We start from the raw sequence: 230,686 nt of genomic DNA, 5'->3' as shown, positions 1-230,686 counted from the left end.
AGAACATGTAGACTTCAGTCTTGAGCCCTTCAGAGACGGAACGCGCCCGGGTCCAGGTGCGAATTGCATCCACGGAAACCATGTGCGCTTTCACGTACGTGGCGACGGCAAGCGCGATAGCACTCAGCAGCGCGCAATTCGCACGAGTTTGCGACATGTCCGATGGCAAGGTCGCCGACAAGGTCGCGGCGACCGCCCCCACGACGTTCAGAACGAGCGCGGCGAAACGTCCATACACTACCCCGGCCTTCAGCTTGTCCGCGGCTCGGGACCATTCGATCCGGCGGCGCCAGATTTTCGCAATGACTTCGTCGTTCATGGCTGCGATTTCCACGGCTACCTCTATCATTGGCTACTGCTTACGCTCGGTGATTTTGCCATTCACCCCAGTCGAGATCGCTTTCCACACGGCATTGCTTGAATCCAGCTTCGTCAGGCGTTCGCCGATAGTGCGGCTGTTCTCGAACAACACCAATGTCTTCTCGCACGCGGGAGGACATCGCCGAGCCTGCAGTAGCTCATCGCCACGTCGCGGTTGCTCAGATCGGCCTAGGCCCTGCGCTCGCTGATCGCCAGGCTTGTTTATACGACTTGCGCGCCGCATCGAGGTTGCCGTGGGCATGCAAGGTGTCGCCTTTGTTCATATAGCGTGTTTCACGTCGGTGTTCGGCCTCCGGTGAACTCGATGGGCCGAGTTTTTCGTAGTAGTCCGCCACCTTCGCGTTGACGATTTCCATCAGATCGGGGCGAGCACGACGACGGTCACAGTCGCCACAGCAGCGCGCGTGAGGTACCTATTTGGGCACGCCGAATCGACGACGTTCGTCTTCTGTCAATTGCCGCCCCACTTTTCTGGAAAGCCTAGCGATGGTTTCTCCGGTTATCGGCAGGCAGACATCGCAACTCCACAGCCGCACCGTACTGTCGTAGCCCGCGCTCGCCAGCGTCTTGCCGTCCGGCGAAAACTGCACGCTATTGACGGCGCCGTCGTGCCCGCGCAGCACTTGCAACTCCTTGCCGCTTTGCACATCCCATAGCCGCACCGTCTTGTCGTCGCTCGCGCTTGCCAGCGTCTTGCCGTCCGGCGAAAACTGCACGCTATTGACCGCGCCGTCGTGCCCGCGCAGCACCTGCAGCTCCTTGCCGCTTTGCACATCCCACAACCGCACCGTCTTGTCGTCGCTCGCGCTTGCCAGCGTCTTGCCGTCCGGCGAAAACTGCACGCTATTGACCGCGCCGTCGTGCCCGCGCAGCACCTGCAGCTCCTTGCCGCTTTGCACATCCCACAACCGCACCGTCTTGTCGTCGCTCGCGCTTGCCAGCGTCTTGCCGTCCGGCGAAAACTGCACGCTATTGACCGCGCCGTCGTGCCCGCGCAGCACCTGCAGCTCCTTGCCGCTTTGCACATCCCACAGCCGCACCGTCTTGTCGTCGCTCGCGCTTGCCAGCGTCTTGCCGTCCGGCGAAAACTGCACGCTATTGACCGCGCCGTCGTGCCCGCGCAGCACCTGCAGCTCCTTGCCGCTTTGCACATCCCACAGCCGCACCGTCTTGTCGTCGCTCGCGCTTGCCAGCGTCTTGCCGTCCGGCGAAAACTGCACGCTATTGACCGCGCCGTCGTGCCCGCGCAGCACCTGCAGCTCCTTGCCGCTTTGCACATCCCACAGCCGCACCGTCTTGTCGTCGCTCGCGCTTGCCAGCGTCTTGCCGTCCGGCGAAAACTGCACGCTATTGACCGCGCCGTCGTGCCCGCGCAGCACCTGCAGCTCCTTGCCGCTTTGCACATCCCACAGCCGCACCGTCTTGTCGTCGCTCGCGCTTGCCAGCGTCTTGCCGTCCGGCGAAAACTGCACGCTATTGACCGCGCCGTCGTGCCCGCGCAGCACCTGCAGCTCCTTGCCGCTTTGCACATCCCACAGCCGCACCGTCTTGTCGTCGCTCGCGCTTGCCAGCGTCTTGCCGTCCGGCGAAAACTGCACGCTATTGACCGCGCCGTCGTGCCCGCGCAGCACCTGCAGCTCCTTGCCGCTTTGCACATCCCACAGCCGCACCGTCTTGTCGTCGCTCGCGCTTGCCAGCGTCTTGCCGTCCGGCGAAAACTGCACGCTATTGACCGCGCCGTCGTGCCCGCGCAGCACCTGCAGCTCCTTGCCGCTTTGCACATCCCACAGCCGCACCGTCTTGTCGTCGCTCGCGCTTGCCAGCGTCTTGCCGTCCGGCGAAAACTGCACGCTATTGACCGCGCCGTCGTGCCCGCGCAGCACCTGCAGCTCCTTGCCGCTTTGCACATCCCACAGCCGCACCGTCTTGTCGTCGCTCGCGCTTGCCAGCGTCTTGCCGTCCGGCGAAAACTGCACGCTATTGACCGCGCCGTCGTGCCCGCGCAGCACCTGCAGCTCCTTGCCGCTTTGCACATCCCACAGCCGCACCGTCTTGTCGTCGCTCGCGCTTGCCAGCGTCTTGCCGTCCGGCGAAAACTGCACGCTATTGACCGCGCCGTCGTGCCCGCGCAGCACCTGCAGCTCCTTGCCGCTTTGCACATCCCACAACCGCACCGTCTTGTCGTCGCTCGCGCTTGCCAGCGTCTTGCCGTCCGGCGAAAACTGCACGCTATTGACCGCGCCGTCGTGCCCGCGCAGCACCTGCAGCTCCTTGCCGCTTTGCACATCCCACAGCCGCACCGTCTTGTCGTCGCTCGCGCTTGCCAGCGTCTTGCCGTCCGGCGAATACTGCACGCTATCGATCACGCCGTCGTGCCCGCGCAGCACCTGCAGCTCCTTGCCGCTTTGCACATCCCACAGCCGCACCGTTTTGTCCCTGCTCGCGCTCGCCAGCGTCTTGCCGTCCGGCGAATATTGCACGTCAAAGACCGCGCCGTCGTGCCCGCGCAATACTTCTTTGTACGTATAGCTGCTTTGTGCCCGCTGGATCATTGCTGTGGCCTTCGGAATCGGGTTGACTTTCCACGCTGCAATGGCAAGCAATAAGCTCTGGTCGGGATGGTCGCGAACGAGGTTTTCGGCATTTGCGGCGAGTTCGCCCGCAACTGCCAAGTGCTTTGCGAGCATCGCCTGCCACGCGGCAACTCCGGCGATCAGCGCAAACAACAGCGAAAGCGCCGCGCAGACAACTGCAACCAGACTCTTGCGCCGGCTGGCGACCGCAAACGCTTCGGCTTGCCGCTTTTCCTGCTCTGCTCGCTCGGCTGCACTTTTCTGCAGCGCGGCTTCAGCTTCTAGGCTTCGCAGCCTGGCTTCGCTTGCCTCGCGTTCGAGGCGGTCGCGGTCAGCTTTTTCCTGACTCAGGCGTTCAAGGCTCGCCTGGATGTAGCCGTCGACTAGCGAATATGAGCCCTCGCCCGTGTGGCGTGCCGCCCAAACGCTCGCGTCGCCGCGTCCGCTGACCCGCTCGCGCCAGCGCAGCGCCCGGTCGCAATCACTCTCATCAAGCCAGCCGCCTTTTTCCTTTTGCCGTGCTGCGCGCTGCTGCCATTCGCGCAGTTCGACGACGTCGAGCGCTTCCTCACCGAGCCATCGCTGGAAGCGGCCCCACTGGCGGAACAGGCTTTCGTGGCTGATATCGATCAGCGTGTCGTCGCGGATCGGCTCTCGCATGGAAGGAAGCAGAAACCCGACGCCGTCAGCGCGGAAGGAGTCGATCACCGCAAGCAGATTCGTGCACTCGGTTGCGCCGACATGTTCGGCCAACTGGCGCAGCTCCTGCGGGTGGCGCACAACGCGGCCGTCGCGCCGCTCGACCAGCGTGAGGAATAGCTGACGAGCCACCGATCGGCATTCGGGCGCAAGTGCGTCGAAGATCTCTGACGCATGATTGTCGATTGCGAAAGCGAGCTTGGGGGTCGCCGCGATTTCCTGCGTGTCGCCTGCGTTCGAGTCCGCCCGGCGAGGCGGAGCGCACACCACCTCGAAGTCGCCCTCCTCGATTCGTTCACGGCCGTTCGCGTGGGCCCGATTCCACATCCGGAGCAGGGCGTGCTCCAGGATTGGCAACTCGTCCTCGCCGCCGAGTGTGTTGATGAGCTTGCTGACCAATACGGGATCGATCTCGCCGCCCGCGAGCGCCAACGGAGAAGCGATCACCGACTTGAGCTGTTCAGGGCCGAGCCGCGGAGTGAGATAGATCCCGCTGTTGATTGCCTCCGGCAAACCGAAAAACGCGACGCAGTTACCCAGAAAATCGGAGCGCATCGTCACCACGACGTAAATCGGGACGTCTTCCGATGCCGATCGCAGCAAAAGCTTGATAAAGGCCTCCGCCTCGTCGACGTTTTTTTGACGATAGCGAAAGATCTCTTCGAACTGGTCGACCACCAGCAGCAGCGCCTGTCCGGCGAAACGGTCCGACCTCTTGAAATAAAGCTCGGTCAAAGCGAGCGGACTCGACGCCAGCGTTGCACTCAGTGACGACACCGACATCGCGCGGTCGTCGTCGTCGACCCAGCGCTCGTCCTCGGTGAGCGCGAGAGCAAGGTGAGCGAGCGGCGCGTTGCCCGGATTGATGACACACACATTCCAGTTGTGTCCGGCAGAGGCGAACGCTCCGCGGTGGAGTGCCGGGATAATCCCGGCGCGCACCAGCGAAGACTTCCCTGTGCCTGACGCGCCGAGCACCGAAATGAAGCGCTGCCGGTTCTGCAGTTTGAGGAGCAGTTCGCGCACGTGTCCGTCACGGCCGAAGAACAGCAGCGCTTCTTGCTCCGTGAATGGCCTCAGGCCGACGTACGGAGATGGCAGCTTGAGCGTGAGGCGCTTCATCGCGACAGTCCACGCACAAACTCGACGAGGCCGTGCTCGGAAAACTGCACGACATCGTCCGACTCAATACCAAACTCGCTCGCGACGCTGCCGCTTTCCAGATAAACGCCCCAGCGGGCGACAGGCAGGCTTCCCTCCGCGACCTGGTTCAGGAAAAACACCAAGCGGTTGTAGACCGTAGCGTACTTGGCGCGGTCGGCGTAGATCGTGATTCCGGCGAGACAGGGCTTAAGCAGCTCCTTGATGTCAACACCGTTAGCGCCCAGCGGCGCGCTCGGCGGCAGACTTCGGATGTCCCAATGCTCGCCCTTGAGGATTGCCCGCACCCGGTCTTTGAGGCTCGATTCGCTCGCGAGATCGTCCAGGAAAACGCACTTTCGGACAGGTCTCGAGCGGTTTTCGGCGAGCTCGGTCGTCTGCTGTGCCCTAACTTCTTCTTCCTTTGCCGTTTCTTCTTTCACTTTTCGCAACCTTTCGACAACTTCGCTCGTAAAGGTCGCAAGGTTGGTCGCACGAAGAAATTTGGTCTCGAACAGCTTCGCATGTGCCGGATCGGAGATTTGTCCGACGTGGGGCAAGTGCTCGCACCATTGCATGATTGCGATTGCGGCTGTTTCCGCGCGCTGGAACTGGAGCTGAGGCAACGGCGCGACAAAGCCCCTGGCCTTGCGGCCTGCGGCCGGCGAAAGCAGTTGCACGAATAATTCGCTGCGTTTGAGGTCTTTGGCGATGCAAGCGTCGAATTCTTCCGCGCTTAGACCGATGTAGTCGCCATCAGGCAGTACCGAGATCCCTTCAGGCTCGAGCGCGACCTTCACTGCGTTGCGCGCCGCTTCCAGGTCATCGGTCACGTCCGCCAGAAGTATTATTCCGAGTGGCGGCTTGACCACCTGAACCATTGCCGGGGGACCTGAGGGTGTGGTCCTTGACTGAGCCGCGCTTGAAGCGTGGCCCCTTTGCTGCTCGCGAAACCGCAAGTCGATCGCGCCGCGAAGCTCATTCAATACCCGCCAGTAATGCTGCTGGCTCTCGGGACCACTTTCAAGCGGAGTGGGAAAGCCGGCCAGAATCGGCGAGGCCGCGTCGATCGGCTGATGCCAAAATTTGGCGTGAATCAACCGCTTGCGCAGATTCTCGACGTTGGCGGGTACTCCCGTAAGCTCTTCGTAGGGGGCAAGCTCGACGACGAAGACGTCGGCCGGCTTGGCTGGGTCGTCGGAATGGCTGGAGACAAAGTGTTCCAGCTCTTTTCCACACCAGGCCGAGTCGACGTAATTCTGTGAAAGCAGGATAACCAAAAGCCTGCTTGCGCAAACCATTTCGACCAGGTCATCACTGAAAACATCGCCCGGCCGCAACCGATGGTCGATGAAGAGATCTTTCTTTAGAACGCCCGGGCCAATGTTCAGGTTGCGCGCGAGCGCGGTCACCCATCCGAACTTTGTTCCCGCGCCCTCTGGGACCTCATTGTCGGCGTGCGCGTAGCTTATGAACACATCAAGGCCCGTAACCAACGCCACACTTTCTCCGAAGAGTCTTGTCAGGGCAAAACCTTCCCGCTCGTTAGCCGATGCTTGGCTGGCGCAATCCCGACGAAAGCCGTGTGCGAGCTTGCCCCCATTTTATAGGTATTTATAGCGCAATGGCCAAGAGCAGTGCCACATGGGAGCATTCGCTCAAGATAGATTATTTTTATGCAGCTTGTGGAAGGTCTGTTATAAACGGTTCCCATCAAGGCAGACTTCTTACGTGGTTGGCGACTGGACATGGGATAAAAAAGCAGCTGCACAACCCGAACTCCGAGAGCGTTTTGCCGCCGTCTTCGGCCGGCCGCCTGCCGGCGAGCTTGGAGACTGGCTCGAGTGGTTTCACCAGGAGATCGTCAAGTTCCGCAGATCTTCCTCGGCGGTGACTGTTCCGGCACGCGTTAGTACCAGTCGGATTGTCGGATGATCACTAAACTGGTTAAGACGAATGGGCGACTTGAACTCGATGACCGGAATCCGAAGTTGATCCTGCGACAAAAATAGTCTATACACGTACCAGGGAACGGCGCGCCGAGGTCTAGTGGCCGCTTGGCGCCTGTTTACTCCTGAAAAATCCGCAGTGAATTGACGAAGCCCGCGATCGATTCGAGAGCCATACCCCGGTCAGCGCATCGAGCGCGCTACGAAATTCGATATTTCGCGGAAGACTTTTCCTGGGGTGGGACGTACGGCCTGAGCTTGATGAGCAAGCCGTCCACATCGTTTGCGCCAAGCTTCCGTTTTGTATGCGAGCGATGATCTGGTTTAGCTTTGCCAAGTCTTTTAGCGGCAGCGTCATGGCTTCCTCGGTGCTCGACAGCATGCAGAGGGCAACCGACCACACGGCCCCTCGCCAGACCCGATGCCGTGCAGTTCGGCCCACCACGGGTAACTGCGCCGTCGCATTTACAAAGCCTATCGCTTGGCCGACAATGAATCTGGGCGCCGTATCTCCGCTGAACGTGACGCCCATGTGTGCGCTTCCAGTGCGGAACACACAGTGCCGGACATTCTTGGAAAGGCCCCGTCGAGCTCCCTACCTGCTGAGGGTAGTTCGTTCAACGGCACTGTCACGTTGCAGAGATGGTCGAGTAAGATCCGGTGATGAATAATGCAAAATCGCTTTACCACGGTCATCGCTTTCCGGCGGCGGTCATCAGTTGCGCGGTACGCTGGTATTTCAGGTTTCAGCTTAGCCTGCGTGATATCGAAGAACTACTGTTCGAGCGCGGGGTTATCGTCAGCTACGAAATGGTCCGACGCTGGTGCGATAAGTTCGGTGCTGGCTTCGCACACCGCGTGAAAGCAGCGCGTCGCAGGCCCGGCACCACGTGGCACCTTGACGAAGTATTTGTGACGATGCGCGGAGAGCCTTACCTGTTGTGGCGCGCCGTCGATCAACACAGTGCTGAACTCGATATCCTGCTACAGAAGCGCCGCGACAAGGCTGCAGCGAAGCGGTTTTTCAAGCGCGTGCTTGCCTCGTGTGCTGAAGCCCCGCGCAAGATCGTGACCGACCAGCTGCGCAGCTATCCGGCGGCGAAAGCCGAGATTCCCGAACTGGCTCACGTCAAGCACGTCTTCGTCAAAGCCAGCGCGCGGGTCAATAACCGGGCGGAAAACAGTCATCAGCCCACGCGCGAACGCGAGCGACGCATGCGCGGCTTCCGCGATCCTGAACGCACACAGGTTTTCTTATCGAGCTTCGGTCCGATCCGGCAGCACTTCGCGCTCAAGCGACACTTGATACGCGCCTCACTCTATCGCAAACAGCTCGCCGCACGCTTTGCCGCCTGGCATCGTTTCACTGAGGCCACCCAAGATCCGTCCGTTTTCTGAGCAAGCGTTTGTCATCTGCGCTGTCACGTTCAAGCGACGAGCATCCTCTGTGCCCCATCTGCGATATGAACGTGGCCAAGGCAACCGCGCCATCCTCAGTCTATCGAGCCACACGTACAGCTTCTGCGTGGAAGCGCACAAGAAAATGCTTGAGGAGAACCCGCGAACTATCTCGCCGGATAAAAAAACGCCAACCCGTATCGGTTGGCGTTTTGCCTGGAGAATTGCTGGTATCAGAACTGGTTCATGGTGTTGTCTTTACCTCCCGCTTTCAGGGCCGCTTCGCCGCTGAAATAGTCCTTGTGGTCATCGCCGATGTCCGAGCCGGACATGTTCTGGTGCTTGACGCAGGCAATGCCCTGGCGGATTTCCTTACGCTGCACGCCGGCCACATAACCCAGCATGCCCTGGTCGCCGAAGTATTCCCTGGCCAGGTTGTCAGTCGACAGTGCGGCGGTGTGGTACGTCGGCAGCGTAATCAGGTGGTGGAAGATACCGGCTTCGCGCGACGCGTCGGCCTGGAAGGTCCGGATCCTTTCGTCGGCGAGCTTTGCCAATTCGGTCTGATCGTATTCCACGCTCATCAACTGCGGGCGGTCGTATGCCGATACATCTTTGCCTGCGGCCTTCATCGCGTCATACACCTGCTGGCGGAAATTCAGGGTCCAGTTGAACGACGGGCTGTTGTTGTACACCAGCTTGGCGTTCGGGATGACCTGGCGAATCTCGCTGACCATGCCGCCGATCTGGGCGATGTGCGGTTTTTCGGTTTCGATCCACAGCAGGTCAGCGCCGTTCTGCAGCGCGGTGATGCAATCCAGTACGCAGCGCGCTTCGCCCGTGCCGGCGCGGAACTGAAACAGGTTGCTAGGCAAGCGCTTAGGACGCAGCAGCTTGCCGTCGCGCTTGATGACGACGTCACCATTGCCCAGTGCGTCGGCCGATATTTCGTCGCAATCGAGGAAGGAATTGTATTGGTCGCCCAGGTCGCCAGGCGTGTTGGTCACGGCGATCTGCTTGGTCAGGCCAGCGCCCAGCGAGTCGGTACGAGCCACGATAACGCCATCGTCCACGCCCAGTTCGAGGAAGGCGTAGCGGATGGCGCGGATCTTGGCCAGGAAATCCTCGTGAGGCACAGTGACTTTGCCATCCTGATGGCCGCACTGCTTCTCGTCGGACACCTGGTTTTCGATCTGGATGCAACAAGCACCCGCCTCAATAAACTGCTTGGCCAGCAGGTAGGTTGCTTCCGCGTTGCCGAAACCCGCGTCGATGTCGGCGATGATTGGCACCACGTGGGTGACGTGGTTGTCGATTTTTTCCTGGATGGTGGTCTTGGCAGGGCCAACGGCCGCATCCAGCTCGCGGAAAAGGCCGCCCAATTCACGGGCGTCGGCCTGACGCAGGAAGGTGTAGAGCTCTCGGATCAACGCACTGACAGAGGTCTTTTCGTGCATTGACTGGTCCGGCAGCGGGCCGAACTCGGAGCGCAGCGCGGCCACCATCCAGCCGGACAGGTACAGGTAGCGGCGGTCGGTGCTGTTGAAGTGCTTCTTGATGGAGATCATCTTCTGCTGGCCGATGAAGCCGTGCCAGCAGCCCAGCGACTGAGTATAACTGGACGAGTCGGCATCGTAGGCGGCCATGTCGGCGCGCATGATCCTGGCGGTGTACCTGGCGATGTCCAGGCCCGTTTTGAACCTGTTCTGGGCACGCATGCGGGCCGCATACTCAGGGTTGATGGCATTCCATGCGCTGCCGTGATTCTCTTTCAAACCAGCAACTGCGTTGATGTCGTCTTGATATTGGGTCATGTGTATCTCCTGAGAGCAAAGCGCGTTTGACTAGATGGTTCAGCGTGTCGCTACGTCTGTCGAAGCGGACTGCATGACTGAATAGTAGCGCCGTTTGACGCGTCCTAACGGAGTCTTATATAAGACATAAGACATAATTTATTGTTATTTTTCAATGAGATATGGCTGACTTTTTGCATTGCAAAACATGTTTTCAAACGGCAAAAAATTGATGCTGCGGAAATCTGAAGGGAATCCCGCAATGTAAAACGCGCTTTCGGCTGTTGGAGGCAGGGCAAGCACGGATGGCTCGACCAACGATTGCTAGCGGGATGATTTTGTAGACGTCTGTTTCGACAACCGACGTTCCGATGCGTGATCAAACGCGCTGCGGATGCCGCCAGGCTGACCAGGCGGGTGACGTCGCTCACCTATCGCCATTCGTTTGCAATGCATCTGGCGGAATCGGGATACGACCATCCAGGCGATGCAGGAGCAGCTTGGTCATAGAGAGGAATCGACCATGCGCCGGCGCAGCGGGCTGACGCCCGGGTCGGAAGAGGTCATGATGGCGCTCCTGCTGGAGAACGAGGCGGATTGCCTCAGTCACCAACATAACCACCGGCGCCACTGACCTGTCATCCCCGCCAGAGACGGGACGGAGCCCCTTACCGCGCGAGCGGTTTAGTGTACGCCCGTGATGGCGTGCCATTTGCAGGGTGCAAGTCCCTGCCGGAGTTGGCCACAGCTCCGTAGCTGAAGGTAACTGCGTCGTCGTGAGGCGGGGTGGGGAGTAACCGGAAGCGAACTGTCGGTCCGTAGGTTAACGAACCTGTTTCGGCGGGGTATGGCGGCGAGCCTGCACTAAAGTGGCGAAGCCTGGAAGTAACACAGCACGCTGTCGTGGCGGATAAAGCGGTGCGGTGGCGTACCACGTGGGTGAGGACGGAACGATGGGACGGTGGCACGAAGCCGGAAGTTTTCCAGCTAGTTGTCGCCTCGACGTTTTGAATTCAGGCTGCTTTTAATTCCTCGTTACGGGGTCGTCGAATGTCGACGGTCGGCTCAGCACGACCGGGATTCAGATGCACGACATGAACGCGCTGCCAGTCCCGCGTGGCACCTTTCCATCGTAGCGGATGACGTTCGCGCGCACCCTCGTAGAGCGCCTTGCGGCGCTCGAGGATGTCCTGATCAAGATTCGCATGGCGCTGGGCCGGCGTCACGAAACGGATCGCACTGTGGCGGTGTTCGTGGTTGTACCAGCGCACTAGTTCTGCAACCCAGGTGCGGGCGGCGAACAGGGTATCGAATGCCTCTAACGGATAAGCGGGCCGGTACTTCAGCGTTTTGAACAACGATTCCGAATAGGGGTTGTCGTTGCTCACGCCGGGGCGACTCAACGACGGCATCACGCCCAAGGCCTGCAAGGTGGCAAGCATCGTGGCGCCCTTCATTGGGCCGCCGTTGTCGGAGTGCAAAATTACCTGGTTGGGCTGTATCGCCTCACGCGCGCATAGATCCTTGAGCACCTCGCTGGCCTGGGCGCTACTCTCTTCGGCGTAGACCTGCCAGCCGACGATCTTGCGGCTGAACACGTCCATAAACAGATACAGATAAAAGTACTGCCCGCGGATCGTCGCCGGCAAGTACGTGATGTCCCAACTGTAAAGCTGATTCGGCGCGTCCGCGCGAACCGCTCGTGGTTTGCCGCATGATTTGACCGGCCGTTCACTGCGCCGATGGGCAAGCTGCTTCTCGGCTTTCAGCACCCGATAGAACGTCGACTCCGAGGCGATATAGCGTTGCTGGTCAGCCAGCCGAGGCACGATCTGGCTCGGCGGCAAATGACCAAACTCGGCCGAGTTCGCAACTGCCAGCAGCTCGGTGCGTTCCTCGGCGCTCAGCTTGTGAGATGGCTCATGGTGTCGTAACGAGCGCCCGTCCACCGCGTCAGGTTCGCCACCTTGCCAACGCTGAACCGTCCGTGCGCTCAGCCCCAGCATCTCACACGCGGGCGCCTGGCGAGCCCCCGCCAGGGTCGCCTCGCTGATCAGGCCGATCAATGTCTTGCGCTCTTCAAGGGCTGTCATTCGGCCTCGCCCTCGAACAGCGCACGATACTTTTTTTGCAGCACCAACAGCGCCGCCGCCTCCGCCAGCGCTTTCTCCTTGCGGTTCAATTCGCGCTGTAATTGGACATTGGCTTGCTTCAGATCCCGTACTTCCTGGCCGTTCTCACGCCGACCGCCGGTCCCGCCGACGGCGCAAAAATCCATGCGCCACAGCGTTAGATGATGAGCAAACAGCCCCCGCTCACGACACCACGCGTTCAGTGCTTCGTCGACCAGGCCGTGGCTCTCATGCAAAGCCAGCAGCCGTTCTTCCGGCGACCAGTCTGCTGGACGTTTTGCTTGTCCGGAGCCTGAGCTCCGACCCGCAGCGGCGCTACCTCTCATCCACTTCCTTAATGTCAGTAAATTCATGTTCAATTCGTCGGCCACCGATCCAACCGTGCGGCTCCCGCGCTGCAAAACTTTCGACAGCGCTTGCTCTTTGAACTCGACAGAATACGTTTGTTTCACCTTCAACCTGCACCTCTGACTCTTCAATTTAAGAAAATTCAGAGGCGACAACTATTGTGACACCGGGGGAAGCAAGCGGGGAGACCTGCCGGCGAGGTGAACGCTGGCAGGAGTCAGAGTCCCGATAGTACTGCACACGGAAGAGTCGAGCCGTGGAGACCTGCGTCAGAGCAAAAGGCGCACTAGGGAAGCGGGGCAGGAAAGTTGATAGTAAAAGACCGGAAGGAAGCAGAGATGAAGATCGAAGCATCGCCAGTGTCGGAAACGACTAGACGAGATGCAGACGCGCTGGGAAGCTGCGTGCAGCGGAAATTCGCGTCAGCTTCAATCTGGACGGACGCTATGTTGGCTGCTCTACGAAACGGAGTTAAAGGAGGTAAATGGCACAGTCTGATTGACAAGGTGTTTCGCCTGGACACGCTCGCGCTGGGGTGGGCTCAGGTCGAGAAGAACGCCGGGGCGGCGGGAGTGGACCGCATGAGCGTGAAGCGATTCGCGCAAGCGCGGGACCGCTACCTTGCTGAACTGGCGCAAGCATTGCAGGATGGTAGCTATCGCCCGCAGCCGGTGCGGCGCGTCTACATACCGAAAGGTAAAGGACGTCGTCCGCTCGGCATACCCGCTGTAAAGGATCGCGTCGTTCAGGCGGCCCTGAAGCTGGTAATCGAGCCGATCTTTGAGCATGAGTTCGAGTCGAGAAGCTACGGCTTTCGCCCGGGCTTGGGCTGCAAGGATGCGCTGCGCGAAGTGGACCGGCATGTGAAAGCGGGCTACTGCTGGGTGGTCGATGCCGACCTGCAAAGCTATTTTGACTCGATTCCACACTCACCTCTTCTTGCGAGAGTGGCGGGGCGAATCTCGGACGGCCGGGTTCTGGAACTCATCCAGTACTTTCTCAAGCAAGACATCATGGAAGACATGACGCGCTGGACGCCGACTTCCGGCAGTCCTCAAGGGGCGGTTGTCAGCCCCTTGTTGGCAAATCTGTACCTGCACGAGCTTGACGTGGAAATGCGACAGGCAGGGCTGGTCATGGTGCGCTACGCGGATGACGCCGTGGTGTTATGCCGTACACGTGAGGAAGCGGAAGCGGAAGTTTTCCAGCTAGTTGTCGCCTCGACGTTTTGAATTCAGGCTGCTTTTAATTCCTCGTTACGGGGTCGTCGAATGTCGACGGTCGGCTCAGCACGACCGGGATTCAGATGCACGACATGAACGCGCTGCCAGTCCCGCGTGGCACCTTTCCATCGTAGCGGATGACGTTCGCGCGCACCCTCGTAGAGCGCCTTGCGGCGCTCGAGGATGTCCTGATCAAGATTCGCATGGCGCTGGGCCGGCGTCACGAAACGGATCGCACTGTGGCGGTGTTCGTGGTTGTACCAGCGCACTAGTTCTGCAACCCAGGTGCGGGCGGCGAACAGGGTATCGAATGCCTCTAACGGATAAGCGGGCCGGTACTTCAGCGTTTTGAACAACGATTCCGAATAGGGGTTGTCGTTGCTCACGCCGGGGCGACTCAACGACGGCATCACGCCCAAGGCCTGCAAGGTGGCAAGCATCGTGGCGCCCTTCATTGGGCCGCCGTTGTCGGAGTGCAAAATTACCTGGTTGGGCTGTATCGCCTCACGCGCGCATAGATCCTTGAGCACCTCGCTGGCCTGGGCGCTACTCTCTTCGGCGTAGACCTGCCAGCCGACGATCTTGCGGCTGAACACGTCCATAAACAGATACAGATAAAAGTACTGCCCGCGGATCGTCGCCGGCAAGTACGTGATGTCCCAACTGTAAAGCTGATTCGGCGCGTCCGCGCGAACCGCTCGTGGTTTGCCGCATGATTTGACCGGCCGTTCACTGCGCCGATGGGCAAGCTGCTTCTCGGCTTTCAGCACCCGATAGAACGTCGACTCCGAGGCGATATAGCGTTGCTGGTCAGCCAGCCGAGGCACGATCTGGCTCGGCGGCAAATGACCAAACTCGGCCGAGTTCGCAACTGCCAGCAGCTCGGTGCGTTCCTCGGCGCTCAGCTTGTGAGATGGCTCATGGTGTCGTAACGAGCGCCCGTCCACCGCGTCAGGTTCGCCACCTTGCCAACGCTGAACCGTCCGTGCGCTCAGCCCCAGCATCTCACACGCGGGCGCCTGGCGAGCCCCCGCCAGGGTCGCCTCGCTGATCAGGCCGATCAATGTCTTGCGCTCTTCAAGGGCTGTCATTCGGCCTCGCCCTCGAACAGCGCACGATACTTTTTTTGCAGCACCAACAGCGCCGCCGCCTCCGCCAGCGCTTTCTCCTTGCGGTTCAATTCGCGCTGTAATTGGACATTGGCTTGCTTCAGATCCCGTACTTCCTGGCCGTTCTCACGCCGACCGCCGGTCCCGCCGACGGCGCAAAAATCCATGCGCCACTGCGTGAGATGATGAGCAAACAGCCCCCGCTCACGACACCACGCGTTCAGTGCTTCGTCGACCAGGCCGTGGCTCTCATGCAAAGCCAGCAGCCGTTCTTCCGGCGACCAGTCTGCTGGACGTTTTGCTTGTCCGGAGCCTGAGCTCCGACCCGCAGCGGCGCTACCTCTCATCCACTTCCTTAATGTCAGTAAATTCATGTTCAATTCGTCGGCCACCGATCCAACCGTGCGGCTCCCGCGCTGCAAAACTTTCGACAGCGCTTGCTCTTTGAACTCGACAGAATACGTTTGTTTCACCTTCAACCTGCACCTCTGACTCTTCAATTTAAGAAAATTCAGAGGCGACAACTATTGTGACACCGGGGGGAAGCTGCGCTCACTCGCATGCGGGCTTGGGTGGATGCGAACGGCTTGACACTGCATCCCGACAAAACCCACGTTGGGAATTGTCGGCTGGAGGGTCATGGGTTCGAGTTTCTGGGCTACCGGTTCGAGGAGGGCCAACGTTGGGTGCGCAAGAAGAGTCTCATGGGGCTGCGGGATACAATCCGGGCCCTGACCAGGCGTAACCGGGGTGACTCGATCAAGGACACCATTGCCTCGATCAATCCACTCCTGCGTGGCTGGTTTGGCTATTTCCAGCATGCCCATCGATACACCTTCTCGTCCGTCGATGGCTTTGTTCGTCGCCGTCTGCGAGCGATCCTGCGCCGACAGCTTCATCGTCCGGGTCAGGGTCGATGCCTTCGTGATCACACGCGATGGCCAAATGCTTCCTTCGCTAATCTTGGGCTGTTCACGATGTCCGAGGCCCTTCGATTGGCGCGCCAATCCCGATGTGGAAACAACTGACTGGAGAGCCCGTCGCGGGAAAACTGCACACCGGGTTCGGAGGGAGGGGACGGCGATCGCCGTTTCCTACCCCTATCCCCTCGGCCATTGCCGACGTTCGCCGGTCAGCGCTTGGATGGCCGTTCGACGATCGAGACCGGCCTTTCAAATGCAGCCGCGTCGCACAAAATACCGACGCGTTGGGGACTTATAATCCTACAACACCGGCGGCCCAAGCCTTAGTCGAAGTTTACATGGCAGGCGCGGACCATATCTACAGTTGGACCTCGCGTGCCCGCCCATATTCCCAGATGGCGATTCGGGTCGGACCGGTCACTGTCAGAAGGGAATGTACGCACCGCTCGAGGTCGAGCATGATTGAATTGCAGCGCGAAGCCAACGGTGACGAGGGGCGATGCCCCCACCAGCTGCCCACGAACACATCAAACATCGTTTAACTTAAGAAATGAATAAAGCAGAAGCTAAGGCATGGTTGCGAAGCCGCTACGGCTCAGTGCAGTTGTACACTCAGACTTCAGCCACAACAATCGCGACGTCTGGATTGCTCGACGTTCTCTCGCACGTCCCTTCGATAGTGTGTGGCTCGGAGGCCGACAAGCTGGCGCGTGAAGCTTTCCTCTTTGACTTCTGTGCGCGTCACGACAGGTGGCGGATACCGACACCGTTCACTGTGACACTGGAGCATCAGGCCAGCTTCCGCAAGTGTGCCGCGATGCTGAGTGGATACGAGTCCATATCTCCCATGAACTCGTCGGTTTTCGTCCTACATGCGCTTCGCGACGAACTTTACGAGAAGTTCGCTGATGTACCTTTGCCGCTGGCCGACGAGGGGCTAGCGCTGCTCGATGATATTTCATCGCGCATAGGAGCCATCGTCCGGCCTTGGACCTCTACGAAGGCCACGGAATTCGATTCCGAGCTTGCGGTTGTCACGAGCATAGTTGACGGATTAAGGGACGGGACGCTTCGCACGATTCTTCGCACATCGCTACCTTATGCGATTTCCGCACAGACCATCGAACTAAGGACCGTTCATCGCGGAATTCAGCTTACTGGCTCGCTCACTCCAAAAATTTCAAAGTCTTCGGTCGCTTTCGATTCGGGCGGCACGGGAGCGGTCGCCGCAGAGATGAACACATCGCGGTGGCCAAGCGGTGTGACCTCGGTCGAGCTTCACTTTGCTGCCCTTATCGACCCAAGTGTTGAGGCGCCCGCGTTGCGGATTCCATCTGCTGGCTCCATCCAAGGAGAATCGTGGCCAAACGGCTTCAATGTGGCGTTCGACGTGATCTACGAGGTCTGTTGGCATGTCCGCTATCAGCAGAGTGAGACCTTTGGATGGATTCCGTCACCGAGCGATATCGGCCAGCTCGAAAGCCGGATGACCTGCAGTTCAAACAAAGACTTCGGGCTCATTTGGCGCAACAATCCGGCAAGTTTGATGAAGGCGTTCATGCCGCCGTCCGAGCCGTTGATCGTCGAGGATGAAATGCGAGCGATGCCGTGGCATCGGAAGTGCCGTGAGCTTGCGCAACAACACGCGCGCGTCGGCGATACCCGAGAAGCTCTCTTTTGGCTGAACGTCGGGACCGAGTCGTTAATCAACGATAGGATGAGGGCCGAGGTCGCAAAATCTGGCTCACCGATCGACCTTAATAGCTTAGACAGCAGCGACGCATACTGGGATGAAGCCCGACAACTGGTTGAGGCAACCAGCCAGGAGGTCGCTGATCAGATTGATTGGCCTACCGATACTCGAAAGCCAAGTCGCTTCAAGCAGCTTAAGTACGTCTGCCGCAAGATTAAAGGAGCACCACCGCTATCGAATGTCCAGTCGAACTATTCGAAGGTTTCGAAGGATCGCAACGCGCTGTTCCATGGCGAGAACGAAGCACCTATCTCTGTAGAAACGGTTCGCGAGGCCACGGCTGGCTATGAGTGGCTCGATCAGCATTTTTTTCCTGACGCTGAAAAACATTGACCGATCGAATAAAATCAAACCACGCTCCTCTTCCAAACTCGACGGGCTCTCGATAAACAGCTTGACTTCACGATTGATCGGCCTGAGCTGACATTGGAGTGTTGACCACTGTGAGGCTGTTGATAGGCGGTTTGCAGCCGTTCGTGCCGTCGTAGCGTCCAATGTCACGGGTGATGCCGGTGGATGAGTACTCGCGGTAGAGTCGAGAAGTGGCGCGGTAGCGTTAGGTTTGGTTTGTCTGTTTCCGCCCCTTTCGTCTGGCGGTGCCCTAGGAACCTCGCCCTAACCCCGTTTCCACATCCCGCTCATCGAACCGGACATGCAGATCGCCCGCATCCGGCTCTCGGACAAGACATCACGCCTTCGTACACGGCAAGTCACTACCAAGGACCCTGTAGACGAACGAGACCGAAGTGCCCGTAGAGGTGCGAGGATGGATAGCTCCCGCCCCTGCGACGCCTGACCTTGTACTTGTTACGTAACCACCGACGCAACCGCGAAGAGGTATAGCTGTCGAGCGCCCGATATGCGCGACTGACCGTCCCTACCTTGAAGTAGTTCGCCCAGCCGCGCAGCGTGCGGTTCAACTTGCTCACCAGCTCCGTGGTATCGAGCCATGTCATCGAATGAGCTGTCAGCGCATGGACCTTCTCGACCATGCGCCGGATACTCTTCTTTGACGGGCGCATGCCCATACGGGCCTGGCCAGTCTTCGCCGAGTACATCCGCCCAAACGTGTAACCCAGGAAGTCGAATTCGCCTTCCGGAATCGAGCAGATTTGTGTCTTCTCGTCGTTGACCGTCAGCTTCAGCTTGCTCATGATCTCGCGTAGTCGCGACAATGCTTCTTCAGCCTTGCCTCGCTTGCACAGGATCACCAGATCGTCCGCGTAGGTCACGATTCGACTGCCAAGACTTCGCTCAAGCCCGAGCTTCTTCCATGCCAACACAAACCGGCGCATATAAATATTCGCCAGCAGTGGTGAGACGGGTGAGCCTTGCGGAATGCCGCGCCTGCTGTCCTTGGCCTCGGTCGTACGTGTCTTCCGGCCTCGGTGATCGGTTTCTTCAACGGAGCACTCCAACCACATCTTGATCAGATGCAGCACGCGCCGGTCAACGATGCGTCGCGCGAGCGACAACATCAAATCGGCGTGGGGAATACTTCCGAAGTAGTCCGCGAGGTCGGCGTCGACGACATCCGTGTGCCCCCGGTGCAGTCGTTCCTCCACTTCGATCACCGCTTGCTGGGCATTTCGCCCGGGGCGGTAAGCGTACTGCTCGGGTGGAAGGTCGGCTTCGAAGATCGGTTCGAGCACCAGCATCGCTGCTGTCATGCACACCCGATCTCGCAAGGTCGAGATGCCCAGTGGCCTCAGCTTGCCATTGGCCTTCGGGATAAACACTCTTCTGATAGGGTCCGGCCGGTAAGTCTCCTGTAGTGGTCAAGTTATTTCGGACAGGTAGATAGGTTCTTTTACTGTCGGATTTGCCTCGTAGGCAGCGGGCGACAGATAGCCCAAAGTTGAATGCAGGCGCACGGCATTGTAGAAGCCAACGATGTACTGGTTGATGTCGCGCCGTGCCTCATCGTGGTTGGCGTACTGACGCTGCCATACGCGCTCCATTTTCAGGTTCAGGAAGAACCGCTCCATCACCGAGTTGTCCCAGCAATTTCCCTTGCGGCTCATGCTGCAAACCACGTGATGCTGCCTGAGCAAGGCCTGGTATTCATCGCTCGCGTATTGGCTGCCCCTGTCCGAATGTAGCAGCAGTCCGGGCGCTGGCCGGCGCTGCTGTAGTGCCATGGTCAGTGCCGACATGACCAGTGCGGCGGGCATCGTGGGCGCCATGGACCAGCCGACCACCTTGCGTGAGTACAGGTCCAGCACAACCGCCAGATACAGCCAGCCCTGCGCTGTGCGGATGTAGGTGATGTCTGAAACCCACGCGCGATTGGGCTCGGCAACATCAAACTGCCGGTCGAGCACATTCTCCGCCACAGGTAGCGTATGCCTGCTGTCGGTCGTCGAGACGAACTTGCGCTTCCAACTCGTACGCAGACCTGCTTCACGCATCAGCGTACGCACCCGGTAACGACCCATACGTAGCCCCTGTTCCCGCAGCGCATACATCACACGCCGGCTGCCATAGCTCGCGCCGCTGGCGGCGAATGCTGCCTTGACGTGGGTCTGTTGCTGCAGGCTCTTTACGCTCGGCTTCGCACGCCGGTGCTCATAATAGCCAGAGCGGCTCACCTGCAAAAGCCGGCAGGCATGACTGACCGATACGGCCTCCTGTTGCAAGTGAGTCACCACGCGGTAACTCACTTCAGTTCCCGGGCAAAGAAGGCCGATGCTTTTTTTAACAGCGAGTTGTCCTCTCTCAATTGCCGGTTCTCAGCTTCAAGCTGCCGGATGCGCTGCTGTTCCGCCGTCAGCGGCTTGCCCACGCCAGGGCCGCCAGCGCGCTCCGCATCATACTGCGCCACCCAGCGCCGTACGGCTGTCTCTACAAGGTCCATCGACCGGCAGACTTCGCCGACCGATAAGCCCTGGTCTCGAACCATCCGTACCACTTCCAGCTTGAAGCTGGTGTCAAATTGTCGGCGCCTTCTTGTCATCTATCGTTTTTCCTCGTCGATTCCGGATTGTCCTCCTATCGACCTGTCCGAGGAAATTAGACCATCACATCCTGCCTGAGCGCAAGCGCCAGTTCGCCGAGCCACTTTGACACTCCATACGCTTCGACCTCCGCGAAGTCTTGCCGATCGACACCCGGCGCGCCCTTGTTCGAGCGACACTGGGCGTACGCATGCGCCAGCACATCCTCGCCATAGATCTTGTCGTACAGCGCGTAGAAGCGATACCCGGCTTCTGCCTTCGCTTTCGCGTGTAACGCCATCTGCAGCTTCTGAACACGAATCGGAGTTGATAGGTTGCCCAATCTCCACGTCCTCACTACGTATTGCGTCTGTCTTGAACTGAGGCCCCTTCCCTCCACCAGCATTACACCGGCTTCAACGGTAATACGGGCCTCTCCGTCATCCCAAGGCGCCCGGCCTGTCCCTCACGGGCGTCCGGTTGATCATCCCTGACCACGCCAAGGGACTTCCCGTGTTGCGTACGCTTTCCTTGTGTACGTGCTGTCGCCACTACCCCGGCGCAGCGGCTGAGCGTCCTGCCTGCTCATTCACCCAGCCGTATCAGCCTTCCCCGATAGGGTAGTCAGGTCGGCCTGCGCATCGTCCTTTTCGAGGCTTGCTCGGCGTTTACTCACGTTACGGCCCGCACACTCGCGCTGTCACCGATTCGTGACACGCTTCACCGAAGGCTTCAACCGCTTCGTTACCTCCACGATTGCTCCGGTTGCTTCCGGCTGGAGCCGTTGCCGGGTGGGACTTGCACCCACTGGAAAGCGCCACCTTTTCACGGCGCACACCCACAAGGGACAGTCATCGCGCCACAAAGCCGCCGTTCGCGATGGCTGTATGCACCTTCGATCTTTGTCAGGTGAGAAGTAAGCGACATTTGGCGGCCGTCTTGACGATCAGAATTTGATCTCGCAGAGGCGTTCGTTGACGCCTTGGAGGTCAAAGGCAGCAGGATCGAAACCACCGCCACACCAGTCGAGCAACAGGTGGTGTTCATCATGAGCGGGATCGATGATCGCGTCGAGGAACTCGATGTAGCCGGGTACGCCGCCAACATCTTCCGGCGGACAGGCATTTTGGCCGTCCAGGCAGATGGGCGAGCGCAGCTCAGGATCAGGCGGCAGGACCTTCTCGACCTTCACACGATGCTGCCAGTTGTCACCGTAATCGTAGATGTAGATGAATGACTTCAGCGCACCGAGCGCACGGCCCAGGCTCACCCGCGCTTCGTTGAGCATCGGCGGGTCACTCGGGAAGTCCGGATCGGGCACCCCGTAGTTGATGTCGCCGAACACGAATTCGTGCAGGTGGCCGCCATCCCAGCCCATCGCCCACAGCAGCACGACGTGCAGCTTCGGCAGCTTGATCGAGGCGGGGACCAGCACCCGTCTCCAGATCGCCGGCTTCAGATACTTCAGTTCGATGTGCAGCTGGTAGACCGGTATCTGTGAATTGACCGCGCGTACCGCGGGCTTGCGAGTCGATGCCATCGTCACGCAGCCTGCTGGACCGGCTGCTCCACCGGCGTCAAACGCCACGGCAGCAACTCGTCGATCCGGTTGATGGGATGCTCGGCGATGCGCTCGAATACCGTGCGCAGGTATGCATACGGTTCGATGCCATTCAGGCGTGCTATGCCGATCAGGCTGTAGATGACCGCCGCACTCTGTCCACCGCCGTCAGAACCGGCAAACAGGTAATTGCGCCGGCCGATCACGAGCGGCCGGATAGCCCGCTCCGCCGTATTGTTGTCGATCTCGATGCGCCCGTCTTCACAGTAGCGCACCAGCGCGTGCCAGTTCCCCAGCGCATACCGGATTGCCTTGCCAAGGCCCGACTTCGCCGGGACCCGCGCGAGCGTATGTTCCAGCCAGTCCTTCAGTGTGCCCGCGAGCGGCAATGCCCGCGCCATGCGCACAGACTGCCGGACCTCCGGCTTGCGGCCGCGCACCTCGCGCTCGATGGCATACAGGGCCGCGATGCGGCTGAGTGCCTCCTGCGCTACCGGCGAACGCTCCAGTTCGTACAGGTCGTAGAACTTGCGCCGCACATGCGCCCAGCACGCTGCCTCGATGATCGTGCCATCGCGGTACAGCGCATCGTAGCCACTATAGGCATCCGCTTGCAGGATGCCCGACCAGCCCTGCAGATGCGTACGGGGTCGCTCTCCCTTACGGTCGGGCGAGTACTGGTACCAGACCGCCGGGGGTGCCCGGCTGCCCGCCGGCCGGTCATCGCGTACGTACGTCCACAACCGCGCCGTACGCGTCTTGCCGCGTCCGGGTTCCAGCACCGGGACGGGAGTGTCATCCGTATGGATTTTTTGCGCCTCACGCACATACCGGCCAACGGCATCCGCCAGCGGCTGCAGCAGTGCGGCGGACTCGCGAACCCATGAGGCCAGGGTGGCACGGTCGAGTTCAATGCCGGCACGGCGATAGATTCCTGCCTGCCGGTACAACGGCGTATGGTCGGCGTACTTGGCAACCACCACCTGCGCCAGCAGGCCGGCTGCGGCCATGCCGCGTGCGATCGGGCGCGACGGCGCCGCTTCCTGGACAACCTTCGCACAACGGGCACAGCTCAGCCGGGGGCGCACGTGGCGGATCACCCGGAAGTACCCCGGCACGTAGTCCAGCATCTCGGAGGCGTCTTCACCCAGCTTGCGCAGCCGGCCACCGCATTCGGGGCAGTCGCAGCCCTGTGGCTTGTGCTCCACCACCTCGCGTGGCAGGTGCGCAGGGAATTCGCGCGAGCGGCGGCGTAGTGGGACCACCGGCGCTGTCGTGTCTACGGGTTCATCAGGCGCCGGTGCTGGCACGGCATCCTGCTGCGGCAGTGACCCGTCACTGAGTGCGAGCTGCAGTTGTCCCGTCAGTTCTGCCATGCGCTCCGACGAGCGTCCGTACTGCCAGCGCTTCAGACGCGAGATCTCGGCAAGCAGGCGCGCGATGGTTTCTTCGCGCGAGACAAGCATGCGCTTGAGTGTGTCGATGTCGTCGGGGAGTCGGCTGACTGGCATGCCTGAGAGTTTACCAGGCACGCGCAGAAGTGGGGGCAAATTTACGCGGCGCATGTGGGCTTCCACGTCCGTTCGGGGCGTCGCCAGTCGATGCCTTCGAGCAGCATCGACAGTTGTGCCGCCGACAGATGGATGCATCCCGCGTCGGCCTGCGGCCAGATGAAACGGCCTCGCTCCAGGCGCTTGTAACATAGCTCGGAATGCAGGCCTTGTTGCTACCTCGGCGCAGCTTGTCCGCATAACTCATCCCTTCCATCCATTAAGTGGCCGGCAGCTCGTCTGCGTTGGCGAGCGCTATAACCGCTCCGGCAAGCGTCTCTTGCTGCGCATCGACGACAAGAGCGTCTGCTCCGTTCCCCCGAAGTGGACCGATACGAGCGAGCCTGATCCTGAAGTCACCATGGGGCAAGAACGTGCGCTGTTCACGGTAGCGGACTTGATGGAGCTTGCTTGCCTCGTGACACGCCTCTCCTCGCACAGGCGAGCTGATAGCGCCAATCAGCTGTAAGCCTAATTTTGCCGCATATGTAAAATAATTAAGGCCGCACATGCTCTGCGTAACGTAGACGAAGTCTCGCTTTTGCACTTTTAAACACCGTTTAAGTTAACAGCGATTTTCCTTGACAATGCTTCAGTCGCGGCATAATTTAATTACACAAAGTCTTTTGATCATCTGGATCTGAATGTGCCCCCACCCAGTGAACGCAAGCGCTCGAAGATCGACGTTCTCGCAGAGGACGGCGCGTTGAATCCGATGCCGGAGAACGTCCTGGACCCCAAGTTTCAGGAAGGGAGTTTTTTTGACCCGCACGACGCCGTGCAGGTGAAGTACGAGATGTTGCGCCGCGTCTCCGTCGAGAAGGCATCGGTGACGTCGGTTTCCGACGAATACGGCGTCTCGCGACCGACCTTCTATCAGGCCCGGACGGACTTCGAGGAAGGTGGGATCGCAGGACTGGTGCCGAGGAAGCGAGGGCCACATGGTCCACACAAGATCCAGGGTGACGTGTTGGCGTTTCTCAAGACACGGCTTGTCCCCGGAGAGCCGATTCGGGCACGCGAACTGGCAAGACTGGTTCGCAATGAATTTGGTCTCAATGTGCATCCAAGAACGATCGAACGTGCCTTCGGTGTAAAAAAAACGGCGGGATAACCAGAGCCGATGCCAGACCGCCGACGCTTTCGCCCGCCGTCGTCGCGCAGTACGAGGTGATGCGTTCGGCCATGCTGGGGGAGGCTCTGCCAGCAGACGCCCGGCGTGGGCTCAACGTTTTTCTAAATCGAGGCATGTGGACATGGGCATGCATGCTGGTCACCGCTGGCACCCAGTCGGAACAGACTCCGCCCCGATCCCCATCACAAGCACAGCCCTTCGAGCGCTGCACCGTCATTCACGCACTCGCAGGCATTGTCATGACGATCAATGAGCGGAGAACAGCATGAACGCATCGCTTAAAGTTCAACCTCAGCACCTCGAACGGGGCGCTTACCTTTACGTCCGGCAGTCGTCGATGAAACAGGTCGTCGAGAACGTCGAGAGCACGAAGCGGCAATATGCCCTTCGTGGGCGTGCGACCGCGCTTGGCTGGCGCGACGACCAGATCATTACCATCGATAGCGACCAGGGCGAGTCTGGCGCATCGGCGTCCTGGCGGGAAGGATTTCAACGACTGGTCACGGATGTCGGCATGGGACGCGCGGGCATCGTCATGGGCCTGGAGGTGTCCCGCCTGGCAAGAAACAATGCCGACTGGCATTGTCTGCTGGAGATCTGCGCCTTCGCTGATACGCTCATTCTCGATGAGGATGGTGTCTACGAGGACACATCTTGGTACCCCTGTTCGGCTGCCAACAGGGCGGCTGGAACAGGTAACTGTCACTGATCCCGCCCATCCGCTGTATGGCCGCACCTTTGCTGTCGTGGCATCGGCGGCCACGGTCGGCGCATATGGTCAAGTCACCGTCGCTTATCGGGACGACGTCCTGTTAAAAATTCCGGTGGTGGCGACTTCTCTCCGTCCGACGTCTGAGCGTCTACCATCGAGCAAACTATCGGCCGATAGCGTCCGGGAACTGGTTCGTGTGGCCAGAGAGCTGGAGTCACCAGAAAATCATGGATCAGTCTTCTATTTAAATAAGGAGTGCTTGATAATAGATGGGAATTGCGATTTACAGAATACGGTTGCTGCCTCGAGGGACAAGCCATGACATCGGAACTTGTAACGGCCCGACATCTGTGCCGTAAGGCAATAATCTATATCAGGCAATCCACTCCGAACCAGGTAGTAACCAATCAGGAAAGCCTGCGATTGCAGTATGCGCTGCGCCAGCGGGCAAGCGATCTGGGCTGGGATGATGCGAATATCGAGGTGGTCGACATGGATCTTGGCCTAAGTGGCTCGACGCTTTCGCATCGTGAGGGCTTCAAGGATGTGATTGCCCGCGTGACCCTGGGCGAGGTCGGCATCATCCTCTCGTACGAAGTAACCCGGCTTGCACGTAATTGCACGGACTGGTATCCCTTGCTGGATCTGTGTGGGTTTCGCCAATGTCTTATCGGCGATCGCGATGGCGTATATGATCCGGGTTCTGCGAACGGACGCCTTTTGCTGGGTTTGAAGGGCACGATTTCCGAGGTCGAGTTGCACACCCTGCGTGGCCGCCTGACGGCCGGACTGCTGAACAAGGCAAAGCGCGGTGAACTGGCGTTGCTGCTACCCGCAGGACTCGAGCGCGACACCAACGGCATGGTGCATAAAGATCCGAACCAGGAGGTGCAGGATCGGGTATCGCTGATCTTTACGACGTTTCTGGGTCTTGGGTCGGTGGGCAAAGTAATGCGCCGCTTCCGCGATCACGCGCTGACCTTGCCGCGGCGCGACCGGTTTGGCGACATCATCTGGCGTTCACCAACGGCCAATATGCTCACGGCGATTCTGAAGAATCCTGCCTACGCGGGTGCGTTCGTCTATGGTCGAACCCGGTCGTGCCATTCGACTTATGCCAACGGCAAGCTCATCACAGAACGCTGTCCTATGTCAGAATGGAAAATCGTCGTGAAAGACCGTTATCCTGTCTACCTCGACTGGGAACGTTTCGAACAGGTCCAGGCCATGTTGCGCGATAACCATGCGGAATATCAGCGAAACCAGACGCGCGGGATACCCCGCGACGGTGCAGCCGTGCTCCAGGGCATCGTCTGGTGCGGGCAATGCGGTCACAAGATGGCGGTGCAGTACAAGAATGCGAACAGGTACGTCTGTAACTATCTGCTGCGTAGTCAGGGTGGCCAACTATGCCAGCACCTCCCTGCTGACCTTATTGATGCGCGGGTCGTGGAGGCCTTCCTCGCGGCAGTTGGACCCGCGGAGCTCGAAACGTGGGCGGGTGCAAACCATGCAAGACAGCAGACCCGTGATGCCGCCAACCGGGCAGAGGTGCAGCAGGTCGAACGGCTACGCTATCAGGCGCTCCTGGCCGAGCGCCAATACAATCGCGTCGATCCGGATAACCGTCTGATTGCTGCCGAGCTTGAACGGCGGTGGGAAACGGCGCTGCGCGAACTGCGACAGGCGGAGGATGCGCTTGCCCGTCATCAGGTTGAGGCATGCAAACCGGAGGCGCTCAGTGCTGAAGAGCAAAATGACTTTCTTGCGCTCGGTACCCAGCTACCGGAAATCTGGCAGCGACCGCAAGTCAATCGCGAGAGCAAGAAGGCCCTGCTGCGTTCCCTGATTGATAAAGTGATCCTGCACCGGGTAACGCGTGATCGGATCGCAATCCGTGTTGTCTGGCGAGGTGGTGAGATCTCCCAACTGGAGGTCGAGCCGCGTGTGCATGCCGCGCGGGCACTCACCAGGGGCGCCGAGATGGAAGCCCGCGTGCTTGAACTTGCCCGGCAGGGCATCGACGATGCCACAATAGCCGGAATACTGTCCCAGGAGGGGTATCACTCGGCCCGATGCAGCCATGTCCCGGCACGGACCGTACAGCTCATCCGGCAGCGTCATCGTGTATTGCACGACGCCAGATCAATGCGTGCGCGGCACATCTCTGGATGGTTGACCGTTGCCGATGTCGCGCAATCCCTGCAGGTTTCGACCTCGTGGATCAAGCGACGCATCCGCGACGGCGTCATCTGTGTCCAGCGCGATTCGCATGACAAACGTTTCCTGTTTCCCAATACCCCGGAGAGCATATCCGCTCTCCATGAGCTCAAATCGGGCGTGCGAAACCATCTCGTTATCGCCCCGCGAGCAAACACATGAGGGCATCAACATGACCGATCGTATAACCCTGCGTCTTTCAACGACAGGCTTCTTCTCGGGCTCAAGGGTACGATGAGCGAGGCGGAGCTCCACGTCATCAAAGCCCGATTGCGCGGAGGGATCCTGAACAAGGCGCGCCGTGGCGAGTATCGCTGTCCACTCCCGACTGGCTTCGTGTACGACGAACTCGGCAACGTGGTGCTTGACCCAGACTTGCAGGTCAGGGAGACAATCGCGTACTTCTTCGAAACGTTCTCACGGGTAGGCTCGGCCAGTCAGACAGTCAAGGTCTTCAAGAATGAAGGTCTTCGGTTTCCATCCCGCATGCGCAACGAGAAGCTGATCACCTTTCAGCCTCTCACCGCGTCGACCGCGCTGCGGACGCTGAACCTGCGTATTTCGGCAAAGCCGAACAGGGTTTTCGGTTGAAGCCGAACAAGGTCTTTGCTGGATGACGAACACGCATTTCGGGTAAAGCCGAACGAGAACGCTGGTGTTCCGAAACGGCTGTTCGGTTTGCCGAACAGCCTGTTCGGATTCCCGAAACCAGCGTTCGGCAAAGCGAAGCGGATCGTCAGTTTCAGGTTGGCGGTGCTGCGTATGGATCAATCCGTCGGCATTAAGGTAGCTCCCTTTGGGAGATATTGACGATGCCGGCTCACCGGACAACCATGCGCAGAATCAAGGAAGTGCTTCGCCTGAAGCTGGCTTGCAATCTCACACACCGCCAGGTGCAGGGCGCGCTCGGCGTCGGCCTTGCGACGATCACCCAGTATCTTCAGCTTGCCGCAGCAGCCGGACTCGACTGGGCGGCGATTGAGCCACTGGAAGAGGATGAGCTTGAACGGCGTGTACTGTCGTCGGCATCGTCGCCTGATCCGTCGAAGCGGATCGAACCGGATTGCAGCGTCATTCACCGGGAACTGCGCCGCAAAGGCGTCACCCTGCAACGTATCCGTCAGCGCCTCCCGTCTTGAACGCACGTAAGCGCGGTGCGAAGGTGATGCCATCGTAACGACGGAGCAAGGCAATGGACGACACAACGGGCGAGGCCGAACCGACGGGCGCACGACGCCCCCGGCAAGGCGAAGCATTCTGGCGCGAGATGGTCATGGCATGGACCACAAGCGGACTGGGCCTTCGACGTTTCTGTCGTGAACAGGGGCTCGCCGTCAGTACCTTCGGCCTGTGGCGCAAGAAGCTCTCTGGCGAGGTACGAGCAGACGCGCACCCGCTCGCGGTCACCCCGGACGCGGCATTTATCGTTTCCCGTCCGGACACCGCGCCAGCCACTCCTGCGCCACCGTCGACGGCGGACGCTTTGTCGTCTTCGCGTGATCGGGTGACGTTGTCGCTCGCCGGTGTTCGCATCGAGCTGACCGGTGCTCATGCCGAGCGCATCGTGCGTTTCGTGCTCGGACAGCTCGGAGGTAACCGGTGCTGATCGCAGCCGATGTTCGTGCGTATATCTGCCGTGAGCCGGTCGACATGCGCAAATCCATCGACGGCCTGTCGTATCTGGTCGAACCACTGCTTGCCCAGAACCCTGTCTCGGGCAATCTGTTCGTGTTCGTCGGCCGGGACCGCTCGAAAGTCAAATGCCTATACTGGGATCGCACCGGCTTCGCGCTCTGGTGTCAGGAGCGGCGCGAATGTCACGCAAAACGGACGGTTTGAAACTCACTATGCTGAAGACGGTCAAGCGGCAGGATCAGGGTCGATCTGGTCTTTCATCCGATAGCTTTTGCCTTCGATGACGACAGTCTCGGCGTGATGAAGGATGCGATCGAGCAACGCGGAGGTGAGCGTGGTGTCGTGGTTGAAGATCTCAGCCCAGTGTTTAAAGGCACGATTGGAGTTGATGATGGTTGCGCTCTTTTCATATCGTTGACTGATGATCTGGAACAGCGCGTCGGCACCCTGTTTATCGATGGGTAAATATCCCAGTTCATCGACAATAAGCAGGCGCGGTTTGACGTAGCGGCGCAATTCGCGTTTGAGGCCGCCATGCGCATAGGCGGCGTTCACCGAGTTAATGATATCCACCGCGTTAGCGAAGAGCACCGGGTAGCCGCGCAGGCACGCGGTATGTCCGAGCGCAATACTCAGGTGACTCTTGCCGAGCCCGACGCCGCCGAGGAAGATCACGTTAGCCGACTCTTCGATGAAGTTCAGCCGGAACAGGTTCTGGATCTGCAGCCGGTTGATGTGGGTGGGCCAGCTCCATTCGAACTGGTCGAGCGTCTTGAGTATCGGGAAACGGGCCAGGGCGATGCGCCGGGCGATACTACGATCCTCGCGACGATGCGCTTCGCCCTCGATCAGGTGGGCCAGATAGTCGACATGCGACCAGTGCTGCGCGCCCGCGTCGCCAGCCAGTGCCTCGTAATGTTGCAGCACGTAGCTCAGGTGTAGTTCCGTGAGTTGTGCAGGCAACGTATCGATGGCGGGTTTGCGCTGGTGCATGGTGGTGTGTTCAGCTTTCGTCATGGGGCTCCTCCGGTCCGTAGTGCGAGAGATCCGGTTGCGCGAGTTCGATGTCCAGCAGATCCTGATGGCGGACCAGGTGCAGCGCGCCGACTTCGGGAATCTGCCGGGCTTTCATCTCCAGAATGTTGGCGATGTACTCGCAACTGAAGGCGTGAAACGCAAGCCCATCACGCATGGCACGCCCGACCGCCTCGACGCCGTAGATCTCGCTTAATGCGATGATCTTTCGCACGTGCTGTCGCGCATTGGTACGTCGTTGATCGAGTCCGTCGTAATAGGCCTGGGCATGCGGGCCCAGTTTCAGGAACTGCATCATCAGCCGCTGTTCCCGGGCATTGCGGCGTTGTGCGAGCAGTGCCTTGGGATGTTCGGGATCCTCAATATCCTGATGGCGATCGTAGCTTCGCACATGTCGGGCGATCAGCTGGTTGTCGTGGTAGATGCAGACCCGCTCGGGATATGCCTTGAGCGTCACACGCGCACTCGCATACCGGGCCGGCACGGAATAATGGTTGGTGTCCAGCGCCACGCGAAACTGCTTGCTGGCACGCACCGTCACAATGCGTGCGACATCGTAGGCTGATGGATTCAGCGGTTTCAGATGCGCCTGCTCGGCTGCAAACAGATCGACGGGGCGCTGGTGCGTCTCACCGTGTATACGCACATTGGCGATGGTCTCGAGCCAGAGCTGGGCCGCGGGGTTGATCGCGCTGAACCCGGCGAGCTCAAGCCCGTTGAGGAGATTTTTCTTGACGTAACCTACACCATTTTCGACCCGTCCTTTTTCGTTGCCTTTTCCTACATTGCAGGCCACGATGTCGAATCCCCAGTGACGCGCCGCATCCAGATAGCGCGGATTGAACACCGGCGCCTCGCCCACCAGGCGCTGCAGTACCGCTGACTTCAGATTGTCCACCATCACCCTGGCCGGGCAACCATGGAAGGCTGCGAACGCGTGCTCATGGCATGCGAGGAAGTGCTCCATCGTCTGCGACACGGTGAATTCGACATACATCAGGCGGCTATAGCACAGCACCATGACGAAGAACGACAGTCGCCGGCGCGTCGAGCCCACATCAATCGTGCCGTATTCGCCCCAATCAATCTGGGCACACTCCCCGGGAGTGAAGGCAAGTTTCAGGAACGCCTCGTGTCGCGGTGGGCGGATTGCGCTCACATAGTCGCGCACAATCGTGTAGCCGCCTTCGAAGCCCGCTTCGCGCAGGCGCTGGAAGACCTGCTGAACGCTATACGGATGCGCATCGAGCCAGCGAACCACCTGCGCCTTGAACGGATCGAGCCGGCTCGCGCGCCGTGGCGAGCGGCGCGGCTGATACGCGCCCGCCCTGATCCATTTCGCCACCGTTTGCGCATGCAGCCCGAGCGCGCGCGCCGTCTGCGTGATCGTCAGATGCTGCCGGTCATGGCAGTCGCGGATCCTGCAGTACGTCTCGTAATCAAGCATGGCGTTTGCCCAGCGCCGCGTGCAGCCGCTCCAGATGGGTCGCCACGTCGGCTTGAGCAGGCGCGGGCGGCGCCGACTCCGGCGGCGGTGTATCGAGCGCCAGCACCTGATACAGCGGCCTTTGCCAGGCGATCAGGCCGATACGCACCAGATCGCTGCGCGCCATCGACAGGCGCGCCGGGGCCATCGACAGCCGCTGCGCAAGCGACGTGTCCGCGTAGTAGCTCAGGCCCTGGGCATCAGCAACGGTGACCAGAAACAGGTACAGCGCGGCAGCACAGGCGTCACAGCGCTCGATATACCGCTCGCGCACCAGCCGGTGATCGATCCAGCTGAACTGCGCCGGAACCTGCCGGATCCGCTCAGGGCAGATGACCCGCTTGATCACCATGCTCGCGTCTCCCGCTCAGAATGTCCTGTCCCAGTTGTAGCAGGCGCCGGGTGCTCAGCGCGATGTCTTCTTGTAACGCACTGTCAGTCAGATGGGCGATCAACCCAATCAGCACGGCGGGTTGCGCCGACAGGACATCTTGTAACGCATCGCCCGTTAAGAATGGCGATTCCTCTTTTGTTTCAATGGCTTGCACGCAGGAGTCATCTTGTAACGCACCGCCCTCCCGCACACCTGAACGCCGCCAGTATCCTGGATGCTGTTCGCGCCAGCGCTGCACCCGCGCGACGTTTTGCGGGCCGCGGAAGTAGTCCTGATTCTCAGATTGGGAAAGCCACTGGCGCTGACTGGCCGCCTTGCTCGCCTGACGGCACGCGAGGGCGCTGCAATACCGCTGGTGTCTGACGTTGCGCGGGTCCGGGCGGAACAACGCTCCGCAACCGGAACACTGCCGTTGTCGTTGGCGTTTCATGATCGGCCCCCTTGCGCCGATCATGCGCCACCACCCGCGAGCAACCTTAACCGGTTGATCCCGACAAACGGGACCAATAAAGGAAGAAAACGCCTAGGATGAACGAAGAAAATGCGCAAGAAGAGTCACGTCCTTGATAAATAGACGAACCCGAAGAAAACCAGCGAAGAGGTGGATTTCAGACCGACAGATTTAAACGACTTTCAGAACGCCAATGACACTCTGGTACAAGCGCCTTGAAAGAGGCCGCTTTCCGTCACCACTGGCGCTCGCGCAACGCGGCTTTACGCTTGCTGAACTGAACGCCTGGCTCGAGGGCATTGAGATCCCGGCGCGCGAGCCGTATCACGCCGTCGCGGTGACGCGCGTACCTGAAGTCGCGGCTTCCTGTGCGCGCAATGGCAATTGCGCTGTCGGCACCGGTAGCGACGAAACCGCCATCGAATCATCCGGCGATATCGCCACCGGAATGAACACTGCCGGCTCGCTCACCGTCTTGTTGTCCAGCAGACCCGCACGGTACTGCCTGCGCCACTTGAACACCATGTTCGGATTCAGACCGTGCGACTGCGCGAGCTTTGCCACCGAGATGCCCGGCTCGCACGCTGCTATCGCAACTTCACGCCGGAATTCAGGCGCGCAATTCGGCCGCCCCTTGCGGCTCCCAGCACAGTCGATCTCTGTCATCAAAGTGGTCCCCACTACTCGAAGTGATGGGCATCACTTTGGACACTCTCAACGTCGATGTCGATACGGCCTTCAAATGACGCTTACGATCCGATAGCGGCCGGTCTTGACTTTCGGTAGGCTGACCGGGTTGGGTGCGGCCACAAAGGGGCATCGAATCTACAGTCGCCTCGACGCTCAAGCATCGCGTATGCACCCGCAAACCGCCATTCGGCTCACGAATCCGCCCGAAGCCTCGCAAAACGAACGCGGCCACCGCCGCACTCAAATTTTGAGTCGCGAGACCTTGGTTCCCGAGAGCGACACATCTCCCATCAGACCGGCATTGGTCAGCACGATCGCATTGACTGGTGCGGTTGCCGTTGTCGTATCGATCGCACCGTTCGCACCGACCTTCAAGAGCGCGACTGACCCTTCTCCGCCGACCGACCAGCCTTTGGAACGGCGAAAGCTGTTGAGCGCATCATGGGTCATGAACAGGAAGATAACGGCCTTCGATTGAGCCCCTGCCTGCAGGCCAAATGACCCGGATACCGTGCTGTAGTAACCAACGGATTTCCCGCCTACGCGCAATGCGCCTTCGCCGTACTCGCCACCGGCGACGAAGCCAACCTTGATCACCGATGGGAACACGAGCACACCGTTCGCCTTGTCGACCAATTCCCGGGAACCCCCGACGTTCGCGTACAGCTTCGACAGGGTCCCATGGACCTTTGCATCGATCGCCCGCCGCTTCGAATCGTTGGACTCGTTGGCAATGGCATCGCTTACCGCCCCCAGGGAGACCGTAAGAGTAAGACCCGCGCCAACTAGCATTGCGCCCGTCCGCACAAAACCTCTTCTGTTCATCGCTACCTCCGTCGTTGTTGCATGGGTTACCGGGTCGCGGCCTCGTCTTCAGATGACCGCGATGGGATCGGTCAGGCATCGGGACCGAACATTACGAAGCGCCGGTACGCCGCTCCAGTTCCGCTGTTGTGCGCTCCAGTTCCTGCACGATCATCGCCTCATCGGGCAACACCGTCTGGTATTCCGCCGCGAGAATCTTGTTCGGCAGGTTGTCCAGCGCGTAGTGTGCTTCGGCCGCACCTTTTTCGGCGCAAAGGATCAGACCGACAGGTGGATTCTCCCCAGGCTTCATCCAGTGCTCGCGCGCATAGTTCAGATAGAGATGCATCTGTCCGGCGTCCGCATAGCTGAAGCGACCGACCTTGAGATCGATGATGACCAGGCATCTCAACCGTCGATGGAAAAACACCAGATCGACCCTGAACCAGGTGTCGTCGATTCTCAGGCGACGCTGCCGGCCGACGAAAGCGAAGTCGTCGCCAAGCTCCAGCAGGAAATCCGCCAGATGCTGGATCAGCGCTTCCTCAAGGTCCGACTCCGAGTACTCGTCCTTGATGTCGAGAAACTCGAGTACGAACGGGTCGCGAATTGCCTCCTCTGTCGTAAGAAGATCACCCGGCTGGACATCGGCGGCTTTCCTGAGCAGGGCCGCCTTGTTGCGCGACAGCGCCAGCCGCTCGTAAAGCTGGCTACCGATCTGGCGGTCAAGCTGGCGCACCGACCAGCCTTCGCGCAACGCCTCTGTTTCATAGAAAGCACGGGCGGCGGCCGTCTTCACTGAAAGCAGGCGCACATAGGCGGACCAGGGCAACGTAAACCGGGTGGCCAGCGCCATGTAATCGGGCGCCGTTGTCGTGGCGTCGACGACGTCTTTCGCCGGCAGCGATTTTCCAGACGGCGTCTGGACATTTTCGGGAGTTGCAGATTTTCCAGACACTGTCTGGAAAATCTCCGCCGCCGGCCAGGCGGAATAAAAGGCGCGCATGCTGGCCAGATTGGCCCGGCCGAATCCGCGTCCGAAACGACGCGTCAGGTCGTCCGCGAGCCGGGCGATCAGCGCCTGTCCGTAGCCGGCGCGCGCCTGCCCGCCCTGCTCACTGGCAACGATCCGCCGCCCGATCTCCCAGTAGGCGGCGGTCATCACGGCATTGACGTTGCGTGCCGCCGTGCGTCGCGCCGACTCGACGACACTGACCACTTCCTTGTGCAGCCCGGCGTAGTCGCCGGGCGCGATCGCCACCTTCGTCATGACGCGTTGACGGCATCCTTGAACGCCTTGCCCGCCGTGAACTTGACGGTCTTCGCCGCGGGAATCTGGATTTCGGCGCCGGTCGCCGGATTGCGGCCGATCCGTGCGGCGCGCGCACCTGTCGAAAACGAGCCGAAGCCGATCAGCTGGACGGTATCGCCCTTCGTCACCGCGCCGGTGATCGCAGCGATCACGGCGTCGATCATCTCGCCGGTCGCGGCCTTGCTTTCATCGGTTACCGCCGCGACCGCATCCACCAGTTCCTGCTTGTTCACGGTTGATTCCTCGTTGTGGTTGGGATCTCGCCACCCTACCCGATCGGCCTGCCTTCGCGCAATCACGACCAGCGGGCGGTCCGGTTCCGCAGTAACCGGATCAACTTAAGGTGCATTGACTTCGCCAGGCGCCGTCAGGGGCCGGAAGCGCCCGGGCACGGCAGATCAATCGCGAATCTATTGCCCGTCACCGGGCGACGACCGGAAAACGGCAAGGAGAAAAAATCGCCACATCTGATAACTGGAGTGATCACGAGTGACAGTTTTCCTTGGCAGATTTGATGCGCTCCGTTACGCTTCGCTGGAACGCCTGCCCGGCAAGGCTTTGCGCTGCATTGCGATCGGGCAGCTTCGCGACGACCGACAACGAGGAAGTGACGTGCAATGAAGCGAAAGTAGAAGCATCCTTGGCGTACGTGGTCGACTTCGCCCACCCAGACGGTCACCATGTCCGCCCCGTTCGTGCCCTATTCACCGCGACGTGCGCAGAAGTCCCGCAACTTTTCGCTCGATCCGTCATCGCTACGTTGCGGCCCTGTCGGTGGAACCGCTCTGTTCGTTTTTCTCTCCCGCCGCTCACTGCGCCGCCCTTCGGCACGCTTCATGAGGCCCTCCAGCGATTGCACGTGTTCTGGCGTAATATGGCCAAAGCGCTTTTGATAACAATGCGCGATAAATTCCGCGAGGGGGCGCTCCCACGGTTCCTGCTGCCCGTTAGCAGTGACCCGAATTTCCGGGGATTCAATCCCAGTTCGCGCGCCATCTGGATATGAGCATGGCTCAATCTGAAACGCTGCCTCGCCTCAGACCACGGCTAAAGTTTCGATGGTATCGGCATTAGTGCTCCCCTCTGCGCCAGCTCGCGGCGGTCAATCGCTCCACAGCCGCGTAGTAACGCGCCTGCGGAGTCGCAGCATCGTCGTTCTGATCTGTCTTCAAAATATCAAACAGATGTTCTGCGACGACTGAGCCCATCGCGTGAACCGCGTCGTGTTGCGTAAGCCCTTCTTTCCCGAGGCGATCCATCGCCCGAACCACGCGCTCAAGGTTCAGGGCGATCTGGTTTTCGACGACCGCGTGTAGCGCAGCGTGTGCCGTGACGTTGGGAAGCTTGATCCGGGCGACGCGGTGGTACGTTTCGACGAGAGCAATTCGCTCCTGCTCGTCAAGCTCAAGCCATGACTCAGGTTCGGGTACGCGTTCGGGGTTGTACTCTTTCATGATGCAAGTCCTGTACCGATTCTGCCTGTCATAAAACTACGTCTCCAGCTGCGTTGCGCTTCAGTCCAGTCATTCGCGGCAAAACGGGTGCTGGTTCCATACGACCGGAAGCGATCCGTTGACGACGACCCGCCGGGCCTCGGGCGTGCAGAAACCGTCCATGCCGTGGCCAGGATGCATCTCGCGACCTTATGCCGCCCAATGATGTGCCAATACCGTGGCGACGAACGAATTCCCCGGAATGTCCGCAAACTGCTCCCGCAGACGCTTGTTGAGCTCGTCGCATTCAATGCCGGAAGCAAGGGCCGCATCCGCCAGCGCACCGTAGGCATCCAGCACCTCGCTCCCCGTGATTTCGTACCCGAAGCCTGCGGCCATCCAGTGCAACGCTGCCGTGCCACAGGCCATCGCGAATTCAGGCTTACGCTGCGCGAAATCGCGTGCGGCCCGCGTCAGGGTTCGCGGGTCGGTGGGGCCGCGCATTGCGAGCGACGCCGCCAGATCGAGCAGGCCGGCGTCTTTCGCTGCGGCGAACCATTTCCCCTCCGCGCCGGGACTGCTCGCGACCAGATTGTGGAGGATGCTGTCGGCACTCCTGTCCGGATATTTTTTCGCGATGGCACGGAATGTTGCAAGATGCGTGGCGGCCTGATTGGCCTCGATTGCGTAACGCCGATATGCCTCGTCCATCATGCCCGACGACAGAAGGATCGCTTCGCATTTGCCGGCGATGGCGGAAGTGGGCGCGTTCAGCCCCCTCGACGCTTCCGCGTAACGCAGTGCTTCAGCCGAACGATTCAATGCGATCAGTGCATCCACCCCGTACTGGCGATGCCCCCACCAGTTCAGGCGCGCGCCATTCACGAGAGCGAGTAGTTCCTCAGGGCGCCCAGCGGCATTGAGCGCACTCAGGCAGGCGGTGGTACCCGCGAAATGCTCTCCCAGTCCTTCAGCGCCCATCACCTGCGCTGTAATCGGAAACAGCCGGTCTGCCCATGCTGACGCGATGGCGGGCAACGCGCACAGATCACCCCAGCGGTCGCCCAACTGTTCAATATACGGCATCGGGTCGTCCTGGAGCGCATCAAACAGGCGTTCCAGCCAACGCATCCGGACCGGCGCGGGCCCGTCCACCCCGGCGATGACCGGCACAAGCGCGTCGATTGCGCGATTCACGGCGGTGCCAATTGCCCCCGAAGAGCTGTCTACGTGTTCAAGCGCCGGCGAAAGCTTTTCGAGCAAAGCGACGGCGCCGTCCGCGGCGAGAACAGGGTCGGCGCGGGCGATCTGCCGGATCTCCGCCAGCGCTTCTTTCAGACGCTGGATCGGCAACGCGGATTTCCAGCCGAAGGCGCCACGACGGTACCGCGTGGCGAAAGCCCATTTGTGAGAGGTTGTGCGTGTCAAGCTCCGGGGTGCCAGCTCAGCGCGTCTTCATATAGGCGGCGTACAACGCCGTGTTGAGCGCCTGCAGTTCGCGCCGGGTTTCAAGCAGTTCGTGATGCCGGCCCTGACGCTCCAGACTGAGTAACTGGAGCATCACCTTCGCCGCCCGCTCGGGTGCATTACGTCGCGAAGGCTCTGCCTGTTTGAACAGCGGCGCGAGGCCGGCCTTTTCCGTGAGTACCCACGCCGGAAACCATGCGAGATCGTCAATGTCGCCGGCGTCGTCGAATGACGTATCGAAGTTGCGCCGCAGCGTATTGACGCACGCGTCGCCAAGCCGGCTCAAAAGCTGGTCAAACCGGGATGGAGAAAGCCACGCAAGTTCCACCAACAATGGCCAGGCCGCGTCCAGGCCATCGAGCCGGTAACGTGCCTCCGTCATCCAGCAAAGCGGCGCTGGAATCCGTCGCCAGGACGCGATGCGCGATATCGCATCGAAGGCCTCGGCCCACCGCGCAGCAAGCAGGAAGAGCGGCGCCGCGTGCGCATCCGCGTGATCCGCACGGAAAGGCAGCGCAGCGGCGCGCCCGGCCAGTTCTGCCCAGAGCGGTGCGAGCCAGGTCGCGGCACTTTGCGTCGGGAACACATGCGCGACTGCGGGCTGGACTTCGTGAGATAACGCCTGGCGAGCCTGCAGGGCGGCTTCGTGACGGTCAAACGGTACCGTCGATCGGCCCTCGAGAGCATTGACGATCGAACCGAAATACTCCTGGACAACATCGTCTGGATACTCGTTCGCAAGGGCCTGCAGCGCACGCCGGGCGCACGCGGCATCGTACTGCTGCAACGCTGACAGGACGTCATTGCGCAGCATCACGTCACGGCTGTCGTTGAAAATGTCGAGCTGCATCCGTCGGATTCAGAACAGTTGGCTAGTCGGACTGATGAGATTATTCCATTTGATCGTGCTTCTCAATTTCCTGCCTTACTCGTCGAGCGACTCGACGATTGTGCGCCGACCGCTCGCGTCGGTGACCACGGTGCGGACGCGTCATCAGTGATCGTGTTCCGTCGGGTCTGCGAAAGATGGTTCCCAGGCCTGTCCGCCGTAGAACACGCCAACGATTGACACCACCTCGGGATCCAGAAGGTAAGCAATGACCACGCGCTGCCGGTAGTGGGTCACGCGCAGGCCAGGTAACAGATCATCGCGCGGGACGCCGCGCTCAGGGAACGTCTGCAGGCGCAGGCAGAAATTCACGATGGCGTCCACGTAGCGAGCCGCAGTGGCGGGCGAACCCGCTTCAATGATGAACCGTTCTATGTCCTCAAGCTGGTCCCGCGCTTCCGGGGCAAACTGCACCCGGTAGGTCATGCGGCGCCCGAGCGCTTTTTCGCCAGGTGAGCGCGCACCTGCTCGGGCGTGAGCGCGCGCGCCGGCTCCGCGCGCAACGCTTCGGCCGCAGGCACCACCTCATCGCGCAGCCAGGCCTCGATGGCCCTGTCGCGGGCCGCGAGGGTGCGTAGCCCGTCGCGGATCACCTCGCTTTCAGAAGCATATTCGCCGCTGGCGACCTTGGTGCGGATGAGTTCGGCCATCTCGTTGGGCAGGGTAATGCTGAACTGCTGTGTGGTGCGCATGGCGCTCTCCAAGCTGACAGGATTTAATCCTACTCGGTTGACGGGGTGCTGGCAAGGCGCGCCGGCCTTGCACAGATGACGATAGCGGCTGCGCGCGACGGGACGGCGCACAGCTTGACGGGTCTTCTGGCGCCGATTCATTTCGAAGGAAAAACGGGATGCGTCTGTCAGGGGCGAGCTTAATTTCCGCTCGCCGGGGTCAGCATCGAACCGGTACACCGCTTCGTCCCACAGTGGCAGGAATAGTCGGCGACCAATTCGGGCGTAATCGCTCCATCGATAGTCAGTCCGTAGGCGATAGAAAGCTCCTCGCCCGGCATCACGTCTGTGAGCGTCTCGATGAAAACCCGTCCCCGCTCGTCCTCGATCGCCTCACAGTTTGGCTTGCAGGAGTGGTTCAGCCAGCGGGCGCTATTGCCCTCGACGCTGCCGTCGATTACACGCCCGTCAGCCAGCCCGAAAATAAAGGTATGGCCCGCCACACCGGATCGTCGGTGCCGGGCAGCCGCTTTTCGCCAGGACGTCACCTCACCGCGGTATTCGAAAATGCGCTCACCGGCAGAAATCGCCCGCAGCGCGAAGACGCCTCTCCCATGAACCGACGATTTTCTGACCGTCACGCGCCGCAATTCCTGCCTCCTCATCCGTAAAAGGATGCGAGCATAGCGAGCAGCGCGCCACGCAGCAACCGGTTCCGTCTCCTCACAACAACCGGGTCTGCCGAGGATCGCGCGGCGGGGGCCGGGACACATCAGCCCGTCTGATGCGACGATATCTCGGGCTGCCGTTTCCAATGCGCAACAGGCGCGCCAGCATCAGGCACTCGCCAGTCCCGTCGCTGAAGCGCAACTCGAACACGCCGGATTCACCCGGTAAGCACCGCACTGTTGCGCGGAACGACAGGCGCAGGCCTCGCCGTTTCGCGCGTGCCAACATCTGCGTACGACTCATGCCCGGCCAGCAATCCGACACAAAGATTGTCACTCTCTCAGGAAGGGACTCATGCGCGACGCCCTGGGGAAGCGTCAAACCGGCAAGCAGGTAGGTATCAGCCATGGCGCCATTCTTGCAGCGGTGGATCACACCGCATTTATAACTTCTTTTTGCGTCGCGTTGGGGCCGCGACGGTCGGCGCAGTACGCGGAGAACGAACCGACCGTGGTGTCTTTCTGTTCTCGTTCGCAGCTGACAAAGTCCGGGCTTCGCGTGCACGCGCTTCTGCTTCCCGCAGCGTCTTCACTTCGTTCTGCAGCCGGCTATTCTCCGTCGCGACGGCATCCAGCCGCCCCTGCAGCAAGCCCGTTTGATGACGCGCATCGCCCAGTTGCGCCTGGACGGTCTCCAGCGAACGGCGATGGTCGGCCTCCTTCTGGTCTGCGCGACGCGCGGCCTCATCCAGTTCCTTCTGCACCTTCGCCGCGCTACCACGTTCGCGGTCGATCTCCATCAGTGCCCGCTTTTCCGACGCCCGCAGTCGCTCCTCGGCACGTCCGGCCGCTTCCCGCTGCTTGTCGAGGTCACGCGAAAACCCTTCCCTTACCTCAACGATCTCGCGCTCGCGCGCAGCGAGCGTCGCCCTGACCCGAGTCAGGTCGCCTTCCAGCGCCTGCCGCTGCGCGTAGCCCTCGGTCTGCGCTTTCTCGAGATTTCTGACCTCGACCTGCGCGGCCAGTAGCGCCGCGGTGCGCTGTTCGAGTGCAGTCTCAACGCGCCCCAGTTCGTCGCGGGCGGCGTTCACTGACTGCTGCGATTCGGCCCGCTGTGCCTCGACTTCGGCGCGGAGCGCGTCGAGCGACGCTTCGGCCGACGTGCTTGCGCGCGTCCAGAGGGTCGCGACCAGTTCGCCCGCGGCCGCACCGAGATCGGCGGGCAGGTCGGGATGGTCGATGCGAACGCGGCTCTTCTCGCGCAGTTCCGTCCAGAACTCGCCGAGCACGGCGGTCGGCGTGCCCATGCTACCCCGCTTCACGAGCTGGTACAGCCGGTTCGCGGTCGGCGTGATGCCATGGCGGAAGAACAGCAGTGCGCAGACCTCGCGGTACAGCTCGCGGGTTTTGGGGAATTCAGCCTTCAGGCGCGCGATATCGGCGGCCAGTGCCGCATCCGGGGACAGGACGTCGCTCATGAAGACCTTCATCAATAAATTTTGATAAATATTACTACGTAAACCGTCCCAATTCTAATAGCCTAGAATTATAATTTTGACATTAACCGTATAATGTTGAGTTTTATTAGCCAGACCGGCGCATGATTGCGTCACCGTTGGTTTGCACGATTCTGTTCCCGTTTTCTGCATAATTTTGTTCCCGGCCCGCTGGCGCGAATCTGGCGCCGACCATGCTCCTGGTCTGAAACGCCGATCGGCGACACGGAACATTGAGATCACGAACCGGCAGCGTTCACATGCCGTTCGTCCTTGCGAACGGCATGTCGCTTGGTGTTCCGGATCGCCCGCGACGCACCCTCCGTTCTACCCTCCTCGTCCACTTGATGAGCAGCAATCCGTCGTCGGTTTCGCACAGGCGCATGCAATGTCTGCGATCGTTGCGCTCAAGCGGATCGACACCGCGGTCGATGTCCTCCAACCAGGCGGTCAACGCCCCGAACACCAGTTCGATTTCCAACGCGACAGCCATATCGAGGAGTGCCGTGAGCGGCGACTCCCGAACCCATTCGCAGCAGGCCCAGACGTCCTGATCGCCGTAAAGGTAACCTTGCGGCGCCACGCTCGCACTCCTCGTGACACCCTGAACCCGTCCGCCCCCGTCCCACCGCCCGTGAAAACCGCACTCCTCGCCCCACGTCCTCTGGACGCGCTCGAACTGCCGCCCGATCTCGACGGCCGCGACGGCACCAACCGGGCCCGCGGTCACGCGCAGATCGCTGCCCGTGACGATCTCGCCGCGGTACGTGCGTGGCTCGCTCGGGTCGCCGACAAGAAGACCACGTTCGAGAACTACCGCAAGGAAGCCGAACGGCTGCTGCTCTGGGCAATCGTGCAACTGGGCAAACCGCTGTCGTCGCTCACGCACGAAGACCTGCAGCTGTTCCGGCAATTCCTGCAGGACCCGCAGCCGAACGCACGCTGGGTCGCCGACGGCGGGCGCAAATACCCGCGCCATGATCCGCGCTGGAGACCGTTCTACGGAATACTCGGGCCGAGCAGCCAGTACCAGGCCATGGTCATCATCAATGCGCTGTTCGCGTGGCTCGTCGAAGCCGGGTATCTGGCGGGCAACCCCCTGTCGCTGTCGCGCCAGCGCGCCCGCCGTTCCAAGCCCCGGATCACCCGCTACCTCGACCGCGAGTTGTGGCAGGAAGTGAAGGCAGATATTGACAGCCTGCCGAAGGACACTCCCCGTGAGCGCGAGCGTTACCTGCGCGCACGGTGGCTGTTCACGCTGTTCTATCTGGGCGGCCTGCGGATCTCGGAGGTCGGCGGCAACACGATGGGATGCTTCTTCTGCCGGCGTGATGCCGACGGTCAGGATCGCTGGTGGCTGGAAATCCTGGGCAAAGGAGACAAGGAGGGACTGGTGCCGGCCTCCGCGGAAATGATGGTGGAACTTGGACGCTACCGGCGCGCGCGCGGCCTGCCTGCCCTGCCCTCACGGCACGAAGACACGCCGCTCGTGCTGCCTCTGGGCAAATCCATGAAGCCGCTGACGCGTGCCGCCCTGCACACCATCGTCAAGGATATCTTTGCAGGTGCAGCCGTGCGACTCCGGCTGCGTGGTGACAGTTACGCGGCGCAGGCGGACGTACTCGCGCAGGCCTCCGCACACTGGCTTCGCCACACCGCAGGTTCCCACATGGCCGACGGCGGCGCCGATCTGCGCACCGTGCGCGACAACCTGCGGCACGCATCACTGACGAGCACGAACCCCTACCTGCACACGCCCGACGACGAGCGCCATCGCGAAACAGAAGAAAAGCACCGAATAGACTGGCAGGCCCCCGGTTGACAGTTCGTGACGGGCTGTTGCGAACGCGTTTCAGAAGCCTTGAAACGCAGGTTTTCAGGCCGATGCGATTTAAGCTTCGCTCACGTGCTTCGTCGGTCAGATATCCCGCCATCGACGGTACTCGTAACTTGCCATCCGGTTGCCAAGCGAATCTTCGATCAATGGTCATTGCAAGCGCTCAGGCAACAATATCACTGGCGATGACAGATCACGCTGCTATTTGCAGGTCGAAGGCCTGCGGTCACGTTCGCACCATCAGCGAACTCACACTTTCGACCCTCAACAGACGCTCAGGCTGGTGGGTAGTCAACGGCGGTTTCTGGGGTGCTTCTGCCGTCCGCGCTCCGGAGTGAAATTCCGTGCATCCTAGGCACGACAACTCATGGTTGGTGCCGTAATTTCATTTGCACATAGGTGCCGGTGCATGCACGCCTCCTTTGTAGGGTGCGGTGCTTGCGGCCGCTGGGCAGGAAAACATCCAGAAACCACTAGCAGGCCAAGTCGCCAGTATATTGGCCTCCGGTTTGCATAATTTTCGAGGAATTTTCGTTTAAAGTTTTGATTCAGTACCTCGGAGCAGGCGGCTGGTGAGTTAGGCGGGAGGCGAAATGCAGGATGCGAGCCGCAACGAGCAAGACGACAAGGCGTGGAATCTGGCGAGCAGCGTGTGCGAGGCAGTGCTCGAAGGACACGCGCGTCCGATATCCGCGCTCGGGGTGCTAGCCGACGGGAGGCTCGCGTCGGGAGCTTGGGGCGACACGATCAGGCTGTGGAACCCGGCGAGCGGCCGACTCGAGGCGACGCTCACAGGACACACGGGTTCGGTATACGCGCTCACCGCGCTGGCCGACGGGCGGCTCGCATCGGGGGCCGCGGACGACACGATCAGGCTGTGGAATCCGCTCAGCGGCGTGTGCGAGGCGACGCTCGTGGGACACACGGGTTCGATAATCGCGCTCGCGGCGCTGGCCGACGGGCGGCTCGCGTCGGGATCGGCGGACCACACGATCAGGCTGTGGAACCCGGCGAGCGGTGTGTGCGAGGCAACGCTCGAAGGACACACGAACACGGTGTTGGCGCTCGCGGTTCTGGCCGACGGGCGACTCGCGTCCGGGTCGTGGGACCACACGATCAGGCTGTGGAACCCGGCGAGGGGCGTGTGCGAGGCGACCCTCGAAGGACACACGGATTCGGTAATCGCGCTCGCGGTACTGGCCGACGGGCGGCTCGCGTCAGGGGCGGCGGACCACACGATCAGGCTGTGGAACCCGGTGAGCGGCGTGTGCGAGGCGACGCTCGAAGGACACACCAGGTCGGTATTCGGGCTCGTGGTGCTTGCCGACGGGCGGCTCGCATCGGGATCGTTCGACAATACGATCCGGCTATGGAACCCGGCGAACACCATGTCCGAAGCGACGCTCGAAGGACATACAGGTGCGGTATCCGCGCTCGCGGTGCTCGGCGACGGGCGGCTCGCGTCGGGATCGTGGGACAATACGATCAGGCTGTGGAACCTGGCAAACGCCATGTCCGAAGCGACGCCCGAAGGACACACAGATGCGGAATCCGCGCTCGCGGTGCTCGGCGACGGACGGCTTGCATCGGGGGCGGTGGACCGCACGATCAGGTTGTGGGATGTGACGAGCGGCGCGTGCGAGGCGACGCTTGAAGGACACACCGATGGAGTATCCACGCTCGCGGTGCTTACCGACGGCCGGCTCGCGTCGGGATCCTGGGACCACACGATCAAGCTGTGGAACCTCGCGAGCCTCGTGTGCGAGGCGACGTTTGAAGGACACAGAGATGGGGTATCAGCGCTCGCGGTGCTTGCCGACGGGCGGCTCGCATCGGGATCCTGGGACCACACGATCAGGCTGTGGAACCTCGCGAGCGGCGTGTGCGAGGCGACGTTTGAAGGAGACAGAAATGGGGTATCAGCGCTCGCGGTGCTTGCCGATGGCCGACTCGCGTCGGGATCGCGGGATCACACGATCAAACTATGGAACCTGGCGAGCGGCGTGTGCGAGGCGACGTTTGAAGGACACGGAGATCGGGTATCAGCACTCGCGGCGCTTGCCGGCGGGCGGCTCGCGTCGGGATCGTGGGACAAGACGATCAAACTATGGAACGTGGCAAGTGGCACATGCGATGCGACGCTCAAAGGACACCGGGAAGGCGTATGCGCGCTCGCGGTGCTTGTCGACGGGCGACTCGCGTCGGGATCGTTCGACAATACGATCCGACTGTGGAACCCGGCGAGCGGCGTATGCGAGTCGACGCTTGAAGGATACAGCGATGGTATATGCGCGCTCGCCGTGCTTGCCGACGGGCGGCTTGCATCGTGCGGGCTGACGGCCAAGACGATCGGCCTGCACGGCGAACCCGGGCAAGCGCCGGCCAAGATTCCGGCGCCTCCAGCGCCCGAAGATGACTGAGCGCGACCATCATGTTCAGCGGCCTGTCAAAACTCGCCGATAAATCGTTCGTCCTCGGTTTTTTCCTGCCTGCGCTAGTTGGCGTCATCGCCTTCATCGGACTGAACCGTGATGTCCAGCCGTTCACACAGCTATTTCAGACGTCGCTGCAGGACAAGACCTTTGCCAACCTGACGGTTATGCTCCTGGTGGTCTGGACCCTGTCGGTACTGCTGATGGCGGGTACCCACTGGATGTACCGCGTGCTGGAAGGCTATGCGTGGCCGCTCAACCGCCCGGGACTCAAAGAGCGGCAGTTTAAGCGCCGGAGGCGGCAGCGCGTTGAAGCCCGGGAAGCATACGGTGCCTTTCGCATTGCGCAATTACATTGCGGCTCTCCCACAGTAACTTCCGCCGAAACCGCCCAGGAGCAGCAGCGTACTCTTGACCATCGCAAGCAGGAATATTTGCGCCTGAAGCGAGCGCTCGCGCTGGAATACCCGGAGCAACGCGAACTGGTCCTGCACACCCGGTTCGGGAATGTCCTGCGTGCTTTCGAGACATACGCAAGCACCGTCTACGGAACGGAAAGCATTCACGCGTGGCCGCGCTTGCTGGCCGTAGTGCCCAAGGACTACCAGGCGACGCTCGCGGATGCCCGCGCACCGGTCGATTTTTTCGTCAGTCTCGTGTTTCTTGCATTCGCTCTGGGCGTTATTGCCCTAGTACGCGGGGGGGCGGCTTTGGTAGGCAAACCTGCCGATGCCATGTCGCCGTGGATTTTTTGGTTCAGCGCTGCGGGCGCGTTCGCTTCGATGCGACTGTGCTACCTGGCGGCGCTTGCATCAGCCGGCGCGTGGGGCGAGGTGGTCAAGAGTGCGTTTGACCTGTATCTGCCGGCGCTCGCGCACGCAATGGGATATGAGCTACCGAAGTCGGCCGGGGAACGTCGCCGATTCTGGGAGGCGCAGGCCAACCAATTCCTGTTCCACGAGCCCGTCCAGCCGGAAGACTGGCCACCCGCTGGAAGCTCCGCGCCGGTTGCTGAGAGCCCGCCCAAGAAAGACGCCGACGACGACGGCGATAGAGAGACGAGCGACGAAGCCGAAGCAGCCGACGACGAGAGCAGTACTGGCGACGACCGCAATGAAAACAGAGAGAGGCGCGCATTTACTCCCGTGAAAGGCACGGTGGTCCACCGTGACATAGTGAGATAGTACGGCGCCTCAGTCGACATACACCGCTTGAGTGATAAGGTGCATGCATGCCCCGCTCCATGTCGGTGTGCCTGCCCCTGTTGGCTGATTTACTCCACAAACACGCAAACCCGTTACATGATCCATAAGGTTCGCGGCTGCCGAGCTGCGAATGTCTCAGCAGACAATCTGCTGCACCGATTTCTCTGAATACTGGGTAAGGCCGGCGATGACCGAGCTAGTGCCCCATTTCGGGGAGGACCGCTGACTGAGCGGAGCCGCCATTCGAATGTCCGAGCTTCCGCAAAGCTGATCGGCTGCTAGTGGCCGAAACCCGGCGGCCCTGTTTGCGCTCTAGAATTGCGGTGGTAGGAATCTATGCGATCAGCAGAAACCATCGAACTACTTCGGCCGCTCGGCCCGAGATCGTGGCAAAGGCCGCGTTCAAGCTGCAAGGGCCGGTGGGGCTGGCCTTCGAGCGCAGCCTTGGCTTCACGGTCTTCCCATCGCATCGACTTGCAGCGGACACTCATTGGTGACGAATCGCTGAGGTCCGTCGCTACCTGTTCGGAGCCGGCTGGACGCTTTGTTCTGATGGCAGTTCGACACTGTTTTCGGGGCCGGCTGGACTTCCTCCTCCGGAAGCGGCTCGATGCTCTGCACCGCGGGTGGCTGAATGCTCTTGACCAAGACGGGCGGCTCAGCGCCTGGCACCGGCGCGCTGTGCAGGTCGGTGCTCAGGCCCGTGCCGACATTCGAGGTCGTGGTGCTTGCACTCTTGAGGACGCCGTGCGTATCGAACAGGAACACCGCCGCCGACGACCGCGTGTCGGCACCGCCAACCAGCGCCCCGATGAACGGAAGAAAGCTCTCAGGATGCGGCCTCGACGTCACGAACATCTAGACGAGCAACGTCGAACCGTCGTCCAGCGCGGTCTGCACCGACGCCGGGCCGAGCGTGGCTGTCACGTCTTGCAGGGTCGTCACGCCACGCCTGAAGCTCGACATCTGTTCAGGCCTCACTTCGACCCCGGCCGACATGCAACCGGCAAGCAGCGCGCCGCACAGCAGCCCAACTACCAGTCCATGTTTCATGTTGCCCCCGTATTCACAATATTATGACGACGGAGTGTGGTCGGCACGCGGCGAGAAAGGGGTCGCTTTAGAAAACAGGAAATAAAGCACGTTAGTGGCAGGCGATCGTCGCAAAACGACCCGCTCCGGCCACTGGAACCGGGTCCACTTCAATGACAGCTTCCTGGGTCCGACGGTCGACCGCGTCTTCGGCAGCGGGCAAGTCCCTGGACGGTCGAGAATTGCCACCAGAGGCCGCGCAGCACCTTAATCTTACTGTGTCATAAACGTAACAATTGTGATATTACTGTGTTTGCCTACATATAATGAGGATACCCAGGCATAAAGCGAGAAGCAATGGACGCACAGACGCGGTTTGAGCAGTACATTGAGCATCTGGCTGGCGGCCTGGGTCATGCGGATCGCCACTCAGGACTGAAGGCCTACTGCACAGGCCTGATGTTGCCGTTGACGCGCAAGAGTGTCGAGCCGATGGCCGCAAGCGTGGATCCGCTTCACGCCAGCGCCCGGCATCAGGCACTGCACCACTTTGTGGCCAAGGCCGACTGGTCGGACGAGGAGCTACTTCGGCGGGTCAGCCAGTGGGTCGTACCCCGGATGGATTTTTCCGGCGGCGGCTTCTGGATCGTGGACGATACGGGATTTCCAAAGAAGGGCCGCCATTCAGTAGGCGTTGCGCGTCAATACTGCGGAGTGCTGGGCAAACAGGATAATTGCCAGATCGCGGTCAGTGTGTCACTGGCCTGTGAGCAGGCCAGCATTCCGGTTGCGTGGCAGCTTTACGTGCCGCGCGAATGGGCTGAGGATGATGAGCGGCGCGAGAAAGGCGGCATTCCCGCGCAGATCGGGTTTGAGACGAAGGTGCAGATTGCCTTGCGACAGATCGAGGCCCTGCTGGCTGCGGGTGCGCCCCGACATTGCGTACTGGCCGATGCAGGCTATGGAATAGACAACGCCTTCCGGCAACGTCTGGACGATCTGGGATTGCCTTATGTGGTCGGCATCACCTCGGCTCTCGTGGTCTGGCCACCGGGCGTCGAACCGTTGCCGCCGAAACCTTATGGCGGCATGGGCCGCCCGCCGGCGGTGCCGCGCCGCACACGCGCCCGGCAGCCGGTGAGCGTGAAGGAGCTGGCGCATTTACTGCCTGCTACAGCCTTCACCACGCTCAGCTGGCGGGAGGGTTCGAACGAAACACTCAGCGGGCGTTTCGCCGCAGTGCGCGTGCGTCACGCGGGCGGCAATACCGGCAAGGCGAGGTTGCGCCCCGAGCAATGGCTGCTCATCGAGTGGCCAGCCGGCGACGCTGACCCGCTGAAATACTATCTGTCCAACCTGCCGGCCGATACTACGCTTGAGCAGCTCGTGGCGCACGCACACATGCGCTGGCGCATCGAACGTGACTACCAGGATCTGAAGCAGGAGCTGGGGCTGGGACACTATGAAGGCCGGGGGTGGCGTGGGTTTCACCACCACGCCGCACTGGCGATTGCGGCCTACGGGTTCCTGCTCTCAGAGCGTCTCGCTACCGGTACCGCGGTCAGCGCCAAAAAAAACTTCGCAGCACGCCAGACACCTGGCCTTCCCGACGATTACATTGCACGGGGAAGTCCGGCGCGCACAGCGCCACACGGCTGACTCGATTGCCACTATTCGCTACGAACTTACGGTCCGGCTGGTCGCCGGGCTCGACGCGTGTCCATGCTGCCGAAGTCTGGGAAAACGCTTTTATTTAATGACACAGTAAGATTAACGCGGATGTCCGCTTGCCAGAAAAGCCAAGGGATCTCGTCTGATCTTACCGACGTTTGGTGGACACCTTGAAAGGGGCCTACCATGCAGACTGAACTGCTGGATCTGATCAAAGGACGAAGACCTCGCGGCGGTTAATTGCTGAGGCTGTGTTGGATGCGCCAGACAGGCGCTTGTATGCGGTTGCCTCAGCATGCTGCTGCCGGCGCAACTGGCACCAACAATTGGCGTTGACCGCGGGCAGACGTTTCGAATAAGCCATGAACTCCCATCTTTCGGGTTTGACCGCTTTCGTGTTCGCTGGCGGTGGCAGCCTTGGCGCGATCGAGGTTGGCATGCTGCGCGAACTGCTCGAACGCGGTGAGCATCCGGGCTGCGTGGTGGGCGCCTCCGCAGGCGCGATCAACGCAGCGTATTTCGCCGGACAACCGGACGGCGGGGGCGTAGCAATGCTCGAAGCGCTCTGGTGCAAGATCCGGCGGCAGGACATCATGCCGCTTTCCATGCTCGGGCTGCTCGCGATGATCCTGCGCAGTCGTGCGCACCTCGTTGAGGCGAACGCGTTGCGTCAGCTGCTGGAGACGCATCTGTCGTATGAGCGGATCGAGCAGGCGACCTTGCCGCTTCACATCGCCGCGACCGATATGCTTACCGGCGACGAAATCGTTCTTTCTACCGGTCCTGTGGTGAACGCAGTGTTGGCGAGCGCAGCGATTCCCGGCGTGTTCCCGCCGGTGCGTATCGACGGTGTGGATCTCATCGATGGCGGCGTCGCCAACAACACGCCTATCTCGGTGGCGGTTGCGCTCGGTGCGACGCGCATCATCGTGCTACCGGCCGGCTTCGCGTGTGCGTTGCATGCGCCGCCGCGTAGCGCGATCGCGCAGGCCCTGCATGCGCTGACGCTCGTCATCGCACGCCAGCTCGTGCGCGACCTTGAGTTTTATTCGACGCGTGTGCAGATCTATGTCGTTCCGCCGTTGTGTCCACTCGATGTCTCGCCTTACGACTATACGCAGTGCGCGCAACTGATCGACCGAGCTGCGCAGAAGACGCGTGCATGGCTCAGCGATGGTGGCCTCGAGCGCGCTTTGATTCCCGGTGAGCTGCGCGAGCATGCGCACGCCGCGCGTTAACGGCGCAAGCAAAAAACTGACGAGCTACTTTGTGCCAAGGGCCAGTGACCCGACGAGCATGACTGGCTGCCATTGGTCCGCTATGTGAATCGAGCCGACATTCGAATGTCCGTCTGAGACCACAGGCGAACGGCTGGAAGTGGCCGGTTGCTGTCCCACGCGATGGGGACACGTAAGTCGAAACCCGTGAGCAGGCGATCGGCTGCAGCCGACCCACTACTGAAGTAGAACCCGCCGCCTCTACGGCCTCATTCAGGTTGCAACGGCCATTCGCGCTCATTTCATCCGAGCCGTGACGCGCCAACTGACTGGCATCGTTTTTCTGCGTATATTTGGATCCGAACGATTCCCAGCCCCAAAATGCGCGTGCGGAAGAAGTGATCTATTCATCCGACGGCGACAATATGCCCTTAAAGTCGGCGGATGGTGAAAGGCCACACTTGGCACGAGAACAGTTCCAGACGGTTGCTGCAGTTGGCAGACGCGTTGCTCAAAATGGTTTTTGCTGCCGACTTCTTGCGGCTGGTCGCCCTAACTTTCGTCGCAAATGTCGCCGGGCTCCCGGATACAAAATATCCTAGTAACAACCGTCAGCAGTATTGCGTGCCGACGGACGCGCAACGGAGACGCCACCATGGACAAAACCTTCACCATCACCAACCCGCGCGATGACGCGCGCGGCCCATATCTAAGCTTTACGACCCAAGACGGCACGCAGACGATCCCAGACAAGCGTTTTCGCTTCGAGCTGCTGGCGGCGTAACATCGTCCCGGGCGCGGGTCATCGGCGCCCGCCTTCGCGAGCGTTTCCGCTCCGTCTTTATTCGCCATCTGCGGTGCAATATGCGTTCGCTTTCTCACGGACTGCTAGCAAATGCGCCCCGAATGATCAGCGGGTCTGCCTGCTGTCTGCTCGAAAAGTCGCCGGCTTCCGATAATGCGATCGGTGTACCCCCGGCCCGGGCCGACGCGTCGCAGGGCGCTCAAGCTAGGCCCGGTGGCCAGAAGAAGGTTATAACATGAAGACTACAATGCTCCATCGCTTTGCAGAATCGTTGGCCGCGTTAAGAGCAAGCTGCATCAGCTATGAATGGCGGCAACTCGGTCTGATCCGACGCACGCTAGTTTGGTCCAGCATCGTCGTCTTGGCCCTCGGTCTTAGGCTTTTCGTCAACCCCGTCGCATGGGCGGACGCATGGCACTGGTATCACCTAAACCGTGATGACATCACGCCACTCGGAACTTTCGCAGGCGCCGCGGTGGTGGCGGGGGCGGCCTTGCGGCAGGCGAAGACGGCTAGGTTGCGCCATGAGCAACAGACCGAAGCCGACCGCCAGCGGCGCATCACCGAGAACTTCAGCAAGGCCACAGATCAGCTCGGGAACGAAAAGCTCGCGGTCCGGCTCGGCGCTATCTATACGATGGAGCGGATCTCGCGGGAAAGCCCAGAATACTACTGGCCCGTCCTTGAGACGCTGACCGCATTCGTTCGCGACAAAGCGCACTGGACGGAGCCGAGCAAGGAAGCTTCAGAATCCGTGGTTTGCCCCTCCGAGGCACCAGGCGCGCAGCCGGGCGACTACGGAATACCGACCGACGTTGCGGCCGTGCTGTCCGTCATCGGCCGACGCGAAAAGGTAAACTACGAACGCGAAATACACATGGGGTGGCGGATTAATCTGCGAGGCACCGACCTCAGACGCGCAGGGCTTTCCCTTGCGCATCTCAAAGGAGTCCAACTCTCTTACGCGCATCTCGAAGGCGCCGACCTCAGCAAAGCGCATCTCGAAGGAGCCCACCTCTCAAACGCGCACCTCGAAGGAGCCATCCTCTCAGGCGCGTATCTTGAAGGAGCCGACCTGGTAAGCGCAAATCTCCAAAGAGCTACCCTTCGTGGCGCGCACCTCGAAGGAGCCATCCTCATGGGCGCGCATCTCCAAGGAGCCAACCTGGGGGGTGCAACAGGGCCCGGAGAGGCCCAGCTCGCGAGCGCGAACGGCGATGCGTCGACACACCTGCCGTGGGGCGTGGCACGGCCGGCGGCATGGCCATCAGAACCGCTCTGAAGGCGGCCAGTCGGCTGACGTTCAAAGGCCGCACGAGTGCCTTGACCTGTGTTCAAGCCGGCGGCCCGAGCTCCGTAATTACCGCTAGCGTCGTTCTATTGCACGTCCAATCCGACAAGTCGGCGATACGCGACCGGCTGAACGCGGGTACCAGGGTTTGGTCGCCGTCGATATCGACGTGGTGATGTGTTCACATGGACCGGGCCGCGACGAGGCTCTCGCCATCATCCATGACGAACTCGCTCGCGCCCGGCAAGCCTGTATTAGCCATCACTTGCATTGGTGGAAGATTCGCGGCTCTGTCGCGATAAGGACGGAGGGGCGGGCGCAGTGTACCGGGCGCGATCGTTTATGAGGCGAGGGGATAGAATTGCTGTGCGGCGGACGCGCCGGTCCCTTTGGCGCATTTCATTTGCCCCTTGCGGATCATATGCATTACCTCAATGCCGCCCAGAATGATGCGTGCACAACGAAAATCCTTGAAGCCGAGCATGGGTCGGGTTCGGCGTTTGATGGCCCGGTGGTCCTGCTCGATGCAGTTGTTCAGATACCTGACCTGACGGACGCGGATAGGTGTTTCGCGTGCGGCGTTGATCGCCTGGATGGCGGCCAGATTTGCACCGCTCTTATCTATGTTGACCGTCTGCGGGGCGCCGTTCTGGCCAATCGCTTTCTCGAAGAAGCGGCGCGCTGCAGGCTTGTCGCGATGGGCGCGCAGCAGGAAGTCGATGGTGTTGCCGGCCTTGTCCACGGCGCGGTAGAGATACTTCCACTGACCCGTGATCTTGAGGTAGGTCTCGTCCATCCGCCAGCTTTTGCCGACCGGCCTTTTGTGTTTGCGAAACATTTTCTCGAGCAACGGCACCAGCTTGATCACCCAGCGGTGCACGGTCGGATGGTTGACTGAAATACCGCGCTCAGCCATCATTTTCTCGAGATCACGCAGACTCAGCGAGTAGGCCACGTACCATCCCACGCAGACCAATATCACTTCGAGCGGATACTGAAGTCGCTTCAGAACTTTGGCTATGCCCGAGGCCAGTGCCTTTCGCGGAGTCTGCCTCTTCTTCATCGTGCCATTCGGGGAATTTCGTCTGCACCGGATTTTACCCCTTCGGCCTATCGCGACAGAGCCGTACGAACTGCGGGGCGATCAGGCGCACGGTGTGCCCGAGCTTTGCGAGCTCCCGGCCCCAGTAGTACAACGACCCATACGCTTCCATGCCGACCACGCACGGCTCAAGCTTCGCGAAATACAGGAGTACTTCTGTGCGTCTCAACTGCTTGCGCACAACAAGGCGACCTTGCGAGTCCACCGTCGCGCCTACGTAGAAGACAGCCATGGGCATCTCGCCTGTTCGGCTGTTCGTTTAGGCCAGTGTTTATAGTGTGCGCCGATAGGCTTTCAGTCTGCGCCTGCCCCGGCGGGCACTTTATCCTTGTTATTCTCAGGGCCATGTTCCACGCGCGGGGGCGGAATTACGGGTTTGAAGCTCGTCGGCTCAAACATGCCATCGTCACACCATACGCGAACGCGGGTGACGCCTGTGCTGTCGGTGAACTTCGTAGGGTTTCTAGCGAACGCGTCGCGCACCTGTTCCACGGTCCGGCCCGGCGCCTCGATACTGACCTCTACACGGGAGAACCCTGAGTTGCGCGCATTCGTCAGCGCCTTGCCGGCTACCCGCGGGATGTTTGCGATGTCTTCAGAGGCTGGCACCGCCTTGAGCTGAAGCGGCCGCGGTGGTTGCCCGATTGTCCCGTCGATGCCGGGGTAGTCGTCGCCGAACAGGTCGATGCGCTCCCCAGTTTTGCCATTGAGGCGGATCCCTTCGTCGATTTCGGCGGGTGGTTTCTCGTTCCAGCGGGTCCAGACGTCCGCGCTGCCCACCCGTTTGGGGCCGTTCGTCATCTTCGGATCGAGCATGTCACCCTCCCACTGGGCATTGTGCGCATGCCTCGCCTCCTGTTCCGCCACCCAGTCAAGCTGGCTCTTGATCATCCTGCGAACTTGGTCGGGCGTTTTGCCCTTGAGAGCCTTATCGACGTCTACGCCTGCAGCCCGCCGATCGGCGACCCATTTGTCGAAGGCGAGCTGCTCCCGTGGAAGCAGGTCCTTTCGAATCGGTAGGTCGAGCGCCTCCGCGGGAAGCGGGTCGAGAGGCTTTAGCTTGCTTGTGACTTTGGCAGGGCTCTTGCCTTTGAGGCCGAGCCCACGTTGAACCTTGCCCTTGAAGGCCTCGGCGGCACGACCGAGGGCCGGGAAGCGACGCACAAGCGAGGACGCCGCTTTGCTCGCGATCGCGCCCAGCAGAACGAGGGCGAGCATCACCATGAGGGAAATCGAAGAGTCGGCGACGCGGCCGTAGTCGGTCTCGAGGCGCTCGTGATCTTCGTCACGGCGGTCGAGATTGTTCAGCGACTTGTCAATGGTCGCGAGCTGGAAGGCGGAGTCGATTGCGATCGTGGCCAGGCCGATGCTCTCGAGCGCCGCCGCGCCGACGACAGGTGTGCCCAGCACCGATCCGACGATGAATACCGCGATCGACGCCTGCGCGATGAAGGACGATAAGATGGACATTGCCTCGCGTCCAGCGGTTAGTCCAGCATCGATGGCCTGCGACCACTGGCCGGCCATCAGCGCCTTCCAGCCATCCTTCAGAGCCTCCCAAAGAGGTGGCAGATGACGATAGACCGCGACGCCCGGAACGAGAATCTCGAGCGCAGCATCGCAGACGACGTCCCACCAGTGCGCGCGGAAATACTCGAAGCGAGCGTGAAAGTGCCGCCCGAGCGCTTCGGCGTGCGTCTCCTCGGTGTCCGGTCCGGCGGCCTCTAGCGCCGGCTGAGCCTCCTGACGCTGCGCGGTCATGCCCTGCGCTGTCGCACTCGGCGGCTGCGCGCTGGATGCGACAGGCGCGGCGCCAACCGTCGCGGACACGGGCCTGCCGCCGATTCGCGGCGCGATGTGTTTCTGATAGATCTCGTCTAGCTTCGCGGGAGCCTTGTCGATGAGTGTCTGAATGGCGCCCTTGGCCTTCTCGAGGACTGCCTTCGTCTTCTCAATCAGTTCGACGACGACCTTCATGGCGCCTTTGGCCAACATCACTAGGTAGCCTTTGACCTTGCCCGCCAGCGCTAGGACCTTGCGCCAGAGACCAGTGATCCTATCGACGATGGCCAGAAGCCCGCTCATCGCGCGCTTGATGAGACCGCTGATGACGCCGCCCAGGCGCCGCATGAGATCGGCGGCGAACGCGCCGATCCTGCGAGCGATCTCGTTGATCTTGTTGAGCGCCGCCTGAAGCTTGTTGCGAATCCCCTGATAGATGTGTCCGCCGATCTCCCGCAGCTTCGCGATACCGGCACTCACCAGCTCGCGCACCTTCGAGAAGAAGCGCGTCATGCGCTCCTTGACGAACTGATACGCCTTGGTGACCGCATCTTTGATCTTTCCGCCGATCGTCTGCGCACCGCTTTTCACCGCATTCCAGGCGCGTTCGTACCATGCGGAATCCTGGTTCTCCGGTTGGCTTGCGTTGGACTCGGCGGCTTGCGCTTGCTGCGCGTCGTTCTTCGCTTGCTGTATCTCCGATTGCGTCTGAGCCTGCTCTGCGGCCGCGCTGCGCCTGTAGTCCTGAATGACTTCGGTGGTCTGGACGTGCATGGTCGTCCGGTCTTGCTCGATGCCCGCGCGCGCTTCTTCGCGCACGACGACCTGCGCGAGCGATTCGCGATCGTTCTGCGCACGCAGCTGACCTGCGGTGTCGATGTGCTGCGCTGCGACGTCTTCGTCGTGCTTGTTCAACAGATCACGGCCCTTCGCGAGTTCGCCGTCCGTGGCCGCGCGTTGCCACCCACCATAGGCGCTTTCGAGCACCTCGGAGACGTGCTGATCCGATATCGCCGACATCGGTGCGGGGCCGCGCACGGGCAAGGCCGCCTCAAGTTGAAGCGGCGGGATCGGGGCTGGCGCGTCGGTCGGCGCAAGCGTGAGCACGCACATATCGCCGTCGGCTGGTTCGGCGGCGTGTTTTCCCGATTCGAGTTGATGCTCACCGGCTTGCTCCGCCGCGCCGATGGCGCCCGGCGAATCAGCGTCGCTGGCCGGGCGTGGATCGTCGGCCTCCGGGATGCCTGGATTCAGCGGCATGATGGGCGCCGGGCCGACCGGCAGACCCGTCGGCGCCGTCGTTCCAAGAGATCTGGCGCGGGCCTTGTCGGTAAGCTGGTCGCCGAGCGCGCTCACGGCCGGACCGGCCGCGTTCAGCATGGTCGGCGCAGTCGCAACGCTCATGCTTGAGAGTGAGGTCACTAGTCCGGATAGCGACGACCTGGCGAGGCCGGTCGCAGCAGTTGGCGACGGCGTCGTCGTGCTCACGGGAGCCGCGTCTGCGCGAAGGGCGGGCGCGCTCGCCTGCGGCGGACCGACGGATGCGCCGACCAAGGGCATGGCTACGGTGGAAGTTCGCCCCGGTTGGCTCGCAGTCGGTTGCGCCGGACCGCCCGATTTGGGCGCATGACCGTCGGCCCGTCGCGAGATCGTCGGATCGCCGGCCGTGGTGCTATGCAGTCTGCCGGGTGGAGAAACGGGCCGTTGGTCGTCTTCCTCCTTGAGATCCCGCTTGTCGTCCGTCGCGGCTTGGCTCGATGCGGCCGCACATAGCCTCGACAGCGCGTTGCCTGCGGGCATTTGAGAAGCGATCTGCGTCGCCCGCCCGGGTCCACCGCTCAATGACGAGCCTCGTTCGATCAACGTCGGTTCGGCGGGATCGAGTGCGTCCGACGTGCAGTTTTCGCGCTGGTTGGCCTCGCGCGCATGCTGGCGATTCGCCGTGCGGTTGACGGTGCCGCCGACCGGCGATCCCCGCATGCCGACGATTTTCCCGTCGGGTCTGAGCCGATTAGTTTGAATCAGTCGCGCCAGGTGTTGATTGCCCAGTGTGTGATGCAGTTTGAAGATAGTGTCCAGATTCCTGGACTGCTTGGTGGCATCGGGGAGAGAGTCGCGCCGGGCGATCTGATTCTGGGCTTTCTCTTCGCGCGGTTTGGTCAGCAGTGGTTGTGCCATGTGCCCGAACTCCTGCAATTACTAGCGCCGGAAGCATCGCGCCACAATAGTTTCGCGGATCGACTACTAAACGATCTCGAATCCAAATAGCTCAAAACAATGCCAGCCCCTGAAGTGCTTTATTTCGGCTAACGTATCGACCGGGCGCGTCATCTTCGAAATATAGGATGCGCTTTCGCAACCGCAAAGAGGCGAGCAGCTTCATTTCCGCCACACCCTAGTTTTACTGTGTCATAAATTCATGCCATTATAGAACCTTCTTCAGATTTGGCATGAGGAAACAATGGACGCGAAATCGTCGTTCGATGAGTACCTGGAACATCTCTGTGAAGCGCTCGGACACAGCGATCGCAATGCAGGGCTGGTGGGGTACTGCCAAGGCTTGATGTTGCCGCTGCGGCGTAAGAGTGTTGAGCCGCTGGCCGCTCACCTTGAACCCGAACGTGTCAGCGCGCGCCACCAGTCCTTACATCACTTTGTTTCGAAGTCGGAATGGTCAGACGCTGCTTTGCTTGAGCAGGTCAGGCGTTGGGTATTACCACACATGAATCCGGCCAACGGACTGTTCTGGATCATTGACGACACCGGCTTTCCGAAACAGGGCAAACATTCGGTAGGCGTCGCACGGCAATACTGCGGGCAGTTAGGAAAGCAGGACAACTGTCAGGTCGCAGTGAGCTTGTCGGTCGCCACGGAGGACGCCAGTTTGCCCGTCGCATACCAACTCTATTTGCCCCATGAATGGAGCGAAGATCCGGCACGATGTCAGCGCGCTGGCGTGCCTGATGAAATCGCGTTTTCGACCAAGCCACAAATGGCGGCAACACAACTGCGTGAAGCGCGCGAAAGCGGCGCGCCTGACGGTATTGTGCTGGCAGACGCCGGTTACGGGAACGACAGTGTCTTCCGTGACGCCATCAGCGAACTGGGATTAACTTACGCAGTGGGCATTCAGTCCAGCGCCCGCGTCTGGGCTCCCGGCACGACACCTCTGAGTGTTGAGCCGCCCACCGGGCAGCCTGGACGGCCGCGCAAACTGCTGCGCCGTGCGCCCGGTCACGAGCCAGTATCAGTCAAAGCGCTTGCGCGTGGTCTTGATGCTTCTTCCTACCGCATGATCAACTGGCGCGAAGGAACCCGCACCATCCTGAGTTCCAGATTTGCCGCTGTACGTGTACGGACATCGCACCGTGACTATTGGCGCGCTACACAGCGCGATGAGCAATGGCTCCTGATTGAATGGCCTCAGGGCGACCCTGAACCGGCTAAATATTGGCTCGCAACACTTCCGGAAGTGACGTCCCTCGAACGTCTGGTCAGTGTCGCGAAGATGCGCTGGCGTATCGAGCGCGACTACCAGGATCTGAAGCAGGAGTTCGGTCTGGGCCATTTCGAAGGCCGCAGTTGGCGTGGGTTTCACCATCATGCGTCGCTTTGCATCGCGGCCTACGGTTTTCTGGTTGCACAGCGCCTGATTCAGGGCGCTGGTAAAAAAAACTTCGCCATCGGCAGCCTCTTTACCTTATCCGACGACTATGTGCCACGGGGCTCCCCAGCGCGCCCAACGACATGTGGCTGATTCGATTGCCAGCTTGCGCTGGCGGCTCGCAGCCTACATCGCCCAACGCCTTCGACGATGTCCGTTCTGCTCTTCATCAAATATCTTGTGACACAGTAAAACTAGGAAGAGAAAGACACGTTCGCGGAGACATCTGGTGTCAAACGGGATGGCTTGACGTTATCGGCCCTCCATGTCACTTGGCCTGAAAGCGAGAAACGATCTAAGGTTCTTGCAATTATTATCGCCTAGTACTACAGCCGTAGATAAAACAAAGCAGGAGGTACGCAGCCGGGGCGCCGGTAGTGACACTGCTGGGCGCGGTACTGGTGCCTGCGCCGCCATGCCGACCAGGCCAGGACGTACTCGATGGAGTGAGCTCCGCGCCATAGGAGGCGGCACAGTAGCCGGCGGATCTCCTGCACACTGAGCGGCACCGAATCTTCAGGTGTTTTTTTTGGCGCGCACCCGCAGGGTGACGAGCGCGGCATGGGCCAGCAGCGCCAGCGTGATGTGACGGTACCAGCCCTGCCATTGGCGTACCTCGTATTGATCGAGCCCGCATTCGCCTTTGGTTGCCTCGAAGCCGGTTTCGATTTCCCACCTGCGGCCCGCGACGTTGACCAGGGTTTGCCGTGTGGCTTTGCTGCGCGGGGCGTATACGACGTAATACGCATGCTCGCGTTGCTCGTCCAGGCTGCGCCGCACCAGCAGGTAATGCCCGAAGCGGCGCTCTTCTGTGGTGATCTGCAGACGCCACAGCGGAGTCAACGCCCAGTCATACAGGCGCTCGCCTTTGGCGCCGGCACCTGCTGACAGGCGTCGCCATGCCCGTGCCGGCAAGGCTTCGGCGATCCGGTCGGACCGTACGTAGTCGGGACCCTGCCACCACAGGGGTTCGTTCTTCGCGACGGCCAGTACGAAAGACTGGCCGCGCGACTCGAGCCACAGCCGCAGGTGACGGTCGCCGCCGTAGACTTCATCACCCGTGACCCAGCCGCACGGCACACCTGCGTCCAGCGCCCGCTCAAGCATGCTGCGCGCGAGCTGCGGCTTCGTTGCAAACTCCACCGCCTTGGGAATGCCCGCTGCCTCGCAGCGCACACGGTCATCGGTCCACGCCTTGGGCACATACAGTTCGCGGTCGATAAACGCGCTGCCGCCGCGACCGGCATAGCAGAGGAACACGCCGATCTGGCTGTTCTCGATACGGCCTGCGGTGCCACTGTACTGGCGTTGCACACCGGCCGAGTGCTGCCCCTTCTTGACGAAGCCGGTCTCGTCCACAATCAGCACCGCGTCGCGCTCGCCCAGTTGTTCAACGACGTACTCCCGGAGCACATCGCGCGCGCCATCCGCATCCCATTGCGCCCGCTCGAGCAGGTGCTGCACGCCATCAGGCGTTTCTTCGCCGATCCATTCGGCGAGTTGCCAGCCGTTCTTGCGCTCAACTGTGCCCAGCAGGCCCTTCAGGTAAGCGAGAGACCGATGTCGGGGCTCGGGTCGCCTGAACAGTTCTCCGAGCCGCTGATGTAGCGCCTCCAGTTCACGCTCCCACGCTATTGCCGTCGAATGCATCGCTTTCTCATGTAGTAGTACTAAATGTTGTTAGTATAGTAAAAAATCTACGGCTGTAGTACTAGGAAGGTCTGCAAAAGTCCTGGCGTTGACGTGGGCGTGGAGGCACTGTCAGGTTGATGGGGAGGCGGCGGTAGAATGAAGCGATGAAGAAAACGAAATCGCTTTATCGCGGTCACCGCTTCCCCGCCGTCGTCATCAGCTGCGCGGTTCGGTGGTATTTCGGGTTTAGCCTGAGCCTGCGCGACGTCGAGGAGTTGTTGCTCAAGCGTGGTGTGGTGGTCACGTACGAAACGATCCGTTGCTGGTGCGACAAATTCGGCGCTGAATTCGCCCGGTGCGCCAAAGCGGCGCGGCCCAAACAGGGCAGCATATGGCATCTGGACGAGATGTTCGTGACGCTGCGCGGCGAGCCGTATCTGTTGTGGCGAGCGGTCGACGAGCACGGTGCTGAGCTCGATGTGCTGGTGCAAAAGCGGCGCGATAAGGCCGCCGCAAAGCGCTTCTTCCGGCGGGTGCTGCGTTCAAACCCGGTGCCGCGCAAGATCCTGACCGACCAGTTGCGCAACTATCCGGCGGCGAAGGCTGACATTCCTGAGCTCGCTCATGTGAAACACGTTTTCGTCAAGGCGGCTGCACGCGTGAACAACCGAGCCGAGAACAGCCACCAGCCCACCCGCAGGCGCGAACGCCAGATGTGCGGCTTTCGCGATGCGCGTCGCACGCAGGCGTTTCTCTCATGCTTTGGCCCGATCCGGCAGCACTTCGCGCTACCCGGGCATCAAATGAACGCGGCATGTCATCGTGTCGCACTCAAAGAACGCTTCGCCACATGGCATGATTGGACTGTTACTGGTGCCGCCAACAAAAGCAGATAATAAGGATAACTACTCTTAAACTACACAGATAGCCTACGCCCGCCAACATGACAGAGCCATCCGATCGCATCACAGCACTCCGCGGTTTCCTCCATCGAGGCTCGTTCGACGCCTGCCAGCGACGCACGGTGGCGCACTCACATTCCTGCGGGCGATGGCAGGCATCGACCAACCCTAAACGATCACGGGCGCTTGCGGAGATCGCTGAAAGGGCCATAAAAGGTCATTCGTCCGCAGGCTCCCTTGCGGTTCAAGCGGCGGCCTCCACTCAGCGATCGCCGCAAAACTCGGCGGCCGCAAGAGAGCGGATCAGCTGATCCGCTTGACGGTGCCTTTCTTCTTGCAAACCATGCACGAAACTTGTGATAATTTCCCGGGATGTTTTGCTTACTGGGGCACTTCACGCACTTGACGTCGCCGCAAGTGCTGCAACGGAAGATGGTGCCGCAGTCTTTCCCGCAATTTGCGCATTTCATGATGTTGGCCGTTTTGGTGTTGATATTAGGAAGCTTTACTTGAGCATGAATTCGGCGATGAATTCGCCCGTCTTTTGGATCAACGCGTTGCTGTTCAGCCCGTTGGCCCCAGAAAAGTGAGGAATGACGACCAAGCGCTTGCCGTCGCTGCTTTTGTGAAAAATGCGTCGGCGGTAATGCTCCGTCGAGATCTGCGCTTCTTCCATGCCGTCCTGGGTGCCGAACACTGCCGCGGCGAAATCACGATGGAAGCCGATGCCGAGGCCGATGAAAATGCTGGGCGAGTGTTCGCGGATCCAGTTCCGTATAACCGGGAAGCGGTGGTTTCGACACCAAGCTTGATATTGAAGCTTGTTCGTGATGCCGGTCTCTTGGATGAAGCGTTCAGGCCACTTCTCCACGTCGTGACAAGCGTAGGGATAGATATTTCCCTTGAAGTAGCCCGGCGAACCTTTCACGAAGGGCTGGTGTCGCTCAGCGAAGTCGAGCCAATCAGCGACTTGGAAGCCTCGAATTGCGGCGAGAAGTTTGAATGCCTTGACGTTGTAGGGCCATCGACGCTGCATCGTGATCGAATAAGAATCGTCCCCCTCGTCGTCATTGCTTTCGAACGACTCGTCGTGAATGCTCTTGTAAGTTCCGTGCTCGATGCCAAACAGCCAGATGGACGGATTGGAAAGCGTCCCCGCCGCGAATTCATCGCTGTCGCATCCGGAAAATTTGGCGAGGGCGTTTTTGGTGAATGTGCTCAGCATTGGCCTTTGCTCGTGATTGGGGATGGTGGAACCGTCTCGACGTGCCCCTAACCTTCCTCTCTTTCTTCAAATATTCGACGAAGTCGGCGATCTTGGTCTGAGAGCGAGGCCCTCGCGACGGCGGAACCGGCAGGCCCACGGCGTAGGCTGCAATGTCGCGCCACGGGGCCATCTTAGCAAGACGCGGGATCCCATCACTGGCTGTCGCAGCACGTATCGGCGAACAATACCATCATGGCGGTCGTCAGTTGAACCTGCAACATGTCGCTTGATAGGGATGCCACTGGATCGCCGCCGGCTTGCCGTCCGGCCCGGCAACTTCATAGACGGGCCGTCCAGAGCGATCGGCGCAGCTCCGCTTCGCCTGAACGCCGATGCGTTGGAGCGACGGCGCGAGGTCATGGGTGCAAGCGTCGGCGCCGTCCACAGGACAGTCGTTCGCGCTGACAGTCAATTGTGCGAGCGCGAACCGATTCGCACCAGTGTGCAAGTCGCCCGTCGTGCCGTTCGGAAACAGGACGATGCAGTCCCGCACGTCGGGCGAGCGTTGGAACTGCCATTGAACCGGCAGGCCTATGGAGTTCGACAGCGACTGCGGGGGCGCAGCGTGGGAAGGAGCCGCGGCGACGGGACCAAAGTTGACGATCGGCGTGCCGGACGTATTGCGAAAATCCGGCCGGCAATCGCCATCGGAACGATGAGCGGCGATGGCACCGTGGGCGATCCCAGCGCTGAATAGACTTGTGTGGGCAGCGACAATGACTACGTCCGGTCGTGTTGCCTCACGAAGGAATGTTACCCGACCGATCGTTGTCGTTTCGCTTTCGTTCTTCTCTTCTTTCGTTGTTTGCCGGGCGAGGAGCGCCCGGCCCCCCGTGACTTTCAACTTTTCCTCAACTCACACTTCGGCTGGCGCTTCAGCGGACTTTCGCAGGCCGCCCAGAATCAGTTCTTTTACGCGCTCTGCTCGCCACGCCTTGACCCGGCGCTGTAGCGTTCGTAGTTGTGCCTGACTCGCGTACGCTTCTGGAAACATCGCGGCCAACCGATCCATCAATACGTTGGCCGGCACCGAGGGCTCGGCAATCAGCCATCCTTCAATCAGCGGCCACGCGTCGGCGAACGGATCCACCCGACTTCTCCACCAGTGCTTTGCCTTCGGTTGCTTTCGGTGCGTCGGACGTGCTTCTCCTTCCTTCCATGCCGAAGAAAGGCTCGCGAGAAAGACGGCAATGTCTGATTCGTCTGCTGGCGCTGCTTCAGCACGCACGCCGTGGGCTGCGAAGTCGCTTAATGTCTGCTGAGCCGTTCGCATCTCCTGCAGCAGCCGCACAGGATCGAGACCTTTGAACTGTGCCTTCAGTTTCTCCTTGATAGCGGGTTCGACGCTGTCGTGTGCCAGAAGCCGATCGCACGGCGTCGCCGGCGCTAGATAGACCTTGTGTACGCGCGCGCCGTCACGCGTCTTGGACTCCAGCTTGAACGAAGGCTGGAAGAAGTTAATGTATAGCCGCGATGACGCGTACAGCTGCGCCAGCGCGTTCCTGGCATCGACACCGCTCAGCCGGCCACAACCGACCAGCCGCCGCACGACGGCGCCGTTCTTCTGCTCCACCCAGGCCTGATCGTTCTTCTTGTAGGCCCTCGAGCGCGTCTGAACAAGACCGCGGCCCTTGCAGTAGTCGAGGACGCTCTGGTTCATGAACGCACTGTCATTATCCGAGTCCACCCCAAGCATTGCGAATGGCAGATCGGCGGCCACTTTCTCAAATCCTTCAATCACCAGCATCTGGTTACGTACTCGCATGGCCACACATTCTGTCCAGCCGCTGGCGATATCAGTCAGCGTGAGGGTGTGGACGAACTCACCGTCTGTTTTCGAGCCGCCGCGGTGTTCGACCATGTCGATCTCGAAGAAGCCCGGTGGTGGATCGCGCCAGTCGGCGAAGGTACGTACCGGAATGCTTCGCCGGATGGCCGAGCCGACCCCCGTGCGCCGTTTGCGCTGCCCATCGATGTGCGCTCGCGCATTGGCCAGCATGCGATCGATGGTCGCCGCGCTGATCTGAAGGAGTTTGGCCTTGACGACCGGATCCAGGTCGAGATGGCCGTGCCGCTCCATGGCATCAATCAGCTTCGGGATCAACCCCTTGAGTCGCTTGCCGCAAACCCGGTCGGCCGCTTCCCACAACACCGTCAGCGCCTGGCGTACCGCCTCGTGGTATAAGCCGGTTGCGCTCGCGCGTCCCCTTTGCCGCGCCGGGCTCTTCCCGTAGCAGGCGAATGGCGTGCTTGCGGTGATACCCGGTCAGAGCCACGAATTCATCGAGAATCCTGATCCGGTCACCAAACGTCGCGCTGCCATATCGCAATTGCAATGCTGCCACCGACTCCTTGCGTGTCGTCATGCTGAATTGCCTCGTCACCTCGTGCCGCTCCCGCCGGACAATCCGACGGGTAGCAAACTACGTGAGGCAACAGGTCAATGCGTGTATCCACGTCTTCGTCGGCTTCCGCATACGTCACATCTGCAGGTGACTAATGGATCTCCGGCATGGCATAGTGCGATCAGTTAAACGGGAGAGAAAGAAGATGGCAACTCTGGGATCATTGCAGGAAAAAATCAGAAAGCTGGAGCAGCAGGCGCAGGCACTCGTTTCGAAGCAGGCATCAGGCGTAATCGAGAAAATCCGGGATCTCATGGAGAAGCACGGTTTAACGACCGCTGATATCGACGCGCCTACTCGCGGGAAACAGCGTGCGACGAAGACGCCAAAAAAGGTCACGGCCAAACCGGCTTCGTCTGTGGCCAGATACCGCGACCCGAAGACCGGCGCGACATGGTCAGGGCATGGCCGGGCGCCGGCGTGGATTGCAACCGCAAAAAACCGTGACCGGTTCCTGATTGACGCGAGCGCCACGACTTCGAATCCGGCGCCTGCCGGGAAAGCGAAGGTCGCGGGAGCATATGTTCGGGGTCCGCAGCCCGCGATGTACCGTGACCCCAGGTCTGGTGCTACGTGGTCCGGGCGCGGCCGTGCTCCTGCATGGCTGGCTAATGTCAAAGACCGAAGCAGGTTTCTGATTGATGGGCCGGCCATCGCTCCTGGTGCGGTCCGGAAAACAACCGAACCCCAAGTTAAAGCAGGGAAAGATGTAGCCGGGAAAGCGGTAGTCCGAAAAGCTGCGACGAAGAAGGCGAGCGCGACTAGGGCGGCCACAACGAAGACGACCGTGAAAGAAGCTGTAGCTCCGGTCGCTCCGGCGAACGCGAAGACGGTTGCCACAAGGAAGCCGGCTAAGAAATCGCCCGATGCAAGCAGCAAGGTGACAGCGAAGAAGACTTCCCCGGTGCCAGCGAAAAAGGCCGCGGCAAAACAAGGTGCCGAGGTAGCAGTCAGGCGTCCTCCGGTCCGGAAGATCGTCACCGCGAAGTCTGCTCCGATCGACACCGTGGCTACAAGCCCCGATGTCGTTCCGACGGCGGATAGCCCGGTTGAAACGAGCGTGTCAATTACCGGTTGATGTTGTGATTGGGCCGGAATGCATTCATTTCGCGATTCCGGCCCACCCGACAGCTTCAACGCTACGTCGGCTTCAAATGGATAGCCCTGGTGAGGTTAGTCGGACTGGACTCGGGTTCGCCGTTGCGAATTAATCTTACGCGTCGCGCCAGCCATGGTCCTCCCATCGGCGTGACGTTTGCTAGGCTGGCTTCAGGTCTCCCGCGATGGATCGCCCATCACGTATCCATCAGGTCTATCCGCCTGTTCAGCCGTAGATAAAATCTCACGTCGCGTTAAACCGTGAGGTCACAACGAATTTCTCTTACATTCGCCCCCTTGTCGCCCCAACAAAGGTGACAACACCTGGCCGGCGACTTTCAGTCGCTCAATGTTTAAGCGCTGGTGCGAGCCGTGCTGGCACCTGACCAATCCATGTATTTCACTGTGGCGCGTCCGGGACTCATCGCCTCGCGATACGGCAGTCGGGAACGCGCAACGTATTTTTCAAAACAGCAACACCGGAACATCGCAGCAGCCACGACAACATCGGTCAGCGAGGCCTGCGCCCAGCTGACCCGTGAGTTGGTTCGTACGGCAGCTTCATCCGCCGCTTCGGCATCGTTGCCGTCTCCGACGCCGAGACAAGCTGTCGCAGCGGAATGGTGTTGCCTGGATAGTGCGACTGGAGCCACGCTCGCACGACGTTGTCGTGCATCCAGCCCCTGACGAAGCTTGCAGCCTGGGCGAGACCGTACAGGTCGTCATTGCAGGCGCATGCAATCGATCGCGCCTCTGCCTGCCTATGCATCAGCCCCTTTTCCATCTTCGCCAGTCGCCTCGCGCGTTCGGGGTCGGACCGACGGCCTCGCGGATCATCCGCACGTTGCGACGCCGGTGTGGCCGCGAGCAGCGCGCGAGCAAAGTCGCCGCTGCAGTTGCCTACCCCGACCATCACCTTCGCAGCAGCGAGTTGGCGCGCAGGCACCATCCGCCTGAGCGCGGCCACCGTGCGATCGGGCAATCTGTAGCCTGCCAGCTGCGCAAGCGCTTCCGGACAAACGCCCGCCACAATCCCCTGCCCGCCGGGAATATCTGGAACGCGGGCGACAAATCTGGCTGGGCGGGCGTAGGTCATGAACCGGCTCCTGTCAGGCGGTCTCGCAGCAGTCGCGGCATCGTGACGTAGCCCTGGCCCCTGAGCAACGCCACAAATGTGGCGTCGGACAATAGCTCGCGCAGCACGCTGCGCACAATGGCCATCTCGACCCGCACGGCCTCCATCTGCCTGATGCGGGTTTGCTGTCTGGCCCGTTCGAGCATCAGGACTTTTCGTGCTTTGGTTTCGGGCGTCAATTTCTGGATGACAGATTTGCGCTGACCGCCCGTCGATGCCCGGGTTTGAGCGCCCGTCGTGACAGCCGGTTTCGAACCGATTTCATTTGCCTTCACCATATGGTTATCTCGCTGCGCAGCCAGGGTCAGCGGACAGCACATCCAGTGGAACGGAGTCCGTCAACGCAATGAGCGCCTTCAGATCGTCGTGCCGATAGGGTTCGAAATGGGACCGTCCATCACGGAATACGACAGTGAATTCGCCAGCCTTAAGACTGCCGCGTGGCAGGACGTGGAAATCGAGCAGTTCAGTGCCCGCACGTTCGATACGTCCATAGACCAGAAAATCAATCGCGAAACAGTCGGGCCATCGCGCTGTCCAGTATGGCAGGTGCGCCTGAATCATCCACGGGCGGCGCACGACGAGCTGGATTCGCAGCGCCCCATCAACGCACAGCACGGCTGTGTGCTTCTCATACCGGACTTCATGCCCGAGTTCGCGCAACCTGTCCATCGCGCTGTGCGCGACGCGTTGCTCAACACGACGTTCAACGAACCGGTTCTCCGAACGTTCGGGATCGAGATTCGGCACGTACCCAATAGCCTTATACGCCTCGTTGAGACTGCCGAACTCGTGCGCCACCTGCTCCGCTGAAGGGGCGCGCCTGTAATGCTTCAACAACTTCTGACTGATCCTGCCATTGCGGCTCAGTACCTTTCGCATGCCATCAGTGATCTCCTCGCGGGTCGGCCTGCGACGACTATCCTCGATCCTCTTCTGAACAGTGGCGAAGAGCCGCCTGTCGACCACCGGTGAAAAAGCGTCGGGCACCCTGATCCATTCGTTCTGTGGAAGCTGCTGCCAGGGGCCATCGAGTTTTGATGTCGTGCGACTGTACACGTTCGTGCCGATGTACTTTTCGTTGCGCAGGATCTGCATGATGTTCCGCCCCTGCCACGAACGACCGGCTCCGTTGACGATCCCGAAGTCATTCAGGCGTTGAGCGATACCTGCTCCCGTTACTGGCTGCGTCGCATACCACTCGAACATCTTGCGGATGATCGCTGCTTCGCCCGAGGGATCCGGCACGACGATCACGCGGTCGGTCTGCACATTCTTGTATTCATGGATGGCCAGCGGTTGCAGGACTTCCCTGCCGGCATTGACGAGCACGCGGCGCAACCCGTATCCCACGGGGCCGCCCGTATGAAAGCCACGCCGGACGTTCAGGCAATGACCGAGAAATACCTTGCGGGACATCTCGCGACTGAATTCGCCCGCCATCGCCCGCTTCATTGCTTTCATCACCGATGACAGAGGGCTGCCATCATTCTCAAACGGCTCGGCGACGTAAATCACCCTGACGCCGGCGCGGCGGCACGCGTACTCGTAGAAGGCGCTCTCGTCGACATCCTGAAAGCGTCCCCAGCGGCTCACGTCATACACGAGGACACACGAAAAACGACGCGCCGGGTCCTCGACATCGAGCAGCAACTGGATCAGCGCCGGTCGCTCACGTAGTGTGAGACCGCTGATCCCTGAATCCTCGTAGTCGCGAACGAGCCGGATATTGTTAGCCGCCGCATACCGGGCGATCGCTTCGCGCTGGAACAGCGGCGAGTACTCCTGGTGATCAGTAGACATGCGGATGTACTGCGCGGCGCGAGCGGGCGCAGCCGGTACAGCATGAGGTGTCCGGGGCGGCGACATGGCAGCTCAACTGACGGTACGTTTCAGTGCTAGTGCTTTTCCTGATGAAGTCAAGGTCGCCGGTGAATCTGTGCGTCGCGGACGGCCCGCCTTGTCGCACGCAGCGTCCGCCACGCCCGGGTGACGGACGCGATGGCGGCAACAACGACTAATGGTTTGGCCTGACAATGAACTCGCCCGATTGCGAACGACTGCAACACGATCGGACTCGGCGCGAGGCCCGCTTCCGGTCAGCATCGTCACAAAGCAGAGGTTGATTCGGTTTCGTTGGCAAGCGCTGTGTGCAAGACTCGCCTTCCCGCGTGCGGGTGGCTCGTCGGCAGAGCGCTGTCGCAAGGCGGAAAAATGCTGCGGCAGCGTCTGGCGACGCGAAATGCGGTGACATGCCTTTGTGGCAAGGTCGTATCTGTCACTCAGCAACTGGCCAAGAATCCGCCTTGCGCGGTGCAATTCAGAAGCTTTATCTGAAGTACGATTCACGGACACGCTGTTGCTGGTTGAGATCCATGCATTGCTTCGACTAGACAGCTTTCCACGCACGCTTCCCCGGTTCCGTGGATAGATCGAAGCAGGCAGACTGACTGACACGGTTGCGATACGCTGAGGATTGTGCTCAAGCGCACCCGAGCAGATACAGTATGAAACGTTTCGTCTGGCGGCAGTCGCCGCGCACGTGAGGCCAGCTACCCGCACCACGATGCGCAAGCGAAATCCAGTTTTGCGTACGCGCATGGAGGCCTCGATGAGTGAATCTGATGAGTTAATATCTGCCCAGGAGCGCGTGCAAGCGACAACCTTTTTCGACGGCGACTTCCAGCGCATGATCGGTGTTTGCATTGACGTAGTGGACGCCGCCCAGGCAACATACGGCTACCAACGCCGACGTGGAATCCGCGAGACCGTTCTTCCGCTTCACGTTAAAACCAGAGCCGCGAACAGGGACGCTAAACAGATGGGTCGCAACCGATGACCTCGCCAGCACAGGGGCCTGCGGAACTGGACGGACAGGCGCGCGCCGAACTGCTTTGCTATCTTGTGGTAGGACACCTTGTGGCCCGCTCGCGCACCGGTGAATGGTTGCGCACCGACCACCTCGTCGAGTCGATGCGCCTCTGGCTTGCCGGAAATGGCGCCAACGCCTGCTGGTCGGACCGGATCCGGCTCGGCACCCTGTCACAAAAGCTGGCCGGCGAATTTGGCGCGCTGACGCCCTTTGCCGATTCTGCCCTGCTGGCGAAGCTGTTCACGGATGGTTGGCGGCTGGATTATCGCTCGCCTGTTGTCCGCGGGATCCATGCGGCGTGTGAGGCAGAGTTAGCGGGCGATGGCGGACCGATCTGAGGGCGCGTACATATTGGCCGACTTTCAGCGACTAGTCGCGCTTCCGCGGGAGTTAGAGTTGGTCGGCCGCTGCGAAGCTTGATTTCGCTTTTTGTGGCTTCAACCAGACGGTCTGACGGTTAGTTGCATTTCGATGCGCGCAGGATTGGCCGCAACGGTGAGCTTTTCCGGGATAGGTGGATTTAAGCCGGTGCCGTAGAGCGAAGGAAAGTTGTCACCAAAAACGATGCAAACATGTCAACACGCGGTTTTCGAACTGAGCGCGGCCACTTTTTGGAGAACGATGAGCCTTAAGGCCTCGTCACGATGGTCACTCATTGCGCGCTTTCTCCTGATGTCTCCGCCCCAATCTTTGCCCGATCGTTCTCGCTGATACAGAACCTCCCAGACATCCGTTCGTAGAAATGCCGGGAGATGGCGACCCGATGCTTTTTGCCCATAGCGAGCTTTTCCTGTTAGCTCCGATGTAAAAATGCCCCCCTGTCGCCGAGGTAAACCTGACCCACCCGGGAGACGATGGCGGCCTTTGCCGCCGATGCTGACTCAGGAGCAAGCAGTGGAAATCAAGGTATTGGCCCGACGCGGGACGGCGGTGCAAGAGATAGCGAGGCAAACGGGTTTATCGCGCACACTGTGCACCGTTAGCGGTTCAAAACTGTGCGGGAACGCGACCATCGTTGCCACCTCGCGAGCGGATTCATGATCTGAAACGAACGCGAGTTGACTTTTTTAATTCGCACTCACGCGAAGTGACAACTTTCTTTCGGTAAAAAGCGAAGGAAAGATGTCAACACAGCGGCTGAAGTCCTGCCGTCAAAGGCATGGCCCGGTGACAACTTTCCTTCGGTTTACGCCCGCCGCACGGTGGACCGCTGACTGCGGACGCAAGCATCCCCGCAACGATTCGCGCTGGCGGCCGTTCTACGGCCCGCTGTCCGGATCGAGCCAGCGACAGGCCATGGTGATCCTCAACGTCATGTTTGCGTGGCTGGTGCAGGCCGGTTATCTGGCCGGCAACCCGCTGTCGCTCTCGCGTCAGCGTACCCGACGGGCCAGGCCGCGCATCGTCCGGTATCTGTCGCCCGAACTGTGGCTCGAGGTCAAAACATTCATTCAGGGCATGCCAACGCAGACCAACCGCGAGCCCGAACACCACGCACGCGTGCGCTGGCTCTTTACCCTGCTCAATCTGGGCGGTCTGCGGATCACGGAGGTCGGCATGAACACGATGGGAAGGTTTTTCCGTCGCGGTGACGAAAGTGGCAAGGATCGCTGGTGGCTCGAAGTGTTGGGCAAAGGTGGCAAGGAGCGGCTAGTGCCCGCCACCGCGGAAATGATGACGGCACTGGGCACCTACCGGCGGGCACGCGGACTGCCAGCGCTGCCCTCGCCGGGCGAGGACACGCCGCTGGTGCTTCCGATTGGCCAGTCGCTTAAGCCACTCACGCGCGCAGCGTTGCACCGGATCGTGAAGGATGTTTTTAGCGGTGCGGCGGACTCCCTGCGTGCGCGTGGTGAGGACCATGCGCAGCGCGCGGCCTGCATCGAGCAGGCATCGGCACACTGGCTGCGTCACAGCGCGGGGTCGCACATGGCGGACCAGCAGGTAGATCTGCGACTCGCGCGCGATAACCTCGGGCATGCGTCACTGACGACGACCAGTCAGTATCTTCACGTCGATGACGATCGCCGGCACCGCGAGACCGACGAGAAACACCGTATTGACTGGTGACGGACGGCAGCCAGGCTCTACCGCCTGATCTGGAAATCGTCGGCCGTGAGCCTGACGGGTTCACCCGGTCGCAGGCGGACTTTTCTTTCGGCGACCGCAATGATGCGGCGCTGTCCGTCCGCAAATGCCTTGAGCATACGAATCTGGTCGGCGTCTTTGGGCAGCCAGAATTGCGCTTCGAGCGCCTCTCGCGTAATCGCACAGGCGACCTCGCTACGATCCCCGGTCAGGCGAAACAGAATTTCATGTCGGTCCGCCGCGACATCCGACATCAGGTCAATAACGTCCATGACTTCCACCTCCTGAATTCAGCTGCAAACTTTTAACTTCTGTCGCCCGTCTTCAATTTTACAGAATAGATGTTTTTGATCGACATCGATCTCCAGGGTGAGTCTATGCGGGAGATGAATTTCACCGTGCCATGTGAAGGTGCGGCCCACTGATACAGCGAGTCGGCAACCTGACAGTCGCGCCCACCCCACCCTTGCGGGCGCACATCGAGGAACCGTTTGGACTTGCGTTCGCGTGCGCTATCGGCTGCACTCGACTGCAAATCCGCCAGATTGAACCAGTGCGCGAAGATGTGGATGCGTAGCATGCGTTCCGGACCGATCGGCGGGCGGTCGTGGTTCGTATCGACGAAGAAGAGACCAACGTTATAGGTCGCATAGTGGCGCTCGGGCACCACCTCCTCGTGCGTGACGAATTCGATCTCCAGATACGCACGGCGAAACAGCGGAGCGAACAGTGCCGACATCGCGCAGGTGAGACGGCAGCCGTGCTTGCGCTGGAATTTCACCGCGTACGGAAACCAGCCCATCAAATCGCCGAGCGTGCCGGCCGGAAACTGAATCAAAACCTCGCGTTCTTCGCGTCGAAGCGATGGATGAAGGCGGCGTCGGCCTGCTTGCCGCGCTACTGGATCTGCACTTCGAACGACACGAAATACTTCTTCGCGCTCGCCACGACGCCCTCGCCGATCTCGTCTCGAACAGCACGTTGTCGGTCTCGTAGTCGCGCAGCACGACATGCCATTCGCCCGCGGGCAGCACCGCGCGGCAGCCGTCGTTGAAGTCGAAGCGCACGCCTCGCGTGGCCGACTCGGTGGGAACGCTGGCTGGCGGGAGGAAACGGCCGCTTGTTGGCACTGCTGGTGGGACCGAACTGTGTGACAGAAACAGGAGCCGGATGGATGGTCGTGTCATCCGTCGGCACCGCAAGAATGTCGTGAGGACGGAAGCAGTCATCGAAGCTGGCCCACATTTGTTCGGGTATTGCCCGCCTTTCGCAGGTTTTCGTATTTGCACGCCACCGCAGGCGCATAAGCATCTAGCTGCATGGCGGGTGCGATTTTCACAGATGAAACCAAATGTTGCAATAAAAAATAGGAATGCTACATAACTAGCGAATAAAGCCGGTCGGCAACCGTTTGGGCGCTGCCGTCGTCATTCGGCTATCCCTTGGAGATCATATGCATGATTTCAATACCCGAAAAGATGATACGCACACCGGAAATCCTTGAAGCCTTACGGCGTCACTATTCGAAACCGAGCCGGTGACTGAGAATCGGTGCGCAGAACAGCGCGATGGCGCATCCGATCGCTTTGCCCTCGAGCTCCGCTCCAGCCGTGAAACGTGTCCCGTATTCGATCACTTGTGGAAGGCAGTAGAACACGCTCATGGCAATGAAGCATTTCTCCACGATCGAAATGCTCCACCTCCTTCCAAAAGCAATTGCGGCAGCAATAACACGTAGGATCCCGAACACTACTATGGCGCCTACCGCCGCCTGTTCTCGGATTAAATAATCTGGAAGAAAACCGCCCATAGCCTTCGGCACCTCTGGATACGTTGTCAGTGGCAAGACGAAATAGTAAGGTGCGAACGCGCCGCTAATCTAAAACTTTTTCGGCGAAATCGATGACAATTGGCTTCCAAGGTTGAGAACCATTTGATCAACATTGCCCGGGGCGCCACCATATGTCGAACCTTACTTCCCGCATTTTTTCTTTATGCCGCCGTAAGGCGGATCGAGACGTTCCGTGACATACAACAAATGAACTCGCTCGGAATCCTCCAGCGTAATGCAATGATTGGACGGATGTTACAGAACAATTTGTCGTGTAAGTGTGAACTGGCTGAAAACACCATCAATTTGACGGCTCCAGCCAAACTTCTGTCCCACCTCTCTTGGTCTCTCTTCGATTCGGTTGTGGTGCAAATAGCGATAAAATGGTCGGGTAGGATGTCGAGGTGAACCGATCTGCGACGTCTTCTCGAAGTACGTCAACGCTTGCACTTCAGGATGGAGGTCAGTTATATCGGGGGCGATTCGCTCGCACCACCTTCGCATGAGACAGTGGTTGAACTGCGACAAGCCGCGGCCGTGACCCGGGACAACGGGAGCCGTGAGCGCTGGTCGGCGCCATACGCGGTCACTCAACCACCTGCATCATTGAGGGCGGCACATCGTGAGTGACCGCGCGAACGGAATCATCCTTGAAAATTGGATCATTGGCGCGTGAAGCGGCGTTTTTCATGTCTTGTTCCGTCAACAGCTTGAACCAATCCGCCGATCCCGTCCGCCGTCAAATTCGAGGGAATATACTCTGCTTCGGTCTTTCGAGGGGATGCCTCGTTGAGGCAGCCCCGCCCCTCGATCTTTAACCTGCCGCTCTCGCGGGCGGCAGGCTCTTTTTCCTGAACGTCCGCATTCGATTTCCATTGGCATGATCAACCGCTTGTTAGGTGGCCATGCACCAGCGCCCTCGATTCGCGTTTCGACATTAATGTCGACCTCCTCGAACCGACTGATCATGCCAACGTATCTATTGCGCGGAACTGCCAAAAATATGACCGCGTTCGTCACGCTGCCAAGTATTTCTGGCGGATATGTACAGAACAACGCGGCATCAATTACGCTATTCAAACAGACCATTCCCACCCGAGTCTTTGTGATAGCGCGTCTCACTCATCAACAGGCAAATCGGACCGCCACGATACGATCGTCAGTAACCGACGGAAGTCTCCGATATGGCAACGCATGAGTGCCCGTAGTTGTGCGAGACTTCTGTCGAACAAAAACTTAAACCACACGAGCGAGACATAAATGGACGAAAGCGTAGCTTACGTATACGAGTACACCGGTGGCTTTGGTACATACCGAACAACCGGGAGGCGGGCAGCATTTCAGCTTCCCCTTGTAGGCGACAACGTTACGATGGTGGTCGACGAACTAGGATTCGATGGGGTTTTAAAAGTCAAGTCCCGGCTCTTTGAGTACGACAGGATTGGCGCATTGACTGTCACACTAAAGCTGTCTTACACGCTCGATTAAGAGCGCCCGGGGAATCTCAAACAAAGGCTTTCGTCGGGTCAATTCGGCACTGGTGCAACGACCTGCAACATAAATAACGCGCCATCGGAATCACGAAAGGAATGCGATCTTTGTGATCGACATCGTCGTCAAACACTCACGTCGCGGCCGGCGCTAGCTTCCATGCATCTTCCGAACGTTAGTAATTTATCAAAGACTCCCTACAAGGCGTCACTTACAATGTTTGCGCCTATCGTTAGCTTTCCCGAGAAGAGATCAGGCGCGCGATGCAAGTCCTCCCATCTCTCTCGGCGACGCCGCGCAGGTCGCAGCGATGAACGAACGCAGCGTCCTGAAACGCTTCAAGAACGAAATCGGTATGACACCCTCTGACTATCCGCTTCTCGCGCGCCCGAACTTAAGCTCTCGAATGCTCGTCGAATCACGATTGCCGGTCGACAAAGTCGCCCGGCGCTGCGAGATCGGCAGCGGCCGTCAGTTGGCGAAGCTGTTCAGAAAATATCTGACGACGACACCTACACAACTACCAACTACCGGATGCGCAAGAAGGCGCCGCCGAACAGCGTACCCTGAGCGTGCGCAGCTCGGCTCGACAAAGCAATCCGAGACGGTGTACTCTGCCATGTCTGCAACCGCAGCGCCCACGAGGCATCGCGTGAAGCGTGGCTCACGATTTTGCCTCCACGCAAAGCTGGCATGTATTCGCCTTAGCCAAAACGGCGCTTCTTCCGCCATCTCGCGCTATGCATCCGTTTTCGCTCTAATGCTTTCGCGCCGTCATTCCAACGATGATCCGATAGGCCCGCGCAAGCATGGCCTCGCCGCCCTCGGACTTAAGCCTGCCCCCTTTCAGAGCGCGGGTTCCTTTTTAATTGTCGTTATTACGCACCCTCGAACAGCTTATGCTTAAAGTTACCAAAGCAGTATTTCCGGTGGCGGGTCTCGGCACCCGGTTTCTCCCTGCCACGAAGGCCAGCCCGAAGGAAATGCTGCCGATCGTGGACAAGCCGCTGATCCAGTATGCGGTGGAAGAAGCGATGGCCGCGGGCATCACCGAAATGATCTTCGTCACAGGCCGCAGCAAGCGCGCAATCGAGGACCATTTCGACAAGTCATACGAGGTCGAAGCCGAACTCGAGGCACGCGGCAAGGACAAGCTGCTGGAGCTCGTGCGCAGCATCAAGCCGAGCCATGTTGACTGTTTCTACGTGCGTCAGCCGGAAGCGCTGGGCTTGGGCCATGCGGTGATGTGCGCCGAAAAGCTGGTGGGCGACAACCCGTTCGCCGTTATTCTCGCGGACGACTTGCTGTACGGCACGCCGCCCGTCATGACGCAGATGATCGAGGTGTTCGACCACTATCACAGCTCGGTGATCGGCGTCGAAGAGATTCCCGCTCAGGAAACCAAGTCGTACGGTATCGTCGACGGCAAGGAGTGGGAAGACTCGATCATCAAGATGTCGGGTATCGTCGAAAAGCCGGAGCCGAGCGTGGCGCCGTCGAATCTCGGTGTGGTGGGCCGCTATGTGCTCAAGCCGCGCATCTTCGAGCATCTACGTGGGTTGAAACCGGGCGCGGGCGGCGAGCTCCAACTCACCGACGCGATCATGTCGCTACTGCGCCACGAGCAGGTGCTGGCGTACAAATACCACGGCACGCGTTTCGACTGTGGCAGCAAGCTCGGTTACCTGAAGGCAACGGTCGAGTTCGCGCTGCGTCACCCGGAAGTGTCGGCAGATTTCGAGGCGTATCTGCGCACGCGTCCACTCGAGCTCGCGTACTGACACTCGTACACATCCCCCATAATACAAATGGCGGCCGCACTCCGCCACTCTGCGAACCGCGGCCGGTCCAAACCACCACCCGTCACGAGCCACGAAAGCAGCTCCAGACAACTCACTCACGCGGTCAGAATGCGCTCCTGTTCGCGCAGCGATGTCGTGTGCACGACGCATTCGACATTTCGAGTATGGGGGCTGCGACGGACATGAAGTCGAATGCGAGCGTGAGCCTGCCAACCTTGGGTAGACGCGTTTCATGGGAGATCACGCACGATCTGGACGGCGAAAGAGCCAGCATGGTGATCCACCTCGCGAAATCCTCTGGCGAGGCAATCGGCCCATTTTGCGGAAGCCGTATCGCCACGACCCGGGCGACCCGCCACCCGAGGTGGCCCCGCGCTGCACTTCGCCATCCTCTTCGGCGACGCCCGCCGCTTGATGACGCCGGGCTATGGACTGTGGGCAACGGCGGGGAATCGCTCGGAAGAAGGCACGCTCCATGAGATCGTCCGGACACGGGTGTTTCCACGTGTGATCCGCACACGATAACGTGAGCCGCATCGCGTTCATCGACGCGGCCGGCTTCATCGACGGTTTTGTCGCGGCAAGGATCGAGAGGCGAATGAGATCGATATGCAAAGTACTGCTTATTTTGCCAGTTCGTAAAATTGATCAGCGGCGGACGGATGGGTTCCGCGAGCACTCTTCACCTATCCTTGTCAGGTAGCCGCCATGCATTGCTGGATAGCGGCCCCCTCAGGTAGGGTCGAGAACTGGCGCGCGCACGGTAGGTCCCGGTGGCTTCTCCCTCGCTTTCGCGGTGGGCCTCAATCCGGTTGCCATGGTCACGTTTCCAGCTCCCGCCACGTCAAACGCAGCAGGCGGTTTTCCCGCACTACGCTTTCCTGCCTGCTTCATGTCAAGGTTTATGGGACCTATCGTGCTGGGGACGCTTTCGACGACGACCGTTGACGAACCCGATAGCCATTGAACAGCTTCAGTTCTTCATACAGCCAGCGCCTACTCCACCTCTTCCAACCGAAGCCCCGTCGATTCCGGGATCGACCCATGTGGCGGCGAATCTTCTTTTCCACCCAGTCTTTGATGAAGCTGAAGCACTCGCTGGAATGTCCTACAGCGAAGTAATTCACCCAGCCGCGTAACACCGGATTGATCAGTTCTACCACCCGATCTACCGGCTGCGACTGGTATCGCCGGAACACCTCTTTGAGCTTACGCAATAATGCCGTCCGCTTCTTCAGCTTGGGCGTGTAGTGCGCTCGCCACACGTGCTTCTTTACGCTGCGGAGTCGACGAAAGTCGAATCCCAGAAAGCCGAAGCTCTCTGCGCGGTCCAGATCCACAGTGCGGCTCTTCTCTTCATTTACTTCGACCTGCAGCTTGGCAAACTCTTCCCGAAGTCGCGTGGTCACCGCCCTCAGCAGCCACGCATGCCGCGGATGGGCATCGATCAGCACCACCAGATCGTCAGCGAATCGGGCATACTCGACGTAGGTGTACTTCCCGTTGCGCGTGGCTTCTTTCGCCCGCTCCAGCATACGGTCTACCTCAGTGAGATAGATGTTACTGAGCAACGGTGAAATCACCCCGCCTTGCGGAACGCCTTGTTTGCCCGACGCCGTCAGCATCAGCTTCAGCAGATGCATTACGTCGTCGTCATTGACCCGACGCGCAACCTTTCCAAGCAGTATGTGATGCCGAACTGTGTCAAAGTAAGCGCGTAAATCCAGATCTATGACGCGGGTCTTCCACTGAACAATTGCCGTCGCCACCCGATGCACCGCTTCATGCGCGGTACGCCTGGGGCGATAACCGTACGACCCCGGCTGGAAGTCTGCCTCGAAGATCGGCTCCAATATGAGCTTGAGCGCGCCTTGAACCACCCGGTCACGGATAGCCGGAATCGAAAGGACACGGACCTTGCCCCCGTCCTTCGGTATCTCCTGCCGCCGCGCCCGTAACGGCACGTAGGTCCGCCCGATCAGTTCGCCCTGTATCTGCTCAAGAAACGCCTCCACGCCCTGCGCCTCGATGGCCTCGAACGTCACCCCGTCGATACCCGGAGCGCCGTTGTTCTTTCTGGCCAGCGCATACGCCTCGCGCAGTGCGTCCATCTTGCAGACATGGACGTACAACCCCCAGAAACGCCAGGACGGTTCAGCCTTCGCCTTGACGTATATTCCCCGCCTCAGGTCCTGCAAACTGCTGGACGCCTTTGTCATTTCGTCCTTGCCTCCCATGTTGTCGAGGAAACTACAAACAGCAGGGCCCCTTCGCTCCACCAGCGTTACCCGGCTTCACAGCTACTACGGACCCATCCGCCACCCTCTCGCCTTCAGCCCACTTCCCGGGTTCGCCGGTTATAGGACCTACCTTGCTCCGGCGATTTCGCGCCGGGGCGAGGAGGGCTTCTCCAGTTGCTTAGCATGTCCTTGTCATCGTGCCGTCGCTTCCACCCCGCCGAAGTGGAATAGCCGTATCGGTCAGATTTCGGCTACCCATGCTGCCTTCACCCTCACGGTTGCGGGCTCGGCCCTCGGAGATTTTCATTTTCGAGGCCACATCTACGTTCACTTTTGTTACGGCCCGATGACTCGCGCATTCCCCAAGGAAATGCCTGTCGATAGGCTTCAAGGTCTTGGTTTCCCGCCACCCTGCTATCCAAGCTACGGGGCTTCTGACTTCTACCCCGGCAGGTCTATCCCCTGCTGAACACGCCAGCCTTAGCTGGACGCACAACCGTGCATGCATCTTTTAATGCACAGTATGTGGGTAGGCACATACGGAATGTGGCGCTCGTCCATATGTGGCGCAGCATCACGATCTCGGTGTTGGTGGCATCAGTTTCGGCAAATGAATGCCACATAAAATAAGCGCACAGTGATCGACTCATCCTCCAGACGGGAGAGTGGATCATGTTTGAAACCCTTTATAGCTACCCGCAAGTGTTGCGTCGTCATCGTGAGGGGCCGTGGGCAGAGGAGCGTGAGCGATTTCTTGCGCAATGTGTCGAACAGGGTTTTGCCCGCGCGACGCTTCGAGAGATCGCCGCCGAACTTCTGGTCGTCGCCCGGTACTTCCATATCGGTGAAGCCAGGTTCAGTACACAGGACGTGGAGGCTGCCGCTGATCGCTGGGCACGCTTTCAACGTCGACGCGAGCGGATTCAAGATTGTCGCTGGTCTCGTCAGCGATTCATTTCAACAGCCAACTCCTGGCTACGTTTCCTCGATTGCCTGGAGCGTTCCCATCAGGAGACCCAACTCTTCACGCATCTGATCGACGAATTTTCGGCCTTCATGAGCGACGAGCGTGGACTGTCTGCCAGGACCATCGCAGGTCGATGCTGGCAGGTGCGGCACCTTCTCGACAGCTTACAGAGCGCGAAGCACTCTTTGGCACGCCTGTCACTCAAAGAGGTGGATGACTATCTGGCGATGAAGGCCGATGAAGGCTGGGGGCGAGTATCGATGGCCAGCGCAGCCAGTGCATTGCGCAGCTTTTTCAACTACGCGGAAACGCGGCAGTGGTGCCCTGCAGGAATTGCCGCTGGAATTGAAGGCCCACGCGTGTTCAGGGAGGAAGGGCTTCCCCGTGGTCTGGACTGGCAACAGGTGCGTCAGCTCATCGCGAGCACGGGTGGCTGCGGCGCCCGGGACATCCGCGATCGCGCAATGCTGATGCTGTTTGCCATCTATGGGTTGCGCAGGGGCGAAGTATCACAGTTGCGACTGGAGGATCTCGACTGGGAACACGAAGTACTTCGCGTTCCACGGCCCAAACAGCGGCGTACACAGGACTATCCGCTGATACCAGTGGTGGGTGACGCTATCTTGCGCTACCTTCAGGAGGTCCGGCCTCGCTCTGCCCGCAGGGAGCTTTTTCTGGCACTCAAGGCTCCGTTCCGCCCACTGTCGACGAACGACATGTACCGGCTTGTGAGAAGCCGCCTCGCTGCGCCGGGCGTATCGGGTCCGCACTGCGGCCCGCATTGTCTACGTCACTATGTACCCTTCCGGGTTATGTCGGGTGACACAATTGAACCTCGACGATCGACCGAAGATTGCGGGGTCGTCAAGCAGATCGCTCAAGCGATCACCCGACATAATTTGGTGAGGTTAAAGACTGTTCAGGAAGCCGAGGAGTTCGTCTGTCGGCTTGAAGCGTCCTGGCGTGCCGCGTCGCGGAGTTGCTTTCGCAAGGGCCTGTTCCTTCATCGCAAGGGTCGCTTCGACATAGATCTCCGTGGTTTCCACCGATTCATGCCCGAGCCACAACGCGATGACCGAGCGACGAACGCCTGATTGCAGAAGGTCCATGGCCATAGTGTGTCTCAAACAGTGGACAGTGACCCGCTTCTGCTTCAATGACGGGCAAACTTCACACGCGGTTTTGCGGTGCTTGTTTAGCAAGTACTGCACACCATGGACACTGAGGCGTTCACCCCGCTCGCTGGGAAAAAGTACTGCGCCATCGCCGCGTTGTGGTTCTCGCAGCCACGCTTTCAGTACGGCGCGAGTGGATTTCGCGATGGGGGTACAGCGCTCTTTCCGACCCTTTCCGATTACCCTCACGTGTGCGCCGGTGCCAAGCACCACATCCTCGCGATTGAGTCCCGTCATCTCGGACAGGCGCAGACCGGTCTGTACCGCGACCAATAGAAAGGCGTGGTCGCGCCGGCCAGACCACGTGCCTTGATCAGGCGCGGCAAGCAAGGCGTCGACTTCTGGATGCGTCAGAAAGTGAATCAGCGTACGGGTGAAGCGCTTGCTGGGGATGGCAAGCACCCGTTGGATCTGGGCGGCATGGTCTGGTGCTTCGTAAGCGGCGTAGCGAAAGAAAGAGTGAATCGCCGCGAGGCGCAGATTTCTGGTGCGAACACTAACGCCCTGGTTCTTCTCAATTTCGTCCAGGAACGCGACGATCAGAGGAGTATCGATGTCTTCGAGGTTTAGCTGCGACGGTGACTTATGCAGGCGCTGCTGCACGAACTTAAGGAATTGACGATAGGAATCGCGATAGGCACCGATGGTGTGAGGACTCGCCTGACGCTCTTGCATCAGGCGCTGCGTGAAGAACCGCTCCAGTAACGGAGCAAAGGTGGCAGCTTTATTCATGGCCGGTCCTCCCAGAGTTGTTCGAGCCGGCGCATCGCCTCGCGCATCAGTTCAGGCGAGCCGTTCAGATACCACTGGGTATCCGCGACGTGAGCATGGCCGAGGTAGGCTGACAGGATGGGCAGACGGCGCTCCGGGTCATCTCCAGACTTGTACCAGCGCACAAGTGCGTTCGTCGCGAAAACGTGTCTCATGTCGTGCAGACGCGGCCCGCGACTGTCGGATGCCCCGCGCAAACCAATCTGTCGCGACAATGAATAAAAAGTGCGATGGATCTCACCGACATCCATCCTGTTACCCCAACTGGAAACAAAGAGATAGGGGGATACCGGTCGACCCGCCCAGTGATGCTCACGCCGCGTGATGTAGTCCGCGAGCACCTTGCATGTCGAGGCATGCAAAGGAATGAGTCTGGTCTTTCCGAGCTTCGCGCCTCGGATCGTCAATATCGCCTCCGTCAGATCCACATCCTGAAGTTCGAGATTGCGCACTTCACCCAGGCGCATGCCCGTCACGCTCAACAGCCCGAACAGGCAATGATAGGTCCAGGGCAGCAGTGCACCCCGTTCATAGTGGTATGGCATCTGCAGCGCCGCCTGTAGCAGGCTACGGATCTCGGCGGCCGAGTATAGGTACGGCCGAGCCCGCTTCGGTCGAAATGGCAATAAACCCGGTGCGGGTATTTCCGTGCGGGGATCGGTAGCACTACGATATCGCGCGAACCCACGCAACCAGCTCATTCGTTGCGCCCAGCGGTCGGGCTGGACATTTGCGGGTTGCCGAGCCCAGGCGAGGGCCAACGTCTGCGTAATGTAAGAAGCTCGATGCTGTTCCATGAACGCGACGAAATCTGGTAGCGCCGTGCTCTCCTCCCTCAATTTGAATCCCAGGCTATGCCTCAGATCGAGGTAATCCTGAACAGCCTGCCGAAGCGCGTTCATCGTACACCTCCGGGCCAGGGCAACGCGAGTTCACGCAATGCTTTGATGTCGACCCGAGTGTAGATCATCGTGCTCTGTGGGTGACGATGACCCAACACCTCGCCAATCTCGCTGAGCGAAGCTCCATGGTTCAGCATCTGGGTAGCCAGTCCGTGGCGAAACTGATGGGCACCCGTTGTGGGCGCGTCGATGCCAGCGCGCTTAAGTGCACGCCGAACGACGCAGCCGAGACCACTTGGCCCACGAAAGCCGGTGATGTGCGCGCGTGCACGTAAAAATACGCGGCGACTGGCGCTCTTCGGCCGCCCATGTTGCAAGTAGGCGGCGATGGCTTTGCCGACGTCCGCAGGTAAGGGTAGCTCGATGCGTTGTCCACCCTTGGTGCGCACGCTCAGTTGACCTGCGTCCCAGTCAATATCATCGAGCTCGAGGAAGACCACCTCACTGGAGCGCAACCCCAATCGCGCGAGCACCAGCAGGATCGCGTAGTCGCGACGACCGACTGCAGTCCGTCGATCGATGCTATCCAGCAACTTCCGTGTCTGGTCTGCTGAGATTCCCCGGGGAATTGACGGCATCGACCAGTTGGCGACCACGGGCACGGCGGCAGCGAGGTCCAGCGTAATGTCGCCGCGATAGCGCAAATAGCGCAGAAAGGATCGCAGGGCAGTGGTCATAATCTTCGCCTGTTTTAAATGCAGTCGTGGCGCCTGAACTTGCACAAAGTGCACGACATCGGCCGCACGTAGTTTCGATAGCATGACCTTCCCGTCGCCGAAACGATGTTTGAGAAACTCTCGGACGAACGGCACGTAATGAATGATTGTGGCTCTGGCGAGAGCTTGAATATTGCGCAAGTACTCCTCGTACTCCTGTACACACCGCTCAGCTGGCGAAATCCGAATTGTTGCCATCTGCTCAGGCGGAACCACGCCTTCGCCACGAAGAAAATCAATAAGCTGTCTGAGCGCTGCCCGATCATCGTTGCGAGGCTGGAAATGCAGGGCACGATAGCGTAAATATCGTGTTGCGTGATCGAGGCCGATATCCCGTACTTCGACACCTCTCTGTTTAAGCCATCGACTGAAACATGCGGCGATCCGGACCTTCCGTTTCAGGGACCACACGTTGTAACCCTGCGCGCTGATGGAGTTGGCAAAGGATGATAAATGGGCTGCGAGTGGACCTTCAGGTTCTCGCGAGAGAACGACCTGATCATGAATGATGTACTTCACGACGAACTCCTTCCCCGACCTGGGGAGCGGGTGGAAGGAGCCCAGATTATCTCTATCCCGCGTTGCGCATTTGCCCGGGAATACGCGCTATCACGCGGCTACAAGACATAACCCGGAAGGGTACATAGTGGCGCTAGTACTAAACCGCTGACGCGGTAGTGGGAGGAGTGCGAGAGCTGATGGCTGACGTTCATTGTCGCGGTGAGCTGACGCAGGATCCCAACGAGGGGACGCAGATACCTCCAGGAGCAGTATGTGGATGCCCAACCGGGCTCCACCACTGCTTCCAGGAGGTTAGTCATGACGCCGCTGCGCCAACGCATGTTGCACGACATGGAGATCCGTAATCTCGCCGAGAACACACAGAAGTCCTATCTGATTCAGGTATCCAGTTACGCCCGTCACTTTCACCGTTCGCCCGAACTGCTGGGCCCCGACGAGATCCGGGCCTGGCTCATCTATCTCCGGGAAGAGCGCAAGCTGGCACCCGGCAGCCTCGGCCCAACGATCGGCGCACTCCGGTTTCTCTACCGTGTGACGCTTAAGCGCGACTGGAGCGACGAGGATTTTCCCTTGCCGAGGAAGCCGTTCCGACTGCCGGTCGTCCTCAGCCTGGAGGAGATCACCACCTTCTTCGAGTCGGTCGCCAGTCTCAAGCACCGCACCATCCTGATGACCGCGTACGCCGCCGGACTGCGGGTGTCGGAAGTCGTGCATCTGAAGGTCACCGATATCGACAGCAAGCGCATGGTTATCCGTGTGAACCAGGGGAAGAACCGTAAGGATCGCTATGTAATGCTCTCCCCGAGGCTACTCGACATCCTGAGGCTGTACTGGCAGGACGCCCATCCGAAGGAATGGCTCTTTCCAGGCAGCATTCCGGGGCGGCCCATCACCCGCCATGCCGTGGGCGACGCATGCGAGCTTGCGCGCAAGCGCAGCGGCATCGCCAAACCCGTGACACCCCATTCTTTGCGGCACGCGTTCGCCACGCATCTGCTGGAAGCCGGTACTGACGTGCGCCGGATCCAGCTGCTGATGGGCCATAGGTCCCTATCGACAACGTGCCGTTACCTGAAGGTGGCCACCAGCACCGTGTGCGCCACCACCAGTCCCTTCGATCTGCTACCGCACCCTGCACCCATTCCATCCCCGCCACCTGCGCCCGAGTACTTCTGAGCGCAGTCATGCGGCCGGCGCTCGAAGTGGCGGACATTTTCCGCCAGTGTGGGCCCAGTTTCCGGCTATCCCATGCCGAGGGGCTCAGTCGTGTGCAGCGACGCGTGATGAGTGCCATCGAGCTGTGTCGTACCGCAGCGCTTGGTGCCCATCTCGAGCAGTGCGATGCATGCGGCCATCAGCGCATCAGTTACGACTCGTGTCGTAACCGGCACTGTCCGAAATGCCAGTCACTCGCCCGCGCGCAATGGCTCGAACGCCGGCATGCGGAACTCCTCCCCTCGACCGAGTATTTCCATGTCGTCTTCACGCTTCCCGAAACCATCGCCGCTCTCGCGTTCCAGAACAGGAGGACGCTCTACGATCTGCTGTTCCGCGCCAGCGCCGAAACGTTGCGCACGATCGCCGCCGATCCGAAGCACCTGGGCGCCGAGATCGGCTTCCTCACGATCCTGCATACGTGGGGACAGAATCTGCAGCATCACCCTCATGTGCATTGCGTTGTGCCGGGCGGCGGCATCTCCCCGGACGGCGAGCGCTGGATCGCCTGCCGTCCCGGCTTCTTCCTTTCCGTGCGGGTCCTGTCACGGCTCTTTCGCCGCCTGTTTCTCCAACAGCTGCGCCGCGCTTACGACGCCGGCGGGCTGCGCCTGCACGGTCAGTTCGAATCCCTGAGCGATCCCGTCGAATTCGCAGCCTGGCTTGCACCCGCGGCACGGGCGGAGTGGGTGGTCTACGCCAAACCACCCTTTGGCGGTGCCGAACACGTGCTCGATTACCTGGGCCGCTACACCCACCGCGTCGCCATCTCCAACAACCGGCTGCTCGCCTTCGACGGGCACACCGTGCAGTTCTGCTGGAAGGACTACCGGCACGAGTCCAGACAAAGGACCATGACGCTCACGGCCGACGAGTTCATCCGTCGCTTCCTGCTGCATGTGCTGCCTGACGGCTTCAAGCGCATTCGCAGCTACGGGTGGCTCGCCAACTGCCACCGTGCCGACAAGCTCGCCACCTGCAGGCAGCTGCTCGGTGTCGAGGCTCCCGCTGCTGCCGCAGCCGAGCCCGGGGAAGACTACCGTGACCGCTACCAGCGACTCACCGGCAAGTCACTGCGCGACTGCCCCGTATGTGGCAAGGGACACATGCTCCGCATCGAAGACATGCCCGGCAGCCTTCCACGAGCCCCGCCAGGTCCCACCCATGCGCGCTAGTTGCCACCGCACCTGTTTCCGTACACGTTCGCCTTTCCTGACGAGGCCAACGCGGCTGCACTCGTGCCTTCGATCTGCTGGCGCACCAGCGTACTCCAGAATGGCGGGTGATTTGCCGCTTCACGCGCACATTCCCGCTTCCTTTACACGTGATGCTTCCCACTCTCGCCGGAAGTCCGTGTCTGATCACCCCTGCAAGACATCACAAATTACCGCGGCGGTCATTCAATGCCCATAGCGGCCACCGCCTGCGGAGCGGTTTAGCACAAACGTTTTTTTGATTACCGGTCGCGGATCAGGTCCGACGACATGGCGATGCGCTGGTTGCCGCGACCGCCAACCAAAAAAACCTCTGCCTTATCTACCCAGCGATATAAGCGTCATGCCTGCGCGACACATCTTCTCGCCTCGGGCTTTACGCTTAAACAGATCGGCGACCATCTGGGTCATCGCAGCGCATACGCGACCCGTGTGTACGCGAAGGTCGATCTGGCCGGATTGCGGCAGGTCGCGGAGTTTGATCTCAGGGGGCTGCTATGAAGCTCGGCGCTGCAGTGGACGAATATGTTCACCACAAACGTTCCCTCGGCATGAGATTCAACACCGAGGCCCGTACGCTCAAATCCTTTTGCGGGGCCTTGGGCGACGTGTCGATGGCCGGTGTTAGGCCCGATCGTGTGTACAGTTTCTTGGCTGGCTCTGGGCCGGTAACGGTTTTCTGGGGAAACAAACACTCGGTTCTGCGCGGCTTTTATCGCTTTGCATTCGCACGCGGTTACGCAACTAAGTCTCCGTTGCCTTCCCTATTCTTGCCTGCAGCCTTCGAACCTCACGATGGCACCCGGCCCAGTTAATGCCGGGCCAGTGCCTCGCGCGATCGGAGGATGCACCCGCGCCATGTTGCTGCACAGTCATCTGCTTCTCCTCCTTGAAAGGTTGTTCAAGCTCTCCAGTGACGAAAGACCATACGGAAGTCTGCCCGCTTTCGCGTGAGATGATGTTGTCTCGCGACGCAATCCCTATCTGCCCGATTACAGGGCAGCGTTCGCTTTCTCCGCTTTCCTCTACCCGCTGCACCCTCAGCTCCCCTTGCGGGTCGCCTGCCATTCCTGACGGCACGTCGGGCTTACCATGCTCCACGTATGCAACACGAATAGGGGGTAGATCCTGCCTATCCACCGGCGGTCTGCTTGTCCGTGTGTTTCCTGAACTGTCAACGCCGACTGAAACCTCGCCCCCCGATTCTCCACCAGTGAACTGCTGCGCGGGATGTGTTCCATGACCTGCGTCACGGCGGCGAAGACGGCGTGGAAGCGGGCGCCCAGTTTTGATTGTAACCGGCGCCAGCCTTGTCAGTACGCGGGCGAGGTGGTGGGTTTGCGGTGCAGCACGCACGCGGCGCGCACGAGATCGTCGGGCACATTCGCGGCCTGTGCGATGGCAGCGAGCTTCTCATCGAGCACGCCGGCGAACGCGAGCAGGTCGTCGCGCTGGTTCTGCAATGCCACGCGCACCGGGCGGATGCGACGCGCGTCCTGATGCTCGCGCCCGAGCAATTCGTCGACAACGAAGTCGAACAGTATCTGCCGGGTGGCAAACACCGGACCCGCCAACGCCAGAATGTCATGACTGAACCACTGGGTGAGTGTGCGGATGTCGCGCGTCAGTTCATGCGCCGGGGCGTCAGCCTGGCGCGCCTGCCCCAGCGCGGCAGCGAAGCGGCGCGCACGACAGCGCGCGCGGGCGCGCCCGATCCTGGCTTCGAGCTTCTGGCGCCGGGTGCGGTCTCCCCGGGCGAGGTTGCCCAGCGTGTTGGGGAGCGCCTCGCACTGGCGCTGGATGTGAAACACATCGCTATGGCACGGCGTGTCGCCCCAGGCGGCCTTCTGTCCGGCGCGCAGGCCCTGGCCTGCATCGGCAATCGTGTAGTCGGGAGCGAGCCCCTGCCTCGACGCGTCGAGCAGATGCATGCCCCATGTGTCGCCGTCGCGATGCTTTTCGGCCGTCAGCAGGTAACAGTCGGTTGACTGCGCATCGACGCCGGCGAGCACCGGCCGCGCGCCTTGGAATATCTCGTCGTGCAGGCTCACGCGACTACCTGAGAGGTCCTGCTCGCGGTTGATCGCGCCGGCCTGCTGCGCGGCCCATTGCGGCACCTCGTGCACGCTGCCCACGCTGACGGACACGCCCAGCAGATCGCGCATGGACTCCGTCACCCCGCGATATGAACTGCGGCAGATCAGCGTCAGCCCGAGCATCGCCTGACACAACCAGCTCCGGGTGACCGGCAACTGAAACAGTACCTCGTCATCGGGCCCGCCGAACAGAACGCGTCATTGAGCGCGTCGCTCGCCTTGTCCCTTTGCGCATAGACGAACTTGCGACTCACGCCGAGCCGCGTGGACAGTTCGCTGATCGTTTCCGATCCTGCCAACGCCTGAACGGTCAGCTTCGTGCGTTCACTCTCAGGCAGCCTCCCTGCCACACTGGCGGACCGATTCATCCATGCACCACGCTTGAAGAAAATGGGCTGCCATTATCAGCCATGGCAGTCTCATCAAGCCTCGCGCCTGTCACCCTAGGTCGAACCACGCCTGAAATTCAGTAGCCGTATTACTGAGCTTGCTTGGGGCCTGCAATAAGCGCCCGCACGAGCATCACGGCGAATATCGAGTTCGTGACGAGATATCTCTTCCACATACGAGTCGGTTCCTGTATTACTCGATATAACCATTCCATGCCTGCGCGCTGCATCCATACAGGCGCACGCCGAACCTTCCCTGCAACAACGTCAAACGTTCCGCCGACACCCATCACAAAATCAACGCCAAGCTGATCTTTCCAGCGGTTGATGAAGTTTTCCTTCTTGGGTGAAGTGATCGCGACGAACAGCATTCTTGCCCCAGAATCGCGGATGCGCTTTACGATTGCCGCTTCATCATCCCAGAAGTAGCCGTGGTGAAACCCCGCTATGATCAACTCCGTGTGCAGCTCTTGCAGCTTCACACTTACGGAGCTAACCACGACATCCGTAGCCCCCAAAAGGAAGATCGGGAACTTCTCGCAAGCTGCCATTTCGACCAAATTGCCGAAGAGATCTACTCCGGACACACGCTCAGGAATGCACACCCCGAGAATTCGCGCCCCCCAAACGACTCCCATGCCGTCTATGTTGATAATGTGACACGCAGCCATAGAAGCGGCCAGTTGCTTGTCCTTTTGCGCGTGCACGATCTTGGCGACGTTCACGACAACGTGCTGCGTGAATTTGCGTTTTCTGATACGTTTGGCGATCAGGTCAACCGTCTCATCCATTGCCGCCACATCCATTGGAGTCTTGAAAAGACTAATTCGCTTCATATTTACTTTAAATTATCAGTTAATTACTCGAATAGAAACGGGACCGTAGAACAACGTGCGCTTTTCAACAGTGGAAGGGTCCGTAAGCCACTGAGCCTTGTAAAGACCAAGTTTCAGGTAAGCTTTATCATCCTTTTGATACGCATTGGGCAGGCCATTCGTCTCGAAAACGACCTTTCCATTTTTTCGCAACTCCGTGATGGCGTATTCCCCGGTACCATCTGGTAAGTAGCGCAACTGCCAATGCACGAGGCTCCCCCTGTCACTGCTAGCCGAACCAAAAAACTCAGTTATAAAGTCAGGACGATAGAGCGTTCGGCTATGAACCTCGTATTGGCCATCGCCAGAAAAGAAAAGACCAAATGGGGGATAACCTGCATTCGGTCCCTGATGGATTTGCGCGATCAGTTCCTGCTGCTTGGAGTCGAATTCGTAATCTTTAGGAATGTATATGCTCCAATCGATGACGTACTCTTTCTTTTGCTCGAAGTACACGAATCCATTGAAGGAAATCTCAGCCCGAGGCGTTCCATTAGCAACCTTGGAATAGTTATCGGATTTATCGATTGTGGCCTGCATCATTGGAGGCAGATCTACGTCAGCAGGACGCGCTATTTTTATGGATTCCGTGTTCGGCGCTTGGCATTGAATGTGCTTGTCAATACCATTACTCCAGTCCGTATAAAATAGTACGTCACTGGAAAAGGCCGAATTCGTGCTGAACGCAAGCACTACTAGAGCCGCCAGGCGAATACCAGTCTTCATGAGTTTATATCCTTTGTCATGCTGCATTATTCGTTGCTGCAATCTATGGCGCTACCGTTTCCGGGAACGCCTTTACGCAATATGGAGCACGATTCTAGCTATGGCAGTGCTCGATCAGCCGCCCGATCTTCTTTGCGATGATTTCCACCCCGAAGGTAGAATCGACCCATTTTCTTCCTGCATCAGGTCGTGACTGATAATTAAGTTCATTGGCTCGGAGTATCGCGTGCGCAATTTCCTGCGGATCACTTGAGCGAACAAACACCCCTCCCGGTTGGTGCACCACTTCCATGACGGGAGGGTGTGCAAAGGCCACGATAGGAAGTTCGTACACTTGTGCCTCTACGAAGCTCATACCAAACGAATCAATCTGGCTCGGAAGACAGAACACATGGGAGTTCCGTAAGAGTTCTTCCTTTGCGTCGCCCGAAACCCATCCTTCCATGTCCACGCGTTCAGATAACCCCTCATCGGCGATCAGTTTTCCGAGAGAAACCCCCAAAGGACCCTCCCCTCCGATTACCAACCTGTAGTTAGGAGGCAGATATTTCATAGCTTTTACGGTTTCCGCAAAACCCTTACCATCAACTAGACGCCCCAGTGACAGAATGGTGACGCGTCCTTCATCCCGAATTTTTTTTCGAGGCGGCTGCTTCGGAATTCTGTAGGGGTTGGGAACCACCTCCAAGTTTTTCACAGAGGATTCGCGCTCTATGAGTTCCTTAGCGAACTCCGTCAGTGCGACGGAGCGATGACCGCAGCGGATCAACGTCAGAAGAAGAAACCGCCAAGTCGTATTCTGAAGATACTGTTCCAGGTACGGCGTATGCACATAAACCACGGTCCTCTGCACGAGAACGAATCGTAGATACAGTGCAAGGAGCAGCATTCGAATGATACAGAAGCCAGATCCAGGATGAATATGGAAGGTGATCCTGTCTTTTCTTCTGACAAACAAAACGGCGATTATCTTGAAAAACGAGGCGACCCATGGCAAAATTTTTCCAATGGCACCCCCTCCCCTGTGCGTTGGGATTAACTGCGTGCTGCCAATGAGGTTGAGCGCCTCCATGTGGATTGGTACTACTGTTGCAATCCCACCTTTTCCGCCCTCGGGCTCCGTCGATAGCACTACATTATGATCACTCATTTATAGCTCCCCGCCCCCTTTTCATTTCAACAGGCCTTCACCAAAAAGCCGTCTACGATTTATCCGTATTAGACACCACCAAGATAGAGCGCCGGATAATTTCCGAAATCATCGCCAGATACGGAGCGATAATTGCCGATTTCATCATGTGCCCAGCAGTACAGGCAATGCACACAAAAAGAACGAAGAAATACTTTCCGAATCTACCAGCCGAATGTCGTTGCTTGTGAATAAACAGCTTGTATAGCTCGATGAAATACAGAGCGAACACCGGAATTCCCAGGATCAAGGCGATATCAATCTCATCCATTTCCGTGAGGTAGTTGACGATGGGGTATCCGCCAACAAAGAACGGCAGGAATCCATCCCGGGCTACGTTTTTCCAGATATCAGAAAATTTTTGATTTCGTCCAGACAGCAACGTGCTTTGCACTTGGCTATCAGAAGACACGAAATTGCTATGGTAAGTGAAGTATTGAATACTTAAATCTACCGCCTCATGAACCGCAGGCACGAACAAGTAACACGCCAATGCAATACAGGCGATCAGTGAAACCGTAATCGTGATGAGGAACGAAGCTTTCACCGTTCCGTAGCGCGAATAGTAGTACGCTCCCAGAACCCCAATACATGCGAGCGGCGCAGCCTTGGTGCCCAGCATGAACGAGGCCAAAAATAACGTTATCAAAAATACTTTTCGACGCTGAGACCATTCACCTCGCAGCGCGCCCAAGAAGGCGAAGGCAACACCGGACAACAGAACGCCAGACGCCTCATTCTGCGCATAGAAGATACCTTTGTATCCGGCGCGTGCATGGTTAGCATCTGTATGATAAGCGCGAAACATATCAACAGAAAGAACCGAACCCATGATGATGCATCCTGCATAAATCATGAGGGTGAAGGCCAGTAGTTTCTCTATTGACCTTAGCTGCTGATTAGTCAACCGTCGAAAGGCCGACGCATAGACAAATACTGCGAAAATTTCGGCAAGAATAACGATGACCTCTTGAACGAAGTCGCCTCCTGTCATACCCTCTCGCGCAAAGGAAATACCCGATGCCAATATCGCGATTATTACCAGAGAAAAAACCCTAAAGTCTGCGAACCTCAGTCTTCCGCTTGTGACAAGCACGGTCGATAGCACGACCGTCATCGCAATGCGCCCGTAAATCCAGTAGCGACCGCCCACTTGACCTTCGGACAGCCCCCGCACGGCATACGTGTAAAGAAAATCCGATATCGGAAACATCGCTATACCAAGTCCCAACACGAGATATAACAATGTGAAGGACCCTGTTTGGGACCTACGAATTGCCGGGTTAGCGTTAGTCACTTACTGACATCCTTGTTACCTTCATGCAGTGCCGAAAGTATTTGAAAATACTTGCCAGTCACCTTGTCCCATGCGTGTTCTTCCGCAGTAGCGAGCGCCGCAGCACTTAACTTAGATCGCAAGTCTGCGTCTGACACCAAGCGCATCACTTTGGAGGCTATGTCATCTGCTTCCTGCTTAATGAACATCCCATTTTCTTCATCACGCAAGAAATCAACGATTCCACCGACGGGGTGGGCCAACACAGGCTTGGCGCAAGCCATAGCCTCAATTAGGACCATTCCGAACGTTTCATAATCTGTCGGCAAGACAAATGCAAAGCATTTTTGGTACAAATCAACGGTGTCAACCGTCCCGAAGAATTGCACACGATCTGCAACGCCGAGAGAGTTGGCATACTCCCGGTAGACATCAACATTACTACTTCTACCGCCGCCAACCCATAGCACTATTCGTTGCGGAAGGCTGCTCAGCGCCTCGATTACATAGCGAAGCCCCTTAGCCTCAAATTGATGCGCAATGAATAACAGTGGCAGTGTCGAGGAATCTACCTCCGGCGAAACAAAACTTGGTTTGAACTTCGTTACGTCAACGCCGTTATGAATAACAGCCAACTCCCTGTCGCGCCGCATCATGGGCTTCGCGTCCTGCATTGCGGGCCATGAGACTGCCACGATTGTAGATACTTTCCCTCGCGACAGAATCCACCTTTCGCGCAAAATCTTCGCAGATATGACAGGATTCAAGTAGCGTAGAACTTTTCTAAACGCTGAACGTTGATCCATCGCGGCCTGCACGCGTACTACATTGTGTAGAATGAGAGCATCCGCCGTGAGTATATCGATGTTGTGATTGAAAATGACATAACCTCGTTTCCTGAAATTTGCGGCCTGAAGGGTGCCAAAACCCATAAAACAGAAGACTTGCAAGTTGTGTCTTAGCAGCCGCGTGAACTTATTTTTCGTCTTCCACCGATACAGCGCGTTTCCGAATGGAGTTGTTCGAACTTCTACCTCTCCACGCAATTCCGCTGCGTAAGCATCCGCCAATACGGTGACATCGCATCCCAGCCGGGAGAGACCTTTTGCGGTCTCTACGATGACCCGTCCTCCACCTGTCCCATTTAGGTCACGTCCTGCGATTAGCACCTTGATTTGATCTTGCTTTGAACCGTCACGCATTACGTTGTGCATTTAGTAGCTGTGTAAAGTGGCTACGCAGACGCTTGGAACCCAAGATAACGGCTACGAAAACGAAAAATATAGCGGCTTCGGCAATCAAAAATGACAGTGCCGCGCCGCCCGCTCCGCACATGGGGATCAATCGGTACGTAATGCCGACATTGAGAGCGCCCGCGAGAAGCATCGTGAACGACCGAATCTTTCCGCAGCCAAATGGTATAAGGACCTGCAACCCGAGTGTATATGCAACGTTGCTAAAGAGCGCAGCCGTACAGAGAAGTATCAGCAGAGAAGCCGCCCCGATAAATGCGTCCCCGAGAATCAACTGCGTAATATATGTAGAGGCGCAATAAACTACTACAACCCCGAGTAGCGTAATGCCGAAAGTCAACCCTATTGCCCGCAGCGTGAGCTTCGCTGCGGCGCGCGTGTTGCTTAGCATAAGCGCAGAAACACGTGGATAAAAAACCGTATTAATCTGTGTAGGAACCATATTTCCCATAGTCTTTATACGGTCCGCCGCAGCATACAAGCCAACCTGGTCCGGTGTGCTTGCAGCCCCTAACAATACGATGTTTGCGACGCCAAAAAGGCTGACGGACGCCGTGGACAGAAACATGTCCGCGCTTTGTGAAAGACGCTTGCCAATCAACCGCCACGCGCCCGCTGGACGACGCAAGAGGCCAATCTTTCTAACCATGAGCATCGAGAATACTCCGGTCAGGACGGGCGCTACTGATTGGATTGCAATCGCGTATCCAACATCATCTGCCGATTTCACAAATAGAAACACGAAAGGCAGCGTCAAAAATCGACCCGCGAGCGATACGACGGCAAATTGCGAAAACCGTTCGAGTCCTTGCAAAACCCAACTGAGCGTAAATACGTTTCCTGCGACGGAGGTCCACGCGATCAAAATGAGTGGCATCGCTCGTGGGTCGATCCAGTGAAGCTGATAAGCCAGGAAGAGTCCCAAAAGCGAAAGGATACAAAGCAATGCTTTCGCGAATATGACTGACCAAATCAATTCGTTGATTTCTCGCTTATCGCCCCTGCACTCAATAAGTGCACGAGGGCCGCTGAGGTTGAAACCCCAATCAGTCAGCAAACTCCCATATACCGCTATTGAAGTAGCATAACCCAGCAGACCAAAATGGGTCGGGCCGAGCATATGCGTCAGATATGGGAACGTAAGCATCGGCACGACATAGTTTCCAACCTGCCACATCACCATGACGAGCAAGTTGTATCCCAGTCTAACTTTTGAGGGAACCGAACTCATGGCTTATAAAATACGCCTCGTGTATCAATGACCGTCTTCCCTTCCAGAAGAGACATATCCAAATCCACGAACTCGCGATGACCCACAAGCAGGAGGACGATATTTGCTTCCTTGAGGGCTTTTTCGACGGACTTGAAATCCACGACGTCACGGAGGGGTTCCGTAAGCTCACTGATATTGGGCTCAACAGCAATAACCTGCATAGGATATTTCACCCCAAGTGCATGCGTGATTTCCACGGCAGGGCTTTCGCGCAGGTCGTCAATGTTGGCTTTAAATGCCAGGCCGAGACAGGCAATAACGGGGTTCTTGATACCCCTGGCTGCTTTTTCAACCTTATCGAGCACCCAAACCGGCTTGCTATCATTGATTGCTCGTGCGGCCCGGATCAGCCGAGCATCATCCGGTGCAGAATCTACGATAAACCACGGGTCGACTGCAATGCAGTGGCCTCCCACGCCGGGACCTGGCTGAAGAACGTTCACACGGGGGTGCCGATTAGCCAAGCCAATCAGTTCCCAAACGTTGATGTCCAATTTGTCAGCGATTATCGAAAGTTCGTTGGCAAACGCAATATTCACGTCGCGGAACGAATTTTCTGTGAGCTTGCACATTTCCGCAGTGCGTGCATCCGTGATTACGCATTCACCACGGACAAACGTCTTGTAGAGTTTGGCGGCTTGCTCGCTGCAATTAGTGGTCATACCACCGATCACGCGATCATTTTCGATCAGTTCCCGAATGACGTGACCAGGCAGCACACGCTCGGGGCAGTAGGCGATACGAACATCGGAGTCGTCGCCTGCTTGTTGCGGAAACGTCAGATCGGGACGTGCCTGCGCGAGCCATGCAGCCATTTGCTCCGTTGCACCGACCGGCGACGTCGATTCGAGAACGACCAGATCCCCACGCTTGAGCACAGATGCAATCGACAAAGACGCCGCTTCTACATACTTCAGATCAGGAACGTGGTCGTCCTTGAACGGTGTCGGAACGGCGATCAGAAAGGCGTCAGCAGCTTCAGGCGTGGTTGTCGCACGGAGCCTGCCCGCGTGAACGGCTTCTTTGACTCGGGTTTCCAAACCGGGCTCCACGATGTGAATTTTGCCACGGTTAATCGTATCAACGGCGTGCTGATTTACATCAACGCCAACTACCGTCAGCCCATGACTTGCAAACGCTGCGGCCGTCGGCAAGCCAATATACCCTAAGCCAATAATCGAAATCTTCTTCATTTCCTTATTATCCTCGTACTTCCTTCGTAAGTGCGTCTGCGATTATTCGCGACGAAAACCCAGACCCATAGGGATTATGTGCTCTGCTCATTTCTCGATAGGTTTGCGGGAAATCCCACAACTCAGTCACGGCAGACACTATGCGTTGAGTGTCCGTTCCTACCAGGCGTACCGTCCCCGCAGAAACAGCCTCGGGTCTTTCCGTAGTATCCCGCATCACAAGAACGGGTTTACCCAACGACGGAGCTTCCTCTTGAATACCTCCCGAGTCGGTCAAAATCAACCACGCTCGATTCATTAGGTAGACGAACGGGAGATAATCTTGCGGTTCGATCAGCGTAATGTTGTCGATATTTCCGAGAATACGCTGAACGGGCTCACGTACATTTGGATTCAAATGCATCGGATACACAACACGACTGGTCGGATATTTAGCCGCGATCTGCGCAAGCGCCTGGCAGATGCCCTCGAAGCCCACGCCGAAGTTTTCCCGGCGATGCCCCGTCACGAGGATCATGCGGTGATCCTGTGCGTCCATCAGGAACGGAAAGCGCGACTGCATTTCCCTCTCAAGCGTCGGATCACTTTCGAGACGGCTCTTAACCATCAAAAGCGCATCAATAACGGTATTACCCGTGATTAGAATGTGATTCGATCCGATGCCTTCCAAAAGCAAATTCGCTTTCGCTTGTTCGGTCGGCGCAAAGTGGATGGTCGCCAGCGCACCAGCAATTTTGCGATTGGCCTCTTCAGGCCAAGGGGAATAGATGTTCCCCGTGCGCAAACCTGCTTCGACGTGTGCAACCGGAATTTGGCGGTAATACGCAGCCAACGTTGCAGCCATCGTGGTCGTAGTGTCGCCGTGAACCATCACAAGATCCGGTTTCACTTGTTCAAGCACCGGGTCAAGCGATTCGAGAACGCGCCCCGTCAATGACCCAAGTGTTTGTCCCGGCTTCATCAAATCCAAGTCGTAGTTCGGTACGATCTGGAAAAGTGAAAGCACCTGATCAAGCATTTCCCGATGTTGCGCGGTAACGCAGACACGACAAACAATGCCAGTGCGCTTCTTCAGTTCGCGGACGATAGGAGCCATTTTGATGGCTTCAGGCCGCGTACCAAAGACTACTAGGATGTTTATATAAGACATAACGAACCTTAGGATTACGATTTGTTCTTAGCCGCATTTTCATACGTGTAGCCGCCATAGTTGCCATATTGGACAGTGCGGATCGACGGACGCAGCGCGTTGAATACGACACCAGCAACCGGCGCACCAACGCGCTCAAGACGGCGCACCGACTCAACAATTTCGCCCTTCGTCGTCATGTCGGCACGTGCAACCATCAGCACAATGTCTGCATCCTTGGCGAAGACGGTGGCGTCAGTAACTGGCAGAATCGGAGGCGCGTCGAGAATCACTACGTCATACTTCTCGCTGACTGCGACCAGTTTTGCCGTCAATTCACCGCGCGAGAATAGTTCAATCGGTTGCCCCACATGCGCGCCCGAAGGCAATAGGTAAACGCCTGTTGACTTATCGCATACGATTGCGCTCTCTATCGTAACGTCGCCCTTGAGCACGTCACTAAGCCCCTTCGCACTCGAAACACCCATTTCACGTGCCAAGTAGCCACGACGAACGTCACCGTCAATAAGAAGCACGCGCTTACCACTTCCAGCTAGGAGCGCAGCCACGTTCGATGCCACGAATGACTTCCCGATACCTGGTGCCGGTCCGGTCACGAGCACGATGTTTTTCTTTTGCGAAGACATCGTGCCTCGGGTAGAAACGACGCCTGAACGAGAGAACTGCGCTTGCAACTCAAACTGGAGAGCCGTGGCCAAGCTGCGCAGCGCCTCCACAGCAGGATCCATCGGTTTAGTGACAGAAAGCAACCCGCGCGTCTTTCCGACTTCCTTGCACCAGGGAATCGTGGCCAAGACAGCCATATTCGTATCGCGTTCAATTTCAGCCGGATCCGTGAGCTTCCGATACAGCGCGGCACGCGCCAGCGACGCCGCTGCCCCGACCACCAACCCTAGAAGCAACGAGATAGGCAATAGGATCGCTGCCTTCGGCTTGACCGGTTTGTCCGGCACCTGTGCGTGGTCAATAATGCGCACATTGCCAATCTTCGATGCTGTCGCCAGACGCAGTTGCTGAATACTATTCAACAAGCCCACGTAAATTTGTGTCTGGACCGTTACGTCCCGCTTGAGGCGAACAACATTCTGCTGCGCGTCAGGCAGCTTCGAAATCTGAGCCTCAAACTGGCTCATATTCGCCTTCGCGGCTGCGATTTCCCGGTCGAGCGACAGCAATTGAGGATGCGCGGGCATTATGACGGTAGACAATGCCTGCCGCTTTTGCTCCAAGTCATATAAAGATGCTTGCGCGCTGACAGACTGACCGAGAATCGATTTTGCCTGTTCCGTCAGGTCAACGACATCGTGCTTGTTTTGATAGACATTCAGCTTGTCTTCGAACGCATTCAACTGGGCCTCGACCTGAGGCAGTTGCGCGTTCAAAAACCCTAGCGACTTTTCTGCCGTTTCTGCCTTACGGTTGGCATTCTGACGAACGTAATTGTCTGCGATTTCATTAAGAACTACAGCAGCAATATCGGGATCGGGGCTATTCAGGTCAACGTCGAGAATACCCGATTGGGCCTTACCCCCTTCGGTGATGACCAGATTTTCTTGAAGCTCCTTAAGGGTTTCCTGCTCGGAAAAACGCTTAAGCGTATATCGCGTACCCGGACGCCCCATGAGCGACGACACGAACAACGTAACGGGACCTTCAACGGTATCAACCGTCAATTTCTGGCCCACTGTCCCTTGAACTTCGCCATCCAAGTCATCGCCAGACAAAATATAACGCCCACTGTCCAGCGCCGTGATAGTGAACTTGTCGGCCCAAAATGCGCGCGGCGTATCGAATATGGAAACCTCGATGGATTCCGCACCCCACGCGAAGCCTCCCATACCGAACAAACCCGGCACAGACAGTTTCTTGTTATGCCGCGCAATTGCACGGCCCACTAGTGGGAAATAGCGCGGCAACGCATCAATGTATAAATGCCGACTCTGTACGACCGGTTGCACCACCAGACGGGAATGGAGAATTTCCATTTCGCCATCGTCTGTAGACTTTACGTCGAACAGCGAACTCAACCCGCCGATGAGCCCCCCAGCCCCACCAAGCACGTCATCTGCACTACTTTCAACCTGCACCACAATATTCAGGTCGTAGACGGGGCGCGCAATAGCGACATACAACGCGCCAATCAACGTAAACGTAGTTGCACACGACGCGATCAGGCGCTTGCTTTGAAGAAGCGTGTCCAAGAGCGAGCGAATGTCGATTTCATCCGCATCAACAGGAGCCCCGCCGTAGCCATACCCTGGCGTTTGATTTTCAGTTTCAGTTTTCTTATTCATCTAAATTTCTCAGTCGTTCGCGGTCGAAGCGACCGAATTCACACCGTTAATACGTCGCGCCCACGCAGCTACCTGCTGATCCAAAAGCGCGATAACAATGTCGTAGATCTTTTGCGGTCTGCGGAAAGGGTCTTGTATATCCATGCTCTCTGCCAGACGATAAACGCGTCCACGAGCGAACGGATATTGCTGCTCAATGAAACGCTTCTGCTCCAGTTCCATCGTCAGGATCAAATCCGCCTCCAGGCACATATCCTCAGTCACACGTTTGGCTTCATGTTTTATGAGGGAAATACCGCGCTTAGCAAGGATATGCGCCAATATTGCGTCAGCGCCCAGCCCGTTACGTGCGCCCACCCCTGCCGACGTGACAGTGATATCAGGAAGCGCGAGCTGTAACAGTGCTTGGGCAGTCGGGCTGCGACTTACGTTGCCGTAGCAAACTACAAGAACACGATTAATCACTTCGAAACCGCCCTACCAGTCCACGCCGCATTCACAGACGGCACAATTAGGTTCCGGAAACCTGAACGACGAACCAGATCGTTGCCGTCAACATAAACCACGTCTGAAGGCTTCAACTCAAACTGATTTGCAAGGACCATAGAATTGCTCAATCGCATGCTTTCGATCCAGCTCCATCACGAGAATCAAATCCGCGAGCTGCACATCCTTTCAATCAGACGGCGTGCGCGCTGCGATGACAGATCCATGCCGCGATCCGCCAACAGCTCCAGTGCTACTGGGTCGATCGCTACGCCCCGGCTCGCGGACAGACCCGCCGACGTCACAACAATGTCGGCCAATTCACGTTGCAACAACGCTTGGGCCAAGGGGTTTCGGCAGAGGTTTCCCTCGCACACGACAAGGACGGTATCGATCATTTCGTAATGATCGCGGCAGTGAGACCCGCGTTGATCGCAGGCAGCAGCAGGCTTAACACACGGCTAAAGCGGACCAAACCGTTGCCATCCACATACACCACGTCCTTGGGCTTCAGTTCGAACTGATTCGCGAGCACCATCGATACCGGCGAGTGCGCATCGAGATGAAACACTTGCGGTTGCGAATCTACCGAACCGCGGATCACATATAGTTGTGCGGCATCGGCGCTCCCGGTATTCAGGCTGCCGGCCTGAGAAAGCGCATCGCCTAGCGTAAGCTCGCCACTCTTCTTCGGCACGGCAGTGACCGGCCTGTTGACCTCACCCATAACGTACACTCCGTTGTCGTCACGAGCCACGACCCGTAGCAGATCGCCGTTCTTTAGCAGAATGTTGGACGGATTCTGGCCATAGGCCAGCATCCGGGAAAGATCGAGCCGATACGACGTGCCGTTGCGCACAAGAATCATCCGGCTCTGGTCCGCAGAGGGACTGAAGCCGCCGGCCCGACTGACTGCTTCGGAAAGCGTCATCGGAATATCATTGACTGGAACCGTGCCCGGCGTATGAACCTCGCCGTCGACATAGATCAGCTTTGCCCGAAACGAGGCCACGCGCACAGTCACTTGGGGCTTGACGAAGACTTTCGTGAGGCTGGCATATACAGCGCGTTGGGCCTGTTCGGTACGCAGGCCGGCGACGTGCACGGTGCCTCCGTAAGGAACCTCAACGTTGCCACTCCCATCGATCACGAACCCTTGCATGGGGTCGTAGGGACGTCCGGTTGTTTGGGGCTGTGAGCCCAACGCGGCCGCCAGTTCAGGATGATCCCAAATGGTAATCTGCAGTACATCGCCTACGGCGAGCGTATAGGGTGTGGGCTCGTCGAACAGTTCACGCATTTCACTGATGTTAGCTTTCGCCGCTGCTTCCCGCATATGCCGGATCAACTCGACATTGATATCAGTGATTGGCACCGGTAGCTCGGTGGCCGCCGTCCGACCGTCAGCCGAGGTAACCGGCAGACTCGGGGCAGGCTTCATCCGCATGCCTGGTGCGATGGCACACGCAGACAATGCCGCTGCCGCGACCACGCAGCCGACCGGCTGGGCCAAACGACATAAGCGCCCGATCAAGACACGAAAATCCTTACCTGAAAAATCCATTAATCCACCGTGTATCGTTAAACCATTTATTGCTTCGCATCGAATAGCAGCGGCAACCATCGCTACCTTGAGTCGAACTCTTAAAAATACACGCAAGCGTTGTCACAATGACCACACCAATGGTGCGCGGACCACGTGCAGCATAGTCATTGATTCGGCAATGCGGGCTTTGATCCGAAATGGGTGCAAACGCCCAGCAATTTTCGGCAAACCTAGTCGTATTAGATCAAATGCAGGCAGAGTCTGATCAGAGACCAATCCCGTGCAATACATTGGAGAACAATTGCCAACGCGGCAGGCTCAGTACCTCTGAGCTATTTCTGTGCAGACCTGCGCGATGAACGCTTCGCGGGCATTGCGACAACAGCACTGCGCCTACCCGACACAATCATTCTCGCATTTTACTTGCTCAGTGATCCAGCGCGTTACAACCTCGTACGGACGTAATTCGCACTCCCGATAATCAGTATGCCTGCGCACCAATGAATCCCTTAACAATTGTTGACATGACGATTTGCAGGTCCAAACCGAATGACCAGTTTTGCATGTAGTAAAGATCGTGCTCAACCCGACCGACCATCTTTTCTAACTGATCGGTTTCCCCTCTGAACCCGTTAATCTGTGCCCAACCAGTGATACCAGGCTTCACTCGGTATCGGCTAATGTAACCATCGATCAGTTGGCGATAAAACGCGTCATGTTCGAGGGCGTGAGGCCGCGGACCAACCACCGACATTTCACCGCGCAGCACATTGATAAACTGGGGCAACTCATCCAGACTCGTGCGCCGGAGAAACCGCCCAACGGAGGTCACACGAGGATCGTTCCTCATCGCCTGTTTGAGTACGCCCGCCGCTTGCCTATGGACGTGCATCGAACGAAATTTGTAAATTGAAAACGGTCGTCCATTCAACCCCTTGCGCATCTGCTTAAAAAATATCGGCCCAGGGGACGACAACTTTATGGCGATGGCAATACAAAAAAACAAAGGCGCAAGCATAACCAGTACGCCGGCGGCGAATAGGCGGTCAAAGATCTCCTTGTCCGTGAGCGCATCTGCCGAAGTGGTGACGTTGGTCATGCTTATCGACGGAAAGCCAAGGACATCCAACGCTTCTCTTGTATCTGTCAAACCAAAAGCTCGTACGTCCGGCAGCAGGCGAATCGTGGCGACGCTGTCCTTAAATATTTCGAAAGTGAGATTCATACGGCTTAACGACTCCAGAGGAACCGCAAGCCAGATTTCCTGAACTTCACCTGATTCGACCAAGCGAACCAAACCTTCGAGTGCGCTGGCACTCTCCTCCCGGATTGGACCGCTCTCATTTTCATCCGGAACGTGCAGTTCGACCGAGCGAGCAACATAAAGGCCAGACGTTTTGCTGCAGTTAAGCTTCTCAATAATCTCCCTGAAATGCACACCGCTACCGACAACAGCGACTGCGCGAACATCCAGGCCAATGAAGCGGAGACGTCGCAGAGCGCTGTACACGAGAACGCGAACAGCGACAAGAGCAAAGCCAGTCAATGCGGTCCAAAGGAGAACCCACGTGCCCGTTATTGCTACCGGTCGATCCGAAACCGAGAGAAAAATCCAGCCGGCGAGTTGTACAGACGACCATGCTGCGATAAGGCGTACGGCGAGACTAATGATGGGACGCGCGCGCCACGAGCGATAAACTCCGACAGTCCGGAAAACGGTGGTAGCAAATCCGGCGATCAGCGCGACAAATAGCATAAGAACCATCGGCTGAGGAATAGGCCATTCGGTCGTGAATCGCAACGCCGCGATTGCCCCGAATGCAATCAGCGCAATATCGCATCCCCATGCAAGAATTTGCTTCACCATCCCTCCCCGAAAATCACCGTTCGATGGAATATTAAAATAGAATCACAACAGCTTATGTAAATAGCATGTCTAATTTATGTACAAACCTTATCTGACTTTCGCTTGTCGCGTAACTCAATGCAGGGTCATAGAAATTCCAAATGCTACAAAACTTGATCACAGAGGATTACTCAACATGTCCGCCCATCCGGCGAATGATGCTTTGAACTTTCCTACGGCGATTTGGTTGCTAGAATACTGTTAGAACTTCACCCGCGTCGCTATTGCATCCGGATGTCAATTCAGTTGGTATGCAACCTCATTCGGCGCATCAGTCGCCGCAGCCGCACTGGCGCCCGATCATCTGAGCTTGCCCGCCTAACGTAACCGGCTTGAATCCCGGCAGAATTGGCACCGCGTTCAATGAGCTGTGTCAACCTCGTTGAGCCGGCGCCGACATCGTCAAGAGCAACAGCGCAACCGAGTGAATGAACATAGTGGACAAATTGACTGGCGGCCTCGAAGTTTGTTGGCGCTGCACTACCAGCAATTTCAACCACGAGACGCGATGCGAGCTCAGGTGAGCGCTGCAACTGCACGTTGATGGATGCCCAATATCCATCGATTACCGCACTATCGATCGAGATATCGCAGCCAAGCCTGACCTCCGGATTGAGCCGTAGCGCCTCGATCGTCGACTCCACAACCCATTGATCAAGACGCCGGATCAAGCCAAGCCGCTCGAGCCCGTCGAAGGTCGCACGTCTCAAGGTTTTTGCTAAGCCATCAACGCGCTCACACAATACCGCCCTGAAATAATGCACCTCTTCAGGATACCTAATATCGCAGATGGGATCCCACTCGAAGTATAGGCGACCCTCGGTCAAAGCGCCGAACACATCGAGAGCAGTACCCATATCCGACCGCCAACGGTGCCTCCAAAGTAAGTCGTCGCCTGTAGCTAGTTGAACCGAGCCAACCCGATCAATGTTGAAAGAGTCCTCTGGATAGGACGAAACCATCGCAGCGATAGTCGGATAGATCAGCATCTCATCGGCCTGAACCGGTGTGCAACCGAGGACCTCTAGTGTGGCTGCGACCAACCGCGCTTGAAACTGGTCGTCACGGTCGTCTCGAGCGGTTTGCTCAGCAGGTCTATCAAAGAGAAGGAGAATATGATCCCCAGAAGCCGCTGCGATGCCGGACTCAACTCGAACCAACTCGCGCGCGCGCTCCAGCACTGCCCGCCGCACGGCGATTGCAACCGACGCGCCGTAGGCAACTTCAACCTGCCGCAGATTAGTAACGGTCGCAACGACGCACAATGGTAGCGAATCAGCAAGACGAGAGAAGGACACAATACCCAACCTCACCATCAGCGACCGGAATTCTGTCGCCGCCAACAACGAAGGAGTGAACCTCACTCGAGACCTCTCACGAAGGAATGGTCAAAAAAGAACCGCCGGAAAAGTGAACGATTTAGCTCTTAGGCCGAGCTATCCGTCGCCCGATGGGCCGCTCGATATTCGGTTGGCGTCTGCGACAACCGCCTGCGAAAAACCCGCGAGACATGCTCACCACCGCCCATCCCGCAGCGCCGCGCAATCTTATCGACTGGAAGAGTGGTTTCGCGGAGAAGTCGACAGATCATTTCGAATCGAGCATCGAGGAGAAACTCGGAAGGAGTACTCCCCGTTACATGCTTGAAATGGCGCAGGAAAGTTCGCTCGCTCATTCCAGCCGCCTCCGCAGCTTGCGCTACTGAGATTGAACGCCTGCAATTCTTGCGAAGCCATTGCACCGACGCATGAATTCGATCCGCCACGCTCACCTCGCTGAGCGCGTCTTCATCGAAACTCGAGAGATCGAGACTGGGCGCAACTACATGGCGACTGATTCGATCGGCGATCTGAATACAAAGACCCGCCGGAATAAACGATAACGCGGCGGCAAGTAAGCCGTTCGTGCCGGCCCCTGCGATCGACCTATCATTTTGCGCGGAGCTGTGTTTCTTCTCACTCTGTTGGGACCTACCCCTCCAACCTTCTGAAGTTGGCTCGTAACCAGAAGCCGCGATCATCCCCCACCCCTGGTCACTCCACCTAACGAGGTTGGCATTCAAAAGCACCTTGCGCAAAGCACGAAGATCCGCCGGGTCGATCGAGGTTATTTTCTTAGGAGCCCCGCCGAAAACGAAGACGCCATCGAAATGTTCGGACAGGTGCTCGTCTATTGCATCGGTTCTGATACGGACCGATTCCGAGTCCGTAACGTAGCCCCCGCGCGAGGAAAGCATCGTGACCGAAGCACGCCTGTCAATCGTGTGCGCAGCGTCCGAAAGCTCATTTTTTTGCCGAAACACCTCGGCAACCAGACTGACGTCAAGTAACGAGAAGCCGTCGCATAGTACGATCGCCACACTAACTGCCGGCCCAGGCGAATCGACCAACGCACGCTGATCCATTATTCCCCACTGCCCTCTAAGGTCTATTTGTGTTTGCATAAAACCGCTCTCTCAACGGCAATTCATCGTGTTTTTCTGAACGCGACGAAGTGTACATTTTCGACTAGGCAATTTTCGCCAATGGCATCAATTCACAATGTTTTGTCGGAATATGCACAGCGCAATGCCGCCACGAACACGGCGCAAGAATGATCGAGTCCGGGATGCGGAGAGGTGTTGCCCCCGTGGTTTCCGCTACATTTCGATGCATTTACGCGTGTTTTAAACATAAATTGTTCCTGGGACTGGAACTCCCCCGACGCACATCACTGTGGCGTACATACACAGGATCATGGCGAATGACGCGGCCGGTTATGCACGTCTCATAATCCAAGAGTTCGCGGAAGAACGCGTTTATTTTCAATGGAGTAGCGCCGAGCTTGTCTGATTCGGCCGGATCCTTGCTATTGCCCGCAGTTCCCGCGGGTTAGCCAATATCCGCGCTTCAGGGCCATGGAACTATGCATAGCTCGCCAGATAGCGGTGTTCTGTGAGGGAAGGGATCATTGGCTCGCGCGAGATGACCTCCGAGTTGCACGAGCTTGATGAGACCGAGTAACAGCGGGGCGCCTCTGCAATGCGTGCCGTGTCTTCGGCGAGTCGTTCGAGGAGTTCGGTCTTTGTGTGTGCAAGCACCGTTTGGGATGGCGGATGCAGCACGCAGCGGCTGGACTCGGTCTGGCAGAGGAGCGCCCATGAGAAGATGCACAAGATGGCGATCATGCTCCTCAACCGGCTTGCCGATATCTGGCTTCCAGGAGCGCTTGCCGCGGACGCACGCCCGAGTTGCGTATCGGGATCCGACGCAATCCCTTGACCTGCACCTCAGACATCTCGTCTGCAAGGGTATGTCCGCCGCCAGTCAGCTAGCCTGTTATGGCATGGGCATCAAAAAAAGCATTTCATCCTCTTAGGCAGTGCAAAGCAGTTAAAAGGTGTCGCTCTCCCTGCACTGGTATGTACGTAGCGGTCGGATTGCGGAGACGTTCCGTTGACCGCGGAAGGATTCTCAAGCCCGCAGCCACTCCCTTCCTTCTCGATTGGTACGCGCGTGGAGACCGTGCGCTTCAACTTCGTGAAGTTCCTGAGCTCTTTCAGACTCCAGAATTTGATGGCTGTCAGCCCAAACGCCGATCCCGAGGTTGTAACGCCAGACTGGCATGCGACGGGACGCGGCTTTGCGAGCCTGGGTTAGAGCGGCCTCGACTTTCAGCAGCGTTTTCGTACAACTGGCGCAACTGGCAAGTTTGGTGTGTGCGCTCTTTTTCATATAGGAACACGCTCGCGTCGTGAAGCGCCAGAGCCGGCCTCTCGTTATCAGTAAAGCGCCGCACCGTCGCCTGAAAATTCCCGCTCAGGATGTCCTGCTCGCATACGCTGCGATTGCCCCAATCGATAGGGCCGCACTCGGCCCGCTGAACCATGACGCCGGCGGAATGTGTATCTGCGCACATCCTTTGCAATCACGCCGGACGGCAAGCTGGTGGGCACTCACGATGCGTGGATATGGGCACGCGAGAAGAAAGTCGAATCCGGCAAGCGTGGCGGTTCCACCGAATGCGTGTGCCGGATTTGGGGCCATAGGCGTATGCCGAAGTGGCAGCGACGCGGCCATCCATGCACCCGGGGTATGTGGCCGACCGCGAAGCGGATCCGATGGCGCGGATGGCACGCGCACAAGCGCTGGGCACGCCGGCCGACTCGCCGGTGCGGGCCACTCATAATCGCTGACTGCCCGAGGGAGATGCGCGCGCCGAGTAAATTTTGAGCCGGGGCGGAGACGCTGCGATACAGACTCGATTGTGGTTAAGCGTATAGGTTGTCGGGGTAGCTGTCCTGCACGTCGTTCTCGACGACGCCTTTCTTCTAGTTACTGGCCACGTTGGCGAAGTCCGCGTCGAACGGTAGTGCGCACACGTCGATGCAAAGTTCGCTCGAGCAGTGACTAGCTACGTGGCGACGGCGCTATTTCACAAACATATTTGTCGAGTCGTGTTGCCGCGACCGGGAAATTTACAACCTTAATGCGCGGGATAACCAACGCTATTTGATTGATTTGCATAGCCCAGTTTATCCAAACACAGGTTAGCCAAATCCAAACAGATTTACCAGGAATGCTTATGTTTTATACAAGCAAACCATGTATGGGAAATCCCGCAACGTGTTCGTGTTCCCGTCATTCAATTGGAGAATCCTAAGGGTTCTTTGTTACTCGACAGTGACAGATTTCGCAAGGTTTCGGGGCTTGTCCACATCCGCGCCCAGCGCACAAGCCGTGTGATAAGCCAGCAACTGCAGCGGCACCACATGCAGAATCGGCGACAGCAAGCCATAGTGCTCCGGCATCCGGATCACGTGCAGCCCTTCGTCATTCACGATTTTCGTGTCCGCGTCCGCGAACACATAAAGCTGACCGCCCCGCGCGCGCACTTCCTGAATATTCGACTTCAGCTTCTCCAGCAGCGCGTCATTTGGCGCCACCGTCACCACCGGCATCGCTTCCGTCACGAGCGCCAGCGGCCCATGCTTCAACTCGCCAGCCGGATACGCTTCTGCGTGAATATAGGAAATCTCCTTGAGCTTCAGCGCGCCCTCAAGCGCGATCGGGTAATGCAAGCCGCGCCCGAGGAACAACGCATGTTCCTTGCGCGAAAACTCCTCCGACCACGCGATGATCTGCGGCTCCAGCGCCAGCACGCTATTCAACGCCGCCGGCAAGTGGCGCAGCTGCTTCAGATACTCGGCTTCCTGCTCCGCGCTCAGCTGCCCACGCAGCTTCCCAAGCGTCGCGGCCAGCACGAACAGCGCAACCAGCTGCGTCGTGAAGGCTTTGGTCGACGCCACGCCGATCTCACGGCCCGCATGGGTCAGGAACGACAATTCCGTCTGGCGCACCATCGCGCTCGTAGCGACATTGCACACTGCCAGCGTATGTTTATACCCCAGCGACTGTGCATGCTTGAGCGCCGCCAGCGTATCGGCCGTTTCGCCCGACTGTGAGATCACCACCACCAGCGACTTCGGATTCGGCACCGACTCGCGATAGCGATACTCGCTGGCAATCTCAACCTGAGTCGGAATCTTCGCGACCGATTCGAGCCAGTACTTTGCGGTCAGTCCCGAGTAGTAGCTCGTGCCGCACGCGAGAATCAGCAGGTTGTCGATATCCGCGAACACCTTGTCGGCACCCTCGCCGAATAGCGACGCGTCGAATGCATCGGCTTGCGGGATCGTGTCGGTAATCGCACGCGGCTGCTCGAAAATTTCCTTCTGCATGAAGTGACGATACGGGCCGAGTTCGACCGCCCCGCCATACGCCGCGACCTGGCGCACGTCGCGCTGCGCTTCGTTGCCGTCACGATCGGCGATACGCACGCCTTCGAGCGACAATTCGCAGACGTCGCCTTCTTCCAGGAAGATGAAGCGTTCGGTGCTACCGGCAAGCGCCAACGCATCCGAAGCGAGGAAGTTCTCACCGTTGCCGAGTCCCACCACCAGCGGCGAACCTTGCCGCGCGCCGACCACCGTATGCGGTTGATCCTCATGCAGCGCCGCGATCGCGTACGCGCCATGCAATTGCGCGACGGCTTCACGCACCGCAGCAAACAGATCGCCGCGATACAGGCTGTGAATCAGGTGCGCAATAACCTCTGTATCGGTCTGCGAGACAAACGTGTAGCCCTTACACCGCAGCATTTCGCGCAGCGATTCGTAGTTTTCGATGATGCCGTTGTGCACCAACGCAAGTGCATCTTTCGAGAAGATCGGGTGCGCGTTGTCGGTCACCGGCGCGCCGTGCGTCGCCCAGCGCGTATGGGCGATACCCGTGATGCCTTCGAGGTGGCTCTCATGCACCTGCTCGTCCAGATCGGCAACGCGCGCGACGCTGCGAGCACGACGCGGCCCACTGTCGCCGAGCACGGCCACGCCGCACGAATCGTAGCCGCGGTATTCGAGGCGACGCAGTCCTTCGATCAGGACGGGGATGATATTACGTTGCGCAACCGCGCCGACAATGCCACACATGGATTATTCCTTTTCAGTGCTGGGTTTCAGGGAGCGCGCTCCGCGCGCGCGTCACGCCCATCAACTTTTCTTCTTGACCGGGCGTATATAGCCCGGCTTGCTCGTTTGAATTTTATCGTTCAGGACCAGCATGTCTTCTTCGACATCCTTCCAGACGGTGGTGCCCGCCGCGATCGTCACACCGCGATTCACGCGCACAGGTGCCACGAGTTGCGTGTCCGAACCGACGAACACGTCGTCTTCGATGATCGTGCGGAATTTGTTCGCGCCGTCGTAGTTACAGGTGATCGTACCCGCGCCGATATTCACGCGCGCGCCGATATCCGCATCACCGATATACGTAAGATGGTTCGCCTTCGAGCCATGGCCGAGCACCGCGTTCTTCACCTCGACGAAGTTGCCGACGTGCGACTCGTCGTGCAGCGACGCGCCGGGGCGCAACCGCGCATACGGTCCGAGCACGGCATTCGCGCCGACTTCGGCGCCCTCGATATGCGTGAAGGCGTCGACGCGCGTACCGGCGCCGATATTCGCATCGCGGATGACGCAGTTCGGCCCGATGGTGACGTTGTCGGCCAACGTCACGCGGCCTTCGAACACGCAGTTCACGTCGATCGAGACATCGCGACCGCATTCGAGCGTGCCGCGCATATCCAGCCGCGCCGGATCGGCGAGCGTCACGCCCGCGACCAGCAGCGCATCCGCCACGTTGTGCTGATGAATCCGCTCGAGCTCGGCAAGCTGCTGCTTGCTGTTCACGCCGAGCGTTTCCCACTCGTCGTCCGGCTGCGTGGTGACGACTTCGAGTCCGGCTTCGATCGCCATCTCGACCGCGTCGGTCAGATAGAACTCGCCTTGCGCATTGTCGTTCTTCAGCGCGGCAAGCCAGCCGCCCAGACGCTCGGTCGGCGCGACGATGATGCCGGTGTTGATCTCGGCGATCTCAAGCTGCTCGGGCGTCGCGTCTTTCTGCTCGACGATGCGTGCCACCTTGCCTTGTGCATCACGCACGATCCGGCCGTAGCCGCTCGGGTCCGCGAGCGTGACGGTGAGCACGCCGTAGCCGCCCTGCCCCGCACGCTCGGTCAGCGCCTGCAGCGTGCCAGCGCGCGTGAGCGGCACGTCGCCGTAAAGCACCAGCGTGGGCGCCGACGGATCGAGTAGCGGCAACGCCTGCTGCACCGCGTGCCCCGTGCCGAGTTGCTGTTCCTGCACGGCGAACTGCACGTCCGGCGCGGCAACGGCTTTGCGCACGGCTTCGGCGCCATGGCCGATCACCACCACGAGATGCGTGGGCTTGAGCGTGCGAGCCGTGTCGATGACGTGAGCGAGGAGCGGCCGGCCAGCCAGGGGATGAAGCACCTTGGGAAGCGCGGACCGCGTGCGCTTGCCGGTGCCTGCCGCCAAAATCACGATGTTCATGGCGTCGACAATCAGATTTGTCTGGAGCTGGCGATTCGATCACCGCTTTTCGTGCAGATTGTTCGTGATGGCGAGTTTTTCATATATACAGAGGATAACGTATGGATTAGAAGGGATATCATTTTAAACAGCGGATGTAGGATTGCCGTTCCACACCGTGTGCCAAAGCTATCGGGGACAGGGCAGCTGAACTGCGCAAAGCAGTAGCTAACGCGACGAACGCCGTATAGATTGGCTTTGCGTGAAATCTTCGGATTTCACGTGCGCGCGGCGTGCGCCCTTGGAGACGCCGAGCAGGTCGATGCAACGGCGTTCAGGCTCTGCGACGCCGGTATCGTTTGCTCGCTGTTCAAACTCGCCTTATCCATTCGCATCCTCGCGCCGGTCTCTCACGATGAAGGTTTCTTGTCAACCTGTTCCACTTGTACTCCCCTCAACAGTTAAGGTCTATCGCATTACAAATCACCATGCTCTTCGCGGCAGCAATATTTCCCCGCCACGGGTTGAAAATGCAATGCAAACATTCAAATCTCACACATCGAGCACGAACCAAACGACTGGGCGGTGGTGAAAACAACGGAGAAATTCCCCTGAAATGGCCGCGCAATTCGCACATGCAGATCAACGCGTCTCTGTCATCCTTCCGCGGTGACTTCTCCCCGATCGCTCACCACCGCTTCTTTTAAACGCAAGAATGCGGCGCCGCTTGAACGCTGCCCCGCGGGCCTGCTGCCATCGCCAAGACGGCACCGCAAGCTCGCGCTTGCTTTTGTCACACACGCTCGTCCATCTGCCAATCGCGTGCACGGATCGCCTGCGACGGCGGAACGTTCTCTCAAACAGCCGAGCGGCATGATGTCCACCGGCGATCAACTCCTCCAAATTGCGAAAACTGAGCGAGTAGCCAACGCACCCGCCTTGCGCACGGTTAGCATCGCACCGGTGGGATGGTGCCAGCGCCTCAGAACCTAGGCATTACTTAACGCAAGGCTCCTTTGCGGCGCTTGCGTCTTCTTCAACCGGAGGGCCAAAGGATATCTGCCTGTCCGAACGATACCTTCCGCCTTAGCGCGACAAAAACCTTTAGATCTGTTGCCACTGCTTGAACGGGGAAAAAGAGCCCTGCCGGTGGACTGGCCGGCGGGGCTGAAAGACCTTTAAGGGAAACGAGTTTGCCATAAACTCCCCTTAAATAGTCCGAGGTGGCGCGAGTATGAGGGTTTGGAAAGTCGGCTAGAAGTGGGGGGCGGTGCAGGACAAGGTATTGTCGGAATGGATCAAGAAAAAACTGCTCCGGCAAAAATAACCCATACGAATGCGGATTTAACTGGTGCATGCAATCGTTTGATTAAATCATTCGACTTGCTTTCTTAGTTAGGTTACTTGTCTTTCTCGGACGCTCATTCAGTCGTCTCGCCCCGACATTGAGTTCGGCCTGCGAATACACGGACGGCCCGGCTCCGCGCCGCTGCCATGGATGTTGCTGCGGCGAGTAGACCCCACGGATCTCAGCGTCTAGTCTCTCGTAGGTAGGGAAAACTAACGTGTACCGTAGTAGCCCATGGTCACCCTGCCCCTTTCGCTATGGCCCGCGGTCCGGTAAGAATAGTCAGGCTTCCAGTTCCCTGCCCCTCGAACGCCGCTTGCCGGTTTCCGACACCAAATTCTCCTTGGCCCATGCCACGAGTTGCGGAAGCTACCTGCCGGGCGCACTTTCGATGCGACCGCACAAACGGACTCAACGGTCGCTAAACCGCTTCCGCTCGCCATAAGCGCGGCACTTGAAGTGCTGCAACAAACTGGCCATCGCAATCGTTTACGCTGCGGCGCTGAAGGCCTACGACAAAGACAAACGACCTCACGGGAGACACATCGTTGCGGCTCACCTTATCTGGTGCAAGCTCCATCCTGAGAGGGGCGAACATCATCATGTCTGTCTGCGAACTCACTACGCCAGAAGTTGGCGATACGACCGCTGTGCCTAGCCAAATAGTCTCGCCGTTCGATACATTCATGGATGATGTCGCATATTGAGGAGCCCGTTTCACAGCCGCTCCGAACCATCAACCTTCTGCCCGCGTCGTGCCACCAGCAAGACAGGCATTTTTAGTCACTTGCGATACTCAGCTAGACCGTCGTACCGAAGTCATAGCAAAACATGGCCTACTTATCTTGCTGAGAATCACATGCTATAGCCGGTGCAGCTATGGCGCACTTGCTGTGCAACGCTACGAGCGTTTTTTCCGGTAACGCCCTGTAGGCCCGAGTGCGGCCACGACGCAAAGCTGGGGCATCGATCACTGTCCGCACTAAACAGAATGACACGGCTAGTTATGCCGAGGACCTCGAACGTCTGGAAATTTGCAAACGCCAGGATGTTTGATCCAGTTTATTCTCTATTCAATAACGCCTAACGTTGGCCAAGAGCAACATGAAAATGTCCGAATTCAAGTAATCACATTTGGTAGTATTTCATTCTCTCCGTTTCGGCAGCTGTCCTCGGAAACGCCGGAACGATTTGTGCCGACACGGTGTGTCGGTACTTTTTTCTTGATGTGGAACCGCGAATACGTTTGCACTCCGACACGTTATTCTAATAAATTGATCTCAAACTCGTGGACGACCGAAATGGCGTGATCTGCGATGCCTTTGGCCGGAAGCTGTCGACGTCAACGGGTAGGCAAACTGATTCAGGTGAGTAGCGCTTCGTGAGAATCGAGACGAACCACTTGCCCGCGCGCAGCGATATCGCCGCGCTATGGACCTTGCCGAGCACAGTGCGGCTGTTGTGGTAGCGGACATAGCCGAGCTTCGGCAAAAAGATGCGACCGTTCTCGCGGTCCAGCCTGATCTGCTTGGCGTCGGGATAGCGAAACGACTCGCTCATGCCTTTGCGCCTGAAACGGGGGAAAGCAGTGCGCTTCTCGAAGAAATTGACGAACGCGCGATCGAGATCCTTCAGTGCCTGCCGTTGGGGATGGACCGGCGCATCCTTGAGCCACGGCGTACCAGCGCTGTGGCGCCATTCTGTGAGGCAGTTCACGAAAGAAATCATCGACGACCTGCGCGTGGCATTCGCCAGCGTGTGCGCCGGCTTCGAGGCCGAACTGGTGGAGTTCGATAGCGAGGACGACCACGTACACCTTCTGGTGAACTACCCGCCCAAAGTCGCCGTCTCGGCGCTCGAGAACAGCCTGGAGGGCGTTTTGAGCCGCATGATCCGCAAGAAGCACCACCTCAGCATACGGCGCAAACTGTGGGGTGGTGAGCTTTGGTCGCCGTCCTATTTTCGCCGGTAGCTCCGGCTGGGCGCCCATCTCAGTGACTCGCCAAGACATCGAGCAACAGCGAACGTAGCACTAAACCCCTGGAAGGCCTGCGGCGTCCGCGCTTTCCTTCCCCGCCGTGAGCGACGGAGCTTGCCGCGCACTTGGATCAAAATTGCCGCTGCCCGTATTCGCGCTATACCAATGAGTTAAACTGCAGCGCTCTCCTCCCTGATCTAGCAGAACTATGTGGAACGCAATCAGCAACCTCGGCGATGCCGCGTTGACCCTGCCCGTCGCCATCACGTGTACCATCTGGCTGAAGCTTTCGAGCCGGGAGTTCGCCAACCGCTGGATGCTGCTTCTCGCCGCTGGGATGGCACTGGTCGGCGTCACCAAGATACTGTATGCCGGATGCGGAGTCGAGATCCCATCGATCGGATTTCGTGTAATTAGCGGCCACACGACGCTGTCGACAGCTGTCTGGGCCGTCACTCTCGCGCTACTTTTCCGGAGCGCAGGGGGCGATGCTCGGGTCGGCGCTGTCGCCGGCCTCGTCGTCGGTATGTTGACTGCAGTTGCGCGAGTCTTCGATCACGCCCATACGGTTCCCGAGGTCGTCGCGGGGTGGCTGCTGGGTGGAGCGATCGCCGCACTTTTTGTACGCGCACTGGCCCGTTCCAAGGCCCGCATGTTCCGGCCGGCAGTCACTGCCGCCGGGCTTCTTATGGTCACCACTGTGGCGTACGGACACCATGCGCCAATTCAGGCGATGATTGATAAGTATTCTCCCAGCGTATGCGCCCGTGCAATGGCCGGCATGGCGTCCTTCTTCTAATTAGTCCGGCGGGCGCTATCACCATAAATTGTTCGCGACGCAATAGCGGAGGGACAACGCTTGCTCAGAAAGCGGAGGGATCCTGGGCGGTCTCACTGAAAATCCGCCAGGCAGCGAAGCGTGTGGCGCGCCGATTGCGATGGGGTGAGGCGCACGGCCGGTGTCGCGACTCCAAGCCTTTGTGTTCGAAATGGGGCCAAACGTCGACCCGTAGCACGATATGCGCCGCTTCGTCTATCACAAAGGCGTGGCACTTCAGATAGAGCGGTGTGCCCAGGGGAAAACGCCGGAGCTACGCGGAGATGCGCCGACTGCTCACCGCGTGGCGCAACAGCGCCGAGGCGCCGTGGCTCGAGGATGCGCGCGTCCGCCCGCTACAACGTAGGCTTAAAGACCTCGAACGGGCATACAGGAACTTCTTCGAGAAACCTGCGGCCTTCCCGCGCTTCAGGGGATCTGGGTAAGAAGCTCCCGTACGTTTACGCTTCCCTGTGATGCATCAGGCTGAAGAAGACCCGCCGCACTAAGATGGGCGAAAACGCTGCACGTCGGCAATCGAAATGTCGGGCAAGTACTTGGCGAGCATGTCCCAGAAGATCAGATCGTGCATCGCGCTAGCATCCTCGGTAGTCTTCCACGTTCGCGCACCGACAATGGTATCGGCGGTTTCGAAAGCGGCATCGACAATTGTCTGAATGTCTTGTTTGTGCATGAACTGGTTACCGGCCGGCGCGCACGGCATATTGAGCCTCATGCGCAATAGTGTGTCCGAGATGCCTCAGACGCCCAAATTATCGCCGAGCATCCTTGGGCAATTCCGACATTCGCTTGTACCAGACTGACAAAATGAGCTGTCGATCCACTTCGTTATTAGCGCGATCGGAAGCGATCAGCGAACTGCCTGTGAGGCTTGGCGTCAGTCGCGAGTTCGACGACGAGCAAAGGGAGCAACGAGAGCGACGCGCTCAATGAGGTATTCTGGCTGGCGATACGTGAGGGGTGTATTTCAGTTGCCGGTCACCGGAAGCTGCTTAAGTCAGGTGGTGCTCGGGCTAACGCGGGTCTGGCAACTGAATTGAGCAAGTGCGCGACAACCCTCCCACTTCAGGGGGAGGAAGGATAGCGCGGACGGCGCAGCCGTCCTTTGACGGCTTTAGTGCAGCGTCCGCTGCTGCTCGATATACTGGCGGATGACATTGATCGGCGCACCGCCACAGCTACCGGCGAAATAGGACGGCGACCAAAGCGCATCGCCCCACAGCTTGCGCCGGATGCTCGGGTAGTTCTTTTTGCGAATCATGCGGCTCGATACGCCCTTCAGGCTGTTCACCAGTGCCGACACAGCGACCTTGGGCGGGTCGTTCACCAGAAGCTGCACATGGTCGTCCTCTCCGTCGAACTCCGCTAGCTCGGCTTCGAAGTCGGCGCACACACTCGCAAACACGACGCGCATGTCGTCCAGTATCCCTTTCGTGAAGACGCCGCGCTGGCACTTGTTCACGAAGACCAAATGGACGTGCATTAAGAAAACGCAGTGGCGTCCGTGTCGAAGGTCATTGTTAGCAGCCATGTACCAAAATATACTTCTGGCTATGGAACGACTTCAAGCCTTCCGATTCGAACTCATGCCGACCGGCGAACAGGCGCGCAAGATGCGCCAGTTCGCAGGCGCGTGCCGGTTCGTCTATAACAAGGCGCTGGCGTTCCAGAGGGAAAACCACGAGGCGGGCGGAAAGTTCATCGGCAAGTTTGCGATGAAGAAGTGCTTCACGGAATGGCGTAACAGCGCGGAAACCCCGTGGCTTGCGGAATCTCCGCGTCATCCGGTAGACGAGGCGATTCTCGACCTCGATCGCGCGTTTCAAAACTTCTTCGCCAAGCGCGCGGACTTTCCGAAGTTCAAGCGCAAGGGGAAGTCGGCTGACAGCTTCCGCTATCCCGACCCCAAACAAATCAGGCTGGACCGCGAGAACGGCCGCATATCGCTGCCGAAGCCCGGCTTCATCCGCTATCGCAACAGCCGCATGGTGCTCGGCGACGTGCGCAGTGTCACGGTATCGAGCAGGTGCGCAAAGTGGCATGTCTCGATCCTGACGCGCCGCGAGGTAGAGCAGCCGGTTCCGCAGGGGTCTGCCGTTGGCGTCGATGTCGGTATCGCCCGCTTTGCAACCCTGAGTGACGGCACGTTCATCGCGCCGCTCGCAAGTTTCAAAAAGCACGAACAGCGGCTCGCAAAGTATCAGCGGCGCATGGCCCGAAAGGTCAAAAGCTCCTCGAACTGGAAAAAGGCGAAGGCCCGCGTGAACCGCATCCACGCGCGTATCGCGAACGCCCGCTACGACTTCCTGCACAAGGCATCAAACACGATCAGCAAAAACCACGCAATGATCGCCGTCGAAGACTTGCAGGTGCGCAACGTGTCCAGGTCAGCAAAGGGCAGCGCAGAAGCGCCGGGATGCAATGTCCGCGCCAAGTCGGGCCTCAACAAGGCGATTCTGGACCAGGGCTGGTTCGAGTTTCGTCGCCAGTTGGAGTACAAAACGGCGTGGCGCGGCGGATTCTTTGTCGCCGTCCCTGCTGCCAACACGAGCCGCACGTGCCCGTCATGCGGGCATATTTCAGCCGGGAACCGCAAGACGCAAGCCCTGTTCGCGTGCGTTCGCTGCGCACACGAAGCAAACGCCGATCACGTCGGCGCGATCAATGTTTTAGAGCGCGGACAGCGCTTGTTAGCCTGTGGAGACGGTGCAGTCGGGCCGCTCGAAGAAGCAGGAACCCGCCGAAGTGACTCAGGCCATCGCGGCCTGAGCGCTGTAGAATCCCCGCCGTTCACGGCGGGGAGATGGTATGAACACCTCCCTCCCCTCGGGGAAGTGCCAGGGCCGAAAGGGGCTCTCGCTTGACCGATGGCATCGATGTGCCAAAGTGAAAGTTCCACGAGTCACTTGAGGTAAGGAGAGCCCAAATGAATGCTACGACATATGGTCTGGATATCGCAAAGGCCGTGTTTCAAATGTACTGGGTAGATGGACAAAGTGGCGAGATCTGTAGTCGAAAATTCCGTCGTGAACAGCTGATCCGGTTTCTCGCAACCCGGGCACCAGGAAAGGTGGCGCTGGAGGCATGCGGAGGGGCGCACTGGTGGGCGCGAAAAATCCAGAGTCTCGGACATCAGGTGGTGTTGTTGCATGCGAAATACGTGCGTCCGTTCGTCAAAACCAACAAGACGGATGCGGCAGACGCCCAGGCGATCTGGACGGCGGCCCAGCAACCCGGGATGCGAACTGTGGCGATCAAGAGCGTAGACCAGCAAGCCATCCTGAGCCTGCACCGCATCCGGTCGGGCCTGGTGGCGACACGAACCCGCGAAACCAATCAGATTCGCGGGTTGCTTGCGGAATATGGACTGTACTTCCGATATGGCCGCAAGGCGCTCATGAATGAGCTCAAGGCACGTATGGCCGAGATAGAAGAGGTCGTGCCGCAGCTTGTCTGGCGGGCGTTGTTGCGTCAGCTCGAACAGCTCCAGCAGGTCGAGCAGGGGATTGACGAAGCCGAGCGGGAAAATCTGCAGTGGCTGAAATCCAGTCCCCAGGCAAAAACGCTCGATGACATAGCCGGCGTGGGTCCATTGACAGCCACAGCCACTGTTGCGGTCATGGGCTCGCCAAAGGCATTTCGCTCCGGACGCGCATTTGCGGCGAGTATCGGCCTGGTACCCCGTCAGAGTGGGACTGGGGGCAACGTCAGACTCGGCGGCATCAGCAAAAGGGGTGACCCCTATCTGAGACAGCTATTGATCCATGGCGCGCGAATGGTCGTGACCCATTCCAAACAACGTCCCCAGTGGGTAGAAGCGTTGCTGAAACGGCGTCCGGTCAATGTGGTGGTGGTCGCGTTGGCCAACAAGATGGCACGAACGGCGTGGGCGTTGCTCGCGCATAACCGGTCTTATGAGCGGGAATTTGTGAGCGAGCGACCAGCCGTCGCGGTATAGATTGAAACGATGAGTCTTTGAACACAGGAGTTGCGCAGAGCAAGGGTAACGTGTGATGGCAAACCAGGTCGGACCGTGGAAACGCAAACCTGATGACGTCCATGGGCGTGAAGCCCGCCGTGGGAGATGAGGTCGTTTCCAGCAGATTCCATCAAGGCCAGCGGGCACCGTCTCGCAATGAAGGTCGGATATAAGACTGCAACCGCTTCTGCTAGCCAAAACATCAACCCCCTGCCTTGCGGAACGGGAGGTGTTCATATAAGGATGTCAAAAATACCGATTGCGCGTGCATTCCTTGACAGATCCAGACCAGGGCGAAGTTGCGCCATCACCTCACCCATTATGCTGCTCGCAAGATAAACTCCCCGCACGACAACGCCGGGACTTTTGCAAACCTTCCTTCGCTCGTGGTCGTCGAGAACTCGAGCCTAACGGATTACGTGATGGGCAGGCCGGTCTGTCTCCGTTCCACGCCTAGACCGGCCGCACGCCTACGCTTTCAGCTTCTGGACAACGCGCCTATTTGGTTGTTGTTCCAGTTCCACCGCTGCCACCGGTTCCTCCTGTGGTGCCTCCGCCATTATTTCCGCCCGAGATCGGGGCAGCCTTCCCCGCCGCCGTCACGGCGGTAATCAACGACGCCGCCGGCTGACCATTCGCGGTAATCGCGCCAGCAGTCTTCAACGCGTCCAGATCCGCATCCGCACCGGGCTGCCCTGGCGTGAACGACACCGTCAAGAACGACGATGACGAAAGCGTTATCCCATACAGGGTCTTGATCTGCTGGGCTACGGCCGCCTGTGCGTTTGCGATTACCGTAGTGTTGGACAGCGCGCTCTGAAACGTTGTGTTGTTCGAGATTCCCGACAACAGCCCGCTAACCGTGGTTCCAAGCTGCCCAGCCAGATAGCTCAAAAGCAATTCGGTCAAGGGCGTCACGTTGTACGTGCCCGCGCCAGCCGCAAACGAATGGAGCGCGGTAGCGCCGCTCGACGCAGTAATCGCACACGGCCCGTCAAACTGAAAAGTCGCCGAATACGCGCCGCTTGCGTTAGCCGTCGCACTGCCCGCCCCGTTCTTGCAAGTCAGTACAACGCTTGCGTTGGCCATTGCCGCGCCCACCGCGGCCGTACCGCTTATTGTCGCGCCCGGCGAACTGCCGTTACTGCTTCCGCCACCGCATGCAACCAGCGCACTGGTGGCAAGAGCCATCGATCCGAACTGTAGCGTGCGCAGCGTAGCGCCGTTTAGAAGCTTCATCGCCTATCTCCAAAGAAAGTCATTCACAATTGACCGGTACCAATGCCCGTCCGTTGCTTACACCCTGAAAACCGCTTCCGCAGACGCCATGTGAAAGCGCGGCGCCCGTCGATACAGCAGACACACTGACTTGCGGCTTCGGCTTCGTTCCGTCACTACCAGGCCGCTCATAACGCAGATACGCATCACGCATCCGGTAAAGCTGCGTCGAGAAGTACTCGCCGCTAAAGCGGCCCTGATTCAGCAGGTACTGCTGCGTGCTATACGGGAAGGCCATGTTCTCAGCTGCACCGGCCGACAGGTAATTCGTCGTTCCCACTCGCGTACGGAAATCGAGCCCGAACTGTTCAGAGCCATAGACCTGGCTGATCCCGGGCTTCATGCCCTGGCGCAACGTCAGCGGGAAGCTGATTGCCGCGCCCACAAACGTGCCCTGTCCGCTGTGCTCGCCATGCAGGCTCACCGATACGTCGTCAAACCAGCGTGTCAGCGTGGCAACCGGCCCCTTGTCTCCGCCGACAAAGCGCGCCACGCCTGCTTCGATCCACAGCTTCCAGGACGGCTGCACCCAGCGGTAAGTCAACTCGGCATTCTTCTCACTCGGCAGTTCGTCATGACCCGGCTCATGGTGCAAATAGGCGAGCCGCAAACGGATCAGATCGGGGCGCCCCGGGACGAACACCGTGGTTTCGTTTTGCACGCCAATATACGAATAATCAAACTTGCCGATCGATGCCACGTTGAACACCTGCGGCATGATCCAGAAGCTTTGTGCCAATGCGACCGCATTCAGGCCGCCGCGCACGCGGTAATCGCTGAACACGTGGCCTTCGTCCATGTTCTTCGTGTTGTAGAGCGGTGCAATATAGCTCGCGTACAACTCCGCACCACGCCACAGCGGAACGAATCCTTCAATATTCGCGCCAAGCGAGAAATCGAAGACACCGTGCTCGGTGCCGTAAAGGTAACTGAGGACCGGCTCGATCTGAATCCGCGTCAGCCCATGTGTGTGGTCGTTGCCGTGCCATGCGATCGAGTCCGCGTCGTATGTCGGGCGCGTACGCATCGTCAGTGACGCGCTTGCGGCCGCCGGCGCGCCGCCCTCAACGAACTGTGCAAACGCATTGCGATCGACAATGACTTCGCCTAACGGCTCATTGGCCTTCTTGATGACCACGTGAATCTTGTCGGTACCGTGCGGCGCATTCACGCTCGCTACGCCAAGCACAATGCCGAGCGCGTCGGCTTCGTTCTGGTTGTAACGATGGTTTTCGTACTCGATCACCAGATCGCGGCCGCTCATCCCCACACGCACACGCTCAAGGCCGGCGGCAAAGAGTTGCGCGGCGATTTCGTCGAGCGCGGACGTATCCAGCGCTTCCGCAATGGCGGGAGACGGCGCGTCCGACGCTTTGGCCGCAGTCACGTCACTCAACATCATTGACGCATACGACTGCAGCGGCGGCACATACGTAATCGGCGCGGCGGCCAGCGCGGTGTTGTTACTGGTAGCGGCGCGCGTGTCCACCGGTTGCAGGCTGGCGAGGCGGATCGGACCGTCATCGCCGGCATCCGTTGTCTGGGCCGCTGGCACTTGTGGCCCCTCGCACAACCCGCTTTCACAACGCGCACTGCTAAAGCGTTTGCCCAGCGGGATCTGAACGGCTACTGAAAACGACGTGCGCGGCGACACACCATCCGTCGAACGGATCGACCGCGTGAACGTCCCGATCACATTCGCATCGGCTAGCCAACTAATCCGCGGAGACTGATAGCGCACGCCGGCATAAGGCGTTTTCGAATCGTCTTCTGCCAGCAGCGACAACCCCGTATTCCACAGCGAGACTTGGGCGCCGCCGAAAAAGCCATCGAGGCGATCGCCCCGGCCGTAACCCGCGGTCAATGTCACCGGACCAAAAGCTTGCGATACCACGCCATATTTTGAACGGAAGTAGTGTGTCCGACCACCAATGTCGGTGGCACCGAATGCGATGCTCGGCTGATACCTGAAGAACTTCGGTACTTCTACTTTAACGTCCGCCATCAGATGACGCATCGGAAAGTAGTCTGCCAGCCCACCTGACAATTCCACATAAGGCAGCAGGCCCACCGCCCCCCAGTACATATTCGTACCCGTAGCCTGCTTTCCATAGCGCGGATCAATGTAGTTGTTGTACTGCGCCTCCACCGTCCCTTCGGGCAGCGAAAACGCATACGGAATCACCAAACCCCCGGCCTGGCCTAGCGCATTGAGTGCAGGGTCGGTCGCTTGCGCGGAAGGGGAGAACGCTAGAACCGCAGCAAGCGCCAGCGCGCTCAGCGCCTGTCGGGGCTGTTGCCCGCGGAATTTCATTGCCATGTGTTTTGTATGGAGGTGTCAGTAAGCGTTGCTATGAACCAGAACCATTGCTTTCGTCGCCACGACAATGCGCATGCCGAGCCAGAGCGACCAAGTGCGCGGGTATTACAGATCGTGTTCGACGCGTCCTTGCATCTTCTCGATCTGGTCTGTCTCTCCTCTGAATTCGTTGATCTATTCCCGTCCTGTGATTCCCGGTTTAATCCTGCACCAATGGATATAGCCGTCCACCACTTTCGGATAGAATTCGTCGTGCTGAATCGAATCAGTCCGCGACCCTGCCACGGACGTATCGCTGCGCAGCACTCGGAGAAATTGCGGCGACTCATCCAAGCCGGGACGCCTAAGAAATGCACCCACTTGTGTAATACCCGGGGTCTCCCAGCGTGACCTGTTTCACGACGCCCCATTTCTTACGACATGAGCACGCGTCGAGCGGACCTTTGTAGAGCCGGAAGGTACGTCCATCCGTACCGTTGCGCTTCTGCGTGAAAAGCATCGGTCCACGCGGAGACAGTTTGAGCTTACTCGCAATCGTAATAAGTAGCGCGGCCGGGATATCCGACCGACTATCCGAGGCATTACCCTTCCGCACAGTGAGCAATGGCCGTGAAAACGTCGAGCAGAACCATCGTAAAACTGCTGCAAATGCACCCAATGCGGTATCGATACGGCGTTGTGTGAAACTTTCAGATCGCTCGTGCGATGCCGCCAGTGCCCCGCGGATGACGCGCATCACGTCCAGCAAGTCCGCAAGCAGGTTTGGCAACGCCGGTCGCGTTCTTCCGTGCTGCACATCCATTCTTCTCTCCGCGTTGGCTTCTCCCGCCAAACGTTTTTGTCGAACTGCTCAACTTGTGTTCGCCTCAAGCGCTCAGGTCTCTCGCACTTCGACCATCATGTTCATCGCAAGAAAACATCGCCTCGGTACGCGCGGGAATACGCAATTAAAAAAGACTTAGATTTCACATCCAGTGCGAGACTAGACAAAGTGAAAATTCTTAAACAACAATGTGGGATTTCCTTGTAGCGGTCAAGTAATTTCGCAAAGAGAAAAGAGGAGTTGTTTTTTTGTTCTGTCGGGGGCAACCTAAATTTGTCAAAACAAAGTCTAATATGTAAGGAATACTTATTATGTCAAGGAGTACTAGTGCTGTGCGGAAGACATCCATCGAAGCACCGTCGGATGACCGGCCTCGATACCACGCCCGGCTATCATTTCTTCCAACTCAAAACTAACGAACTAAGCGAGTAGCCAAGATACCACCGCACGCACGGCAGCATCACATTGAGCTGATAGTGCAGGCGCGTCAGCACCTAGACGATGCCTTGCGCAAGGCTTTTTCGCGCCTTCTCCATTGAGCAGCACAAGCATATTTCGCAGCCCCGAAACCTAGTTTTCCGGCTTAACGCAACAAAATTTTTTTGTCCCGCTTGCACCTGCTTCATAACGTAAAAAAGCGGCACAGGCGGACCTGCCGATAAACCGTTGAGGGATACAAGCTCGCCATCGACTCCCCCTCAAATAGTCCTAGATGGAGCGAGTATGAGGCCTTATACAGTTCATCATAAGGCTGGGGCGGCGCATGACAAGGTATTGTCGGAATGAATCAAGAAAATGCACTTCTTTGAAAAGACCTACACGCGGGAGCAGTTGCCTATAGCGGTGTCGTGAGTTACAAGTTTGTTGAATCAATTCCGGTTCTTGATTAAAATGCCATACCTGATATAGGGCGGCCTCAAATCTGAAGTGCAACACCGTTTCGTATAAGGTGTTGCGATGCACGAAAGAACTCAGTACCAGCAACTTCAACCTGAAGAGCGCCTCATCATTGCAAGCCTGCATCTACAGGGTTCGAGTATCCGGGCCATGGCCCGGATACTCGGGCGCTCGCCGGCCACCGTTAGCCGTGAACTGACGCGAAACAGCTCTCCTGCGGGTTACGCATCGGTGCCGGCTGAAGCGCTCCGCGCCGCACGCCGCAGCGCGGGCCGCCGCCCCACAAAGCTTTGCCTGCAAAGCGTTTGCTGGCGCATTGTTCTTACCCTGCTCGAGTGGAAATGGTCACCCCAGCAGATATCGGGCACACTCAAGCGTATGTATCCGACTGACCCGACCCAGCAGGTTTCGCACGAAACCATCTACACGGCCATCTACGCCCAGCCGCGCGGCGAACTGCGCAGACAGCTCATTGCCTGTCTGCGCCATGGTCACAGCACGCGTATGCCGCGCACACGGGGCACAGACCGACGCGGACAGATTCCGGACATGGTCAGTATTCATGTGCGGCCGCCCGAAATCGAGGACCGGCTGCTGCCTGGACACTGGGAAGGCGACTTCATCAAGGGGGCTGGCAACCAGTCCTCGGTAGGCGTTCTGGTCGAACGGACCAGCCGCCTGGTGCTGCTCGCAAAGATGGAAGATGCCACCGCAGCGTCGGCGCTGGCGGGCTTCTCCGTCAAGCTCAATTCGATTGTCGCGCCACTACGGCAGAGCTTCACCTACGACCAGGGCAAAGAAATGTCGCGCCATAAAGAGCTCACCGCCGCGACCGGCGTGCAGGTGTACTTCTGCGACCCGCACAGTCCATGGCAAAGGGGCACCTGCGAAAACACCAACGGGCTGCTGCGACAGTATCTGCCCAAAGGCACCGACCTTTCTGTCTACAGTCAGGACGAACTCGACGCCATCGCCGACAGTCTGAACAGCCGGCCTCGTGCGACTCACGACTTCCATTCACCATTCGAGGTCTTCGCCGCGACCCTTGCATCAGCAAGCCAACCTCAAGGCTCTAAACATTAATCCCGCTGTTGCGCTTCACCCTTGAAACCGCCTAGCCATGAGTCGAATGCATGGGGTCCTGACTATCTGTCGGGTGACCTCGTCATTTCGGAGCTTTTCGATGGTTTCTGATCTCGGTGGCGCCGGGAATTAGCAGCTGGCGGCTCGCAATGAACTGGAAGTGCTGGGTGCGTGGCCTGCCAATTACGCAGGCACGGATTGCCACGATTACCGTGAGGAAGCCGACGCCTGCTGTGGTGTGGGCTGTGGCGCAGCTCGGCAAGCCCTTGTCGTCGCTCACGCTTTCTGGAGCGCCGGCCTGTCACGCTGGAGCAAATCTCATTGGGGGGACCACGCCCTCTCGTTTGCCGACGACGGCTTTTTCTCAAGAGTGCCGTTCTTATGCTTAACGACAAATGACGCTGATTGGGCGCTACAGTCCTTCGATCCAGGAGCCTTTCCGTGAAGTGCCCGCTCAGAATCCCAGACCCAGGCCGAACGCGTCGGATACGGGGCGCCGGTTTGTAACGGGTGACCCGCATGAGATTGTCCTGGGCACGACGCGCCTGGCGGACTATCTGAAGCAGGCGGGTCAACGTGCACCATTTGTTGTAGCGCATTTGCCCGGACAGCAGGACTGGCTACCGTTCGAGCAGCGCTATGCTGCAACCGGGCGCGCGCCTTATGCGCCACGCCTGATGATGGGTCTGATCCTGTATGGCGTCATGCAGGGTGTTCATTCTTTGCGTGAGCCGGAGCGGCTGGCGCGACTCGATCTGGGGTGTATGCGGGTGACAGGCGGCATTGCGCCTGATCATGCCAATATCGGCCGCTTCATCGGATTGCACGAGGACTCGCTGACCCAGGACTTTTTTGAATCGCTCACGCGCGCGATATTGAAAGCCAGTGGTTCGAACAGCACGCGTCTGGCCGGTGACGGCACCGTCATTGAAGCGGCTTGCTCGCACTATAATCTGCTCAGGCAAGAGGCCGTCAAGGCCCGCGCAGAAGTCGCTATCAAGGCGGTTGAGCGGGCACCCGATGATCAGGCCGTGCAACAGGAGCAGCAACGCAGCAGGCAATGCCAGGAGATCTTCGAGGCACGTCAGGCCGCTCGCCGCAGCTATGGCAAGAGCAGTGAAACCTTGCGCATCAGCGGCAGCGAGCCGCAGGCCATGGTGCAGCGCCTGAAGCGCGGACGAGGGTTCGCGGCATCGTACAAACCGTCGGTTCTCGCCAACGAAGATCGGATCATTATGGCCCTTGCGCTCGATGCGTCAAGTCAAACCCAGATGATCGCACCGGTGCTCGATCAAAGCGCACGTGTGACTGGCATGCAGGCAGAAGAAGTGCTGCTCGATGCAGGATACTTCGACGATGAGGTGATCGAAGCGACGCTCGCGCGCGATGTCGGCCTGTTGTGCCCGGAAGGACAGTGGCCTGCAAAGACCGGGGAAGCAGGACTGTTTCACAAAAGCGCTTTTGACTACCACCCGCAAACTGACACCTGTCATTGTCCGGCAGGTCAAACTCTGATCCTGCTGGCCAGAAACGCTGTAACACATCGCACACGAGAGCATCGCGTGGATGGGGCCACGACCTGTGGGGATTGCCATTTGCGCGCGAACTGTACGAAAGCGGCGCCGGGACGACGTATCAAACGCTACCCCGAGGATGAGCAGCGTGAGGCGCTTCGTCTCGTGATGCAGCATCCTCAGGCGCGCCGCATTTTCAGCCAGCGCAAGGCGATCGTCGAACCAGTGTTCGCCAGCTTGCGTTCCCAGCAGGGGCTTGACCGTTTTCGGCGCCGTGGGCTGCAGGCGGTCAAACGCGAATTCGCCTTGCATGTCCTGGCGCATAACCTGTCCAGAGCAATCGCCCTGCTGGCGGCTTTGTTTGTCTTGTATGCCGTTTTACGCCGTCTGGGTCAGGCCGTACACGATTTTCCTGAGCGCGCACGCCAATCCGCAGGCTTCTGACATCAATCATATCGACGCCTGGGATTCATGCGCCAACACGCCCGATACGTTTTGCGACGGCCTCTGAAGGACCGGGTTTCTCGAAGCAAATCTGACGAAGAACATATTTTCAGTAATCCCAGATGGTTACGCCTTAAGGCTTGCCTACTTACCTTGCGCCGCCAATCCGCTTTGAATGGGGACGGCTGCATGCCCGATCAAACCTTTGCAGAGAGAATCCGCGAATGCCCATATCAGCTCCGGCAACGGGACGGTCGCTTGGGAGGATGCGCCGACGAGTATTGGCAGCTCGGCCGGCCGCTTGTCAAGCGGGAGTTCGGCACGCCAGTCGCGCCGATCCTGCAGTTCGGATGCCGTAGCGTCGGGCTAACGCCGACTTGAGCCGTAAGGCCTCCGCCCCCCACGTTTGACCAAATTCATGTAGGCTGCTGCCTGTCAGCATGACCGGTTCCCGCGTTCCGCGGCAGGTGTACTGCGAGGCATCCAGGCTTCGCCGAACCCACCTCCCTTGAGTATTGACGTGGGGTACCGCCGGTCAAAATCGCCTCATCCGATCAAGATGATAAACACGGGAAATGGTTTGTTCGCCGATTTCGTCGGGCTCGTCCAACGAAAACTCCTTTCGTCTTCGCTCCTTGTCGCTGGGGCCGGGGCCATCATTGCCATCGTCATGATGGGTCTGTGCGGGATGGTTCTGTATCAGAGCCGGCAGGATGCGCTGGATCACACGCGCGATTCCTTGCGCGATATTGCACTGATAGCCGAGCGTGACATCGAACGCAATTTCGAACTCTATGAGCTGTCCTTGCAGGCTGTGGTGGATGGGCTCAAGGACCCCGAGATCATGGCCCTGTCACCCAGACTGCGTCGCGAAGTGCTGTTCGACCGTGCGGCCAGCGCGAAATATCTCGGCTCCATGCTTGTGCTGGATAAAAAAGGCAATATTCTTCTCGACTCCGGCAGCGATACACCGCGCCCGGGCAACTTCGCCGACCGGGAATATTTCACGCTCCAGCGCGACAATCCGGCGCTCGGCGTGTATCTCAGTGACCCCTATGCGTCGCGGCTGAGAGGGGGAAGCCCTAGCATCGCGCTGACCCGGCGGATCTCGAATTCCGACGGCTCGTTTGCAGGTATCGTGCTCCTTACGGTGAACCTCGACTATTTCCATCAGCTCTTTGCCGGCCTCTCGCTTGGCCCGCATGGCTCGCTGTCGCTGATCGGCAAGGACGGCGTGATGATGATGCGCCAGCCTTACGATGCGCGCATCATCAGCCGCAACATCAAGAACGCCAGCACCTTCCAGCATTTCATGGCGCAAGACGAGGGCAGTTTCGGCGACACCGCCTCGATCGACGGCATTCGCCGCCTCTACTGGTTCAGGAATTTCCCCAACACGCCCCTAATCATCATGGCTGCCGCCGCTGAACAGGACATCTACGCGGCGTGGCGCGGCCGTGCCCTGACAATCGGTTCGCTTATGGCCGCATTTGGTTCGACGTTCATCGGCCTGGCCGCGCTGCTGGGCATCCAGTTGCGCCGGCGGATGCGCGCCGAGTCCGAATTGAGCCTTCTGGCGCGCACCGATGGGCTGACCGGCTTGAACAACCGTCGCAGTCTCGGTGAAATTCTGGATGCGGAATGGCGCCGCGCGAAGCGCACACGTAGCGTTATGTCATTGCTGTTCGTCGATATTGACCGGTTCAAGGCCTACAACGACACGTACGGACACCAGGCTGGCGACGATGCGCTGGCGGAGGTCGCGCGATGCATCACGGAGAGCATACGCCGACCGACCGATACCGCGGCGCGCTATGGAGGCGAAGAATTCATCGTCGTACTACCGGATACGCCGACCGCCGGTGCATTTGAAATCGCAGAAAAGATTCGCCGCGCGATATGCAATTGCGGCATCGAACACGCAGGCAGCGAGCATGGACGTGTGACGGCAAGCATCGGCGCTGTGAGTTGCGCGCCCCAGAGCGACGATGACGTCACCACGGTAATCAGGGCTGCCGACGAGGCGCTGTACGACGCGAAAGCGACCGGCCGGAATAAAGTTTCGCTGTCTCGGGTCTCGAAAATATGATGATGCATACGCACACTGCCGTGTCATGAGAGAAAGGGAAGAAGAACGCATGAGGGAAAAACGCGCAGCATCGCGGCCCCTGTATCCCGCAGGCACCTCGGCCTTCGTGCAGCGCACCACGGTAATCGGGATTTCCCTTGTCGCAGTCGTTACGCTCTCGCTGGTTGCGGGTTATCGCATTTCGGAGGACCGTGCGCGAAGCCAGGCAGCAGCCGTTGGCGCCAGCATCGGGGAATCGATCGAGCGTGTGATCACGGTTGTCCGGTCTAACGAACGCAAGCTCGCGGGCCTGGCAGGAATGCCCTGCGCGGAGGTGCGGGCGCAGCTATCGTACGACGACGCAATTATCCCTTACCTTCGCTCCGCGAGTCTGGTCCACGACGGTACACTCTACTGCTCGACCCTCGCTGGACCGCGCTCAGAGTCGCTCTCCACATATCTGACGCCGTCGGATGCTGGCTATCAGGTTGCGCTTGTGGGGGGAACCGCATTCGTACCGCAGGTTCCCGTCATGGTCGTGTATCACAAAATCAATACCCGCAATGGCATTCTCTATGTGATTGAAGGCGCGTACATCACTGACATCCTCGCACGCGCAAAGGCATCAGGCGCGCAAAGTGCGTCGGTCGCGGGCGGATCAGGAGGTGTCCTGACGAGCGAAGGTCGCTGGCTCAAAACAATGGGCCGGGATGAGGGCCACTTCGAAGTCACGTCCGGCACGGCAGTTTTTTCCATCGCAGTAGGAAACGACCCTGCAAAGTTACGTGCAAGCCTTCTTTCCACAGAGATCATGGCTCTGGTCGTGGGGCTGTCGGCATTTGCAGTGCTTGCCACCGGATACACCGTCGGGTTCACCCGCCGCCAACGGCTGGAAAGGCAGGTTCGCAAAGGTTTGCGCCGGCGCGAGTTCTTCCTGGAGTACCAGCCAATCATTGAAGTCGCGACCGGACGTTGGGTCGGTGCGGAAGCCCTGTTGCGCTGGAACCATCGACGCTTCGGTCTTGTGATGCCGGGAAATTTCATCGACGAAATTGAGCAAACGGCGGCGATTGGTCCACTGACCGTTTTCATACTCGTCACGGCACTGGCTGAACTGAGCTCGTTGCCCGACGGTTTCCGGTTGAACGTCAACCTTGCTCCTCACCATACCGCCCTGACCAGCTTTCCCGATGACGTCAGTTCTGCCTTGGCGCGCAGCGCGACCCGCCTGCAGCCCGTCCTTGAAATAACCGAGCGCGGACTGCTGAAGGGTGTAAGCGCCATGCACGGCCTCGAGCGGCTCAGGGCGCAGGGGGTAAAGTTTGCCGTCGATGATTTCGGCACCGCTAACAGCAACCTCTCGCTGTTGCAACGCTTCCCTTTCGATTACATTAAGATCGACAGGCAGTTCATTCATAACGTTGCCAGCCGCGACCGTCAACTCATCGAAGGCATAAGTTCTCTTGCGAACAGGCTGGGCGCGGCGATCGTCGCCGAGGGCGTCGAAGAGATCGAACAACTTGAAGCGTTGAAGGAAATCGGCGTTCCCTTCGCCCAAGGTTTCCTGTTTCAGCGGCCGCTTGGCATCGTAGATTTTGAACAGCGATACTGGCGCTCGCGAATTGGCACTGAGGCACGCCCCGCTTCATCCTGTCAGGAATCGAAGTGATGCGCATCATCAGGGAATGGCAGATGAACGACGATGGCGTTTCACGAACCGCCGCAGCTCAGTTTTATTCATCGCAGGGGCGCCGTCACGTCAAATTGTTCGCGGCGCAAAGAGGAAGTGAAGCAGTTCTTGATTGACATCCTTATATGAACACCTCCCGTTCCGCAAGGCAGGGGGTTGATGTTTTGGCTAGCAGAAGCGGTTGCAGTCTTATATCCGACCTTCATTGCGAGACGGTGCCCGCTGGCCTTGATGGAATCTGCTGGAAACGACCTCATCTCCCACGGCGGGCTTCACGCCCATGGACGTCATCAGGTTTGCGTTTCCACGGTCCGACCTGGTTTGCCATCACACGTTACCCTTGCTCTGCGCAACTCCTGTGTTCAAAGACTCATCGTTTCAATCTATACCGCGACGGCTGGTCGCTCGCTCACAAATTCCCGCTCATAAGACCGGTTATGCGCGAGCAACGCCCACGCCGTTCGTGCCATCTTGTTGGCCAACGCGACCACCACCACATTGACCGGACGCCGTTTCAGCAACGCTTCTACCCACTGGGGACGTTGTTTGGAATGGGTCACGACCATTCGCGCGCCATGGATCAATAGCTGTCTCAGATAGGGGTCACCCCTTTTGCTGATGCCGCCGAGTCTGACGTTGCCCCCAGTCCCACTCTGACGGGGTACCAGGCCGATACTCGCCGCAAATGCGCGTCCGGAGCGAAATGCCTTTGGCGAGCCCATGACCGCAACAGTGGCTGTGGCTGTCAATGGACCCACGCCGGCTATGTCATCGAGCGTTTTTGCCTGGGGACTGGATTTCAGCCACTGCAGATTTTCCCGCTCGGCTTCGTCAATCCCCTGCTCGACCTGCTGGAGCTGTTCGAGCTGACGCAACAACGCCCGCCAGACAAGCTGCGGCACGACCTCTTCTATCTCGGCCATACGTGCCTTGAGCTCATTCATGAGCGCCTTGCGGCCATATCGGAAGTACAGTCCATATTCCGCAAGCAACCCGCGAATCTGATTGGTTTCGCGGGTTCGTGTCGCCACCAGGCCCGACCGGATGCGGTGCAGGCTCAGGATGGCTTGCTGGTCTACGCTCTTGATCGCCACAGTTCGCATCCCGGGTTGCTGGGCCGCCGTCCAGATCGCCTGGGCGTCTGCCGCATCCGTCTTGTTGGTTTTGACGAACGGACGCACGTATTTCGCATGCAACAACACCACCTGATGTCCGAGACTCTGGATTTTTCGCGCCCACCAGTGCGCCCCTCCGCATGCCTCCAGCGCCACCTTTCCTGGTGCCCGGGTTGCGAGAAACCGGATCAGCTGTTCACGACGGAATTTTCGACTACAGATCTCGCCACTTTGTCCATCTACCCAGTACATTTGAAACACGGCCTTTGCGATATCCAGACCATATGTCGTAGCATTCATTTGGGCTCTCCTTACCTCAAGTGACTCGTGGAACTTTCACTTTGGCACATCGATGCCATCGGTCAAGCGAGAGCCCCTTTCGGCCCTGGCACTTCCCCGAGGGGAGGGAGGTGTTCATACCATCTCCCCGCCCTAACGGACGCGGATTCCTACAACCCTAGGCCGCGATGGCGCTAGTAGTCTCGGCGGGTTCCTGCTTCGACGGGCGGCCTGACTGCGCCATCCCTCCTGAGAAACAAATCCAGTTGCCTATTGTCATGCCGGGGTTGTTGCCAGTTCGAGGCGGAAGCCCAGCGCTGATGCACGGCGGCTGAGCGCCGCAATGCTGCGCTGGCGCTGCTGCTCTTCATAGCGTTGCTGACCCTGGTCAACAAAGGCCTCGCCACGCTTCAGCATGAAGTACACCATGCGCGCGAGCTTGTGCGCCACTGCCGTGTTGGCCCGCGGCTTGTCCATACGGGAGCACAGGCGACGGTAAAACGCACCGAGTGCCGAATCGCTGCGTGACAGGCTCATCGCTCCCATCTTCAGGGCCTGGCGAACCCGGTTGGCCGAGCGCCGCGTTCGCGCGCTCAGCACCTTGCCGCCGCTGATCTTCGTGCCCGGACACAGGCTGAGCCAGGAGCAGAAATGCTTCACGCTGGCAAATCGGCTCAGGTCCGGCCCCACCTCGGACAGGATCGTCAGGGCGACCCCCTCCGAGATGCCGTTGATGCGCGTCAGGTCCACTCCGGCCCAGCTGGCCAGGGCCAGGCGGGCATTGAATCCCAGCGGGTTCGGGCTGCCACGCTTCGTTGCACCCGCCAGTTCGATTTCATGCCGCTTCAGCGGGACCAGCAATGCGTCGATCTTCGCGTCGCATTCCAATACCCGCTGTGCAAGACTGTCATACATTGCCAGGGACCGGGCCAGCACGAACAGATGTTCCTCGCGCCAGTTGCCCCGCAGGGCGCGCACGATGTCTTCCTCGCTGCGCCTGACCCGACTGTGACGGCAACTCGCCAGTACGTGCGGGTCGCGTTCTCCCGCCACGATCGCCCGGATGATCGCCTGTCCACTCGCGCCCATGATGTCGCTCAGTACCTCGGCAAGCTGGATGTTCATCTGTACCAGCGACTTCTGCATGCGCATCACCCAGCTGGCCTGCTCGGTGAGCAGCGCCGCCCGCTGACGTACCACCGCCCGCACCACGCACACCTCATCGCCCGGACGCAATGCCGCACGCAGCAGCCCCAGGCTCATCAGCTTCTGCAGCCACTGACAGTCCAGCACATCGCTCTTGCGGCCCGGTACATACTTCATCTGCCGCGCATCCACCAGCCACACCGTCAGTCCGCACTGCTCCAGCACCTCATAGACCGGGATCCAGTACACACCGGTCGATTCGAGCGCCACCGTATCCACCCCACACGCGAGCAGCCAGTCGGCCATCGCGTTCAGGTCATCCGTCATCGCCCCGAATTCCCGCACCGGCTCCTTATCGGCCGCGCGCGGCACCGCCGCCCAGTGGCTCGACCCGCCCACATCAATTCCCGCTGCGTTCGGGAATACCTCGTCTTCCTCTCGCTTGCGCATCGCCATGGTCTGCTCCAGAATCGTCAGTGAACGGCAGCGCCATGGGAAGCGTCGAAATTGACTCGATCTCCTGAACGGGATGCGGCTTGCGCCGCTCACCACTGTCGCCGACGATTCCCGGACCACGCTCCACACCGGGCTCCCGCACAGCGGCCAGGCTGAACGGGCGCACCAATGAGTTTGGTCGGTCATTGCGGCGCTGCCATTCTCTTTATACTCCCGCGCTTACTTCGCCCACGTTTCTCCGCATACGCCGACCCCGGCACGGGGCTGAAATGCTCCACAGGCAATAACGGCATGTCCTGCCGCTAGAATGTTGAGCGCGCCCACGTGATCGGCATTGTTCCCGTATCCGCATGACACGCAGGCGAACAGCGCTTGCGTCTTGCGGTTTTCCTTCGAGGCATGCCCGCAACACGGACAGGTGCGGCTCGTGTTCTTCGGATCGACCGCGACGAGATATCCGCCGTGCCATGCCGTTTTGTACTCCAGCTGGCGGCGGAACTCGCCCCAGCCCTGATCGAGAATCGACTTGTTAAGACCGGACTTCGCGCGCACATTGCACCCTGGTGCGTTTGCCGTACCCTTTGCTGACTTGCTCATGTTGCTGATTTTCAGGTCTTCGAGCGCAACCATTGCGTGGTTTTTGCTGAGCGTGCTCGAAGCCTTGTGCAGAAAATCATTGCGTGCGTCTGCGATACGCGCGTGACTCTTCTGGATGCGGGCCTTCGACTTTTTCCAGTTGCTGCTGCCTTTGACCTTGCGGGCCATCCGGCGTTGATACTTTGCCAGGCGCTGTTCGTGCCGGCGGAAGCTGGCGAGCGGCGCGATGAAACTGCCATCGCTCAGGGTTGCGAACCGGGCCACGCCCACGTCGATACCGACGGCGGGGCCATGCGGAACCGGCTGCTCTACGTCACGCTTCGTCAGGATCGACACGCACCACTTACCCGCGCGCAGAGACACGGTTGCCGAGCGGACTTCGCCGGGCACCATGCGACTGTTGCGGTAGCGGATATAGCCGGGCTTCGGAAGCGAAATACGGCCGGTTTCGCGGTCCAGCCTGATCTGATTCCTGTCGGGGTACGTGAACCCGTCGCTCACGCCCTTGCGCTTGAAACGCGGAAAGTCGGCGCGCTTCCCGAAGAAGTTTACATATGCGCGCTCAATGGCCTTCAGGGCGCACTGCTGCGTGTGGACTGGCGCATCTTTGAGCCACGGCGTTTCCGTGCCATTGCGCCATTCCGTGAGCCGCTTCGCCATCGGCACATAACCGATGAACTTCGCGCCTGCGGCGTGATTCTCTTTCTGAACTGCCAGCGCCTTGTTATAGACGAACCGGCACGCGCCTGCGAACTGGCGCATCTTGCGCGCCTGCCCGCCGGTCGGCATGAGTTCGAATTTGAAGGCCTGAAGGCGTTCCATGGCGAGCAATCCTATACCGGATTCCCCTGGTTTACCAGGGGGAAAGTGCCACGTTGTTTACGGGCTACAGAAGGACGCCGTTGGCGTCCGCGCTATCCTTCCCCAGGCTGAACCCCGGGGTTTGACGCGCATTCCGATCAAGAGCGCAGCCTATGGCCGCCTTCCGCGCCTGATTCTCGACTATCGGGGATAAGTCACCACGCAAAAACAATCACAGCCGTGCAGCCAACTTTTGCAGACTTACGTTCTGCATGTTATTATTTCTATAGCAATTAATTTAAGAGGATCAGTTGAAGCGAGATACGGCGTCCGATCCGACCGGTTAGCTATCGCGCGCAAGTCGATCGGGCCTAGGGACTGTTGGTGGCTAGCTAGCCAATCTTCAAGATTAGTCCCGCAGACGGCGTTTGCCCGGCGGCTCTTCGTCGTCTCCGTGGTCGATTTACGCGTCGGCGCCTCGTGCCTTCGTTAATAGCGCCAGGATGCCTTTCATTGTATAGAGCATGATTAGCGCGCCCGCGAGGTCGCCTACGAACATGGCAAAAAGGCGCTCGGCAATGTTGTCTGTGTCGCCTTGCAGAGCGAACCAGATGTGATGGAGAAGCGGATTCGCTACTGAATACGCGAAGGCAAGAACGAGAAGCCGCGTGGGTGTGAGATTCGACAGAGAAGCACGTAGTTTGTAGCGCTCCAGCGCAAGCCGGTAGACCGCATATGGCGCCGCAGTCGCAATGATCCCACCCGCAAATGAGCGAACAGGGTCGTGCGGAAAGAAGTAAAAGAAGTCAACCAGCCAGCTTGCAATGAGCAGGCCGATTGCACCATCGCCGCCTAACAGCAGTGTGCTCAAAAGCCGAACGCCGGATGGCAAGTAAATCCAGTTCACACCGCGCACGAACTCAGTGTGCGTGAAGATCTCCTGATTGATCCACAGCGACAGCATGAAAACGAAAGCGGTGGCGATCACCGACCAGAAATGCAAACGTAAGCTAGACATCGAGGTAGAATGGGAATCGGCCCGGATCGAGTGCGTAGCATCATAGCCTACCCGTGGTCGACGTGCGACCGACCCTGTATTTGAGCGTAAACGATGACGCGCCCTGCCGACCTCTACCTCCGGTTTCTGCAACTGGCCGAAGCGCTACGCGGCCTGCCTTCGCTGCCCTCGCTCGACCCGCTGGAAGAACGCATTCTGGAATTCGTTGCCCGCGCTGCGCAAACCAAGCGGCGGCTATCCGTCAGAGACCTCATGGCGGTAAGCGAACTCGGCTCGCCCGCCACTTTGCATGCTCGCATTACGTCCATGCGCGATAAGGGCTGGATCATGCTGACTGACACCGAGGACGCACGGCGAAAACAGATCGAGCTCACGCAAGCAGCCCTGCGCCATTTCGACAAACTGTCCGAGTGTCTCGTGAAGGCCGCAAGGAACACCTAGCGCCCTATTCCTCTAAAAGGCCCCGGTAAATCGCACACCGACAGTCCCCTCATACCGCACCAAGCCCGAACACCGCATGCACGCTGATCCGGACCGTTAGTCAAAACAATCCGCGCAGCTCCGTTGCGAAGCCCGTCTAATAACTCCGTCCCGGTAATTCAACAGTCGCCGCCCTCTCACGTTGTTGCATCGACGGCGCCGTAGGGTCCCGTGCGCTGCGATAGTGAATACTCCACGAGCGCCACGGTCGTATAGCGACTACCCTCGTCAAGGGCGCCACGTGCAGTCGGTGCATTGCGTATGCATCCGATAACTCAAGTATCGCCGCAGCAAAAACCTATGTGCGCGCACGCATGTCTTGCAAGCTCTCGGCCATATCGTTATACTTTTTATAACAAGAACCTGAGAGAACTTACACAATGGACAACACCGCCTCAGCCGACATATTTGTCGCTGCGACACGCATTGGCGGTCGGGTCGCAGGTCAGTGGCTAGCGTGTTATCCGACGTTTCAAGACGCCCTGCGGTGCAGCGAGACCTCATTTGGAAAGCTTCCGCGACACGCAAGAATGGTGGCGCTCAAACGCACGACGGAAGACGCGGTGGCAGACGCAGCTGCTGCGGCAGTCCTGGATGACGTTGGCGCGTCGTATGTTGAACTATCCACCTCCCTCGTAGAAGATGCCGTTGAGCGGTACCTCACAAATTCGCATATGGTCTGCAATAACAAATTGCTTGATGACCTTGCTGAACACATTGTAGGCACAAACCAGCCTCATATTGCGAGGCCGCCATGCGTACTTCAACCAGGGCAGGGTATTTTCCTTGACGGCTGGATGCGATTTTTCTCATATCGCGCGCGAGGCGACAAAACGATTCCGCTGCTTGCAATCGACTGGACATGTTTCCAGGAACGTCTCTGCTCCATTCGTTCATGAAGCGTAGTTGCATGAATTCAAACGCCGCTTCTAACGACTGCTCAGGTGAAAATGTGGACGTCGACGCTTAGCGAACAATCCGTCCGACTGCGCGTACGACCGAACGACTACTTACAAACCGTTAGCAACATCTATCGTGTTCGAAATTGCCCTCCTATGCGTTGGCTCATTCGACCACGTGATACTGACGACACGGTCATTTGAATAACACACGTCCGTAACAAAACAACAGAGCCTCGAAAAAGGCCTCGCGGACCAAAACATTCTGGGGAAAATAAATGGAGCTGGCACGTGCGCTGCCGCGCTACTCGCGGCAAACTACCACGCCGACGAAAGTGAGCGCGACGACTCACGTCGACGTCGCGCTGTTCAATGGATTTGCACTGCCCAAGGTCGCAGCAATCATCGAGGTCTTCCAGAAGGCAAACTCGCTTGTTGCTTCGCAGCAACCGGATCGCGCACGCTACGATGTCTCGCTGCTTTCGGCCGCGGGTGGACGTATCGCCAGCTCATCGTCGGTATTTGTCTGGACCGACGATGTCCAGTCGCACCGAAGTACGAACGACACGCACCTGTTGTTCATTGCCGGCGGGGCTGAAGTACAGCAGGCATGCGGCGACGAGCGCATGAGCAACTGGCTGCGCCGCAGACATCCGTTCAGCGAGATTGTGCATCCGATCGCGGAGGGCCGGCTGATTCTGGAGGCTGCGGGGCTTCCCAGTCGCTACTGTCCGCTGCTCTACGGCGGTAACGAGGCATATGGCTCGCGTCCAGCGCAGTCGCTGACAGAAGCGCCGGGCGCCGTATCGACGGCGCTGCGCATCGTGGAAGAGGATCTCGGGTCCGATGTGGCGCGGGAGGTTGCCGCTTCGATCGTGCCCCAGCACCACACGCCGTTCACTTCGTCCAGCACGCCCAGCGCGGGGACACAGATCACCGAGAAGATTTTGACATCGGCACGCTGGCTGGAAGCGAACGCCGATCGCCCCATTTCTATCGACGACGCGGCACAGGTCGCCGCGATGAGCGAGCGCACGTTCCTACGCCGCTTCAAGAACGAAATCGGCCTGACGCCCTCCGACTATCTGCTTCGCGCACGCCTGAACATGAGCTGCCGGATGCTCGTCGAATCGGGTCTACCGGTCGACAAGATCGCGCGGCACTGCGGTATCAACAGCGGTGGCCAACTGGCCAAGCTCTTCAGGAAATATTTGGCAACGACACCCACCGATTACCGGAATACGCGAGGAGGTGCGTTCGGGATGCCTGACCCGAACATGCAGAACTCAGGACGCTCCGCTCGCGAATGACCACACACGGTCACGTCGCGTCAAGTGTTCGCGAAGCTTTAGTCGAGAGGACTTGTGTTTGGTCAGGAGGCGTTGTCGAGTTGCTTGGCTTGAGACGAAATGTCGGCAGGCGGGAAATTTACATTTACGCAGATGGCAGTCGACGGCGTTCGGGTGAGTTTGGCGAATTCGCGCAATCGACCGAAACGGGAGGTAAGTTGATGTATCGTTTTTTGGGCTTCAGCTCTCCAATGTAATAAAGCCATGTTTGCGAGCAAATCGAATGCGGGTATGAGCTTGATCGCCGTCGATGACGCTCGCTCACCAATAGTAGGTAACCTTCACGCCGAACGTCCGCGGCGCTGCAAACGCATATCGATAGGAGCTATCGAATGAATACTCTTCAGCTGCCGTGTACGCGAGGGTATTTGTGACATTGCGCACGTACGCAAGCACCTCGAAGTTCTCTCCGTTCGGGATATAGGTCGCCGAAAGGTCAGCGTTCAGGCGGGGTTTTTCGTAGTCGTCGCCGTAGTTGAATACCGTGAAATGCTGGCCGCTTTGAAATTTTGCATCCACCCGTCCGATCAGGCGGCCGGACGGCACCGGCCACGCGTGCTCGATACCGAGACCGACTGACCATGTTGGACTTTGCGGTGGTGCATTGCCAGCGAGCTGCACATTCTGCCCTCCATCACCTTCCACAAGGAAATCTGTGAAGCGGGCGTGCAGCCAGGCTACCGAAAGATTGATCTTGCCGATCGGCTCGATCAGCGCCAGCACGTCAGTATCTGCGCCATAAATATGCGTGCGTCCGGCATTGACGATCTTCGTGCCGACTCGCCCGTTTGCAAACGGCACCGACTGCGAAATCTGCTGGCCGCTGTAGTCGTAATCAAACGCGCTGACATTGATTTGCAGCCGTTCGTTGAGCCAGCGCGTCTTCGCGCCCAGCTCAACGCCCTTGACCGTTTCGGGTGCGTACGGCCCCGCTGATGAAAACCCGCCCGCCTTGTAGCCGGTGTCGAATCGCATATAGGTCATCACCGCAGAGTTCGGCGACCATTGTGCCGCAAGATGCACCGTCGGCTTCGACCACGAGCCGAAGTTGTCCTGCGGCACATGCGTGTAGGTCAGCGGCTCCGCGCTTGAATTCGCGAAAAAGTACTCGCCAACGCGGCTCTTTTCGTCCCGCGTCATTCGAAGGCCGACCGTCATCTTGATCTTATCCGTGAGCTTAAACGTTGTCTGCCCGAACGCGGCGGTTGACGCTGTATGCAAGTCGTAGGCGAATGCTAGCGTTGGCAGATACATGCCGCCCGTGAATGGCGCGACGTTCGCACTGTAGAGCGACGACGACTCCTCAAAGTACGACGCGCCCACCTGCCACGACCAGCGCGTGTCGCCGCGGGATGCCACCCGCAATTCGTGATTCTGCGTTTTCGGATATTCATTCTGCTGATACGACACAGGTGCGCTCGGGCTCGCACTGCTGTCACCAGCGTGGTGGTAGGCGAGGCTGTCGTACCCTCCTGTGTAACTTAACTCAACTGCGGGCAGGTCGTAGGTGAAGCTCCACCGTGCGAGCGTGTCGGAGATATTTAACGACTGTGGCGTAGCGTACGTAAACGTGCGCGGATCGTCAGGAAACGGCGGTTTGTCGTGCGACACGCTGCCGTCGGCGTTATAGACGTACGGGATGTCGAGCGACACCGGACCAACGCCCTTTATCGTGGTCTGCTGCACGGTGAACAGCACGTGGAAATCCCGGGACGGCTCCACGGCAACGGAGAGGCGGCCAGAACTCGTGTCTTCATCGTCGCCATCGGACTGAGGCGCGTTGTTCAGATACCCGTCGTGGCGACGCGAGATCGCTGCGACTCGGAACTGCACGACATCGTTCACCGGAACATTCAACATTGCTGCGAGATTGCGGGTGTCGTAATTGCCGAGGTCAACCGACGCGCTACCTTCCATGTCCTTCGCAGGCTTCGCCGTGACAATGTTAATCAGGCCGCCGTTGGCATTGCGCCCATAAAGCGTGTTCTGCGGTCCGCGCAACACGGCGATGCCTTCGAGGTCGTAGAGCGTTCCGCCCAGCGCGTACGGACGATTGACTGAAGTGCCGTCGGTCGCTACCACCACTGCGGGATCGCCGACCTCGGTCACGTCGCGGCTCGAAATGCCGCGGATCGTGATGACCGGCACCACCGTCTGCACCTGTGCGAAGTTCACGTCCGGTGCAATTGTACTCAGGGACTTGAGGTCGCTCACACCGAGACCTTCAAGCCTGACCCCGCCATACACGCTCATGGCCACTGGCGTCTTCTGCTCCAGTTCGGGCTTCTTTTCCGCTGTCACGACGACCGGCGGAAGGCGGTCCGTGTCTAGCTCATTGTCGCGGTCAACATGGGCCTCCGGTGGCAGCGGAGCTGTGACGGCCTCTGCCCCCGACGCCCATGACTGCCGGGCCAGGCATAGGGCAATGACACTTACCGCACCGCAAAGCAGGCACCGTAAGCGTCGATGCTCTCTCGTTGAATGAATCAGTGGTTGTCGCAGATTTTCTGAGGATATGAATACTTTCGTCACGGACCACATACAAACTTCATCATTCACAGTCATTGGATACAATGCGGGCACTTCGGCGCGCGGCAAACCGGCAGGTATTCGGGGTATTGAAAGGATAGCGTTCGGACTGCAACCATAGCGAATTCCGGGCGATCTGACCGGCTGCGCCGAAGTCTGCGGCGCCGATTGTCTCACGGGAGTGCCATTCGATGCTGCGACGCCGTCGGGTTTAGCGAGCGTGACACTGAAGCCTCAGGCGTCAGCTCAGCGCGCCACTGCGCGAAAAGCGCATTGAAAAGGCGGCAAAGCTACCTCAACCGGTGTTGACCGGCGTGTGCATTTATCGAAAAAAGCTAGATCAAGCGAGGTCGTGGGCACCGAACTCAGCAGGATCCATTCAAGCGGCTCAACGCCATGCGGGGGATTATTCTCAATGGCGTGAATTGCAAAGACGTCGACCTCAGGCAAGCTGCGGCGGCTTGCGCGCGCCCTCGGAGAGCGCAGTCGCACGCTCGCACAACGCAACGTCAGCCGCGCTGTACGCTGAGGAACTTTGCCTCTGGCTGTGGTGCCCGCAGTTCAGTATTGCCACGGGGCGTGGTGGCCAGAACAGCTTCCCAAAGGTAGCCTTGCGGATGACGCGCCGCGCGGTTGTGTACCGCGCGGATCAACCAATCCACTCCGGCGGGGCGTTCGGCGGAAAACAGTTCGTAAAGGTCGCTCTCGCGGTCTCCAATGCAGACAAACCGCGTCTGTGCACAACGTACCTTGAGTGCCGCGAGATGTTCGATTCCTTCAAGCCATTTGGTGCTTTCCTTCAGTTCGATCGGGTGCGTGACCGCAGGGGCCCGCTTGCCAAACTTCTCTTCGGGGCGCACCCAGGTCTTCATCCCCAGCACGCCTAACGGCAAGCCCTCGGGCGGGACTGCCAGCAGGCTGTGCATCATGAAGCCTTGCTCATTGTTGCCGGTGCCGCGACCCAAGCCCTCAGTCGCGTGCAGATGCGACAGGTTGAACTCCGTTGTGTCCTGAACCGCCAACACGATCGGCACCTGCCTCATGCGATCGAGCGTTTGCGCAATATGGGGCGCGAGGATGCCGTCCTTGTCGACCTGCGTATTATCGAAGAAACGGTAGGCTGCCTTCAGTTCGGCTGGCTTGAGTGATTGTGGAAACGAACCTTGCGGACTGCACGCGAGTCGGCGAGCCAGCGCAACAAGACGCTGTGCCAGGCGTGCATCACCCAGATTCGCCTCGCCAAATTCGGCACTTGCCCAGTCATCCGTCTCGTTCTCGTCGACCAATCCCGACTACCGTTGCGAACAGAATGCGCCAGAGTTAGCATCAACACCGACTGTTTACAAGCGGCCATTCATTACTTCGCTCACGAAGATGTGGGGAATCCTGAGCCCTGAAGGACGGTGCTTCACGCGCACATTGGTGAAGTAATGTTATGCATGCAGGACGCCACGGAGCTGGACTTTAACGGCCAGACCATCACAGGCTTGGGTTCGCTGTCGTATGAAGCGCAACGCGGGCTGTATCTGCACCCGAATTACGCTGTAACGCCATCGCGCAAACCGCTGGGCGTGCTTGACGCCTACATGTGGGCGCGCGAGCCGAAGGGTGCGGATGGCGTGCGCCCCGGCATCAAGGATGAGTACCCGCTGGACCGACGGATATGAGCGGGTTGCCGAACAGGCGGCCGCACTGCCTGCCACGCGACGGGTCTATGTGGCTGACCGGGAATCGGACATCATGGCGCTGATGGTCAAAGCAAAGGAGTTGGGCCACCCGGCGGATTGGTTACTGCGCTCGCAGCACAATCGCACCTTGCCTGGCGGCGGCAAGCTGTGGGACAAAGTGACTGCGGGTGAACCAGTGGGCAGGATTCACTTTACACTGGCCGCCCGTCAGGCTCAGCCTGCGCGTGCGGTACGGCAGCAGGTGTGGGCGCAGCGTGTCGCGTTGCCTGATGCTGCAGGCGGCGTGGTGAGCGCCACTTGCATCGTCGCTCGGGAAGTCGACCCGCCGGCAGGCGTCAAGCCGATTGAATGGCGACTGCTGAGTAATCGCGAGGTGGACGGCCTTGATGCAGCGGTGCAGCTTATTGATGGTACCGCGCGCGTTGGGAGGTTGAACTATTTTTTCATGTGCTCAAGAACGGCTGTCGGGTCGAGGCATTGCAACTCGCATCGATGGCACGGCTTGAGCGTGCCTTGGCGCTGTTCATGGTGGTGGCATGACGCATCGCTCGGTTGATGCGACTGGGTCGAACTTGCCCGGACCTGGATGCAGGGCTGCTGTTCGAGCGCGATGAATGGCGCGCGGCATTCATTCTCAACAGGAAGAAACCGCCGAAGAGGTCACCGCGTCTGAATGAGGTCGTGCGCTTGGTCGCCATGCTCGGCGGCTTCCTGGCGCGCAAAGGCGACGGCGAACCCGGAGTCAGGACCATCTGGCAAGGCCTGCAGCGAGTGAGGCATTTCGCCGCCGGCCTCAGGTACGCCCGAGAATTGGGCGAGTGACTCATGTGTAATCCAATGGATAAAGCCGTCGTCGCATCTTTCGCGCGATAACGGGACCCCGCCGCTCTATTGCGGCACCCTTGGTGCATTTCGTGGTTCTTTGCGGTCGACCATGACAGTAGACTCGTGGCGGTTTGACGCCCGAAACGGTATTACTGTCAGGCCGCCTCCCCGAAGAGATACCCCTGCACGTGCGTGGCGCCGCTCTCGCGTGCCACTCGGGCGTCGGCTTGAGTTTCGATCCCCTCGACCACCACTATCGGTGCGCAAGCTCTTGCAAGTTCGACCATATGCCACAGACGCGCGGCACCGTTTTCGCCGAAGCGCGCAGCACGCACGAACGAACCATCGATCTTCGCGATGTCCAATTCGAGATGTAAAAGGCTCCACAAACTGCTGTAGCCACCACCAAGGTCGTCAAGCGCGACACGGCAACCCAAAGACCGGAGTACACGCACAAATTCACTTGCTTCGGCGAATTCCGTCAGCGGCATCGTTTCAGTGATTTCTATCGTGAGACGACGAGCTACCTCGGGCTCCGTATTCAGGATGGCCAGCGTCAACGCCCACCATGCATCGAGTGTGGCGCTCTGTGCGGAGATATTGCAGCCAAGTCGTGCGTCGGGATCGGCTCGAAGTCTCCCGATAATGGATTCCACAACCCAACGGTCGAGGCGCCGCGCTAGGCCCAACCGTTCGAGTGCTGGCACCAGCTTGCCGAGCCGATTGTGTTTGATCGTGCCATCGACACTCTCGCACAGGAGCGCCTCGAGATAATCGACTGCGCCGGAACCGGTTGCACGGCACACCGGCTCGAAAACGAAGCGCAGCCTGTCTTTGAGCATCGCTGCGAAAACGCCTACGGCGACCTCGGTGTCTGCGATGAATTGCTCCCGCCAGATATGCCCAGGTTGCCCGTGCAGCACCCGCGTAGAGCCGGCTTCAACAATATCAAACGGGGCGTCGCTGAAGTGGGCGACCTTCGCTGAGATCGCGGGGAACGCGATTGCGGAACCGACCTCAACGGCTTTGCCACTAAGTTCAGCCAATACGCAATCCAGCAGGATCGCCGTCAGCGGAGCATGCAACAAACCTTCAGCCTGTGAATTCGACGGGGCATCAAACACGAACAGAATGTGCTCGCCGCTCGTCGTCATAGTGCCGAAGCGCTCGTCGCAGAGAGTGCGTGCACGTTCACCAACGATATGACGGACAGCAGCCGCAAACGTCGATCCGTGTGCCTGCTCGATCTGGCGGAGATTAGTGATCGACGCGACGATGCAAAGAGACGTGGCGCGATCGCTGGAAGCTGACGAACCAACTCCAAGACGCGAGAACAGCTGCTCGACGTGTGACGACAAAGATAGGGGATTCTGCGCGTTCAAGTGGGTACCCCCGCGACGCGCATGGACAGATGGAGGCAAACGCCCGGTGCAAAAGGGTCCCCGTTCGTCCAAGTCAATTCCTGTGTTGGCGACCCCGCGTGAACCATTGATATCCCTTGATTTGTCTGCTTATTGGTCGACTACGCCCGATGCTGACATCAGCACACTATTTCCCTTCTAGGTTGCGGTCCCCACTCGCACGATGAGCCGTCCGATATTCCGTCGGTGTCTGCGATAAGCGCCTGCGAAAAACCCGCGAAATATGCTCACCACTGCCCATCCCGCACCGCCGCGCAATCTTATCGACTGGAAAAGTTGTCTCCTGGAGAAGCCGACAGACCATTTCGAAACGGACATCCAGAAGATATTCAGATGGAGTCTTGCCCGTTACAAGCTTGAAATGCCGCAGAAAAGTTCGCTCACTCATTTCAGCCACCTCCGCCACTCGCGCAATTGAGATCGAGCGCCTGCAATTCTTGCGAAGCCATTCCACCGCCGAGTGAACTCTATCCGTCACGCTCACCTCGTTGAGCGCGTCCTCATCGACACAGGACAGATCGAGGCTGGGCACAACCACATGCCGGTTAATTCGGTGTGCGATCTCCATACAAAGATTCCCTGGAATAAAGGATAGTGCGGCGGCAAGCGAACTGCTCATACCGCAACCAACGATTGACTTGTTATTTCGCGAGGCACCTTGTTCCCACCGAAATGATCCGAACCTGCCCCCGGCGCCTGCGGAAGGTGGTTTGTAACCTGAAGCCGCGATGATCTCCCACCCCTGCTCGCTCCACTTCACCAAGTCCGCGTTCAAAAGCACTTTACGCAATGCCCGAAGATCCGCTGGGTCGATCGAGGCGGCATTCGCGGAGTCTCCACCGAAAACGAAGACCCCATCAAAATGTTCGAATAAGTGCTCGTCGATTGCGTCGGTCTTGATGCGAACCGATAGCGAATTTGTAACGTAGCCTCCGTGCGACGAAAGCATCGTGACTGAAGCACGATTGTCAATCGCGCGTGCAATTTCCGAAATCTGATTTACTTGCCGAAACACCTCAGCTACCAGACTAACGTCAAGCAGGGAGAAACCGTCGCACACTACGATTGCCACATTAACTGCTGGCGTCGGCGGGTTGACCACCACACACTGATCCACTATTCCCCGCTGCCCCTTAGGGTTTATTTGTGTCTGCATAAACCGCACTCTCAACGGCAATTCATCTTGTCTTCGCCAACTTTTCGAATGATACATTTCTTCGACCAAGCAATAATTGAGCGTGGCATTGATTCGCAGTATTTTGTCGGAATATGCGCGGGCGATCCAGGCGTATCGCGCGACGTTGCGGCCACGGTTTCGCACTACTTTCCTTAAAATTGACGTTTTTACGCATCCTTTCAACGTGACTCGCTCGTTTCGAAAACGGTGCTTCTACTAGTTCAACGCACATACAGATGGCGCAAATGCGCAGGATCGTGGCGGAGAGAGATGCTTCGTCAATCTGCTTTCTGCGAGTACGTCCGACACATCTCCGGGCGGGGAACTGGATGCAGCGACCCATTCGATTGGCCTGTTCTGAAGAGTTGCGAATTGCCCTTTCAAGAGAGGTCCTAGGCCGCGTTTCACATTTACGACTGACCCAAACGTGCAGGCAAGAGACACAAACAGGCGATAGCTCTGAGCGAGCCTGTCATATCGAGTGAAGTGACGAAGAAAATGCCTGATGCGTTTGAAGCACCGTTCAACCAGGTTGCGTGTCCGGGACACAAGTTTTAGCGACACTTCATTTTCCTCCGACTGGTGGATCATGTGCGCCGCCTCAAGACCGTCAAGCGGGGTATAGGCACAACAAAAATTGTCGAACCTGAGCATGGGTCGGGTGCACCGCTTGATCACGCGGTGGTCTTGTTCGATCAGATTGTTCAGGTACATCGTCTGGCGGATATTGATTGGTTTTTCGCGCTCGGCGTCGATGGCTTCCAGCCCAACAAGGTCGACGTGCGCGCGCAAGGAGCCTTCAACGCATGGAAAACATGATGCGGGCTCCGATGTCGGAGCTTTTTTTGCGATTTGGTTAGCTATCTGTATATAAGGGCGGTTTCAAGGGTGAAGCGCAACAGCGGGATTAATGTTTAGAGCCTTGAGGTTGGCTTGCTGATGCAAGGGTCGCGGCGAAGACCTCGAATGGTGAATGGAAGTCGTGAGTCGCACGAGGCCGGCTGTTCAGACTGTCGGCGATGGCGTCGAGTTCGTCCTGACTGTAGACAGAAAGGTCGGTGCCTTTGGGCAGATACTGTCGCAGCAGCCCGTTGGTGTTTTCGCAGGTGCCCCTTTGCCATGGACTGTGCGGGTCGCAGAAGTACACCTGCACGCCGGTCGCGGCGGTGAGCTCTTTATGGCGCGACATTTCTTTGCCCTGGTCGTAGGTGAAGCTCTGCCGTAGTGGCGCGACAATCGAATTGAGCTTGACGGAGAAGCCCGCCAGCGCCGACGCTGCGGTGGCATCTTCCATCTTTGCGAGCAGCACCAGGCGGCTGGTCCGTTCGACCAGAACGCCTACCGAGGACTGGTTGCCAGCCCCCTTGATGAAGTCGCCTTCCCAGTGTCCAGGCAGCAGCCGGTCCTCGATTTCGGGCGGCCGCACATGAATACTGACCATGTCCGGAATCTGTCCGCGTCGGTCTGTGCCCCGTGTGCGCGGCATACGCGTGCTGTGACCATGGCGCAGACAGGCAATGAGCTGTCTGCGCAGTTCGCCGCGCGGCTGGGCGTAGATGGCCGTGTAGATGGTTTCGTGCGAAACCTGCTGGGTCGGGTCAGTCGGATACATACGCTTGAGTGTGCCCGATATCTGCTGGGGTGACCATTTCCACTCGAGCAGGGTAAGAACAATGCGCCAGCAAACGCTTTGCAGGCAAAGCTTTGTGGGGCGGCGGCCCGCGCTGCGGCGTGCGGCGCGGAGCGCTTCAGCCGGCACCGATGCGTAACCCGCAGGAGAGCTGTTTCGCGTCAGTTCACGGCTAACGGTGGCCGGCGAGCGCCCGAGTATCCGGGCCATGGCCCGGATACTCGAACCCTGTAGATGCAGGCTTGCAATGATGAGGCGCTCTTCAGGTTGAAGTTGCTGGTACTGAGTTCTTTCGTGCATCGCAACACCTTATACGAAACGGTGTTGCACTTCAGATTTGAGGCCGCCCAGTCTTCACCCAAGCATCGGCCAACGAGTGGACAACATCCGATGAAGATTGGGGACTCGACGTTCGACAGCAAGGTGTGCATCTACGACCTAAGACCAACAAGGAAAGCCCGGTTCGAAAGGCGCGAGCCTTCTTTACTGTAGTTGCATACACAACGAATATCCGAAGGACAGGCATTGTCTCAAAGACCGTCTTGCTCGATAACGCCCGAGATCACAAAGACTAGTTACAATTTGTGCAATAATCGCCCCTGGTAGGCGGAGCGCCGAGATCCTTTCGCTGACCGGGTACTATTGCCATGCGCCACCAAAATCGGCACCACCTGCCATGATAAGAATGCCTTCGCTATAGTCCGCGAATGCATGGCCAATCCTTCCTGTTGCCCCTGATCCGCCGGCGCAATGAGGTCGGGTCCCGACTTCGATCTCAGTTCGTCACCCACCCTCTCGACGCGATGGAGACTGTACAAACGCAGCCACGGTTTCAACTCACCGTTGATCAAACGTCACTTGCTCAGCGGTGGCAAGGAATGTCTGGGAGGCATAACGAAAGCACGTGACGCGTATATCCGTAGCCTACTGGTGCTTGGCGCACGGGCAGTAACGGCGAATCCTGGCGATAAGCAGGATCGCTTCAGCCGTTGGGTGAGAAACCTGATCCAGCAGCGCCGCTATTGGCGGGCGGCTGTGGCGATTGAGCCAAAAATGCACGGATGGCCTGGGCAATTGCTGAAGTACGGTGACGCCTTCAGGCACGAAGCGGGCGAAGCGCACAGCGCATAAAGCGGTGACGGCATTGCCTTTTGTTGGTGGCGGTGCAAATCCGAGACTAAACGGCGGCGCAAGGTTAAGTAAAAGCGTCAACAACCGTGGTCAGTCGTTGGCGCCCATGGTCGAGCGTGCCGGTCGTTAGTCAGAATGGATCGGTCTCGCTGTCACGAGGAGGGTGAGGGTTTCCAGGAGGCGAGCGCTGTTCACGCAGCAGTTCATTGAGCGCAATCTGATAGTGCCCGACGATACGCTCGCGGAGATCGTCAATAAGTTCGACGACAGCGAGCGCCTGATCAGCGGACCAGTTCTCCGCACCTTGCACTTTGCACTGCCATCGCCGATGTGAAGTGGGTTGGTCCAGCGCGAGATGTACCTGCGTATTCCCCGGGGCGTTCAATCCCGATTTGCGAATGAGGCTCTCTCGCGCGTCTTTAATCAGGGTTCAGGGCGTATGCCCAACGTGACCGTTTGTAGCATCGCAGTCCTTCACCTTCTCATATCGGTTCGGCAGAGCAATGCAGTACTTGACATCCTCGCCGCCTAAAGGACGGGGATCTACAACCCTAGGCCGCGATGGCGCCAGTAGTCTCGGCGGGTTCCTGCTTCGACGGGCGGCCTGACTGCGCCATCCTTCCACAGGCAATAACGGCATGTCCTGCCGCTAGAATGTTGAGCGCGCCCACGTGATCGGCGTTGTTCCCGTATCTGCATGACACGCAGGCGAACAGCGCTTGCGTCTTGCGGTTTTTCTTCGAGGCATGCCCGCAACACGGACAGGTGCGGCTCGTGTTCTTCGGATCGACCGCGACGAGATATCCGCCGTGCCATGCCGTTTTGTACTCCAGCTGGCGGCGGAACTCACCCCAGCCCTGATCGAGAATCGACTTGTTAAGACCAGACTTCGCGCGCACATTGCGCCCTGGCGCGTTTGCCGTACCCTTTGCTGACTTGCTCATGTTGCTGATTTTCAGGTCTTCGAGCGCAACCATTGCGTGGTTTTTGCTGAGCGTGCTCGAAGCCTTGTGCAGAAAATCATTGCGTGCGTCTGCGATACGCGCGTGACTCTTCTGGATGCGAGCCTTCGACTTTTTCCAGTTGCTGCTGCCTTTGACCTTGCGGGCCATCCGGCGTTGATACTTTGCCAGGCGCTGTTCGTGCCGGCGGAAGCTGGCGAGCGGCGCGATGAAACTGCCATCGCTCAGGGTTGCGAACCGGGCCACGCCCACGTCGATACCGACGGCGGGGCCATGCGGAACCGGCTGCTCTACGTCACGCTTCGTCAGGATCGACACGCACCACTTACCCGCGCGCAGAGACACGGTTGCCGAGCGGACTTCGCCGAGCACCATGCGACTGTTGCGGTAGCGGATATAGCCGGGCTTCGGAAGCGAAATACGGCCGGTTTCGCGGTCCAGCCTGATCTGATTCCTGTCGGGGTACGTGAACCCGTCGCTCACGCCCTTGCGCTTGAAACGCGGAAAGTCGGCGCGCTTCCCGAAGAAGTTTACATATGCGCGCTCAATGGCCTTCAGGGCGCACTGCTGCGTGTGGACTGGCGCATCTTTGAGCCACGGCGTTTCCGTGCCATTGCGCCATTCCGTGAGCCGCTTCGCCATCGGCACATAACCGATGAACTTCGCGCCTGCGGCGTGATTCTCTTTCTGAACTGCCAGCGCCTTGTTATAGACGAACCGGCACGCGCCTGCGAACTGGCGCATCTTGCGCGCCTGCCCGCCGGTCGGCATGAGTTCGAATTTGAAGGCCTGAAGGCGTTCCATGGCGAGCAATCCTCTACCGGATTCCCCTGGTTTACCAGGGGAAAAGTGCCATGCTGTTTACGGGCTACAGAAGGACGCCGTTGGCGTCCGCGCTATCCTTCCCCGGGCTGAACCCTAAGGATTACCCACATCTCGATCATCGCTTGTAAACTGCGCTGACCGATGTTAACTTGAGCGCGTTCATGGACCGGAATGAACCGCATTGTCTGCAACGGGTGATTTCGATGACTGGGCCAGCGAAGAATTCGGCGCGGCGGCGCTGGGCGACGCCCGCCTGACGCAGCGCCTCGTTGCGCTCGCGCGACGGCTGGCGGAGAGCCCACAGTGTTCGTTTCCACAGTCGCTGGACGGGGCACAACTGAAGGCTGCCTATCGTTTCTTCGACAACCCACGGATCGACACCAACGGCGTATTGGCCAACCACATTGGGCAGACGCTGAACCGCATGCAGCAGGTCCCGGTCGTCCTGGCCCCGCAGGATACGACTGAATTCAACCTCATGCATCTGCCGGCGACGCAGGGACTGGGCCACGGCACGAGCAGTAATGTGCACGGATTCATGCTGCACAGCTTGCTGGCCGTGACACCTGAGGGCCTACCGCTCGGGGTGCTGGGAATGAAGACGTGGATTCGTGCACCCGAGGAATCCGGCAGATCGAAACAACGAAGGAAACGACCTATCGAGGAGAAGGAAAGCGTCAAGTGGCTCGAGGGCCTCGAGCATCTGGCATCGGTGAAAGCGCGCTGCCCCGACACCCACATCATCGGCATCTCCGACCGCGACGGCGATGTCTACGATGTGTTCATTGCTCCTCGGCCAGTGGGCGTTGACTGGCTGGTACGTGCAGCCTGGAGCCGCCGCGTTGCGCATCCGCAGGCATATCTGTGGGACGCCGTTGCGGCAGAGCCCGCTGTGGGCGAAACGGATCTGCTGGTGCCGACCCGGAATGGAAAAACACCGACACGCACTGCGCAATTGACGGTGCGTTGCAAGGCGCTCCGGTTGCGTCCGCCGCGCAGCCGTCAGCACGATAAGTTGCCGGATGCCGAGGTGTTTGTGATCCACGCGCTGGAGACTCAGCCCCCCGAGGGCGTCGAGCCGATCGAATGGATGTTGCTGAGTTCGGTGCCGACACTGACCTGCGATGACGCACTCGAACGTTTGGCGTGGTATGCCCGCCGTTGGACGATTGAATCGTGGCATCGCGTCCTGAAGAGCGGGTGTCAGATCGAGGCCCGACAATTCGGCCACCTGGATCGCTTCGTGCGCGCCACGGCATTGTTTGCTGTCATCAGCTGGCGCATCATGTACGCGACGCTGCTGGCCCGCCTTGATGGCGACCTGTCCTGCGAAGTGCTGCTGCAGCCACTCGAATGGCACGCGCTGTATTGCCGGATACACGGCACTACGCAATTGCCGGCCGAACCGCCAACGCTCGCGCAGGTGGTGCTCTGGGTTGCAAAGCTCGGTGGTTATCTCAATCGCAAGCACGACCATCCCCCTGGACCAACCGTGATGTGGCGTGGCTTTCTCGCACTGCACGAGAGCGCGGTCATGTATCGTATCTTCCGGCAAAACGAGTAGCCTACGTCGGAATCAAATCAAGAGATGTGGGTAATCCTCAGGCTGAACCCCGGGGTTTGACGCACATTCCGATCAAGATACAAACCGCGATTGAGCTTGTGCTCAACGGGGAAGCCCTGGTAGTGGAATACGCAGGTTCCGGCAACGAAACGGACTTCTGATTCTTCTCTAGTCCAGTTCGTGCCAGCGGGGCGAGCCAGACTCCGATTGATTGGTTCGGCCAAAGCTGTTTCCGAGGCCGTGCCAAGGTCGCTCTCCGACGTCCGCCATCCACTTTACGAGAAGCATTTAATACTTCAATAGACGAGCGCATCCAGTCCTGACGAAGCCGAGCAGGAAACGGTGTTTGGGGGAAAATGAGCCTTCCAGAACGATAGGACGAAAGATCAGGCGGGATGATCAGCAACAGGCGTAGTCCGGGTCGAATGGCTTGTTGTCACCTCGACGTATGTTGCCAGTCAGGCGATCCTTCAGGTACGCAGCCACAGCGCTAACAGCCTTGATCAGCACGATCAGCAACAGATTGAAAGCGACGTCTTTCATGGCAGATCCTTGAGTACGAGGGAGGCTGAAGTGCATCACGTATCTTTCTTATGCCAAGGGCCCGACCAAAGATTGAGAAACGCGTCTGTTCGCCGCCCGAGCGGCGATGCGTCACAGGGGGAGAACAAGTGTGGAATGTCGCCGCGATGCAACGGCGGGAGCAGATCAAGGAGACATTGGGGTGGCACGGCATGCATATGTTTCCAATTTTTTGCTAATCTTCGCGACAGCAGTGCATGTGAAAATACACTGATCGGGGCAGCGGTGTTTCGAAACGACGGGGTGGGTGGTCTGGAAACTCGCTGAACATTCTAAGCATTGAAAAAAAGGAAAAGTTGTGAAAAAGCTCGTTACGTTGTTGCTCGTCGCCACCTTGGCCGCGTGCTCACAACAACAGGAAGTCGCCTGCAATGGCGATGATGCAAAATCGGTGGTCACGTCAATATTGAAGGACCAGCTGATCAAACAGGTCACGTCCGACTTTGCCGGTCAAACTTCTGTTGCCGCGTCCAACGTGGACGGCTCCCTGATTCGTGCAACAGTTGAAAAGATTTCCATCGCCATCGACGATGTACTGACGTCAAAAAGCGACCCTAATAGCACCAAGAAGTTTTGCTCGGCAACGTTGAAACTTGAGGTGGCGTCGGATGTTGTGGCCAATTCCGATGTGGCGAGGAGCATGCTCTCGCTCACCAGCTCTCACCAGCAGGCGCTGCAAGCAGGCGTGGATTTCGACGCAAACACGATCAAAGCGCCGTTCGACTACAACGTTCAGCCGACCGATGATGGGAAGAAACTGTACGGCAGTACCAGCGAAAACAATGCGGCTCTCACCTTCGCATCCACGTTGATCGAGCAATCCTTGTTGAAAGATGCATTGGCGAAGCAAAAGGCCGATCAAGCTCAACAACAGCAGCAACAGGCACTTCAGGCGCAACAGCAGCAAGCGGAAATCGCCCAGGCGCAGGAGGCGGAAAGTCAGGCTACCCTGCAGAAAGCGCAGGCTGACATCAAGGCTGCAAATGACGCCATCAATGTTGTATGGAATGCTGGAAGCAAAGAGTGGCGACAAGGGATGTTGCCCGAACAACGTTTGTGGCTTGCACAACGGGAAAACGATTGCAAGATCAAAGCTCTTGGCGACGGCGCTTCCGACACCGTCGCTTTCCAAACGAGCAAGCTGAATTGCGAGGTGCAGGTGACGCTCGACCGAACGCAGGTGTTGAAGACGTCGTTGCAGCAAACTCTGTCACAGACTACCCAGTAATGTCTTTTCCGCTTGGCCGACGTGCTGCCACATCTCAGTGATCAGGTCTGTTGTCATCAGGCCATAACCACGAGTCAGTTTTGCGCCGGCAGATGGTCGCCGCCGGGCGCTTGAGGACCGAACCCAGAAATTTTCAAAAAGTTTTTGGGTTCCCGAATACAGCAGAGCCTTTCTCGCTTGACTTTTCTAGGTTCTGGAGTTTCTTATACGTAGTACACCGCCACGCCCGCCGCCTCCGCGCGCGAACAGCGTCTCCAGGAGCGCGTAGCTGCCGCCCGACACCTCGAAGTGAGGCCGCCCTAGAACTTGTGTTTTCCCGTCGACGCGACAAGACTGGCGCCCAGAGATTAGCGTAAACCGCACGCGTACTCACGCAACCATTTTATGGTCACGAGACGTCTCATCGATCACGTGCTCCAGCGGGTCGCTGTCGGCACGATAGCCGCTCATCGGTACGGCGTCTTCGAAGAACTGGGTGGCCGGGTAGCTACCAAAATAGGTGGCATCGAATTCCGACTTGTGCAGGTCGGGTATCGGTCCGCGCAGATCGGCCGCGCCGTCATAGGCAATGCGAGAGGCGCCGCCCGTGAAATCTGAGTTGCCTCCACGCCGCCCTATGGGAGCGCGCTCCAGCAAGATCGCGCGCGCGCCGGCCTGCCGTGCCGAGAGCGCCAAGTACAGCGCGGCATTACCGCCCCCGCCACGATCGCGTCACGGTTGTTCATCTGCCCACCATTCAAGTCCCGTTATGAACGATGATCGTGCACGGTCGTCTTCCGGTACAGTCCCTTTGAGCGAAAACCGTCTTTGGAATTCCTGGCGGATCGATAGGGCAACGCGTGATCGATAAGCGAACCTCGCGTCACGTGATTAGAAGGTGACGGTGAGCTCGAACATCGCGACAAATTGACTCGATGTCGTCGACGGCATCTAATTCTGCGAGTCGCCCACGACCGGGGCTGCATCAATGATATCGCCCGCACCCGCTGCGCCCAGCGTCCGTTCGCCTGCATGCTGCCAGGCTTGCAGCGCATAGACTGTCGTCCGTTTCGATAGTTGGTAGTCTTCATCGGGGATATCTGGTGATAGCTCGCCGAATCGTCGATTGCGTTTCATTCTGAGTAAGCGCCTGCATTACCCGCTCGATGTGGTCCTGACGTGCGTACACTGGTATGTAGCCTATCCGCTGGGCTAGCGTCACTTCGAAGAAATGGTGGCCGATCGTGGAACTGCAGTCGATCATTCGACTGTGCGCCGCTGGGCAATCAAGCTTTTGCCGGTACTGGAGAGGCCGAGTCTCGCTGCAAGCGCGCCGGCGACGGTGCGGCGCCGGATGAGGACCACCTTCTCGCAGGCACCTTCCAAGCGTCAGCGTCAGGGGGCAGCCGTGACCAGTTGCACCGGTGTCTCAAAAAACGCAGACAGTTCATCCTGTTTTTTCCGCCCGGCCACGGCCTTCAGTGCGAAGTCAATCCCGAATACGCCCTGTTTTGCAGGGAAATGGTCTGCAGTAGCGAGCACGGCACCGTCTCTTAACATCTGCCTGACCGGCGCGATATTGTCGTAGCCGCTCACGTAGACCCTGCCTTTGAGACCAGCTGCCTCGACCGCTTTTGCCGCGCCGATTGCCATCGGGTCGTTGCCGCACAGCAGGGCCCTGATCTGAGGATGCTGGCGTAGCATGTCCGCGGCCACCGCGCTCGCCGCAGCCGTTTGCCACTGTCCCGAGCGGACAGCGATCACCCTAACACCATGCGCACGCATGGCGTCGATGAATCCCGCAGTGCGCTGCTGCGCGTTCGACTCATTCTCGGGGCCGGCGATGATGCCGACCTCATCAGCGTGCACCAGCCGGGCCGCTACATAGTTGCCGACCAGCATCGCTCCCTTATGGTCATCCGGCCCGACGAACGGTACATGAATGCTATAGTTTTTGAGCGCATCGTCGTCCAGCCGGTTGTCAATGGTAATGACAATAATGCCAGCGCCGATCGCCGAAGCGACCACAGGCACGAGTGCCTTCGAGTCGACAGCCGCAAGTACAATGGCGTTCACCTTAGTCCGGATCATGTCGTGCATGATGCCAATCTGTGCAGTGGTGTCCGCGTCGTCGGCGATGCCGGCGGCCACCAGATCAAACTCGTTTGAATTGTGTTGCTGGTAGTCTTTCGCGCTATCCCACATGGCTCGACCGAACTGCTTGTCCAGCGATTTTGTCACCAGCGCGATGACCGGTCTGGATGGCATGGCCTGCGCGTATCCTGAGTCCCACGGCCAGATCGCGCCGAGTGCGGAGAGCGCGAGCAGTCGACGACGCGGGTTGGGCACCACGCGATCGCCCGGGTGTGCGTTGGCTGCTTCGGGTTGCTTCTTCTCGTTTAGTGTAGGACGCGTGATCGCCGCGAATAGCATGTTTATGACTTCACCTGATAGCAGTGGACCTCGTTTGCAAACCGGTCCGGAGCAGCGTTGAACGATAACTGGTAGCGGACAACCAAGCGCCGCGGCGCGAGGGCCGAGTCACGTCCGGAGCATCTCGCGCGGCATGGCTTTGCGGTTACCTTGCCGGCGCCGCACCGGTAGCCGGTCACCATACGCTTTCGCACAGGACAGCGCGTACTCGCACGCCGCCGGCTCGGTCGCAAGATAGCTGAAGGGCCGAGCGCCCGCTGTTTTTCATCGGCGCGGGTGACAATTGCGGATGCGGCGCATCCGCGGTCGGACAGGGATGCAACGGGCGTGATAACCGTCTCCTTATAGTGCACGGGCTGGTTGTGCATTTTTGCAAACCGGTCCGGAGCAGCGTTGAACGATGGCTGAGTCTGGCTGTCCCGATGTCTTACAAGAATAGCATTCAACTGGACGCGCGTTTCACTCCAGCGGAACTGGAGGGGTGAAGACGATGGCGGGCGACAATTCGTACAAACCAGGCGAAATGGTACAGGTTTCGGGCATTTATTCGGTCGTGCATGACGACGGGAAGGACTCTTTCAAAAGTCACGTGCGTCGAAGGGGGGCACTTTCCTCCAACGCGAGCGGCAAGGGAGCGCACTTGATCTGAAGTACGCCGCGACGCACTCGCACAAGCATGGCGAACTGCAGGGCACGGAAGCTCGAAGCTGACTTTATGCCGACTGCACGGCGCATCGCGGCAATGATGCGATGTCGGTGCGCCAGTATCGGTGCGCGCAAGTGTGGCCTTGCTCGCAAGCAAGCCACTGAAGATAGGGCTTCAACAATTCGTTTTCGAGGCATCATTGTTTGCAATGAGCCGAACGACAGTTCCTTCTCAACTACGAGCATGGTCTCAGCGAGCGACCCGACATCTCCACCTCTTTTCCGCTACAGAAAAATGCGGGACTTAAGGGTGACGTCCGAACCCGCGCCTTCAGTTGCCAACGCATCCGTCGGTCTCGGACACCTGGATTTCGTCGTGCAAAAGCACTGGGCGAGCCGACTTCATTACGACTTCCGGCTCGAGCTGGATGGGGTACTGCTGTCGTGGGACGTGCCCAAAGGCCCATGGTACGACCCGAACGAAAAGAGGTTGGCCGTTCATGGGGAAGACCATCCGGTCGAATATTCAACATTTGAAGGGACCATTCCGCGCAAGCAATACGGCGCTGGCACAGTGATAGTGTGGGACCGGGGCACGTGGGAGCCAGTCTGAAAGCCGCAAAAGAGAATCCATGCTGGCAAGCTGCTCTTCCGGCTCCATGGCCAAAAGCTCGCTGGGTTGTGGGAGTTGGTGCGCATATCGAAGCCGGGGGGCAGGCAGGACCAGTGGATGCTCTTCAAGAAGCGCGACGGGCGCTACCGCTCGCAGAATACGACGTCATCAAGGCGCTTCCCGCCAGCGTCACCACAAGGCCGCTCGGCCTCGTTGAAGAACGGGCGCCGAAAGCGGCGCGTCCGGTGCCCGGTGGCGAGCCGGAGATAGACCTTTCCGCGCGCTCAGCGCGCCGCTTCCAGCCAAACTCGAGCCGCAGAAAGCGACGCGTCATCGCTACCGACGCGCGGCGACTGGATAACAGAGACCAAGCTTGACGGATACCGAATGCTGGCGCGCGTCGACAGAGGGCGTGTGCGACTCTTCACGAGCGGTGGCCACGACTGGGTCATCCCCGAGCAGTCTGTCGACCCGCTCTTCCACGACAAGGCATATCTCATCGCGCCCGACAAACGCGGCGGCAAGCCCTACAGCCTGTTGCAACAGGCGATGCGGGAAAGCGGCGCTGCGCGCTGGCTAAATGGCCCTATAAGGGCAAGACGCGCATCGTCCAGATACGGACCGCAGACGACGGGATGGTGTTCCAGCAAGCTTCTATTCGCCGACGAGGCGCGTGAGCGAGCTACACATCGAGCAGGTCGCCGTGAACGTCTGTGTACTTGGACGCAGAGGCTGCGGTGGCGGCAGACGTTTGCGGCAGGTTGGGTAAACCCGGTTTCTTCCGCTCACATGTTTGCTGTATCTTGTTCATTAAGATTAGTAAGACGTACAAAACACCTGACAAATAGTGGTAGCCGGCAGCATGTGGCACACACTCGCCGGAGAAGCACGGCTAGTCAGCACACCTATGACTGAGAGAGCACAGTGAAAGTCGTCAGTAAAGCGGGCGCCTGGGTGAGTCCCTACACGCCGCAGACCCTTGACGTTGCCATCACGCATCTTGAGCGGGTCCTGCGGGCGGACGGTGTGGAGTCGTTGTTCGCCCAGGCTTACTGGCGCGGCCGGGTTCGTCAGGCGTATGCCACGCCGGGACTCACGCGAGGGCAACAGGAACGCTTACAGCGATTGCTTGACCGGCTCGGCAGCGCTCCCGCAGATTTCGAGCCTCGAATGCGGGCCGCTTGAGAATGCCCTGTTGACACTGCTGACTTCGGATGCGCACGGGCTCGGATTGCTGACTTGTGCCACCCAAAATGCCTCGCTTCACCCTCTTTTTTGGAACCTGATGCAGACGGGTACAGTGATGTGGGTTATCGATGTAAAGGGCGATGGCGGAAAAGACCTGTTTGCTTATTTTTCGGAAGTGAAGTCAGGGGCTTCAAGTCTCTTACGGATGGCCAAAAGGTTAGCTTTGAGGCTAAGCAGGGACCGAAGGGCTTGCAAGCCACAAATATCCAGCCGCTCTAGAAGGAGACTTCATGCGGCACTCGTCGATGCCCGATTTATCCGCGCTCTTGGCGCGGCTGCGCAATCTAGTTGATGGGTGCTCAGGATACTGTGCCTTTATTCCCTCCCTGCAATCTGACGCACTCCAGCAGTCCCTGGGTTTGCCCGCTCACGCCGCATTTAACAAAATGGCGCAGGTATTTCAGCCGACGCCGCCCGCGCCGCTAAACCGGCCGAGTCAGTCGAAACGCCTTTATTTAAACTCGAGGTAAAACGATGAACACGTACATCACTGAACAGATAGTTGCTGCACAAAAGGTCCGAGTGGAGGCCCTTTATGGATTTTTTAATAGTGCTTTCGCGGGTTACGAAAAGCTCATTGCATTGAACCTGCAGGCGGCCAAAGCTTCGATACTGGAGAACGAGGCCGTCGCGTCGGAGACCCTTTCGGGCAAGGACCCTCAGTCATTCCTCGAACTGCAGTCCCGGCAGTCGCAAGCGACTGCAAAGAAGGCGCAAGCCTATTGGCACCAGGTGAATGAAATTGCGACAGAGACGCGAAGCCAACTGCTCGCGTCAAGTGAAAAGCTGGCCAGCGAGTACGTTCGTGGGACTCAAGCAATTATCGATAATCTCGCCAAAAATCCGCCTGCAGGAAACGAAGCGATTACCGCCTTCTGGTCGAAGGCCTTCGGGACGATGCGGGACGCAGGTAACGCATTGCATGAGCAGACCAGGGCTGCGGCGAAGGAGGCGGCGGACGTCATCGACAAAGCTGGCAAGCCGGTGGTTAAGACTTAAAGCGCCAGGCGCATCTTATTTGCGGAAGGACCGCAGTCACGGTCCTTCCTTTAGATGGCCCAGCCAATGGGGCACCTCAACCATCTCATGGTGTTCGTTCATTCACGATCTGTGATGATTCCGGCTCAATATGCGCCTGCCGCCAAACCTACCCACGCGGTTCTCTACACCTGCTTACGCGTTTTGTGCCTAAGCGGGACCCAAGTTAGGTGGCACGATAGAAAACAGGTTGACCACGTCGCAGCGTTGTGTCTGAGGCAATCGCCGATGCCGCGAGTCACGCTACACCGATTTCAAATGGCATCTATATTTCCGCCTCCCGATTGGCTCGCCGGCTACAGAACGTCCGCACCGCCCGAACAGGTCGGGGGCGAACGGGTCATGCGGTCAACCCGTTGACGGTGACGTGCGCACGGTTATCATGCCGTCAATGGTGCACTGGGCAGCGCCATAGCCCCTCATCACGGCTTCGGCCTCGCTGGCGAACGGTCGGCCGTTGTCCTGACCGAAGCTCAACTGTCGAATTGGTTTTGAACTTGCGCCCGATGAGATGTGGACGACCGCGATGTATCCGACCGGCAGAGAAAGAACCTTCCCGTTCGGAATACCTTCAATCGACTCTGCGTTCACTGCGATGATGAAGTCCTTGTACCGATACGACCGATGCATGTCGAATTTGCGCAGTGCTGCGGCCTCATGAAATATGGCTTCCTGCACCCGTTGTTGCTGGCTCCTGCGTCCTCTCATGAACGCCTGAGCCAGGACCACCAGGGCAACTCACACCGCACGTGATTGCTAGCCCATGTGCAGGCCACCGTTCAACGAGAAGTCGGCCCCGGTCGCGAAGGCAGCTTCGTCGCTGGCAAGCCACGAGACAATCGAAGCAATTTCCGTAGCTTCCCCGAGCCGACGTATCGGAATGCTCTGGACGATTGCGTCCAGTACTTCGGGACGGACGGCACGAACCATATCGGTTCCGATGTACCCGGGTGAAACCGTATTCACCGTGATGCCCTTTGTCGCTACCTCTTGCGCCAGCGACATCGTGAAGCCGTGGATGCCCGCCTTGGCAGTCGAGTAGTTGGTCTGGCCGAACTGCCCTTTCTGGCCATTCACCGAAGAGATGTTGATGATGCGGCCCCACTGCTTGCTGACCATTTCCTCAATGACCTGCTTGGTCACGTTGAAGAGGCTCGTCAGGTTCGTGTTGATGACATCGTTCCAGTTCTCGCGCGACATTTTGCGAAACACCCCGTCCCGCGTAATGCCCGCATTGTTCACCAGCACGTCAATCTCACCCACCTCCTTCCTGATCTTGGCAAAGGCGGCTTCGGTCGACTCCCAGTCGGCGACATTGCCTTCCGATGCCGTGAAGAAAAATCCAAGGTCGGCCTGCTCGGCCAGCCACCGCTCCCTACGCGCCGATTTGGGCCCGCATCCTGCCACAACTTTGAGCCCATCCTTGTGCAGTCGCTGACATATCGCGGTACCAATCCCACCCATACCGCCGGTTACGTATGCAATTCGCTGTGACATGTTCCACCCCCGGTTTTGTTACGCTTAAGGACCAACATACTTTTGCCTGGTAAGCCACCCCGTGTTGACGACAAGTCCGGTTCCGTAGGACTGTCGCCACGATGACCAACCAGATAGTCAGATCGGAGCGGCCGATTGAAGCGACGCCGGGTCACCCACTCCCTTGCCCCTGTCTACCAGACCACGGTTTGCGTTACCGCCTGCTTGCCCTTCCGGGCGACAGCTCCATGCACTACTTTAAGTTAGTACGCCTTCAAAAACGCTCCACGTTTCCGTTTCAGCGCAAACTTGCCGACATCAGTCCAAAGATGGAGCTTACTCGCCCGATGGGACGACCGATACACTAAACTCTTCCCCGCCGCGCCGTCCGGTGGCATTCAGGTGCCCGATGACGTTGCACGCGTCTTACCCCGCCGTGACTGCGTTAGTTGCTGCTTCCGGGCGATGGACTTCCGGATAGATACCGGTCCGGGCGGCACATCGGGCGGCTGCTCTGGCAGGCGACCATGCTTGATAAAGCCGCGAAGCATCTCGACTGCCTCCGGCTTGCCGCGCTGCTCCAGTTTCCGGAGAAGTGCATCAGCAAATCCCTTCAGGTCGTAGCGCCCGTGCGACGCCTCGAACTGAAGAAGTGTTTCCATGACCGCCGCGTGAATGCTTTGCTCGTACAGCATGCTCGCGATGTGCGAAACACCTCGCGCCAACTCCATCTCAAAACCATTGAAGCGCCGGACGTCCTCAGACGACCGCTTACGTTTAACTGCCTTCACATCGTTACCCCGGTTCTGCAGAAAGCGGCCGTCGTTGCAACTTACTAAGGCATGCTGACGCCTCGCCGCAAGCAATACGTCGATAGACGTGACGGGAAAGTGAGTCTCGGCGTACGGTGCACTGACTCCATACTCCGCCATCGCCACGAAATGCGATTCAGGCGACGCGAGCCTGCCCGGTGCAAAGCCAGTGAACGTCGAGATTGAGGGCGGCGGCGAGATGCGTACAGGCGTTCAACGGCGGGACAGTGATGCCATGTCGCCAATATTGCACGTCGTGTTCGGTCACCCCAACCCACCTTGCTGCGCGCGCCGAACTGATGTCGGCCCGTTTGAAGGCCCTGTCGAGGCGTGCGGCCAAGGCCCGCCTCAGGCGGTCGTTCTCGATGCTACGCTCGAGGTGACCGATATCCGTCTCATGAAGATTCATTTTGTTGTTACGTCTCTCAGTATTTATTTTTAATGCATCTGGCGCCGGCCCTTCGGCGGCGTCGAACGATGCTACGCGTCCGTCATGACGGCATGATGACCCCGTACCGCACATCATCAGACTGCCTTGCCAAAACTGATATTCACAACTATTTCCCAATATGTGCGTCGGTGTCAAATGAAAAATTGGTTCGGGGAAAACCAGTGCGCCGCATCAGCGCGCTCTTCATGTTTTCCAGTCGAACGATGTACGGACCAGCGCACACGACTTGGACCCGTGGACGCGAGAAGCAGGAACGACGGCGCTGTCCCCACCAATTGAAGAAGGTGCGTCCTTGGGCGGGTTTGTCATAACGTCCCGCGCATCCAAGGTGCGCCTCCGGGTCGGCAGAGCTAGGCAGTCGAGGGGGGCGCCGGGTTTGCACTTAGGCGACGGGTGCACCCCAACACCAGCACGGCATTGGCCGAAATGCTCGTGAGCCCGGCGCCGGCATGACTGAACAAACGGGTTGACATCCACACGCCCGACACTAGAATCGACATTGCTGCATCGCACCAACATTCCACGCGGGTGCTGTTGTCAATGCTCCTTTCAGTGGAAGCGCGGCGAAGCAGGTTATTTGGAGTCCTTAAAACCGCGCACGCTGCTGTCGTCAGAGGGAGAAGTCCACTTCGGAGCGGGCCGCCGTTGCATGGGTCGAATGATGACCGATGCCGGCTATCCGCGTGGGAACGGTGGCGACCGGTGGTGCGAAACTGAGTGGGCGGCCTTTGATGCGAATGCGTTATGCGCACTGCGCTTGTTCAACGGGCGCTTGATCCCATCGGTTGCCAACAAAGGACGCGGGCGGGCGCATGCCCTGGCGGGTTCCACTTCATGCCCAGGAGCTTTATGTCTACATGGAATACACGGTGTGACGAGGCACGTGCACTGGAGCGGGTCAAGAATGCCGCTCGTGATGTGCAAGAGGCATGCATCGCTCTCCAGTACCATTTTCGACCCGATGGCGACGCACACCCGCCCATGCCGCAATTGGTCAGCTTTGAAGCAGCGATGCTGGAACTCAAGGCCGCCCGCGCGGCATTCGACGCGGCCTATAACTTCGCACCGACCGCGCAGGAGTCTCGAGCCGGCATGCATCTTCTTCGCGACTGATGTTGTGCGCACAACACAACGCCACCGGCGTCGGCCGCGTGGCCACAGAACAAATGATTGACATTCAACTGCTGTTCCCTAAAAATAGAATTGTTGCAGCGCAGCAAGTATTCGCTCTGCGCCGCATTGCTCGTGATTCGGCCCAGCGGTTTCCAGCCTTCGGCCGCCCCCCTCTTAGGAGTAAGTGATGAACAGCCTCACCCCTGAACCACTGGTTGCCGCACAGAAGGCCGGCCTCGAAACAACGTTTGCTCTCCTGAATAAGGCGTTCGAAGGCATCGAAAAGCTGGCCGGCCTAAATGTGCAAGCGGTCAAATCGACGCTCGCGGAGAATCAGGAAATGGTCGTCAAGGCACTTTCGGCAAGGGAGCCGCACGAACTGTTTTCACAACCGACGAGCCAGGCGCAACCCGCCGTTGAAAAGGCCCAGTCATACTGGCGCCACGTTTACGAAATCCTCTCCGGCACACAGGCCGACTTTGCGGCACTCGCCGAGGCACAGTACAAGCAGTTCCAGAGCGATGCGCAGGGTTTCATCGATGGCCTCGCGAAAAACGCGCCGCCGGGAAGTGAAAACACAGTGACTGCATGGAAGTCATTCTTCGCAACAGCGAGCGAGACGGCCAATTTGGCGTACGAAACTGCAGCGAAAGCTGCAAGGCAGGCAGTAGAAACAGCCGAAAGCAACGTCCATGCTGCGTCTTCGGCCAAACGGTCCCGACAAGCTGTTGTACCTATCGAACCTGTTGAAAAACAGTAGTGCTTTTGACGGCGGCGCCGCGGTCAAACGTTGTAGCGAGTCGCCGCTCCCTTGTTTTTGCGTGACCGTGGATGGATATGTGACAACCACTGCGCCTCGAACGCCTTCATCGGATATGTGACACGGTCCAGACATGTCGGCGTGTGGACTGGCAGATTCACTGCGGGGCTGCGAGGCAGCCTCACCGCTGCTTCGGATGAGTTGCACTAGCTACTAACAACGTGAAATGACCAAACTACTTCGTAGATGCCGCATTGCCCCGCGGGCAAGGAAGTGCTGCTAAACCAACGATAACAAGGTTGAAGGAGGCGCGGATGAACCCGGCCCAAAGGTCCTTGCGTTTGCTGGTCGAAAAATGGCTGACGCCAACCGCGGCGGCGGCGATTCGTGTAACCCGGTTTAGTCGCACAGGCTTCAGCAAAAGGCGTTACGTCAACATTGAGGTTGACCGACCGGGAGGCTCCGTCTCTCTCTTTTTCTTCCAGCACGATGACGGCACATGGCAGGTGTTCCCCCCCGGGAATGGGAGCTAAAAGGCCGGTGCGAGTCCCGCGTGCCTGGATTACCACAGCAACTCGAAAGGCTTACCATACCGGTTTTTTTCGCTGCATAAGGACTAACCGCTGGCGTCTCGCGCGGACTGCGGACAAAAAAACCCGAAAAGTTTGAGACTAGGTTATGCCCTCCTCTAAAAGAAAGATACCGGGTTCGAACCCTTGCACGTTCCGTGATATTGATCGGAATGCGCGTGCAAGCCTACAAATTCGAACTGATTCCCACCGGCGAGCAGACGCGCAAGATGCGCCGCTTCGCCGGCGCGTGCCGGTTCGTCTATAACAAGGCGTTGGCGTTGCAGCAGGAGCGCTATGCGGCCGGCGAGAAGAAGCTCGGCTATCCTGGCCTGTGCAAGCTGCTCACCGGGTGGCGCAACAGCGCGCAAACGCCCTGGCTTGCCGATGCGCCCGCGCATCCATCGCAGCAGGCGCTAAAAGATCTCGAGCGCGCCTATACGAATTTCTTCGAGAAGCGGGCAGCCTTTCCGCGTTTCAAGCGCAAGGGCATCGGTGATAGCTTCCGGTTCCCGGACCCGAAACAGGTCAAACTCGAGCAGGGCAACAGCCGTCTGTTTCTGCCAAAGCTCGGCTACATCCGCTACCGCAAGAGTCGGTCCGTGCTCGGCGAGGTGCGCAATGTCACGGTCAGCCAGTCTGGCGGGAAGTGGTTCGCCAGCATCCAGACGCAGCGCGAAGTCGACGTACCATTGCCGACTGCCACAAGCGCGATCGGCATAGACGGAAGTTTTCCAGCTAGTTGTCGCCTCGACGTTTTGAATTCAGGCTGCTTTTAATTCCTGGTTACGGGGTCGTCGAATGTTGACCGTCGGCTCAGCACGATCGGGATTCAGATGCACGACATGAACGCGCTGCCAGTCCCGCGTGGCACCTTTCCATCGTAGCGGATGACGTTCGCGCGCACCCTCGTAGAGCGCCTTGCGGCGCTCGAGGATGTCCTGATCAAGATTCGCATGGCGCTGGGCCGGCGTCACGAAACGGATCGCACTGTGGCGGTGTTCGTGGTTGTACCAGCGCACCAGTTCTGCAACCCAGGTGCGGGCGGCGAACAGGGTATCGAATGCCTCTAACGGATAAGCGGGCCGGTACTTCAGCGTTTTGAACAACGATTCCGAATAGGGGTTGTCGTTGCTCACGCCGGGGCGACTCAACGACGGCATCACGCCCAAGGCCTGCAAGGTGGCAAGCATCGTGGCGCCCTTCATTGGGCCGCCGTTGTCGGAGTGCAAAATTACCTGGTTGGGCTGTATCGCCTCACGCGCGCATAGATCCTTGAGCACCTCGCTGGCCTGGGCGCTACTCTCTTCGGCGTAGACCTGCCAGCCGACGATCTTGCGGCTGAACACGTCCATAAACAGATACAGATAAAAGTACTGCCCGCGGATCGTCGCCGGCAAGTACGTGATGTCCCAACTGTAAAGCTGATTCGGCGCGTCCGCGCGAACCGCTCGTGGTTTGCCGCATGATTTGACCGGCCGTTCACTGCGCCGATGGGCAAGCTGCTTCTCGGCTTTCAGCACCCGATAGAACGTCGACTCCGAGGCGATATAGCGTTGCTGGTCAGCCAGCCGAGGCACGATCTGGCTCGGCGGCAAATGACCAAACTCGGCCGAGTTCGCAACTGCCAGCAGCTCGGTGCGTTCCTCGGCGCTCAGCTTGTGAGATGGCTCATGGTGTCGTAACGAGCGCCCGTCCACCGCGTCAGGTTCGCCACCTTGCCAACGCTGAACCGTCCGTGCGCTCAGCCCCAGCATCTCACACGCGGGCGCCTGGCGAGCCCCCGCCAGGGTCGCCTCGCTGATCAGGCCGATCAATGTCTTGCGCTCTTCAAGGGCTGTCATTCGGCCTCGCCCTCGAACAGCGCACGATACTTTTTTTGCAGCACCAACAGCGCCGCCGCCTCCGCCAGCGCTTTCTCCTTGCGGTTCAATTCGCGCTGTAATTGGACATTGGCTTGCTTCAGATCCCGTACTTCCTGGCCGTTCTCACGCCGACCGCCGGTCCCGCCGACGGCGCAAAAATCCATGCGCCACTGCGTGAGATGATGAGCGAACAGCCCCCGCTCACGACACCACGCGTTCAGTGCTTCGTCGACCAGGCCGTGGCTCTCATGCAAAGCCAGCAGCCGTTCTTCCGGCGACCAGTCTTCTGGACGTTTTGCTAGTCCGGAGCCTGAGCTCCGACCCGCAGCGGCGCTACCTCTCATCCACTTCCTTAATGTCAGTAAATTCATGTTCAATTCGTCGGCCACCGATCCAACCGTGCGGCTCCCGCGCTGCAAAACTTTCGACAGCGCTTGCTCTTTGAACTCGACAGAATACGTTTGTTTCGCCTTCAACCTGCACCTCTGACTCTTCAATTTAAGAAAATTCAGAGGCGACAACTATTGTGACACCGGGGGTAGACGTCGGAATCGCACGCTTCGCCACGTTGAGCGATGGCTCGCACGTCGCCGCGCTCAACAGCTTCAGGAAGCACGAGCAGCGCCTCGCCAGGTACCAGCGGCACATGGCGCGCAAGAAGAAATTCAGCCGTAACTGGAAGAAAACGAAGGCCCGCGTGCAGAAGATTCACACTGACATCGCGAACGCCCGCAAAGACTTCCTGCACAAAGCTTCTGCAACGATCAGCAAAAACCACGCGCTCGTATGTATCGAAGACCTGCAGGTGCTCAACCTGGGCAAGTCGGCAAGGGGCACCATTGAGGCGCCGGGCAAGAAGGTCCGGGCAAAGGCCGGGCTCAATAAGTCTATTCCCGACCAGGGCTGACGCGAATTCCGGCGCCAACCCGAGTACAAGACGGCCTGGTCCGGCGGCCTGCTGCTCGCGGTACCGGCGCACAACACGAGCCGCACGTGCCCGTGCTGCGCACACGTGGCGAGGGAGAACCGGAAGACTCAAGCCCGGTTCGCGTGTGTGTCGTGCGGATACGGGAATCACGCCGACGTGGTCGGTGCAATCAATATTTTAGAGCGCGGACAGCGCTCGTTAGCCTGTGCTGATTCTTCGCCTGAGGTAAGGGCGTCGTGGCAGGAACCCGCCGAAGCGACTACGTAGCGCATCACGTAGCGCAGTAGGAGTCCTCCCCCTTCCCGGCCTTCGGCCGGCAAGCGTCAGCGAGAGGGGGAGATGGTATGAACACCTCCCTCCCCTCGGGGAAGTGCCAGGGCCGAAAGGGGCTCTCGCTTGACCGATGGCATCGATGTGCCAAAGTGAAAGTTCCACGAGTCACTTGAGGTAAGGAGAGCCCAAATGAATGCTACGACATATGGTCTGGATATCGCAAAGGCCGTGTTTCAAATGTACTGGGTAGATGGACAAAGTGGCGAGATCTGTAGTCGAAAATTCCGTCGTGAACAGCTGATCCGGTTTCTGGCAACCCGGGCACCAGGAAAGGTGGCGCTGGAGGCATGCGGAGGGGCGCACTGGTGGGCGCGAAAAATCCAGAGTCTCGGACATCAGGTGGTGTTGTTGCATGCGAAATACGTGCGTCCGTTCGTCAAAACCAACAAGACGGATGCGGCAGACGCCCAGGCGATCTGGACGGCGGCCCAGCAACCCGGGATGCGAACTGTGGCGATCAAGAGCGTAGACCAGCAAGCCATCCTGAGCCTGCACCGCATCCGGTCGGGCCTGGTGGCGACACGAACCCGCGAAACCAATCAGATTCGCGGGTTGCTTGCGGAATATGGACTGTACTTCCGATATGGCCGCAAGGCGCTCATGAATGAGCTCAAGGCACGTATGGCCGAGATAGAAGAGGTCGTGCCGCAGCTTGTCTGGCGGGCGTTGTTGCGTCAGCTCGAACAGCTCCAGCAGGTCGAGCAGGGGATTGACGAAGCCGAGCGGGAAAATCTGCAGTGGCTGAAATCCAGTCCCCAGGCAAAAACGCTCGATGACATAGCCGGCGTGGGTCCATTGACAGCCACAGCCACTGTTGCGGTCATGGGCTCGCCAAAGGCATTTCGCTCCGGACGCGCATTTGCGGCGAGTATCGGCCTGGTACCCCGTCAGAGTGGGACTGGGGGCAACGTCAGACTCGGCGGCATCAGCAAAAGGGGTGACCCCTATCTGAGACAGCTATTGATCCATGGCGCGCGAATGGTCGTGACCCATTCCAAACAACGTCCCCAGTGGGTAGAAGCGTTGCTGAAACGGCGTCCGGTCAATGTGGTGGTGGTCGCGTTGGCCAACAAGATGGCACGAACGGCGTGGGCGTTGCTCGCGCATAACCGGTCTTATGAGCGGGAATTTGTGAGCGAGCGACCAGCCGTCGCGGTATAGATTGAAACGATGAGTCTTTGAACACAGGAGTTGCGCAGAGCAAGGGTAACGTGTGATGGCAAACCAGGTCGGACCGTGGAAACGCAAACCTGATGACGTCCATGGGCGTGAAGCCCGCCGTGGGAGATGAGGTCGTTTCCAGCAGATTCCATCAAGGCCAGCGGGCACCGTCTCGCAATGAAGGTCGGATATAAGACTGCAACCGCTTCTGCTAGCCAAAACATCAACCCCCTGCCTTGCGGAACGGGAGGTGTTCATATAAGGAGATGTCAATCTTGTCATTCAGGACCAGCGCCTCGGCTTCGACGTCCTTCCAGACCGTGGTGCCCGCCGCGATCGTCGCGCCGCGCTTCACACGTACCGGCGCAACCAGTTGCGTATCCGAACCGACGAACACGTCGTCTTCGATGATCGTGCGGAATTTGTTCGCGCCGTCGTAGTTGCAGGTGATGGTGCCCGCGCCGATATTCACGCGCGCGCCGATATCCGCGTCGCCGATATACGTGAGGTGGTTCGCTTTCGAACCGTGGCCGAGCACCGCGTTCTTCACCTCGACGAAGTTGCCGACATGCGACTCGTCGTGCAGCGACGCGCCGGGGCGCAACCGCGCATACGGTCCGAGCACGGCATTCGCGCCGACTTCGGCGCCTTCGATGTGTGTGAACGCGTCGACGCGCGTACCGGCGCCGATGTTCGCATCGCGGATGACGCAGTTCGGCCCGATGGTGACGTTGTCGGCCAACGTCACGCGGCCTTCGAACACGCAGTTCACGTCGATCGAGACATCGCGACCACATTCGAGCGTGCCGCGTACATCCAGCCGCGCCGGATCGGCGAGCGTCACGCCCGCGACCAGCAGCGCATCCGCCACGTTGTGCTGATGAATCCGCTCGAGCTCGGCAAGCTGCTGCTTGCTGTTCACACCGAGCGTTTCCCACTCGTCTTCCGGCTGCGTGGTGACGACTTCGAGTCCGGCTTCGATCGCCATCTCCACCGCGTCGGTCAGATAGAACTCGCCTTGCGCATTGTCGTTCTTCAGCGCGGCAAGCCAGCCGCCCAGACGCTCGGTCGGCGCGACGATGATGCCGGTGTTGATCTCGGCGATCTCAAGCTGCTCGGGCGTCGCGTCTTTCTGCTCGACGATGCGTGACACCTTGCCTTGCGCGTCACGCACGATCCGGCCGTAGCCGCTCGGGTCCGCGAGTGTGACGGTGAGCACGCCGTAGCCGCCCTGCCCCGCGCGCCCGGCCAGCGCCTGTAGTGTGCCCGCGCGCGTGAGCGGCACGTCGCCGTAGAGCACCAGCGTGGGCGCGGACGGATCGAGCAGCGCCAGCGCCTGCTGCACCGCGTGGCCCGTGCCGAGTTGCTGTTCCTGCACCGCGAACTGCACGTCCGGCGCGGCAACTCCTTTACGCACCGCTTCGGCGCCATGGCCGATCACCACCACGAGATGCGTGGGTTTGAGCGTGCGAGCCGTGTCGATGACGTGAGCGAGGAGTGGCCGGCCAGCCAGGGGATGAAGCACCTTGGGAAGCGCGGACCGCATGCGTTTGCCGGTGCCCGCCGCCAGAATCACGATATTCATGTCGTTAGCGATCAATAGATTCCGGGCCGCTCGCCCGATTTTTTATCGGTAAGAAGGGTTGCTGCCGCGTGCAACTTGCGGCCGGTGATCAATCCTTTTTACGGCGTCCCACAGCGATCCGCTGCCGTCGCCGGCGTCACCGCATTCAGATCGAACTCCGCTTCCTGCAGCCCTTTCGGACTCGTCGCGACCCAGTGCAATTGCGTCGGCGACCGCACCAGTCCAACGCTGCCAGTGTAAGTCCATTGGATCGGCGACGGCTGCGTGCCCACGAGTTCGATCGATGCTGCAGTCAACCGCAAATGCAGCAGCCGGCCATCCTGTGACGGCGTAAACGCACGATCACCGATGAGGGCAATGCCCGCTTCGCGCACCGACGCCGGCATGCACGCGAGCGTCGCGGTCGTCTCGCCGTTCCGATCGATGAGTTGCGCAAAGCCTTTGCGGTCGCCCCCGGTGGCGACCACCAGAAAGCGGTCAACGGACGGCACGTAGGCCGCCGCATACGTGTAGTACTGCAGGCGCGGCGCAATCACGTGCGACGCGCCGAGAGCGCCGGTCGCAGGATCGAGCGTCGCGACCTTGAGCCGCGCGAACGTCTCGCCAGTCACGTATTGTTGCCACACGAGCAGCGCGCGCGTCGGCGAACCGGCGATCATCGGCCACCACTCGCGCGCCCGCGGCGCGACATCGGCCGCTTGGAGCAGCGCGCCGTTCGCGTCGTAGGTTTTGACGTAGACGCCGTTACCGGTACCGAGATTGTCGACCCCGCCTCCGTCAATCCAGTCGTTCGAATAGAACACGACGAAGCGCGGGCCGACCGCCGCGACGTGCCCCGAATGACCGCCCGACAACACGTCGACGGGATAAGGCCGCACGCTCTGAAGATCCGATGTGTAGACGCCATAACGCTGGCTCACCTCGTTGGGCGTATGCCATCCGTCCTCGAACGTCACCATCACGCGGCCACCGTCGTTCTGCGCAACCGACACCGGCTCCTGTGCTTCCGGCCGACTGATGAACACATGCGGCTTGCCGAGGTTCACCCGCTGCGGCGTCCAGCGCGCGACGTACACGTCGTGCGTCCAGTTACGGTCGCGGCCCGCGCCGCGTGGCGGCAGGCCTGAGCTGCTGAAGAACACGGTCGATACGCCGTGCGCGTCGGTCGTCACGCCGATTCCGTGCATATAGGCGCGCAGATCGCCCGTCGGCACGCGTGACGCATTGGCGGCCTTTGCCTTGGCCCCGGCCGCCGAAGCACAGGGGACCAGGCCAATCGCGACGCCGCATGCGGACGCCAGTACGAGAAGTGCAAATGTCGTCCGCATGCTGGGGCTCACTCCACGGTGACGGATTTCGCAAGGTTGCGCGGCTTGTCGACATCGGTGCCGCGCAAACAGGCGGTGTGATACGCGAGCAACTGCAACGGGACAACATGCAGGATCGGCGACAACGGCCCATAGTGCTGGGGCAGCCGGATCACGCGCACGCCTTCGCCGCTCGCGATCTGCGCATCGGCATCCGCGAGCACGAACAGTTGTCCGCCGCGCGCGCGCACTTCCTGCATGTTCGACTTCAGCTTTTCGAGCAGCGCATCGTTCGGCGCAATCGTGATGATGGGCATTTCGTTCGTGACGATCGCCAGCGGCCCATGCTTCAGCTCGCCCGCCGGATACGCTTCCGCATGCACGTACGAAATTTCCTTCAGCTTTAGCGCCCCTTCCAGTGCGATCGGAAAGTGCACACCGCGGCCCAGAAAGAGCGCATGCTCCTTGCGCGCCAGCGCCTGTGCCCACGCGACAATCTGCGGCTCCAGCGCGAGCACGCTGTTCAGCGCGGCCGGGAGATGATGCAGTTGCCTCAGCGCGTGCGCTTCCTGGTCAGCGCGCACGTGGCCACGTTCCTTGCCGAGCGTGAGCGCAAGCAGGAACAGCGCGACCAGTTGCGTTGTGAAGGCTTTCGTCGACGCGACGCCGATCTCTGGCCCAGCGCCCGTGTGGTACTGCAATTCCGTGAGCCGCATCATGGAGCTGTGCGGCACGTTGCAGATCGCGAGCGTATGGTGATGGCCGATAAGTTGCGCGTGCTTCAATGCGGCAAGCGTATCGGCCGTCTCGCCCGATTGCGACACAACGACGACCATCGCGCACGGGTTCACCACGCTCTCGCGATAGCGATACTCGCTTGCGATTTCCACCTGCGTCGGAATGCCGGCGATCGATTCGAACCAGTATTTCGCCGTCAGCGCCGAGTAATAGCTCGTGCCGCACGCCAGCAGTAGCACCGAATCGATCTCGCTGAAAGCGCCCTCCGCCTTCGCGCCAAACAGCGCGGGCGCGATTGCGCGCACGCGCTCGGTCGCGTCGGCGATCACCTGCGGCTGCTCGAAGATTTCCTTCTGCATGTAGTGGCGATACGGGCCGAGTTCCGCCGCATAGCGGCTCGCGTGCTGCCTTTGCACCTCGCGCCGCACGCTCGCACCGTCACGATCCACGATACGCACGCCGTCGCACGACAACACCGCGATGTCCCCTTCTTCGAGGAAGATGAAATGCTCCGCGGTACCGGACAGCGCCATTGCATCCGACGCCAGATAGGTGCCGCGCTCGCCGACGCCGACCACGAGCGGCGAACCTGCACGCGCGCCGATCACGCGGTCCGGCTCGTTCTTCGCGAACACCGCGATCGCATATGCGCCGCGCAGACGCAGCAACGAGTGTTGCACGGCGGTCAGCAGATCGCGCGACGCGTCCTGTTCGCGCGTGTAGTGAATCAGATGCGCGATAACTTCCGTATCGGTATCCGATTCGAAGGCATAGCCGAGCCCTTTCAGTTCGTCACGCAATGCTTCATGGTTTTCGATGATGCCGTTGTGAACCAGCGCGATTTCGTCGCGCGAAAAGATCGGGTGAGCGTTGTCGGCGACAGGCGCGCCGTGCGTCGCCCAGCGCGTATGCGCGACGCCGGTCGTGCCCGACAGTCGGGCTTCCTCGATCTGCGCCGCAAGGTTCGCGACGCGCTCGACGCTGCGCACGCGGCGCGGCGCGCCGTGCTGCAACACTGCGACGCCGCACGAGTCGTAGCCGCGATATTCGAGGCGGCGCAAACCTTCGGTGAGAACTGCGACAACGTCGCGTTGCGCCACTGCTCCTACTATTCCGCACATGGTGGTCTCCGTGATGCGTTCGATTATGGGTTATCTTCTGCGCTGCGCCCTCAGGCGGCCTGCCGCTCGACTTCGGTCACCGATACGATGTGCGAGATCATGCCGGCGGCGTCGTGGTACGCGACGAGGCAGCGGCCAGCTTGACCGACGGCAAGGTCGCGCGTCGCATCGTCCGACACGTCGACGCTGACGGGAATACGACGCACGCGGTCGGTGTTAAGCGCGTCCATCTGGCGGCCGAAGGTCCAAAGTATCATGGTCGCGGCGACGGCCACGATGCCGGTGATGCCCGGCATGAATGCGTCGAGCGACAACTCTTCGGGACTCGCATTCGCAAGACACCAGCGGATGTAGACAGCCGCCAGCACCCACGTGCACAGCACAAGCGCCGGCCGGACGATGCGATACCACGCGACAGAGCGCAACGCTTTGCCCCTGCTGGATTCTGTTGCGAACTGGGCGACGGACTGTTTCGAAACATCGATGATGGGGAAGTTCATTGTGTGTAGCCCTTATCAGGAATGTTGACCAGCTTGAGTAACTTCGAGCGAGGCGCCGTTCTCCGTCTGAGCGCCTGAACTCGGAGAGGAATCGACCGTCACGGCGCCGCTCGAACGGATGCCGCGATCGGGACTGACCCAGCGCGCGCGCGTGCGGCGCCGCTGGCTGACGACGCCGGGCAAGGCGATGACCGACGCAATCATGCTGATGGCCCAGAACGCGGCCGGATACCAGACGGTGTCGATGAAATAGCGCAACAGGTTTTTGTCGTAGCGCCGGTCGATCAGGCAGCCGATCAGGATCTGCGCGCAGCAGGTAGCGAACAGCAGCACGCCCGTGCCGCGCGGGACGAACGCGAAGCGCCATGTTTCAGGCAGCGTGAACATCGCGGTCGCCGCCATCATCACGAGCGTGAACAGCATGCAGTACGCCCATACGATGCTGACCGCGTATTCGAGGAATATCGGCCACATCATCATGTTGCGACGGGACAGCATTGCGCCCGCATATTTGAACAGCACCTGAATGCCGCCCTTCGCCCAGCGCAGACGCTGCTTGTAGAGGCCGCGAAAAGTCTCCGGCATCAGAATCCAGCTCAATGCGCGCGACTCGAAATGCACGTGCCAGCCTTGCACCTGGAGCTTCCAGCTAATGTCGATGTCTTCAGTCAGCATGTCGGAACTCCAGTAGCCGACTTCCTGCAGCGCGCGCTTGCGGAACATCGACACGACGCCCGACACCGTCAGCAAACGCCCATACATATGCTGCGTGCGCTTGATGAGGCCGACGATCGACGAGAACTCGCCCACCTGCATGCGTCCCAGCAGCGACGACCGCGTGCGGATGCGCGGGTTGCCCGTCACGGCGCCCACCGACGCGTCGTTGATGAAGTGGCGCAGCATCCAGCCGATTGCTTCCTTGTCGAGCAGCGAGTCGCCGTCGATGCACATCAGGTACTCGGCATCGCTCAACATCGCCGCCGTCGTGAGGCCGATCGCCTTGCCCTCGTTCTGGTGCTGATGCACGACCAGGAGTTTTGGATAGAAATTAACGAGTTCGTTCAGGATCGCGCCCGTTTCGTCACGGCTGCCGTCGTTGATCGCGATTATGTCGTAGTTCGGATAGTTCAGCTGATCCAGGCACGCGATCACCTCGCGCACGTTGTCCGCCTCGTTATAGCAAGGCACTACCACCGACACTTTCGGATACGACGGCAACGGCCCGACCGTCGTCTGGTTCACGTCCCTCCGTTCAATCAGCAGATAGTGCAGCAAACCGCCCACCATCCAGAGATACGCCATCAGGAGCGGATAGTAAAAGACGAAGTTCGATATGACGTTCATCACATTTTTCATTGTTGTCCTCTAGCGTGGGCTTTGCGTGGCGGCCTGAGCCGACCCTCAGCCAAGCATTGTCTGTTTGGATCGCAGGGTGCCTTGCACCGACATCACGTCGCGCAACACGGTCGTGTCCGGCCGGTTCGCGATGAAGTCGTCGGGTCCATAGCCCAGATGCACGACGCCCGCCGCATTCAGCCGCTTCATCTGCGCGCGCAGCACGCCCGCTTCGACGGGGCGTCGCGTCTCAGCGTTGACGGCCGGCAATTCGAACACCGTCTTGGCCAGTGCCCCCGGTTGCTTCCTCACTGCCTTTGTGAGCCAGTCAAGCCATGCATCGTCCGGCCGTTCACCGGTGGTGCCTGGCGCCGCAACCAGCGCGACGAAGTCGTAATTCGTGAGCGACGACGCGAGGCTCTGCGAGAAGTTGCGCTCCGCGTTCGCATCAAACACGGCTTCGGCGGGCAGCGTGCGCGCGATCAGCACGTTGCCACCGCCCTGATAGGCGCGCACGTGGTCGGCCAGCTGGTTCGTGAACGCATTCAGATACGCGGTCTTGCCGGCGGCCCAGCGCTGCATCAGTTCGTCCGATGCGTGGATCTGCGCGATGTCGGCGGGAAGGCCCCACGACCGGTAGACGGCAAGCGCCGGAGCGCTCGTGTCTTCATAGGCGTTGAGCGTCGCGTCCGCGCCGAACACCACGCCGTTAAAGCTCGCATAGCGCGTAAGATCGTCGTACAGGTCCTGAATCACGGCACGCGCCACGGGATCGAATGGGCTGAGCCGCGGCATGCGCGCAGTGAGCGCGGCATCCGGGCTGCCCGCCGCGACTTTGACGAGACGGCCCGAGGCCGGATGGAGCGGCGGCACTTCGAAGGCGAGCAGCGGCATGCGAGCGTAAACCTGCACGCCCGCGCGCGTGATCAGTTGCCACGCCGTACGGTTGAACAGATCAGCGCGCATCGGCAGGTGGCGGTTCGGGAAGTACATCGCGCGCGCCACGCCGGTGTTGTCCGGGTCCGAATAGGCCTGCAGATACACCGACTTCGGTTCGAGATCCTTGATGCGGTCGAGCAGCCGCCCAAGCTTCTCTTCACTCTTCTGCGGGTCCGGATCGTACATCTCGTCGAGCGATACGTTGACGACGCGCTCCACCGGATTGTGCTCGCCGCGATACGATTGCGACGAACGCAACTGCGCGATCAGCGTGCCGACGTCCCAGTCGTACGATACGAGCAGACGCCTGATCTGCGTAAGTGGCACGTCGGGTGTGTTCGGCCCGTCGTCGAGCGTGAAGTGCACGGCCATGCCGAGCGCCTGCGACGCCTTGACCAGCGCCGAGTTGTACATGCCGTACGGCCATACCGCGGAACGCACGGTAACGCCCGTGTTCTGCCGGATCAGATCGACGCTGTGCTGCAGGTCGCTCTGCACGCGTGCGTGATATTCCTGGTCAGTTTCGTAACGTTTCAGGTCGGCGTGATACAGATGCGCACTGGCTGCTGGCAGTTCGTTGCCTTGAGGATTCGCGAGCGCGCCGTGGTGCATGTCGTGCGTGTGCGACGCTATTTCGACGAGACCCGATTGCGCCATTTCACGCAGGTCGTTCCAGCTCATGAAGTAGTCGGGCGGCATAACAGACTTATGGCTGATCCGCACCGGCTGGCCGACCGGCGTATCGGTCCAGCGCGTCACCACGCCGATCAGCGCCGGATAACCGTATTGCTGCAACAGCGGGAATGCGCGGGTGTACTGGCTTTTATATGCATCGTCGAAGGTGAGTAGCACGGCGCGCGGCGGCAGGCGCGGGCCGCCGTTGCGTGATGCGACGATCTGGTCGACGCTGACCGGGCGGAAGTCTTTCGCCTTTAGCCACGCGAAGATCGTGCTGAGCGTTGCGGTGCTGATCGCGCAGGTGTCTGCGACCGTTGACACGTCCGCGTGGAGGTCGTCGCGCACGTCATGGAATGCGAGCACACGAAACGTGAGACCGTCGTCGGCGTCCGGCGGTGGCAAACTGTCAAGCGCGAGGCGGGCCTGCGCGGCGGGAACCGCGGCTAGTCCGGCTGCAAATGCAAGAAAGCGTCTGCGATTGAATTTGTCCATGATGGCCTACAGAGGGATGTTCAGGTTCAGGTAGATGAGCTTGCTGGTGTCGCGCGAGCGGTCCATGCGCTGGCTCGATACGCCGATCCCATACGCAAGCGACGCATGTGCGCTAAACTGCCACTGCTGTTCGAGGCGAACCTCCCACAATAGGCTGGTGCCGATGTCGGTCTGCCGGTAGCCGCCCACAGTCGCATAGGCGCGGTTTGCGAGCGACTGGTCGACGTTGCGCCAGGAGGTCCACTGGTACATCGCGGTGAGCTGCGCGGTCAGGTCTCGATGGGGATTGAAGTACGCGGTGTTCGTGAGCGTGTTGCTGCTCGTGTTCAGTTCGACCCACGTCGCGACCAGGTGGCTCGGCGTGTTGATCAGGCGCTCATACCACGTCGCCACCCACGCCTGGTTCAGGTTTGAATCGCTGTAGCGCGAGGCGCCGTACCCGAGTTCGAAGTAGCGGTAATCGTCGACGCTGTAGCGGATATCACCCGTCGCCGCGCGGCCGGTCACGCCCGCCTGATACGCTTTCCACGGTATCGTGTTGCTGTTGCTGTCGACTCCCGCCGAGAATTTCCAGTGGTCGTCGGGCTCGAAGCTCAGGCTGCCGGCGCCGCCCGTCTTTGCCTGCGGTCCCGTCGAGTGGTCGACTTCGACGGCTGCATCGATGCCATGAAAGCGGAAGTCGCCGCCGATGCCGTTGCGAATACGGCTGACACTGTTGCCATCACCCGTGTTCGCGCGCCCGCTGAACTGATGCGCGAATACGCGCCAGTAGTTCGCGATCGGCATCGAGTAGAGTTGCGTATCGACGCCCCAGTCGTTGTCCGCGATGACGGAGTTGCCCTTCTGCCCATTCGCCGCGACGATCAGTTGCGGACTCTTGTACGCCTCAAAATCACGTTGAAACGTCTTCACCGTGTTGCTGTCGGGGAATCGGTCGCCGAACGTCGCATTGACTTGCGCGGCGCGGTCGTACTGGCTCAGTTCCAACGCCGTCTTGCCGAGGCCCGCAAGCGTTTCAAGATCGCCGGGATGATCGACGAGCGTGCCCGCGTAGACCTTCGCGGCTTCATGGGGACGCTGCTGCACAAGCGTTGCATCCGCTCGTGCACTGATCAACGCGGGATCGAACGGCGCTTCGTGACGCAGGTCGTCGAGCGCCGCAACGCCTTCGCGCGTGCGGTCAGTGTAGAGCAGGTACTGCGCCTGCAGCTTCTTCACACGGCCGTAGTCTTCGTTGACGTCTTCCGGATGCTCGGCGAGATCCGCGCGAATCGGCGTGCTGGCCGTGATCGACTTCAGCAGTTGCTGCGCGTTCTCGTAACGTCCCGCGTCCAGGTAGGCGAAGAAGAGACCTTCCTGCACGTCGATGCGCTTGAGAGCGTGCGGTTCGAGCGACGGCGTAAGCGGCTCGACGGGCGTCTGCAACGCGCGCTCGTAAGCCGGCGCGGCCTTGCGCGGCTCGTCGAGATACGTGTAGGCATCACCTGCTGCCGCGTAGGTACGCGCGGGCAGCGGTTGCGACGAGTGCACGAGGTCTTCGTACAGCGCGGTCGCTTCCTTCATGCGACCGACGCCTTGTAGTGCCGCGACACGTTCGGCGAGTACCGGCCGGCGCACGTCGTCGTAGTTTTCGCCGGCCGGCATGCGGCTGAGCATCTCGTCGATGTGGTGAAGCGCGGCTCCGGTTTGCGCAAGACGATCGGGCTCGTCCGTGGCCAGCGATTGCTGACGTCCCCATTGCACTTCGGTTTCGACGACGAGCGCTTCGATCTGCAGGAGATCATGTTCCGAGAAAGCGTCCGCACTGGCACGCGCCTCCTGCAACGCAAGTTGCGGCGCGCCTGCGGTGGCTTCTTCGAAGACGCGTTTGCGAAGCTGGTCGCGTTCTGACATGACCTTCCCTTGCGCAACCGTTCCTTTCGCGATGGTCTCTTCTGCAACGTCCCGGGGTGCCTCGGACGCAGCGGATTGCTGCGCGGCGCAGTAGTCACGCATCAGCAGCAGCAGCAGCAAGGCTGTCGCCTTGACTGCCGCGTGCCTGCGTCGGCTGGAGCATTTCTTTTTCATGGTCCCTCGTTTGTCGGTGCCGACGTTCAGACAAATCGAGGCCATGCGCCATGCAAATGGCGCATGAAGAACATTGAGACCCCCGAAGGTCTGGCGTGCGGCGTGGAAGTTCAGCGTCTTATCCGGCGTCCGGTCCCTGCGGTCGCAACGACCGCGGTCCACTTGCACACCGAGGCATTTAGCGAAGTCCGTGCCAGGAGGTGCGCAATCCTTCACTGACAACCATTCGACTGCTGAAAGATGCTGCAGCGCAACTATGATCAGTTAAATACGTTTCATCAGTGAAATGCCACAACATGGTCAAACATCGTCAGGACGCGAATAGTAAGAAGAAACGGACGGCTTGTTCGACGCAGGCCCAAGCGCGGCAATGGCCGGCTTGTGAAATCTCGATACAAGTCCGCAGTGTTTCAAACGTGATACAGCGCGTCCGTCATGCATCGATGATGATGCGTGAGGCGGAAACGCTGCATCGCGTCGGCGCCCTTTTGACGCTTGGAAAAACCGAATGAAAATCGATCCTGAAAGGGAATAAGCCGGTACCTCTCATGCACGAGCGCGGCGATACACTTCTGGAACGTTTGTCGCAAGTTGTGGCGCAACACTTGCACCGCCCTCTTCGCAGCGACGCGTTCGCATGTGGTAAACGCCGCTCGCTATGGGAGCGAGAAAATCGTCTGTTACGGCCGGCTCGTGCGTTGGGTTTCGGCTTTATTCTGATGCGCGCCTAGATGGCCTATGCCGAGGCGGCAGGCATGCCGTGCCGGACGGCCCTGTACGCATTGCTCGCTGCACTGATCGCATACGCGCTTTCGGGCCGAGCCGCATCCTCGTGCTGGGGCCGGACTCCGCGCTTGTTGCGCTGATTGTCGTGGCGGTGACGCCGCTCGCGCATCGCGGCGGCACACACGCGGTGATGCTCGCCGGCGCTCTTGCGTTGCTTTCGGGGATACCCTGCGCACTCGTCGGCCTCATCAAGCTCGGCTTCGTGGCGAATCTGCTTTCGACACCGATCCGTCACGGCAATCTGAACGGCCTCATGTCGGCGATCGCCATAAGTCAGTCGTCAAACTGCTCGGATTTTCGTGACCGGCGGCCCTGTGCACGTTGTGTATTGTCTCGCTCCACAAGTATGCAGCCCACCACTCGCCCTCTGCGAGCCGGTAGCGCGGCGCTCGCTGTCGCCGCGCGCTCGCTCGCGATCATTCTGGTGTGCCGGCGTTGGGCGCCCAGGGTGCCCGGCGTGCTAAGCCCGGTCGTCGCCGCGACGGTCGCGACCGCATTGCTCTACGGCTATGTGTACGCAGTGACCGATTCGGCTGGCGTGCCTAGGTGTGCCGCCTAATGAAGTTCTCGGAGAAGCTACCGTCGCACAGTTGATCCGAGAATCATCAAAGCAGGATCGAGCTTCGTTCGCGACATACAAGCAGGCGCGTTGCCGGCCAGCGCAGCAGGGGACTGTCGCTGGTCGACCCGTTTGAGTCGCTGAGGCGAGGTCTGCCGATGTCTGCTCCCGCGCCGACACGGGGCCGTCGCGGCGCGCCCGAAACAGACTCCGGATGTGGCTAACGTCTTGAGCAGTATGGATCTGCGCCGATTTTGGTTCGCTACCACGTCGTGTCAAGGGCGTTTGATGAGAGCACCGCACGGGCGCGCTCCTGCTGTGCCCTCCTCAATCAGACGCAAAACGCAACCGTACGGTGTCAAACGTTTTTTGCCCGGTCACATTCTTCTATCCGGCCCTCGGTTCCAGCAAAACAGCTCGGGCGACCCCAAGTTTCCGTAAAAAACAGATACAATTTCGCTGGCCCGATCTATTGCACTTTCGTCAACGGGAACTATTCGATGGCCTCGGTGAGGGCCAGTGGCCGCCGTAGAACCTGCGAGCACCTGCGGCTTGACTCTAGAGCGGACCGCTCCAGAATAGATATTACGAACCGTTACGAGCACAACTCCCGACAATAAAAAAATGGTTGCCAGAGGCAGTTAGCGCATGAAAGCATTAAGAAGCTGTTGCGAAATTAATTTTTGGGGCTGTTAACTTCTCCGACTTGGTGTTAACTTACTGTCTTGTTTTGCCTGACAGGAAGCGATGCCGAAAGAACTGATAGACGACGAATTGTGGTCACTCATCGAACCGCTGCTGCCTGCGCGAGCACCGCGCAATCGCCAATATGCCGGTCGAAACCGACACCGGACCGAGCCGTTCTAACCGGCATCGTATTCGTGTTGCGCTCGGGCATTGCGTGGAACCTGCTACCGCAAGAGATGGGATGCGGTTCGGGCACCGCCTGCTGGCGACGGCTCGTAGCATGGCAAGAAGCAGGAGTCTGGCAACGCATCCACGAAACGTTGCTGGCCGAACTGCGTCGTCGTGGCGAAATCGACCTGTCACGAGTGCTTGTGGACAGCTCGTCGATTCGCGCGATGCTGGCGGGAAAAAAACCGGCCCGAATCCAACGGACCGGCGCAAGCTCGGCAGCAAACACCACCTCATCGTCGACGCGAAAGGCCTCCCGCTCGCGGTCATCCTGACCGGGGCGAACCGTCACGACGTCACCCAGCTTGATGCACTCGTCGATGCCATTCCACACATTCGCGGCAAGCGGGGACGTCCACTGCATAAACCGCAAATCGTTCAGGGCGACCGGGGCTACAGCTCGGAACCGCACCGGCAGCGTTTGAGAGAACGCGGCATCACGCCGGTACTCGCAAAGATTGGCTCGCCCCATGGCAGTGGCCTGGGTAAAACGCGTTGGCCAGTCGAGCGCTCGATTGCCTGGCTTCACTCGTTCCGACGCCTGAAGATTCGCTACGAACGCTATGCCCATGTCCATGAAGCCTTCCTGTCTCTGGCTTGTGCCTTGATTTGCTGGACGCGACTCAAGCCAATGTTTAACTAATTTCGCAACAGCTTCTAATACTACAGCCGTAGATAAAACAAAGCAGGAGGTACGCAGCCGCGGCGCCGGTAGTGACACTGCTGGGCGCGGTACTGGTGCCTGCGCCGCCATGCCGACCAGGCCAGGACGTACTCGATGGAGTGAGCTCCGCGCCATAGGAGGCGGCACAGTAGCCGGCGGATCTCCTGCACACTGAGCGGCACCGAATCTTCAGGTGTTTTTTTTGGCGCGCACCCGCAGGGTGACGAGCGCGGCATGGGCCAGCAGCGCCAGCGTGATGTGACGGTACCAGCCCTGCCATTGGCGTACCTCGTATTGATCGAGCCCGCATTCGCCTTTGGTTGCCTCGAAGCCGGTTTCGATTTCCCACCTGCGGCCCGCGACGTTGACCAGGGTTTGCCGTGTGGCTTTGCTGCGCGGGGCGTATACGACGTAATACGCATGCTCGCGTTGCTCGTCCAGGCTGCGCCGCACCAGCAGGTAATGCCCGAAGCGGCGCTCTTCTGTGGTGATCTGCAGACGCCACAGCGGAGTCAACGCCCAGTCATACAGGCGCTCGCCTTTGGCGCCGGCACCTGCTGACAGGCGTCGCCATGCCCGTGCCGGCAAGGCTTCGGCGATCCGGTCGGACCGTACGTAGTCGGGACCCTGCCACCACAGGGGTTCGTTCTTCGCGACGGCCAGTACGAAAGACTGGCCGCGCGACTCGAGCCACAGCCGCAGGTGACGGTCGCCGCCGTAGACTTCATCACCCGTGACCCAGCCGCACGGCACACCTGCGTCCAGCGCCCGCTCAAGCATGCTGCGCGCGAGCTGCGGCTTCGTTGCAAACTCCACCGCCTTGGGAATGCCCGCTGCCTCGCAGCGCACACGGTCATCGGTCCACGCCTTGGGCACATACAGTTCGCGGTCGATAAACGCGCTGCCGCCGCGACCGGCATAGCAGAGGAACACGCCGATCTGGCTGTTCTCGATACGGCCTGCGGTGCCACTGTACTGGCGTTGCACACCGGCCGAGTGCTGCCCCTTCTTGACGAAGCCGGTCTCGTCCACAACCAGCACCGCGTCGCGCTCGCCCAGTTGTTCAACGACGTACTCCCGGAGCACATCGCGCGCGCCATCCGCATCCCATTGCGCCCGCTCGAGCAGGTGCTGCACGCCATCAGGCGTTGCTTCGCCGATCCATTCGGCGAGTTGCCAGCCGTTCTTGCGCTCGACTGTGCCCAGCAGGCCCTTCAGGTAAGCGAGAGACCGATGTCGGGGCTCGGGTCGCCTGAACAGTTCTCCGAGCCGCTGATGTAGCGCCTCCAGTTCACGCTCCCACGCTATCGCCGTCGAATGCATCGCTTTCTCATGTAGTAGTACTAAATATTGTTAGTATAGTAAAAAATCTACGGCTGTAGTACTAAGTGTTCTCCACAGCGAATCGTCGCGGGGATGGGGAGGCCAGGAAGTTCGCACGCTCAAGGAAATGATCGCGTTGCGGGCGTTGGGTCATAACGTCGAGCTCGTGTGTCCGGAAGACGCGCGCCTCGGTATGCGAGCGCGTGCCGATGGCTTTGCCGTGCATCACGCGCGTATGCGGGCCGGCGCCGATCTGCGCTCCATGCTTACGATCCGGTCGCTGCTCGCGCGTCGTCGCTTCAATGTGCTGAATACGCACAGCGGCCATGACAGCCTCGTCGCCGGCATGGCGGGGCGGCTCGCGGGGACGCCGTTCATCGTGCGCACGCGGCATCTGGCGTTGCCGATTACGTCGCTTGCCACGTACAACTGGATTCCCCATCGCGTGGTCGCGGTCAGCCATCATGTGCGTAACTACCTGATCTCCGCGGGCGTGCAGGAAGACCGCGTGGAGACGATTTACGACGGCATCCTGAAGCCGGAAGCGGCGACCTGCTCCACGTTGCGCGATGAACTCCGGCTGGACGCCGATGCGGTGGTCGCCGGCATGGTGGCGATCGTGCGCGAGAAGAAAGGCCACGAGGATCTGATCGCTGCCGTCAGGCCGATGCTGGCCGAGCGCCCCAATCTGCATGTCGTGATGGCGGGGGACGGCGTGTGGTTCGAGAAGATCAAGGCGATTGTCGATGGCATGGGGTTGTCGCATCGCATCCATTTGCTGGGCTTTCGCACGGACATTACCAACGTGCTGCGCGGCTGCGACCTGTTCGTTTTGCCGACTCATCAGGAAGCGCTCGGACAATCGTTTATCGAAGCGATGGCGGTGGGTTTGCCGGTGATCGGCACGCGCGTCGACGGCGTGCCCGAGTTGATCGACGACGGCGTGAATGGCCTGCTCGTGCCGGCGCATGACATCGATTCATTGCGGAGCGCGCTCGCGCGTCTGATCGACGATGCGCCGCTGCGCGCGCGCCTGGGGCTCGCCGCGCGTCTGAAGACCGATAGCCGTTTCACGGTGGACGTCATGGCGAACGAGACCATCGACTGCTACATGCGCGGCATCTATGCCGGGCGCACTTACTACGGCGAGCGGCGGGCGGCGGCATGACGAAGTTCGCGCGCGCGGTGCCCGTGCTGATGTATCACCACATCAGCACGTCGCCAGGCATGATCACCGTCTCGCCGGAACACTTTGCCGCGCAAATGGCGTATCTGGCCGGCGCGGGTTACACGACCATCGGCAGCGCGCAACTGTCGGCCTATCTGGCGGGCGAGCCCTTGCCGAAGAAGGCCGTCGTGCTGACTTTCGACGACGGCTATCTCGGCGCATCCGGTTCTAAAGGGCACGGATTGACCGCGTTGTGCTTTCTGGTCACGAGCTGGATCGGCGAAGGGCCGGTGCGTGCGCACGCGCGTTCGGGCGGCGAGGTGGCGATCGAAAACGGTGAACCCGATCCCGCCATTCTTCGCCGGCCGGAGATCGATGCGATGCGCGAAGCCCGTACCTTCGAATTTCACAGCCACACGGATAGGCGCAGGACCAAGATGAATTGATCAGCTACGGCGTCTTGTAAGCAGGTCTGCCACTCCGGCACGGATGGCAATTTTCAAGATGTATCCGCGCGTAAAATCGACGCCGATCCGCTGACGAATCGCGGTGCGCAAACGCGCGTTTGTCCAGTTGTCAGCGTCTATGCCGTGTGCTCGCGGCGCCTCCCTCAGTGTAGCGGCAACCCACGCCAGCACTCCCTCATCGATCGTCAGACGCTTTTTCTCCGTGCGTTGCTTTGGCGGTCGCATCCGGTGTTCCAGCCCAAGCCTTCCGACGATGGTCCTGACGTGACCGTGTGAGTGGTAAATGCCGAGCTTTTCCTTGATCAGCTCTTGAACATCCCCGCTCCTCCACAGTTCGGTTTCGAAACCGTGCGCAGTAGGATTGGCCTCCAATTTTCCGCGTAACCAATCAAGGTCTGCGGCGGAAAGCGTCGCTTCGCGCCCGGATGACCTAAGCTCTTCGACAGCGTCAATTCCACCGGCACATACCATGGATCTATATTTTCGAACTGTGGGCACGCCTATGCCGAGCGTTTTAGCCACTATCTCGACACTGTCTCCATTTAGCAGCATCCTCGCAGCGATCGCTCGGCGAGCAGCATATACGCCACCCCGCGATTTCTGAGCAGGATTGGGAGACGCCTTACTTGACGGCGAATAGCCGAGTCGGTATGCGAGGCGATAACTGCGAACGAGGTAACCGACATGCGAAAATGAAAACTGGATGCCCAGGCGCTGGAAGATCACTTCCCGCAGCTGGCTTATGGTCCAGGTCGGCCCCGGATAGCCGTAAAGGCCTGGTGAGTGTTTGATAGCGCTAACGAGCCAGCTTTCCGAAGCACTATCCAGTCGCGGGACGCCCCCGTGGATGCGAAGGTGAGCTAGGGCCTCCGGCCCGCCCCTCTCAACCAGGTTCTTATATTTGCTCACGGTTGGAAGGCTCAGTTGAGCCACTCTTGATACTTCGCTAATCCCCACGCCTTTCAGCAGAAGCTTGACGGCAAGAGCCCTTCGGTCTGGAAGAGGGAGATCGTCTATCAGTTTGCCCATCGTCGTCGCAAATTAACGTTTGTTGTGCCGCATCGCGGTCCGATATTTATATACGATCCAAACCAAATTTCGGGAAGGCTTGAAGGTTTCTCGACCAGGTATGCGCGTTGAAGGTCTAAAGAAAGAATGAATCATCCCCGCTGGCATCGCAACCGCATCATGCCGGACTTTTTGAATGTCTTGAGCCGAAAGCTCTTTGGTCGTTCGATCCCTTCAGGCGGGTGTCCGTTCATGGCCGAATTGGGTCTCATGCTGTGACGCATAAATCGCCCCCCCAAGGTAGGTCGTGATTGGGATTCGGCCGTCGCGCTGCCGGCAACACGGCGATCGGTTGCCGCGCAGCAGTTTGGCCATCGGCGATTTTCGGGCACACTACGGGCATCTTCGCTCAGCCTCAAATGCCATGCCCCATTCGTTCAAGCCCACCCTCGAACAGCACGCGGTCGTATATGCGGTTCTTGGCGGGGACGACCTGAAAGTCAAGGCATATGCGGGCGCGGGAAAGACTTCGACGCTGCGGCTGATTGCCGATCATCTCGCCGGCAAACGCGGCAGCTATCTCGCCTTCAACAAGGAAATCGCCGAGCACGCGCGTCGCGGCTTTCCGTCCAATGTCAGCGCGCGCACGGTGCATTCGCTCGCGTATGCATCCGTTGCACCTGCCTTGACCGCGCGCCTGAACGTCCCGGGCGAGCCGCCGCACGAATTGGCTGCCCGCTTTGGGCTCGGACCGATACAGGTGCCGACCATCACCGGCAAAACCGTCGAAGTCGCGCCGTTTGAAATTGGTCGGATGGTTGCCGACGGCCTGGGCAGGTTTTGCCGCTCGGCGCAGCTGCGGCCGGAGGCTTCCCACATCCCTGTCGACGAAAAGGTACATGAAAAGGCGGCCGACTGGCTGCGCGAATCGTTGCTTCCCTACGTGGTGCGTCTGTGGAATGAAAGCACTGACCCACGCGGGCGCAGCGCCATTGCGCCGGACGTCTATCTGAAAGTCTGGGCGCAGACAGAACCGCGTATCGATGCGGACTTCATCCTGTTCGACGAGGCGCAGGACAGCGATGGCGTCATGCTCGCGGTGCTTGGCCTCCAGCGCCACGCGCAGATCATCTACGTCGGCGATCCCTACCAGCAAATCTATGAATGGCGCGGCGCGGTCAATGCAATGGCTCAGATCGACGCGCCAGAGCGTGCGCTAACCGAATCCTTCCGCTTCGGACCCATGGTCGCTGCGCTCGCCAGCCGTATTCTGGGATTGCTTGACGAGCGCACACCCATTCGCGGTCAGGACACCATCGGTTCAATTCTGGTGGACGACCATAATGTCTCTCCGCCCGTCGATGCCATTTTGTGTCGAAAGAACGTGACGGCCATCTGGCAACTGGCTGCGGGCGTCGAAGCCGGTTATAAGCCGGCGATCCGGATGAATCCCGCTGAAATTGTGGCGTTTGCAGACGGCGCCGATCAGTTGCTGGCCGGCAGGCGGGCTTTCCGGCCAACGGCATTTTCGTTGTTCGAAACATGGAAGGACGCCCAATCGTTTGCCCGAAGCGCAGTAGGGCGCGACTTACTGCCGATCGTTCGAATCGTCGACGAATGTGGAACCGGCTATCTTCGGGAGCTGGCGCGACGAGTTACGCCCGCGGCAGACGCCGACTACGTGATCTCGACCGTGCACCGCGCCAAGGGGCTGCAATGGAAACGGGTGAAGGTAGCCAACGATTTCCGCTTCAAGACGGTTGACGGGCGCCTGTTGCTCGACGAGGACGAGTTGCGCCTGCTTTACGTGGCCGTGACGCGCGCACAGCATGTACTGGACATCTCCGAGCTACGCGAGGACCTTATCCGGCTGTTCAACTCGCGTCGGTGACCGCACAGGCGTGCTCCGCAGTGAGACGCTCAACGGCGATGTTTTGTGTGGCCGTCGGTGGGTCACCACCTATATACCTCGTGCCCCGTATCTCACCGTGACGGACCGACATCTACGCGGTAGCTTCACGAAACTGAAAAACAAAGCACGTTATCAACATTTATGATCGCACCAAATCGACCCACCTCTGCCCTTCAACATGGCACTGCCGCAAGGACCGTTGTCAAGGTGCGACGGTTGTTAGTACAGTCAGTTTGATCGGAATGCGCGTCAAACCCCGGGGTTCAGCCTGGGGAAGGATAGCGCGGACGCCAACGGCGTCCTTCTGTAGCCCGTAAACAACGTGGCACTTTCCCCCTGGTAAACCAGGGGAATCCGGTATAGGATTGCTCGCCATGGAACGCCTTCAGGCCTTCAAATTCGAACTCATGCCGACCGGCGGGCAGGCGCGCAAGATGCGCCAGTTCGCAGGCGCGTGCCGGTTCGTCTATAACAAGGCGCTGGCAGTTCAGAAAGAGAATCACGCCGCAGGCGCGAAGTTCATCGGTTATGTGCCGATGGCGAAGCGGCTCACGGAATGGCGCAATGGCACGGAAACGCCGTGGCTCAAAGATGCGCCAGTCCACACGCAGCAGTGCGCCCTGAAGGCCATTGAGCGCGCATATGTAAACTTCTTCGGGAAGCGCGCCGACTTTCCGCGTTTCAAGCGCAAGGGCGTGAGCGACGCGTTCACGTACCCCGACAGGAATCAGATCAGGCTGGACCGCGAAACCGGCCGTATTTCGCTTCCGAAGCCCGGCTATATCCGCTACCGCAACAGTCGCATGGTGCCCGGCGAAGTCCGCTCTGCCACCGTGTCTCTGCGCGCGGGTAAGTGGTGTGTGTCGATCCTGACGAAGCGTGACGTAGAGCAGCCGGTTCCGCATGGCCCCGCCGTCGGTATCGACGTGGGCGTGGCCCGGTTCGCAACCCTGAGCGATGGCAGTTTCATCGCGCCGCTCGCCAGCTTCCGCCGGCACGAACAGCGCCTGGCAAAGTATCAACGCCGGATGGCCCCGCAAGGTCAAAGGCAGCAGCAACTGGAAAAAGTCGAAGGCCCGCATCCAGAAGAGTCACGCGCGTATCGCAGACGCACGCAATGATTTTCTGCACAAGGCTTCGAGCACGCTCAGCAAAAACCACGCAATGGTTGCGCTCGAAGACCTGAAAATCAGCAACATGAGCAAGTCAGCAAAGGGTACGGCAAACGCACCAGGGTGCAATGTGCGCGCGAAGTCCGGTCTTAACAAGTCGATTCTCGATCAGGGCTGGGGCGAGTTCCGCCGCCAGCTGGAGTACAAAACGGCATGGCACGGCGGATATCTCGTCGCGGTCGATCCGAAGAACACGAGCCGCACCTGTCCGTGTTGCGGGCATGCCTCGAAGGAAAACCGCAAGACGCAAGCGCTGTTCGCCTGCGTGTCATGCGGATACGGGAACAATGCCGATCACGTGGGCGCGCTCAACATTCTAGCGGCAGGACATGCCGTTATTGCCTGTGGAGGGATGGCGCAGTCAGGCCGCCCGTCGAAGCAGGAACCCGCCGAGACTACTAGCGCCATCGCGGCCTGGGGTTGAAGGAATCCCCGTCCTTTAGGCTGAGGATTACCCACATCTCTTGATTTGATTCCGACGTAGGCTACTCGTTTTGCCGGAAGATACGATACATGACCGCGCTCTCGTGCAGTGCGAGAAAGCCACGCCACATCACGGTTGGTCCAGGGGGATGGTCGTGCTTGCGATTGAGATAACCACCGAGCTTTGCAACCCAGAGCACCACCTGCGCGAGCGTTGGCGGTTCGGCCGGCAATTGCGTAGTGCCGTGTATCCGGCAATACAGCGCGTGCCATTCGAGTGGCTGCAGCAGCACTTCGCAGGACAGGTCGCCATCAAGGCGGGCCAGCAGCGTCGCGTACATGATGCGCCAGCTGATGACAGCAAACAATGCCGTGGCGCGCACGAAGCGATCCAGGTGGCCGAATTGTCGGGCCTCGATCTGACACCCGCTCTTCAGGACGCGATGCCACGATTCAATCGTCCAACGGCGGGCATACCACGCCAAACGTTCGAGTGCGTCATCGCAGGTCAGTGTCGGCACCGAACTCAGCAACATCCATTCGATCGGCTCGACGCCCTCGGGGGGCTGAGTCTCCAGCGCGTGGATCACAAACACCTCGGCATCCGGCAACTTATCGTGCTGACGGCTGCGCGGCGGACGCAACCGGAGCGCCTTGCAACGCACCGTCAATTGCGCAGTGCGTGTCGGTGTTTTTCCATTCCGGGTCGGCACCAGCAGATCCGTTTCGCCCACAGCGGGCTCTGCCGCAACGGCGTCCCACAGATATGCCTGCGGATGCGCAACGCGGCGGCTCCAGGCTGCACGTACCAGCCAGTCAACGCCCACTGGCCGAGGAGCAATGAACACATCGTAGACATCGCCGTCGCGGTCGGAGATGCCGATGATGTGGGTGTCGGGGCAGCGCGCTTTCACCGATGCCAGATGCTCGAGGCCCTCGAGCCACTTGACGCTTTCCTTCTCCTCGATAGGTCGTTTCCTTCGTTGTTTCGATCTGCCGGATTCCTCGGGTGCACGAATCCACGTCTTCATTCCCAGCACCCCGAGCGGTAGGCCCTCAGGTGTCACGGCCAGCAAGCTGTGCAGCATGAATCCGTGCACATTACTGCTCGTGCCGTGGCCCAGTCCCTGCGTCGCCGGCAGATGCATGAGGTTGAATTCAGTCGTATCCTGCGGGGCCAGGACGACCGGGACCTGCTGCATGCGGTTCAGCGTCTGCCCAATGTGGTTGGCCAATACGCCGTTGGTGTCGATCCGTGGGTTGTCGAAGAAACGATAGGCAGCCTTCAGTTGTGCCCCGTCCAGCGACTGTGGAAACGAACACTGTGGGCTCTCCGCCAGCCGTCGCGCGAGCGCAACGAGGCGCTGCGTCAGGCGGGCGTCGCCCAGCGCCGCCGCGCCGAATTCTTCGCTGGCCCAGTCATCGAAATCACCCGTTGCAGACAATGCGGTTCATTCCGGTCCATGAACGCGCTCAAGTTAACATCGGTCAGCGCAGTTTACAAGCGATGATCGAGATGTGGGTAATCCTTAGCCTTTAGGGCGGGGAGGATGTCAAGGGCAAGTGTTCGACCGTTGCAGTCATCCGTTGCCCATCGGGTGCCGCACTCAACGAATGGCCGCTGACGGGCGAGGCCCCAACGCAATGCGCCCGCCAAGATGTGGGCTTCAACCAGCGACGTTTTCCAACCGGCATTCGACGCGCTGAAGGTACGGGTCCACTACGAGAGCTCTTCGCCCCGAACCGGGGAAGGGAGAGACTCAAGCGGTCTCTCAAGCCTTGCCCGCTGCTGCGGAGTCAGCCCTCGCGTAGCGCTCACTTGCCGAACACGTCCGCACCAGTAGGTCCGGCTGAACAATGAATCTGCGCCATCCGCTGACAGGATCCGTTCGAGATGAGCAATCGCGTCCTCGGCTGTTCGAGGCGTATAAGGCTCTCCCGATCTCCGGATCCTTTTTTTATTGTTGTTTTCATCTACGTCTCTCATGTGGTTACCGACTGAGTCCGGTCCGTACGCCAGGCTTCAGTCGAGCCTGTCTATTGCAAACAACCACTGATTCTGCAGCGGTACATACCCAGATGCCTGTCCCACGTAGAAAAACCGAAGCGTCGCCGACGCGAGTGTTTCGCCTAGGCGATCCACTAATCGACATGAACGTGGATGCGCCGTCGAGATTCAACCCCAACCTGTCGGCAGGACGAACTCACTGACTGAACGGCGTTACACACACTGCACTCCCAGCTGCCCGAAGGTGTCTGGGAGTGCCCGCCTCGCCGCGCAGTGGATCGACCAACCCGCAAGCTTCTCTAGTCAGCCAGAAAATTGTCGACCAACTGATTGAACGCATCGGCATGTTCGATCTGCGTCCAGTGTCCGCACTGGCCGAAAACGTGCAACTGCGATGGACCGATCAGTTCGAGCAGGCGCAGCGAGTTGGCGAGCGGAATCACCTGATCGTCGCGGCCGTGCACGATCAACGTCGATTGGCGGATGTCACCCAATTGATGCTCGTGACATGCGAGCGCATCCGCCCAGCGTTGCCGCGGCGCCGGGAACATCGCGGAGAACGACTCCTGATAGCCGGGCCGAATGCTTGCCCGATAGCGCGACTCCGCCAACTCTGGCGTGAGGCGTGAACGATCGAACGCGAACACCTTCATGATGCTCTGCATATTTTCCACTGACGGTTCATATCCCCATACAGCATCGAGCCCCGGTGTGAGATCGAAGCGCACCCCCGCCGCACCCATCAGCACCAGCCTGCGCACGCGCTGTGGATGACGCACCGCCATCGCCAACGCAAGCGCACCGCCGAACGAGTTGCCCACGAGATCGGTGCGCTCGATGTCAAGCGCATCCAGCAGACCGACCAGATGATTCACCCACAGATCCATGTCGTACAGCGTGCCGGCGCGGCGCTCGGTGTAGCCGAAGCCGGCCATGTCCGGCGCAATCACGCGGCGCGTGCGCGCGAGCGCCGGCATGGTGAGACGCCAGTTCGCCCACGCGGTCACGCCGGGCCCGGAGCCGTGAATCAGCAGCACCGGTTCGCCGGCGCCGACGTCGTGATAATTCGTCTCCAGGCCCGCCGCGCGAATCCGCTGGCCGATTTCCGGATCGCTTTGTTGTGTCATGGTGAACTCCTTAGTCGCCGCCTGCGTGCTGCGGCATCGATCGATTGTCAGAACGGAATGACCGCGCGCGCCCACACCGCTTCGCCCGCAGGTCTGTTTCTCACGAAAAACTCCTTCATTACGCGCACGTCCACGCTGCCCTTCGCAAACTCATAGCGAAACCCGGGTCCGACTGCGAAAACCTGACCGCGAAAACCATCGCCGTTCGCCGACGCCCCGTTCTGTGTGTCGTCCGTAGTCTGCTTGACGAAATAGCCCGCAATACCAACTCGCGCCTTTGTCGTCACCGCGTAGCTCGCGCCATAGTCGACATGGAACAGTTGGCCCGAATGATAGTCGGTCGCGGTGTTCATCGAATTGAAGCTGTAGGTGATTTTCGCCGACATCTCCAGTCCAGTGATAGGAAACCAGCTGACACCGAATATCGGTCTCACGGTGTAGTAATGCTTGCCGGTATTGAGCGCCGCGTTCTTGTCGTACTGGCCGGTCGGCAGCACGAATTCGAGCGCGGCCACCGTTCGGAGCGAACCGTCGCCCCAAGCGATCATTGCGGGGGTGACGATCAGATCGCCGAGATTGGTGCGATCAAACGACGCCCCTCCCGCGTCGAGCGAAAGATGCTCCATGGGCAGTACCGCATACGCGCCAAAGCGTCCGCCGAGCAGCGAGAGATTCGACATGTACACGAGCCGTGGAATCAGCACGTCGGCATTCAGCTTGAACCCCGGCACGGAACTGTTGCCATGCGAATCGTTAAAGCGCGATGCGAAGTAGTGCGTGTAGTAGAGCAAACCGTACAGCCCCGCAGGCGGCAACGCTCCGGCGAAAAAAGCCTCGGCGCCCTCGCCTATCGTGTCGCTGCCGCCTTCGGTCGCGTGCACGTTGGTGCAGAGTGCAGCGCAAATGCCGGCCAGCACCATCCCTCGCCTGAGCGCGATTCGAACTTCCATCTTGCTGTCTCCTGGATATTTTTTTCGTGAGCTTTTGAGAGTGGGCCGCCGGGCGGCCAACCACTCCGGGGCTACTTCTTCAGATCGAGCGCGACGTCGACGATCATGTCTTCCTGCCCGCCGACCATGCGTCGCCGCCCCAGCTCCACGAGAATATCGATCGTCTTCAGACCGTATTTCGCGGCGGCCGCCTCGGCGTGACGCAGGAAGCTCGAATAGACGCCCGCATAGCCCAGCGCCAGCGTTTCGCGGTCAACACGCACCGGCCGATCCTGCAACGGACGCACGATGTCGTCCGCGGCGTCGAGCAGGCCGTACACGTCGCAGCCATGATTCCAGCCAAGCCGGTCCACCGCCGCGATGAACACTTCGAGCGGCGCGTTACCCGCGCCGGCTCCCATGCCGGCCAACGACGCGTCGATCCGGTCGCAGCCTTCTTCGACCGCGACGATCGAATTCGCCACGCCGAGCGACAGGTTGTGATGCGCGTGCATGCCGGTCTGCGTGTCGGGCTTCAACACGTCCTTGAAGGCACGGAAGCGCTCACGCACACCGTCCATCGAAAGTGCACCGCCCGAGTCCACGACATAGACGCAGGTCGCTCCATAGCTTTCCATCAGCTTTGCCTGCTGGGCCAAGGCGGCAGGCGTCGTCATATGGCTCATCATCAGAAAGCCGACGGTGTCCATGCCGAGTTCGCGCGCGTGCTCGATATGCTGCTTCGACACATCCGCCTCGGTGCAATGCGTCGCGACGCGCACAACACGCGCGCCCGCATCGTAGGCGTTACGCAGATCATGGACGGTGCCGACGCCCGGTAGCAGCAGCGTGGCGACCTTCGCATGGCTGACCGTTTCAGCGACGGCCGCAATCCATTCGACGTCGCTGTGCGCGCCGAAGCCGTAGTTGAAGCTCGATCCGCAGAGGCCGTCGCCATGCGCCACCTCGATCGAGTCGACGCGCGCATCGTCGAGTGCGCGCGCGATCGCCTTCATGTTCGCGATGCTGTACTGATGACGGATTGCGTGGCTGCCGTCGCGCAGCGTCACGTCGGAAATATAAAGTTTGCGATTATGCATAGTGGCGCTCCTTGCGCGATCAGGCCGCGAGCGGCGAGAGCCGCGTTTCGGCGATACGCTCGGCGCACGCGAGCGCAGCCGAGGTCATGATGTCGAGGTTGCCCGCATAGGCCGGCAGATAGTGCGCGGCGCCCTCCACTTCGAGAAAGATCGAGGTCTTCAGGCCTGCGATCGAGCCTAAACCCGGCACGTTCAGAGGCTGGCTTGAGTCGAACAGATCGAACTGCACGCGCTGCTTGAGCCGATAACCCGGCACGTAGCGTTGCACGCGCTCGGCCATCGCAGTGACGCTCGCTTCAATCGCGTCACGGTCGGCGGGATCGGACAGCGTGAAGATGGTGTCACGCATAATGAGCGGCGGCTCGGCCGGGTTCAGGACGATGATGGCCTTGCCGCGCGTCGCGCCACCGAGCACCTCGATCGCCTTCGACGTGGTCTCGGTGAATTCGTCGATGTTGGCGCGCGTGCCTGGGCCCGCGGAGCGGCTGGAAATCGATGCAACGATCTCCGCGTAGTGGACCTTCGCCACCCGCGACACCGCGTTGACCATCGGAATCGTCGCCTGGCCGCCGCACGTCACCATGTTGATGTTGGGCGCGTCGAGTTCGTCGTCGAGATTGATCGACGGAATCACATACGGGCCGATTGCCGCGGGCGTCAGGTCGATGACCTTGACGCCGTGCGCCTGCAGCAGCGCGTTGTGATGCTTGTGCGCGCCCGCCGACGTGGCGTCGAACACAATACGGATGTCACCGAAGTTCGGCATGGCGAGCAGGCCTTCAATGCCGCCCGCGGTCGTCGGCACACCGAGCCGTTGCGCGCGCGCGAGACCGTCCGACTGCGGATCGATACCGACGAGCGCGCCCATCGCGACATGTTTGCCGTGACGCAGGACCTTGATCATCAGGTCCGTGCCGATGTTGCCGGAGCCGATGATGGCGACTTTTCGCGGCGCGCTTGCGCCATGTACTGTTGTCATGGTCAGGTTTCCTTTGATGCGTGGTGTGCTAGCGCCCGAGCGCGGACGCAGTCTTGCCGCCGATCCCGAAGTGCGTCTTCGGGATTTCGATCAGCAGCACGCGCACGGATTCGCGCGGCGCGCCAATGGATTCGATGGCCGCGTCGGTCAGTGCGCCGATCAGGCGCGCCTTCTGTTCGTCTGTGCGGCCTTCCATGAGATGAACGTTGATGATGGGCATGAATATCTCCGTTTATGCGGGTAGGTTTCGCTCAGACGAAGCGCATTGAAACGCTGCCGAGATGCTGGAAGCGCGCGGTGACCGAATCGCCGGCGGCGACGGCAATCGCCTCGGTCACGCCGCCCGTCAGGATCAGCGTGCCTGCGGGAATGGACTTGCCCCGCGTGCCGAGCATGTTGGCGAGCATCGCAACGCTGGCGGCCGGATGGCCGAGCACCGCCGCGCCCGACGCCGTCGCGACGATTTCGCCGTTCTTCTCCAGCACCACGCCAAGATTCTTCAGGTCCAGACCTGCGGCGCTGCGATGCCGGCCGCCGGTCACGAAGCGCGCCGACGACGTGTTGTCGGCAATCACGCTCTTCAGGTCGAAGCGGAAATTTTCGTAGCGCGAGTCGATCACTTCCACCGCGGGCAGCACAAAGTCCGTCGCGGCCAGCACGGTGCCGATGTGGCAGCCGGGACCCGCAAGCGGGCGCTTCGTTACGAACGCGATTTCCGCCTCCACCTTCGGATGGATCAGCGACGAGGAGTCGATCGCCGCGCCGTCCATGCATGAGCCGTAGTCGGTCAGGAAACCGTAGACCGGGTCCGTCACGCTCATCTGGCGCATCTTCGCGTGCGACGTGAGGCCCATCTTCAAACCCGCGACCTTCATGCCGCGCGCTTCCTTGCGCGCACGCAGCGCATCCTGGATCGCATAAGCGTCGACCCAGTCGATCTGCGGATAGGCGTCGGTGATCTTCGTGATTGCCTCGCGTTGCAGTTCCGCCTCGTCGAGCCGCTGCGCGAGAGCGTCGATCGTTGCTTGATCGAGCGTCATGGTCTTTCTCCCTGAATGAAACGCACTGACGCGCTGCCGATGCCGCCGAGACTGATCCGCAGCGAGTCGCCCGCCGTCACCGGCACCATCGCCGCGAGAGAGCCGGACAGGATCACCTCGCCCGCCTTGAGCGTCATGCCAAGCCGGCCGAGCGTGTTCGCGAGCCACGCCACCGCGTTGGCCGGATGCCCGAGCGCGGCAGCGCCCGCGCCGGTCGCCGCGATCTCACCGTTCTTTTCGAGCGTCATGCCGACCAGCGCGAGATCGAGTTCGCGCGGGTCGACCGCCTGATCGCCGAGCACGAATACGCCCGACGACGCGTTGTCGGCCACCGTGTCCTGGATGCGGATCTTCCAGTCGCGAATGCGCGAATCGACGATCTCGAAGCACGGCAGTACGGCCTCCGTGGCGCGCAAGACGTCGGCATTTGTCACGCCCGGACCTGCGAGATCATGTTTCAGCACAAACGCGATTTCGCCTTCGGCTTTAGGCGCAATCAATTGCGACACGTCGATGGCGGCGCCATCCGCGAACACCATCGCCGACGTGAGATGCCCAAAGTCCGGCTGACGCACGTCGAGCATGTTCATCACCGCCTCGCTTGTCACACCGATCTTCTTGCCGATCACACGTTCGCCGTCGAGCGCGACGCGGCGTTCGATCATCCGCAACTGGATACGGTAGGCGTCGGCGATCGTGATGCCGGGTTCGCGTGCAGTCAGTGGCGCGACCGGCTCGGCATGACGCAACGCGCGATAGAGTTCGTCGCCGTAGCGCTCGATCGTTTCGGGCGCGAGTCCTTCTGTATTTGACGGATTCATAGCTTCCCTCACAACTTGACGCAGACATTGCGCAGCTCGGTATAGAACTCGAGCGAATGGATCCCGCCTTCGCGGCCGATCCCCGACTGTTTCGCGCCACCGAACGCGGTGCGCAGATCGCGCAGGAACCACGAATTGATCCAGCAGATGCCCACGTCGAGCGAGCGCGCCATGCGATGCGCGGTGCCCGTGTCGCGCGTCCATACAGTGGCGGCAAGACCATACGGCGTGTCGTTGGCTTTCGCGATCACCTCGGCTTCGTCGTCGAACGGCGCGATGTGACAGCAAGGGCCGAAGATTTCCTCGCGAATCACACGCGAGCTCTCCGGCAGGCCGGTCCAGATCGTCGGCTCGATCCACGCACCCTCTTTCAACCCGGCCGCCATGTCGGGTACGCCGCCGCCCGTGACGACCACCGCGCCGTCAGTGCGCGCCTGCTCGTAGTACGACAGAACCTTGCTGCGATGCGTCTGCGAAATCAGCGGACCGAAGGTCGTGCCTTCCACGTCGGGGCGGCCTGGACGCAGCGCCTTCGCGCGTGCCGCAAGCGCGCCGACAAAACGCTCATAGATCGGCCGTTGCACGTAGACGCGCTCCGTACCGAGGCACACCTGTCCGGTGTTTTCAAATGCGGAACGCGCGATACCCGCCACGGCTGCGTCGAAATCGCAGTCGGCGAAAACGATGCCCGCGTTCTTGCCGCCAAGTTCGAACGAGACGGGCCGCACACCGTTCGCGGCGGCCTTCATGATCGCTTCGCCGGTGCGCGTCTCGCCGGTGAAAGTGATCGCGTTCACGTCGGGATGCTCGGTCAGGAACGCACCCGCCGAGTCAGGTCCGAAGCCGTGCACAACGTTGTACACTCCCTTCGGGACGCCCACTTCGTTCATCACTTCGCCAAGCAGCGTTGCGGTAGCCGGGGTCTCTTCGGACGGCTTTACCACCACCGTATTGCCACATGCGAGCGCCGGTGCAACCTTCCATGTCATCAGCAGCAGCGGCAGATTCCACGGACACACTACCGCGATCACACCGCGCGGAGTGCGCACACCATAGTTGAGCGCTTCGCCACCGTCCGGCGTCGCCATTGCGAAACTTTCGGTGGGCACATTGCGAATCATGTCGGCGAACACCTTGAAGTTCGCCGCGCCACGCGGAATATCGACGTGACTCGCCAGCGCGTGCGGCTTGCCGGTGTCGGCGATTTCAGCAGCGAGGAAATCGTCAAAGCGCCGGTTGATGCCGTCGGCCACCGCATACAGCAGTTCGACCCGCTGCGGCAGCGTCATGCGCGCCCATGGCCCGTGCAGGGCCGCGCGCGCGGCCTGTACCGCCGCGTCGACCTGTGCGCGGCCAGCCTCGTGCACGAGCCCGATCACACGGTTGTCGACCGGGTTGCGGTCTTCGAAGGTACGATCCGTGCCGACCCACTCGCCACCAATGAAGTTCTTGAATTCAGTCATGGATACTCTCGATTGTTTCGTTGCGCCAGTTGCACGGCTCAGGTCAACACGCTCAGGAAGGCCTCGTTGAGCTTGCGGTCGTGATAGAAAATCGCACGCCCCAGGTCCTTGTCATGCCACGTGATAGTCGGCTTGTCCGGGTAGTGGATATAGCCGCCCGCGAAGACCTCGTTGCGGTTGCCGGACGGATCGAAGAAATAGATCGTTGCGCCGCGCGTGATGCCGTGCCGTGTCGGTCCGATGTCGAGCGCAACGTCGTGCTTGGAAATCAGATCCGCGGCCTTGAGCACGTCGCCCCAACTGTCGAGTTGGAATGACACGTGGTGAAACTTGTTTTTCTCGGCATGGCGGATAAACGCGATGTCATGGGCCTTGTTCGAGCACGTCAGGAACGCGGCGATCTGCATGCCTTCCGGCGTCACGACCTGCTCGGCCAGCGAAAAACCAAGCACGTCGCGAAAGAGCTTTACGGTATCGTCGAATTCGTCGCCATATAGCAGGCAGTGATCGAAGCGGCTCGGCGACATGCCGCGCAGGCCGTCGGGCCAGGGATCGGGATTCACATCGCCAGTCGCGCTGCCGACCTTGTGTTTCGTGGCAAAGAGCTCGATCGAATGGCCCGTTGGCACAGTGAAGCGGAAACGCCGTCCCGTATGCAGATGTTCGCCAGCTTCCATCCAGACGAAGTCTTTTACGTAACCGGACTCCTTCACGGCATCCGCGAGCCGGTCGAGTGTCACTTCGCTGTCGACGCGAAAGCCGAGGTAATCCATGCCCGGCTCGTCCGCTTCGCGCAGCACGACACTGTGATGGTCGTGTTCGTCCCATGCCTTCAGATAGACGCGCCCCTGCGCGTCGCGGCCGGTTTCATGCAGGCCAAGCACGTCGATGTAGTGCTTCAACGCCGGACCGATTTCGAGGACCCGCAGCGCAATATGGCCGGGTCGCAGTACGCCTTGCAATGCCATGATGTGTCTCCTTGATCGTTCTGGTTCAGACGCCGCCTGGCGCCTGTTGCTGCTGGATAGATTCGTGGCGTTCTTCCGTCACCGCTCTGGCTCGCGCCTTGTCGATACAGCGCGCCATCTTGCCGACCACACGCACAGACAGATCCGTGAGCGGACGGATCCGGCATGCGAGCACCGTGCCGCACACTTCCTCTTCGGCGCTTACGCACGCGCGGCTCATCTTGCAGGCGTGATAGCGGCCGCTCACCACCTGCACCTTGCACACACCGCAGCCACCGCCGCGACAGCCAAGCGGAATGCCTCGCCCACCTGTTGCCGCCATCGCATGCAGCACCGTGGCGTCCCCCGTACAGCTGAACGTGTCGCCGGTGTTTTCAACTTCGATCCGCCAGGTCATCACCGCTCTCCTTGAGTGAGCCGACGGAGGCGTCAGATGCGGAACAGCGGGCTTCTGGCCGCCGCGTTCGCATCCGCCGCTGACAGGAACTGCTCCGTGTAGATGTCCCGTTCGAACAGGCGGCCCTGCATCAGCGTCTTGATACACGCCTCGACCATCGGCGGCGGCCCACACAGATACGCCTTGTGACCGCGAAAATCGGCAATGCCTGCGGCGTCGGAGTACAGCTCGTTCAGAACCTCGTGCACGAAACCGCGCGAGCCCCGCCAATTGCTGTCGGATGGTTCGCCCGACAGGGCTGGCAGGTAGCGGAAATTCGGGTAGCGCTCAGCCAGTTCGTTGAAGAACGCTTCGAAATAGAGTTCGTCGCATGTGCGGGCACCGTGGATCAACGTGATCGGCAACGTCGAGCCTTCGTTCAGCAGATCGAGGATCATCGACTTCGGGCTTGACAGTCCCGAGCCGCCCGCGAGGAAGATTGTCGGCACCTGTGCCTGTTTGCGCACGAAGAAGCGCCCGAACGGCGCGGCGAACTTCAGTTGCGCGCCCGGTTGCAGTTCGTCATGCAGCCAGCCGGTCGCGGCCCCGTCCGGCACACGACGGATGTGCATCTCGATCTCGCCGTCATGCGGAGCACTGGCGAGTGAAAATGCGCGCGGCTGCCCGCAGCCCGGCACATGCAGGTTCAGGTACTGGCCTGCCTGAAACGCAACACGTTCGGCGCTCTCCACCGCGAGCCGGATCACGCGAATGGTGGGCGTCGCATCTTCGATCGCCACGACCGTGCCGGTATAATCTTGCAGCGGCAAATTTTGGGCGTCCGGGTCTTCGTCGATGTCAGCTTCGATCACGAGATCGGACATCGGCGTCGCGCAGCACGCCAGGCACTTGCCCTCTTCCCGCTCGAAGTCCATCAACGCGAAGTCCGACGCGTCGCCCTGCTCGATCTCGCCATCGACGACCTGCACCTTGCAGGTCGCACACAGCCCGTGACAGCAGGCATGCGGAAGCCACACACCCTGGCGCAAACAGGCATCGAGCAGCGTCTGCCCCGCTTCAATGCCGATAGTCTGGCCGAGCGGTTCAATACGTACGGTGTAGTCCATCTCTGTCTCCCGCGTTAGCTGCACGAACCACCAATGCCAGTCAGGCCGGGTGTCCGCAGACGGATCACGTCCTTATGAACGAGACCGTTATCGGCAAGCGAGCGCTCGCTGTCCGGCTGCCACGGCTCACCGGATCTGAACCACTGTGCGGTGGGCCAGTCGATCGCGGCGAAATCGGGATGGGCGCCATACAGGCCCGGCAGCACGTCCGCCATCAGCGCGCCGAACGTCATGTCAGGCGGCACCGGCACGCATAGCGGTGCGGCGAACATCAGGTGGTCCTCCCAGCCGATGTAGAGCAGCCGGTTGCCATGAAACTGCGACTCGCGGTCGGCCGGTTCGAACGCGTAGGGTTTGATCGCGGTGATGCTCATGCTTGTCTCCTTCGTCTAGTCTGTTCTCTGTTCGCGCCGCGCTCATTCGCTCGGGGCGTGAGCGCCGGATGCGTCTTTCCACGCATTCCAGTTGCGCTCGTCGGGCGAGCCCGCGAAGTCGAGATTGTCGTGACCGGGGTTGAGGTTGTAGTACTTGAGAACGTCGTCGAGCGACGCGCCGCCACAGTTGCCCTGATAGATCTGGTGCACCGGCAGCCACGCCTGCACATACTTTTCGGGCTCGCCTTCGAAGATGTCCTTGCAGCCATCCGAGCAGAAGTGGAACTTCATTCCGTGATAGGTCGATTCGCGGTAGGCGATCTTCGTCGGGTCGTCCGGCTCGCTGAAGAACATCGGCACCTGGCAGGTCTGGCACAGCATCGGCAGACTGGCGTTGTAGAAGCGCTTGCCCGCCTTCTGCTGTTCGCGCCAGTATTCGAAGCGCGGCCGGTACACGCTGTCGAAGGTCTCCGGATATTTGGCGGAGAGCCAGTCGAGTTCTTCGTCGGACGGCACCCAGGTGTGGAAGTTAGCTGCTGCGCCATAGTTGTAGAACGCCGCCCACGCCTCGTGCGTGACGCGATCTTTGGTCTGCGTCGCGATCTCGTGATACTTCGGCATACGCAGGCCATAGCGCTCTAGGTCCTTGAAGAGCGCGCCACCCGCGTCCTCGAAATAGATCTTCCACGCCTCCGACCACGACATCACGCGCTTGGGCAGCATGTAGTCCATCATCATGCCGACCAGCGTCAGCAGCCGGAAGCCGCGCCAGAACCATTTGTCGAGCCACTTCTGCACGATCGGCACATTGCCGGGATCCTGCTCACAGATGAACTTCACGACTTCGAGGCCGAGCGTCATATGCCGCGATTCATCCGACTGCGCAGAGAAGCCAAACGTGACGGTGGCCATATCACCGTTGTATGCCGCGCCCGACATGAACGGCATAAATAGCAGGTTCGTCAGCACGTATTCGAACGAAAACGAAATGGCCGTGATGAATTCGAACGGACCGGCGCTCATTGCATCGTCGAAGTACGACTTCGCCACCGACAGATACCAGACACGGTCGTGCATATGCGGCCACTCGGCGAAACCATTGAAATACTTGTTGTAGAGCGACAGCGTATGGACCTGTGTCTGACAGTGGCGCAGTTCGTCGATCGACTGCATCTGGCAGGCCACCCGCGCACCGACTCCGCGAAAATGACGACCCAGATGCGCGTAGCCGCGATGCGCTGCGTATTCGAGCGGCGTTACGCCGGTCAGGAACAGCTTGAGCGTGTTGATATAACGCGCGTCCGAGACGTTCATGTGCCCGTTGTTCTGCGCGAACGAATCGATGATCGCGTAAAGCTTGCGTTCCTTTTCCGCCTGATACTTCCAGTAAGAGTCCATCGTCATGCGAAACGGGTCTTCCCATTTATCCCAGTCATGGATCTTGATGCCCTCGTATTGATCGAAAGGGAACACCTTGTCCATCGGCTGATAACTGGTTTCCCAGCCGAGATCGCGCGTCATTAGCGCGTACTTGTCTTTCAGGTTCAGCTTCTTGCGTGCGTCCATCATTCGTCTCCGGTTTATGTCAGGCGTGCCATTGCAGCGTGAAGGCATCGTCGGTTTCATCGATGTTTCCCGACAGCGACACCAGGTTCAGTTGCAGCTCCTGGATATTCCAGTCGCGGCCCAGTTCTTCCGATACGTGGGTGCGCGAAATCACAAGCTTGCCGGGGGCGTCGATCTTCACCATCGCCGGATACTCATTGACCGTAGCCTCGGGATTCACGGCGGTAATCGCGGCGACGATCGCGCGCGTTTCGTCGGTGTTCTGCAATGCGATGTAGACGTTCTGCATGATGGCCTCAGGGTTGGACTGCCGCGACCGGCAATGCGCCGAGCTTCGTAAGACGCGCGGCGAATTGCGCGCTGGTTTCATCGAGTGCGGCAGCGCCCGCGTCGTCGAGCAGCGTGCCGGCGACGGGGAGAAGCGCTTCAAGCGTGCGGGCGCGATAGTGCTCGACCCAGCCGACAATTCGTTGCTGGTTCTCTGGCGATTCGGCGGTCACCGTGCGGATCACCGCGTCCACCCACTTCGCGTGATCGGACTGCCATTGCTGGGTGAACTCGGTGAGCATCGCGAGGCTCGCCCCCAGGTGCTGCGCCGCGAACGCGTCGAAGTGCTGATACACGAGCGGATACAGCAGGCCGTCAAGCACGAGGTTCTGCGCGACGAAAGTCTCGAACCAGTCTTCGACCACGAAGATGTCCTCGACGAGGCGCCGCATGGGTTGCCATGCCTCGGCTTCCAGCCACGCGGTCTTTGCGCGTTCCAGCGCGACGCCAGTGTTGCCGTCGAGCGCCAGACCGATACGCGATAGATACTGGGCGATGCCGAGCCGATCCATCGCGCAGAACGTGCAGGCCTGCGTGATCGCTGTGCCGTAGCCATAATCGGCGCACAGCGTGTTGTTCATATTGGCGCCCCATTCGATGTGGCGCAGCGGCAGCAGCCCGGCTGTCAGGCGTTCCTGCCATTCGTACGACAGTGCGGCAAGCAGTCCGCGACGCTCCACAAGATCAAACGCGCCTTCGGCCGCTTCCTGTTGCCGTGCACGCGTCGTTACGTACGCGCCGTAGTAGTACTGGCGCGGGTCCTTCAGCGCGTACCAGTCCTTCATGCGGATCTGCGTGCGGCTCGCGTCGAACAACTCGAATTCCGGCGCCCAGGTCGGCCGATAGTGAAAGTTGGTGGTGGGCTGGATGTCGTAGGTCGCCTCCTGATAACGCGAAGCTGGCTTGTCGCCAAACCGGCGCGCGACATGCCCATAGGTTTGACGCAGCGGCTGGGCCTTGAGTGTCTTGATTTCGATTTGCATGAGACTGTCTCCGTGTTTGTCCACTACTTTTCTGAATGAGCTGCTTCGCTCGGGCTAGCCCTCGTATCGCCACCGTTCGCGCGTGAGGTCGATCTGTTCGTCAGTTTGCGTGATCGTGCGAACCGCGTTCACGTGGCAAAATCGATCGAACATGGTTCGGTTCATGATCAGTTCGACAGCGAGATCGGAGTCACCGACAGAGAAATCGAATTCGACATAACCGTCTTCCCGTTGTGCAGTTATCCGAACGAATCGTTGAGTTCGGTCGAACAGCGGTCTCGGATCTTGCATCGTCGCCTCCTCGTTTTTCTTCTCTATTGCATGACCTGTGCCATGTGCGCTTTTGCAGAAAAAGGCGAGGGTTTGCCCGAAGAAAAACCGCGAGTCTGGCGATATCGCAGCACGAGCCGATGATCAAAGCATCAAGCGATGGACTGCTGTTTGATCATTTGATGAAGAGCCCGCAGACGCGCGGCCGTGAGGATGATTGTTTGCGTGTGACGTGATTGCGGCGGCGTGCTTGATGACCTCTTGAGTCGGCGAAACAGGCGTTGCGGTTTGGTGGGCGAGACATGCGTGGCACAGGCCGCGCTTATGACTTGCCAAGGCGTTTGATCAATTGATCAAACACCGTGCGAGCCGCGCGCCGCACGAAAAAAAACCGCCCAATGGGCGGTCCACATAGTCAACCGGAGCGGCGTGATCATTTGTCCACGGGTTGGACGGCCTTGTCGCGATTGCGCCATCGATAAGCAAGCTGCGGCCGCGTGATGCCCAGCATTCTCGCCGCCTGACTCAGATTGCCGCCCGCACGTTCGACCGCCGCTTCGATAAGCATGTTATCAACCCGGTCGAGTGGTACGCCTCCACGCATCATGTGATCGAACAAGGCATCGGCAAAATCCGCGTTTTCGCGCAAGGGATGGCCGCGCTCGTCAAGCGATGCGGCGCTGTCGTCCACGGATTCCGGCAGAGCAGCGAACAGATCAAGCTCAGTGATCTGGCCCCCCGGGCGGGCGAGGATCACGCCGCGTTCGACTGCGTTTTCGAGTTCACGCACGTTGCCGGGCCACGCATGGGCGCGCAACGTTGCTATTGCACGATCGGTGAGGCCCAGCACGCGTTTGCTGTGCCGCACGCTGTACTTCGCGATAAATCTTTCGACGAGGCGCGGAATGTCGTCGGTCCGCTCGCGCAGCGGCGGAATCGTGACTGGATAAACATTGAGCCGGTACAGCAGATCTTTGCGAAATGCGCGGCGCTGGACCGCTTCGGCCAAATCGACATTGGTCGCGCCGATGACCCTCACATCGACCTTGCGCACGCGGTCGCCGCCGACGCGCTCGAACTCGCCTTCCTGGAGTACACGCAGAAGCTTGGCCTGCGCCGACGCCGAGAGTTCGCCGACTTCGTCGAGAAAAAGCGTTCCGGTATCCGCCCGCTCGAAACGGCCGATCCGGGTCTGATGCGCGCCTGTAAACGCGCCGCGCTCAACGCCAAACAGCTCAGCTTCGAGCAACTCCTCCGGCATGGCGGCACAGTTGATCGCGACGAAGGGCTTGTCGTGTCGCCGGCTCACGCCGTGCAACGCGCGCGCGAAGCGCTCCTTACCGACGCCCGTTTCGCCAAGCAACAATACGGTCACGTCGCTCGACGCTGCACGCTGCGCGAGCCCCCACGCTGCGAGAAAGCCTGCGGATGCACCGACCAGTTCTTCCGGCTGTGCGACTTCCTGCTGCAGCGAGCGCAGGTTTTCCACTTCGCTTTGCAATTGCAGTAGCGTTTCGATGACCGGATCGGGCGTGTAGAGCTTCAGCATCTCGTCCCCGTCGGCCCACTCTTCGACGGGCTTGCCAACAATGCGGCAATGTGGATCGCCGCAACCCGAACACAGCGTCTCCTTATAGAGGATGGTGCACCCCAACAACGCCGACGTGTACCCACTCGCATAGCCGACCTGCATCCAGCAGACCGGGGTGTTGCTCAATCCGAAGATCTTCTGGTGCACCTCGGCTTCGAAGGAGTCTTCCCACAGATGGTCGCTGTAGTACCTGCCATGGGCGATATCGATATCAACTTCCATAGGCGTTACTCGTACGTTGCCTTCGAGCACGTGCAGGCAAGGCCCGAGCTCGAGCAAGCCGAAGTCGCTCGCGGTGGGGCGTAACGTGCGGGCGAGTTCGGCGTCTCGCATACCAGACTGAAACCCCATTCGCGTGAACAGGCCGCGCGTACGCTCAAGGCCCAGCGTGTCGACGAGCTCCTTGCGCAAGGAGCCGACTGTGGCGGTGTGAAGAAGGATCATGCGATTCTCCCCCAACCAGATGTGTCCCTCCTGTCTGACGAATTTCAGGCGACGCGAAAGGTTCTCGATCCCCTCCCGCATGCTCGCCGAAAACCGCGCGGTGCTGTCTGTCACAGCGCCTCCTTTTATGTGTATTCGGGTGTCTCCGCCTCTATTCTAGGCAAAGTCCATGCCGGCAGGATCGGCTCGCTGTCCGGGCACAGGACCGCGATTATAAAGGTCTGGGTCCACCGTCGACTTTTGGGGTTGGCTGTTCGCCTGCTGCCGTTTGCGTGGCGAATCGCCGTGACGAGGTCAGTACTTACCCCGGCACCCAGTTGATCAAATGATCAAAACGACACGAAATCCCCTGTCCATTTGGTGAATCGTCTTATGCCGGTTGGCGCTCGCGCCCCCTGTGAGATCGCCGCGCACGCGCGTGCCCGTTCATTTGGTGTAACGCGCAGCGGATGGCTCCGTCAGAAGGCGAGCCGATTGGTGGAGACACCGATGGCTTTCGCGCGCACACATTCCGTGAGCATGTTGACCACTGAATGCAGGCAGCGCTGCGGCAAGGCCATCAGCGCGTCGATCTGATCGCTTCGGCGGTCGCCCCACAGACACCACGCGCAGAAATGTTCGCAGTTGTTCGTGGTCAGCCGGTAGCAGTCTTCGCCGAGGCGCGAGTAAGCCCGCAGGACCGCTTCGTCACGCGACTACCTTGTGTTGGGCGTCCGTTCGACGCGGGTCCCCTGACCGTCGGCAAAGTCGCTCAGAGAAGTCTCCTGCACGGGACGCGACGCAGCGAACGGGATCATCCTGCGTAATGCAGTACCTAGCCACCACCGACGTAGATGCCGTGATGCGTGTAGCCGAAGCGCCGTATTACCAGGTGGGCCCCTTCTATGGTCAAGGAAGCATCGCCGCATTGGCACATTCCCTTTGCTCAGTCCGATGTGTCGATAACCGTGTTCTGCTGCTCTTGCGGTACTCTATGCAAGGACATGCCGATACGCTGCGCGAGCGGTGCTTCTCCCATACCGGGCGGGCGTGCCGACACAAATGCAAACCGGCTCAGCCCGCGAATGCTGCGGTCGCGTTTCACCAATGTGCGCGTGAAGCACCGTCCTTCAGGGCGGTGAGGTGGAGCGCGTCGTGCGAAGCACGACTTGCCTTTTCGTATTGATCTGGTACTGTATATCCGTACAGCCAAACCGGAATGAGTCGACCCGTGACACGTTGCAAGGATCCAGTTCGAGTTCTGCGCATAAGAATCAAGGACAGGCATGCTTCGTCGCTTGCCGGGATGGCGCGGGCTGTGAACTTCGTCTGGAACTATTGCAATGACCTGTCGCTCCAGATCTTTCGCCGCGAGCGGCGCTTTGCCTCTGGCATTGAGATCCAGCGTTATCTGACGGGGCCTCGAAAGAAGGCCTGGCGGTCGGCTCGGCCGTGTTTCAGCAGATCGCCGAAGAGTACGCGACGCGCCGCAAACAGCACCGCAAGGTAAAGCTTCGATGGCGTCGCTCGGCCGGCGCGCGACGCTCGCTGGGATGGATTCCATTCAAAGCCCGCTCGGTCGTATGGCGCCATGGTCAGGCCCACTTTCAGGGCCTGCATCTTGGCGTCTGGGACAGCTATGGCCTCGCCGGCTATGAGTTCGGCGCCGGTTGCATCTCCGAGGACAGCCGCGGTCGCTGGTATCTGAACGTGACGGTCAAGGTGAAGTCTGCCCGGCCCAATGAAGCCAACCTGGATCTGGGAATCGACCTCGGGCTCAAGACCTTTGCCGGCTTCTCGGACGAACGTCTTCCCAATGTCGACGCGCAGCGCTTCTACCGCGACCTCGAACCCGCGCTCGCCACTGCCCAGCGAGCACGCAGGAAGAGCCGGGTGAAGGCGATCCATGCCAGGATCGCGAACCGCAGGAAGGACTTTCTGCATCAACTCAGCACCCGGCTCGCTCGCGAGTACGGTGCAATCTTTGTCGGCAACGTGAATGCTTCGGCCCTCGCGAAAGGACAGCACAGCAAGTCTGTGCTCGACGCGGGCTGGTCGACGTTCCGGACCATGCTTCGGTACAAGTGCGATGACGCAGGCGTATGGTTCGATGAGGTCGATGAAGCGTTTTCTACCCAGACCTGTTCGTGCTGCGCGAGCCGCACGGGGCCGAAAGGTGTCGCAGGTCTTGGAATAAGAGAGTGGAAATGCATCCATTGTGAAACGACCCATGATCGTGATCGCAATGCTGCCCGCAACATTCTCGCGGTCGGACGTGACCGCCTCGCAGGAGGAATCCCCGCCCTTTCCGCGCGAGCGGCAGTCGGTCACGACTGAGAGCGGGGAGATGGTATGAACACCTCCCTCCCCTCGGGGAAGTGCCAGGGCCGAAAGGGGCTCTCGCTTGACCGATGGCATCGATGTGCCAAAGTGAAAGTTCCACGAGTCACTTGAGGTAAGGAGAGCCCAAATGAATGCTACGACATATGGTCTGGATATCGCAAAGGCCGTGTTTCAAATGTACTGGGTAGATGGACAAAGTGGCGAGATCTGTAGTCGAAAATTCCGTCGTGAACAGCTGATCCGGTTTCTCGCAACCCGGGCACCAGGAAAGGTGGCGCTGGAGGCATGCGGAGGGGCGCACTGGTGGGCGCGAAAAATCCAGAGTCTCGGACATCAGGTGGTGTTGTTGCATGCGAAATACGTGCGTCCGTTCGTCAAAACCAACAAGACGGATGCGGCAGACGCCCAGGCGATCTGGACGGCGGCCCAGCAACCCGGGATGCGAACTGTGGCGATCAAGAGCGTAGACCAGCAAGCCATCCTGAGCCTGCACCGCATCCGGTCGGGCCTGGTGGCGACACGAACCCGCGAAACCAATCAGATTCGCGGGTTGCTTGCGGAATATGGACTGTACTTCCGATATGGCCGCAAGGCGCTCATGAATGAGCTCAAGGCACGTATGGCCGAGATAGAAGAGGTCGTGCCGCAGCTTGTCTGGCGGGCGTTGTTGCGTCAGCTCGAACAGCTCCAGCAGGTCGAGCAGGGGATTGACGAAGCCGAGCGGGAAAATCTGCAGTGGCTGAAATCCAGTCCCCAGGCAAAAACGCTCGATGACATAGCCGGCGTGGGTCCATTGACAGCCACAGCCACTGTTGCGGTCATGGGCTCGCCAAAGGCATTTCGCTCCGGACGCGCATTTGCGGCGAGTATCGGCCTGGTACCCCGTCAGAGTGGGACTGGGGGCAACGTCAGACTCGGCGGCATCAGCAAAAGGGGTGACCCCTATCTGAGACAGCTATTGATCCATGGCGCGCGAATGGTCGTGACCCATTCCAAACAACGTCCCCAGTGGGTAGAAGCGTTGCTGAAACGGCGTCCGGTCAATGTGGTGGTGGTCGCGTTGGCCAACAAGATGGCACGAACGGCGTGGGCGTTGCTCGCGCATAACCGGTCTTATGAGCGGGAATTTGTGAGCGAGCGACCAGCCGTCGCGGTATAGATTGAAACGATGAGTCTTTGAACACAGGAGTTGCGCAGAGCAAGGGTAACGTGTGATGGCAAACCAGGTCGGACCGTGGAAACGCAAACCTGATGACGTCCATGGGCGTGAAGCCCGCCGTGGGAGATGAGGTCGTTTCCAGCAGATTCCATCAAGGCCAGCGGGCACCGTCTCGCAATGAAGGTCGGATATAAGACTGCAACCGCTTCTGCTAGCCAAAACATCAACCCCCTGCCTTGCGGAACGGGAGGTGTTCATATAAGGACGTCAAACGGCCGGAAAGCGATCCCCAGCCTCTGCCTTATCTGGATTCGGCGCAACAGCGCGAAGTCGGCGCGATCGACGTGCAACTCGAAGTCTGCCTCGAAACGGAAGCGATGCGCGCGGCCGGCGCGCCAGGCGCACGACTCAGCCTCACCAGTTACCGGCATGCCTATTGGACGATCGCGCAGATGGTTGCGCATCACACCGTGAACGGTTGCAACCTGCAACCCGGGGACCTTTTCGGCACCGGTACTCTCTCCGCCCCCTCCCTGGATCAGGCCGGCGCCCTTATTGAACTTACTACAGGCGGGAAGCAGCCACTGAGTCTGTCCGGCGGCGAACAGCGGACATTCCTCGAAGACGGCAACCTCATCATCATGCGCGGCTGGTGCGAAAAGGCCGGCGCTGCACGCATCGGATTTGGGGAGTGCCGCGGGATGGTGTTGCCGGCGCGGTGCCAAGCGCCGGCGGGACCTCTCGAGGGGGGCGCCCGAGCGAGCAGACGGTTGTCGTAGATCCAATCCGAGTGCCAGGAAAAGGGGGACGTGTGCATCTGAATTTCTCGTAGGGCTACATTCGTGACGGCCGGCTTACGCACCGGCCGTGGCCGACGAGGCAACTGACATAATCCGCGCACGAAGGTCCATTGTCCGGCCGCAGCCGACGTTTGAGTGTCCGTGTGAATGCGCTGGCCAACGTCTACCAGAACGCCTTATTGCGACAAAACCAGGCAGACTGTCGGCCATAGAGCGCGGCAGGTTCACAAGACCGAACCCTGTAATGTGGTAGCAACCCACGGATATCAGTCGGATCCACGTCGACGTTACAGGCTGCGCCGCCCTGAGCAGATTTACCGAAAAGCCCTATGAACCAGAAGCCAAATTCTTGTGGTACTTGACCGCGAAAGTCATATCAGTGTCTAGGTCGGCAACACGGCGAATTCATGCGACACCCAGATCACCACAACTGTCAAAACAAGCACCAGATAGGGAAGGTATCCTGCGTGCCGCTGCACGCCTTCGTCCTGACGTAATTCGAGATCATCGAGCATCGCGTCGGGAAATTTGCCCTTGTCCTGAACGTAATGGCGAAACACAAAGACGGGAATGATGAGTGCGATAGCAATGAGGCCGTTGCGCAGTGTCCCCGGACCCCAGATATCCGCGCCCGCGCCGATGCAAACGAGGTCGATGAATCCGCAGAGCGCACCGAGCGCCAACAGCCAGTTTGGGCACTTGAACGGCCGCGCCCAGTGCGGGCGATCGAGCCGGTGAATCCAGCCCGCCTGAAGATTCAGAAACACAAAGGCGAAATAGCAGACGTTGGACATGGCCAATATCGCGACATTGTCCGACATCAGCAGCAAGATCAGGTTGAAGCACAGATCGGTCCACATGGCGCGCGTCGGGGCACCATGTTCGTTCACATGCGACAGATAACGTGGCAGCCATCCGTCGACCGACGCCTGGTACAAGGTTCGCGACGACCCCATCATCGAGGTCATCACCGAAAGCAGCAAGGTGAAAACTAGCATCACCACGATCACATAGAAAACGATGGCGCCACCGCCGATGATGTTAGCCATCGCTGCAGCCACGCCAGTGCCGTCATAGATGCCTGGTTCCAGCAGCCCCTTGAGTCCCATCGCTCCCTGAAACGACAGCGGCACCAGAATATAGACGCCGAGGCACAGCAGTCCGGAATAGAAGATCGCCTTGAACGTATCGGTTTTCGGGTTCTTGAATTCTCGCGTGTAGCAAACCGCTGTTTCGAAGCCATAGGTCGACCATCCGGCGACGAACAGCCCGCCGATCGCAAGCGTCCAGCCGGCTGCATTCCAACTCCCCATGACCACATTTCCGTGTGCGTCGTGGGCCAACGGCAGCAACGGAAACCAGTTATGCATGTGCACGCCGCCGGTAACCAACGGTACGATGCCGAATAGCGTCAGCGGAATCAGCGCTGCAATCCCCATATACTTCTGGAGCTTCGCCGCACGTTGCGCACCGTGGTGTTGCACGAGAAACGTCAGCAGCAGGAGCGCGGCACCCAGCACGAAGGTAGCGTTGATTCGCAGGGTCAGTCCATGCTTGACGGCGTCCAGGTTCAGCAGGGTAATCGACCAGGTGTTAATCGCGGCGTCGGCCGGAAACAGCGTCGAGAGAACGTAGCTGGCGCCGAGCCCCGTGCCGAGCGCCAGCACCGGCGACCACGCGAACCAGTTGCACCACACGGAAACAGGCGCAAGAAATTTCGAATACCGGACCCAGGCAATTGCGCCGTAAATCGACGCGCCACCCGATTTGTGGGGGAACAGACCGGATATTTCGGCGTAGGTAAAGCATTGGACGAAACCTATCACAATCGAGGCTATCCAGATGATCCACGCAGGCTGCCCGACGGTTGCGGCGATGGCGCCCAGCGTAAAGAGCACAAACGCGGGCGATCCACTCGCCACCCAGAATGCGTCCTTCCATGTCAGGGTCCGCCGCAGCGTCGCCGGCGTCCCGGCGCCGGGTATGCCTTCCAGGCCGCTTATCTTTTCGGTTGCGCTCAATTCCAGTCTCCTCAATGCAGTTCTTTCATGACTTCAACGCGGCATTCATCCATTCGTTCTTGCGAATGACATGACGCGGCGTCTTCGGCGAAGACGATTGACTCGATACATCAGTCAGCGGCATCACTCACGGTTCTAATTCGTTAAACCCTCATCGATGCTGATGTCGGCCATCAGTTCGTTAGCCAGGTTTTCGATCATGTCGCGCAAGACAACGACGTCGAGTTCTAACGGTGCGCGCAAGCGGGCTCGTGCCTTGAACAGGTTTTCACCGGAAAACGAGCCGCTGACAAAATCGGTCTCAAGTTCTTCAATGCTGACCTTGTTTCCTGCTAGCACACCCGCAATTTCGCGTACGATACCTGGCCGGTCATGGCTCACCAGTTCGAGCGTCATGGCGCGCGCCGGCGTCAACGCAGCGGCGTCGGCGCGCCGTTCGAGCGTGAGGCTCAAGCTGTTTGAGCGAAGACTTTGCAACGCGCCGACCAGTGCATCTGCGTTTGCTTGTGACACGCTGACCAGCACGATGCCAGCGAACTTTCCTCCGAGACTGACGAGGCGAGTGTCCAGCCAGTTAGCGCCGAATTCCGTGGTTTTTTCCGCGATGGCATTGACCAATCCCGGCCTGTCTTCGCCAATGACAGTCAATACGAGCGTTGTCGTCAGAGTCATGTTTGTCCCACTCCTTGTTGATCGGCGCGCGTGCAGTTACCCAACCACCGCTGAGCGTTCAACCCTTCGCCAGGCGCTTGGTCTTCTCGGGATCATCGAACGGCAGCGTGTGGCTCGACGCGCCTAGCACATAGTCCTTGCCGCGCACCTCCAGCGTCGCGCCATGAACGGCCAACGCAGGATCCAGGCGGGCAATCGCCATCGACTGGCCGGTGAGTCGCGAGACCATGCCGCACGTGATAACGCCAACCTGCCGCTCACCCACCCACAATGTGTCGCCGCCTTGGGTCGCCCTCGTTCCGTCTACCAGCACGCCGAAGATCCTGAAGCGCTCCTTTCCTGCCAGGCGAAAATGTTCAGCCGCACCACGGAACTCACGCTTGTTCTTGGACACCGTGAAGTCGAGTCCCAACTCCCACAGCGTGTCGCCCGCAGGCTGATCCGCGAATGGATGCATTTCGGAATGGTCGAACGGATAGAACAGGAGACTGCTCTCCACTCGCAACCAGTCGAGCGCCGTGAACGAACAGGGGATGATGCCCATCGATCGGCCCTTCTCCAGAACCGTATCCCAGATCAGCGGCGCGTCCGCGCGCTTGCAGAAAAGCTCATAGCCGCGTTCGCCGGTATAGCCTGTTCTCGAGATCGTCACGGGCTTGCCGAACAGCGTCGTCTGGGTGTGATGGAAATACTGCAGATCGCGAATGCCACGCACATGCCCGGCTAAAAAATCAACGGCGACGGGGCCTTGCAGCGAAAGGTCCTGCAGGTCGTCGTCGAATAGCACAGACACGTTGCGACCTATCGCGCCCCGGTGCAGGAGTTCATGCCCCTCGCCTGAACCATGCACAACCATGAAAGCGTTCGGACCGTTTCGATAGATGACGCAGTCGTCGACGAAGTGGCCACGCGCATTGAGCATGGATGCATAAACCGACTTTCCCGGACACAACAGCGAGACATCGCGAGTCGTCGCGTAATCAATCAGCATTTCCGCGTGCGGACCCACGACGTGCACTTTTTTCAAGCCGGAAACGTCCATCAGGCCCGCGCGCGTCCGAATCGCTTCATGCTCATCGGCGACGCTCTGGTTATAGGTCCATGCTGTCGGCATGCCGTTCCAGTCTTCAAGCCTTGAACCTAATGCTGTATGTCGATCGGCGAGCGCCGCTTGCCGCCATGATTTGGCCATTCCGTATCTCGCCATTGGTTCAATATAATCAGGACAACGTTTCGCCGGTGCGCGACAACCGTGTCACGCGTTGGGCGTCTGATCATTAGAACCGACTGGTTTTGGCGGAGCAATGCTCCGGAGGGAGTACACCATTGGCACAAGTAAGGGGCGTTTCTGGCCGAGCGATTTGCCACACGGCATCGCTTAACGAACCCTCCGGAATCCATTAACGGACACGCTCGCCACGGCCAAAGGCACCACGCCGCGTCAGCCGATCCAGGTCGAACTCACACAGCGAAAGCGCCGGCTGTGGCAGTCACCCGTTATCACGATGGTCAAACCGCGGCGACACCCGAGGCCACCGATTCCACCCCGGGTCAATTGCTCGGCAGCGTGTCCGGTGAACTGGGGCTGCGCCGCTATCTCGAGTCGCAAGGTCACACGTTGGTCGTCACGTCGGACAAGGACGGTCCTGACTCCGTGTTCGAACGCGAGTTGCACCCGCGGAGGTGGTCAATTCGCAACCGTTCTGGCCGGACTATCTGACGGCGGAACGCATTGCCAAAGCGCAGAAGGTCAAGCTCGCCTTGACGGCCGGCATCGGCTCCGGTCACGTCGATCTGCAGGCGGCGATGGAACGCCGTATTACGGTTGCTGAGGTGACTTACTGCAACAGCATCAGCGTCGCGGAACACGTGGTGATGATGATCCTCTCCCAGGTGCGCAACTATCTGCCCTCCCACGAATGGGTGAAGCGAGGCGGCTGGAATATCGCCGATTGTGTCGAACGGGCCTACGATCTGGAAGGCATGCACGCCGGCACCGTTGCGGCCGGACGGATCGGCGCCGCTGTGCTGCGCCGGCTCAAGGCTTTCGACGTCAAGCTTCACTACACGGACCGGCATCGTCTTCCGGCGGACGTCGAGCGCGAGCTGGACGCGACCTGGCATCCGGACGTCGAATCGGTGGTATAGCGAACGACATGTCATCCCTGGAACTACGCGACCATGCCCGCCAGATCCTCGAGGCGGTCGCCAAAGACCTGACAACGCCACAGACGAGCCAGGCGCAGGTCGATAAATCGAGAGGTCTTGCGCCCGCAGCCGGGCCGCGGGAAAACGGCTACCCAGATCCATGCCGTCCTGCGCGCTCGACGCGGCTTCGATATCAACCAGCTATGCGCCAAATACCGCGCGTTGCGCGCTGCGGTGCTGCGGCTATGCCTTGACAATGGTGGCGTACAACCGCACTGGACGACGTTATCCGGTTTAACGAAGCGATTGATCAGGCGCTCACCGAGTCGGTCAGCTTCCTCAGCAGCCAGGTTGAACGGTCGCGAAAAGCTTCGCGCGGTCCGTAGGCTTGTCGTGCCAGCGTCTTCCGGCACCGGGATTTGCTGCAAGATACCATCCATACAACGCCGACTCAAACGCGGCACGACCAGTTGGGTATGCTGGTAGGCATTGACCTGACAACGCTAGGCGAACCGATGCCAAAAACTGATTATGAGCGTTCATGAACAGAAGTAGCGCGGACGGATCATCGGCTTTGGACGCGGCGGCGGTCGCGTAATCCGAGCACTTCGACAGGTCCACCGAAATGTCGCTCAATGCATTATGCCAAGGCCGAGCGTGTGCAAACGACGCATGCTCGTTTTGCATTCCCACCGACTGGAAATGAGACAGAGGACCGTCACCATCCTGTGGGCGCCGATTGGTCGATTGGCTTCTTTGTGTTCATCGGTGCGGCTTTTCCTCTAGATCTTGCAGGGGACCCGCACGCCTGGTTCATCCGCAGGAAAATCCTTCGTATTGGGAGAAACCAGCAACAGCGAATTAACTTGTGCGGATGCCCAAACGATCGCATCAGCCAATCGGATTCGCCTTTGCTTGCGAATCTCGACCGCGCGATTTGCGATGGCAGTGTCTAACGCGACGACTTCAAAGGAACCCATCCATGCGCGAATCGTCGCTTCATCTTCCGCCGTCGTGCCGACCAGAACTTCCATCCAAGTGATGGTGCTGATCGCTCGATATTCGTAACGCGAAAGCTCTTTCTTCGCTGCGCTGACACCACCGAGGTAGTCGACCAAAATGTTAGTATCAAAAAGTGCTCTTACCATTCCGAGCGAAGCTCCTGCTGGTATTCCAGGCCGTCTATTTTCTTGTTCTTCCACAGCCCGAAAACGTCGGCCCCGCGCGCTTGCTTGTGATTCGCGATATACGCCTCGATAGCGTCACGGATTACAGCAGCACGGGGGCGGCGCTCCGCCTCCGCAAGTACCGCCAACTCTTCGACCTGCGCATCGGGTAAGTCAACCAAAATCCGACTCATTACCGCCTCCATGTCACGATATATATATCGTCTATCATGCGTGGGCGCTACGCAAGCGGAAATGCGGTTTTGTGTCATCACCGGTGATGACGGCAGTGGTTGCGTTTCGCTTTAATCGAGTTCATCATCGAACGTCGAAAGCGCTTCCCGCCGGTCGCGCGACGTGACTTCCAGATATGCGGAAACGCGATCTAGGTGCGAGTGCCCCAGCAATGATTGAACGGTGTCGAACGAGTGACCTTGCGCCACAAGGCGGCTCGCAAAGGTTCGCCGGCCACTGCACTGAGGCCAGCGGCGCGGTACAGCCGCGTGACATAGCTTTGCAAACTGTCGGCCGCGAGGTATTTGACCGTATCACCATCGAAGTTGACTCGCCGTTTGACGCTGACCTCGAACGCGCCGCCTTTCTGCGAGAGAATCAGGCGAGTTTCCGGCATGAGACCGCGATGCTCCCATCTATCAAGAGCAGTGCCGGCACCGCGTCGGTAGGGCCATTCGACAGAGCGGTGGAACGCGTCGATGGTGTGCCGTGTCATAGGTAGATACAGCGGGGAGACAGCTTGCAATCTATCTGTGTGGCCATCCAGATCGCCCGCGCGTCGGCCGCATCGTTCTCGTTGCGGATATTGAGCGCCTTAACGAACTTCGCCGGCATCAACTTCACCTGATGCCCCATTTCAATCAGCCGTCGGGCCCAGTGCTGTGACCCGCCGCAGGACTCCATGCCGACGAGGCAGGGCTTGCGATTGGCGAAGTATTCGAGAAACGCCGCCCTCTTGACCGGTCGGTTCACGATCTCACCGGTTCGGGATCCACCCAGTGAACCTGCATTACGCTTTTTGCGATGTCCACGCCCACGATCGTATGTGTCATGACTGGCCCCACTAGTACAACATCCCTCAATTACTTTTAATAATTGATTGCATGGTTTATCCTGGCGGTATGAGTCGAGGACGCCATGCAACGCCAGTGAAGCTGGCCAGGAAGGAAAGACAGGAGCTGCAGTCGCTGATCCGACGCACGACGGCTGCCCAGCGCGATGTGACACGGGCACGCATCGCGTTAATGGCTCACGAGGGCTACACGAGCGCAGCGATCTCACAGGAACTGGGCGTGTCCGTGCAGACCGTCAGCCAGTGGCGCCAGCGCATTGCGCGGCAAGGCGCGCAGGGGATTCGGGAGGCAGAGCGCAGTGGTCGTCCGCCGCGCATCACGCAGGAGACGCGGCTGCAGCTGATCGCACTGGCGTGTGAAGTGCAGGAAGCGCAAGGTCGGGCCACGCCGACGCTCGATGAGATTGTGACGCGTGCAGTCGAGCGAGGAATCGTCGAACAGATCAGTCGCAGCCATGTGCAGCGCATCCTGCAGGCTGGCGACGTTCGCCCGCATCGGGTGCAACAGTGGCTGCACAGTCCAGATCCGGCGTTTCGCGAGAAGGTCAACGTGATCTGCAAGCTGTACCGCAAGGCGCCGAAGAGTGCAGTGGTACTGAGTATTGACGAGAAGACCGGCATCCAGGCCATCGAGCGCAAGCATCCTGGGCGCCCCCCGGCAGCCGGACGGTTACGCCGCCGGGAATTTGAATATATCCGTCACGGTACCCAGTCGCTGATTGCCGCGCTGGATGTTCATACCGGACGGGTACTGGGAAGCTGCCGCGACCGGCGTACCCAGGGCGACCTGGTGGCTTTCATGGAAAGTGTGGCAACCGCGTATCCGGGTAAGCAGGTGCACGTAATCTGGGACAATCTGAACACGCATCTCGCCCAGGCCGTGTGGCAGGCATTCGATGCGCGGCACGGTGGACGGTTTCATTTCCATTTCAGCCCTTTGCACGCGAGCTGGGTGAACCAGATCGAACTGTGGTTTGGGCTCTATACGCGCCGTGTGCTGCGTCACGCCAGCCACACCAGCACGGCGCATCTTTGCGAGCGTACAGAGCAGTTCATCCGCGAGCGCAACCAGACGGCACGTCCCTTCAGATGGACTTTCCGCGGCTATCCGTTGCAAACTGGCGCATCCTGAACCGGAGCGGCCATGCCTGCCTTACCCGCGAAACATCATGCAAGCGAACTGCAGCGTCAACTGCGCGAATTGTTGGGCCACGACCAGGTGGTCACGCAGGCTTACGGGCGTCATCTGCTGATCAGACGCCTGGACAATCAGGAGTCGACCGTTGTGGCACGCCTGAGTGAACTCAGCCGCAATCTTTATGGTGCGGCCTTTCGTAGCCATAGCGGGCGATGGGAACCTCTGCCTGGCTCAGGTTCGCTCGCCGAAATGGCCCAACTGGTTGTCACGCTCCTGCAGCCTTATTTGCAGCCAGACAATTATTAAAGCTATTTGAGGGATGTTGTACTAGTTCGAATGAGTAGATCAGGATGATCAACCATTTCTAAATTCGTTAGCAATCGCGGCGCAACCACCGGTCGCTCCCACCGAAACTATGCCGGGGTGGGGGCGTTCATATCATTCAAGTACGAAAGCTCACGGGAGGCAGCCGCCTCCCACCCCCTGCATGGACGCATTCTGCCGGAACTCGAGCCGCATCTCGCGGTGCGCGAAAAGCTCGCGCAGGTTTCGGCTTTCATTGCGCATGGCGAGTACGACGACCACTACCCCCCTCGCGCTGACAATCTGTTCGTACCGGTGGGGTCGTACAACTCTGCGCGCCACGCGAGTTCAATCTGCATCTGCATCTGCATCTGCATCTGCATCTGCATCTGCATCTGCATCTGCAGCCTCTATCATGAGGGTTAACCCCTAATCTGTTACAATAAGGGTTAACACTTATTGATCTGCGCCTTCCGGCGCGCCGACACCGAAGATAGAGGTATCGAAATGTATTTCCACACCCGCAAATGGGTCAAGCCCGAAGATCTGAACCCTAACGGCACGCTCTTCGGCGGTAGCCTGCTGCGCTGGATCGACGAGGAAGCGGCGATTTTCGCCATCTCCCAGCTCGGCAACCAGCGCGTCGTGACGAAGTTCATGTCGTCCATCAACTTTGTAAACTCAGCCCGTCAGGGCGACGTGATCGAACTGGGCATCACGGCGACGCACTTCGGACGCACGTCGCTGACCTTGCGCGCGGAAGTGCGCAACAAGATCACGCGTAAAAGCATTTTGACCGTCGAACAAATGGTGTTCGTGAACCTCGACGCGAAGGGCGAACCGGCGCCGCACGGCCGCACCAAAATTCGGCACCCGGATGAAGTGTTCGAGGCGTATCAGCAAGACCGGATGAGGACTGCTGTCGAGCCGTCTCATACGTCGGAATCTTTCCCCGCGGGCGTCATCCACTGACGTAGTCGGGCAGCAACGTGCTGCTGAAACACGATCAGGGTTCGCTAGGTAGCGATGCTATTCTCTAGCCACGTACGGACTGGGCGACCAATGCACGCACTACCCGTGCAATATAAGCAGATGGTTATCATGCCGGTCGCGTCACTGTCCGACCGCGGGGACGCCGCGACAGCGATCGTTACCAGCGCGGGCGGAAGACAACGAGCGCTCGGGCCATCTGGCTATTTTTCGACGGAGAAACCCGCGCGCAGATACGCCCTGCCGTATGCGAGATCTATCTCGACAAGGTAAAGGTGCGCCTGAGCCTTCGTTAAATCGTAGTTACGCGCGTCGCGTAGTTTCGGAACCGGAACGTAATCAGGCTACTTCGCGGCACTGCGTTGCCGACCCATGTCAGCGATTTGACCACGCCCGTGCGTCGAGGCCGGTCTCGATAAGTTCCCGCACGCTCTCGCGCGCATGTCGGGATGAATCGATAAGCCCGCCATCCGCGTAGTTCAGGCATAGCGCCGATGGACCGGCGGAAGCCGCCCGAAGCGTGCGCCGACAAACGAGGCGATTCCATGACGACACCCAATTTCCATCGCTGAATGCTTACGCCGGGCTTGGCGGCGCAACGTACGCGCAGACAGCACGGCGAGAACCGGTCATCGCGTTGGTAATGAAGTCGCTGGTAGCATGAACACGAATCCGGAAAAGATCGATGCAACACCCAGCCGTTCCGGCGACTTCAGCCGCCGATGTTCGGGCGCTCCTCGCCGAAGCGGGCGCATCTACAGAGTGCATTATCTGCGGATCGTCGGATTTTGGGCTCATGCATGAATATGCCGTCAGGGCGAAGAAATCGAAATCACCCGCGCACGGCAAGCTCATCGCTTTATCTGTTGATAAGCAGTCTTTAGTTTTGCAAAATAGCCTCTGTCAGTCAATGACTTACAGGAGCTTCTTGTACGTTCTCAATAACCCGGGGCGGGCGCCGGCATACTGCTCAAGCAGAGAGGCCGATGCGTTGTTCGAGGAAGTGAGGCAGAAGGGGAATTTGATCGCTGGATGATATCCGGTCAGTCAGGTAAGTCCCAGAACGAGATGTCCAGCTTGCGGCACGTCGTCTTTAGACTGGCATTACGGCAGTGAACGCGATGTTCGCGATCAGGTGAAAAAGCGCAAGATCAGTGGCGGCACGCGCAGCGAGCTCGGCCGGCATTGCCGCGACACGTTCGTGTGGAAGGACTATTTCTGGGCGCTTTGCCTGACCAAGGGAGACGAGGCGCCTATTATGGTGGGTGTCGCCGCGCTGAAAGGCCAGTGAGTGAGGGCGTGGAACCATGTCTCAGCGGGATCGATACTGGCGGCGCTGCCGTCGGTCATAATGTTCGTCGCCATGCAGCGGCACTTCTTTGCCGGGCTGACGTTCGGGGCAACGAAGTGCCAGGGCGATAACCTATTTGTGCAACCACGTGTCGATCTGGACCACGACGTAGTCCCCTACGATTTTTTGCAGGTGAGTCGTCGGATGATAAGCGTCGGCGAACATGTAGACGTTGTCAGCATGGGGGGAGACATACGTTGAGCGCGAGCAGAAGAGCGCGCTGGTGTTATCGGCTTGAAATGCCGGGGGCAGGTTTGCCGGCGCGCATGCTACGTTGGCGCCGATGCTCCCATCGAAGCGAAAACCAAGTTGGCGATAGTTCTTTGATACTTCATCAATGAACGTGAACGCGTCGATCCGCAGCACAGCCGGCGATGAAGGGAGCGCTTCATCCAGCGCGGTGTTGAATACCTGCGCCAGACGCCGAAGCACTTTTGCGGAGCCCGGCAGTTGCTGCTCGAGAAGGCTCGCGATCGGCGCCTTGCCGATGTCCGGTACGTTTTGTACAACGATACGTGTGGCGCCGTGTTGTTGCACATTGTGCACCAACTCCGCAAATTGTTGCGCGGCCTGTCTCAGCGAAGGTAGCACTGCCTGCAAAGAGGCGCCCGGATCGCCGCCGTTCGCAACCATTTCGGCCCATGTTCCATAGGCATCCTGAACGTCGTTGGCCCCGCCTTGCATCAGTACGAGTTGCTGGCCGGTGAAGCGTGTATGCGACTGAAGATAGGCGGCCACCTGTGAGGTTAGTGGAGTCTGTAACTCGCCGGTGTCGCCCGTTGCATCGCCGGGGTTCGGCGGCCCGGCGACTCGGGCGCCCCCTTGGGCGTAGCCAAATCCATCCGGATGAACGATGCTCGGTTGTCCGAAGCCGCCCGTCAACGCGGGCGTGAGGCCCGCCCCGTAATGTTCCGCGATAACCTGTACGGAGATAGCGCCCGGATTAGTGGTGTAGGTGCCGCCGCCGAATTGTCGGGCGTACGCGTAGGTGCCAACGTCCGAAAGACTGTCCCCAAACGAGACGACCTGCATGGGGCTTCGTTGCGGATCGGCAGAGTCGGCCGATGCGTTCGATGAATGGGACAAACTGATGACACTGCATGTCAACGCAAGGAACGCAAAACGACAGACTGTCTGCATGGGGCGCTCCGGGGTAGTATGGTGTATCGAAGAATAACCTTGCTGCGTGGTAAGCACTACCTCGTTGCATGATCGTTGCACGGGGGAACTGTGGGCAGTAACTCCATTTGCCGCCTTCGAAGTTACTCTCAAGTGTCAAGGATCGGCGTTGCGCTAAACGGGAGCTGGCGATAGATGCTTTGGATCCCGTTGGCACCGTCTTTGATCACCGCGAGTCGTGGCTGAGGGGTTCCGGCGTGCGTCTGGACACGCGAAACTAGGCGTTCGGTCAGACCGGCAACTCGCTTCGCACCCGCGCGACGACGCGCGGCTTCTCCCCAGGCACGGCAAAGACTTCCGGTGAGCATTTCGAAGCTCCTGGTTTCTGCCGTTCCCCTTCCCCGGACGAACCCTCCGTCGATCGCCAGGGTCCATTCGGTAGCGGGGTTCCGCGGTTGCGCGCCCGGCAGTTCATTGGCGTCAATCTGCGTGCCAACCCGCAACGTCCTGTTTGGCACCGTCACATGATTGATCCTTTCACTAACCGGGAGAAATTCGCGCATTGTCTCGACCACGCGTCGATAGGACATTTGCGCCGCGAGTTTCGCCTGCAGCGCCAACAGCTCCGGCGCTGCGCGCTCCGGTAGGATCGGCCATAGTGGGCAGAACGCTGTCTCCAGATACCAGGGCGGCTCACAGGCGCACGACACAATGGGTGGGCACGCTGCGGAAGCTGACGGTACCAAACACGGGATCGGCTTTGCGTTGCAGGTAGTCCTTTAGCGCCGTCTAGCGATAGCATCGTCGACAGATGCGCCGTCAGGCGCAAATCTCGTCCGCCTGGGCTGGGATCACCGCCTGTTGCAGGTTATGCAGCAGTTGCTTTCCGTCCGCCAATGACAGCCCAACAGATTCGGGATCGAGCATTTGGGCTGGCTGGTCGATGCGGCCCACCTCAATCGTATCTGCATCACCCCAGTCAGTAATCAGTTCGACGCGAACGACGATTTTCATCGCGGACCTCGGCGTAGGTACTGGCGAAGTTCAAGGCTAGTGCTGCCGGAAACCCCACGCTGTTTAACGCTTGCGGTTGACACCTGTACGGCTACCTGATGCGCCAGCAATCGTGCCCTGAGTGCAGCTATCAGCGACGCGGTCAGGACACACAGCAGGTTTATCTGGAGCGACGCGTGACCGTCGCCTTTTGAACCACGGTGATCTTGCCCGCGGTGCGGTAACGGTCCTGGCCTTGGCGGTGCGGGCTGCGTAGTAGTAGATTGGCTCAGCCACCTGCTTAACCACGTCAGCGCCTTGGCCTAACGAGCCTGCCAGGCCGACCGATAAACGATAACCAGCTTGTGCCAACCAACGTGACCCGCTGGTCGCCTCGACCAGCCCCGCCCGCCGCGTGCCGCCGCCGGTCGAGGCTCTGCGAAGAACAGGCTCACAACTGCGACTCGATCGGCAATAACCCGAGAAACCAGACTTCAATACGGCGCGCGGCCGACACCTCGGGCTCTGCATCCAGTTCAGTCGTCGTACCGTCCGCCGCAGTCTGAATCCACTTGAGCCGGCCCTGACCCGCTGCATCGGTCCTGATCTCCACATGCCACGCGATCCGATCTATTCTCGATTCCAGGTCCGTCGCCACCTCGGATGCAATGGCCGGACTTTCGCAATAGACACCGATCTCCGTGTTGAGCTTCAGCGAGCGCGGGTCGAGGTTCATCGAACCGATGAAGATGCCCTTTCGGTCGAACACATACGTCTTCGCGTGCAGCGACGCGCGCGAAGACCCGAACACAACCTGCTTCGAGATGCTCTGATCCCCGGCCGGCCGCCGCTCGTACAGTCGTACGCCGGCCTCGACGAGATCGCGCCGATAGCGCTGGTAACCGGCATGCACGGCAGCCACGTCGGTCGATGCGAGCGAGTTGGTCAGCACCGTCACGCGCACGCCGTGCGCGGTGAGCGCGCGAAGCCGCTCGACGCCGTCCTTGCCCGGCACGAAATACGGCGAAACGATCAGCAGTTCGTTCTCAGGCTGTAGCGCGAGCGCCCTCAGTTTCGGCATCAGGTGCCCCGCACTGTCGCTCGGCGCATGCGCAATCTTCGACGGATCGTCATACAGCACGGTTGCGTGCCCCCAGGAGAGTTCGGTGCCCTGGCCATGAATGATCTGGTCGAGCCATTGCTTCGCCTCGATTACGTACGGCGTGTTCTCCGCAGCCCGCACGTCGTCGCGCAATTTCTCGCGCTGCCTCTCCAGCCCGTCCGGCGCCGCGTCGTGGCCGACGAGCGCGTCGATCGGATATGCATACGGGGAATTCCAGAATGTGTCGAATTCAGTCGATACGTCGGTCACGACAGGACCGTGCACCACGACGTCGAGATCGCCAAAATCCAGCATCGACGATGCGCCGAAGTATTCGTCGCCGATGTTTCGGCCCCCGAGGATCGCGGCCTGGTTGTCCGCAATCATCGCCTTGTTGTGCATGCGCCGATTCACACGCGAGAACTCGAGCGCAGCACCGATCGTCTTGAACGTGCGGGTGGCGACCGGATTGAACAGCCGTATCTCGATGTTAGGATGCGAGCTGA

181 protein-coding genes and 31 pseudogenes (2 of these 212 running past the window's edge) are annotated in these 230,686 nt (G+C 59.4%); 76 read left to right on the top strand and 136 right to left on the bottom strand.

Features of this window, described 5'->3' with window-relative positions; genetic code table 11:
* From HF916_RS02315 to HF916_RS02300, 4 genes are all read right to left on the bottom strand, one after another.
* Window positions 1-319, bottom strand: partial view of a DUF4231 domain-containing protein gene (locus tag HF916_RS02315; RefSeq protein WP_277352265.1) — the beginning only. It extends 590 nt beyond the left edge of the window; the window shows 319 of its 909 coding nt (coding positions 1-319); its start codon is at window positions 317-319; its stop codon lies off the left edge, out of view.
* A 220-nt stretch (window positions 320-539) separates the two neighbouring features.
* Window positions 540-737, bottom strand: a complete 198-nt coding sequence (locus HF916_RS02310; protein WP_168787664.1) for a hypothetical protein — start codon at window positions 735-737, stop codon at window positions 540-542.
* Between the two features lie 57 nt (window positions 738-794).
* Window positions 795-4,775, bottom strand: coding sequence for a WD40 repeat domain-containing protein (locus tag HF916_RS02305; protein ID WP_168787663.1), 3,981 nt, complete (start codon window positions 4,773-4,775; stop codon window positions 795-797).
* Window positions 4,772-6,295 carry a toll/interleukin-1 receptor domain-containing protein gene (locus tag HF916_RS02300; RefSeq protein ID WP_168787662.1) on the bottom strand — a complete coding sequence of 508 codons (1,524 nt, stop codon included), beginning with the start codon at window positions 6,293-6,295 and terminating at the stop codon, window positions 4,772-4,774. The genes HF916_RS02305 and HF916_RS02300 overlap by 4 nt, the downstream gene beginning before the upstream one ends.
* 1,110 nt (window positions 6,296-7,405) lie before the next feature.
* On the opposite strand from HF916_RS02300, the gene HF916_RS02295 reads away from it, so the two are divergent.
* Window positions 7,406-8,140, top strand: coding sequence for an IS6 family transposase (locus tag HF916_RS02295; protein ID WP_168787661.1), 735 nt, complete (start codon window positions 7,406-7,408; stop codon window positions 8,138-8,140).
* Window positions 8,141-8,373: 233 nt separating this feature from the next.
* Here the strand turns inward: HF916_RS02295 and HF916_RS02290 are convergent, their stop codons facing one another.
* Together HF916_RS02290 and HF916_RS02280 are read right to left on the bottom strand one after the other, a co-directional pair.
* Window positions 8,374-9,954, bottom strand: coding sequence for an isocitrate lyase (locus HF916_RS02290; RefSeq protein ID WP_168787660.1), 1,581 nt, complete (start codon window positions 9,952-9,954; stop codon window positions 8,374-8,376).
* A gap of 992 nt (window positions 9,955-10,946) precedes the next feature.
* Window positions 10,947-12,517: pseudogene (locus HF916_RS02280) on the bottom strand (IS3 family transposase).
* A 234-nt stretch (window positions 12,518-12,751) separates the two neighbouring features.
* Between HF916_RS02280 and HF916_RS02275 the strand changes: the two are divergent.
* Window positions 12,752-13,645 (top strand): reverse transcriptase domain-containing protein, encoded by an 894-nt coding sequence (locus HF916_RS02275; protein WP_240975307.1) that lies wholly within the window; start codon window positions 12,752-12,754, stop codon window positions 13,643-13,645.
* Window positions 13,646-13,647: 2 nt separating this feature from the next.
* On the opposite strand, the pseudogene HF916_RS02270 reads toward HF916_RS02275, so the two are convergent.
* Window positions 13,648-15,218, bottom strand: a pseudogene (locus HF916_RS02270) (IS3 family transposase).
* 87 nt (window positions 15,219-15,305) lie between these two features.
* Between HF916_RS02270 and HF916_RS02265 the strand changes: the two are divergent.
* A complete protein-coding gene (locus HF916_RS02265; RefSeq protein ID WP_346777707.1) occupies window positions 15,306-15,773 on the top strand; it encodes a group II intron maturase-specific domain-containing protein in 468 nt (155 codons plus the stop codon).
* 445 nt (window positions 15,774-16,218) lie between these two features.
* Window positions 16,219-17,754 (top strand): hypothetical protein, encoded by a 1,536-nt coding sequence (locus tag HF916_RS02260; protein WP_168787658.1) that lies wholly within the window; start codon window positions 16,219-16,221, stop codon window positions 17,752-17,754.
* 380 nt (window positions 17,755-18,134) lie between these two features.
* Here HF916_RS02260 and HF916_RS02255 read toward each other — a convergent pair whose 3' ends face one another.
* From HF916_RS02255 to tnpB (HF916_RS51630), 6 genes are all read right to left on the bottom strand, one after another.
* Window positions 18,135-19,160, bottom strand: coding sequence for a reverse transcriptase domain-containing protein (locus tag HF916_RS02255; protein WP_240975306.1), 1,026 nt, complete (start codon window positions 19,158-19,160; stop codon window positions 18,135-18,137).
* 39 nt (window positions 19,161-19,199) lie between these two features.
* A protein-coding gene (locus HF916_RS02250) for an IS3 family transposase (RefSeq protein ID WP_168787523.1) occupies window positions 19,200-20,377 on the bottom strand; the annotation gives its coding sequence in 2 pieces (ribosomal slippage) (window positions 19,200-20,110 and window positions 20,110-20,377; 1,179 coding nt in all).
* Window positions 20,378-20,433: 56 nt separating this feature from the next.
* Window positions 20,434-20,658, bottom strand: coding sequence for a hypothetical protein (locus HF916_RS02245; protein ID WP_240975305.1), 225 nt, complete (start codon window positions 20,656-20,658; stop codon window positions 20,434-20,436).
* A gap of 645 nt (window positions 20,659-21,303) precedes the next feature.
* Window positions 21,304-21,897 carry a plasmid pRiA4b ORF-3 family protein gene (locus HF916_RS02235; protein WP_168787657.1) on the bottom strand — a complete coding sequence of 198 codons (594 nt, stop codon included), beginning with the start codon at window positions 21,895-21,897 and terminating at the stop codon, window positions 21,304-21,306.
* 2 nt (window positions 21,898-21,899) lie between these two features.
* Window positions 21,900-23,429, bottom strand: coding sequence for an IS66 family transposase (tnpC, locus tag HF916_RS02230; RefSeq protein WP_168788958.1), 1,530 nt, complete (start codon window positions 23,427-23,429; stop codon window positions 21,900-21,902).
* A 41-nt stretch (window positions 23,430-23,470) separates the two neighbouring features.
* On the bottom strand, window positions 23,471-23,635 hold the full coding sequence (gene tnpB / locus HF916_RS51630; RefSeq protein WP_168788959.1) for an IS66 family insertion sequence element accessory protein TnpB: 165 nt from the start codon (window positions 23,633-23,635) through the stop codon (window positions 23,471-23,473).
* Between tnpB (HF916_RS51630) and HF916_RS51860 the strand changes: the two genes are divergently transcribed.
* From HF916_RS51860 to tnpB (HF916_RS02185), 8 genes are all read left to right on the top strand, one after another.
* A complete protein-coding gene (locus HF916_RS51860) occupies window positions 23,620-23,937 on the top strand; it encodes a DUF5372 family protein (RefSeq protein ID WP_168788957.1) in 318 nt (105 codons plus the stop codon). The two genes, tnpB (HF916_RS51630) and HF916_RS51860, sit on opposite strands and share 16 nt — an antisense overlap.
* A gap of 246 nt (window positions 23,938-24,183) precedes the next feature.
* Complete coding sequence (locus tag HF916_RS02215) at window positions 24,184-24,582, top strand: helix-turn-helix domain-containing protein (protein WP_168788956.1); 399 nt, start codon at window positions 24,184-24,186, stop codon at window positions 24,580-24,582.
* 286 nt (window positions 24,583-24,868) lie between these two features.
* A complete protein-coding gene (locus tag HF916_RS02210) occupies window positions 24,869-25,312 on the top strand; it encodes a recombinase family protein (RefSeq protein WP_240975304.1) in 444 nt (147 codons plus the stop codon).
* 321 nt (window positions 25,313-25,633) lie between these two features.
* Window positions 25,634-27,697 (top strand): recombinase family protein, encoded by a 2,064-nt coding sequence (locus HF916_RS02205; protein ID WP_168787656.1) that lies wholly within the window; start codon window positions 25,634-25,636, stop codon window positions 27,695-27,697.
* Between the two features lie 72 nt (window positions 27,698-27,769).
* Complete coding sequence (locus HF916_RS02200) at window positions 27,770-28,126, top strand: recombinase family protein (protein ID WP_206001763.1); 357 nt, start codon at window positions 27,770-27,772, stop codon at window positions 28,124-28,126.
* Between the two features lie 242 nt (window positions 28,127-28,368).
* Window positions 28,369-28,674 (top strand): hypothetical protein, encoded by a 306-nt coding sequence (locus HF916_RS02195; RefSeq protein ID WP_206001762.1) that lies wholly within the window; start codon window positions 28,369-28,371, stop codon window positions 28,672-28,674.
* Window positions 28,675-28,727: 53 nt separating this feature from the next.
* Window positions 28,728-29,141: an IS66 family insertion sequence element accessory protein TnpA gene (gene tnpA / locus HF916_RS02190; protein ID WP_168787655.1), complete on the top strand. Its 414-nt coding sequence runs from the start codon at window positions 28,728-28,730 to the stop codon at window positions 29,139-29,141.
* Window positions 29,135-29,374: an IS66 family insertion sequence element accessory protein TnpB gene (gene tnpB, locus HF916_RS02185; protein ID WP_168787654.1), complete on the top strand. Its 240-nt coding sequence runs from the start codon at window positions 29,135-29,137 to the stop codon at window positions 29,372-29,374. The genes tnpA (HF916_RS02190) and tnpB (HF916_RS02185) overlap by 7 nt, the downstream gene beginning before the upstream one ends.
* Before the next feature lie 21 nt (window positions 29,375-29,395).
* On the opposite strand, the gene istB is transcribed toward tnpB (HF916_RS02185), so the two are convergent.
* The 17 genes from istB to HF916_RS50195 form a co-directional block, all read right to left on the bottom strand.
* Window positions 29,396-30,187, bottom strand: coding sequence for an IS21-like element helper ATPase IstB (istB, locus tag HF916_RS02180; protein WP_206001714.1), 792 nt, complete (start codon window positions 30,185-30,187; stop codon window positions 29,396-29,398).
* A complete protein-coding gene (gene istA, locus HF916_RS02175; protein ID WP_168787653.1) occupies window positions 30,174-31,652 on the bottom strand; it encodes an IS21 family transposase in 1,479 nt (492 codons plus the stop codon). The genes istB and istA overlap by 14 nt, the downstream gene beginning before the upstream one ends.
* Window positions 31,645-32,043 (bottom strand): hypothetical protein, encoded by a 399-nt coding sequence (locus HF916_RS02170; RefSeq protein WP_168787652.1) that lies wholly within the window; start codon window positions 32,041-32,043, stop codon window positions 31,645-31,647. Before HF916_RS02170 ends, istA begins: the two co-directional genes overlap by 8 nt.
* Window positions 32,015-32,515: a hypothetical protein gene (locus tag HF916_RS50200; RefSeq protein ID WP_240975187.1), complete on the bottom strand. Its 501-nt coding sequence runs from the start codon at window positions 32,513-32,515 to the stop codon at window positions 32,015-32,017. The genes HF916_RS02170 and HF916_RS50200 overlap by 29 nt, the downstream gene beginning before the upstream one ends.
* 345 nt (window positions 32,516-32,860) lie before the next feature.
* Window positions 32,861-33,202, bottom strand: a complete 342-nt coding sequence (locus HF916_RS02160) for a transposase (RefSeq protein ID WP_168787650.1) — start codon at window positions 33,200-33,202, stop codon at window positions 32,861-32,863.
* 264 nt (window positions 33,203-33,466) lie between these two features.
* Complete coding sequence (locus HF916_RS02155; RefSeq protein WP_168787649.1) at window positions 33,467-34,051, bottom strand: BPSL1445 family SYLF domain-containing lipoprotein; 585 nt, start codon at window positions 34,049-34,051, stop codon at window positions 33,467-33,469.
* A 91-nt stretch (window positions 34,052-34,142) separates the two neighbouring features.
* Complete coding sequence (locus tag HF916_RS02150; RefSeq protein WP_168787648.1) at window positions 34,143-35,300, bottom strand: PDDEXK nuclease domain-containing protein; 1,158 nt, start codon at window positions 35,298-35,300, stop codon at window positions 34,143-34,145.
* Entirely contained in the window at window positions 35,297-35,575 is a 279-nt protein-coding gene (locus tag HF916_RS02145; protein ID WP_168787647.1) for an HU family DNA-binding protein, read from the bottom strand. The genes HF916_RS02150 and HF916_RS02145 overlap by 4 nt, the downstream gene beginning before the upstream one ends.
* An 837-nt stretch (window positions 35,576-36,412) precedes the next feature.
* Window positions 36,413-36,796 carry a hypothetical protein gene (locus HF916_RS02140; RefSeq protein WP_168787646.1) on the bottom strand — a complete coding sequence of 128 codons (384 nt, stop codon included), beginning with the start codon at window positions 36,794-36,796 and terminating at the stop codon, window positions 36,413-36,415.
* Between the two features lie 189 nt (window positions 36,797-36,985).
* The gene (locus HF916_RS02135) at window positions 36,986-38,203 is read right to left on the bottom strand and encodes a hypothetical protein (RefSeq protein ID WP_168787645.1); all 1,218 of its coding nucleotides are present in this window, start codon (window positions 38,201-38,203) and stop codon (window positions 36,986-36,988) included.
* Between the two features lie 16 nt (window positions 38,204-38,219).
* Window positions 38,220-39,092 (bottom strand): hypothetical protein, encoded by an 873-nt coding sequence (locus HF916_RS02130; RefSeq protein WP_168787644.1) that lies wholly within the window; start codon window positions 39,090-39,092, stop codon window positions 38,220-38,222.
* 144 nt (window positions 39,093-39,236) lie between these two features.
* Window positions 39,237-39,557, bottom strand: coding sequence for a type II toxin-antitoxin system RelE/ParE family toxin (locus HF916_RS02125; protein WP_168787643.1), 321 nt, complete (start codon window positions 39,555-39,557; stop codon window positions 39,237-39,239).
* On the bottom strand, window positions 39,554-39,823 hold the full coding sequence (locus HF916_RS02120) for a type II toxin-antitoxin system ParD family antitoxin (RefSeq protein WP_088176933.1): 270 nt from the start codon (window positions 39,821-39,823) through the stop codon (window positions 39,554-39,556). The genes HF916_RS02125 and HF916_RS02120 overlap by 4 nt, the downstream gene beginning before the upstream one ends.
* Before the next feature lie 179 nt (window positions 39,824-40,002).
* Window positions 40,003-40,467 (bottom strand): SET domain-containing protein, encoded by a 465-nt coding sequence (locus HF916_RS02115; protein ID WP_168787642.1) that lies wholly within the window; start codon window positions 40,465-40,467, stop codon window positions 40,003-40,005.
* A gap of 58 nt (window positions 40,468-40,525) precedes the next feature.
* Window positions 40,526-40,879 carry a hypothetical protein gene (locus tag HF916_RS02110; protein ID WP_168787641.1) on the bottom strand — a complete coding sequence of 118 codons (354 nt, stop codon included), beginning with the start codon at window positions 40,877-40,879 and terminating at the stop codon, window positions 40,526-40,528.
* A 34-nt stretch (window positions 40,880-40,913) separates the two neighbouring features.
* Window positions 40,914-41,948 carry a DNA-binding protein gene (locus HF916_RS02105; protein ID WP_168787640.1) on the bottom strand — a complete coding sequence of 345 codons (1,035 nt, stop codon included), beginning with the start codon at window positions 41,946-41,948 and terminating at the stop codon, window positions 40,914-40,916.
* A gap of 274 nt (window positions 41,949-42,222) precedes the next feature.
* A complete protein-coding gene (locus HF916_RS50195) occupies window positions 42,223-42,549 on the bottom strand; it encodes a hypothetical protein (protein ID WP_240975302.1) in 327 nt (108 codons plus the stop codon).
* A gap of 51 nt (window positions 42,550-42,600) precedes the next feature.
* On the opposite strand from HF916_RS50195, the gene HF916_RS02100 reads away from it, so the two are divergent.
* The 3 genes from HF916_RS02100 (at window position 42,601) to HF916_RS02090 (ending at window position 47,419) form a co-directional block, all read left to right on the top strand.
* The gene (locus HF916_RS02100) at window positions 42,601-43,788 is read left to right on the top strand and encodes a tyrosine-type recombinase/integrase (RefSeq protein WP_240975300.1); all 1,188 of its coding nucleotides are present in this window, start codon (window positions 42,601-42,603) and stop codon (window positions 43,786-43,788) included.
* Window positions 43,789-44,396: 608 nt separating this feature from the next.
* Complete coding sequence (locus tag HF916_RS02095) at window positions 44,397-46,223, top strand: WD40 repeat domain-containing protein (RefSeq protein WP_168787638.1); 1,827 nt, start codon at window positions 44,397-44,399, stop codon at window positions 46,221-46,223.
* An 11-nt stretch (window positions 46,224-46,234) separates the two neighbouring features.
* Window positions 46,235-47,419 (top strand): hypothetical protein, encoded by a 1,185-nt coding sequence (locus HF916_RS02090; protein ID WP_168787314.1) that lies wholly within the window; start codon window positions 46,235-46,237, stop codon window positions 47,417-47,419.
* 471 nt (window positions 47,420-47,890) lie between these two features.
* Here the strand turns inward: HF916_RS02090 and HF916_RS50190 are convergent, their stop codons facing one another.
* Window positions 47,891-48,298: a hypothetical protein gene (locus tag HF916_RS50190; protein ID WP_240975298.1), complete on the bottom strand. Its 408-nt coding sequence runs from the start codon at window positions 48,296-48,298 to the stop codon at window positions 47,891-47,893.
* Window positions 48,299-48,493: a hypothetical protein gene (locus tag HF916_RS50185; RefSeq protein ID WP_240975297.1), complete on the bottom strand. Its 195-nt coding sequence runs from the start codon at window positions 48,491-48,493 to the stop codon at window positions 48,299-48,301.
* A 336-nt stretch (window positions 48,494-48,829) separates the two neighbouring features.
* Between HF916_RS50185 and HF916_RS02080 the strand changes: the two are divergent.
* From HF916_RS02080 to HF916_RS02070, 4 genes and pseudogenes are all read left to right on the top strand, one after another.
* A pseudogene (locus tag HF916_RS02080) lies at window positions 48,830-50,119 on the top strand (IS701 family transposase); the annotation flags it as partial.
* Window positions 50,120-50,505: 386 nt separating this feature from the next.
* On the top strand, window positions 50,506-51,381 hold the full coding sequence (locus tag HF916_RS02075) for a patatin-like phospholipase family protein (RefSeq protein ID WP_168787636.1): 876 nt from the start codon (window positions 50,506-50,508) through the stop codon (window positions 51,379-51,381).
* A gap of 634 nt (window positions 51,382-52,015) precedes the next feature.
* A complete protein-coding gene (locus HF916_RS51375) occupies window positions 52,016-52,144 on the top strand; it encodes a hypothetical protein (protein WP_277352264.1) in 129 nt (42 codons plus the stop codon).
* A 256-nt stretch (window positions 52,145-52,400) separates the two neighbouring features.
* Window positions 52,401-53,447 carry a pentapeptide repeat-containing protein gene (locus HF916_RS02070; RefSeq protein ID WP_168787635.1) on the top strand — a complete coding sequence of 349 codons (1,047 nt, stop codon included), beginning with the start codon at window positions 52,401-52,403 and terminating at the stop codon, window positions 53,445-53,447.
* 349 nt (window positions 53,448-53,796) lie between these two features.
* Here the strand turns inward: HF916_RS02070 and HF916_RS02065 are convergent, their stop codons facing one another.
* From HF916_RS02065 to HF916_RS02055, 3 genes and pseudogenes are all read right to left on the bottom strand, one after another.
* Window positions 53,797-54,519, bottom strand: coding sequence for an IS6 family transposase (locus HF916_RS02065; RefSeq protein WP_168787634.1), 723 nt, complete (start codon window positions 54,517-54,519; stop codon window positions 53,797-53,799).
* A gap of 61 nt (window positions 54,520-54,580) precedes the next feature.
* Window positions 54,581-54,796 (bottom strand): annotated as a pseudogene (locus HF916_RS02060) (IS110 family transposase); the annotation flags it as partial.
* A 56-nt stretch (window positions 54,797-54,852) separates the two neighbouring features.
* A complete protein-coding gene (locus tag HF916_RS02055; protein WP_168787632.1) occupies window positions 54,853-58,518 on the bottom strand; it encodes a hypothetical protein in 3,666 nt (1,221 codons plus the stop codon).
* Between the two features lie 283 nt (window positions 58,519-58,801).
* Between HF916_RS02055 and HF916_RS02050 the strand changes: the two genes are divergently transcribed.
* On the top strand, window positions 58,802-60,097 hold the full coding sequence (locus HF916_RS02050) for an IS701 family transposase (protein ID WP_168787631.1): 1,296 nt from the start codon (window positions 58,802-58,804) through the stop codon (window positions 60,095-60,097).
* Between the two features lie 423 nt (window positions 60,098-60,520).
* Here the strand turns inward: HF916_RS02050 and HF916_RS02045 are convergent, their stop codons facing one another.
* Window positions 60,521-61,654, bottom strand: a complete 1,134-nt coding sequence (locus tag HF916_RS02045; protein WP_168787630.1) for an IS701 family transposase — start codon at window positions 61,652-61,654, stop codon at window positions 60,521-60,523.
* Window positions 61,655-61,800: 146 nt separating this feature from the next.
* Here HF916_RS02045 and HF916_RS02040 point away from each other — a divergent pair, with 146 nt between their 5' ends.
* Window positions 61,801-62,532: an IS6 family transposase gene (locus HF916_RS02040; protein WP_168787629.1), complete on the top strand. Its 732-nt coding sequence runs from the start codon at window positions 61,801-61,803 to the stop codon at window positions 62,530-62,532.
* 511 nt (window positions 62,533-63,043) lie between these two features.
* On the opposite strand, the gene HF916_RS02035 is transcribed toward HF916_RS02040, so the two are convergent.
* The 3 genes and pseudogenes from HF916_RS02035 to HF916_RS02025 all read right to left on the bottom strand — a co-directional run bounded on the left by HF916_RS02035 (window position 63,044) and on the right by HF916_RS02025 (window position 66,171).
* Complete coding sequence (locus tag HF916_RS02035) at window positions 63,044-63,763, bottom strand: hypothetical protein (RefSeq protein ID WP_168787628.1); 720 nt, start codon at window positions 63,761-63,763, stop codon at window positions 63,044-63,046.
* A gap of 244 nt (window positions 63,764-64,007) precedes the next feature.
* Entirely contained in the window at window positions 64,008-64,649 is a 642-nt protein-coding gene (locus HF916_RS02030; protein ID WP_168787627.1) for a hypothetical protein, read from the bottom strand.
* Between the two features lie 12 nt (window positions 64,650-64,661).
* Window positions 64,662-66,171, bottom strand: a pseudogene (locus tag HF916_RS02025) (integrase catalytic domain-containing protein).
* 184 nt (window positions 66,172-66,355) lie between these two features.
* Here HF916_RS02025 and HF916_RS02020 point away from each other — a divergent pair.
* The gene (locus HF916_RS02020; protein ID WP_168787626.1) at window positions 66,356-67,288 is read left to right on the top strand and encodes an H-NS family nucleoid-associated regulatory protein; all 933 of its coding nucleotides are present in this window, start codon (window positions 66,356-66,358) and stop codon (window positions 67,286-67,288) included.
* A 531-nt stretch (window positions 67,289-67,819) separates the two neighbouring features.
* On the opposite strand, the gene HF916_RS02015 is transcribed toward HF916_RS02020, so the two are convergent.
* From HF916_RS02015 to HF916_RS02005, 3 genes are read right to left on the bottom strand one after another with little or no spacing between them, the layout of a single operon-like run.
* Complete coding sequence (locus tag HF916_RS02015) at window positions 67,820-68,404, bottom strand: plasmid partitioning protein RepB C-terminal domain-containing protein (protein WP_168787625.1); 585 nt, start codon at window positions 68,402-68,404, stop codon at window positions 67,820-67,822.
* Window positions 68,401-68,721 carry a hypothetical protein gene (locus HF916_RS02010; protein WP_168787624.1) on the bottom strand — a complete coding sequence of 107 codons (321 nt, stop codon included), beginning with the start codon at window positions 68,719-68,721 and terminating at the stop codon, window positions 68,401-68,403. The genes HF916_RS02015 and HF916_RS02010 overlap by 4 nt, the downstream gene beginning before the upstream one ends.
* A gap of 4 nt (window positions 68,722-68,725) precedes the next feature.
* The gene (locus tag HF916_RS02005; protein WP_240975294.1) at window positions 68,726-70,312 is read right to left on the bottom strand and encodes a recombinase family protein; all 1,587 of its coding nucleotides are present in this window, start codon (window positions 70,310-70,312) and stop codon (window positions 68,726-68,728) included.
* A gap of 742 nt (window positions 70,313-71,054) precedes the next feature.
* On the opposite strand from HF916_RS02005, the gene HF916_RS02000 reads away from it, so the two are divergent.
* From HF916_RS02000 to HF916_RS01990, 3 genes and pseudogenes are all read left to right on the top strand, one after another.
* Window positions 71,055-71,282 (top strand): hypothetical protein, encoded by a 228-nt coding sequence (locus HF916_RS02000; protein WP_168787623.1) that lies wholly within the window; start codon window positions 71,055-71,057, stop codon window positions 71,280-71,282.
* Window positions 71,279-71,653, top strand: a complete 375-nt coding sequence (locus tag HF916_RS01995) for a hypothetical protein (protein ID WP_168787622.1) — start codon at window positions 71,279-71,281, stop codon at window positions 71,651-71,653. The genes HF916_RS02000 and HF916_RS01995 overlap by 4 nt, the downstream gene beginning before the upstream one ends.
* An 853-nt stretch (window positions 71,654-72,506) precedes the next feature.
* Window positions 72,507-73,385: pseudogene (locus tag HF916_RS01990) on the top strand (tyrosine-type recombinase/integrase); the annotation flags it as partial.
* A gap of 17 nt (window positions 73,386-73,402) precedes the next feature.
* On the opposite strand, the gene HF916_RS01985 reads toward HF916_RS01990, so the two are convergent.
* Together HF916_RS01985 and HF916_RS01980 are read right to left on the bottom strand one after the other, a co-directional pair.
* Complete coding sequence (locus tag HF916_RS01985) at window positions 73,403-73,675, bottom strand: DUF1488 family protein (protein WP_168788953.1); 273 nt, start codon at window positions 73,673-73,675, stop codon at window positions 73,403-73,405.
* A gap of 224 nt (window positions 73,676-73,899) precedes the next feature.
* Window positions 73,900-74,010: pseudogene (locus tag HF916_RS01980) on the bottom strand (transposase); the annotation flags it as partial.
* Window positions 74,011-74,267: 257 nt separating this feature from the next.
* Here HF916_RS01980 and HF916_RS51370 point away from each other — a divergent pair.
* Entirely contained in the window at window positions 74,268-74,399 is a 132-nt protein-coding gene (locus tag HF916_RS51370) for a hypothetical protein (RefSeq protein ID WP_277352279.1), read from the top strand.
* Between the two features lie 14 nt (window positions 74,400-74,413).
* Here the strand turns inward: HF916_RS51370 and HF916_RS51855 are convergent.
* Window positions 74,414-74,590: pseudogene (locus HF916_RS51855) on the bottom strand (hypothetical protein); the annotation flags it as partial.
* 332 nt (window positions 74,591-74,922) lie between these two features.
* Window positions 74,923-75,213: a hypothetical protein gene (locus HF916_RS01975; RefSeq protein ID WP_168787620.1), complete on the bottom strand. Its 291-nt coding sequence runs from the start codon at window positions 75,211-75,213 to the stop codon at window positions 74,923-74,925.
* A 1,786-nt stretch (window positions 75,214-76,999) separates the two neighbouring features.
* Here HF916_RS01975 and HF916_RS50175 point away from each other — a divergent pair.
* Both HF916_RS50175 and galU read left to right on the top strand, forming a co-directional pair.
* Window positions 77,000-77,242, top strand: a pseudogene (locus tag HF916_RS50175) (helix-turn-helix domain-containing protein); the annotation flags it as partial.
* 382 nt (window positions 77,243-77,624) lie between these two features.
* Window positions 77,625-78,506, top strand: a complete 882-nt coding sequence (gene galU / locus HF916_RS01965; RefSeq protein WP_168787618.1) for a UTP--glucose-1-phosphate uridylyltransferase GalU — start codon at window positions 77,625-77,627, stop codon at window positions 78,504-78,506.
* A gap of 932 nt (window positions 78,507-79,438) precedes the next feature.
* On the opposite strand, the gene ltrA is transcribed toward galU, so the two are convergent.
* Entirely contained in the window at window positions 79,439-80,746 is a 1,308-nt protein-coding gene (ltrA, locus tag HF916_RS01960) for a group II intron reverse transcriptase/maturase (RefSeq protein ID WP_168787617.1), read from the bottom strand.
* A gap of 693 nt (window positions 80,747-81,439) precedes the next feature.
* On the opposite strand from ltrA, the pseudogene HF916_RS51625 reads away from it, so the two are divergent.
* Window positions 81,440-82,474: pseudogene (locus HF916_RS51625) on the top strand (tyrosine-type recombinase/integrase); the annotation flags it as partial.
* Window positions 82,475-82,642: 168 nt separating this feature from the next.
* On the opposite strand, the gene HF916_RS50165 reads toward HF916_RS51625, so the two are convergent.
* Genes HF916_RS50165 through HF916_RS01945 form a run of 3 tightly spaced genes read right to left on the bottom strand, consistent with a single transcriptional unit; the run spans window position 82,643 to window position 85,817 of the window.
* On the bottom strand, window positions 82,643-83,641 hold the full coding sequence (locus HF916_RS50165) for a site-specific integrase (RefSeq protein ID WP_168787670.1): 999 nt from the start codon (window positions 83,639-83,641) through the stop codon (window positions 82,643-82,645).
* The gene (locus tag HF916_RS01950) at window positions 83,638-84,582 is read right to left on the bottom strand and encodes a tyrosine-type recombinase/integrase (RefSeq protein ID WP_168787615.1); all 945 of its coding nucleotides are present in this window, start codon (window positions 84,580-84,582) and stop codon (window positions 83,638-83,640) included. Before HF916_RS01950 ends, HF916_RS50165 begins: the two co-directional genes overlap by 4 nt.
* Window positions 84,579-85,817, bottom strand: a complete 1,239-nt coding sequence (locus HF916_RS01945) for a site-specific integrase (protein ID WP_168787614.1) — start codon at window positions 85,815-85,817, stop codon at window positions 84,579-84,581. Before HF916_RS01945 ends, HF916_RS01950 begins: the two co-directional genes overlap by 4 nt.
* A 300-nt stretch (window positions 85,818-86,117) precedes the next feature.
* Between HF916_RS01945 and HF916_RS01940 the strand changes: the two genes are divergently transcribed.
* The 3 genes from HF916_RS01940 to HF916_RS01930 all read left to right on the top strand — a co-directional run bounded on the left by HF916_RS01940 (window position 86,118) and on the right by HF916_RS01930 (window position 88,750).
* Window positions 86,118-86,996 (top strand): tyrosine-type recombinase/integrase, encoded by an 879-nt coding sequence (locus tag HF916_RS01940; protein WP_168787613.1) that lies wholly within the window; start codon window positions 86,118-86,120, stop codon window positions 86,994-86,996.
* An 8-nt stretch (window positions 86,997-87,004) separates the two neighbouring features.
* Window positions 87,005-88,210, top strand: coding sequence for an IS91 family transposase (locus HF916_RS01935; protein ID WP_168787612.1), 1,206 nt, complete (start codon window positions 87,005-87,007; stop codon window positions 88,208-88,210).
* Window positions 88,211-88,519: 309 nt separating this feature from the next.
* Window positions 88,520-88,750 carry a tyrosine-type recombinase/integrase gene (locus tag HF916_RS01930; RefSeq protein ID WP_240975293.1) on the top strand — a complete coding sequence of 77 codons (231 nt, stop codon included), beginning with the start codon at window positions 88,520-88,522 and terminating at the stop codon, window positions 88,748-88,750.
* An 812-nt stretch (window positions 88,751-89,562) separates the two neighbouring features.
* On the opposite strand, the gene HF916_RS01925 is transcribed toward HF916_RS01930, so the two are convergent.
* The 20 genes and pseudogenes from HF916_RS01925 to HF916_RS01835 form a co-directional block, all read right to left on the bottom strand.
* Window positions 89,563-90,414: a hypothetical protein gene (locus tag HF916_RS01925; protein WP_206001761.1), complete on the bottom strand. Its 852-nt coding sequence runs from the start codon at window positions 90,412-90,414 to the stop codon at window positions 89,563-89,565.
* A gap of 409 nt (window positions 90,415-90,823) precedes the next feature.
* On the bottom strand, window positions 90,824-91,525 hold the full coding sequence (locus HF916_RS01920; protein WP_277352263.1) for a WecB/TagA/CpsF family glycosyltransferase: 702 nt from the start codon (window positions 91,523-91,525) through the stop codon (window positions 90,824-90,826).
* A 60-nt stretch (window positions 91,526-91,585) separates the two neighbouring features.
* Window positions 91,586-92,335, bottom strand: coding sequence for a heparin lyase I family protein (locus HF916_RS01915; RefSeq protein ID WP_168787609.1), 750 nt, complete (start codon window positions 92,333-92,335; stop codon window positions 91,586-91,588).
* Window positions 92,336-92,429: 94 nt separating this feature from the next.
* Complete coding sequence (locus HF916_RS01910; protein ID WP_168787608.1) at window positions 92,430-93,485, bottom strand: glycosyltransferase family 4 protein; 1,056 nt, start codon at window positions 93,483-93,485, stop codon at window positions 92,430-92,432.
* A 52-nt stretch (window positions 93,486-93,537) separates the two neighbouring features.
* Window positions 93,538-94,821, bottom strand: coding sequence for an O-antigen ligase family protein (locus HF916_RS01905; protein WP_168787607.1), 1,284 nt, complete (start codon window positions 94,819-94,821; stop codon window positions 93,538-93,540).
* Window positions 94,818-96,002, bottom strand: a complete 1,185-nt coding sequence (locus HF916_RS01900; protein WP_168787606.1) for a glycosyltransferase family 4 protein — start codon at window positions 96,000-96,002, stop codon at window positions 94,818-94,820. Before HF916_RS01900 ends, HF916_RS01905 begins: the two co-directional genes overlap by 4 nt.
* Window positions 95,995-97,236 carry a flippase gene (locus tag HF916_RS01895; protein ID WP_240975396.1) on the bottom strand — a complete coding sequence of 414 codons (1,242 nt, stop codon included), beginning with the start codon at window positions 97,234-97,236 and terminating at the stop codon, window positions 95,995-95,997. Before HF916_RS01895 ends, HF916_RS01900 begins: the two co-directional genes overlap by 8 nt.
* Window positions 97,237-97,280: 44 nt before the next feature.
* Window positions 97,281-98,519, bottom strand: coding sequence for a UDP-N-acetyl-D-mannosamine dehydrogenase (wecC, locus tag HF916_RS01890; RefSeq protein WP_168787604.1), 1,239 nt, complete (start codon window positions 98,517-98,519; stop codon window positions 97,281-97,283).
* Between the two features lie 7 nt (window positions 98,520-98,526).
* A complete protein-coding gene (gene wecB, locus HF916_RS01885) occupies window positions 98,527-99,615 on the bottom strand; it encodes a non-hydrolyzing UDP-N-acetylglucosamine 2-epimerase (protein ID WP_346777705.1) in 1,089 nt (362 codons plus the stop codon).
* Between the two features lie 68 nt (window positions 99,616-99,683).
* The gene (locus HF916_RS01880) at window positions 99,684-101,963 is read right to left on the bottom strand and encodes a polysaccharide biosynthesis tyrosine autokinase (protein ID WP_168787603.1); all 2,280 of its coding nucleotides are present in this window, start codon (window positions 101,961-101,963) and stop codon (window positions 99,684-99,686) included.
* Window positions 101,964-101,972: 9 nt separating this feature from the next.
* Window positions 101,973-102,428 (bottom strand): low molecular weight phosphotyrosine protein phosphatase, encoded by a 456-nt coding sequence (locus tag HF916_RS01875; protein WP_206001759.1) that lies wholly within the window; start codon window positions 102,426-102,428, stop codon window positions 101,973-101,975.
* Window positions 102,425-102,571, bottom strand: a pseudogene (locus tag HF916_RS50160) (polysaccharide biosynthesis/export family protein); the annotation flags it as partial. The pseudogene HF916_RS50160 and the gene HF916_RS01875, both read right to left, overlap by 4 nt.
* Window positions 102,572-102,613: 42 nt before the next feature.
* Window positions 102,614-102,847, bottom strand: a complete 234-nt coding sequence (locus HF916_RS01870) for a hypothetical protein (protein ID WP_240975292.1) — start codon at window positions 102,845-102,847, stop codon at window positions 102,614-102,616.
* Complete coding sequence (locus HF916_RS01865) at window positions 102,844-104,013, bottom strand: polysaccharide biosynthesis/export family protein (protein ID WP_431311376.1); 1,170 nt, start codon at window positions 104,011-104,013, stop codon at window positions 102,844-102,846. Before HF916_RS01865 ends, HF916_RS01870 begins: the two co-directional genes overlap by 4 nt.
* Window positions 104,014-104,476: 463 nt before the next feature.
* Complete coding sequence (locus HF916_RS01860) at window positions 104,477-105,859, bottom strand: undecaprenyl-phosphate glucose phosphotransferase (protein ID WP_168787602.1); 1,383 nt, start codon at window positions 105,857-105,859, stop codon at window positions 104,477-104,479.
* Window positions 105,860-106,143: 284 nt separating this feature from the next.
* Window positions 106,144-107,265, bottom strand: a complete 1,122-nt coding sequence (locus HF916_RS01855) for an EAL domain-containing protein (protein WP_168787601.1) — start codon at window positions 107,263-107,265, stop codon at window positions 106,144-106,146.
* Window positions 107,266-107,327: 62 nt separating this feature from the next.
* A complete protein-coding gene (locus HF916_RS01850) occupies window positions 107,328-108,260 on the bottom strand; it encodes a helix-turn-helix domain-containing protein (RefSeq protein ID WP_168787600.1) in 933 nt (310 codons plus the stop codon).
* A gap of 2,292 nt (window positions 108,261-110,552) precedes the next feature.
* Window positions 110,553-112,370 (bottom strand): glutamine--fructose-6-phosphate transaminase (isomerizing), encoded by a 1,818-nt coding sequence (gene glmS, locus HF916_RS01845; protein WP_168787599.1) that lies wholly within the window; start codon window positions 112,368-112,370, stop codon window positions 110,553-110,555.
* Window positions 112,371-112,430: 60 nt separating this feature from the next.
* Window positions 112,431-113,792, bottom strand: coding sequence for a bifunctional UDP-N-acetylglucosamine diphosphorylase/glucosamine-1-phosphate N-acetyltransferase GlmU (gene glmU / locus HF916_RS01840; protein ID WP_168787598.1), 1,362 nt, complete (start codon window positions 113,790-113,792; stop codon window positions 112,431-112,433).
* A 2,593-nt stretch (window positions 113,793-116,385) separates the two neighbouring features.
* On the bottom strand, window positions 116,386-116,835 hold the full coding sequence (locus HF916_RS01835; protein WP_168787597.1) for a hypothetical protein: 450 nt from the start codon (window positions 116,833-116,835) through the stop codon (window positions 116,386-116,388).
* Here HF916_RS01835 and tnpA (HF916_RS01830) point away from each other — a divergent pair.
* Both tnpA (HF916_RS01830) and HF916_RS01825 read left to right on the top strand, forming a co-directional pair.
* Window positions 116,825-117,149: pseudogene (gene tnpA / locus HF916_RS01830) on the top strand (IS200/IS605 family transposase); the annotation flags it as partial. The gene HF916_RS01835 and the pseudogene tnpA (HF916_RS01830) overlap by 11 nt on opposite strands.
* A 156-nt stretch (window positions 117,150-117,305) precedes the next feature.
* A complete protein-coding gene (locus HF916_RS01825) occupies window positions 117,306-117,896 on the top strand; it encodes a phosphatase PAP2 family protein (RefSeq protein WP_168787596.1) in 591 nt (196 codons plus the stop codon).
* Between the two features lie 523 nt (window positions 117,897-118,419).
* On the opposite strand, the gene HF916_RS01820 is transcribed toward HF916_RS01825, so the two are convergent.
* Complete coding sequence (locus tag HF916_RS01820) at window positions 118,420-118,608, bottom strand: hypothetical protein (protein WP_168787595.1); 189 nt, start codon at window positions 118,606-118,608, stop codon at window positions 118,420-118,422.
* 441 nt (window positions 118,609-119,049) lie between these two features.
* Window positions 119,050-119,466 carry an IS200/IS605 family transposase gene (tnpA, locus tag HF916_RS01815; RefSeq protein ID WP_168787594.1) on the bottom strand — a complete coding sequence of 139 codons (417 nt, stop codon included), beginning with the start codon at window positions 119,464-119,466 and terminating at the stop codon, window positions 119,050-119,052.
* A 22-nt stretch (window positions 119,467-119,488) separates the two neighbouring features.
* On the opposite strand from tnpA (HF916_RS01815), the pseudogene HF916_RS01810 reads away from it, so the two are divergent.
* Both HF916_RS01810 and HF916_RS01805 read left to right on the top strand, forming a co-directional pair.
* Window positions 119,489-120,704 (top strand): annotated as a pseudogene (locus tag HF916_RS01810) (RNA-guided endonuclease InsQ/TnpB family protein).
* Between the two features lie 157 nt (window positions 120,705-120,861).
* Window positions 120,862-121,893: an IS110 family transposase gene (locus HF916_RS01805; RefSeq protein WP_168787386.1), complete on the top strand. Its 1,032-nt coding sequence runs from the start codon at window positions 120,862-120,864 to the stop codon at window positions 121,891-121,893.
* A 519-nt stretch (window positions 121,894-122,412) separates the two neighbouring features.
* Here HF916_RS01805 and HF916_RS51850 read toward each other — a convergent pair.
* The 4 genes from HF916_RS51850 to HF916_RS01785 all read right to left on the bottom strand — a co-directional run bounded on the left by HF916_RS51850 (window position 122,413) and on the right by HF916_RS01785 (window position 126,314).
* Window positions 122,413-123,153, bottom strand: coding sequence for a carboxypeptidase regulatory-like domain-containing protein (locus tag HF916_RS51850; protein WP_168787593.1), 741 nt, complete (start codon window positions 123,151-123,153; stop codon window positions 122,413-122,415).
* Window positions 123,154-123,172: 19 nt separating this feature from the next.
* Window positions 123,173-125,512 carry a YjbH domain-containing protein gene (locus tag HF916_RS01795; protein WP_168787592.1) on the bottom strand — a complete coding sequence of 780 codons (2,340 nt, stop codon included), beginning with the start codon at window positions 125,510-125,512 and terminating at the stop codon, window positions 123,173-123,175.
* A 174-nt stretch (window positions 125,513-125,686) separates the two neighbouring features.
* Window positions 125,687-125,872 (bottom strand): sugar transferase, encoded by a 186-nt coding sequence (locus HF916_RS51365; RefSeq protein ID WP_168787591.1) that lies wholly within the window; start codon window positions 125,870-125,872, stop codon window positions 125,687-125,689.
* A complete protein-coding gene (locus HF916_RS01785; RefSeq protein ID WP_168787590.1) occupies window positions 125,856-126,314 on the bottom strand; it encodes a sugar transferase in 459 nt (152 codons plus the stop codon). The genes HF916_RS51365 and HF916_RS01785 overlap by 17 nt, the downstream gene beginning before the upstream one ends.
* 978 nt (window positions 126,315-127,292) lie before the next feature.
* On the opposite strand from HF916_RS01785, the gene HF916_RS01780 reads away from it, so the two are divergent.
* The 5 genes from HF916_RS01780 to HF916_RS01760 all read left to right on the top strand — a co-directional run bounded on the left by HF916_RS01780 (window position 127,293) and on the right by HF916_RS01760 (window position 134,147).
* Complete coding sequence (locus HF916_RS01780; RefSeq protein ID WP_168787491.1) at window positions 127,293-128,315, top strand: IS30 family transposase; 1,023 nt, start codon at window positions 127,293-127,295, stop codon at window positions 128,313-128,315.
* A 395-nt stretch (window positions 128,316-128,710) separates the two neighbouring features.
* Entirely contained in the window at window positions 128,711-130,273 is a 1,563-nt protein-coding gene (locus HF916_RS01775) for a transposase (RefSeq protein WP_168787589.1), read from the top strand.
* Window positions 130,274-130,832: 559 nt separating this feature from the next.
* On the top strand, window positions 130,833-132,362 hold the full coding sequence (locus tag HF916_RS01770) for a sensor domain-containing diguanylate cyclase (protein ID WP_168788948.1): 1,530 nt from the start codon (window positions 130,833-130,835) through the stop codon (window positions 132,360-132,362).
* Between the two features lie 49 nt (window positions 132,363-132,411).
* Window positions 132,412-134,010 (top strand): EAL domain-containing protein, encoded by a 1,599-nt coding sequence (locus HF916_RS01765; protein WP_168787588.1) that lies wholly within the window; start codon window positions 132,412-132,414, stop codon window positions 134,008-134,010.
* Entirely contained in the window at window positions 134,007-134,147 is a 141-nt protein-coding gene (locus tag HF916_RS01760; protein WP_168787587.1) for a hypothetical protein, read from the top strand. The genes HF916_RS01765 and HF916_RS01760 overlap by 4 nt, the downstream gene beginning before the upstream one ends.
* 267 nt (window positions 134,148-134,414) lie before the next feature.
* On the opposite strand, the gene HF916_RS01755 is transcribed toward HF916_RS01760, so the two are convergent.
* The 4 genes from HF916_RS01755 to HF916_RS01740 all read right to left on the bottom strand — a co-directional run bounded on the left by HF916_RS01755 (window position 134,415) and on the right by HF916_RS01740 (window position 139,443).
* Window positions 134,415-135,446 carry an IS110 family transposase gene (locus tag HF916_RS01755; RefSeq protein WP_168787386.1) on the bottom strand — a complete coding sequence of 344 codons (1,032 nt, stop codon included), beginning with the start codon at window positions 135,444-135,446 and terminating at the stop codon, window positions 134,415-134,417.
* Window positions 135,447-135,701: 255 nt separating this feature from the next.
* Window positions 135,702-137,027, bottom strand: a complete 1,326-nt coding sequence (locus tag HF916_RS01750; protein ID WP_168787586.1) for an IS110 family transposase — start codon at window positions 137,025-137,027, stop codon at window positions 135,702-135,704.
* Window positions 137,028-137,246: 219 nt separating this feature from the next.
* Window positions 137,247-138,446, bottom strand: a complete 1,200-nt coding sequence (locus tag HF916_RS01745) for an RNA-guided endonuclease InsQ/TnpB family protein (RefSeq protein ID WP_168787585.1) — start codon at window positions 138,444-138,446, stop codon at window positions 137,247-137,249.
* Between the two features lie 442 nt (window positions 138,447-138,888).
* Window positions 138,889-139,443, bottom strand: a complete 555-nt coding sequence (locus HF916_RS01740) for a hypothetical protein (RefSeq protein WP_168787584.1) — start codon at window positions 139,441-139,443, stop codon at window positions 138,889-138,891.
* Window positions 139,444-139,536: 93 nt separating this feature from the next.
* Between HF916_RS01740 and HF916_RS01735 the strand changes: the two genes are divergently transcribed.
* Both HF916_RS01735 and HF916_RS01730 read left to right on the top strand, forming a co-directional pair.
* Complete coding sequence (locus tag HF916_RS01735) at window positions 139,537-139,884, top strand: winged helix-turn-helix domain-containing protein (protein ID WP_168787583.1); 348 nt, start codon at window positions 139,537-139,539, stop codon at window positions 139,882-139,884.
* A 1,216-nt stretch (window positions 139,885-141,100) separates the two neighbouring features.
* Window positions 141,101-142,132, top strand: coding sequence for a GlxA family transcriptional regulator (locus tag HF916_RS01730; RefSeq protein ID WP_168787582.1), 1,032 nt, complete (start codon window positions 141,101-141,103; stop codon window positions 142,130-142,132).
* Window positions 142,133-142,432: 300 nt separating this feature from the next.
* On the opposite strand, the gene HF916_RS01725 is transcribed toward HF916_RS01730, so the two are convergent.
* Both HF916_RS01725 and HF916_RS01720 read right to left on the bottom strand, forming a co-directional pair.
* Complete coding sequence (locus tag HF916_RS01725) at window positions 142,433-144,730, bottom strand: TonB-dependent receptor (protein WP_168787581.1); 2,298 nt, start codon at window positions 144,728-144,730, stop codon at window positions 142,433-142,435.
* Between the two features lie 479 nt (window positions 144,731-145,209).
* Entirely contained in the window at window positions 145,210-145,986 is a 777-nt protein-coding gene (locus tag HF916_RS01720; RefSeq protein ID WP_240975291.1) for an IS4 family transposase, read from the bottom strand.
* Window positions 145,987-146,097: 111 nt separating this feature from the next.
* Between HF916_RS01720 and HF916_RS01715 the strand changes: the two are divergent.
* Window positions 146,098-147,210: pseudogene (locus HF916_RS01715) on the top strand (IS4 family transposase); the annotation flags it as partial.
* Window positions 147,211-147,368: 158 nt separating this feature from the next.
* Here HF916_RS01715 and HF916_RS01710 read toward each other — a convergent pair.
* The 5 genes and pseudogenes from HF916_RS01710 to HF916_RS01695 all read right to left on the bottom strand — a co-directional run bounded on the left by HF916_RS01710 (window position 147,369) and on the right by HF916_RS01695 (window position 151,741).
* A complete protein-coding gene (locus HF916_RS01710; RefSeq protein WP_168787580.1) occupies window positions 147,369-148,595 on the bottom strand; it encodes an EAL domain-containing protein in 1,227 nt (408 codons plus the stop codon).
* A gap of 166 nt (window positions 148,596-148,761) precedes the next feature.
* Complete coding sequence (locus tag HF916_RS01705; protein ID WP_168787579.1) at window positions 148,762-149,994, bottom strand: helix-turn-helix domain-containing protein; 1,233 nt, start codon at window positions 149,992-149,994, stop codon at window positions 148,762-148,764.
* Between the two features lie 222 nt (window positions 149,995-150,216).
* Window positions 150,217-150,354, bottom strand: a pseudogene (locus HF916_RS50150) (IS5/IS1182 family transposase); the annotation flags it as partial.
* 36 nt (window positions 150,355-150,390) lie between these two features.
* Window positions 150,391-150,585 (bottom strand): annotated as a pseudogene (locus tag HF916_RS51845) (IS6 family transposase); the annotation flags it as partial.
* Window positions 150,586-150,718: 133 nt separating this feature from the next.
* On the bottom strand, window positions 150,719-151,741 hold the full coding sequence (locus HF916_RS01695) for an IS30 family transposase (RefSeq protein ID WP_168787491.1): 1,023 nt from the start codon (window positions 151,739-151,741) through the stop codon (window positions 150,719-150,721).
* A gap of 564 nt (window positions 151,742-152,305) precedes the next feature.
* On the opposite strand from HF916_RS01695, the pseudogene HF916_RS01690 reads away from it, so the two are divergent.
* A pseudogene (locus HF916_RS01690) lies at window positions 152,306-152,572 on the top strand (IS110 family transposase); the annotation flags it as partial.
* 551 nt (window positions 152,573-153,123) lie between these two features.
* Here the strand turns inward: HF916_RS01690 and HF916_RS01680 are convergent.
* Window positions 153,124-154,338: an RNA-guided endonuclease InsQ/TnpB family protein gene (locus HF916_RS01680; RefSeq protein WP_168787577.1), complete on the bottom strand. Its 1,215-nt coding sequence runs from the start codon at window positions 154,336-154,338 to the stop codon at window positions 153,124-153,126.
* A gap of 202 nt (window positions 154,339-154,540) precedes the next feature.
* Here HF916_RS01680 and HF916_RS01675 point away from each other — a divergent pair, with 202 nt between their 5' ends.
* On the top strand, window positions 154,541-155,923 hold the full coding sequence (locus HF916_RS01675) for an IS4 family transposase (protein ID WP_168787387.1): 1,383 nt from the start codon (window positions 154,541-154,543) through the stop codon (window positions 155,921-155,923).
* Between the two features lie 399 nt (window positions 155,924-156,322).
* Here HF916_RS01675 and HF916_RS01670 read toward each other — a convergent pair whose 3' ends face one another.
* Window positions 156,323-156,466, bottom strand: a complete 144-nt coding sequence (locus tag HF916_RS01670; protein WP_168787576.1) for a hypothetical protein — start codon at window positions 156,464-156,466, stop codon at window positions 156,323-156,325.
* Window positions 156,467-156,803: 337 nt separating this feature from the next.
* Between HF916_RS01670 and HF916_RS01665 the strand changes: the two genes are divergently transcribed.
* On the top strand, window positions 156,804-157,733 hold the full coding sequence (locus HF916_RS01665) for a lysozyme inhibitor LprI family protein (protein WP_168787575.1): 930 nt from the start codon (window positions 156,804-156,806) through the stop codon (window positions 157,731-157,733).
* Window positions 157,734-158,102: 369 nt separating this feature from the next.
* On the opposite strand, the gene HF916_RS01660 is transcribed toward HF916_RS01665, so the two are convergent.
* Window positions 158,103-158,408, bottom strand: a complete 306-nt coding sequence (locus HF916_RS01660; protein WP_168787574.1) for a hypothetical protein — start codon at window positions 158,406-158,408, stop codon at window positions 158,103-158,105.
* A 255-nt stretch (window positions 158,409-158,663) separates the two neighbouring features.
* Complete coding sequence (locus tag HF916_RS01655) at window positions 158,664-158,849, bottom strand: hypothetical protein (RefSeq protein ID WP_168787573.1); 186 nt, start codon at window positions 158,847-158,849, stop codon at window positions 158,664-158,666.
* Between HF916_RS01655 and HF916_RS49735 the strand changes: the two are divergent.
* A pseudogene (locus tag HF916_RS49735) lies at window positions 158,809-159,024 on the top strand (IS6 family transposase); the annotation flags it as partial. The gene HF916_RS01655 and the pseudogene HF916_RS49735 overlap by 41 nt on opposite strands.
* 83 nt (window positions 159,025-159,107) lie before the next feature.
* On the opposite strand, the gene HF916_RS01650 reads toward HF916_RS49735, so the two are convergent.
* A complete protein-coding gene (locus tag HF916_RS01650; RefSeq protein ID WP_168787572.1) occupies window positions 159,108-160,145 on the bottom strand; it encodes a substrate-binding domain-containing protein in 1,038 nt (345 codons plus the stop codon).
* Between the two features lie 490 nt (window positions 160,146-160,635).
* On the opposite strand from HF916_RS01650, the pseudogene HF916_RS50140 reads away from it, so the two are divergent.
* From HF916_RS50140 to HF916_RS01630, 5 genes and pseudogenes are all read left to right on the top strand, one after another.
* Window positions 160,636-160,856, top strand: a pseudogene (locus tag HF916_RS50140) (hypothetical protein).
* Complete coding sequence (locus tag HF916_RS51615) at window positions 160,822-161,403, top strand: DNA polymerase ligase N-terminal domain-containing protein (RefSeq protein WP_346777703.1); 582 nt, start codon at window positions 160,822-160,824, stop codon at window positions 161,401-161,403. Before HF916_RS50140 ends, HF916_RS51615 begins: the two are co-directional and overlap by 35 nt.
* 450 nt (window positions 161,404-161,853) lie before the next feature.
* Window positions 161,854-162,109: pseudogene (locus tag HF916_RS50130) on the top strand (Ku protein); the annotation flags it as partial.
* A gap of 579 nt (window positions 162,110-162,688) precedes the next feature.
* Window positions 162,689-162,870, top strand: a pseudogene (locus HF916_RS01635) (cold-shock protein).
* A 255-nt stretch (window positions 162,871-163,125) separates the two neighbouring features.
* The gene (locus HF916_RS01630; protein ID WP_168787571.1) at window positions 163,126-163,650 is read left to right on the top strand and encodes a phasin family protein; all 525 of its coding nucleotides are present in this window, start codon (window positions 163,126-163,128) and stop codon (window positions 163,648-163,650) included.
* Window positions 163,651-164,037: 387 nt separating this feature from the next.
* On the opposite strand, the gene HF916_RS01625 is transcribed toward HF916_RS01630, so the two are convergent.
* The 3 genes from HF916_RS01625 to HF916_RS01615 form a co-directional block, all read right to left on the bottom strand.
* Window positions 164,038-164,367: a hypothetical protein gene (locus tag HF916_RS01625; RefSeq protein ID WP_206001758.1), complete on the bottom strand. Its 330-nt coding sequence runs from the start codon at window positions 164,365-164,367 to the stop codon at window positions 164,038-164,040.
* Window positions 164,368-164,445: 78 nt separating this feature from the next.
* A complete protein-coding gene (locus HF916_RS01620) occupies window positions 164,446-165,186 on the bottom strand; it encodes a 3-ketoacyl-ACP reductase (protein ID WP_168787569.1) in 741 nt (246 codons plus the stop codon).
* A 377-nt stretch (window positions 165,187-165,563) separates the two neighbouring features.
* Window positions 165,564-166,103 carry a hypothetical protein gene (locus tag HF916_RS01615; RefSeq protein ID WP_168787313.1) on the bottom strand — a complete coding sequence of 180 codons (540 nt, stop codon included), beginning with the start codon at window positions 166,101-166,103 and terminating at the stop codon, window positions 165,564-165,566.
* A gap of 43 nt (window positions 166,104-166,146) precedes the next feature.
* Here HF916_RS01615 and HF916_RS01610 point away from each other — a divergent pair, with 43 nt between their 5' ends.
* From HF916_RS01610 to HF916_RS01595, 4 genes and pseudogenes are all read left to right on the top strand, one after another.
* Window positions 166,147-166,419 carry a hypothetical protein gene (locus HF916_RS01610; RefSeq protein ID WP_168787568.1) on the top strand — a complete coding sequence of 91 codons (273 nt, stop codon included), beginning with the start codon at window positions 166,147-166,149 and terminating at the stop codon, window positions 166,417-166,419.
* A 990-nt stretch (window positions 166,420-167,409) separates the two neighbouring features.
* Window positions 167,410-167,541, top strand: a complete 132-nt coding sequence (locus HF916_RS51360) for a hypothetical protein (RefSeq protein WP_277352262.1) — start codon at window positions 167,410-167,412, stop codon at window positions 167,539-167,541.
* 187 nt (window positions 167,542-167,728) lie between these two features.
* Window positions 167,729-168,301, top strand: coding sequence for a phasin family protein (locus HF916_RS01600; RefSeq protein ID WP_168787567.1), 573 nt, complete (start codon window positions 167,729-167,731; stop codon window positions 168,299-168,301).
* A gap of 742 nt (window positions 168,302-169,043) precedes the next feature.
* Window positions 169,044-169,595, top strand: a pseudogene (locus HF916_RS01595) (RNA-guided endonuclease InsQ/TnpB family protein); the annotation flags it as partial.
* A 39-nt stretch (window positions 169,596-169,634) separates the two neighbouring features.
* On the opposite strand, the pseudogene HF916_RS01590 reads toward HF916_RS01595, so the two are convergent.
* Window positions 169,635-171,211: pseudogene (locus HF916_RS01590) on the bottom strand (IS3 family transposase).
* Between the two features lie 59 nt (window positions 171,212-171,270).
* Between HF916_RS01590 and HF916_RS01585 the strand changes: the two are divergent.
* Window positions 171,271-171,930 (top strand): annotated as a pseudogene (locus tag HF916_RS01585) (RNA-guided endonuclease InsQ/TnpB family protein); the annotation flags it as partial.
* Between the two features lie 195 nt (window positions 171,931-172,125).
* Window positions 172,126-173,157: an IS110 family transposase gene (locus HF916_RS01580; protein WP_168787386.1), complete on the top strand. Its 1,032-nt coding sequence runs from the start codon at window positions 172,126-172,128 to the stop codon at window positions 173,155-173,157.
* Window positions 173,158-173,380: 223 nt separating this feature from the next.
* Here HF916_RS01580 and glmU (HF916_RS01575) read toward each other — a convergent pair whose 3' ends face one another.
* The 7 genes from glmU (HF916_RS01575) to pgaA all read right to left on the bottom strand — a co-directional run bounded on the left by glmU (HF916_RS01575) (window position 173,381) and on the right by pgaA (window position 183,919).
* Window positions 173,381-174,742: a bifunctional UDP-N-acetylglucosamine diphosphorylase/glucosamine-1-phosphate N-acetyltransferase GlmU gene (gene glmU / locus HF916_RS01575; protein ID WP_168787566.1), complete on the bottom strand. Its 1,362-nt coding sequence runs from the start codon at window positions 174,740-174,742 to the stop codon at window positions 173,381-173,383.
* Between the two features lie 98 nt (window positions 174,743-174,840).
* Window positions 174,841-176,070, bottom strand: coding sequence for a hypothetical protein (locus HF916_RS01570; RefSeq protein ID WP_168787565.1), 1,230 nt, complete (start codon window positions 176,068-176,070; stop codon window positions 174,841-174,843).
* Window positions 176,071-176,078: 8 nt separating this feature from the next.
* Complete coding sequence (glmS, locus tag HF916_RS01565) at window positions 176,079-177,908, bottom strand: glutamine--fructose-6-phosphate transaminase (isomerizing) (protein WP_168787564.1); 1,830 nt, start codon at window positions 177,906-177,908, stop codon at window positions 176,079-176,081.
* A gap of 50 nt (window positions 177,909-177,958) precedes the next feature.
* Window positions 177,959-178,408 (bottom strand): hypothetical protein, encoded by a 450-nt coding sequence (locus HF916_RS01560; protein WP_168787563.1) that lies wholly within the window; start codon window positions 178,406-178,408, stop codon window positions 177,959-177,961.
* A gap of 15 nt (window positions 178,409-178,423) precedes the next feature.
* Complete coding sequence (gene pgaC / locus HF916_RS01555) at window positions 178,424-179,764, bottom strand: poly-beta-1,6-N-acetyl-D-glucosamine synthase (RefSeq protein WP_168787562.1); 1,341 nt, start codon at window positions 179,762-179,764, stop codon at window positions 178,424-178,426.
* Between the two features lie 45 nt (window positions 179,765-179,809).
* Entirely contained in the window at window positions 179,810-181,852 is a 2,043-nt protein-coding gene (gene pgaB, locus HF916_RS01550; protein WP_168787561.1) for a poly-beta-1,6-N-acetyl-D-glucosamine N-deacetylase PgaB, read from the bottom strand.
* Between the two features lie 6 nt (window positions 181,853-181,858).
* Window positions 181,859-183,919: a poly-beta-1,6 N-acetyl-D-glucosamine export porin PgaA gene (gene pgaA / locus HF916_RS01545; RefSeq protein WP_168787560.1), complete on the bottom strand. Its 2,061-nt coding sequence runs from the start codon at window positions 183,917-183,919 to the stop codon at window positions 181,859-181,861.
* Window positions 183,920-184,215: 296 nt separating this feature from the next.
* Between pgaA and HF916_RS01540 the strand changes: the two genes are divergently transcribed.
* The 3 genes and pseudogenes from HF916_RS01540 to HF916_RS01530 all read left to right on the top strand — a co-directional run bounded on the left by HF916_RS01540 (window position 184,216) and on the right by HF916_RS01530 (window position 186,822).
* A complete protein-coding gene (locus HF916_RS01540; protein WP_168787559.1) occupies window positions 184,216-184,431 on the top strand; it encodes a hypothetical protein in 216 nt (71 codons plus the stop codon).
* A gap of 320 nt (window positions 184,432-184,751) precedes the next feature.
* The gene (locus tag HF916_RS01535) at window positions 184,752-185,264 is read left to right on the top strand and encodes a SulP family inorganic anion transporter (protein WP_168787558.1); all 513 of its coding nucleotides are present in this window, start codon (window positions 184,752-184,754) and stop codon (window positions 185,262-185,264) included.
* A gap of 747 nt (window positions 185,265-186,011) precedes the next feature.
* Window positions 186,012-186,822, top strand: a pseudogene (locus HF916_RS01530) (IS5 family transposase).
* A gap of 210 nt (window positions 186,823-187,032) precedes the next feature.
* Here HF916_RS01530 and HF916_RS01525 read toward each other — a convergent pair.
* Window positions 187,033-188,166: an IS701 family transposase gene (locus tag HF916_RS01525; protein ID WP_168787557.1), complete on the bottom strand. Its 1,134-nt coding sequence runs from the start codon at window positions 188,164-188,166 to the stop codon at window positions 187,033-187,035.
* Between the two features lie 127 nt (window positions 188,167-188,293).
* Here HF916_RS01525 and HF916_RS01520 point away from each other — a divergent pair, with 127 nt between their 5' ends.
* Both HF916_RS01520 and HF916_RS01515 read left to right on the top strand, forming a co-directional pair.
* Window positions 188,294-189,334, top strand: a complete 1,041-nt coding sequence (locus HF916_RS01520) for a glycosyltransferase (RefSeq protein WP_240975286.1) — start codon at window positions 188,294-188,296, stop codon at window positions 189,332-189,334.
* Window positions 189,331-189,780: a polysaccharide deacetylase family protein gene (locus HF916_RS01515; RefSeq protein ID WP_240975285.1), complete on the top strand. Its 450-nt coding sequence runs from the start codon at window positions 189,331-189,333 to the stop codon at window positions 189,778-189,780. Before HF916_RS01520 ends, HF916_RS01515 begins: the two co-directional genes overlap by 4 nt.
* Here HF916_RS01515 and HF916_RS01510 read toward each other — a convergent pair whose 3' ends face one another.
* Window positions 189,781-190,830 carry a helix-turn-helix domain-containing protein gene (locus tag HF916_RS01510; RefSeq protein WP_168787556.1) on the bottom strand — a complete coding sequence of 350 codons (1,050 nt, stop codon included), beginning with the start codon at window positions 190,828-190,830 and terminating at the stop codon, window positions 189,781-189,783. It abuts the gene before it with no gap.
* A gap of 403 nt (window positions 190,831-191,233) precedes the next feature.
* Here HF916_RS01510 and HF916_RS01505 point away from each other — a divergent pair, with 403 nt between their 5' ends.
* Both HF916_RS01505 and HF916_RS01500 read left to right on the top strand, forming a co-directional pair.
* Window positions 191,234-192,700, top strand: a complete 1,467-nt coding sequence (locus HF916_RS01505) for a UvrD-helicase domain-containing protein (protein ID WP_168787555.1) — start codon at window positions 191,234-191,236, stop codon at window positions 192,698-192,700.
* 455 nt (window positions 192,701-193,155) lie between these two features.
* Window positions 193,156-194,317 (top strand): annotated as a pseudogene (locus tag HF916_RS01500) (RNA-guided endonuclease InsQ/TnpB family protein).
* Between the two features lie 61 nt (window positions 194,318-194,378).
* On the opposite strand, the gene HF916_RS01495 reads toward HF916_RS01500, so the two are convergent.
* The 19 genes from HF916_RS01495 to HF916_RS51610 all read right to left on the bottom strand — a co-directional run bounded on the left by HF916_RS01495 (window position 194,379) and on the right by HF916_RS51610 (window position 212,486).
* Complete coding sequence (locus HF916_RS01495; RefSeq protein ID WP_168787387.1) at window positions 194,379-195,761, bottom strand: IS4 family transposase; 1,383 nt, start codon at window positions 195,759-195,761, stop codon at window positions 194,379-194,381.
* A gap of 862 nt (window positions 195,762-196,623) precedes the next feature.
* A complete protein-coding gene (locus tag HF916_RS01490; RefSeq protein ID WP_168787554.1) occupies window positions 196,624-197,451 on the bottom strand; it encodes an alpha/beta fold hydrolase in 828 nt (275 codons plus the stop codon).
* A 47-nt stretch (window positions 197,452-197,498) separates the two neighbouring features.
* The gene (locus tag HF916_RS01485; protein ID WP_240975284.1) at window positions 197,499-198,401 is read right to left on the bottom strand and encodes a SphA family protein; all 903 of its coding nucleotides are present in this window, start codon (window positions 198,399-198,401) and stop codon (window positions 197,499-197,501) included.
* Between the two features lie 71 nt (window positions 198,402-198,472).
* Window positions 198,473-199,480 carry a 4-hydroxy-2-oxovalerate aldolase gene (gene dmpG / locus HF916_RS01480; protein WP_168787553.1) on the bottom strand — a complete coding sequence of 336 codons (1,008 nt, stop codon included), beginning with the start codon at window positions 199,478-199,480 and terminating at the stop codon, window positions 198,473-198,475.
* 19 nt (window positions 199,481-199,499) lie between these two features.
* Complete coding sequence (locus HF916_RS01475) at window positions 199,500-200,459, bottom strand: acetaldehyde dehydrogenase (acetylating) (RefSeq protein ID WP_168787552.1); 960 nt, start codon at window positions 200,457-200,459, stop codon at window positions 199,500-199,502.
* Between the two features lie 28 nt (window positions 200,460-200,487).
* Window positions 200,488-200,679 carry a 2-hydroxymuconate tautomerase gene (locus HF916_RS01470; RefSeq protein ID WP_168787551.1) on the bottom strand — a complete coding sequence of 64 codons (192 nt, stop codon included), beginning with the start codon at window positions 200,677-200,679 and terminating at the stop codon, window positions 200,488-200,490.
* 31 nt (window positions 200,680-200,710) lie between these two features.
* On the bottom strand, window positions 200,711-201,499 hold the full coding sequence (gene dmpH, locus HF916_RS01465; RefSeq protein ID WP_168787550.1) for a 2-oxo-3-hexenedioate decarboxylase: 789 nt from the start codon (window positions 201,497-201,499) through the stop codon (window positions 200,711-200,713).
* A complete protein-coding gene (dmpE, locus tag HF916_RS01460; RefSeq protein ID WP_168787549.1) occupies window positions 201,496-202,320 on the bottom strand; it encodes a 2-oxopent-4-enoate hydratase in 825 nt (274 codons plus the stop codon). The genes dmpH and dmpE overlap by 4 nt, the downstream gene beginning before the upstream one ends.
* An 8-nt stretch (window positions 202,321-202,328) precedes the next feature.
* Complete coding sequence (locus HF916_RS01455) at window positions 202,329-203,783, bottom strand: 2-hydroxymuconic semialdehyde dehydrogenase (RefSeq protein WP_168787548.1); 1,455 nt, start codon at window positions 203,781-203,783, stop codon at window positions 202,329-202,331.
* A gap of 38 nt (window positions 203,784-203,821) precedes the next feature.
* Window positions 203,822-204,751, bottom strand: a complete 930-nt coding sequence (locus tag HF916_RS01450) for a catechol 2,3-dioxygenase (RefSeq protein WP_168787547.1) — start codon at window positions 204,749-204,751, stop codon at window positions 203,822-203,824.
* Window positions 204,752-204,776: 25 nt separating this feature from the next.
* Window positions 204,777-205,148, bottom strand: a complete 372-nt coding sequence (locus HF916_RS01445) for a 2Fe-2S iron-sulfur cluster-binding protein (protein ID WP_168787546.1) — start codon at window positions 205,146-205,148, stop codon at window positions 204,777-204,779.
* Between the two features lie 32 nt (window positions 205,149-205,180).
* Window positions 205,181-206,254, bottom strand: a complete 1,074-nt coding sequence (locus tag HF916_RS01440; RefSeq protein ID WP_168787545.1) for an NADH:ubiquinone reductase (Na(+)-transporting) subunit F — start codon at window positions 206,252-206,254, stop codon at window positions 205,181-205,183.
* Between the two features lie 14 nt (window positions 206,255-206,268).
* Window positions 206,269-206,628 (bottom strand): phenol hydroxylase subunit P4, encoded by a 360-nt coding sequence (locus tag HF916_RS01435; protein ID WP_168787544.1) that lies wholly within the window; start codon window positions 206,626-206,628, stop codon window positions 206,269-206,271.
* Window positions 206,629-206,670: 42 nt separating this feature from the next.
* Window positions 206,671-208,194: an aromatic/alkene/methane monooxygenase hydroxylase/oxygenase subunit alpha gene (locus tag HF916_RS01430; RefSeq protein ID WP_168787543.1), complete on the bottom strand. Its 1,524-nt coding sequence runs from the start codon at window positions 208,192-208,194 to the stop codon at window positions 206,671-206,673.
* Window positions 208,195-208,213: 19 nt separating this feature from the next.
* Complete coding sequence (locus HF916_RS01425) at window positions 208,214-208,483, bottom strand: MmoB/DmpM family protein (protein ID WP_168787542.1); 270 nt, start codon at window positions 208,481-208,483, stop codon at window positions 208,214-208,216.
* Between the two features lie 7 nt (window positions 208,484-208,490).
* Window positions 208,491-209,504, bottom strand: a complete 1,014-nt coding sequence (locus HF916_RS01420) for an aromatic/alkene monooxygenase hydroxylase subunit beta (protein ID WP_168787541.1) — start codon at window positions 209,502-209,504, stop codon at window positions 208,491-208,493.
* A 54-nt stretch (window positions 209,505-209,558) separates the two neighbouring features.
* Window positions 209,559-209,795 carry a phenol hydroxylase subunit gene (locus HF916_RS01415; protein ID WP_168787540.1) on the bottom strand — a complete coding sequence of 79 codons (237 nt, stop codon included), beginning with the start codon at window positions 209,793-209,795 and terminating at the stop codon, window positions 209,559-209,561.
* 412 nt (window positions 209,796-210,207) lie between these two features.
* Window positions 210,208-211,923 carry a sigma-54-dependent Fis family transcriptional regulator gene (locus HF916_RS01410; RefSeq protein ID WP_206001757.1) on the bottom strand — a complete coding sequence of 572 codons (1,716 nt, stop codon included), beginning with the start codon at window positions 211,921-211,923 and terminating at the stop codon, window positions 210,208-210,210.
* Between the two features lie 344 nt (window positions 211,924-212,267).
* Entirely contained in the window at window positions 212,268-212,486 is a 219-nt protein-coding gene (locus tag HF916_RS51610; protein WP_346777713.1) for a lecithin retinol acyltransferase family protein, read from the bottom strand.
* Window positions 212,487-213,240: 754 nt separating this feature from the next.
* Here HF916_RS51610 and HF916_RS01400 point away from each other — a divergent pair.
* The 3 genes and pseudogenes from HF916_RS01400 to HF916_RS01390 form a co-directional block, all read left to right on the top strand.
* Window positions 213,241-214,125, top strand: coding sequence for an RNA-guided endonuclease InsQ/TnpB family protein (locus tag HF916_RS01400; protein ID WP_240975283.1), 885 nt, complete (start codon window positions 213,241-213,243; stop codon window positions 214,123-214,125).
* A 133-nt stretch (window positions 214,126-214,258) separates the two neighbouring features.
* Window positions 214,259-215,290, top strand: coding sequence for an IS110 family transposase (locus HF916_RS01395; protein ID WP_168787386.1), 1,032 nt, complete (start codon window positions 214,259-214,261; stop codon window positions 215,288-215,290).
* Between the two features lie 272 nt (window positions 215,291-215,562).
* Window positions 215,563-216,069, top strand: a pseudogene (locus HF916_RS01390) (fumarylacetoacetate hydrolase family protein); the annotation flags it as partial.
* A gap of 404 nt (window positions 216,070-216,473) precedes the next feature.
* Here HF916_RS01390 and HF916_RS01385 read toward each other — a convergent pair.
* The 3 genes from HF916_RS01385 to HF916_RS01375 all read right to left on the bottom strand — a co-directional run bounded on the left by HF916_RS01385 (window position 216,474) and on the right by HF916_RS01375 (window position 219,975).
* On the bottom strand, window positions 216,474-218,111 hold the full coding sequence (locus tag HF916_RS01385; RefSeq protein ID WP_168787538.1) for an APC family permease: 1,638 nt from the start codon (window positions 218,109-218,111) through the stop codon (window positions 216,474-216,476).
* Between the two features lie 135 nt (window positions 218,112-218,246).
* A complete protein-coding gene (locus HF916_RS01380; RefSeq protein ID WP_240975282.1) occupies window positions 218,247-218,783 on the bottom strand; it encodes a glycine cleavage system protein R in 537 nt (178 codons plus the stop codon).
* Between the two features lie 58 nt (window positions 218,784-218,841).
* The gene (locus HF916_RS01375) at window positions 218,842-219,975 is read right to left on the bottom strand and encodes an aminomethyltransferase family protein (RefSeq protein ID WP_168787537.1); all 1,134 of its coding nucleotides are present in this window, start codon (window positions 219,973-219,975) and stop codon (window positions 218,842-218,844) included.
* A gap of 297 nt (window positions 219,976-220,272) precedes the next feature.
* Here HF916_RS01375 and HF916_RS01370 point away from each other — a divergent pair.
* Together HF916_RS01370 and HF916_RS50115 are read left to right on the top strand one after the other, a co-directional pair.
* Window positions 220,273-220,925 (top strand): annotated as a pseudogene (locus tag HF916_RS01370) (NAD-dependent formate dehydrogenase); the annotation flags it as partial.
* 5 nt (window positions 220,926-220,930) lie between these two features.
* Window positions 220,931-221,311 (top strand): annotated as a pseudogene (locus HF916_RS50115) (sensor histidine kinase); the annotation flags it as partial.
* Window positions 221,312-221,713: 402 nt separating this feature from the next.
* Here the strand turns inward: HF916_RS50115 and HF916_RS01365 are convergent.
* The 5 genes and pseudogenes from HF916_RS01365 to HF916_RS01345 form a co-directional block, all read right to left on the bottom strand.
* Window positions 221,714-222,079: a type II toxin-antitoxin system VapC family toxin gene (locus tag HF916_RS01365; RefSeq protein ID WP_168787536.1), complete on the bottom strand. Its 366-nt coding sequence runs from the start codon at window positions 222,077-222,079 to the stop codon at window positions 221,714-221,716.
* Window positions 222,073-222,291: a ribbon-helix-helix protein, CopG family gene (locus HF916_RS01360; RefSeq protein ID WP_168787535.1), complete on the bottom strand. Its 219-nt coding sequence runs from the start codon at window positions 222,289-222,291 to the stop codon at window positions 222,073-222,075. The genes HF916_RS01365 and HF916_RS01360 overlap by 7 nt, the downstream gene beginning before the upstream one ends.
* A 111-nt stretch (window positions 222,292-222,402) precedes the next feature.
* Entirely contained in the window at window positions 222,403-222,540 is a 138-nt protein-coding gene (locus tag HF916_RS51840; RefSeq protein ID WP_168787534.1) for a hypothetical protein, read from the bottom strand.
* Window positions 222,483-222,728 (bottom strand): hypothetical protein, encoded by a 246-nt coding sequence (locus HF916_RS01350; RefSeq protein WP_168787312.1) that lies wholly within the window; start codon window positions 222,726-222,728, stop codon window positions 222,483-222,485. The genes HF916_RS51840 and HF916_RS01350 overlap by 58 nt, the downstream gene beginning before the upstream one ends.
* 134 nt (window positions 222,729-222,862) lie before the next feature.
* A pseudogene (locus HF916_RS01345) lies at window positions 222,863-223,164 on the bottom strand (IS110 family transposase); the annotation flags it as partial.
* Window positions 223,165-223,233: 69 nt separating this feature from the next.
* Between HF916_RS01345 and HF916_RS01340 the strand changes: the two are divergent.
* The 5 genes and pseudogenes from HF916_RS01340 to HF916_RS01320 all read left to right on the top strand — a co-directional run.
* Entirely contained in the window at window positions 223,234-224,316 is a 1,083-nt protein-coding gene (locus tag HF916_RS01340) for an IS630 family transposase (RefSeq protein WP_168787533.1), read from the top strand.
* 12 nt (window positions 224,317-224,328) lie between these two features.
* Window positions 224,329-224,628 (top strand): hypothetical protein, encoded by a 300-nt coding sequence (locus HF916_RS01335; RefSeq protein WP_168787532.1) that lies wholly within the window; start codon window positions 224,329-224,331, stop codon window positions 224,626-224,628.
* A gap of 504 nt (window positions 224,629-225,132) precedes the next feature.
* The gene (locus tag HF916_RS01330) at window positions 225,133-225,597 is read left to right on the top strand and encodes an acyl-CoA thioesterase (RefSeq protein ID WP_168787531.1); all 465 of its coding nucleotides are present in this window, start codon (window positions 225,133-225,135) and stop codon (window positions 225,595-225,597) included.
* A 703-nt stretch (window positions 225,598-226,300) separates the two neighbouring features.
* Window positions 226,301-226,651 (top strand): hypothetical protein, encoded by a 351-nt coding sequence (locus HF916_RS01325; protein ID WP_168787530.1) that lies wholly within the window; start codon window positions 226,301-226,303, stop codon window positions 226,649-226,651.
* Window positions 226,652-226,810: 159 nt separating this feature from the next.
* Window positions 226,811-227,023, top strand: a pseudogene (locus tag HF916_RS01320) (carbohydrate ABC transporter permease); the annotation flags it as partial.
* 15 nt (window positions 227,024-227,038) lie between these two features.
* On the opposite strand, the gene HF916_RS01315 reads toward HF916_RS01320, so the two are convergent.
* The 4 genes from HF916_RS01315 to HF916_RS01305 all read right to left on the bottom strand — a co-directional run.
* A complete protein-coding gene (locus tag HF916_RS01315) occupies window positions 227,039-228,106 on the bottom strand; it encodes an SGNH/GDSL hydrolase family protein (RefSeq protein ID WP_168787529.1) in 1,068 nt (355 codons plus the stop codon).
* A gap of 128 nt (window positions 228,107-228,234) precedes the next feature.
* Window positions 228,235-228,705 carry a hypothetical protein gene (locus tag HF916_RS49725; RefSeq protein WP_206001755.1) on the bottom strand — a complete coding sequence of 157 codons (471 nt, stop codon included), beginning with the start codon at window positions 228,703-228,705 and terminating at the stop codon, window positions 228,235-228,237.
* Window positions 228,706-228,904: 199 nt separating this feature from the next.
* Window positions 228,905-229,099, bottom strand: a complete 195-nt coding sequence (locus tag HF916_RS01310; protein ID WP_168787528.1) for a hypothetical protein — start codon at window positions 229,097-229,099, stop codon at window positions 228,905-228,907.
* 430 nt (window positions 229,100-229,529) lie between these two features.
* On the bottom strand, window positions 229,530-230,686 hold the 3' portion of the coding sequence (locus HF916_RS01305; RefSeq protein WP_168788943.1) for a phospholipase D family protein. It continues 394 nt past the right edge of the window; only the last 1,157 of its 1,551 coding nucleotides appear in the window; its start codon lies beyond the right edge, outside the window; it ends in the stop codon at window positions 229,530-229,532.

Source organism: Paraburkholderia aromaticivorans (assembly GCF_012689525.1).
Classification (GTDB): domain Bacteria; phylum Pseudomonadota; class Gammaproteobacteria; order Burkholderiales; family Burkholderiaceae; genus Paraburkholderia; species Paraburkholderia aromaticivorans_A.
This window is presented reverse-complemented; position numbering and strand designations above follow the sequence as displayed.

What these genes read in the sequence shown, in the direction of transcription:
- HF916_RS02310 (WP_168787664.1), bottom strand. Translation starts at nt 737, where the DNA reads ATGGAAATCGTCAACGCGAAGGTGGCGGACTACTACGAAAAACTCGGC.
- HF916_RS02305 (WP_168787663.1), bottom strand. Translation starts at nt 4,775, where the DNA reads ATGAAGCGCCTCACGCTCAAGCTGCCATCTCCGTACGTCGGCCTGAGG.
- HF916_RS02295 (WP_168787661.1), top strand. Translation starts at nt 7,406, where the DNA reads ATGAATAATGCAAAATCGCTTTACCACGGTCATCGCTTTCCGGCGGCG.
- HF916_RS02290 (WP_168787660.1), bottom strand. Translation starts at nt 9,954, where the DNA reads ATGACCCAATATCAAGACGACATCAACGCAGTTGCTGGTTTGAAAGAG.
- HF916_RS02275 (WP_240975307.1), top strand. Translation starts at nt 12,752, where the DNA reads ATGAAGATCGAAGCATCGCCAGTGTCGGAAACGACTAGACGAGATGCA.
- HF916_RS02265 (WP_346777707.1), top strand. Translation starts at nt 15,306, where the DNA reads ATGCGGGCTTGGGTGGATGCGAACGGCTTGACACTGCATCCCGACAAA.
- HF916_RS02260 (WP_168787658.1), top strand. Translation starts at nt 16,219, where the DNA reads ATGAATAAAGCAGAAGCTAAGGCATGGTTGCGAAGCCGCTACGGCTCA.
- HF916_RS02245 (WP_240975305.1), bottom strand. Translation starts at nt 20,658, where the DNA reads ATGGCGTTACACGCGAAAGCGAAGGCAGAAGCCGGGTATCGCTTCTAC.
- HF916_RS02235 (WP_168787657.1), bottom strand. Translation starts at nt 21,897, where the DNA reads ATGGCATCGACTCGCAAGCCCGCGGTACGCGCGGTCAATTCACAGATA.
- tnpC (WP_168788958.1), bottom strand. Translation starts at nt 23,429, where the DNA reads ATGCCAGTCAGCCGACTCCCCGACGACATCGACACACTCAAGCGCATG.
- HF916_RS02215 (WP_168788956.1), top strand. Translation starts at nt 24,184, where the DNA reads ATGCCGGAGAACGTCCTGGACCCCAAGTTTCAGGAAGGGAGTTTTTTT.
- HF916_RS02210 (WP_240975304.1), top strand. Translation starts at nt 24,869, where the DNA reads ATGAACGCATCGCTTAAAGTTCAACCTCAGCACCTCGAACGGGGCGCT.
- HF916_RS02205 (WP_168787656.1), top strand. Translation starts at nt 25,634, where the DNA reads ATGACATCGGAACTTGTAACGGCCCGACATCTGTGCCGTAAGGCAATA.
- HF916_RS02200 (WP_206001763.1), top strand. Translation starts at nt 27,770, where the DNA reads ATGAGCGAGGCGGAGCTCCACGTCATCAAAGCCCGATTGCGCGGAGGG.
- HF916_RS02195 (WP_206001762.1), top strand. Translation starts at nt 28,369, where the DNA reads ATGCGCAGAATCAAGGAAGTGCTTCGCCTGAAGCTGGCTTGCAATCTC.
- tnpA (WP_168787655.1), top strand. Translation starts at nt 28,728, where the DNA reads ATGGACGACACAACGGGCGAGGCCGAACCGACGGGCGCACGACGCCCC.
- istB (WP_206001714.1), bottom strand. Translation starts at nt 30,187, where the DNA reads ATGACGAAAGCTGAACACACCACCATGCACCAGCGCAAACCCGCCATC.
- istA (WP_168787653.1), bottom strand. Translation starts at nt 31,652, where the DNA reads ATGCTTGATTACGAGACGTACTGCAGGATCCGCGACTGCCATGACCGG.
- HF916_RS02170 (WP_168787652.1), bottom strand. Translation starts at nt 32,043, where the DNA reads ATGGTGATCAAGCGGGTCATCTGCCCTGAGCGGATCCGGCAGGTTCCG.
- HF916_RS50200 (WP_240975187.1), bottom strand. Translation starts at nt 32,515, where the DNA reads ATGAAACGCCAACGACAACGGCAGTGTTCCGGTTGCGGAGCGTTGTTC.
- HF916_RS02160 (WP_168787650.1), bottom strand. Translation starts at nt 33,202, where the DNA reads ATGACAGAGATCGACTGTGCTGGGAGCCGCAAGGGGCGGCCGAATTGC.
- HF916_RS02155 (WP_168787649.1), bottom strand. Translation starts at nt 34,051, where the DNA reads ATGAACAGAAGAGGTTTTGTGCGGACGGGCGCAATGCTAGTTGGCGCG.
- HF916_RS02150 (WP_168787648.1), bottom strand. Translation starts at nt 35,300, where the DNA reads ATGACGAAGGTGGCGATCGCGCCCGGCGACTACGCCGGGCTGCACAAG.
- HF916_RS02140 (WP_168787646.1), bottom strand. Translation starts at nt 36,796, where the DNA reads ATGAAAGAGTACAACCCCGAACGCGTACCCGAACCTGAGTCATGGCTT.
- HF916_RS02130 (WP_168787644.1), bottom strand. Translation starts at nt 39,092, where the DNA reads ATGCAGCTCGACATTTTCAACGACAGCCGTGACGTGATGCTGCGCAAT.
- HF916_RS02125 (WP_168787643.1), bottom strand. Translation starts at nt 39,557, where the DNA reads ATGACCTACCGGGTGCAGTTTGCCCCGGAAGCGCGGGACCAGCTTGAG.
- HF916_RS02120 (WP_088176933.1), bottom strand. Translation starts at nt 39,823, where the DNA reads ATGCGCACCACACAGCAGTTCAGCATTACCCTGCCCAACGAGATGGCC.
- HF916_RS02115 (WP_168787642.1), bottom strand. Translation starts at nt 40,467, where the DNA reads ATGAGGAGGCAGGAATTGCGGCGCGTGACGGTCAGAAAATCGTCGGTT.
- HF916_RS02110 (WP_168787641.1), bottom strand. Translation starts at nt 40,879, where the DNA reads ATGGCTGATACCTACCTGCTTGCCGGTTTGACGCTTCCCCAGGGCGTC.
- HF916_RS02105 (WP_168787640.1), bottom strand. Translation starts at nt 41,948, where the DNA reads ATGAGCGACGTCCTGTCCCCGGATGCGGCACTGGCCGCCGATATCGCG.
- HF916_RS02095 (WP_168787638.1), top strand. Translation starts at nt 44,397, where the DNA reads ATGCAGGATGCGAGCCGCAACGAGCAAGACGACAAGGCGTGGAATCTG.
- HF916_RS02090 (WP_168787314.1), top strand. Translation starts at nt 46,235, where the DNA reads ATGTTCAGCGGCCTGTCAAAACTCGCCGATAAATCGTTCGTCCTCGGT.
- HF916_RS50190 (WP_240975298.1), bottom strand. Translation starts at nt 48,298, where the DNA reads ATGTTCGTGACGTCGAGGCCGCATCCTGAGAGCTTTCTTCCGTTCATC.
- HF916_RS50185 (WP_240975297.1), bottom strand. Translation starts at nt 48,493, where the DNA reads ATGAAACATGGACTGGTAGTTGGGCTGCTGTGCGGCGCGCTGCTTGCC.
- HF916_RS02075 (WP_168787636.1), top strand. Translation starts at nt 50,506, where the DNA reads ATGAACTCCCATCTTTCGGGTTTGACCGCTTTCGTGTTCGCTGGCGGT.
- HF916_RS51375 (WP_277352264.1), top strand. Translation starts at nt 52,016, where the DNA reads ATGGACAAAACCTTCACCATCACCAACCCGCGCGATGACGCGCGCGGC.
- HF916_RS02070 (WP_168787635.1), top strand. Translation starts at nt 52,401, where the DNA reads ATGAAGACTACAATGCTCCATCGCTTTGCAGAATCGTTGGCCGCGTTA.
- HF916_RS02065 (WP_168787634.1), bottom strand. Translation starts at nt 54,519, where the DNA reads ATGAAGAAGAGGCAGACTCCGCGAAAGGCACTGGCCTCGGGCATAGCC.
- HF916_RS02055 (WP_168787632.1), bottom strand. Translation starts at nt 58,518, where the DNA reads ATGGCACAACCACTGCTGACCAAACCGCGCGAAGAGAAAGCCCAGAAT.
- HF916_RS02050 (WP_168787631.1), top strand. Translation starts at nt 58,802, where the DNA reads ATGGACGCGAAATCGTCGTTCGATGAGTACCTGGAACATCTCTGTGAA.
- HF916_RS02045 (WP_168787630.1), bottom strand. Translation starts at nt 61,654, where the DNA reads ATGCATTCGACGGCAATAGCGTGGGAGCGTGAACTGGAGGCGCTACAT.
- HF916_RS02040 (WP_168787629.1), top strand. Translation starts at nt 61,801, where the DNA reads ATGAAGAAAACGAAATCGCTTTATCGCGGTCACCGCTTCCCCGCCGTC.
- HF916_RS02035 (WP_168787628.1), bottom strand. Translation starts at nt 63,763, where the DNA reads ATGCTGAGCACATTCACCAAAAACGCCCTCGCCAAATTTTCCGGATGC.
- HF916_RS02020 (WP_168787626.1), top strand. Translation starts at nt 66,356, where the DNA reads ATGGCAACTCTGGGATCATTGCAGGAAAAAATCAGAAAGCTGGAGCAG.
- HF916_RS02015 (WP_168787625.1), bottom strand. Translation starts at nt 68,404, where the DNA reads ATGACCTACGCCCGCCCAGCCAGATTTGTCGCCCGCGTTCCAGATATT.
- HF916_RS02010 (WP_168787624.1), bottom strand. Translation starts at nt 68,721, where the DNA reads ATGGTGAAGGCAAATGAAATCGGTTCGAAACCGGCTGTCACGACGGGC.
- HF916_RS02005 (WP_240975294.1), bottom strand. Translation starts at nt 70,312, where the DNA reads ATGTCGCCGCCCCGGACACCTCATGCTGTACCGGCTGCGCCCGCTCGC.
- HF916_RS02000 (WP_168787623.1), top strand. Translation starts at nt 71,055, where the DNA reads ATGAGTGAATCTGATGAGTTAATATCTGCCCAGGAGCGCGTGCAAGCG.
- HF916_RS01995 (WP_168787622.1), top strand. Translation starts at nt 71,279, where the DNA reads ATGACCTCGCCAGCACAGGGGCCTGCGGAACTGGACGGACAGGCGCGC.
- HF916_RS01985 (WP_168788953.1), bottom strand. Translation starts at nt 73,675, where the DNA reads ATGGACGTTATTGACCTGATGTCGGATGTCGCGGCGGACCGACATGAA.
- HF916_RS51370 (WP_277352279.1), top strand. Translation starts at nt 74,268, where the DNA reads ATGGATGAAGGCGGCGTCGGCCTGCTTGCCGCGCTACTGGATCTGCAC.
- HF916_RS01975 (WP_168787620.1), bottom strand. Translation starts at nt 75,213, where the DNA reads ATGGGCGGTTTTCTTCCAGATTATTTAATCCGAGAACAGGCGGCGGTA.
- galU (WP_168787618.1), top strand. Translation starts at nt 77,625, where the DNA reads ATGCTTAAAGTTACCAAAGCAGTATTTCCGGTGGCGGGTCTCGGCACC.
- ltrA (WP_168787617.1), bottom strand. Translation starts at nt 80,746, where the DNA reads ATGACAAAGGCGTCCAGCAGTTTGCAGGACCTGAGGCGGGGAATATAC.
- HF916_RS50165 (WP_168787670.1), bottom strand. Translation starts at nt 83,641, where the DNA reads ATGAATAAAGCTGCCACCTTTGCTCCGTTACTGGAGCGGTTCTTCACG.
- HF916_RS01950 (WP_168787615.1), bottom strand. Translation starts at nt 84,582, where the DNA reads ATGAACGCGCTTCGGCAGGCTGTTCAGGATTACCTCGATCTGAGGCAT.
- HF916_RS01940 (WP_168787613.1), top strand. Translation starts at nt 86,118, where the DNA reads ATGACGCCGCTGCGCCAACGCATGTTGCACGACATGGAGATCCGTAAT.
- HF916_RS01935 (WP_168787612.1), top strand. Translation starts at nt 87,005, where the DNA reads ATGCGGCCGGCGCTCGAAGTGGCGGACATTTTCCGCCAGTGTGGGCCC.
- HF916_RS01930 (WP_240975293.1), top strand. Translation starts at nt 88,520, where the DNA reads ATGGCGATGCGCTGGTTGCCGCGACCGCCAACCAAAAAAACCTCTGCC.
- HF916_RS01925 (WP_206001761.1), bottom strand. Translation starts at nt 90,414, where the DNA reads ATGCGCGATCTGCTGGGCGTGTCCGTCAGCGTGGGCAGCGTGCACGAG.
- HF916_RS01920 (WP_277352263.1), bottom strand. Translation starts at nt 91,525, where the DNA reads ATGGATGAGACGGTTGACCTGATCGCCAAACGTATCAGAAAACGCAAA.
- HF916_RS01915 (WP_168787609.1), bottom strand. Translation starts at nt 92,335, where the DNA reads ATGAAGACTGGTATTCGCCTGGCGGCTCTAGTAGTGCTTGCGTTCAGC.
- HF916_RS01910 (WP_168787608.1), bottom strand. Translation starts at nt 93,485, where the DNA reads ATGAGTGATCATAATGTAGTGCTATCGACGGAGCCCGAGGGCGGAAAA.
- HF916_RS01900 (WP_168787606.1), bottom strand. Translation starts at nt 96,002, where the DNA reads ATGCGTGACGGTTCAAAGCAAGATCAAATCAAGGTGCTAATCGCAGGA.
- HF916_RS01895 (WP_240975396.1), bottom strand. Translation starts at nt 97,236, where the DNA reads ATGGTGATGTGGCAGGTTGGAAACTATGTCGTGCCGATGCTTACGTTC.
- wecC (WP_168787604.1), bottom strand. Translation starts at nt 98,519, where the DNA reads ATGAAGAAGATTTCGATTATTGGCTTAGGGTATATTGGCTTGCCGACG.
- wecB (WP_346777705.1), bottom strand. Translation starts at nt 99,615, where the DNA reads ATGGCTCCTATCGTCCGCGAACTGAAGAAGCGCACTGGCATTGTTTGT.
- HF916_RS01880 (WP_168787603.1), bottom strand. Translation starts at nt 101,963, where the DNA reads ATGAATAAGAAAACTGAAACTGAAAATCAAACGCCAGGGTATGGCTAC.
- HF916_RS01870 (WP_240975292.1), bottom strand. Translation starts at nt 102,847, where the DNA reads ATGATCGATACCGTCCTTGTCGTGTGCGAGGGAAACCTCTGCCGAAAC.
- HF916_RS01865 (WP_431311376.1), bottom strand. Translation starts at nt 104,013, where the DNA reads ATGGATTTTTCAGGTAAGGATTTTCGTGTCTTGATCGGGCGCTTATGT.
- glmS (WP_168787599.1), bottom strand. Translation starts at nt 112,370, where the DNA reads ATGTGTGGCATTGTCGGCGCGGTTGCGCAACGTAATATCATCCCCGTC.
- glmU (WP_168787598.1), bottom strand. Translation starts at nt 113,792, where the DNA reads ATGAACATCGTGATTTTGGCGGCAGGCACCGGCAAGCGCACGCGGTCC.
- HF916_RS01825 (WP_168787596.1), top strand. Translation starts at nt 117,306, where the DNA reads ATGTGGAACGCAATCAGCAACCTCGGCGATGCCGCGTTGACCCTGCCC.
- HF916_RS01820 (WP_168787595.1), bottom strand. Translation starts at nt 118,608, where the DNA reads ATGCACAAACAAGACATTCAGACAATTGTCGATGCCGCTTTCGAAACC.
- tnpA (WP_168787594.1), bottom strand. Translation starts at nt 119,466, where the DNA reads ATGGCTGCTAACAATGACCTTCGACACGGACGCCACTGCGTTTTCTTA.
- HF916_RS01805 (WP_168787386.1), top strand. Translation starts at nt 120,862, where the DNA reads ATGAATGCTACGACATATGGTCTGGATATCGCAAAGGCCGTGTTTCAA.
- HF916_RS51850 (WP_168787593.1), bottom strand. Translation starts at nt 123,153, where the DNA reads ATGAAGCTTCTAAACGGCGCTACGCTGCGCACGCTACAGTTCGGATCG.
- HF916_RS01795 (WP_168787592.1), bottom strand. Translation starts at nt 125,512, where the DNA reads ATGGCAATGAAATTCCGCGGGCAACAGCCCCGACAGGCGCTGAGCGCG.
- HF916_RS01785 (WP_168787590.1), bottom strand. Translation starts at nt 126,314, where the DNA reads ATGGATGTGCAGCACGGAAGAACGCGACCGGCGTTGCCAAACCTGCTT.
- HF916_RS01780 (WP_168787491.1), top strand. Translation starts at nt 127,293, where the DNA reads ATGCACGAAAGAACTCAGTACCAGCAACTTCAACCTGAAGAGCGCCTC.
- HF916_RS01775 (WP_168787589.1), top strand. Translation starts at nt 128,711, where the DNA reads ATGACGCTGATTGGGCGCTACAGTCCTTCGATCCAGGAGCCTTTCCGT.
- HF916_RS01770 (WP_168788948.1), top strand. Translation starts at nt 130,833, where the DNA reads ATGATAAACACGGGAAATGGTTTGTTCGCCGATTTCGTCGGGCTCGTC.
- HF916_RS01765 (WP_168787588.1), top strand. Translation starts at nt 132,412, where the DNA reads ATGAGGGAAAAACGCGCAGCATCGCGGCCCCTGTATCCCGCAGGCACC.
- HF916_RS01755 (WP_168787386.1), bottom strand. Translation starts at nt 135,446, where the DNA reads ATGAATGCTACGACATATGGTCTGGATATCGCAAAGGCCGTGTTTCAA.
- HF916_RS01750 (WP_168787586.1), bottom strand. Translation starts at nt 137,027, where the DNA reads ATGGCGATGCGCAAGCGAGAGGAAGACGAGGTATTCCCGAACGCAGCG.
- HF916_RS01745 (WP_168787585.1), bottom strand. Translation starts at nt 138,446, where the DNA reads ATGGAACGCCTTCAGGCCTTCAAATTCGAACTCATGCCGACCGGCGGG.
- HF916_RS01740 (WP_168787584.1), bottom strand. Translation starts at nt 139,443, where the DNA reads ATGTCTAGCTTACGTTTGCATTTCTGGTCGGTGATCGCCACCGCTTTC.
- HF916_RS01735 (WP_168787583.1), top strand. Translation starts at nt 139,537, where the DNA reads ATGACGCGCCCTGCCGACCTCTACCTCCGGTTTCTGCAACTGGCCGAA.
- HF916_RS01730 (WP_168787582.1), top strand. Translation starts at nt 141,101, where the DNA reads ATGGAGCTGGCACGTGCGCTGCCGCGCTACTCGCGGCAAACTACCACG.
- HF916_RS01695 (WP_168787491.1), bottom strand. Translation starts at nt 151,741, where the DNA reads ATGCACGAAAGAACTCAGTACCAGCAACTTCAACCTGAAGAGCGCCTC.
- HF916_RS01680 (WP_168787577.1), bottom strand. Translation starts at nt 154,338, where the DNA reads ATGGAACGCCTTCAGGCCTTCAAATTCGAACTCATGCCGACCGGCGGG.
- HF916_RS01670 (WP_168787576.1), bottom strand. Translation starts at nt 156,466, where the DNA reads ATGAAAGACGTCGCTTTCAATCTGTTGCTGATCGTGCTGATCAAGGCT.
- HF916_RS01655 (WP_168787573.1), bottom strand. Translation starts at nt 158,849, where the DNA reads ATGAAACGCAATCGACGATTCGGCGAGCTATCACCAGATATCCCCGAT.
- HF916_RS01650 (WP_168787572.1), bottom strand. Translation starts at nt 160,145, where the DNA reads ATGCTATTCGCGGCGATCACGCGTCCTACACTAAACGAGAAGAAGCAA.
- HF916_RS51615 (WP_346777703.1), top strand. Translation starts at nt 160,822, where the DNA reads ATGGCGAACTGCAGGGCACGGAAGCTCGAAGCTGACTTTATGCCGACT.
- HF916_RS01630 (WP_168787571.1), top strand. Translation starts at nt 163,126, where the DNA reads ATGAACACGTACATCACTGAACAGATAGTTGCTGCACAAAAGGTCCGA.
- HF916_RS01620 (WP_168787569.1), bottom strand. Translation starts at nt 165,186, where the DNA reads ATGTCACAGCGAATTGCATACGTAACCGGCGGTATGGGTGGGATTGGT.
- HF916_RS51360 (WP_277352262.1), top strand. Translation starts at nt 167,410, where the DNA reads ATGCCGCAATTGGTCAGCTTTGAAGCAGCGATGCTGGAACTCAAGGCC.
- HF916_RS01600 (WP_168787567.1), top strand. Translation starts at nt 167,729, where the DNA reads ATGAACAGCCTCACCCCTGAACCACTGGTTGCCGCACAGAAGGCCGGC.
- HF916_RS01580 (WP_168787386.1), top strand. Translation starts at nt 172,126, where the DNA reads ATGAATGCTACGACATATGGTCTGGATATCGCAAAGGCCGTGTTTCAA.
- glmU (WP_168787566.1), bottom strand. Translation starts at nt 174,742, where the DNA reads ATGAATATCGTGATTCTGGCGGCGGGCACCGGCAAACGCATGCGGTCC.
- HF916_RS01570 (WP_168787565.1), bottom strand. Translation starts at nt 176,070, where the DNA reads ATGCGGACGACATTTGCACTTCTCGTACTGGCGTCCGCATGCGGCGTC.
- glmS (WP_168787564.1), bottom strand. Translation starts at nt 177,908, where the DNA reads ATGTGCGGAATAGTAGGAGCAGTGGCGCAACGCGACGTTGTCGCAGTT.
- HF916_RS01560 (WP_168787563.1), bottom strand. Translation starts at nt 178,408, where the DNA reads ATGAACTTCCCCATCATCGATGTTTCGAAACAGTCCGTCGCCCAGTTC.
- pgaC (WP_168787562.1), bottom strand. Translation starts at nt 179,764, where the DNA reads ATGAAAAATGTGATGAACGTCATATCGAACTTCGTCTTTTACTATCCG.
- pgaB (WP_168787561.1), bottom strand. Translation starts at nt 181,852, where the DNA reads ATGGACAAATTCAATCGCAGACGCTTTCTTGCATTTGCAGCCGGACTA.
- pgaA (WP_168787560.1), bottom strand. Translation starts at nt 183,919, where the DNA reads ATGAAAAAGAAATGCTCCAGCCGACGCAGGCACGCGGCAGTCAAGGCG.
- HF916_RS01540 (WP_168787559.1), top strand. Translation starts at nt 184,216, where the DNA reads ATGGTCAAACATCGTCAGGACGCGAATAGTAAGAAGAAACGGACGGCT.
- HF916_RS01525 (WP_168787557.1), bottom strand. Translation starts at nt 188,166, where the DNA reads ATGCATTCGACGGCGATAGCGTGGGAGCGTGAACTGGAGGCGCTACAT.
- HF916_RS01520 (WP_240975286.1), top strand. Translation starts at nt 188,294, where the DNA reads ATGATCGCGTTGCGGGCGTTGGGTCATAACGTCGAGCTCGTGTGTCCG.
- HF916_RS01515 (WP_240975285.1), top strand. Translation starts at nt 189,331, where the DNA reads ATGACGAAGTTCGCGCGCGCGGTGCCCGTGCTGATGTATCACCACATC.
- HF916_RS01510 (WP_168787556.1), bottom strand. Translation starts at nt 190,830, where the DNA reads ATGGGCAAACTGATAGACGATCTCCCTCTTCCAGACCGAAGGGCTCTT.
- HF916_RS01505 (WP_168787555.1), top strand. Translation starts at nt 191,234, where the DNA reads ATGCCCCATTCGTTCAAGCCCACCCTCGAACAGCACGCGGTCGTATAT.
- HF916_RS01490 (WP_168787554.1), bottom strand. Translation starts at nt 197,451, where the DNA reads ATGACACAACAAAGCGATCCGGAAATCGGCCAGCGGATTCGCGCGGCG.
- HF916_RS01485 (WP_240975284.1), bottom strand. Translation starts at nt 198,401, where the DNA reads ATGGAAGTTCGAATCGCGCTCAGGCGAGGGATGGTGCTGGCCGGCATT.
- dmpG (WP_168787553.1), bottom strand. Translation starts at nt 199,480, where the DNA reads ATGCATAATCGCAAACTTTATATTTCCGACGTGACGCTGCGCGACGGC.
- HF916_RS01475 (WP_168787552.1), bottom strand. Translation starts at nt 200,459, where the DNA reads ATGACAACAGTACATGGCGCAAGCGCGCCGCGAAAAGTCGCCATCATC.
- HF916_RS01470 (WP_168787551.1), bottom strand. Translation starts at nt 200,679, where the DNA reads ATGCCCATCATCAACGTTCATCTCATGGAAGGCCGCACAGACGAACAG.
- dmpH (WP_168787550.1), bottom strand. Translation starts at nt 201,499, where the DNA reads ATGACGCTCGATCAAGCAACGATCGACGCTCTCGCGCAGCGGCTCGAC.
- dmpE (WP_168787549.1), bottom strand. Translation starts at nt 202,320, where the DNA reads ATGAATCCGTCAAATACAGAAGGACTCGCGCCCGAAACGATCGAGCGC.
- HF916_RS01455 (WP_168787548.1), bottom strand. Translation starts at nt 203,783, where the DNA reads ATGACTGAATTCAAGAACTTCATTGGTGGCGAGTGGGTCGGCACGGAT.
- HF916_RS01450 (WP_168787547.1), bottom strand. Translation starts at nt 204,751, where the DNA reads ATGGCATTGCAAGGCGTACTGCGACCCGGCCATATTGCGCTGCGGGTC.
- HF916_RS01445 (WP_168787546.1), bottom strand. Translation starts at nt 205,148, where the DNA reads ATGACCTGGCGGATCGAAGTTGAAAACACCGGCGACACGTTCAGCTGT.
- HF916_RS01440 (WP_168787545.1), bottom strand. Translation starts at nt 206,254, where the DNA reads ATGGACTACACCGTACGTATTGAACCGCTCGGCCAGACTATCGGCATT.
- HF916_RS01435 (WP_168787544.1), bottom strand. Translation starts at nt 206,628, where the DNA reads ATGAGCATCACCGCGATCAAACCCTACGCGTTCGAACCGGCCGACCGC.
- HF916_RS01430 (WP_168787543.1), bottom strand. Translation starts at nt 208,194, where the DNA reads ATGGACGCACGCAAGAAGCTGAACCTGAAAGACAAGTACGCGCTAATG.
- HF916_RS01425 (WP_168787542.1), bottom strand. Translation starts at nt 208,483, where the DNA reads ATGCAGAACGTCTACATCGCATTGCAGAACACCGACGAAACGCGCGCG.
- HF916_RS01420 (WP_168787541.1), bottom strand. Translation starts at nt 209,504, where the DNA reads ATGCAAATCGAAATCAAGACACTCAAGGCCCAGCCGCTGCGTCAAACC.
- HF916_RS01415 (WP_168787540.1), bottom strand. Translation starts at nt 209,795, where the DNA reads ATGCAAGATCCGAGACCGCTGTTCGACCGAACTCAACGATTCGTTCGG.
- HF916_RS01395 (WP_168787386.1), top strand. Translation starts at nt 214,259, where the DNA reads ATGAATGCTACGACATATGGTCTGGATATCGCAAAGGCCGTGTTTCAA.
- HF916_RS01380 (WP_240975282.1), bottom strand. Translation starts at nt 218,783, where the DNA reads ATGACTCTGACGACAACGCTCGTATTGACTGTCATTGGCGAAGACAGG.
- HF916_RS01375 (WP_168787537.1), bottom strand. Translation starts at nt 219,975, where the DNA reads ATGGCCAAATCATGGCGGCAAGCGGCGCTCGCCGATCGACATACAGCA.
- HF916_RS01365 (WP_168787536.1), bottom strand. Translation starts at nt 222,079, where the DNA reads ATGGTAAGAGCACTTTTTGATACTAACATTTTGGTCGACTACCTCGGT.
- HF916_RS01360 (WP_168787535.1), bottom strand. Translation starts at nt 222,291, where the DNA reads ATGAGTCGGATTTTGGTTGACTTACCCGATGCGCAGGTCGAAGAGTTG.
- HF916_RS01350 (WP_168787312.1), bottom strand. Translation starts at nt 222,728, where the DNA reads ATGCCGGAAACTCGCCTGATTCTCTCGCAGAAAGGCGGCGCGTTCGAG.
- HF916_RS01340 (WP_168787533.1), top strand. Translation starts at nt 223,234, where the DNA reads ATGAGTCGAGGACGCCATGCAACGCCAGTGAAGCTGGCCAGGAAGGAA.
- HF916_RS01335 (WP_168787532.1), top strand. Translation starts at nt 224,329, where the DNA reads ATGCCTGCCTTACCCGCGAAACATCATGCAAGCGAACTGCAGCGTCAA.
- HF916_RS01330 (WP_168787531.1), top strand. Translation starts at nt 225,133, where the DNA reads ATGTATTTCCACACCCGCAAATGGGTCAAGCCCGAAGATCTGAACCCT.
- HF916_RS01325 (WP_168787530.1), top strand. Translation starts at nt 226,301, where the DNA reads ATGCAACACCCAGCCGTTCCGGCGACTTCAGCCGCCGATGTTCGGGCG.
- HF916_RS01315 (WP_168787529.1), bottom strand. Translation starts at nt 228,106, where the DNA reads ATGCAGACAGTCTGTCGTTTTGCGTTCCTTGCGTTGACATGCAGTGTC.
- HF916_RS01310 (WP_168787528.1), bottom strand. Translation starts at nt 229,099, where the DNA reads ATGAAAATCGTCGTTCGCGTCGAACTGATTACTGACTGGGGTGATGCA.